Genomic DNA, 224,449 nt, shown 5'->3' on the forward strand with positions numbered 1-224,449 from the left:
CAAAAACCCACAACAGTTGAGCCTCGCAATATGCGGAAGCTGAACCGGACAGCCGTGGGACAAGCCCGGCCATGACGTGGTGAGGGCTTGCACCAACAAACAACACCGCGTCGCCGGAGGAACTGCAACATGAAAAACCGCACCACCGGACGTTCGGCCTTCCTCGCGCTGCTCAAGGACGAGGGCATCACGCATCTGTTCGGCAATCCCGGCACCACCGAACTGCCCGTCATGCATGCGCTGAAGGATCATCCAGATCTCACCTATGTCATGGCGATGCAGGAGAGCCTGGTGGTGGCGATCGCCGACGGCTTCAGCCGCGCCTCGGGACGTCTCGTCGCCTGCAACGTCCACGTCGCTCCGGGTCTCGGCAACGCGATGGGCGCGCTCTACAATGCGCAATTCACCGGCACGCCGATGATCCTCACCGCCGGCCAGCAGGAGCAGGGCCACGGCCTGATGGAGCCATTGCTCTACGGTCCGCTGGTGCGGATGGCCGAGCCGCTGGTGAAATGGGCGGTCGAGGTGACGAGGCTGGAGGACCTGCCGCGCATCGTCAGGCGCGCCGCCAAGGTCGCGACCACGCCTCCGACGGGCCCCGTCTTCATCTCGCTGCCCGGTGATATCCTCAATGCCGAAGCCGGCATCGAGCTCGGCCGGTCGACGCGGGTCGATGCGCGCGTGCGGCCGACCGCGGACGCGTTGCAGGGGCTGGCGCAGCGCATTCTCAAGGCGCAGCGGCCGGTGATCATCACCGGCGACGAGATCGTCAAGAGCGATGCGCTGCAGGCCGCCGCGGAGTTCGCCAGCGCGATCGGCGCACCCGTGCATCAGCAGTCCGCGCCCTATGGCGCGCATTTCCTCTCCGAGCATCCCTGCTACATCGGCTCGCTGTCGCGCGCGCAGAAGCAGGTCCGCGATCTCCTGGCGCCGCATGATCTGCTGATCGTGCTCGGCGCCGATCCGTTGCGGATGTCCGTGCACAGCGAGATCGAGCCGCTGCCGGAGGGACTGCCGATCGTGCAGATCGGCTTGGTCGATTGGGAGCTGGGCAAGAACTTCGGCGCCGAGATCGCGCTGAAAGCCGACGTCCGCGAGACGCTCCTGCAGCTCACGCCGCTGCTGCGCGAGGTGGGCGGTTCGTCCCTGCAAGCTACCGCGCAAGCGCGCATCGCGGAGCTGTCGTCGAAGAACTGGAGTGCGCGGCGCCGGACGCTGACCGCTCAGATCGAGACGGCACGCGACAAAACGCCGATCGATCCCGACTATCTCGCGCTGCAGGTGGCCCAGGCCATGCCGGAGCATGGCATCCTAGTCGACGAGGGGCTGACGTCCGCGCGCTACATGACGGCGCTGTGGCCGTACCGCGACCGCTACAACTATCACGGCCTCGCGTCGGGTGGCATCGGCTGGGGCCTGCCGGCCTCGGTCGGCGTCAGCCTCGCCAATCCCGACCGTCCCGTGGTGTGCTACTCCGGCGACGGCAGTGCGATGTATTCGATCCAGGCGCTGTGGACCGCGGCTCACCACAAGCTGCCGCTCTCCGTCGTCATCGTCAAAAATGGCGGCTATCGCATCATCAAGCAGCGGCTGCTGTCGTTCCACGGCGACGACAACTATATCGGCATGGACTTTGTCGATCCGCCGGTGGACTTCGCCGGGCTGGCAAGATCGCTGGGCTGCGAGTCACTGCGCGTCAGCGATCCCGGTGAGTTGAAGTCGGTGCTGTCGGGGGCCTTCCGGCGGCCGGGCACGAAGCTGATCGAGGTGATGGTGAGCAATGCGGTGAATTGAACAGCTTGGCCTGATGGTTCGAGACGCGCCGCACCTCATCCGCGGCGACCTGCTCGCTCGGTCATGACCATCCGGGGGAAGCGGCGCTCCTCACCATGAGGGTGGAGATCTCGCCAGCCATGAGGGTTAGGATTTCGCCACAAGCTCGGTCCTCGTCCTGAGGAGCCCGCCGCAGGCGGGCGTCTCGAAGGAGGCGGCGGGCGGAGAAGCCGCGAGAAAATTCTTTACGAATATCCGAAGATGTGCTTTATTCCCGAAATCCCGCCTCACACGGAGGGGCGCATCGCGATCGTCACGACACGCGAGGTGGGGATGCGACGGCTGTCGGCATGCCGCAGCGTGGGGAAGCCCGCGCCGACGAACGGCATCTGGCGGACGTGAAGGCGTGTGGTCCTGGCGCCCCGATGCTGGCGCCAAGTCCGCGGGTGATGATCCCGCAGACGACGGTGGCTATCGAGCCGGACACCGGGGAGAGCGCGCTATAAGCGTGAAAACCGTCGCGCGGGGAATGCCGGATGCTCGGCTGAACCTGTGGTGACTGCCGCCTGCTTTTCTTTCTGCAGGCGGGCCATGGGTGAGGCCTTCACCCGGCATTCCCCGCGCCCTCCGTCTCGTGAGGGTGTTCATGCCAATAGCTCGGGTGCTCGACCGCACCGCGAGAACGAGAGCGCGTAAGTCGGGGACGGCGACAATGCTGCCCGACGCGTCAAGTCCCAGGCATGGCAGTTCCATAATCCGAGACGCATGCGCTGACCAATTGAATTCAAACCCAGCCTCTTTCGCTTCGCCCACGATCCCGATATGACGCCGCCTTCGTTGTGACTGGAAAAGCGCCATGACCAGGATTGATGCAATCGCCCGTGCCCGTCAGAGCCTGACGAGCGGTGACTTCCTGGCCGAGCTCGGCCGCCGGGTCGCCTATCGCACCGAGAGCCTCAATCCCGAGCGCAAGGACGACCTCGCGGCGTATCTGACCAACGAGCTGACGCCGTCCTTTGCCGCGCTCGGCTTTTTCTCCGAGATCGTGCCCTCGCCGAGCGGCAAGTCGCCGTTCCTGATCGCGACCTACCACGAGAGCGACAGCGCCCCGACGATGCTCAGCTATGGCCACGGCGACACCGTCGACGGCATGGCCGGCGAATGGCGCGACGGGCGCGATCCCTGGGCGGTGACGCCGGACGGCAACCGCCTCTACGGCCGCGGCACGGCCGACAACAAGGGCCAGCACAGCATCAACATGGCGGCGCTGCGCGCGGTGCGCGAGGCCCGCGGCGGCAAGCTCGGCTTCAATGCCAAATTCATCATCGAGATGGGCGAGGAGATCGGCTCGCCCGATCTCGCAGAGGTGGCCGACCGGCATCGCGACGCCTTGAAGGCCGACGTCTTCATCGGCTCGGACGGCCCGCGGCTGTCGACCGCGCGCCCCACCATCTTTCTCGGCTGCCGCGGCGGCATCCGGCTGCATCTCGACGTCAACCTGCGCGAGGGCGGCAATCATTCCGGCAACTGGGGCGGCGTGCTCGCCAATCCCGCGACCATTCTCGCCAACGCCATTTCCACGCTGGTCGACGGCCAGGGCCGCATCAAGCTGGAGTCGCTGAAGCCGCCGCGCCTCACCAACGCCATCCGCGCCATCCTCGCCGACGTGAAGGTCGAGCCGACCGCCGACGAGCCGGCGCTGTCCGACAATTGGGGCGAGGACGGGCTGACGCCGGCGGAGCGGCTCTATGCCTGGAATACGCTCGAGGTGCTGGCGATCTCCTCCGGCAATATCGACAAGCCGGCGAATGCGATCCCGGGCCGCGCCCGTGCCGTGCTGCAGCTGCGTTTCGTCGTCGGCACCAAGGTCGACAGCATCGTGGAGGACGTGAAGAACCACCTCGTTGCGCATGGCTTCCCGATGATCGAGGTCAGCATGACGCAGGGCTTCATGGCCTCGCGCGCCGACATCGACAGTCCCTGGATCAAATGGGCCGCGGATTCCATCAAGATGAGCACCGGCAAGGCGCCCGCCGTGCTGCCGAACTTCGGCGGCTCGCTGCCCAATGACGTGTTTGCCGACGTGTTGAAGATGCCGACCATGTGGGTGCCGCATTCCTATCCGGGCTGCTCGCAGCACGCGCCGGATGAGCACATTCTGCTGGATGTCACGGAGGAGGCGCTCGGCCTGATGGCCGGGCTGTTCTGGGATCTTGGCGAATTGCGGAAGCCGCTGTGAGCGAGGTTTCGTACCGATGCGCACAGGTTGCACGGCTGGCTCGGTCAGCGCCTCTCCCCGCTTGCGGGGAGAGGTCGGATTGCATCGAAGATGCAATCCGGGTGAGGGGGTACAGGTGTCACCACGCACACTTGCCGTGCGTCTGCCCCTCACCCCAACCCTCTCCCCGTGAAGAACGGGGAGAGGGAGCGCACCGCCGGCGCCGCGAAGGCTCGGCTCTCACCAAGAGATCCGCTCGCGAGCACTGGAACTCGAGGTGCGAGCTGATGAGCTGGCCGCACGCCCGAGTCAGACTTTCGTCGGGTCGCCCGACCGCCGCGGCCCTCGTAGTTTACCATCACGGCGTTTGGCGCTGCGGGATCAGCCCGCAAGCCTTGTCCAAAGGGGCACAGCGCAGGCAATTTGTCGCAAGCGTCCGAGAACTTCCCGCCGCGGGGCGGTCTATGGTGCCCGTGCTCGTCCGGCCGGAGATCGTCCGGGGGCGGGGGCCATTTTGAGTTCGCTGTGGTTTATGCAAGCATCCGGCGATCAGCCGGATTGAGGAGATCAGTTATGAAGCAGCTTCGCCTATTCGGTCTTGCTGTCGCCGCCGCGCTCTGCGCCGGCCAAGTGCAGGCCGAGGACCTGACGGGGACCCTGAAGAACATCAAGGAGACCGGTGCGATCACGCTGGGCGTGCGCGACTCCTCGATCCCGTTCTCCTATCTCGACGACAATCAGAAGCCGATCGGCTTTGCCATCGACATCTGCATGGGCATCGTCGATGCCGTGAAGAAGGAGCTCAAGCTCGACAAGCTCGACGTGAAGCTCAATCCGGTGACGTCGTCGACCCGCATCCCGCTGCTCGCCAACGGCACCATCGATCTGGAATGCGGCTCCACCACCAACAATGCCGAGCGCCAGAAGCAGATCTCCTTCACCAACACCCACTTCCTGACGGCGAGCCGCTACGTCTCGAAGAAGTCGAGCAACATCAACAAGATTGATGATCTGAAGGGCAAGACGGTCGTGTCGACTGCCGGCACCACCAACATCAAGCAGCTCACCGAAGCCAATGCCGCACGCAATCTTGGGATCAACATCATCCCGGCCAAGGATCACGCCGAAGCCTTCCTGATGGTCGAGACCGATCGCGCCGTGGCTTTCGTGATGGACGACATCCTGCTGTCGAGCCTCGTCGCTAGCTCCAAGGATCCGGCCGCCTACGTCATCTCCAAGGATGCGTTCTCCAAGCCGGAGCCCTACGGCATCATGCTCCGCAAGGACGATCCGCAGTTCAAGAAGGTCGTCGATGCCGCGACCGCCAAGATCTACACCAGCGGCGAGGGCGCCAAGCTGTATGACAAGTGGTTCATGCAGAAGATCCCGCCGAAGGGCCTGAACCTGAACACCCCGATCTCCGCTGAGCTGAAGGCCGAGTTCGCCAAGCCGTCGGACTCGCCGGATCCGGATTCGTACAAGCCGTAAGGTGAAGTCGCATTAAGCTCGTGCCGCGACGCCGGTGCGCTCCCTCCCCCCTTGTGGGGGAGGGTTGGGGAGGGGGGCCCGCAGGGGCAGTCTTTGCTGAGACCCCCACCCCGACCCCTCCCCGCTTCGCGCGGGGGAAGGGGAGCGCAGTGTCGCTCGTGGCGACATTGCGTAAACCGACCGCGAGCTATCACTTCAGGACACCCCCGTGAACTACACCTGGAACTGGCACATCTTCCTGGAGCCGAACCCGACCGGGGCCGGCACCTATTTCGACATGCTGCTGTCGGGGCTGAAGGTCACCATCGTGACCTCGCTGTCGGCCTGGGTGATCGCGCTGATCTGCGGCACGATCGTTGGCATCCTGCGCAGTCTGCCCTCGAAATTGGCGACCTGGATCGGCTTCGTCTATGTCGAGTTCTTCCGCAACATGCCGCTGCTGGTGCAGCTGTTCCTGTGGTTCTTCGTGCTGCCCGAGTTGCTGCCGCGAACCGCCGGCCTGTGGCTGAAACAGATGCCGAATGCGCCGTTCTATACGGCCGCGGTCGGCATCGGGCTGTTCATGTCGGCGCGCGTCGCGGTGCAGCTCGCGGCCGGCATCGGCTCGCTGCCGCGCGGCCAGATGATGGCGGCGACCGCGCTCGGCCTCACCACCTTGCAGGCCTATCGCTACGTGCTGCTGCCGATGGCCTTCCGCATCATCCTGCCGCCGCTGACGTCCGAATTTCTCAACACGGTCAAGAACAGCGCCGTGGCGATCACGATCGGTCTGATCGAGCTGACGGGCGCCGCCCGCGAGATGCAGGAATTCTCCTTCCAGGTGTTCGAGGCGTTCAGCGCCGCAACGCTGATGTATCTCGTCATCAACGTCATCGTCGTGATCGGCATGCGCCTGCTGGAGCGCGCGGTGGCGATCCCTGGCTACATCACGGGCAAATGAGATGCTGGCCAATTTCGATTTCGACGTCATCCGCCGCTCGCTGAGCTACCTGTTCATCGACGGCATGACCTTCACCTTGACGCTGACCGCGCTGTCGGCTTTTGGCGGTCTCGTCTTCGGCACCATGATCGCGCTGATGCGGCTGTCCGGCTATCGCGTGATGGGCTGGATCGCCGGGCTCTATGTCGACTTCATGCGCTCGCTGCCGCTGGTGCTGGTGATCTTCTGGTTCTACTTCCTGGTCCCCTATATCGGGCAGTGGATCACCGGATCGTCGCGGCCGATCAAGGTCGGCGCCTTCGCCTCCTCGCTGATCACCTTCATCATGTTCGAGGCGGCGTATTTCTCCGAGATCATGCGCGCCGGCATCCAGTCGATCTCGCGCGGTCAGCCGGCCGCGGCCTCGGCGCTCGGACTGACCTATGCGCAGACCATGCGCTACGTCGTGCTGCCGCAGGCGTTCCGCAACATGCTGCCGGTGCTGCTGACCCAGACCATCGTGCTGTTCCAGGACACTTCGCTGGTCTACGTGCTCTCGATCCCGGACTTCCTCGGCGCCGCCTCCAAGGTCGCGCAGCGCGACGGCCGGCTGGTCGAGATGTATCTGTTCGCGGCCCTGATCTACTTCACCATCTCCTGCATCGCGTCCTACGGCGTCCGCCGCCTGCAGTCGCGCATCGCCATCATCAGGTAGTCGGCTCCCATGATCGAAATCAGCCACGTCAACAAATGGTACAGCCCGAGCTTCCAGGTGCTGAAGGACTGCACGACATCGGTCGCCAAGGGCGAGGTGGTGGTGGTCTGCGGTCCCTCCGGCTCCGGCAAGTCGACCCTCATCAAATGCGTCAACGCGCTGGAGCCGTTCCAGGACGGCACGATCACGATCGATGGTCTCAAGGTCAATGATCCCAAGACCAACCTGCCGAAGCTGCGCTCGCGCGTCGGCATGGTGTTCCAGCATTTCGAGCTGTTTCCGCATCTGAAGATCATCGAAAATCTCTGCCTCGCCCAGCAGAAGGTGCTGGGGCGCGGCCACGAGGAAGCGACCGCCAAGGGCATGAAGCTGCTGGAGCGCGTCGGGCTGAAGGAGCAGGCGCAGAAATTTCCGGCGCAGCTCTCGGGCGGCCAGCAGCAACGTGTCGCGATCGCGCGTGCGCTCGCCATGGACCCGATCGCTATGCTGTTCGACGAGCCGACCTCGGCGCTCGATCCGGAGATGATCAGCGAGGTGCTCGACGTCATGGTCGATCTCGCCCGCGAGGGCATGACCATGATGGTCGTGACCCACGAGATGGGGTTTGCCAGGAAGGTCGCCCACCGCGTCATCTTCATGGACCGCGGCGAGATCGTCGAGGACGCCAAGAAGGATGAGTTCTTCGGCCAGCCCCGCAGCGAGCGCGCGCAGCAGTTCTTGTCGAAGATTTTGTCGCACTAGTTAGACCCGTCATTCCGGGCTCGATGCTGCGCATCGCCCCGGAATGACGGCGAGAGAAACGATCGGCGCATGCTAAGGACTATGCGTGCGCTGATGAGAAAGGAGATACCGCCTTGGACCCCATCGCTTACGTCAACGGCGCCTTCGTGCCCCTGTCCGAGGCCAAGGTCTCGGTGCTCGATCGCGGCTTCCTGTTCGCCGACGGCATCTATGAGGTGGCGGCGGTGCTCGACGGCAAGCTGGTCGACAGCGCCTCGCACCTCGCCCGGCTGGAGCGCTCGGTCGGCGAGATCGGGCTGGCGCTGCCGGAGAGCCTGGCGCGAATCGAGGCGCTGCAGAAGGAGCTGGTCGCGCGCAACCGGCTCGACCAGGGCATGGTCTATCTGCAGGTCACGCGGGGCGCTGACAAGGGCCGCGACTTCCCGTTTCCGAAAGGCGACGTCAAGCCGACGCTGGTGATGTTCGTGACCGCCAAGAACATCGTCGATGCACCCTCGGCGACGGCGGGCATCGGCGTCATCACCGTGCCCGACATCCGCTGGGCGCGGCGCGACATCAAGAGCGTCGCGCTGCTGGCGCAGGTGCTGGCGAAGCAGGCGGCTGCGGCCGCCGGCGCTGGAGAGGCCTGGATGGTCGAGGATGGTCACGTGACCGAGGGCGGCTCGTCCTCCGCCTTCATCCTGACCAAGGACGACGTCATCGTCACCAGGCCGAACTCCAACGCGATCCTGCCGGGCTGCACCCGCAAGGCGGTGGTGAAGCTCGCCGAGGAGCGTCAGCTCAAGGTCGAGGAGCGGCTGTTCACCGTGGAGGAGGCGCTCGCGGCGAAGGAGGCCTTCATCACCAGCGCGAGCTCGTTCGTGCAGCCGGTGGTCACGATCGACGGCAAGCCGGTCGGCGACGGCAAGCCGGGCCCGGTCGCGGCGCGGCTGCGCGAGATCTATGTCGATTTTGCGCGCGCCACGGCGGTGTAGTTCGACGAGAGAGCAGATGCAGCATCGAAACCCGTTTGCTTCGTCCGGCGCTTTGCTATCGTGGCGGCGAACCAAACAAAAACGGGGAGGCGTTTCGATGCGGTATCGCTTGTGCGGGCTTGCGGCCGGACTGTTGATTGCGGGCGCGAGCTGGGGGACGGCATTCGCCGATGACGGCTGGGTGACCCTGGTCGACGGTGACAAGAAGGTCGAATTCGCCGAGGTCGGCAAGGCCAATTGGGAGGCGAAGGACGGCGTGCTGATGGCCGACAAGCTCGACGGCAAGGATCCGTCCTATCTGGTCACCAAGGCCAGCTACAAGGATTTCCAGATCAAGGCCGAGTTCTGGGTCGACGACGCCGCCAACAGCGGCATCTTCATCCGTTGCGACCAGTCGGCGAAGATCGACTCCAACATCTGCTACGAGGTCAACATCTTCGACAAGCGGCCCGATCCGAAATACGGCACCGGCGCCATCGTCGACGTGTCCAAGGTCGATCCGATGCCGAAGGCCGGCGGCAAGTGGAACACCTACGAGATCACCGCCAAGGGCACGCGGCTGACCGTGATGCTCAACGGCGAGAAGACCGCCGACGTCGACGACAGCAAGCATGCTGCGGGGCCGATCGCCCTGCAATACGGCTCGGGCGTCGTGAAGTTCAAGAAGGTGCAGATCAAGCCGCTATAGCGGTGCATTCCGGGCAGCGGCGCTGACCGCGGCTCGCGCGGTAAAGGCCCTTGCAGTACCAATCGCGCGCCATCATCTGCAGAGGATGGCGGGCCAGCCTGGCCAGCGTCACCAGTTCGAGCATGGCGGGCATTGCGGACTCCCTCACTTTCTTCCGACGAGATGGGGCGGCGCTCCGGTGACGGAAGTGCCGCCCCAGGCGCGTCAGCCATGCAGCTTCTTTGCGGTCTCGGCGATCACGCGCCCTTGATAGCGCGCCCCCGCCAGCTCGTTCTCGCTCGGCAGCCGGCTGCCGTCGCCGCCAGTGATGGTGGTCGCGCCATAGGGCGAGCCGCCGGTGATCTCGTCGAGCTTCATCTGGCCGGCGAAGCCGTAGTTGAGGCCGACGATGGTCATGCCGAAATGCAAGAGGTTGGTGATGATCGAGAACAGCGTGACCTCCTGGCCGCCATGCTGGGTCGCGGTCGAGGTGAAGGCGCCGCCGACCTTGCCATTCAGCGCGCCCTTGGCCCAGAGGCCGCCGGCCTGGTCGAGGAAGTTGGCCATCTGCGAGGCCATGCGACCAAAGCGGGTGCCGGTGCCGACGATGATCGCGTCATAGTTGGCGAGCTCCTCGACCTTGGCGATCGGTGCGGCCTGGTCGAGCTTGTAGTGCGAGGCCTTGGCGACGTCGGCGGGCACGAGCTCCGGCACGCGCTTGATGTCGACGGTGGCGCCGGCTTCGCGGGCGCCTTCGGCGACGGCATTGGCCATCGCTTCGATGTGGCCGTAGGCGGAATAGTAGAGAACGAGAACCTTGGTCATGGAAGTCTCCGTGGGAATGCGAGTGATCGGGGAGGGCGTCCCGGCCGGAGAGCCGACCGGGATCGCGAAACAGACTTAAGCGGCGTCGACCAGCACCAGTTCGGAATCTTCGAGCGCCGTGATCTTCAGCGTGGCCTCGTCGCGGATGGCGGCGCCGTCACGAGCGTTGACGCGGACGCCGTTCACTTCGACGCTTCCGGCGGCAGGCACGAGATAGATGTGCCGGGCCTTGTCGGCATCGTACTCGGCGGTCTCGCCGGCCTTCAGCGTGGTGCCGAGTACGCGTGCCTTGGCGCGGATCGGCAACGCGTCGCCGTCATCTGCGAAGCCGCTCGCGAGCGTCACCAGCTTGCCGGAGCGATCGGACTTCGGGAACGGCTTGGCGCCCCAGGTCGGCTGGCCGCCGTCGGTGGTCGGCTCGATCCAGATCTGGAAGATCCGGGTCGTGGTCGGCTCGAGATTGTACTCGGAGTGGCGGATGCCGCTGCCCGCACTCATCACCTGGACGTCGCCGGCCTCGGTGCGGCCCTTGTTGCCGAGGCTGTCCTGATGGGTGATCGCGCCCTCGCGGACATAGGTGATGATCTCCATGTTGCGATGGGGATGCGCGGGGAAGCCGGTGTTCGGTGCGATCTCGTCATCGTTCCAGACGCGCAGGGCGCCGTGGCCCATGTTGCTGGGGTCGTAGTAGCTCGCGAACGAGAAATGGTGCTTGGCCTTGAGCCAGCCGTGGTCGGCGCCGCCCAGCGCCGCAAAGGGCTTCAGTTCGATCATGGGTCTGCTCCTGTGGTTGCAACGGTCGGCCGGTGCCGCCGTGCCGTTGGGCATTGGAATAAGGCGGCGATCGGAGTATAGAAATAGAAACTATTGAAACCTATTGTTTCCAAAAGAGAGATTTGAAGGAATGGCGCGACTTCCGGATTTCGAGGCGATGGCGATCTTCGCCAAGGTCGTCGAGCTGCGCTCCTTCGCCGGCGCCGCGCAGGAGCTGAGCCTCTCCAAGGCCTCCGTCTCCAAGGCGGTGAGCCGGCTGGAGGAGCGTCTAGGCACGCGGCTGTTCAACCGCACCTCGCGGCGCCTGGCGCTGACGGATGCCGGTCAGCGGCTGTCCGAGCGCGCCGCGCAGCTGCTCGCCGATGGCGAGGCGGCGGAGACCGAGGCGCTCGCGCAGTCGCTGACGCCGCGCGGCCTGGTGCGCTTCGCGGTGCCGATGACGTTCGGCGTCAAGAAGATCGCGCCGCTGCTGCCGGCGTTCCTGGAGCAATATCCGGAGGTCTCGATCGACCTCCACATGAGCGACGCCACCGTCGATTTGATCGGCGAAGGTTTCGATCTCGCACTGCGCATCGCGCGGCTGCCGGACTCCTCGCTGCTCGCGCGCCGGCTCTGCGCCATGCCGCGCTACACGGTGGCGGCGCCGTCCTATCTGAAACGCCACGGCCGGCCGACGCACCCGATGCATCTCGCCGAGCACAAATGCTTCGGCTACGCCTATCTCTCCACGGCCGGCGTTTGGCACTACACCAATGCGGCCGGCGAGCAGGCCAGCGTGCGGCCGGCGGGACAGCTGCGCGTCAACAATGGCGAGGCGCTGTTGCCGGCGGTGCGCGCCGGGCTCGGCATCGCAGACCTGCCGGATTTCATCGTGGGCGACGCGATCGCGTCGGGCGAGGTCGAGGTGGTGCTGAAGGGCTGGAGCCAGCCGGAAGGCGCGATGCACCTGGTGATGCCGCCCGGCGGCCCGCGCCCCGCGCGGGTCGAAGTGCTGACGGAGTTTCTGGTGAAGGAGCTCGCGAAGGCGAAGAAGCGATGAGCGCGCCCGCCGATCTCAGCCGATCAGGACTGCACCTCGCAGACGTCGACCCATGCCGCTTCTGTCAACTCGGCCATGCGATCCGGCGTGATCTTCACCGCGCTGTGGGTCGAGCCCGCCGCGGGCACGACGATGTCGAAGGCCTTCAGCGACAGATCGCAATACACCGGCAGCGGCGACTTCAGCCCGAACGGGCAGACGCCGCCGACCTCGTGCCCCGTGATGTCGGCGACCTCGTCGAGACCCAGCATCTTCGGCTTGCCGCCGAACTGAGCCTTGACCTTCTTGTTGTCCATGCGGGCGTTCCCGGCAGCGACGATCAGGATGACGCGTTCGCCGACGCGCAACGACAGCGTCTTGGCGATGCGGGCCGGCTCCACGCCATAGGCTTCCGCCGCGAGCGCCACGGTTGCGGAGCTCTGGCTGGAGACGAGGACGTCGATGTCGGGGGCTTTTTCAGCGAAGAAGGCGCGGACGGATTCAAGGCTCATGCGTATTGACGATCTCAGGCAATTCGGAGAGCGAAGCAATACGATAATCGGGCGCAAAACCCAACTCGTCCATCTGGGTGCGCAGCGCCTTGAACATCGTGAGCGGGGACACGAGATCGGTCTTGATGCAGGCGGCCGCCATGGCTTCGGGAGTGACGCGCTCGATCCAGGCGACGTTGAGGCCGAAGGCCTTGGCGCCGCAGACGTCCCAGGGATTGGAGGACACGAACAGCACCTCGGCGGGTGCAAGTCCAAGTGTCTCCGCGATCAGCGTATACGCTTCGGGACTCGGCTTGAAGATCTTGTGGGCATCGACGCTGATGACCGCATCGAGCATAGCATCGAAGCCGCTGGCCTTCACCAGGCCGTCGAGCATCGCGGGGCTGCCGTTGGAGAGGATCGCGAGCCGGCGGTCCTTCATCGCGGCGAGCGCGGCGCGTGCATCAGGGTAGGGATCGAGATCGAGATATTTGGCGATGATGCGATCGCGTGTGATCGCATCGGCCTGCAGGCCGAGAACGCGCAGCGCATAGAGCAGCGACTCGCGGGTGACGACCGAAAAATCCTCGTAGCGCTGCATCAGCGAGCGCAGCCAGGTGTATTCGAGCTGCTTGATGCGCCAGATCTGGGTGATGATGTCGCCGTGGCCGGGAAAGGCCTGCTCGGTGACCGCCGCCACTGACTGGATATCGTACAGCGTGCCATAGGCGTCGAAGACGATGGCTTTGAACGGCATGGCGCTCACCTGACCACCTTGAACAGGCGCAATGACTAATGGGTCACCGCGCCTGCGTAGACTAGCACGATCCTTGCGGACCGGACGATGTCAGATCCCCAGCAGCCTGCGCGCGTTGGCCTTCAACACCTTCGGCCGGATCTCGTCGCGGATGTCGAGCTTGGCGAAATCGGCGAGCCAACGGTCAGGGGTGATCACCGGCCAGTCCGAGCCGAACAGCATCTTGTCCTGCAGGATCGAGTTGATGTAGCGGACGAGGATCGGCGGGAAGTATTTCGGCGACCAGCCCGAGAGATCGATATAGACGTTCGGCTTGTGGGTCGCGACCGACAGCGCCTCCTCCTGCCAGGGGAAGGAGGGGTGGGCGAGGATGATCTTGAGGTCGGGGAAGTCGGCCGCGACGTCGTCCATGTACATCGGGTTCGAGTACTTCAGCCGCATCCCCATGCCGCCCGGCATGCCCGAGCCGACGCCGGTCTGGCCGGTGTGGAACAGCGCGATCGCACCGCCGTCATTGATCGCCTCGTAGAGCGGATAGGCGAGCCGGTCGTTGGCGTAGAAGCCCTGCATGGTCGGGTGGAACTTGAAGCCGCGGACGCCGTACTCCTCGATCAGCTTGCGCGCCTCGCGCACGCCGAGCTTGCCCTTGTGCGGATCGATGCTGACGAACGGGATCAGCACATCGAGATGGTCGGAGGCGACCTCGAGCATCTCGTAATTGTTGTAGCGCCGGAAGCCGGTCTCGCGCTCGGCGTCGACCGGGAAGATCACCGCGGCGATGTTCTTCGAGCGATAATAGGCGGCGGTCTCCGGCACCGTCGGCGGATGCTTGTGCGGCGACTTGAAGTAGTCGGCCATCTGGGCCTGGAAATCGTCGTAGCCGTCATCCGCATGCATGCCGCAGGGCTCCTCGGCATGGGTATGGATGTCGATGGCGACGACGTCGTCGATCTTGGGCAGAGCGAGCTTGGGCATGGGCGTTCCCGGCGGTTGGTTCTTGGCTTTGGAAAATTGATTATAGGATATAACAAATTTGGCAATCGCCAAGTTGGATTGGTGGGCCGCTGGCCGGCAGGTTCTGTTGAAGCCCGGCCCCGCCATGATTGACATCCGGCGGGCCGGTGGTTAGAAACCGGCCAATCCGGGCGGCTTGGTCGCTTGCGGAACTCCCTTTCTATTTGCCACTTCCGGCCTGTCCAACACGGCCTTTCAACGTATCAGGATGTCCCATGAAGGTCCGTAACTCGCTGAAGTCGCTGCGTGGCCGCCACCGCGCCAACCGTCTGGTCCGCCGCAAGGGCCGCGTCTACGTGATCAACAAGGTCCAGCGCCGCTTCAAGGCCCGCCAGGGTTGATCGAACGAGGCTGATCCGGCCGCCGTCGCCAGTCCTCCGCTCACAGGCGTTTGACGCGTGTGCTGCTTTGCAGGACGCGCTGACTGCGTCTACACTCGGCGCATGGCAAAGCGAACTTTCCGGGCGGTCCTGCTCGCCGCCGTCGTCATTTCCATACCGCACCTTGCGCAGGCGCAGGGCGAGCCGCGTGCGGCGCCCAAGCCGAAGCCGCCCGAGGCGCCCGCCAAGCTGCCCAAGGTCGGGGCCGACAAGACCAAGGGCCTCGATTTCCTGTTCGGCGCGCTGAAGGCCGCACCGGACGAGATCAGCGCCAAGCACGTCGAGGCGCGGATCTGGGCGATCTGGCTGCAGACCCCCAGCGATACCGTTGCCCTGCTGATGGCGCGGTCCAAAGCCGCGATGGACGCGAAGCAGAACGACGTCGCGCTCAAGCTGCTCGATTCGGTCATCAAGCTCCGGCCCGATTATGTCGAGGCCTGGAACCGCCGCGCCACGATCTACTACCTCCAGAACGATTACGGCCGCTCGCTCGCCGACATCCAGCAGGTTCTGCTGCGCGAGCCGCGGCACTTCGGCGCGCTCGCGGGTCTCGGCATGATCATGCAGGATCTCGGCGAGGAAAAGCGGGCGCTGGACGCGTTCCGCAGGGCGCTCGAGGTCAATCCGCATCTGGACAAGGTGCCGGAGCTGGTCAAGACGCTGACCGAAAAGGTCGAAGGCCGCGACATCTGACGCCGGACCTGCCGTTAACCATGTGCTGATCGCCGCTCTTGCTGGCGGGACCGCGCAACCCCACGTGCCGCTTGATCGAGATTTGTCGGCAGGAGAGGCGCAATGACGCGTGCGGTGCTGGCGGCAGCGCTGGTGATGACGGCGGCCACGGCCGCGTGGGCCGAAGACATGTTCTGGGTGGTCGGCAACCGCGCCACCAATCGCTGCGAGATCGTGACCAGCAATCCGGTCGTCACCCCCACCATGGGCGACATCTGGTTCGCGTCCGGCCCCTTTAAGTCGCTGGACGACGCAAAGCTCGCGCGCTCCACGATCAACGCCTGCCCGAACAAGGACATCACAGCCGAGGACTGATCGTCGCCCGGTCGGATCGCTCAGTGGAACGCGGTGCTGCGGCGGTCCGGCAGGCCGTACTGGGCGGCCGCGGCATAAAGCTGCGCGATCTCGGCCTCGAGGTGCTCGTTGACCAGCAGCAGCGCCTTCAGCGCGCCACGGAGATCGCCATTGCAGCTCGCGACGATCTCGTCGATAGCCGTCTCGCTTGAACGAACACTCATCGGTAACCCCCTCCCAAAACACCAAACTAAACTCAGGGCCGGTCATCGTGCTCAAACCAAGCAATGACCCGACCGGAAGTAATTCACGGCCATCAGCCGATTGCGAGGAAAAGTCCCGACCATGGTTATAAAATGGCCGACGACGCGGTGATGACAGGATTCCCGGACGAAACGACGAGACAACGCGGCTGGATCTGCAACTCCCGCGGATCTGCACCGTAACTGTCACTGTGACAGGCAGAAAACTATCAATGATTTCAATGTTCTTGGTGGGCACTTTGGCGCTCCTGGCGATGCTCACGCGCGCCGGCGTGGCGGTGCTCGAGCGCCGTTACCCGGCGCAAGGGCAGGCCATCAATGTCGAGGGTGCGACGATCAATCTTGTGGATATCGGGCCCCGCGACAGCGAAAAGCCGCCACTGTTGCTGCTCCACGGCGCCAGCTCGAACCTCGAGGCGATGCGCAGGCCGCTCGGCGACCTGCTCGCGCAGCGCCACCGGGTGCTGCTGGTCGACCGTCCCGGCCACGGCTGGAGCCCGCGTCTCAGGCCCGAGGATTCCACGCCCGCCGCTCAGGCCCGCATGCTGGATGAGGCGCTGGCGCGGCTCGGGGTCGGCCAGGTCGTCCTGGTGGTGCATTCCTGGAGCGGCGCGCTCGGCCTGCGCATGGCGCTCGATTTCCCCGACCGGGTCGCGGGCCTCGTGATGCTGGCGCCGGTCGCGTATCCCTGGCGGGGCGGGGTCGGGCGCTACAACGAGGCCGTCACCACGCCGGTGGTCGGGCCGTTGCTGGCGCATACGATCACGCTGCCGCTCGGCCTCGTGCTGATGGCGCCCGGCGCCCGCGGCGTGTTCGCGCCGCAGGCCATGCCGGACGATTTCGTCGACCGGACCGCGACGCCGCTGCTGCTGCGCCCGCGCGAGTTCATCGCCAATGCGCGCGATCTCGTCACCCTGAAGCAGGCCGTGATCGAGCAGGCGCCGCGCTATGCCGAGATCAAGGTTCCGGTCACGATCGTGGCGGGCGAGGCCGACCGGACGGTCTATACCGATATCCATGCCCGCCCGCTCGCCCAGGTCGTGCCGCACAGCCGGCTGATCGTGCTGCCCGAGCTCGGGCACATGGTCCAGAACGCGGTGCCGGAACTGGTGGCCGGCGAGGTCGACCGCATCGTCGCGGCCGTCGCCACGGCCGATGCCGTGGCGCCGTGATGCAAAAAAGCCCCGGCGGTCGGCCGGGGCTTTGCAGGCGAGCTGACGGGTCGGCCGGCGGCCGCTTACTGCTTCTGCTTGCCGTCCTTGTCGAACGACGACACATAGGCCCAGAGGTTGTTGATCTCGGTCTCGTTCTTGATGCCGGCGAAGGTCATCTTGGTGCCGGGAATCTTGGCCTTCGGATCCTTGATGTATTCCTTGAAGACCGCCTCGTTCCAGGTAATGCCCGAATTCTTGTTGGCTTCCGAATAGTTGTAGTCCGGCGCGCTGCCCGACTTGCGGCCGTCGAGGCCGTTGAGTTCCGGGCCGACCTTGTTCTTCGCACCCTCGCCGATCGAATGGCAGGGCAGGCACTTGTTGAAGGACGTCTTGCCGGCGGCCGCATCCTGCGCCAGCGCGGCAGACGCCAGCGACGACGAGGCGAGGATGACGAGCGCGCTCAAAGTCATTTTCTTCATGGATCAGGCTCTGTGGGTTACGAGACGGGTTTGCGCGCAGGTTGTGGCATGGCCTCAGGCGAGGCACAAGCGGGGATGCGCTGAGGCAAATCAGCATAATGGCTGAGCTTGTTGCTCTGCCGCAAACGTCGATGCGGATCCGCTGCCTATCCAAACGGTTTCCGTTGTGATTGATAGGCCGGGGCAAAATCGAGGCCGGAGGAACGCGATGGCGATCATGATGCCGGAGGCAGATCAAGCGGTGCTGGCGCGCCGTGGCGAGATCGTTGCTGCACTGCGAGCAATCGTGCCGGGCGAAGGCGTCATCGACAGCGCCGCCGAGATGCTGCCCTACGAGTCCGATGGCTTGATGGCCTACCGCCAGCCGCCGATGGTCGTGGTGCTGCCGGAGACCACCGCGCAGGTGTCGCGGGTGCTGAAATATTGCCACGAGCAGGGCATCAAGGTGGTTCCGCGCGGCTCGGGAACGTCGCTGTCCGGCGGCGCGCTGCCGCTGGCCGACGGCGTGCTGCTCGGCCTCGGCAAGTTCAAGCGCATCCGCGAGATCGATTTCGACAACCGCGTCGTCGTCACCGAGCCCGGCGTCACCAATCTCGCCATCAGCCAGGCGGTGGCGCATGCCGGCTTCTATTACGCGCCCGACCCGTCGTCGCAGATCGCCTGCTCGATCGGCGGCAACGTCGCGGAGAATTCCGGCGGCGTGCACTGCCTGAAATACGGCATGACCACCAACAACGTGCTCGGCTGCGAGCTCGTGCTGATGACCGGCGAGGTCCTGCGCATCGGCGGCAAGTGCGCCGAGAACGCCGGCTATGACCTGATGGGCCTGATCACCGGCTCGGAGGGCCTGCTCGGCGTGGTCACCGAGGTCACCGTGCGCATCCTGCAGAAGCCGGAGACGGCCCGCGCCCTGATGGTCGGGTTCGCCGAAGTGGAGGCGGCCGGGGAATGCGTCGCCCGCATCATCGGCGCCGGCATCATCCCCGGCGGCATGGAGATGATGGACAAGCCGGCGATCCACGCCGCCGAGGCCTTCGTCCATGCGGGCTATCCGCTCGACGTCGAGGCGCTGCTGATCATCGAGCTCGACGGCCCCGGCGTCGAGGTCGACGAGCTGATCGGCCGCGTCGAGAGCATCGCCAACGGCTGCGGCTCGACCACCTGCCGCATCTCGACCTCCGAGGCCGAGCGCAATCTGTTCTGGGCCGGCCGCAAGGCGGCTTTCCCCGCCGTCGGCCGCATCTCGCCGGACTACCTCTGCATGGACGGCACCATCCCGCGCGGCGCGCTGCCCAAGGCCCTGGCGCGCATCCGCGAGCTGTCGGAAAAATACCAGCTCGGCTGCGCCAACGTCTTCCACGCCGGCGACGGAAACCTGCATCCGCTGATCCTGTACGACGCCAACAAGCCCGGCGAGATGGAGCGCGCCGAGGCCTTCGGCGCCGACATCCTGCGCTGCTGCGTCGAGCTCGGCGGCGTCCTGACCGGCGAGCACGGCGTCGGCATCGAGAAGCGCGACCTGATGCCGGAGATGTTTTCCGAGATCGACCTCAACCAGCAGCAGCGCGTGAAGTGCGCGTTCGACAGCCAGGGCCTGCTCAACCCGGGAAAAGTGTTTCCGACCCTGCATCGCTGCGCCGAGCTGGGACGGATGCATGTGCATGGCGGCAAGCTGGCGTTTCCGGACTTGCCGCGGTTTTGAGGCGGGCGCTGTCGAGCGGAGCTGCGTCATCTGATGCCTGTTCGCACTCGCGGCTTGCGAACGCTGGAGACCCTCATGGTGAGGAGGCGCGCGAGCGCCGTCTCGAACCATGAGGCCACCGTACGGGCCTCGCCCTTCGAGACGCCCGCCTAGCGGCGGGCTCCTCAGGGTGAGGGGCGCAAGTCGCTCCCTCGACATCAACCGTGCAGATCGAAGCCGGCACTCTCGCCCCCTTCCATAAGCAGGCTGCTCACGGTCCATGTGCATGCCGGTTCGAATCTCAACCCTCATGGTGAGGAGGCGCGCAGCGCCGTCTCGAACCATGAGGCCCCACAGCAGACACGACCTCGCGATCCCGCGGCGTTCTCCGCCCGAGTGATGCGATCGACACGCCCTCCAAACCAATCGAGAGGGCGCAGGGAATGCCGGGTGAAGGCCTCACCCATGGCCCGCCTGCGAAAAAAATGCAGGCGGCAGGTACCACAGGTGCAGCCGAACATCCGGCATTCCCTGCGCGGCGGTCTTAACGCTTATACGTGCTCGCCCCGGGGATCGGCTGTCTTGTCCCCGTCGTCGACGCGACGCGCGGAGGCGTCGTCGCCGACTTGGCCTCAGCACCGGGAGGCCAGGCCCACACGATTTCACGTCCGCATCGCAATCGTTCGTCGGCATGACGCGAGGTCACGCTGCGACCCGACACGGCCACCGCATCCCCACCCCACGTATCGTGACGACCGCGCGTACGCCCCTCTCGGCGGGGTAGGATGGGGAGAGTCATACACGATTTCTGTAAAAAAGAAATAGGAAAATTTCGTCGTTTTAGGAGGCCTGCCGCTCCGCTTTGAAATAGCTCGCGAAATGAGTTGTTACGCGCGAGCGATTTTGCTGCGGCCGGCCGTTCTTATGTCGTGAGATCGCTCAAAACGCTTCCTCGCCCGGATGGAGAAGCTGACCGAGCGCGTGCCCAAACCTGCGAAGCGCGGACCGAAAGCGCCGACGCGGAGAGGGCAGGATAAGTTTTGTGGACTGTCACCGTAATATCCACCGTAATATCGTAATCCGAACTCGCGGGCGAAGGGCAAAACGCCTTCGCCCCGAGCAGCTTCTATTGTGGACGTGAAGGCCCGGAGCGCTGTTCAACTCCGGGCCGATCACGTGGTCGCAAGCTGAAAACGACTAATGCACCCGGATGGTCCCATCTGCGTTGTAGTCACTCTTGGGGTTGTAGCCGCTATCACGGTGAGTTTTGGCATGTAGGTCAGCATTGCTGCCGCTCACGCCAGGAGTTCCGGTATCAACCCGCATGGTCCCGTTTGCGTTGTAGTCACTCTTGGGGTTGTAGCGGGAATCGCGGTGAGTTTTTGCATGTAGGGCAGCGCTGCTGCCACTGACGCCCGGAGTTCCGGGATTAACCCGCATATTCCCATATTCGTCGCGATCACTATCGCTCGACCCGACCTGCGGAACCGCAGCGGCTCTTGCATGATGATGAGTGCGATGACCGGCCAAGGCCGCAGATGTAGAGACAGCGAGAATAATAAGACCGACAGCAATGCTTCTAGCCATAGTCAACTCCTGATGTTGAAGAACCGCTGACGACGGGTACGCCGCCAGCATATAGGCTGACACGCAATTTCTGGATGTCCTTGACATAACTCAAACGTTGAGAGCGAGTACGACGTCAACGTCGCCGCCGTTCTGGGTATCTGCCTGGCTGAATGTTTGGAATTACGGGAAATACGAAATTGCGAAATTACGGTGACAGTGCACCAAACTTGACGCAAATCACTCGGGCGAGCAGGGTGGTGCATGGCCCGTCTTGCTCGCGTCGTCATCCCCGGTGTGCCGCATCATGTCACCCAGCGCGGCAACGGCCGCGCGCGGACCTTTTTCGGGGACGACGACTACGCGCTGTACCGCGACCTGCTCGCGACCCATTGCGCGGCGGCTGACGTCGCGGTGTGGGCGTGGTGTCTGATGCCGAACCACGTGCACCTCATCCTGGTGCCGTCGGATGCCGACGGGCTGCGCCGGGCGCTGTCGCGGGTGCATCGCGTCTACGCCGGGACCATCCAGGCACGCCGCCGGCGTAGCGGACATTTCTGGCAGGGGCGGTTCGGCGCGGTAGCGATGGACGAGACGCATCTGACGGCGGCGCTGCGCTATGTCAGTCTCAATCCGGTGCGGGCGCGGCTGGTGGCGCGCCCTCAGGACTGGGTCTGGTCGAGCACGCGCGCGCATCTGCGCGACCGCGACGACGGCATCACCGCGCGCGAGCCGGTGAAGCGGATGTTCCCGGACTTGGCCGGCCTGCTGTCCGCCCCACCGGAGGACGAGGACGCTCTGTTGGCGCGCCGGCGGAGGAGGCGTGAGCGCGCCGCACCCGGCAACAGGCCTTGCTCGGCCTTGCTCAAGTTTTGTGGACTGTCACCGTAATGCTAATGCGCCGCAATGCCGGGCTACGCCAAGTCTTGCGGGTCCTCATCGTCAATGAGCCCTTGAATGGCCGCGGTGAGAGGCGCCTCATCCCCGTCGAAGCTCGCAATCATGGCCGCAGAAGGGCGTCCGGATCGAGTGCTTCGAGATCGATGGCGTACCCGGCCTGATCTGCCAGCAGAAGAAAGAACGAGAGCTGCGTGCGGCCGTTGCCTTCCCTGAAGGCATGGATCACGTTGAGGGTTGCGAGAAACTCTGCCGACTTCTCTGCAAACTCCTCCGGCGAAAGGTCCTGCAGGAAGTTGTCGTTCGCGAGTTTCATGAAGAGCCGCTTCGCCTCTCTCTCGATATTCTCGGGGCAGCAGAAGGTGCTCTCGCCTTTTGAAATTCGGACCGTGCGCGGTTCTCCCGCTCAGTCATAGACATCTTGAAAGAGATGGTGGTGGACAGCCTTGAAATGCTCAAAATCGAGATTGCCGGCCGGGATTTCCTCGTCCGCCCTGGCATCGCTGACCTCAGCCTCGAAAGCGGCCAGTTCGTCGGCGTCCCGGATGTCGAGCTTGTTCTTCAAGACGGTCGTGCCGGGATAGCAATACTCGTCGGCGACCGCGTCGTACATTGCGGCCTAAGCCTTGCGGTAGGCTTCGATGATCGATTTCCGACGTTCCTCGGGGGATAGGGTCTTGCCCGACGACGACGAAGCGCCCTTCATCTTGGGAGAATACTCGATCCCCTCGACGGCGCTTATTTTGCGAAACCGGGCGCTGCCAATCACAAAGCCACCGGCTTTGGTGTTTTTTGACGAAGGTTTCTTTGGTGCCATGACAGAACCCTAGCATGAGCAGGGCGATCTCGCACGAAGAGAAGATCGGAGATCGACGATAGGCGAGGGTGACTTAGAAGCCGTAAAGGAGTGAACGGAGGGCGTAGGGCGGATTAGCCGAAGGCGTAATCCGCCATGTGTCTCGAAGGGTCGGCGGGTTACGCTTCGCTAACCCGCCCTACGGGCTGCGTTTGGAATGGCGAGAGCTCAACCCAGCCACGAGGGCCGATGTCAAGACAGCGGTTGCCTGCTGTCACAACCGCCGTCATTCCGGGGCAAGGCCGCAGGCCTTGAACCCGGAATCTCGGCGTCAGTCAGCGCAAGCCAATTTCGAGATTCCGGGTTCGCTCGCTTGTGCGAGCGTCCCGGAATGACTGAGGCAGATAACTGCTTGGATCTTTGCCGCGCGCGATCGTGCTACATCAGCCCGTACTGCATCCGCTCGCGCCGGGCGAGCAGCGGCAGGGCCTGGCCGGCGATGTAGGTCTTGAAGTGATTGCTCTCCTGATGGGCCTTGAAGGCGGCTTCGTCGCGGAACAGCTCGTAGAACAGGAACTGCGCCGGGTTCTCCTTGGCGCGGGAGATCAGGAACAGTTTTGCGCCGGGCTCGCGCTGCGCTTCGGGGAGGAAGCGCGACAGGATCTCGGCGACGCGGTCGGCCTCGCCGGACCTGGCCTCCCATTGGGCCACCACCAGCAGGCCGCCGCCGCTGACGGCCTCGCTCACGGTTCTGGTCTCGTTGGCATATCCGGTCATTGCGATCGTTCCTTTCGTTGATGTCGTGCAGAATCGATACCGCGGTTTCGGCATCCAATCCTTCGATGGCGGACGAATGATCGATGCGTGCCACGACGGCGTAGGGCGGATTAGCCGAAGGCGTAATCCGCCATGTGTCTCGCAAAGCCGGCGGGTTACGCTTCGCTAACCCGCCCTACGGGCTGGCACTTCCCGTGCGGCTGCCCTTACCCTCTCGGCGCTAGCGAAGCTCGTCGCGGCCCCGTGAAGAACGAGGAGAGGGGCGCACCGCCTTTGGTGCCGGCGGGGCGCCATGCGGATCGCCTGTGAGCGTTCAGTCCTGCCCGCCCTTGTGTCCGGCTCGCAACGCTTTAGAAAGGCTCCAACGCTGATGGCCGCGCGTTGCGCTCGACCATCGTCATCATCAACCAGCAAGGCCAGCAGTGGTGGACGCCCTCAAAGTACGCAACGCAGCCGATGTGGAGGAGGTGGTTCGCGCGGCCATCGCCAGCGAGCAGCCGCTCGACGTGATCGGGCACGGCTCCAAGCGCCAGATCGGCCAGATCACGACGACCAACGCCGTGCTCGACCTGTCGGCGCTGAGCGCGGTCGTGTCCTACGAGCCGAACGAGCTGATCATCACGGCGCAGGCGGGGGCGCCGCTCGGCGATCTCCTGTCGCTGATCGATTCGAAGAGCCAGCAATTCGCGTTCGAGCCGATGGATACGGGGCCGCTGCTCGGCACCGCCGGCCGCGGCACGCTCGGCGGGACGATCGCGGCCGGGCTGGCCGGGCCGCGGCGGGTCCGAGCCGGCGGGGTGCGCGACCATCTGCTCGGGGCGCATGCCGTCTCCGGCTTCGGCGAGAGCTTCAAGACCGGCGGCAAGGTGGTGAAGAACGTCACCGGCTACGATCTCTGCAAGCTGCTGGCGGGCTCCTGGGGCACGCTCGCGGTCATGACCGAGGCGACCCTGAAGGTGATGCCGCGGCCGGAGGCCGAACGCACGCTGGTGCTGCGCGGGCTCGACGACCTCAAGGCCAACCGGGCGATGACGGCGGCGCTCGGCTCGCCGTTCGACGTCTCCGGAGCCGCGCATCTGCCGGCCTCGACGCTGCGGCCGGAGGTCGCCGGGCTGAGCCCGATCGGCTCGCCGCGCGAGGCGGTCACGGTGCTCAGGCTCGAAGGCATCACGGCCTCAGCGGCGCATCGGGCGGCGTCGCTCGCCAGGCAGCTCGCGACCTTCGGTGCGACCGAGATCATCGCGGACGACGCCTCCGCCCAAGTCTGGAGCGCCGTCCGCGACGTGCTGCCGTTCGCCGCCAACGGCCCGCTCGGGGCCTGGACGGTGTGGCGGATCGTCTGTCCGCCGGTGTCGGGCGGCGCGATCGGGCAGGCCCTGACGCGCCAGACCGGCGGCGAGGTGATCTATGACTGGGGCGGGGGCCTGATCTGGGCCGCGCTGCCGCCGCAGCCCGATGCGTCGGCGGGGCTGGTGCGCAAGCATGTCGAGGCCGCCGGCGGCCACGCGACCCTGCTGCGCGCGTGGGACGAGATGCGGCTCGCGGTCGACGTGTTCCACCCGCAGCCCTCAGGCGTCGCCGCGCTGGAGGAGCGCGTTCGCGTCTCCTTCGATCCCAAGACCATTCTCAACCGCGGCCGTCTGCGTCGGAGCGTTGCGTCATGAAGACCGAGTTCACCCTGGCGCAGCTCGCCGATCCCGACATCGCGGTCGCCGACAAGATCCTGCGCGCCTGCGTGCATTGCGGCTTCTGCACCGCGACCTGTCCGACCTACGTGCTGCTCGGCGACGAGCTCGACAGCCCGCGCGGGCGGATCTACCTGATCAAGCAGATGCTGGAGAAGGACCAGGCGCCGACATCAGACGTGGTCAAGCATATCGACCGCTGCCTGTCGTGCCTGTCCTGCATGACGACCTGCCCGTCGGGCGTCCACTACATGCATCTGGTCGATCAGGCGCGGGTGCGAATCGAGCAGCGTTACGAGCGTCCGCTGACCGACCGGCTGCTGCGCGCCGTGCTCGCCTATGTGCTGCCGCGGCCGCGTGAGTTCCGGCTGGCGATGACCTTGGCGCGGCTCGGCCGGCCGTTCAAGGCGCTGCTGCCGGCATCCTCCGCCTCGCGCGCACCTGCGCCCAGCCTGCTGCGGCGCGTCAGGGCGATGCTCGATCTGGCGCCCGCCGCCGCGCTGCCGCCGCCGGGGCCGGCTGATGGCAGCGTGTTTGCCGCGCAGGGCGCGCGGCGCGGCCGCGTCGCGCTGCTGCAGGGCTGCGCACAGGCGGCCCTGGCGCCGCGCATCAACCAGGCTGCGATCAACGTCCTGACCCGGCACGGCATCGAGGTCGTCTTGGTCAAGGACGAGCAATGCTGCGGTGCGCTGACCCATCACATGGGGCAGGATTCCGACGCGCTGGCGCGGGCGCGCGGCAATGTCGACGCCTGGACCGCGGAGGCGAAGCGTGGCGGTCTCGACGCCATCCTGGTGACGACCTCGGGCTGCGGCACCGTCATCAAGGACTACGGACACATGCTGCGCGAAGACCCGCGATATGCAGCGCCCGCGGCCGCCGTGTCGGCGATCGCGAAGGACATCACCGAGTATCTCGCCGGTCTCGATCTGGCCCCTGCAACTCAGCATGACGACGTCGTCGTGGCCTATCACTCGGCCTGCTCGCTGCAACATGGGCAGAAAATCACGAGCATTCCGAAAGAATTGCTTTCCAAGTCCGGATTCGTGGTGAAAGATATACCGGAGAGTCATTTGTGTTGCGGTTCGGCGGGGACCTACAACATTCTCCAGCCTGACATCGCGATGAAGCTGCGCGATCGCAAGGTCGCCAACATCGCGACCGTCAAGCCGAATGTGATCGCGGCAGGCAATATCGGCTGCATGATGCAGATTGCCAGCGGCACTTCCGTCCCCGTCGTGCACACCGTTGAGCTTCTCGACTGGGCGACGGGCGGTCCGCGGCCAGGAATGATTTGACGGATGGGCGCGCGCTGATGGCCGGCCCGTCCCGCCGGACGAGCTGATCGAACGGCGGCAACTGGAGGGTTTCTGATGGCGAAGGACAAGAAGGCGAAGAAGGACAAGAAAGAAAAGAAGAAGCTGATGGCGCAGGCCAAGGCCGCCAAGAAGGCGACGAAGACGTCCGCCAAGAAGGCTGCAAAGAAGTCGGCGAAAAAGGCCGCCAAGAAGGCTGCCAAGAAAACTGTCAAGGCGCCGGCCAAGAAGGCGAAGAAGACCGTGAAGGCCGCGGCGAAGAAGGCGGCCAAGGCGCCGGCCAAGAAGGCTCCCGCCAAGAAGGCCAAGGCGTCGGCTGCGAAGGCTCCGGCTGCGCCGAAGAAGAAGGCCGCCAAGAAGCGGGCTCCCAAGATGGCTCCGCTGGTCGAGACCCCCGAAATGCACGAGACCGAATCGGCTGCTGAGACCAGCTGGGCGATGCCGAGCGCGGCGCCCGAGGAGCACGAGGACGGCGAGGGCACGGCGTCCAGCAACTGATCCTTCCGGACCGGATCATTCTCAGGGCCGGACGAATTCACATCGGGAGGCCGCGGCGGCTGCGCTGCGGCCTTTTCGTTTGCCAGCGTCCGTTGTCTGCGTTGGCTGCCCCTTGTTGTCGATGGACCTGTTTGTCCGAATGGTCGTCCCCGCAGATCTACGGCCGGGCGAATCCGACTCCGGTGCGCTGCGCCGTTTTGCTTGCGGCACCGCGTTTCCAGCGGGCCGGCACAATCGATTGTGCGTCCTAGCGTGCTTTCGGACACGGATATTTGTTGTTCAAATGCAACACGCGCCGACTACCTGCCGTAGAAATGTCAAATCGCCCAAAAAGGCGGCAGATGCCGCGCTTTTTTGCTTCACGTGTGGCGGGACCCTGGCACAAATTGCGTCTGGATGACGCAGCCGGTCTTGTTTGCGCCCTGGGGGGCCAAGGTGGGGCAGGCTTTTTTCGAAATAGGGTGATGGGGATCGTCATGAAAAAGTGGGCTTTGCTGGCAACGGCGCTGGCAATGGTTTCGGGATCGGCTTCGGCGGCGGACATGGCGGTCAAGGCCTATAAGGCTCCGCCTCCGGTCGCGTTCGAGCCGTGGGACATCGCGTTCGGCGCGGCGATCATGAACGACTACGTGTTCCGCGGCGTCACCCAGTCGAACCACAAGGCGTCGGTCGCCGCCTATTTCGAGCCGCGCTACAACGTCAACAAGGACCTGCAGCTCTACGTCGGCGTCGCCGGCGAGAGCATCTCGTTCGCGAACCGCGCTGCTGCCGAGATCGACATCTACGGCGGTATCCGCCCGACCTTCGGCGCGTTCGCCTTCGACATCGGCGTCTGGGGCTATCTGTATCCGGGCGGCACCTGCTACTACGGCGGCGGCGCCGTGACGGATTTCGCGGGCCAGGCGCTGAGCGCCGAGTGCCAGGCCAACACCCTGGCCAATCTGAACGTGATGAAGAAGGACGTCTCGTTCTTCGAAGTCTACGGCAAGATGAACTACACCGTGAACGACATGTGGACGTTCGGCGTGACCGAGTTCTACTCGCCGAACTTCCTGAACACCGGCGCCTGGGGCAACTACGCCTCGGTCACCGGCAAGTTCACCGCCCCGAGCACGACCTTCGGCTCCAGCGGCGTCGGCATGTACGTGTCGGGTGAGTTCGGCCGTCAGTGGTTCGGCACGTCGGACTCCTTCTACGGCGTTCCCGCCTTCCCGAACGGCATCAAGTATGCCGACTACAACACCTGGAACATCGGCGTCGGCTTCACCTACAAGGTGTTCACGCTGGACCTGCGCTACTCCGACACCGACATGTCGAAGGGTGATTGCAACGCCTTCACCAGCGACTTCACCGCCAGCGGCACCACCAACGTCACGCCGATCAACCCGGCTGGCCTGGGCTCGAAGTGGTGCGGTGCGACCGGCATCGCCAAGCTCTCGGTCGACCTGACGGCGATGAGCAATCTGAAGTAATCACCCGCCAAGGCGGATCGGACTGATCACGAAGGGCGGCAGAGCAATCTGCCGCCCTTCTGCTTTTTGGTGACGGGGGCCGGCTGTCGCTCGGACGTCTTGCCGCCTTTCCTAGTCGCCTTGCGTGGGCACCGCGGCGCGCGCGCCTCAGCTGCCTCCACCCGTGGTCGCGTCGGCCGCCTGTCCGGCTTGCCGCAGCGAGAACCGGTCGCCGTCGCGAATCAGCTCGACCTTGCGGTCGTGGAAATCGTGCAGGGTCGAGCGGTGGCCGATCGAGACGACGGTGGTCTGCGGCAGCCGCTCGGCGATGACCCGATAGAGCCGGGCTTCGCTCGGCTCGTCCAATGAGGCCGTGGCCTCGTCGAGGAACAGATATTGCGGCGCATGCAGCAGCGCGCGGGCGATGCCGAGCCGCTGCTGCTCGCCGAGCGACAGCATCCGGTTCCAGTGCTGGTCCTCGTCCAGCCGGTCCGCCAGTTGCGGCAGGCCGACGGCCACCAGCGTCTCCTTGACCTGCTCGGCACTGAACGCATCGGCGGCCGCGGGATAGACGATCGCCGCCTTGAGCGCGCCGATCGGGAAGTAGGGCCGCTGCGGCAGCATCATCAGCTTGGCATGCGCGGGCACGCTGATCGCGCCGCTGCCGAACGGCCAGATCCCGGCGATGGCGCGGAACAGCGTCGACTTGCCGGCGCCGGACGGCCCGGTGAGCAGCGTGCGTTCGCTGCTCTCGAGGCTGAAGCCGTCGGCCGCGATCAGCGGCAGGCCGTTCGGCAGCTTCAGCAGCAACTGGGCGAGCTCGATGCTGTCGCCGGCATGGCTGGCGACATCGATCGTCTGCGGCTCGGCCGAGAGCTTGGCGGCGCTCTCGATGGACATGTCGAAGCCGTCGAGGCGGGCGACGGTCGAGCGCCAGTCGGCGAGCGTCCGATAGGTCGTCACGAAGAACGACAGCGCGCCCTGCACGGTCGAGAAGGCGGACGCCGTCTGCATGATGCCGCCCATCTGGATCGACTTGGCGAAGTAGGCAGGCGCAACCAGCACATAGGGAAAGATCACGGCCGCCTGCGAATAGCCCGCCGTGAAGGCCGTCAGCCGCTTGGTCCGGCTCATGATCTGGTACCAGTTCTGGACGACCCGGCCGAAGCGGGTGCCGAGCTGACCTTGCTCGGCGCCTTCGCCGCGCAGCAGCGCGATCTGCTCGGAGCTTTCGCGCACCCGCACCAGGTTGAAGCGGAAGTCGGCCTCGTAGCGCTGCTGCTCGAAGTTGAGATTGACGAGCGGCGATCCGATCCAATGCGTCAGGAGGGTCCCGAAGATCGCATAGATCAGCGCGATCCAGACCAGGTAGCCGGGGATCGCGATGTTGGTGCCGAACAGCTGCAGCGGGGCATCGGTCGACAGCCCCCAGAGCACCACCATGAACGATGCGAGCGAGACGACCGAGCTGAGCAGGCCGATGGTGATGTTCAGCGTCTTGTCGACGAACAGCTGCACGTCGTCGGCAATGCGCTGGTCCGGGTTGTCGGCGATGTCGCCCTTGAGCTGCATGCGATAGTGCGTGGCGTTGTCCAGCCAGCGGCGCAGGTAGACGTCGGTCATCCACCGCCGCCAGCGGATCTGCAGCCATTGATTGAGATAGAGCTGGTAGACGGCCAGGATGATGAAGATGGTCGCCAGTACGGCGAACACGCCGATTTCCCAGATGAAGCTGTTCCAATCATACTGCTGCAGCGCGTTGAAGAATCTGTTCTGCCACTGGTTCACCAGCACCTGGATCGCAACGAGCGACAGTTCGATCGCAATGACGGCGGCGAGAAGGATGCGGCCGGCGACCTTGTCCTCGGAGTGGAAGTAGGGAATGGCGATCCGCCAGACGGTGGCGACGGTCGAGCGCAGATTGTTCACAGACGGGCTGCTCCTGAGAAAAGGTCTTAACAGGCTGACGAAAAACGAGAAAATCGCTGGTGCCGCCGCCTGCCTAGACTAAAGTCGTAATCTGGCGGGTGGCCGCCGGCTTGTCGGTCGCGTGTGACAAACCGTAGCATGGGGCAGGGGAGAGGGACTGCGACCGCCGCCAGATTTCGCGAGAATTTGAGCAGAGTTGGGCGTTGCCGGTTTTGTGATCGCCTTTCCGACCTTTGCCAGGCTTGGGGGCTTGGCGAGCAGACCTGATCCGTCCCGCCGGACGGGGTCCAATGACAAGAACGTGGGGGGAGAAGTCACGATGTGGAATCAAATCTACGACCCGTTGGGGAGCCCGGCGCTGTCGACGCTGGCCGCCGCCGTCCCGGTCGTGACGCTGCTGGTGCTGATCGCCAGTGGCAAGGTCAAGGCACACATCGCGGCGATCATCGCCGTGATCCTGACCAACCTGATCACGATCTTCGTGTTCACGATGCCCGCCAACATGTCGCTGCGCGCGACGTTTCTGGGCGTCATCACCGGGTTCTTTCCGATCGGCTGGATCGTCCTGAACGTCATCTTCCTCTACCAGGTCACGGTCTCCACCGGACGGTTCGAGCTTCTGAAGCGCGCCATCGGCGGCGTCACGGAAGACCGGCGCCTGCAGCTGCTGCTGGTCGCCTTCTCGTTCGGCGCGTTCTTCGAGGGCGCATCCGGCTTCGGAACACCGGTGGCGATCACCGGTGCCGTGCTGATCGGCCTCGGCTTCTCGCCGCTCGCGGCCTCCGGCCTGTCGCTGATCGCCAACACCGCACCCGTCGCCTATGGCGCGCTGGGCACCCCGATCCAGGGCCTCGCTTCGGTAACCGGCCTCGACCCCTACATCCTCGGCGCCATGGTCGGCCGGCAGTTGCCGATGTTCTCGCTGATCGTGCCGTTCTGGGTGATCTGGGCGTTCGCGGGCTGGAAGGGCATGAAGGACGTGTGGCCGGCGATCCTGGTCACCGCCGTCTCGTTCGCGGTGCCGCAATTCCTGATCTCGAACTACGTCAACCCGTGGATCGTCGACATCGGCGCCTCGCTGATCTCGATGGGCGCGCTGATCCTGTTCCTGAAGGTCTGGCAGCCGAGGCAGCTGTGGCTGTCGCCGGCGTTGCGCGGGCGTGACGAATCGGCCGCCACGATGACGGCAGCGAAGCCGCTGGACCGTACGCCGCTGACGCAAGCCGAGCTCTGGGGCGCGCTGCTGCCCTGGATCATCGTCTGTGTCGTCATGCTGATCTGGGGCAACGGCGCCTTCAAGGCCTGGGCGAACTCGATCTTCACCTGGAACTATCCGGTGCCCGAGCTCGACAAGCTGATCAACAAGATGCCGCCGGTGGCTGCGAAGCCGACGCCGGAAGGCGCAGTGTTCTCGTTCACCTACCTGACCTTCACCGGCACCGGCATGCTGATCGCCGCGATCATCTCCGGCTTCCTGATGGGTGTCGGACCGGGCAAGCTGATCGCGGAATATGGCCGCACCATCCGTCTCTGCGCGATCTCGCTGATCACGATCTCGGCGATGCTCGCGATCGGCACGCTGACCCGGCTGTCCGGCGTCGATGCCACGCTCGGCCTCGCCTTCGCCGCGACAGGCGTGCTCTATCCGTTCTTCGGCACCTTGCTCGGCTGGTTGGGCGTGGCGCTGACGGGATCGGATACGGCCTCGAACGTGCTGTTCGGAAACCTGCAGAAGATCACCTCCGAGCAGCTCGGCCTGTCCCCTGTCCTGATGGCGGCCGCCAACTCCTCCGGTGGTGTCATGGGCAAGATGATCGATGCGCAGTCGATCGTGGTCGCCTCGACCGCCACCAACTGGTACGGCCATGAGAGCTCGATCCTGCGCTACGTCTTCCTGCATTCGATCGTGCTGGCCTGTCTTGTCGGCCTGTTCGTCACCTTGCAGGCCTATGTCTATCCGTTCACGGCGATGGTGCTGAAGTAGCAACACCGTCTGCGACAAAAGCCCCGCGCCGCAGCTGCGGCGCGGGGCTTGCTATGTTTGGAACACATTTGTGCGGGAGCCGTGCTGGCGGGAGTCACGGCCATCGCCTGGAAGGCGAGCCCTGCGTGTGACTGGTGTGAAGGGGAACGATGCAAGTGTTGAAGCGTGGCTGCGCCGTGGCGACGGTGGCGTTGTCGATGTCGGGGCTGGCGCTCGCCGCCGCCTCGGCGGAGGAGTTTCCCTTCGGCATGGAGATGACGCTCGATGCGCTGCCGCAGCCCGGCTCGAAACGGGTGCCGGATCTCGACATCGGCGATAACGGTGACACCGTGCTGGAGCTGTGGTGCAAGGGCGGCAAGGGCCAGTTCTCGGTTGCCGGCAACACCATCGTGTTCATCGCCAGCAAGATCGAGGACCGCAACTGCCCGGCGGCGCGCGCCCAGGCCGACGACGAACTGATCGCGGCGCTGAGCGCGGCGACCAACTGGAAGCGTCAGGGCGACCTGATCATCTTCATCGGGCCGAAGACGCTGCGCTTCCGGCTCAATACGAACTGAGGCAGGGCGGTCGCCTGTGAAGATGAAAAGCTGCTGAGACCAGCAACCCTGCTGGTCAGTTACTCCGTCATGCCCGAGCTCGTCCCGCCTGCGCGGCCGCAGCCGCGCGGCGAAGGCCCGGGCATCCACGTCCGTCCCAGGATGCCGATCGGCGTGGATGGCCGGGACAAGCCCGGCCATGACGACCTGGAGAGAGACGTGAGCGCACAACGGGTTGCCATATGCGCCGTGCCAATTGAAGAAAGGGGGCGCGCACCGGTCGACTGCGCGCCCGCCGCTCTTTCACTTCCAGACCGAGTTGTCCGCGTCCCAGCGCTTGGCCTTGAAGGCCTTCGCCAGCTCGTCGATGGCGCCGCCATCGTCACGGGTGTCGCCCTCCTCGTCGCCGGATGATTCGTCCGACAGGATCAGCTTGGCGGCGGAGCTCTCGTCGATCGTCGTCGTGGTCGGGCTGCTGATCCACAGCATCAGCGCGTCCGCGCCGCCCGGCTTGTCCGCCGAGACGAGGCCGGTGACCTCGATGACGTCGGTGAGCTCCAGGGCCGGCATCAGCTGGCTCGGCCGCTTCAACGTCAGCTTCAGCTTGCCGCTGACCGGATTCCACGCCGCGCTCGTCGGCTTGGCATTGTAGGTCCTGGCCAGGACGTCGGAGATCGCGCCAGCCAGCTTGTCCTTGTTGATCTTGTCGCCGTCGCGCCAGTCGGCGGCCGCGAAGCGGATGGTGCGGTCCATCTCGACGGTGCCGGCGGTCCAGCCGGCCGTCACCACGCCGTTCATGGCCCGCGCCTTCGCGATCAACGCGCCGGCGCGGTCGGGGTCGACCGTCATGCTGATGGTCTGCTCGCCCGCGCGCAAGGCATCGCAGCTCACGATCAGGCTCGACAGCGAAACTTCGACGTTCTCGCCCTTCAGGCTCTTGAGGAAGTCGGTCATGGCGTCGAGCTTGAGCCGGACCGAGACCGCCTCGGGCGACACGTCGGTGAAGTCCTTCGGCTGGGCGCTGATGCCGTCGTCGCTCGACTGGCTCTCCTGGAATTCCTTCTCGCTGACGTCGGAGTTGTCGGTCGACGCCACCTCGGTGACGCTCTTGCCGATCGTGATCTGGCCGCGGAACTCGAACGTGTCGCCGGTCGGCTTGCGATTCAGCTTTACCGTGACCGGCTCCTTGGCGCCGTTGCTCTGGGTCGCGCCGGTCAAGGTCTGGCCGTTGACCGTGAGGCTGACCACGAAGCGGTCCTTGCGATCCGAATTCTTTGCGACGGGATAGCAGACGTCGAGCGTTGCGGCGGTGACGGTCTTGCCCTGGCGCGTCTCCTTCAGGATCACGTCGGCATTGCCGTCCATCAGACCGTCGATCGCGGTGAAATACCGCGTCTCGTTGGCGGGGGCCTTGGTCCCGCTCTTGCTCTGGGCCCAACCGAGTTCCGGCGCGGCCGCTACAATCACGGCCAGCGCAAGCAAAATCGCGCGCATCTGAAAATCCTTGTGGGGGCAGAATCGGCCTTAAGCTGTAGCGCCGATTTGCGGTCGCTGCACCCCCGGTGCGGACACTCGGCCAAAAAGAAGGCCGCCCGGAGGCGGCCTTCCTGAATGTGAGATGTCGAAAGCAGGGCTCAGAAGCCCATGCCGCCCATGCCACCCATGCCGCCGCCGGCCGGCATCGCGGGAGCCGCATCCTTCGGCAGCTCGGCGACCATGGCCTCGGTGGTGACCAGGAGGCCGGCGACCGACGAGGCGTCCTGCAGCGCGGTGCGGACCACCTTGGCCGGGTCGATGATGCCCTTGGCAACCATATCGACATAGTCCTCGGTCTGCGCGTCGAAGCCGAAGGTCTCGGACTTCTCGTCCAGGATCTTGCCGACCACGATCGAGCCTTCGACGCCGGCGTTCTCGGAGATCTGGCGAATCGGAGCCTCGAGCGCCTTCAGCACGATGTTGATGCCGGCCTGGACGTCCGAGTTGGCGTTGGTGATGCGGCCGACCGCCTTCTTGGCGCGCAGCAGCGCCACGCCGCCGCCGGGGACGATGCCTTCCTGCACCGCAGCGCGGGTCGCGTTGAGGGCGTCCTCGACGCGGTCCTTCTTCTCCTTGACCTCGATCTCGGTCGCGCCGCCGACGCGGATCACCGCGACGCCGCCCGCGAGCTTGGCGAGACGCTCCTGCAGCTTCTCACGGTCGTAGTCCGAGGTGGTCTCCTCGATCTGCGCCTTGATCTGGCCGACGCGTGCCTCGATATCGGCCTTCTTGCCGGCACCGTTGACGATCGTGGTGTTCTCCTTGTCGATCACGACCTTCTTGGCGCGGCCGAGCATCTTCACCGTGACGTTCTCGAGTTTCATGCCGAGATCTTCCGAGATCAGCTGACCGCCGGTCAGGATCGCGATGTCCTCGAGCATGGCCTTGCGGCGGTCACCGAAGCCCGGCGCCTTGACGGCCGCGACCTTGAGGCCGCCGCGCAGGCGGTTGACGACCAGCGTGGCCAGCGCCTCGCCCTCGACGTCCTCGGCGATGATCAAGAGCGGACGGCCCGACTGCACCACGGCTTCGAGCACCGGCAGCATGGCCTGCAGGCCGGACAGCTTCTTCTCGTGCAGCAGCACGTAGACGTCGTCGAGCTCGGCGGTCATCTTCTCGGCATTGGTGACGAAGTAGGGCGAGAGATAGCCGCGGTCGAACTTCATGCCTTCGACGATGTCCACCTCGGTGTCGAGCGACTTGTTCTCCTCGACCGTGATGACGCCCTCGTTGCCGACCTTCTGCATCGCCTGGGCGATCATCTTGCCGATCGCGGCGTCGCCATTGGCGGAGATGGTGCCGACCTGGGCGACCTCGGAGGACGCAGCGACCGGCTTGGCGCGCTTCTCGATGTCCTTGATCACGGCGGCCACCGCGATGTCGATGCCGCGCTTGAGGTCCATCGGGTTCATGCCGGCGGCAACGGCCTTGGCGCCCTCGCGCACGATGGCCTGGGCCAGCACGGTCGCGGTGGTGGTGCCGTCACCGGCGGTGTCGTTGGTCTTGGAGGCGACCTCGCGCAGCATCTGCGCGCCCATGTTCTCGAACTTATCCTCCAGCTCGATCTCCTTGGCGACGGTGACGCCGTCCTTGGTGATGCGCGGAGCGCCGAAGCTCTTCTCGATGACGACATTGCGGCCCTTCGGGCCGAGCGTCACCTTGACGGCGTTGGCGAGAATGTCGACGCCGCGCAGCATGCGGTCGCGTGCGTCGCCGGCGAATTTGACGTCCTTGGCTGCCATTTCAAAATTCTCCTGGAGTAGACCTCGACGGCGAGGGGCGTGATCGCCCGTCTGTCGCCGGAACGAGGTTGCAGAGCATTTTCGCCCGGGGCGGCTGATCGCCGCCCCCGACAGGTCGGGATCAGGCGACGACGCCCATGATGTCGGACTCCTTCATGATCAGGAGCTCCTCGCCGTCCAGCTTGACCTCGGTGCCGGACCACTTGCCGAACAGCACGCGGTCGCCGACCTTGACGTCGATCGGGATCAGCTTGCCGCTCTCGTCGCGGCCGCCCGGGCCGACGGCGACGACTTCGCCCTGCGAGGGCTTTTCCTTGGCGCTGTCGGGAATGATGATGCCGCCCTTGGTCTTCTCTTCGGCGTCGATGCGCTTAACCACGACGCGGTCGTGCAGGGGACGAAACTTCGATTTGGCCATGACGGATCCCTTTTGGGGTGCTTGGATAAGTGTTGCTGTCGGAGGAAATCTGAATGCGACCACATTTGACGCCCACTTGGCGCCAACTGGCTCGCAGCCTTAGCAATCGCGCCCTCCGAGTGCTAAAGACCGCTCGGGGAAATATGGCTTGCGGCTGTTCCTGTCAAGCAACGGCCAGCCGTTAAGCCGTTCTTGAGGCTGTTAGGGGGATGTTGTCCGGGGCCAGACATGTTAGTGGAGCGGCGTCGTCATCCGACGTCATTGCTCTGACGAGCGTTTTGCGCTTGGTTGCCGGACGGGGCAGCCACGATTCTGTTCCTAAGGGGATGCCATGACGAGTTCACGGTGCGCGCGGCCGGTTGCCAATCTCGCGATCGCGTCGGCGCTCACGATGCTTCTGGGAGCGTGCACGGGCTTCAGCCTGTCGCCGTCGCCCCCCATGCAGACCGAGGCGCCGGTCGAGCCCGAGGTTCCGGCGACGATCCGCCCCGAGGATCTCGTGGGCAAATGGGGCCTCGCCGCCTACAACAATCCGAATGACCGCGCGCGCACCGAGAAGATGGCTCTGGCGCAGTGCAAACAGCCTTACGTCATCGGGGCAGGCACGTCCGGCGGTGTCGTGATGCATCTGGCCGACCAGGCGACTCCCCAGGAACTGCGCCTGAAGGGGTCGGCCAGCGGCAAGAACTACATCGGCCCGGCCGGACCGCCCGGCGGCGAGCAGGACCGCGAGGTCATCTCCTTCGATGGCCGTGTGCTGATCACCCGCTTCGTCGACAAGGATGCGGCGACCCGTTACCAGACGATGGTCTACGTCCGCTGCGGGCCGCGCGCCTGAGATCCGGGCGATCACCCCGCAAAGGTCGAGAGTCGAACGTAAAACGCCGGCGACAGCGCCGGCGTTCTGTATGGTGACGTTGCCTGGAGCGGTCGCTGGGACTGGCCGCCGACCTCAGTTGAACATCGCGTCGATGTCGTCCTGCGAGGCGTGGCCGACCTCGCCCGCCGCCTTCGGGCCGTTCAGCAGCCTGGCGTCGCCCTCGCGGGTGTCGACGATCGGCGGCACATGCGCCTTGATGGCGTCGACGCCGCCCCAGATGTCCATCATCACCACGATGTGGTGCTCGATGAACTTCATGGTGGTCATGACCTTGTTGATGCGCTGGCCGGTCAGGTCCTGGAAGTTGCAGGCCTCGAAGATCGAGACCACGCGCTCCTGGATCTCTTCGCTCAGGATCTTCTGCTGGTCCGCCGAGTCCACCTTGGACAGCGCGCTCGCGGCCTGGTCGATCGCCTCCGCGGCTTCGAGGATCTGCTGCGTCGCCTGCTCGGTGCCGCCGACGACCGCGCCGAGCTCGCCGTTGACCTTGGCCATCTCCTCGCCGTTGAAGCTCTTGGCATGGAGGGTCGCGATCTCGCCCTTGGTGCGGTTGATCGCGTCGTGGATCAGGTCGAGCTCGACCTTGAGCTTTTCGCACTGCTCGATCTGGGCACGATAGGTCTCGAGCAGCGCGCGCGCTTCGGCGACCTCGCGTGCGGCGGATTCTTCGATGGCGGCGTTGGCCGTGTTGCTACCTCCGCTGCGGATGGCGTTGGCCATCTGGGAGCGGATCGCGCGCAGCTCGTCCATGATTTCCTTGTGGTTGGGGCCGATCTCGCCGCCCACGAAGTCGGGCTCCGGCATATGGCCGACGATTGCTTCTTCGATACGGAAACGCTTGCGAACAGCCATGATAGTATCCCTGACCTCTTGTTCGGATCAGTTCTACGCAGAGCCTATTTAACATCGCGTTCACGCCAGGAACCGCGGTTGAGCAACGCTGGCGTGCATCGTGCGTCAACTATTAACCATGCCTCGCCGGCCTTCACGCAAAATAAACGCTAGCCATCAAAACCGCCGTCGTATGCAGCGATGGTGAATCCCGGCGCCTCCCGCGTTTACCAAAGCGATCGGGTTTTGCTCTTTATTGACGATACGCGGCGGCGTTGCCGCCTCGCGCGACGAACAGTCTCCAGACGAAACAGTACAGAGTACGTCGATGTTCAAATCATTCTCCACGGCGCTGCTGGCCGGCGCATGCGCATTCTATTCAGGTCTGGATCGGGCGGCGGCCCAGGGGTTTCAGCAGCCGACCGTGATTTACAGCGGGCCGCCGCAGCAGTCCGCGCCGGTGCGCACCGCCTATGTCGAACGCTCGCGCATGGGTGGCGGCTTCATCGAATTCCTGTTCGGAGATCCGCAAGGCGGCCGCGGCGCGCCTCCGCCGGGACAGCCGATGTATCAGCAGCAGCCGTCCTATTACGAGCCGCAGCAGCTGGCGCCTGGCATGGTCCCGCAGCAGGGAGTGCCGGATGAGGAGGCCTATGAGCAGACGCAGCGGCCGCTCGATCCGAAATACGAGAAACAGATCGTTGACTATGACGGCAAAGAACGGCCGGGCACGATCGTCATCGATACGCCGAACAAGTTCCTCTATCTGGTCCAGGGCGAGGGCAGGGCGCTGCGCTATGGCATCGGCGTCGGCCGGCCCGGCTTCACCTGGTCCGGCGTGAAGACGATCTCGGCCAAGCGTGAATGGCCGGACTGGACGCCGCCGCCGGAAATGCTCGCGCGCCGGCCCGACCTGCCGCGGCACATGGAGGGCGGACCGCAGAACCCGCTCGGCGCACGCGCGATGTATCTCGGCTCGTCGCTGTATCGGATCCACGGGTCGAACGAGCCATGGACGATCGGCACCAACGTGTCGTCAGGCTGTATCCGGATGCGCAACGAGGACGTCATCGACCTCTATGGCCGCGTGAACGTCGGTGCCCGGGTGATCGTGCTCTGACGACCGCCACCGCACGACATCGGCCATTGAAAAAGGCCGCCCATCCGGGCGGCCTTTGCATTCTCGAATTGGCTGCGACCCGGGAGGATCACGCGTAGTCGCTGCCACCGTCGTCGTCGCCATAGCCGTCATCGGAATCGAAGTCGGCCGCGTCGCTGTCATTGCCGTTGTCGTCGTAGTTCGCCTGGTCGAACAGGCCGGCACGACCACTGTCGCCGCCCGAGCGGCCGATGTCGTCGAGACCGGCGTCACGCGCCAGCGACCCGCCGGACTGGTCGCCGCTCCACGGGCTGGCACCGCCGCCGCGCTCCTCGATGATCGTGGTGTCGCCGAACGCCTGATGCGACCCGCCGCCCATCATCGAGCGGATGCCGCCGAGCAACAGTGAGCCGCCGACCATGCCGGCCGCGGCCGCCGCGGCCGTGCCGAGGAATGAGCCGCCTCCGCCGCCGAACATGCCGCCGCGCGGCTGGCCGAAGCCGCCCTGATCGTAGGGGCCGGGCTGACCGGGATAGCCGGGCTGGCCCTGGTAGCCCGGGGGCATCGCCTGGCCGCTGTTCCAGACCGGCCGGCTCGGCAACGGCGGCGGCACGTTGGGGACCGACCCGCGGCTGCCCGCGCCGAAGATGCTGTCGCGCATCGAATCGAGGAAGCCGCCGGACTGAGCCTGCTGCGGGGCCTGGGCGTGCTGCAGCTCCTCGATGCGGGCATTGGCGCGTTTCAAGGCTTCGTCCTGCACCAGCACCGTCTGCACCAGCGCGTAGACGGCGTTGGGCGCCCGCTGCAGCGCCTGGGAAATGGCGGCGGCGGCCTCCGGGTCACGCGGTGCACTCTCCAACTTGGCAAGCCGGTCGAACAGATCGTCGATGAGTTGGCGTTCTTGCGGTGTCATGTCGTTCTCCTGCCGCTTGCCTTGTTCCGGCGAAGCGCGGCCAAGATTTAGGGGGACTTTGTGGCCCGGCCAGCCGGGGCGCGGATTAAATTTCGGTATGCGACACAGCGTCTCTCGGGCTTGCGCAGCGCTTTGAACCTCCATGCTGCCCGCACCGCAGGAGGAACGCTGCCGAGCGGCCTTTTGTTCGTTGCGGACACGCAAGATCCGTTCAGGCCAGCGTCATCCGCCGGCGGTCGAGCAGCGCCGGAAAATGCTCGCCGGCGAGATAGGCGTGCTCGTGCTCGCGCTGGACGGTCAAAGGGTCGAGCTCGATCAGGACGTCGTCGACGAAGCCCGGATGGCACATCACCAGCCCGTCCTCGGGCAACTCGTCCAGGAAGCCGTCCATCAGCGTGGCGAAATCCGAGGTCTTGCTGAAATCGTAGGCGCCGGCGAAAGCGGGATTGAAGGCGATCTCGGCCCGCTTGGCATGACGGCGGAATTGCGCGCTCAGGACGTCCAGCAGCAGCGCCTTGGGTGCCGTCAGCCGCTGCATCAGCGGCACGTTCCGGCCGCCCTGACGCACCCAGGCCGCCGGCGCGGCTTCCTTGACGGCGGCGAGGAAGCCCTCGCGCACCTGCGGATAGAGCTGGGCATGCTGATGGCCGTCGACGAAATCCGGGGCGCGGCCGAACAGCTCGCCGAACGCCGCAAGCTGGACCAGCACCTCGGCGCGGATCAGCTCGGGATCGAGCCGGCGGGACATTCCGGCGCGCAGCAGCTTGGGAAAGGGCAGGAACATGCCGCCTTCCGACGGGCGGAAGTGCATGGTGAGGGGGCGGAACGGCGCGGTCAGCGTGACGTGCAGGCCGATGGCGCAACGCGGGCTGTCGGACGCGACCCTGGTCAGCTCCGTCACCTCGTCGCGCCCGATCGCGGCGCCCACCGTCATCACCGAGGTGGCGTTCAGCCGGCCGCGCGCGATCAGGTCCCGGATGGCGCTGTTGACCCCGGGGCTGATGCCATAGTCGTCGGCGCACAGCCAGATGCGCCGGTGCGGCGTCGCGCTCATTCGGCGGCGTTCCTCTCGGCGCCGTCGCTCCGTGCATCGAGCGCTGCACGCTTCTCGCTGTGCTCGGCGACGAAGTAGATCGGACGCGCCTTCAGCTCGGACAGGATCTTGCCGATATACTCGCCCATGATGCCGATCATGATCAGTTGCACGCCGCCGATCGTCATCAGGCCGACCATCAGCGAGGGATAGCCCGGCACCGATTTGCCGCTGACGACGGTCTCCCAGAGGATGGAGAGCCCGAACAGGAAGGCCGCAGAGGCCAGCAGGATTCCGAGCAGGCTGGCGAAGCGCAGCGGGGCGACCGAGAACGAGGTCAGCCCTTCAATCGACAGGCCGAGCAGGCTCGTCAAGTTGAAGGTCGTCACGCCGTGGGCGCGCGCCGCGGGCTCATAGTCGACGCGGATCTGGCGGAAGCCGATCCAGCTCGCGAGGCCCTTGAAGAAGCGGTTGCGTTCAGGGAGCTGCCGCAGCGCGGCCACCGCGCGCGGCGACAGCAGGCGGAAGTCGCCGGCATCCTCCGGAATCTTCTGCCGCGCCCCCCAGTTGATGAGCGCGTAGAAGCCGTGAACGGCGACCCGGCGCAGGAACGGCTCGTTGTCGCGATGCGCCTTGGCGGTATAGACGACGTCGTAGCCGTCCTTGATCCAGTGCGTGACGAGTTGCTCGATCAGGGCCGGCGGATGCTGGCCGTCGCCGTCCATGAACATCACCGCGCCGCGCCGGGCATGATCGAGGCCGGCCATCAGCGCGGCCTCCTTGCCGAAATTGCGCGACAGCGACACGACCTGCACATCGAGCGCATCGGCCTGCAGCGTGCGGGCAATCGCGAGCGTGTTGTCGCGGCTGCCATCGTCGACATAGACGAGCTCACAGGCGAGACCGAAGCGCTGACGCAGGGTGCGTGCGAGATTGTTCAGCCGCTCGTGCAGCGCCGTCAGTCCCGCGCCCTCGTTATAGACGGGGATAACGATCGACAGTCCCTGCGACGCGGCGTCGGCCGCGGTCGTGGTCAGGTCGGACACGTCAGTTCCCAGCATTGCTCAGAGTCCTCGTTCTCCTACCAACATATGGTAGTCGCGCTCACCTGTCGCTACGATGAACGGCGATTTATGATCGCAGGAAGGCCTCGAGGCGGGCAAACAGCGGATTTTCGCGGTCGAGCACGTAGTCCAGCGAGGCGACCGAGACGGTCTCGGCGCCATGTGCGCGCAGAAAGCTGCCGAGCGCGTAGATCTGCGCCGGCGGGCAGTGCAGGGTGAGCATGCCGGACGAGGTCGGGCCGCCGAACGGCGCCACCACGCCGAAGCGGTTGTGCGCCTCGCTCAGCATTGCTGCGTCGCACCCTTTGAAGCGGGTGCGGACCTCGCGGTATTTGCTGGCGCGGGCGCGGGCATGGATGTGGTCGAGAATGATCCGGGCGCTCTCGCGCGGACCCTCCGACCAGTCGGCGTCGCGCGAGGCGACGAGATTGGCCTGGCTGCGCAGGATCACGCCGTCGTCCAGCACCTTCAGCCCGTTGGCCACCAGTGTCGAGCCGGTGCTGGTGATGTCGACGATCAGCTCGGCGGTGCCGACCGCGGGCGCGCCCTCGGTGGCGCCGGCGCTCTCGACGATGCGGTAATCGACGATGCCGTGGGCCGCGAAGAAGCTGCGCGTCAGGTTGATGTATTTGGTGGCGACGCGCATGCGGCGATTGTGCTGGGCGCGAAAACCGGTGGTGACGTCGTCGAGATCGGCCATGGTGCGGACGTCGATCCAGGCCTGCGGCACCGCGACGACGACGTTGGCGCCGCCGAAGCCGAGCGTGTCGATCAGCAGCACGCGCTTGTCGGCATCGGTGATGCTCTCGCGCACGAGATCCTCGCCGGTGACGCCGAGATGCACGGTGCCGCGCGCCAGTTGCGAGGCGATCTCACTCGCAGAGAGATAGGCGATCTCGACATTGTCGAGACCTGCGATGGTGCCGCGATAGTCGCGCGCGCCGCCGGGCTTGGACAGGTTCAGCCCGGCCCGTCCGAAGAAGGCTTCGGCATTCTCCTGCAGACGTCCCTTGGAGGGAACGGCGAGGACGAGGGGGCCGCTCATGATGCTCTCCCGCGCGCGGCCTTGCCCGCGGCGCTGCTCTGGGCCAGCCGCTCGATCCAGATCGAGAAGCCGACGGCCGGAATCGACGAGGCGGCGCCGAGCTGGCTCAGCAGGCCGTCATAACGGCCGCCGGCGACCAGCGGCTCGTCGCCATTGCCTGGGTGGTGCAGCTCGAACTCGAAGCCGGTGTAGTAGTCGAGGCCGCGGCCGAACGAGGTGGCGAAGCGCACCTTGGCGAGATCGATGCCGCGCTGGGCCATGAAGCCGGCGCGCGCCTCCAGCGCGTCGATTGCCGCCGAGATGTCGAGCCTGGCATCGGCGGCGAGGGCGCGAAGCTGCTGGACGGCTTCGGTCGGGCTGCCGCTGATGGCGAGGAAGCGCTTGATACGGTCCAGCGCGTCACGCGGCAGCGCGCCGCTCTTCAGGGTGGACTGCTCGAGGAAGCGGTCGGCGATCTCCGCCACCGTGCGGCCGCCGACGGCGGTGGCGCCGGCAATCGACATCAGGTCGGTGACCAGGGCGAGCGCCGCCTTGCGGTCGGAGCCGGCCAGAGCGGCGAGCACGCCCTCATACTCGTTGCGCGGCGCCACCGAGGCGATCGCCAGCCGCTCGAGGTCCTGCGCCAGGGTGCGCTTGCGGTTGAAGTCCTTGATCAGCCGCCGCCGCCAGACCGGATAGAGGTCGAGCGCGTCGATGAGGGCCGTGAACAGCGCGACGTCGCCGGTGCGGATCTCCACCGCGGCAAGGCCGGCGGTGGCGGTCGCCTCGATCGCCAGCGCCAGCATCTCGGCATCAGCGGCGGGCCGGTCCTGGCGTCCGAACGATTCGATGCCGGCCTGCAGGAACTCGCTCGGGCGGCCCTCGCGGTAACGGAATACTGGACCGAGATAGCTGAAGCCGGCCGGCTGCCCGGCGCGGGCCGAGGCGAGATAGTCCCGGGCGACGGGAATGGTCAGGTCGGGGCGCAGGCAGAGCTCTTCGCCGGCGGCGTCGCCGGTCAGGTAGAGGCTCTTGCGGATGTCCTCCCCGGACAGGTCCAGGAACGGCTCGGCCGGCTGCAGGATCGCCGGCTCGGCCCGCTGATAGCCGGCCTGGGCGAAGGATTGCAGCAGCGTGTCCGCCCACGCGGCGGGTCCGGTCGGAGCGGGTCCGGTCATGGCGATTCGAGTTCCAAAGTGGGTTGGGCGCCTGCTGGGAGCGGCGGCTGCCCCTTAGCATGGCCGTTTGACGGTTTCGACTGCGAATGGCCCCGGCGCGCTACAATTGGCCGGAAGACCTTAACCGCGGGCTCCGGTCCAGTCCCCGAGGGTGGCCTGGATCACGGCGAGGGCGGCAACGCCGGCCGTATCCGCGCGCAGGATGCGCGGACCCAGGGCCAGCCTGATCACGCGCGGCTGGCGCAGCAGCAGCGTCCGTTCATCCTCGGCAAAACCGCCCTCCGGTCCGATCAGCAGGTCGATGCCGGCCGCAGCCTTGGTTCCGCGCAGCGCCTGCAGCGGATCGGCCAGCTCGGCCGCCTCATCGCAGAACACCAGCAGCCGCTCAGGCTGCCGCTGCGCGAGGAAGCGCTCCAGCGGCACGGGGTCCCTGACCTTGGCGAGGCTGAGGATGCCGCATTGCTCGGCGGCCTCGATCACGTTGGCGCGCATGCGCTCGCCATTCACGCGCGACACCTGGGTGTGCCGGGTGATGACCGGCTCGAGGCGCGCGGCGCCCATCTCGACCGCCTTCTGCACCATGTAGTCCAGCCTCGCGTGCTTGAGCGGCGCGAAGACATAGGCGACGTCCGGCAGGTGATCCTGCGGCCGGCTCTGTTGCAGGATCGTCAGGGCGTCAGCGCGCTTGCGGCCCTCGATCACGGCCCGCCATTCGCCGTCGCGGCCGTTGAAGACCAGCACGTGATCGCCGGCGCCGAGGCGCAGGACGTTGCCGAGATAATTGCCCTGGTTGCGGTCGAGCGCGACCGAGCCGCCCTCCTGCAGAGGGGCGTCGACGAACAGGCGCGGGGCGGTGAAGTCGTATGCGGGCATGGAGCGAAGCGATGGCTATGACGGACGTTGCTTACCGGACCCCGCGCCGGCCGCAAAGCAGGCGGAGCCGTCACGGGGTGTTGTCTCAGGTACTGGCGATGGCGCCTTTCGGCCGTGCTGTCGACAGATTTTACCGCTTCGATCCCGCGGGTCGTCCCTTGGGACGGACATCCGACGATTCCGTGAGCCTCGATGCGGAGAACGGCCTTGATCTTGAGACATTCGACTTCGGCGCTTGCGATCTGGGCGCTTGCCGCGACCATCGCCGTGATGGTCGCTGCGCCGTCCCGGGCCGACGACAAGGCGGTCGCCGCGCCGCCGCAGCGGGCGGCGCCCGCGGTTCCGGGCGGCGCCGGCGTGGCTGGCTTTCGCCCGCCCGAAACCTGTCTGAAGGAGTTCACCCCGCTGCGGGACGAGACCGCGCGCCGGGCCAAGCTGCTCAAGGCGGCGACCGAGCGGCGCTTTGCGCCCGGCGAGGCCTGTCAGCTGGTGCATGACTACGAGCTCGCCCAGACCAAGATGATCGACTACGCCGTCGCGCATGCCTCGCTCTGCGGGATCCCGGCCAAGATCACCGATCAGTTGAAGGCGAATCACGAAAACACCCTGACCGTGATGCGCAAGGTGTGCACGGCGACGTGATCCCTCGCGGCGGGCAGGTCGCCGCCGACTGGCTATTCCGTTCATCGGGCGTGCAGGGCGCAGACCGAACCCGATGCCCGGGCCTGACGTCCGTGGTCGGGATTGCATGCCGGTCTGGAACCCGGCTGCGTCCCTCCGCCGCGGATGTGATCAAATCCGCGGTTGTGCTGGACGGACGAGAATCGTAAAAGCCCCGGATCGGATCGTGCTTTCATCCGGAAGTGTTGAGGATTCTTGGTCTTACCGGAGAACCAGCCTTGATCGTCCGCCAGTCTTTCATGCCGCTCGCCATTGCCGCCCTGGTGCTCTCCACAGGGCAGGTCGTCGCGCAGAGCTCGTTTCCCGCGCCGATGCCCGGCCAGGCCCAGACCAGCAACTCGCCGTTTCCGCCCATCAACGGCGCGGCGCCAATGCGGGCTGCGGCTCCGTCGAGCCCGTTTCCGAGCCCCGGCGGCTCCGCGTTCGGTGGCGGCGGCGGTGGCTTTGCGCCTCCGCCGATGGGGGCTGCGCCGCAGGGCGGTCCGCCCGAAAGCTGCATGAAGGAGTTTCTGCCGCTGCGCGAGGAAGCCGAGCGTCGCGGCAAGCTGATCAAGGCGGCGAGCGACCGCAAGGCCTCGCCCGACGAGGCCTGCAAGCTGATCGCGAATTTCGGTAAGGCCGAAGTCAAGATGATCAAATATGTCGAGGCGCATTCGGCGAGCTGCGGCATTCCCCAGCAGATCGCCGACCAGCTGAAGGCCGGTCACAAGAACACCGACGCGCTGGAAAAGAAGGTCTGTGCCGTGGCGGCGCAGATGCAGTCGGGGGCTGGAAGGCCCGCGGCTCCGAGCCTCAGCGACGTGCTGGGCTCGTCGGCCGCGCTGCCTGAAGCCAACGCGACGAAGAAGGGCGGTTCCGCCTTCGACACCATGACCGGCAACGTCCTCACCCGATGAGCACCACCGCCGTCCGCGTTGCTGACGCGACCGGCAACTGGGTCGACACGCTGGCGCCGGTGTGGAGCCGGCCTTACCTGCGGCTCGCCCGCTTCGATCGCCCGATCGGATCGTGGCTGCTGCTGATGCCGTGCTGGTGGTCGGCCGCCCTCGCGGCCGGGATCGGCGGGAATCTGTCCATGCTGCCGGCGTGGATCGCGCTCTATTTCGTCGGCGCGTTCGTCATGCGCGGCGCCGGCTGCACCTGGAACGACATCACCGACCGCGATCTCGACGCCAAGGTGGAACGCACCCGTTCGCGCCCGATTCCCGCCGGCCAGGTCGGCGTGAAGCAGGCGCTCGCCTTCCTGGTGGTCCAGGCCCTGATCGGCTTGGCGGTGCTGCTGCAATTCAACCGCTTCGCGATCGCGACCGGCATCGCTTCGCTGCTGATCGTCGCGATCTATCCGTTCATGAAGCGCGTCACCTGGTGGCCGCAGGTCGTGCTGGGTCTCGCCTTCTCGTGGGGCGCGCTGATGGGTTTTGCGGTCGCGTTCGGCCGCATCGATGCAACCGCGCTGCTGCTCTACGCCGGGTCGATCGCGTGGGTGATCGCCTATGACACGATCTACGCGCATCAGGACGCCGAGGATGACGCGCTGATCGGCATCAAGTCGACCGCGCGCCTGTTTGCCGAGCGCACGCATCTGGCGCTGGTCATCTTCTACGGTCTGGCCGTCATGCTGATTGGCGCCGCGTTCGCGACGGCCCACGTGCATGTCGCGGCGTGGCTCGGGCTCGCGGGCTTTGCCGCCCATCTCGGCTGGCAGATCCGGCGTCTGGATATCGCCGATCCGGCGCTGTGCCTGCGCATCTTCAAATCGAACCGCGATGCCGGACTGCTGCTGTTCGCCGGACTGCTGGTCGACGCCGTGCTGCGTGCAAGCTGATCAGTTGCGCGCGATGATCTCGCGCTCGCCGCGATGGATCGAGGCGGGATTGAGCTGATAGCCGACACGGCGTCGCATCAGGAAGCGCGGGCGGCGCGAGCGGATCGCGTTGCGGCGGCGGCGGCGCGGCGTGGCCTCGCGGCGCGTGTCCTGCAACTGGGGCAGCGCGAACGTCTCGCTCCACATCGCCCACGCAGCGACGATCTCGGTCTGGTCGTCGCTGACGCAGAGCGGGATGGTCAGGGAAGGGTCGCGGTGGACGAGCACCAGCATCACCTGCGTGGCGTCGATGTCGCGCACGCCGATGCCGAGGAAGTCGCTGACGCGGAGGTTCAGGGCCATGCGCATGCCGCTGACGGCACGACGCAGGACCACGCGCTCCCGGTGCAGTTCGATCTGCCGGATCCCGCCATCGGCACGGGTATCGTGCGCGCTGTACGAGACGGGCAGGGAAAGAGGGTCGAGCCGCAGGACGCGGCCCGACCCAGCGGAATTGCTTCCGCCTGTTGCTGTTTGACGCCTCACGGCTTGGTCTCCCCGCCGGGATTATGCTCCCGGTCGATGCGTGTGACCTTGCCACGCAGATCGCCCGTATCGGCTTAACAAGCCTGGTTAATCAGATCTCACGCATGATCCTCTTACCGTCATGATTGACAAGCGCTTGCCCCGCATGATTGACGAGACCTTGCCGATTTGCCGACAATCCGATGTGCCGTCTGCCGTCCTGCTTGAAGTCGGCGTGAACAGGCCACATTTCGTTTGGATTGAGCCGTCTTCGCCCACCTGACATCGATCGGATCGTGTTCGTGACCTCTTCCCCAGCCTCATCGTCGACCTCCGCCCAATCAGATCTGCTCGACCAGTCCGCCCTGCGAACGCTCGCCGAGCGGCTGGTGGAAGCCGCGAGGAAGGCCGGCGCCGATGCCGCCGACGCCATCGCGGTGCGCGGCATCTCGCTAGGCGTCGAGGTCCGTGACGGCCGTGTCGAGGAATCCGAGCGCTCCGAGGGCGACGATGTCGGCCTGCGCGTGCTGGTCGGCAAGCGCCAGGCCGTGGTGTCGACCAACGATGTCAGCGGCGACGGTGTCGCGCGGCTGGCCGAGCGGGCGGTGGCGATGGCGCGGGTGGCGCCCGACGATCAATATGTCGGCCTCGCCGATCCCGCGCTGCTGGCGCGCGACATTCCCGAACTCGATCTGCTCGATCCGCAGATTCCCTCGACCGCAGAGCTGGAGCGCCGTGCCCAGGAGGCGGAGGCCGCCGCGCTCGGCGTGAAGGGCGTGACGAAGTCCGGTGGTGCGTCCGCCTCGACCGGCATCGGCGGCATGGTGCTGGTCACGAGCGACGGTTTTCACGGCGCCTATCTGCGCTCGAGCCAGAGCATCTCGACGACCGCCATTTCCGGTGAGGGCACCGGAATGGAGCGCGACTACGACTACACGGCGGCTCCGCACGGCGCCGACCTGCTGGCGCCCGCGGCCGTCGGGCGCAGCGCCGGCGAACGCGCGGTGGCGCGCGCCAATCCGCGCAAGGTTGCGACGTGCGAGGTGCCGGTGGTGTTCGATCCCCGCGTGTCCGGCTCGCTGGTCGGACATCTGGTCGGCGCCATCAATGGTGCCTCGATCGCGCGCAAGACCAGCTTCCTCAAGGACAAGCTCGGCGCGCAGCTGTTCGCCAAGGGCATCCGCATCATCGATGATCCGCTGCGCAAGCGGGGCTTGCGGTCGCAGCCGTTCGACGCCGAGGGCGTGAAGGTGAAGCAGACCGCGCTGGTCGACGATGGCGTGCTGACGACGTGGCTCCTCGATTCGGGCACCGCGCGCGAGCTCGGCATGGTGACGACCGGGCATGCCCATCGCGGCGTGTCGTCGTCGCCTTCGCCCGGTCCGTTCAATCTGCATCTCGAAGCCGGCGTCGTGACAGCCAAGGAGCTGATCTCGGACATCAAGCAGGGCTTCTACGTCACCGACCTGATCGGCTCGGGCGTCAACGGCGTCACCGGCGACTACAGCCGTGGCGCGTCCGGCTTCTGGATCGAGAATGGCGAGATCGGCTATGCCGTGAGCGAAGTGACGATCGCCGGGCATCTGTTCGAGATCTTCAAGTCGATGACGCCCGCCAGCGATCTGGAATTCCGCTATGGCGTCAATGCGCCGACGGTGCGCATCGAAGGGTTGACGCTTGGCGGACGGTGAGATCGGGAAACCGGACGACACGAGCCTGGCGGCGGACGCCGGGCTCCTCAAAGAGGCGGTGCGCGAAGCCGGCGAGCTCGCACGTTCGATGTTCGGAACGGAGCTGCGCAAATGGACCAAGGGGGCGTCGTCGCCCGTTTCCGAAGCCGACATGGCGGTCAATGCGCTGCTCGAACGCAGGCTGCGATCCGCAACGCCGGATTACGGCTGGCTGTCCGAGGAGAGCGCGGATGATCGGGCGAGACTTGGTCGATCGCGGGTCTGGATCGTCGATCCGATCGACGGCACGCGGTCCTATCTCGGCGGCCGCAACGACTGGTGCGTGAGCGTTGCGCTGGTCGAGCACGGTGCGCCGATACTCGCCGCCGTGCATGTCCCGGTCAGCGAGGAGTTCTTCTTCGCCGCGCGCGGTAGCGGCACCACGTTGAACGAACAGCCGGTTCGGGCTGCACCTGGACGCGAGCTCGATTTCTCGCGCGTGGCCGGCCCGAAACCGCTGGTTGAGCGGCTGGCTCCGGACGCCGCGCGGATTGAGCTGCATCCGCGAATCGGCTCGCTGGCGCTGCGCCTTTGCCGTGTCGCGCATGGCGGGCTCGATGCCGCTTTTGCAGGCGGACAAAGCCGCGATTGGGACCTTGCGGCGGCTCATTTGATCGTGCAGGAAGCGGGTGGTAAAATGACCGCGTTGTCCGGCGAGGCGATCCTCTATAATCGTCCGGAAGTGGTGCACGGGGTGCTGGTGGCAGCGGGCCGCGACCGACATGCTGACATCGTCGCTCAGTATCGCAGGTTACCGCCGGACTGACGCCCCTGGATCGCACCCTCCATTTCGCCTGCAAGGCGCTGATTAGGAAACGATACCGATGACAGATAGCGCCTCGCAGCAGCTCCTTCACCTCGTGATCGGCGGCGAGCTCATCAACCTCGACAAGAACGAATTCAAGGATCTCGACAAGGTCGACATCGTCGGTGTCTATCCGAACTACGCGGCGGCCCACGCCGCCTGGCGAGCCAAGGCGCAGATGACGGTCGACAACGCCCATATGCGCTATTTCATCGTTCACCTGCACCGGCTGCTCGATCCCGGTCAGGACGCGAAGTAAGACGCAAAGCTCGTCACTTGAAACATCTGGTTCGCAATACGCTGCGCAGCGGCTGGTTCCAGCGCGCCGTCGGGTTCCTCGCCGCCGAGTACCTGCGTCTGGTGTGGCTGACCAACCGCTTCACCTATGAGCCGCCCGAGGTCTACGATATCGTCGAGCCGCAGATGCCGGCGATCTTCGCGTTCTGGCACGGCCAGCATCTGCTGACCCCCTTCATCAGGAACAAGCCGAGCTATCGCGCCAAGGTGCTGATCTCCCGCCATCGCGACGGCGAGTTCAACGCGATCGCGGCGGAGCGGCTCGGCATCGGAACCATCCGCGGCTCCGGCGATCACGGCTCTTCCTTCCACCGGAAAGGCGGAGTAGGAGCTTTCAAGGAGATGGTGCGGGCGCTCGAAGACAACTATAATGTTGCATCGACCGCCGATGTGCCGAAGCGCGCGCGGATTGCGGGTCTCGGCATCATCATGCTCGCGCGTGAAACAGGACGTCCGATCATGCCGTTCGCAATGGTCACGAGCCGCTTCATCCGCCTGAAGAACTGGGACAGCACCACCATCAATTTGCCATTCGGCCGCGGCGCATTGGTGGGAATCAAGGAAATCAACGTGCCGCGCGATGCCGACGCCGCGATGATGGAAGAGGCGCGTCTCGACCTCGAGGCGACGCTGAACCAATGCATGCGCCGCGCCTATGAGATCGTCGGCCGTCCCGAGGCCTGTCCCCCGCCGGTCGCGTCGGGAGCATCGAGTGCCTAGCCCGCTGCCGATGGCCCTGCGTGTCTACCGCGGGTTGTCCTCGGCGGCATCGCCGCTTGCGCCGGCCCTGATCAGGCAGCGGCTCAAGCATGGCAAGGAGGATCCGGAGCGGACCGACGAGCGTCGCGGCCTGAGCCACGACACCCGCCCGCTGGGTCCGCTGGTCTGGATTCACGGCGCCAGCGTCGGCGAGGTGCTCGCGGCGGCGGCACTGATCGAGCGGCTGCGTGAGCTCAACATCCGCATCCTCATCACGTCCGGCACCGTGACCTCGGCCGCGATCGTGGCCAGGCGTTTCCCACCCGACGTGATCCACCAATACGTGCCCTATGACACGCCGCGCTTCGTCGAGCGGTTTCTCGATCATTGGCGTCCCTCGCTCGGGCTGTTCATCGAGTCCGATCTCTGGCCCAACCTGATCCTGGCCGGTGCCTCGCGGCGGGTGCCGATGGTGGTGATCAACGGCCGCATGTCGCCGCGCTCGTTCCCGCGCTGGCGCCGCATGTCCGGCACCATCTCCGCTTTGCTGGGACGCTTTGATCTCTTCCTGACGCAGTCGCAGGCGGATGCCGACCGGTTCTCCGCGCTCGGCGCGCGCAACGTCATCACCACCGGCAATCTCAAGCTCGACGTGCCGGCGCCGCCCGCCGATCCGGCGAAGCTCGATCGGCTCACGGCGATGACGCGCGGCCGTCCGGTCGTCGTCGCCGCCTCCACGCATCCCGGCGAGGACGAGATCCTGATCGCGGCCCATAAGGCCTTGTCTGCGGCCTATCCGTCGCTGCTCACCGTGATCGTGCCGCGCCATCCGCATCGCGGCCCGGCGGTCGCGGAGCTCGTCGCAAGCGCCGGCCTGCAGGGCGCCTTGCGGTCGCGCGACGACCAGCCGCTCGCCGGCACCGACATCTACGTCGCCGATACCATGGGTGAGCTCGGCCTGTTCTACCGGCTGGCGCCGGTCGTGTTCATGGGCGGGTCGCTGGTCGAGCATGGCGGCCAGAACCCGATCGAGGCGGTCAAGCTCGGCGCGGCGATCGTGCATGGCCCGCACGTGTTCAATTTCACCGACGTCTACGAGGCGCTGGACAAGGCCGGGGGAGCCCGGCTCGCCCACGATCAGGAGGCGCTGATCCGGCAGCTCCGGCAGCTGCTCGCCGATCCCGCAGCCGGCAACAGCCTGGTTGCGGCAGGCACGCGCGTCGTCGATCAGCTCGGTGGCGCGCTGGAGCGGACGCTGTCGGCGCTCGAGCCGTATCTGTTGCAGGTCAGGCTCGAGATGGGGGCCGCCGGCGATGCGTGAGCCGGCCTTCTGGCATCGGCCGCCCTCCTGGCAATCGCGTCTGCTGTCCCCGCTCTCGACACTCTACGGTGCCATTGCCGCACGCCGCATGGCGCAAGTCGGAGTCGATGCAGGCCTGCCGGTGATCTGCGTCGGCAATTTCCATGTCGGCGGCGCCGGCAAGACGCCGACCGTGCTGGCGCTGACCGACATGCTGCGTGACCTCGGCGAGCGGCCGGTGGTGCTGAGCCGTGGCTATGGCGGCCGGCTGCACGGTCCCGTGACCGTCGATCCCGCTATCCATCAGGCGGCCGATGTCGGTGACGAGCCGCTGATGATGGCCGTGCGGGTGCCGGTCGTCGTCTCGCGCGACCGCGCCGACGGCATCGGCCTCGTCAAGGCGCAGGGCGCCTCGGTCATCCTGATGGACGATGGCTTCCAGAATCCGTCGATCACCAAGGATCTCGCGCTGATCGTGATCGACGGCGCGCGCGGCCTCGGCAATGCCGAGGTGTTTCCCGCCGGACCGTTGCGCGCGCCGCTGCCGCCGCAACTGGCGCGCACCGACGCGTTGGTCGTGATCGGCGGCGGCCGAGCCAGCGATCTGGTCGCTGCGCGTGTCTCGGCGGCCGGCAAGCCGGTGTTCTCGGCCGCGTTGCAGCCCGATGCAAAGGTCGTCGCGGCGTTGCAGGGCAGGCCGCTGCTGGCGTTTGCCGGGATCGGCGATCCCGCCCGCTTCTTCCGCACCCTTCGCGGCGCGGGTCTCGACGTCAGGCGCGAGCGGGCCTTTCCGGATCACCACCCATTCACGACAGGCGACGTCGCAGCCCTCGCCAACGAAGCGAGGCGTGATGGATTTGCCCTGGTGACCACGGAAAAAGATCTCGTGCGGTTCCGCGGCCATGAGGCCGCGCCCGATGTCATGGCATTCCCGGTCACTTTGCAGTTCGACGATCTCGCCGCGTTGCGCGCGCTGGTTGTGCAACGACTGGCAGCGAAGCGTAAAGGTCAGCCGTTGGCCTTCAATGCGCCCGGATAATGCCGCTGCAGCACGGCGGTCGGCACGGCGTAGGCTTCCTGCAGATCGACACTCCAATACTTCAGCTCGTCCAGCGGAATCCGCACATCGGTGACCGCGCAGCGCACATAGCTTCCCGGTGAGATCACGCGGAAATCGCCATCCAGATACTGCACCTGCGCCTCGCCCTGGCCCGAGGGACCAAACTTGTTGAGCACGTCCGCGATCTCCAATTCCTTGCCGTGAAGTCCCTCCGCGAGCGCCGCACGCACACGACAGGCCGATTTTCGATGATGTCCTAGCATAGATGGGGGACGCTGTCCCCCCGCGCAAACCCACTGATTTGTGATGCTTCTGCACGAAACTCCGTGCTAGCTAGGTTTCAATATCCGCCGCTTGTCCCGCCCGGCTGGTTTGATGCGCTCCCTCGTCGCCATCGTTGTCTCAATGCTTTGCGCCACGGCGTTTTCAGCCTTGGCTGAGCCGTTGCCGGCGCCCGTCGCGGTCGAGATTCCCTCGGGAAGCTATGTGCTGCGCGCCCAGCTCTACCGGCCGAAGGGGGCCGGCCCATTTCCGGTCGTCGTTGCCCTGCACGGCTGCGGTGGGCTTTCCGGCCGCTCCGAGCCCGTGCTGCCGCGTTATCGCGACTGGGCGGAGGAACTGGTCGGGGACGGCAAGGCCGTCCTGTTGCCGGACAGCTACGGCTCGCGCGGGCTGGGACCGCAATGCCGCGTCAAGGAGCGTCGTATCAGCGGCCGGCGCGAGCGTGTCGCGGACATCGTGATCGCGCAGAAATGGCTGGCCAAGCAAGCCTGGGCGATGCCCGACCGGGTCAGTCTGGTCGGCTGGGCCAGCGGTGCGAGCGCGCTGTTATGGGCGGTACGCCCGCAATTGCCCCAGCATGTCTCGCCCGATTTCCGCTCGGCGGTGGCGTTCTACCCGGATTGCCGTGCCTCGTCCGGCCTCGGCTGGAGCACGCGCGTCCCGACATTGGTGCTGATCGGCGGGCTGGACGACGTCTATTCGCCGCCCGCATGCCGACAGATGATCGATGGTGCGCGCGGCCGCAGCGCGCTGACCCGCATCGTGATCTATCCCGGCGCCTATCACGATTTCGATCGTGTGAACCTGCCGCTGCATCAGGTTGCCGGCTCGGATGCCGGGGCGCCCGAGCGCGGCCATGTCGGCTCCGATCCCGAGGCGCGCGCCGATGCGCAGAAGCTCGTGGCCGAGTGGCTGGCGCGCTGAGAACCGATCAGAACAGGCTGCCTTGATCGGCGGGATCGGGCGTGCGCTTCGCTGCCGAAGGCTTGGCCTCGCGCGCAGGTTTCGGCGATGACGGCGCTGCCGGCGGAAGCGGGCGGTCCGCGCCCGCCGTGGCCGCGACCTTGCCGTCCGCAAATTCGATCGAGAGCGCGGCGCCGGGACCGATGCTCGCGGCATGGTGCAGCGGGTGGCCGGCCTCGTCACGCACCAGCGCAAAGCCACGCGCCAGCACGCTGCGATAGGACAGGGCGGTGAGGAGCTTTTCGTTCTGGCCGACGCGGGCCGACAGGCGCTGAAGCTGGGTCAGCAACGCGCGCCGGGCCCGCTCGGCCAGACGTTCGGTTCGGTCGCGCTCGCGACCGATGGCCTGGCGCTTGGCCTGCGCATAGGCCTGCCGAGAGGCCTTGAAGCGGGCATCGAGCGCCTCGAACCGCTCGCGCCGCCGGTGCAACTGGCCGCGCGACGACAGCGACAGCCGTTCGGACGACGCGATCAGGCGATGGCGCGATTGCGCGATCTGCGCGTGCAGCACGCGCAGAGTGAGCTTGGCGCTCGCCGCCGCGAACTGGCGGAAGTGCACATGCGTGTTGGTCTTCAGCGCGCGCGGCAGGCTGGCGGCCGCCGAATCCAGCCGCTGCCTGGGAATGGCGAGCAGATCTCCGGCGCCGGGCAGAGCGCGCGCGGCGGCGCGCAGCTCGTTGCGGCGGCTCTCCTGGCCACGCTGCCAGCAGACGCTGACACGGCGCGCGAGGCTTGCGACCTCCTGCATCAGCTCGCTGCGCACCGGCACCGCCATTTCCGCGGCTGCTGTCGGAGTCGGCGCACGTTTGTCCGCGGCGAAATCGATCAAGGTCACGTCGGTCTCGTGGCCGACCGCCGAGATCAGCGGGATCATGCTCTCGGCCGCGGCGCGGACCACGATCTCCTCGTTGAACGACCACAGGTCCTCCAGCGAGCCGCCACCGCGCGCGACGATCAGCACGTCGGGCCGCGGGATCGGACCGCCCTCGGGCAAGGCGTTGAAGCCGCGGATCGCGGCGGCGACCTGCTCGGCCGAGCCCTCGCCCTGTACCTTCACGGGCCAGACCAGCACGCGCCGGGGAAAGCGGTCCTCGAGCCGGTGCAGGATGTCGCGGATGACGGCGCCGGTCGGCGAGGTGACGACGCCGATCACCTCGGGAAGCCACGGCAGCAATTGCTTGCGCGCGGGATCGAACAGCCCCTCGGCCCCGAGCTTCCGCTTGCGCTCCTCCATCAGCGCCATCAGCGCGCCGATCCCGGCCGGCTCCAGCGCCTCGATGACGATCTGGTACTTCGATGAGTTGGGATAGGTGGTGAGCTTGCCGGTGGCGATCACCTCGAGCCCTTCCTGGGGCTTGAAGCGCATGCGGCCATGCACGCCCTTCCAGATCACCGCCTCGATCTTGGCGCTCTCGTCCTTGAGCGCGAAATAGCAATGCCCCGAGGAATGCGGCCCGCGAAAGCCGGTGATTTCGCCGCGCACCCGGACATGGCCGAACTGGTCCTCGACCGTGCGCTTCAGCGCCGAGGACAGCTCGGTGACGGTGAATTCGGGCGCGTTGGGCAAGGCTTCCGCAGGCGGCATCGCTGGCTGATTCGGTTCGGGGAGCAGCAGCCAAGGTAGGGGCTTTCCGCGTCCGCCGCCAATCAAGCCGTTGTCTTTTCGATAACTCTGTTATACAGAGTACTCTATAAATTGGGTGAGTGGAGGAGAGCATGCGACGCGGTGCGAAGGTCCTGTTTCGGGCCCTAGGAGGAGCGCTCTGCCTCGTCGGCGTGCTCGCTTTGGTTCTGGCCGCGATGATCGCGACGCCGCTTGCGCGCCCGCCCGAGCTCAAGTCGATCTCGGAGACGGCCGGACGGGTCGACCGCAGCACCATGCCAGGGCTGCAGCGCTTCAGTGCCCGCGATGGCACCGAGCTGGCCTATCGCCATTACCCGGCGAGAGGGGCGGCTGTCGGCAAGGTCGCGATCGTCGTCCACGGCTCCTCCGGCTCCAGCGTCGCCGTGCATGCCCTCGCCGATGCTTTGGCGGCGCGCGGCATCGATACCTTCGCGCCCGACATTCGCGGCCATGGCGGCTCCGGCACCCGCGGCGACATTGGCTATCTCGGACAGCTCGAAGACGATCTGGCCGACCTCGTCGCCGAGCTCAGGAGGTCGATCCCGACCGAGCCGATCGTCCTGCTCGGCCATTCCGCAGGCGGCGGCTTTGCGCTGCGCGCGGCGAGCGCCCCGATCCAGGACCTGTTCACGCGCACCGTGCTGCTGTCGCCCTATCTCGGCTACGATGCGCCGACCAACCGTGAGAATTCGGGCGGCTGGGCCGGTCCCGACATTCCGCGCATCCTGGCGCTCGGCATGCTCAGGCGCATCGGTATGCCGTGTTGCGAGGCACTGCCCGTGCTGGCCTTTGCTGTCAGGCCGAACTCGGAGAAATTCCTGGCGCCGACCTACAGCTACCGGCTGTTCCGAAATTTCGCGACCCGCGGCTACAAGGCCGATCTCGCCGCGGCGAAGCACCCGGTGACCATCATCGCCGGCGCCGATGACGAGCTGATGCTCGCCGACAAATATGCAGATGCGGTGCACGCCGTCGCGCGCGGCGTTGACGTGAAGCTGATCGCGGGCGTCAATCACATGGAGATCGTGTCGGCGCCGCAGGCGGTGAGCGCGATCGCCGAAGACGTGGCTAAGCGCTAGAGGTTCAAACCGCATGATCGACAGCCTGGAAGCCGCGCGGGCGCTCGGCGACATCGAGGATGTGATGAAGCGCGTGCGGCAGTCGCAGATCTATCGGCTGTCGAGCCTGCTGATGATGCTCTGGGGCGTTCTCGTCTTCGCCGGCAATCTCGTGACCTATCTCACGCCGGTCCACGCGGCCAAGGCTTGGCTGACGGTCTATGTCCTCGGCCTCGCCGGATCGGTGGTGTTGGGCGCGGCGGAGAAAGCGCGCTCCGGCGTGCGCAGCTTCGATGTCAGGGCGGTGCTCGCCTTCGTCATGTTCTTCGCCTTCGGTTTCTTCGTCGAGGCGATCGGCCATTTCGGACCGCGCGAGATGGGCGCGTTCTGGCCGGTCTATTTCATGCTGTTCTACGGCCTCGCCGGCTTGTGGTTCGGCGCGGCCTTCACGGTGTTCGGCCTGTGCGTCACCGCGTTGACCCTGGTCGGCTATCTCTTCATCGGCGCGGCTTTCCCGTTGTGGATGGCGTTCGTCAATGGTGGCGGCCTGGTTCTCGGCGGCCTGTGGATGCGGCGGAGCTGACGGCTTGGCGGAGCTCGACGAGATCATCCACCAGCCGCTGCGGCTGAAGATCATGGCGGCGCTGAATGCCCTGCCGGCCGGGGCCGGGCTGGAATTCGTCCGGCTGAAGAAGCTGACAGGCGCCACCGACGGTAATCTCGGCGCCCACATCGACACGCTGGCGCGCGCCGGCTACGTCGCCGTGGACAAGGCCTTTGTCGGCAGGAAGCCGCAGACTATGGTGACGGCCACCGCGGCCGGCCGTGCGGCCTTCGCCCGCTATGTCGCGAGCCTGCAGGACATCATTGCCGGCGCAGCCGCGAAGCCGCCGGAGCCATGATTTGACTCCGTTGCGAGGGCCGGGCAATTGGGGCGTCCAAATTGGCCCATCCCTCTGCGACGGCATCGACGATGAACATTCTGCTCCTTGGTTCCGGCGGCCGCGAGCACGCGCTCGCCTGGAAGATCGCCGGCTCGCCGCTGCTCACCAAGCTGTGGTGCGCGCCCGGCAATGCCGGGATCGCCAAGGAGGCCGAATGTGTCGCGCTCGACGTCGCCGATCATGCGGCGGTGATCGCGTTCTGCCGGGCAAACAAGGTGGACCTGGTGGTGGTCGGCCCCGAGACGCCGCTCGCCGCCGGCATCGTCGATGATCTCGAAGCGGCCGGCATCAAGGCGTTCGGCCCGTCCAGGCTCGCCGCCAAGCTCGAGGGCTCCAAGGGATACACCAAGGATCTCTGCGCCGAATACGACATCCCGACCGGTGCCTATTCCCGCTTCGACAATGCCCCCGAGGCACTGGCCTATGTCCGCGAGCACGGCGCTCCGATCGTCGTCAAGGCGGACGGGCTGGCGGCCGGCAAGGGCGTCGTCGTCGCCAAGACGGTTGTCGAGGCCGAGGACGCCATCAAGATGATGTTCGAGGGCGGCTTTGGTGTCGCCGGCACCGAGGTCGTCATCGAGGAGTTTCTCGAAGGTCGGGAGGTGTCGTTCTTCGCGTTGTGCGACGGCGAGACCGCGATACCGCTGGCCTCCGCCCAGGACCACAAGCGGGTGTTCGATCACGACCAGGGACCGAACACCGGCGGCATGGGAGCGTATTCCCCGACGCCGTTCGTGACGCAGGAGATTCATGACAAGATCATGAATCAGATCATTCAGCCGACCATTGCCGGGATGAACGCCCGGGGCACACCCTTCAAGGGCATTCTCTATGCCGGCCTGATGCTGACCGCCCAGGGGCCGAAGCTGTTCGAATACAATGTCCGCTTTGGCGATCCGGAATGTCAGGTGCTGATGCTCCGGATGATGTCGGATCTCGTGCCCGCCATGCTGGCCGCCTGCGACGGGCAGTTGAGGAATTTCGACCTGCGCTGGTTTCCCGACGCCGCCGTCACCGTGGTCATGGCCGCGAAGGGCTATCCCGGCGACTACGCCAAGGGCGGTGTCATCGAGGGGCTCGACGACGCCGCGAGGATCGAGGGCGTCGAGATATTCCACGCCGGTACGGTGGCAAAGGACGGCGCCATTCTCGCCAATGGCGGGCGCGTCCTCAATGTCTGCGCGTCGGGCAAGACCGTCACCGAGGCTCAGGCGCGGGCCTATCAGGCCGTCGACCGCATCAAATGGGCCGACGGCTTCTGCCGGCGCGACATTGCCTGGCAGGCGGTGGCGCAGGAAAGCGGTCAGGGCCGAGCATCGTGATCGCCGCAGTCGGCCCCGCAAGGCTATTTTTCCCGTACGAATTGTGGCAGTTCCATAGACTCATGCCTTGATGGGATGAATCAGTTCCGCCGTGGAACGGAGGGGCCATGGAATGCGCGCGGTGCGGCAGGCAGAATCAGCCAGGGAGAGCCTCGTGCGACCGGTGCGGCGAGCCGCTCAGCCTCAGATGTGAGGCGTGCAACCAGACCAACAGTCCGTCGAATCGCTTCTGCGGCCAATGCGGCGCGCCGTTGCCCGGCCGGCTGGCTCCGCCCGACCAGGCGGCGCAGCGCGTCCTGAGGACCCTGAGCAGCAAGGGTGGAGAACGCAAGCGTCTCACCATCCTGTTCGCCGACATCCGCGATTCCACCCAGCTGATCGACAGCCTCGGCGATCCCGAGCTCGCGATGCAGCGGCTCGATCCGGTGCTCAACCTCATGAAGGAGGCGGTCCACCGCTATGACGGCGTCGTCAACAAGACGCAGGGTGACGGCGTCATGGCCCTGTTCGGAGCGCCGGTGCCGCATGAGGATCATGCGGTTCGCGGCTGCCTCGGCGCGCTGGCGATGCAGGACTCCATCGCGCGCCTCGCCGACCCGCATTTGCAGGTCCGGGTCGGGCTGCACACCGGCGAGGTGATCGTCCAGGTCGTCGAGAACAGCATGTACCAGACCTACGACGCGGCCGGCGCCAACGTCCATCTCGCCAATCGTCTGGAGCACATGGCCGAGGCCGGCACCATCCTGATCAGCAAGGAGACCTACACCGGCGCCAGGCAGTTCGTCGAAGCCGAGCCGCTCGGCACCCACGCGCTGCGCGGCATCGCCTCGCCGGTGTCGATCTACAAGCTGATCGGCCGCCTCAGTGCGCCGGCGAGCGACGTCTTCCGCAGCGGCCAGCGCCTGTTGCCGCTGATCGGGCGCAATGCCCAGCTTGCGGTGCTCGAGCGCGAGCTCGACGACGTCCTGGCGGCGCGCGGCGCTGTCGTCGGCATTGTGGGTGAGGCCGGCATCGGCAAGAGCCGGCTGTGCTTCGAGTTCGCCGAGCACTGTCGCCGCCAGGGCATTCGCGTCTACGAGGCGCGCGTGCTGGCACATGGCCGCGCCACCCCGTTCCAGCCGGTGCTCGAATTGCTGCGCGACTTCTTCGGCATCCGGCCGAAGGAGCCGGTGGAGGTGTCGCGCCAGCGCGTGGTCGACCGGCTCGAAGCCATTGCCATGCCCGACACGGCGCTGGTCCTGCTCCTGGACTTCATGAACCTCGCCGATCCGGCACGGCCGGCGCTCCGGCTCGATCCCGGCGTGTTCAAGACCCGTCTGCTGAACGTGTTCAAGACGCTGTTCCGTGCGGCGCCCGCCGACGGCGCCATGGTGATCATGATCGAGGACCTGCATTGGGTCGACGAGGCCAGCGAGGAATTCGTCGAGGCGCTCGCGGAGGCCACGGTCGGGACCAAGACACTGCTGGTCGTGAACTACAGGCCGGGTTTCGCCGCCTCCTTCATGCAGCAGGCCCCATTTCACGAACTGCACATCGTCCCGCTTGCCTCCGAGGAGGCAAGCGAACTGCTACGCGGGGTGTTCGGTGACGATCCTTCGCTGGAGGTGCTGGCGCGCGACATCGTCGAGCGCGCGCAGGGCAATCCGTTCTTCCTCGAGGAGCTTGCCAGCGCCGTTTCCGAAAGCGGCGGCTTCGAGGGTGAGCGCGGCGCCTACCGTCTCAAGGGTGGCATCGGACCGATTCCACTGCCGCCGACCGTGCATGCGGTCGTGGCCGCGCGCATCGATCGTCTCGGCGAATCTGCCAAGAACGTGCTGGAAGCAGCGGCCGTGATCGGCCGATCGGTCGCGCTGGCGGTGCTCAAGCCCGTAACCGGCATCGATGACGCAGAGCTGTTCGATGCGCTCGCTCAGCTCAGGCAGGCCGATCTTCTCTACGATCTGCCGCCGTTCGACATGGGCGTGCTCGCCTTTCGTCATCCGCTGATCCAGGAGGTCGCCTATGCGATGCAGCTGCGGTCCCGGCTGAGCACGGTCCACGCTGCCGTGGCCAAGGCGATCGAGGCGCTCGATTGGGGGACGCAGGACGAATTCGCTGCCCTGATCGCCTCGCACTATGAGTTCGCCGGCCAGACCATGCAGGCGGTCGAGCATCTGCAGCGCGCGGCGCGCTGGATCGGCCGCACCAACACGGCGGAGGCGCTGCGGCTGTGGAAGAAGATCCGCTCCCTGCTGCAGGCGCTGCCGCAATCGGAGCGCGTCGACCGCCTGCGTGCGCTGGCCAGCGGCCAGATCCTGAACTTCGGCTGGCGCGAAGGCATCTCGGCCGAAGAGGTCAAGCCTTTTGCTGAAGAAGCGTTGAGATTTGCCCGCTCCTCTGACAAGGCGCATGAGCCGTTGTTGATCGGCGCTTATGGCCGCGTGCTCGCTTCGACGGGAGCGGCCGATGACTACGTCGACCTGGCGCAGAACGCCATCAAGCTGACCTCGGGCGAGGGGGATGTTGGCCGCTACGCGACCGTCAACGCCATGCTGGCGCAGGCATACACACATTCGGGACGGATGAACGAGGCGCTCTCGGCGGCCAATACAGCCATCGCTGCAATGGCAAGCCAGGCCGGCTTCGACAGTCACGTCACGCTTGGTTTGAACCCGAACCAGATTCTCGGCTTTGACGTCAGCTATTGGGTGAGATGCATCAGGGCGCGCGCAATGGCTCATCTCGGCCAGATCGAGGATGCTCGCAGCGAGCTTCTCGAATTGGTGCAGCAGCCTTCATCCGAGGTCGCACCGGTGCTCCAGTTCGTCCCGCACTTCAACCTCGTGGAGCTGGCATGGATGGTCGAAGACCAGAGCCTTGCGCGCGAGCACGCAAGGCGAGTTTCCGATCTCGCTGAAACATCCGGCATTCCCTACATCCGCGTGCTCACCTTGCTCTGCGCAAGCCTCGAACAGGCTTTGACCGGTCGATTCGCCGACGCGACGAATGAGATGGTTGGCGCGATCGAAGCCGCTCGGGCCGCAAGGACGGGGCTCGAGCTCGAGGCGCGCATGGCCGCCATAAATGCCGATCTGCTTTACCGGAGTTACGACTTCGATGCCGCTATCGAGGCCAGCAAACAGGCGATCCTTGTAGCCAAGCGAAAGACGGATCGAGTGGCGGAGTGTTACGCGACGACCGTTCTGGGCCTTGCTCTTGCCGGAGCCGGCAGGAACGAGCAGGCTGCGGGACTTCTTGAGCAGATAGGACATCTCATGAATGTCTCCGGTGCGTTCTGTCTGCGTTCATTAGTTCAGAAACTGCAATTGCATCTTGAAGCAATGCAATGATGCATGCATTGTCGATTCGTTGAATTCCGGCTTTTTCAGATTTGGGGGTTACAATGGGGGTAATGATTAAAGACAGTACTACCCTTGATATTATCGTGCAGCTCAACAAACGGTTCGATGCAGATGCCTTGCCCGAAATGGTCGAGCTGCAACGGGAGTTCGGGGTCTTCTCGCTGAGGCATAGTCTACAGCAGTCCTTTGCTTTGCTCGGAATCGTGCCTGCCGATTGGTCCGAGCGGCGGCGCTGGTACAAGTTTCTCGAGTTTCTGAAGACGTATCCATCGGACATCGCCAGCGTGAACGGCCATGATCGTGTGATCCAGGCGTTCAAGGATGATCTGGAGTGCGAAAAGCCGCTGCCGGTCTCGATCGTCTGTCACTCTGCGGCAGAGGATCCCCGTGTCACCGTGTCGGAAGGACGTCCGATCGTTTTCTCCCTCGACAAGCACGTCATTATCTCTATCCCGACGACGCCCGGTCGTGAGGCACGCAAGCAGGCCGCTGAGACCGCACGGGCGAGGCGGGTCGAAAAACGCAAGAAGTGAGGCGACCACGAGGGTCGTCTTCGGAGACGAGGCTCTTTGCTCGATTCCCCTGTTCTGACGTCGATGTCTATCGCGCCGTGCCGTCTCGAGCGATCACCGACCCGGTTCGGTGCTGATGTGCGTGAGAAGCTGAGCGCTGCCTTGGGCCGTTCAGCTTCACTGTCCCATTGGCGCCAGATCGCCCTTGATGGTCCGGAGAAAAGAAGGCACCATGACACCGGTGCATTCTGCGCTATCGGGAGGAAGCCGTTATGGGAGCGATGATGAAGGACAGCACGACGCTCGACGTCGTGGTTCAGTTCAACAAGCGGTTCGAGGCTGACGCGGTGCCGGAGATGGCCGAGTTGCAGCGCGAGTTCGGGATCTTTTCTGCCGAGCATGGCCTGCAGCGCTCGTTCACCTTGCTTGGCATCGTGCCTGCCGACTGGAATGAGCGCCGTCGCTGGTACAAATTCCTGGATCATCTCAAGACCTATCCTTCGGACCGCGACGGCGTAAATGGTCACGATCGAGTCGTCGAGGCTTTCAAGGAGGATCTGGAATCGGGCGCGCCGTTGCCGATCTCGCTCGTCTGTCATTCGGCCGCCGATGATCCGCGCGTCACTGTCTCTCGTGGACGGCCTGTCGTCTTCGCGTCCGACGTGCACGTCATCGTGTCGATTCCGACGACGCCCGGCCGCGTCGTGCGACAGCAGATTGCAAAGACGGTGCGGGAGCGGCGCGCTCGAGAGCTCAGCATGCAGTGAGCGCCAGATCTGCCACACGCACGGCGAAGGACGTTCCGAGCCTCGGCTTGATCCAGGCGGACGTCGATGCCTATTACTCTGCCTGCGTTGCGCGTCACGGCGCAACGCCGCGCGGCGTTGACTGGTCGTGCGAGGCGACGCAGGGCCTGCGCTTCGTGCAACTGATGAAGCTGTGCGACGTGTCGGCGCCGTTCAGCCTCAATGACATCGGTTGCGGCTATGGCGCGCTGGTGCCGTTTCTTGAATCGCGTTTTGCGTCCTGTGAGATTGACTATCTCGGCATCGACCTGTCCCGCGCCATGATCAGCCGGGCGCGGCGCCGCTTTGCCGCCCCCTTGCGGCGCTTCGTCGTCGCGTCGGAGAGCCCGCGCATCGCCGACTATTCGGTCGCCTCGGGCATCATGAACGTCAACGTCGGCTATTCGCGCGACGCCTGGGAAGGCCACATCAAAGCCATGTTGCAGCGCATGTTCGCGACCAGCCGGCGCGGCTTTGCCGTCAATTTCATGCGAGCGGCCGCTGATGAGGAGCAGGACGGCGATCCCGCCAAGGCGCGCCTGTATCGCACTACGCCGGACGTTTGGGCCACCCACTGCGAGCAGGAGTTTGCGGCGGCCGTCGAGGTCATCGGCAACTACGGGATGAAGGAGTTCACGCTCCTGGTGCGCCGCCTGACTCATGCCGCCCCGTCGCAAGCAGGGCTCTCGCACTGATGTCGGCTGTTCCGTCGCTATCCTCGCAGACAGATCGCCGCAGCGCCGCCGTCGAGCGTGCTGTGGACGTGCTGATCTCCTCGCGAGGTCACGCCGATCCAACGCGGCTGGAACGCGCCTGTGCGCTGCTGCGCCAGCGCGCGCCGCTGCATTGGGTTGAACGCTCGGGCGTTCGTCCGTTCCGGGCGGTCACGCGCTATGCCGACATTGTCTCGATCGAGACACGGAGCAATGAGTTTGCCGCGGGCCCGCGCACCTATCTCGCCAGCGAGACCTCCGAGGCCGTGCTGCAGCGTGTCACCGGCAAGCCGCAACTCGTGCGCAGCCTGACCGAGATGGATCCGCCGGATCACGGCGTTTATCGCGGCATCATCCAAGGCGCCTTTGCGCCGCCGGTCTTGCGCGAGATGGAGACATGGCTGTCGCAATGGGCCGCCGAGATCATCGACCGGGTTTTCGCGCGCGGCGCCAGTTGCGACTTCGCAGGCGACGTGGCGCTGCCCTTCACCTTCCGGGTGATCGGCCGCATGCTGGGCACGCCGGAGGCCGACGATGCCCGGCTTGCGCGGCTCGCCCAGGCCTTCGTGGGCGCCGAGGATCCGCGGCGCCGTCTCGCCGAGGCGCCGGGCGATACGATGCGGATGGCCATGCTGGCGCTGCGCGATTATTTCGAAGCCGTCGTGGCCGACCGGCGCGCCCGACCGCGCGACGATCTCGCCAGCCTGATTGCGCATGCCGCGCCGCATGGCGCGGCAATGCCGCATTACGAGCTGATCTCCTACTTCATCCTGCTGGTCACGGCGGGCCACGATACGACGGCGCTCGCATTGGCGGGCGGCCTGGCGGCGCTGCTCGCGGCGCCCGAGCAGATGGTGCGGCTGCGGGCCGAGCCCGAGCTGCTCGATCCGGCGATCGAGGAAATGCTGCGCTGGACCTCGCCGGTGCGGCACTTCATGCGCACCGCGGTCTGCGACACCGAGGTCGGGGGGCAACGCATTCGCGAAGGCGATGGGCTGGCCTTGTTCTTCCATTCGGCCAATCGCGACGAGACCGTGTTCGAGGACGCCGGCGCGTTCCGGATCGATCGCAGTCCGAACCCGCACATCGCCTTCGGCCGTGGTCCGCACATCTGCATGGGACTGCAGCTGGCGCGGATGCAGATGCGGGCGCTATTTGCGGAGCTGCTGCGCCGGACCGAACGGATCGAACTCGCCGGGCGGGTGCGCCGGGTGCGGTCGCCCTTCATGAGCGGCGTCTCCAGCCTCCCGGTTCGCATGAGCTTTCGCGCGCTGCGCAAGGAGGCGGCTGCATAGGCCTCACCGCCGCGCCTTGAAGAACTCCTTCAGCATCTGCGCCGCCTGCTGCTCGCCCACCGCCGAATAGACCTCCGGGGCGTGATGGCAGGTCGGCGCCGTGAAGAAGCGCACACCCGACTCGACCGCACCGCCCTTCGGATCGGCGGCCCCGTAATACAGCCGTCGGATGCGCGCGAAGGAGATCGCGCCAGCGCACATCGTGCACGGCTCGAGCGTGACGTAGAGGTCGCACTCGACCAGCCGCTCGCTGCCGACGACCTGGGCCGCCTGCCGCAGTGCCAGGATCTCGGCATGCGCGGTCGGATCGCGGTCGGTCAAAGTGCGGTTGGCGGCGGTGGCGATGACCGCGTTGTCACGGACGACGACGCAGCCGATCGGCACCTCGCCGGAAATTGCGGCCGATTCGGCCGCTTTCAGCGCCAAATCCATGAAAGAAGGGCTGTTCATGGCTCGTCACGCCCGCCCAAGTCTGCTACTGGATCGCCCTTCAGCACAACCGGACCCCGATTTCCTGCGTGACATGCGCTGCTTCAGAAGCGCGCGGTTCACGCGTCGTCCTGCACCTCGAAGTGAGACCTTCATGCCCCGCACCACCGACAAAGACAACGATTCCCGCGGCCGCCGCGGCGGCGCCCCGCGGGGGCGGTCCGAGGGCGGCAAAGGACGCTCGGGCGCCGCGCGTGGGCCGGAAAAGAAGTTCGCCAAGCGCGGCTTCGGCGACAAGGAAGCGGGTGGCCGGGGCAAGCGCTCCTTCGACGAGGGCCGCGCCCCGCGCCGCCGCGACGACGGCGATGCGCCGCGCAAATCCTTTGGCGACAAGCCGCGCTTCAACCGCGATGAGCGGCCGCGCGGCGATCGGCCCTATGCCGCTCGCCCGGCGCGGTCGGGCGATGGCGAGAAGCGCGCCTTCAAGCCGCGTGGCGACCGGCCGAAATTCGATCGCGACGAGCGGGGCGGCGAGAAGCGTCCCTATACGCCGCGCGCCGGTCGCGACGAGGCTCGTCCGGCGGGGCGATCGTCCGAGCGCAAGTTCGGCGAGCGCAAGCCCTACGCTCCGCGGGAGCGCGATGGTGAGAAACGCCCCTATACGCCACGCGGCGAGGGCGCGCGTGATCGCGGCGACCGGCCGCGCACCGAGCGCAGCTTCGGCGACCGTCCGCCGCGGACCGGCGATCGCCCTGAGCGCAAGTTTGGCGGAGAGCGCAAGTTCTCTCGCGGCGCTGAAGGCGATCGGGGCGAGCGCAAGTTCGGTGCCGGCGCGCGCGGGCCGCGCAAGGAGTTTGGCGACCGTCCCTCGCGCGGCGAGAGCAAGCCGTGGCAGAAGCGCGGCGCGGATGGCGATCGCCCGGAACGCAGCCCGCGTCCGCCGCGCGAAGGCGGCCGCAGCTTCGATCGCCCGCGCACCCAGCGCAGCAGCGAGGATCGTCCGAAATTCGACAGGCCCAAATTCGACAAGCCGAAGTTCGACCGCCCGCGGGATCGGGGCGAGGAGCGCAGCTTCGACCGGCCGCGCCGTCCCGAGGGGCGCACCGACTGGCAGGAGCATCCGCGCAGCGAACGCCGTGGCCGCGACGGCTTCTCCGAGCGGCCGCGCCGCGACACTGAAGACGACAGCAAGGTCTTCGCCAAGCGTCCGGCGTTCGGCGGCCGCGGCGCCTATCGCGAGCGCAAGCCCGAGACCGACAAGCGCAGCGCCCGCGTTGCCGCCGAGCCGGCCGCACCGAAGAAGGCCGGCGAGCGCATCGCCAAAGTGCTGGCCCGCGCCGGCCTCGCCTCGCGCCGCGACGCCGAGGAGATGGTCACGCAGGGCCGCGTGACGGTGAACGGCCGCGTCATCAACTCCCCCGCGCTCGATGTCACCGAGAATGACGTGATCCAGGTCGACGGCGCGCCGCTGCCGGAGCGCGAGCGCACGCGGCTGTTTCTGTATCACAAGCCGCGCGGGCTGATGACGACGCACAGCGACCCCGAGGGGCGGCCGACGGTGTTCGACAATCTGCCCGAGGGCCTGCCACGGCTGATCTCGATCGGCCGACTCGACTTCAACACCGAAGGGCTCTTGCTGCTCACCAATGACGGCGGCCTCGCGCGCGTGCTGGAATTGCCGGACACCGGCTGGACGCGGCGCTATCGCGTCCGCGCCCATGGCGAGATCACACAGGCGCAGCTCGATCAGCTCGCCGCGGGCGTCGAGGTTGACGGCGTCAAATACGGCCCGATCGAAGCGACCTTGGAGCGCGATCAGGGCGCCAATGTCTGGCTCGTCGTCGCGATCCGCGAGGGCAAGAACCGCGAGGTGCGCAACGTGCTCGCGCATCTCGGCCTCGAGGTTAATCGCCTGATCCGCGTCTCCTACGGTCCGTTCCAGCTGCTGGAGCTGCCCGAGGGCGAGGTGCAGGAAGTCAAGACGCGGGTGCTGCGCGAGCAGCTCGGCGAGAAGGTGATTGCGCAGTCGGGTGCCGATCTCGGTCCTGCGGGCAAGGGCAATCGCGAGCCGTTGCCGGACCCGAAGCCCAAGCCGAAGCGCGAGGTCGTCGCCGACCGCAAGGGCCGCCGCGTGCTCGTCCAGCGTACCGGCAGCGAGGAAGCGCGCGAGCGCCACGAAGCCGAGGCGCGTTTCCCCGGTCCGCCGCGGCGGCCGAAGCGCGGCTATCACGGCAAGCGCGATATCACGCCGCAGGATGACGAGTAGGGTGTTGCGATGCGTGTCGTCGGTGGACGGCTGAAGGGCCGCAACATCGCTTCGCCTGCGTCGCGTGACATCCGGCCGACGCAGGACCGGCTGCGCGAGGCGCTGTTCAACATCCTCGTCCACGCCTACGAGGATCCGATCGAGGGCGCACGCGTGCTCGATTTGTTTGCCGGCACCGGCGCGCTCGGCATCGAGGCGACCTCGCGCGGCGCGGCGTTCACGCTGTTCGTCGACAACGGCGCCGAGGCAAGGGCGCTGCTGCGCAACAATGTCGAATCGCTCGGGCTCGGCGGCGTCACCAAGGTCTACCGCCGCGACGCCACCGATCTCGGACCGGCGCATCCGGTCGAGCCGTTCTCGCTGGTGTTCCTCGATCCGCCCTATGGCAAGGGCTTGGCCGAGAAGGCGCTGGCCTCGCTGCGCGACGGCGGCTGGCTCGTGCCATCGGCGCTGCTCGTGGTCGAGGAGTCCAAGGCTGCCGCGTTCAAGGCGCCCGAGGGGTTCGAAGAGCTCGAGCGCCGCGCTTACGACGAAACGGAGTTCGTGTTCCTGCGCCGGTCCTGATCCTCGCTCGCTGTCGCCCCTGCGAACGCAGAGGCCCATAGCCACAGGATTGCGTTGGGAGGCTGGCTGCTCGTAACGTCGTTCATGTCCCTGACTGCTGCTGCGGCGTATGGGTCCCGGATCGGCGCCGCCGGACGGCGCTACGCGCCGCCGGTGGCTTGTCCGGGACGACACCGGATTTGTAGCTATCGTCGTGGCCTCAATCGTAGCCGCTATCTCCTCCCAAACAGCTTCTCGACATCCGCGAGCTTCAGCTCGACATAGGTCGGGCGGCCGTGATTGCACTGGCCCGAGTTCGGCGTGTCCTCCATCTCGCGGAGCAGCGCATTCATCTCTTCTGGCTTGAGGCGGCGGCCGGCGCGGACCGAGCCGTGGCAGGCCATGGTGGCTGCGACGTGCATCAGGCGGCGCTCCAGCGGCAGCGCCTCGCCCCATTCCTCCATGTGCTCGGCGAGGTCGCGCAGCAAGCCTGCGGCATTGATCTTGCCGAGCAGCGATGGCGTCTCGCGCACGGCGACGGCGCCGGGGCCGAAGGACTCGATCGCGAGGCCGAACGAGGCCAGCTCATCGGTGCGCGCGAGCAGTGACTCGACGGTGGCTTCGTCGAGCTCGACGATGTCCGGGATCAACAGGATCTGCCGCTGCACGCCATGCGCCGCCAGCGAGGCCTTGAGCCGCTCATAGACGATGCGCTCATGCGCGGCGTGCTGGTCGACGATGACGAGGCCGTCGCGGGTCTGTGCAACGATGTAGGTGTCATGGATCTGGGTGCGCGCGGCGCCGAGCGGACGGTCGAGCAGGTCGGGCGTGGCCGGCTGCTCGTGCAGCCGAACGTCGGCGCGGGGCGTGCCGACGTCGAACGCCGCTTGAGAGGATTCCGCAAGCCCGAACGACCCGAGATCTGGTGAGGGCGCCGCCGCAGGGACGGAGCCGCCGAAATGCGGCATCACCGGCGCCGACGGCGAGCGCTGCCAGTCCCAATTCATCGGACCGAGGTTGGGCCGCGGTGGCGCGAAGGCCGGGCGGAATGCGGCGATGGTCGCGCCGCCGTCATTGGCCGCGGTGCGGCGGCCTTCGCGGGCGAGACCTTCCTTCAATGCGTGGATGATCAGCGCGCGCACCAGGCCGGCATTGCGGAAGCGCACCTCGGTCTTGGCCGGATGCACGTTGGCGTCGACCTCGCGCGGATCGAGCGTCACAAACAGCGCCACCAACGGATGCCGGTCACGCGGCAGATAGTCGGCATAGGCGGCGCGCACCGCGCCGAGGATCAGCTTGTCGCGCACCGGGCGGCCATTGACGAACAGATACTGGCCGAGCGCATTGGCGCGCGTCAGCGCCGGCGCCGCGGCGAAGCCTTCGACGACAACGTGATCGCGCTCGCTGCGCACCGCGATCGCATGGCTGCGGAAGTCGGCGCCGAGGATGTCGCCGAGCCGCGTCAATTGGCCCGGCGCGCCGGGCAGCGCGGCGGCCCAGGTCACCGGCGCGCGCTCCTCGCCGGCGAGGGTGAAGGCGATGTCGGGCCGCGCCATCGCCAGCCGCCGCACCACCTCGCGGATCGCCTCGGCCTCGGTGCGGTCGGTTTTGAGGAACTTCAGCCGTGCCGGCGTGGCGTGGAAGAGGTCGGCGACCTCGACGCGGGTGCCTTGGTTCAGCGCGGCCGGCACGATCGGGGACTTGTCGCCGCAATCGACTTGAAGCGCCCAGGCGTGCGGCTCGCTTTTGTGTCGCGTCGTGATCGACAGCCGCGCCACCGAGCCGATCGAGGGCAGCGCTTCGCCGCGGAACCCGAGGGTGCGGATCTGCAGCAGGTCCTCGTCGTCGAGCTTGGAGGTCGCGTGGCGCTCGACCGCGAGCGCGAGATCGGCCGCGGTCATGCCGCCACCGTCGTCGGTGATCGCGATCTTTCGCCGGCCGCCACCATCGGTGAAGATGTCGATGCGGCTGGCGCCGGCATCGATGGCGTTCTCGACCAGCTCCTTGACCACGCTCGCCGGCCGCTCGACCACCTCGCCGGCGGCGATGCGGTTGACGATCTGTTCGGGGAGCTGGCGGACGGGCATGGTGCGAACGAACTTGAAAGCTGGCTGGCTTGGATCTTGAAGGCGCGCGGCGCTGCGGCGGCCACGCTGCAAATGTGGGACGAGAATAGCTTTTTTCATGCGCTGCGGCAGAGAAAAGCAACCTTCTCCAACGGGATTGTGAGGCGGGCGGGGCCAGTATATCGTTTCGCAAAAATAACGATCAGCCGGAGGAAGCCCATGTGCCATCTGTTCGCACACCAGCCTCAGCGCGATTATGAGTCGCAGACCCGTAGTTTGCGGATCGGCGGCCATAGCACGTCGATCCGGCTCGAAATGGCGTTCTGGGACACGCTCGAGGAGATCGCCGCCAAGGAAGGCATGAGCCTCGCGAAGTTCGTGACCACGCTGTACGCCGAGGTGCTCGACCACCACGGCGAGGTGAGGAATTTCGCCTCGCTGCTGCGCTGCTCCTGCCTGATCTATCGGGCGAAGGCGACCGCCGCGGTGCCGGATTTTCGCGCGCCGGCGGCGATCATGGACGCGGCGGAGTAGCCACGCGTCTGCTGTCTCGTCGCCCTCCCCCGCCTGCGGGGGAGGGCGGGTGGGGGCGCCACACGGGTACTCCGTCCTGCGCGCACCACACCGGCAATCTTTCCTGAGCGTTCCCCCACCCGCATCGCATCTTCGATGCGATGCGACCTCCCCCGCAAGCGGGGGAGGCGCTGACTGCATTCGCGGCGGGTGAGGTGCGCACCCATCACGCGTTGCTAATCAGATCTCCTTCTTCTGCATCGCGCCCGCGATGTAGTCGGCCTGGCGGATCGCCAGCGCCACGATGGTCAGCGTCGGATTGCACGCCGCCCCCGTGGTGAACTGGCTGCCGTCCGAGACGAACAGGTTCTTGATGTCGTGGGTCTGGCCGAACTTGTTGACGACGCCGTCCTTGGCCTTCTCGCTCATCCGGTTGGTGCCGAGATTGTGCGTCGAGGGATAGGGCGTGGTCGGGTAAGTGACCGTGGCGCCGACCGCCTCGTAGATCGCCGAGCCCTGTTTGTAGGCGTGGGCGCGCATCGCGACGTCGTTGGGGTGGTCGTCGAAATGCACCGACGCCACGGGCATGCCGAACTTGTCCTTGGCGACCGGATCGAGCGTGATGCGGTTGGTCTCCTGCGGCATGTCCTCGCCGACCAGCCACATGCCGGCCATGCGCGGATAGGTCTCCATCGCCGCGGTGAAGCTGCGGCCCCAGGCGCCGGGGTTGAGGAACGCCGCCATGAACGGCAGGCCGAGCGACAGCGTCTCCATCTCATAGCCGCCGACGAAGCCGCGCTTCGGATTGAACGCCGCCTCGTCGCGCACGATGCCGGCCATCGTGGTGCCGCGATACATGTGCACCGGGTTTTCGAACGTCGCATAGACGCTGCCGGTCATGTGCCGCATGTAGTTGCGCCCGACCTGGCCGGAGGAGTTGGCGAGGCCATCCGGGAACATGTTCGAGGCGCTGTTGAGCAGGAGGCGCGGGCTCTCGATCGAATTGCCGGCGACCGCGACGATGCGGGCCTTCTGCAGCTGCATCTTGCCCTGGCTGTCGGCATAGACCACGCCGGTCACCTTGCCGGAGGCGTCATGCTCGATCTTGATCGCCATGCTGCCGGATCGCACTTCGAGATTGCCGGTGGCCTCGCCCTTCGGAATCTCCGTGTAGAGCGTCGACCATTTCGCACCGGACTTGCAGCCCTGGAAGCAGAAGCCGATCTGCTGGCACGAGCCGCGGCCGTCGCGCGGCTGCGAGTTGATCGCCATGTTACCGGTGTGCACGGTCTTGTAGCCGAGCTTGCGGGCGCCGGCTTCGAGCACCTTGAAATTGTTGTTGCCGGGCAGGCCGGGAATGTCGTTGGTGCGGGTCACGCCCATCTTGAACTCGGCCTTGGCGTACCACGGCTCCATCTCGGCGAGCGTCACCGGCCAGTCCATGAGGCTCGAGCCGGGCACGCCGCCATAGGTGGTGCGGGCCTTGAACTCGTGCTCGTCGAAGCGCAGCGAGGCGCCGGCCCAGTGCACGGTTGAGCCGCCGACCGCCTTGACAATCCAGGCCGGCAAATTGGCGAAGTCCTTGGCGACACGCCAAGTGCCCGAGGTCGTGCGCATGTCGGTCCAGGCGAGCTGGGTGAAGCTCTCCCATTCGTCATTGATGAAGTCCGGAATCTCGTAGCGATTGCCGGCCTCCAGTATGACGACCTTGATGCCCTTCTGGGCGAGCTCGTTCCCGAGCGTGCCGCCGCCGGCCCCCGAGCCGACGATGACGACGACGCTCGAATCGTTCTGGTCGAATTTTGCCATGGTGGTGTCCTCCGTGTTCTCTTCGTTGTTCGCCGGCGTCAGGCTTTCGGCAGCCAGTCGATGTCGGAGAAGCCACGGTTGATGTAGCCGCCATGCTCGGCGGAGGAGCCCTCGTAGCCGAACTTTGGCCAGAGCTCTTTCTGATTGTAGAGCGACACCACGAGGTCGCCGCGCAGGGTCTTGAAGAACGTGGTCTGCTCGATGCCCTGGAGCAGCGCGACGCGGTCGGCCTCCCACGGCACCTGCGCATAGGGCACCTTGTGGCGATCCTTCGCGTCCTGATCGAGCCGGGCGACGCCGTCATTGATCATCGCCTTGACCGCGGCATCTTCCGCCGCCTTGCCGTCCCACGGCTTGACCGCGGTGATGTAGTAGCGGTCGGCGAGGAAGTCGTGCGGGTAGATGTCGCGCGCGACCTTCACCAGCGTCTTCAGCGTCGCCGGCGTCAGCGCCTTGGCATCCTCGGCCCAGGCATCGGTGATCCCGAGGCCGGTCGCGGAAGCCACGGCCGCGGCCGGCACGGTCGAGGCCGCGCCCTTGAGAAAGACGCGGCGGTCGTATTTGTTGCGGCGATCGACTTCTCTCATGGGTATCCTCCGTGGGGTTTTTGTTGGGTGTATTTTCGTGGTCGGCGGCTCAGCCGAAGCGGCCGCCGCGCTGGATCACCTCGATCTTGTAGCCGTCGGGATCGGTGACGAAGAAGAAGCGCGCGAGTGTCGCGCCATTGTGCTTGAAATCGCGCAACGGGCCTGGCGCCAGGTTCTCGCGCTCGAAGCGGGCGTGCTCGGCGTCGAGATCGTCGACGACGACGGCGAGATGGCCGTAGCCGTCGCCGAGCGTGTACGGCTCCTTGCGATCGTAGTTCACGGTCAGCTCGACCTCGAACGGCGACGACGGATGGCGCAGATAGATCAGCGCGAAGCCGTCGAAGCGGAGGTTGTCGGCGATCTCCAGCCCGAAGGCGCGCTTGTAGAAGTCGAGCGCTTTCGCTTCGTCGAAGACGCGGATCATGGAGTGTACGGGCTTGGCCATCTCAATTGTCCTTCAAATAGTTGATGATCGTGGCGCGCACGTCGGGCTTGGCCTGGCGATAGGCCATCACGGCGCCGGGGATCAGCTCTTGCGGATTGGTCAGCCAGGCGTCGAGCTTGGCCTCGTCCCAGGTGAAATCGGCCTTGGCGAAGCCGGCCGAATAGCGGAAACCTTCGATCGAGCCGGCGCGGCGGCCGACGATCTTCGACAGCGGCGGCCCCTGCCGCATCGGCTCAGCGCTGCTCAGCGTATGGCAGACGCCGCATTGCTGCTTGAACAGGGTGGCGCCGTCGACGGGCTTCGGTGCGGGCAGCGCCATCTGCGCCGACGCGATCGTGGTGCTCAGCACCGCGCCAATGAATGCCCCGCACAGAAGAAGCGCATCTTGCGCCGCACGCCGTCCCGCCATCGTTCCTCGCTCGCAATTTTTCCGGAGCGTAGGTCGCAGGTGGCGCGCCGTGGTAGTAGCCGGCTGTTTCAGCGGGAACAAAGCGTGCGCAGCAGTCGTGCGCGCCGCAGGAATGTCAGCGTTACGGACTAATCGTCGAAACGGCGCGCACCGCGCCCCGCCTTGACGTCGCTGCGGAGCTTCTTGCCCTCGAGCCGGCGCTGCTTGGAGCCGAAGGTCGGCTTGGTCGGGCGCCGCACCTTCGGCCGCACCATCGCTTCGCGGAGCAGCGTGACCAGCCGCTCGATCGCATCGGCCTTGTTGCGCTCCTGGGTGCGGAAGCGCTCGGCCTGGATCACGATGACGCCGTTCTTGGTCATGCGCTGGCCGGCCAGCCGCGCCAGCCGTGCCGCGGCATCCTCCGGCAACGTGATGCGGCTGGTGTCGAAGCGCAGTTGCGCCGACGTCGACAGCTTGTTGACGTTCTGGCCGCCAGGGCCGGAGGCGCGGACGAACGAGATCTCGATGTCGTTCTCGTCGATGGCAAGGTCGCGGGAAATCCGCAGCATGGAGCACCAGGGGGAATCGAGGCTTTCGCGTGCACCATAGCGGTTTTAGGGGCGGCGTGCGCGGGTTCGCGTCGACGGCACCGTTGACCCGGGACAGTCATCACAATCTCCGCTGTCATCCCGGCGAACGCCGGGATCCATACCCCAGGGAGCAGTTTGGGGCAGGCGGGTCATTGACATCTCGTCCCCATCATTTCGGCTGCGGCGTATGGGTCCCGGATCTGCGCGCGCCTTGCGCGCTTGTCCGGGACGACAGCGGTTGGTGTGGCGGACTTCACGGTTCAAACAGCGGGGACGATCAGCTAGGACACGGCTTCGCGCTCTCGCGGCATGCCTGCCCGAGGCTTGCATCGTCGTGGCCCTCGCTGAGAATGCAGAGGGCGCGGGGAATGCCGGGCGCTGGCCGCACCCATGGCCCGCCTGCGAAAAAAATGCAGGCGGCAGGTACCACAGGTTCAGCCGAGGCATCCCGGCATTCCCCGCGCGACGGTCTTCACGCTTATACGCGCTCTCCTCGGTGCACCGGGCTTGTTGGCCACCGTCGCCCGCCGGATCATCATCACCGGCGAGCTTGGCATCAGCGTCGGGATGCCAGGACCACGCGACTTCACGTCCGCGACAGATCGTTCGTCCGCGCCTTCGCTCAGAAGACGCTGCGATCTCTCGCGGCCATCGCATCCCCGCCTCGCGTGTCGTGACGATCGCGATGCGCCCCTCTGCGGTGAGGCGGGATAAGGAGAGTTGATCATGAATTCGGAAAAATAGCAGGATAATTATTCGTATGTGACGTCGGTGTGTTGGCCCCGCTGTCGTCCCGGGCAAGCCGTCGGCGCCGCGAAGCGGCGTCGATGGCGCCGACCCGGGACCCATACGCCGCAGCAGATGTGAGGCGCGAGATGCCCAAAACCAGCCTGCCCCAAACACCTCCCTGGGGGTATGGGTCCCGGCTCAAGGCCGGGACGACACCATTTTTGTCGATGCCGCGGTGGGAAGCCACGAGCAGCCGTCATGGCCGGGCTTGTGCAGCCTGCGCGGCTGAAGTCGCTTTGGAGTGGCGAAGGCTCGGCCATCCACCTGCGTCAATTGCCCCAAAACGTGGATGCCCGGGACAAGCCCGGGCATGACGTCGCCATTGATAGTTATTCTGCGTCGTTGAAGGCGAGCGCGCCTTCGCAAGCTCAGTTCGTCTTCGTCACCGGAGCCGTGACTGGGGCTTGCGCCGGTTCGGCGGCCGCCTGCGGCGTGCGGCCGACGACGGCGGTCAGCAGGCCCTGGCTCCAGAGCTGCTTGGCCGCCTTCTTGGCGTCATCGAGCGTCACCGCGTTGACGATCTCGCTGCGCTTCTCGATGTAGTCGATCGGCATCTTGTCGAGCTGGTATTGCAGCATCGCCTGCGCCAGCTTGGAGGAGGTGTCGAGCGCGAGCATCTGCGAGCCGTTGATGTAGGACTTGGCCTCGTCGAGCTCCTGCTGGGTCGGGCCTTCCTCCGCCATGCGGCGGATCTCCTGCTCGACGGCCGCGATGGTCTCGCCGGCGCGGTCAAAGCGGGTGGCGGTGTTGCCGATGAACAGCGCCGAATGATCCATCCACAGCAGCGCGTCGTAGACGGAGTAGGCGAGGCCGCGCTTCTCGCGCACCTCCTTGTAGAGCCGCGACGACAGGCCGCCGCCGCCGAGGATGTGGTTGACCACATAGGCCGCCATGAAGTTCGGGTCGTGGCGGCGGATGCCGGGACCGCCGAAGGTGATCACCGTCTGCGGCACGTCGAGCGGCACCAGCGCACGCTGCGGCGGCCTGGTGGCGACGACGTCGGGCACTGGCGTCAAAGTGGCCTTGGCGGGCAGGCTGCCAAACGTCTGGTCGAGCAGCTTGCCGAGCGTGGCCGGGTCGACGTCGCCGACAACCGCGACCTTGAGCGTGTCCTTGGCGAGCACGCGGCCGACATAGGCCTTGAGATCGTCGACGGTGATGGTCGGCACGCTGTCCAGCGTGCCGTTGGCCGGACGGCCGTAGGGGTGGTTGGGGAAGGCAAGCTCGAGGAACTTGCGGCCCGCCAGCGAGCTCGGATTGGTGGTCTCGCGGCGCAGGCCGGAGATCACCTGCGAGCGGATGCGCTCGACGTCGGCGCTGTCGAAATGCGGCGAGGTCAGCGCTGTCCGCAGCAGCTCGAACGCCTCGTCCTTGTTGTCGCGCAGCATGCGCAGCGAGCCGCGGAATTGATCGCGCGAGATCTGGAAGGAGAGCTCGATGGCGCGGCGGTCGAGCCGCTCGTGGAAGGTCTTGGAGTCGAGATCGCCGGAGCCTTCGTCGAGCAGGTCGGCCACGAGATTGCCGACGCCGGGCTTGCCGACGGGGTCCTGCGAGGCGCCGCCCTGGAACGCATATTCCATCGCGATCAGCGGCACGGTGGCGTCCTGCACGAACCAGGCTTCGATGCCGCCGGGCGACACCAGGTGCTGGATCTTGGTCGCCGCATGGGCGGCAGGAGCGATCGTGAGCGCGGCGGCGCCGACGGCGAGCGCGCAGGCGAAGCGGCGGGCGAAGGTCATTGTGTTCATCACGACCGCTTCTCCTCGCGCTTGGCCGCATTGTCCTTGATCAGATAGCCGGTGACCGAGCGCTTCTTCTGCAGCCAGGTCTGCGCGGCGGCGCGGACCTGCTCGGCGGTCACGGCCCGGATGCGGTCGGGCCAGCTCCTGATGTCCTCGATGCTGAGACCTGTGGTGAGGCCGCCGCCATACCAGCGTGCCATGGTGGCCTGGTTGTCGTTGGCGTAGATCGCCTCGGCGATGAGCTGCGTCTTGACGCGTTCGAGATCCTCGGCGCGGACCGGGTTTTGCGCGATCTCCGCGATGACGCTGTCGACGACAGCCTCGACCTGGGCGAAATCGACGCCCGGACGCGGCGCGACCGCGATCGAGAACTGGCTCGGATCGAGCGACGTGCCCTGATAGGACGCGCTGGCATTGACCGCGAGCGGCTTGTCGACGACCAGCGCGCGGTAGAGATAGGAGTTGCTGCCGCTGCCCATCAGTTGCGCCAGCACGTCCAGCGCGGCCGACTGGCCGGGGGCCGCCGTGGTGGCCGAGGGCACCAGATAGAAGCGGCGCATCGACGGCTGCTCGACATGCGGGTCGGCCAGCGTGACCGTGCGCGGCGCCACCGGCTCGGGCTCCTGCGGCCGCAACCGGCGCGCGGGGATGTCGGGTTGCGCGGGAATCTTGGCGAAGGTCTGCTCCACGAGCGGGCGCACTTCCTTGGCGTCGGTGTCGCCGGCGATCACCAGGATCGCGTTGTTGGGCGCGTAGAAGCGGCGATAGAACGCCAGCGCATCCTCGCGGCCGAGCTTCTCGATCTCCGGCCGCCAGCCGATCACCGGCCGGCCATAGGGGTGGTTGACGTACAGCGCCGCCATGATCTGCTCGTTGAGGCGCGCTTCCGGCGAGTTGGCGACGCGCATGTTGTACTCTTCGAGCACCACGTCGCGCTCGGGCAGCACGTTCTCGTCCTTCAGCACGAGGCCGGTCATGCGGTCGGCCTCGAACTCCATCATCTTCGGCAATTGATCGCGCGGCACGCGCTGGAAGTAGCCGGTGTAGTCGACCGAGGTGAAGGCGTTCTCATTGCCGCCGATCTTCAGGACCGTCTTGGAGAACTCGCCGGCGGGATGCTTCTCGGTGCCCTTGAACATCAGATGTTCGAGAAAGTGCGCCAGGCCCGACTTGCCGGGCGTCTCGTCGGCGGAGCCGACCTTGTACCAGATCATCTGCGTCACGACCGGGGTGCGGTGATCCTGGATGACGACGACCTGCAGGCCGTTGGGGAGGGTGAAGCTGGTGGGGGGCTCGGAGGCGAACGTCGTTTGCGCCGAAGCGCCGGCCGTGAACGCGATGAGGGAGACGAGCGCGGCGGCGACGGATTTGAACCGGTGCGAGGACATCATGATCCTTCTGGAGGCCCGCAGGGAGGGGCGATCGGGTTTGAGCGCAGCATGCTACATCGCGCCGGACGGCGCCCGACGTCACAAAACGGCGACATCGTGCCGCCGCGAGACATTAAATTTCGCTAACGCCAGCGAAGCCGGCATCTCCGGGCGAACGGGGCGGTGCCGCCGTCACCGTTCCTTGCCGGTCATGATGTCCATCTGCTTGCCGCCGATCGGCTCCTGCTTGCCGGTGCCGTAGGCATAGCTCGGCGACGGCGTCTGATAGCCGGGCGGCGGCTGGGTCAGGCTCTCACGCTGCGGCTCGCTGGTGAACGGCTTGGTCTCGCTGTCGCTGCCCTTGAACATGCCGAACAGGCCGCCTTTGAAGCCCAACTGTGAGGGGCTCATCATCGGGTTGTTGGCGACGCCGGGCTGAATCGGCTCAGTCGACTTGGCGGCAGCCGTCCGCCCCATCTTCATCTCGGCCGGGGTCAGCGGGCGGGCCGCATTGACCGGATCCTTGTTTTCCTTCTTGCGCGCGGCGGCCGCGGCACGGCGTTGCTGCTCGTCGGGGTCCTTCGGCCAGTTCGGCGCGGTCGCCTGCGCCGCGGCGGCCGGCGGCGGCAGATCGAGCTTGGGCGGCACCACCAGCGGCGACCGCTCGCGGTATTCGATGGAGGGCGTCTCCATGTTGGTGCCGCCGAGGCCGCGCATCAGATTATCGATGATCTTCTCTTCGAAGGTCTTGTCGTCTTCCTCGTCGTCCTGGGCACGGGCGGCGCCGGCGGCCATGACGAGGCCGATGCCGAGCGCGACGGCGGACAGCCGCAGGGCGCGAATGGCCGCGTGGGTCACGATCCGGCCGCTGACTTCGGTCTTGCGCATGGCTTTTCCCGTCCTCGCTTGTGCAGTGCTCGGGCTCCGACGAACCGGCCGCGAATCCACCGATTTGGACGCTCGCCGCAGGCGGCTGGTCCGGTCACCGCGCCAGTCCCGAAAACGTGAAGAACCTCAGGCTCTTGGCTCCGGGACAGCACCGGCCGGTATCGACCCCGATCAGGGCGCTTTTGCGGCATGAGCCCCGAAGAAGGAGTCATACAGCAGGCCCGCCACCCCGGCAACGATGGCCACGTCGGCCATGTTGAAGATGTACCAGTTGTAGACCGTGCCGCCGATCTGGATGTGGAACAGCGCGAAATCGACCACCGCGCCATAGGCCAGCCGGTCGATGCCGTTGCCGATGGCGCCGCCGATGATCAGGCCGAGCGCCGCCGTCGCCAGCTTGCTTTCCGCACGCGCCATCCAGATGGCGAGGGCGACCACCGCGACGGCCTTCACCGCCATCAGCCCATATTGCGCCAGCGCGCTCTCGCTCTGCAGCCAGCCGAAGCTGATGCCGATGTTCCAGGCGAGGTAGAGGTCGAAGAACGGGGCGATCCTGACGGTGCCGCGGTTGGGCAGGTCGAACACGTACAGCAGCCACAGCTTGGAGGCCTGGTCGATGACCAGGGTGGCGAAGCCGGCGATGAGGCCGAGACGGAGGCGAGGGGTCATTGCAAGCCGGTGAGTTGACCACCAAGCCGGCCGCAAACACAGCTGTCGTCCCGGCGAACGCCGGGACCCATACCGCGGACGGCCGATTGGTGAAAAGGACTCGGAGTCATCAGTCTTTGCCTACCAAGACGGCCGGTGGTTATGGGTCCCCGCGTACGCGGGGACGACAGCGGAGTATGACGCGCCAGCGCGCCTCACACGCCCACCCCCAGCGCCTTCCATTCGCGCAGCGCCTGCGCGTCGCGCGGGGAAACGTCGGGATAGTCCTTGTCGTCGCCGACGCTCTCCAGGATCTTCCAGGAGCGGGCGCACTTCTTGCCCACGGCCTTCTCGACCACCACCGCCACGCCCGGAACCGCGTCGAGCCGGAACGCATCGGCCGGCGCGTCGCCCTCGCGGACCTCGTAGTTCGAGGTGATGCAGACCTCGGCCAGATCGGTATCGAACAAGGTGCCGAGCAGCGCGCGATCGGCGACGAAGATGACCGGCGACGCCTCGAGCGAGGAGCCGATGGTCTTGGCGGCGCGGGCGAGCTCCAGCGCGCCGGTGACGACGCGCCTGACGTTGCGGATGGTCTCCCACTTCGTCGCGAGCGCGTCGTCGCGATAGCCGTCCATCGCCTCCGGGAACAGCGTCAGATGCACCGACGGCTCGGCGTCCGGCCTGTACATCCGCCACGCCTCGTCGGTGGTGAAGGACAGCACCGGCGCCAGCCATTTCAGGACGGCATCGCAGATCAGGTCGATCGCGGTCAGCGCCGCCTTGCGCGCCACCGACGACGGCGGATCGCAATACAGCGTGTCCTTGCGGATGTCGAAATAGAACGCCGACAGCTCGGTGTTCATGAACGCTGCCAGGCTCGCGATCACGGTCTTGTAGTCGAACGCGGCATAGGCGCGGGTGATGGTCTCGGCCTGCTGCGAGAGCTGATGCAGCATCAGCCGCTCCAGCTCCGGCATATCCGCGAACGCGACCGCATCGCCGCGCTTGTAGTGGTGCAGGGTGCCGAGCATCCAGCGGATGCTGTTGCGCAGCTTGCGGTAGGTCTCGATGGTGTTCTTGAGGATCTCCGGGCCGATGCGCTGGTCGTCGGCATAGTCTGTCGCGCAGACCCAGAGGCGCAGGATGTCGGCGCCGGAGTCCTTGATCACCTTCTGCGGCTCGACGGTGTTGCCGAGCGACTTCGACATCTTGCGGCCGTTCTCGTCGAGCGTGAAGCCGTGCGTCAGCACCACGTCATACGGCGCGCGGCCGCGCGTGCCGCAGCTTTCCAGGAGCGACGAGTGGAACCAGCCGCGATGCTGGTCGGAGCCTTCCAGGTACATCACCGTGTCCCGGCCGCCATCGACTTTGCGCTTGATGCCGGCGAGGCCGGGGAAGTGCACGGGGTCTTCGAGCACGAAGGCGTGGGTCGAGCCGGAGTCGAACCAGACGTCGCAGATGTCGTCGACCTTCTTCCAGTCCTCGTTGGCGCGTGAGCCGAGGAAGCGCTCGCGCGCGCCGTCGGCGTACCAGGCGTCGGCGCCCTCCTTGGCGAAGGCGTCCGTGATGCGGGTGTTGACGGTCTCGTCCTGCAGGATCTCGGCGGATCCGTCGCCGGTCTCGCGCACGAACACCGCGATCGGCACGCCCCAGGCGCGCTGGCGCGAGATCACCCAGTCCGGGCGGTTGGCGATCATGCCGTTGATGCGGTTCTGGCCGGCGGCCGGCACCCACTGCGTGACCGAGATCGCGCGCAGTGCGCGGGCGCGCAAGGTATCGCCGGAATTCGCCTTGCCGTCGTCCACGATGTCCTTGTCCATCGCGATGAACCATTGCGGCGTGTTGCGGAAGATCACCGGCTTCTTGGAGCGCCAGGAGTGCGGATACTGATGCTTGAGGCGGCCGCGCGCGAGCAGCATGCCGGCATCGGTCAGCGCCTTGATGACGGCCTCGTTGGCGTCGCCCTTCTCGCCCTTGTCGTTGATGACGCGTTTTCCCGTGAAGCCGGGGGCATGATCGGTCAGCGCGCCGTTCTCGTCGACGGTGTAGGGGATGGTGGTCGCAATGCCCCTGCCGTCGAGCTCGCGCCCATGCGCCATCCAGACGTCAAAATCCTCGCGGCCATGGCCGGGCGCGGTGTGCACGAAGCCGGTGCCGGTGTCGTCGGTGACGTGGTCGCCGGGCAGGAGCGGCACGGTGAAGCCGTAGCCGCCGGCGAGGCCCTTCAGCGGATGGGCGCATTCAACGGCATCGAGCGTGTCGCCGGGGACGTCGCGCAGCCTGTTGTAGCTCGTGACGCGCGCCTGCTTGAACACGCCGTCGGCCAGCGCATCGGCCAGGATCAGCTTGTCGCCGGTCTTGGCCCAGTTGTCAGCCGGCGCGTCGGTGACCTCGTAGAGGCCATAGGCGATCTTCGGCGAGAACGAGATGGCGCGGTTGCCGGGCAGGGTCCAGGGTGTGGTGGTCCAGATCACCACCGCGGCGCCGGCGAGCGCGCCATGCGCCGGCGAGGTCACCGGAAACTTCACCCACACCGTATCGGACTGATAGTCCTCGTACTCGACCTCGGCCTCGGCGAGCGCGGTCTTCTCGACCACGCTCCACATCACGGGCTTGGAGCCGCGATACAGCGTGCCGTTGGCGGCGAACTTCATCAGCTCGCGGGCGATCTGCGCCTCCGCCGGATAGGTCATGGTGGCGTAGGGATGATCCCAGTCGCCGATCACGCCGAGACGCTTGAACTCCTCGCGCTGCACGTTGAGCCAGTGATCGGCGTAGGCGCGGCACTCCCGGCGGAATGCAACCATGGCGGCGGAGTCGCGGAAGTCGGGCTTGGTCTTGCCCTTCTTGCGGTAGTTCTCCTCCTCGATCTTCCACTCGATCGGCAGGCCGTGGCAGTCCCAGCCGGGCACGTAGTTGGAGTCGTGGCCGAGCATCTGCTGGCTCTTGGTCACGACGTCCTTGAGGATCTTGTTCAGCGCGTGCCCGATGTGGATGTTGCCGTTGGCATAGGGCGGGCCGTCGTGCAGGACGAATTTCGGCCTGTTCCTCGCGGTCTCGCGCAGCTTGCCGTAGAGGTCGATGTCACCCCAATATTTCAGGATCTCCGGCTCGCGCTGCGGCAGGCCGGCGCGCATCGGGAATTCCGTCTGCGGCAGATAGAGGGTCTTGGAATAGTCCTTGGCGTCGGATTTTTGGGCGTCGGGCTTTTGCGGCTTTTCGGACATCGTGATCTGGCTGGCTGAGCTTTAAGAGGGCGCTGAGACGCGATTTCGATCGCGGGCGGCGGAACGAGCAGAGACATCCCGGTCTTGCGCCGAGCTCGAAGCTCAGGCGGAAGCCGGGCCGCTAATGCCGATGATGCGCCGTATCAACATGGGGCTCCGTCATAGCAGGGGGGCTGCGAAATCGCAAAGTCATCCTGCGGCATCAACGCTGCGGGATCGTCGTTCAGCGTCATTCCGGGTTCAGCCCTGGCGGGCTGCCCCGGAATGACGTCACCAATGGCGCAGGAGGATCAGCCGATCTCGCCGAGCCGGGGGAAGAGGCCGGGGGCGGCCGCCAGCAGGGCGCGCGCCCGCGCGCTGTCGTCGTCCATCTGCCGGATCAGGGCCTCGATCGAGGTGAATTTGGCCTCCTCGCGGATGAAGCCGATGAAGGCGACGTCCAGGACCTCGCCGTAGAGGCTGTCCTTGAAATCGAACAGGAAGGTCTCGAGCAGCGGCGCGCCGTTGTCGAAGGTCGGCCGGCGGCCGAAATTGGCGACGCCGTCGATCAGCACCCGGTTCGCGCCGCGGCCGCGGCCGACCCGGACGGCATAGATGCCGTGGCGCAGCCCGCAATCGCGATCGAGCCGCATGTTGGCGGTGGGGTAGCCGAGGTCGCGGCCGCGCTTCTCGCCGTGGATGACCTCGGAGCTCACGAACCAGGGGCCGCCGAGCATCGCGGTCGCCTCGGCGACCTGACCCTCCGCCAGCGCTTCGCGGATCGCGGTGGAGGACACCGGCCGCTCGTCGATGTCGACATGGGCCTGGATGTCGACCTCGATGCCGAGCTTGGGCGCCTCGTTGGCGAGCAGGCTGGGCGAGCCGACGCGGCCCTTGCCGAAATGAAAGTCGTAGCCGACCGCGATCCCGGCGACTCCGAGCCGCGCGATCAGGTCATGGTGAATGAAGTCCTGCGCCGAGGTCTGGGCGCGGCCCTTGTCGAAGGTCATGACCACGGCGCCGGCAAGCCCGGTTCCGGCCAGCAGCCGCAGCTTGGCGGCCTCGTCGGTCAGGCGGAACTGCGGGGTGTTGGGGCTGAAGAAGCGCCGCGGATGCGGCTCGAAGGTCAGTGCCAGCGCCGGGCGCCCCTTCGCCTTGCCCATCTCGATGGCCGCCTCGATCACGGCCCGGTGACCGAGATGGACGCCGTCGAAATTGCCCATCGCCACCACCGCGCCCTTGAGGATGTCCGACGGCGGGGTGGAATCGCGGATGACCTTGAAATCGGGCATGTGACGGAAATATCTCGCAGATTTCGGTGGGCCGCCGGCGGGCGGGGATTGCCCTGACGGTGGGCGGCCGGCCCCGCGAAGTCAAGCCGAAGGGGTTCCTCCGCTCATGCAGCGCAGCAATAGCGACATGCAGCCGCAGCGCAGTTAACGCGCTGTTTAACGGCTGATGCTACTGCTCAGAGCGGATGGCGGGGTCGGTTACGACCCGTGCCGCAAGAGCGTTTTTGTAACAGTCTGCGCGTTGTGTTCGCGTCTGGGGGAGTCAAGATGGCGGTTGATTTGACGATGCCGGTGCTCGTCGTCGACGATTACAGCACCATGATCCGTATCATCAGGAATCTTCTCAAGCAGATCGGGTTCGAGGACATCGACGATGCCAGCGACGGCTCGATGGCCCTCAACAAGATGCGCGCCAAGAAATACGGCCTCGTGATCTCCGACTGGAACATGGAGCCGATGACCGGCTACGACCTGCTCCGCGAGGTCCGCGCCGATCCGAACCTGGCGACCACGCCGTTCATCATGATCACGGCGGAATCCAAGACCGAGAACGTGATCGCGGCCAAGAAGGCCGGCGTGAACAACTACATCGTCAAGCCGTTCAACGCCGCGACCCTGAAGACCAAGATCGACGCGGTATTCCCGGATATGGCGACGGCCTGACGCCCGCCTGATCCGCTCTCAAATGAAAGACGCCCGGCACCCGGCCGGGCGTTTTTCGTTTCGGGATCAGGTCACCACTTCAGCTCGCGCATCAGGGCGCGCGGCGGGTGGCCGAACAGCTCCTTGACCGAGGCCGGGTCGAGCTGCTCGACGCCGGCGAACTCCTCGGAATGGATGCCGCGGGTGACGAACAGGCAGTCGATGCCGAAGCCGTGCGCGCCGGCGAGATCGGTGCGGACGGAATCGCCGATCGCCAGCACCTCCTCGCGCGCGACCTTCCGGCCGGCGTGCTGCTCGGCGAGCATCATGGCGCGCTCGTAGATCGGCCGGTGCGGCTTGCCGTAGAAGATCACCTCGCCGCCGAGCTCGCGGTAGAGCTCCGCGATGGCGCCGGCGCAGTAGATCAGCCGGTCGCCGCGCTCGACCACGATGTCCGGATTGGCGCAGATCAGCGGCAGCTTGCGCTCGCGCGCGCGCAGCAGCATCGGCCGGTAGTCCTCGGCGGTCTCGGTCTCGTCGTCGTAGAGGCCGGTGCAGATGATGTAGGACGCTTCTTCGAGCGGCGACAGCGCCAGGTCGAGACCGCGATGAATGGAATTGTCGCGCTCGGGGCCGAGCCAGAACACCTTGCCGCCGGGATGATCGGCCACGTAGTGGCGGGTCAGGTCGCCGGAGGAGACGATGGCGCTGTAGACCTCGTCGGCGACGCCGAGCTTGCGCAACTGGCGCTGGACCGAATCGGCCGGCCGGGGCGCGTTGGTAATCAGGATCACCGTACCGCCCTGGCGGCGAAAGTGGTGCAGCGCGTCGCAGGCGTCGGGGAAGGACTCCAGCCCGTTATGGACCACGCCCCAGATGTCGCTCAGCAGCACCTGCTTGCGGCCGACCAGATCGCGCAGCCGCTCTTCGAAGCGGAGAACGGTCATGGCAGCCGGCTGATTTCAGAGGGTCCCGGCGGCACGGCGGGCGAGGGCGGCATTGCCGCTGCGCGTCGAAGCATTGGTGTGTGACGCGTCCAGAGAGGTGGTGCCGGCGGCATTGGGGTCCTGAATCTTGATATCCTGCCCGCCCGATGGGCCGGCGGCGGCCTCGCCGGTAGCAGATGCGCCCTCGGGTCGCAATGGGCGGGGCGGCGCGAACAGGAAGCCCTGGCCGAAGCGGACGTCGTAGTCGAGCAGGTCGACGACGCTGTTCTCGCCTTCGATCCGCTCGGCGATCAGGTCGATGCCGAAACGGCCCAGCAGATCGGAGAGATCGGTCGGGTGAATGTCGGAGGCCGAGCTCTGCTTGGGGTCGAGCAGCAGCGCGGCCGGGACCTTGATGAAGCGGACACCGCGATCGGCAAGCTCGCGCGGCTCGAACCGGAGGTCGGTGACATGGTCGATCGAGAAGCGGTAGCCGCGCTGGGCCAGGGCCGCGAGATGCTCGGCCCCGGTCGGGCCGAGGCTGCGCAAGGTCGACTGCTTGAATTCGAGCACGAAGGACGGCGCCAGGGCGCGATTCGCTTCGAGGAAATCGAGGCATTGTGAAAAGTTGGCGGGGCTGCTGAGGGTCGCCGCGGAGATGTTGCAGAAGATGCCGACGTCCTTGTTGCGAACCATCAGGCGGCGCAGCACCTGGACGCAGCGAAGCAGAACCATGTGGTCGATGCGCCCGACCAGGCCGGCGGCTTCCGCGATGCCGATGAAGTCCTCGGCCGCGACCACCTGGTCGCGCTCGTCGCGAAGCCTCGTCACCGCCTCGTAGAAGCGCACCTTGCGCTGCGGCAGCGTCACCAGCGGCTGCAGGTAGATGTCGAGGCGGTTGTCCTCGATCGCGCCTTTGACCGCGGCGAGGATCTGCGGCTGGCTGCGCGGCACGGCGGGGGCAACCGGCGCCGACGGAGCCGGCGTCGTGATCTTGGAGGCTGCTGGTACGGCAGTGACCGCCGGGGCCTGCGGTTTGGGCGGCAGGGGGGCGGCAGCCGATGCCGCGCTGAACGTGCCGGGAGTCTCGGGCATCCTCTGCTCGATGTCGCTCGGCGGCAGCGCGGTCATCTCGCGCGCGCCGCTGGAGGCAGCGGCCGCCGGGAGCGGATGATCGGCCTCGCGAACCATGCCGGCAGCAGCTCCCGGCGGTGGTGCCGGCGGGATCGCCGCGATCAGGTCTTCATGCTGGGCCACGGTGACGGCGAGCTGCTTCATCAGTCCGCCGAGCTCGTTGATCTCGCCGATCACGCCCTGCAGGCGATCGGCGCTGACCGAACTCGAGGACACGATGCGTCCCTCGACCGCCGACAGGCGCCGGCCGAACTCGGCGACCTGGCGCGCGAGGTCGGCGGTGCCGCGCGACAGATCGGCGATCTGGCTGCCGATATCGGTGCGGTCGCGCAGCCGCATCGACACGGCATTGTAGAGAATCAGGAACGTCAGTGCGGCGAGCGCGACGATCGCGGATTCCGAGCCACTGATGCCGGCCACCGAATACAGGATCAGGCCGAGCGAGGCTGCGACCAGAACCATACAAATGGCAATGAAAATCGTGGAGATACGGATCATGCTGCGCGACGCTCCCAACCGAATGCAACCTTAGCACTTCTGTTGATTCGCGAGGATAGTCGGCGGGATTCAAATACCGGGAGAGGCCGATGATTTCCCGTCTGCGTGTCATTTACGCAAGTTCACCGGGGAAAGCGGAGTGTCATCGTAGTGTCGCTGACCCGTAGAACACCGGGGAAAGCGCCACGCGGACTCCAGACACATTGAGACATGCGCGCGATGCCCATGAGCTGATCGACGCGTGTTGCTGATCAACTCAACCGAGCCGGTGATTCTTCGATGTCCGTCGAACCGCGCCTGTCGCTGTCGGGGCAGGCTTACGCGCTGCGGTGACGCCGGCGCAAGGCCGCCACACCGAGCAGCAGTGCCGCAACGGCGACACCAATGGGCACGTTGACCCGGCCGAGTGCACCCGCAGCTCCGCTCCCGTGATTCGTGGAGGTCGATGACGGTGCCAGGGGGATGGTGTCGGGATCGATCTCGTCCGCGTCGGGTTCCCGGGCCACGGGCGCTGCGATCGCCACGCGCAGCCGGCTGGAGAGTGAAGGATAGTGCGGCGTCGGACTGCGCAACTTCAACGCCGCGATAATCGCGCAGATCACCGCCAGCGCGACCAGGATGCCGCCGACCACAGCGAATGCGGTGAACAGGCCGTAGGTCATTTCCACCCAGCGGAACAGCGCGGTCAATCCGACGATGCAGGCGGCGATCAGGAAGATGCCCGCGGTGGCGAACAGCCCGGCGGCGACGGCGTAGGACGTCACCGTGCCCGTCGCCTGCCGGGCGCGATCGCGCATGTAGGCCTGGGTAGCGCGCCTGACGCGGTTGAGTCTCTGCTCGAGCCCCAATCGCAGCAGCTCTCCTGGCGGTGCAAGCATGCGCGTCCTCCGATGATCCATCGCCGCGCGCGAACCGCCGGCTCGCGACATGAACGTGGAGGATTTGCGAAGGTTCCCTGCGCACGCGCGAGGCTATTGTCGGCCGGCATGCGACATGTGGAAAGCCGCAATGACCGTTCTTGGGGATCGTAGAAACAAAAATGGCGGCCACGCGGGCCGCCAATTCTGCTCCTGGCCAATCATGGCCGATGGGTCGCCGAATGGCTTACGCCACGGCCTTGATGACCTTGCCGACCTTCTCGATGATCTCGCCGACCTGATCCTCGCTGATGATCAGCGGCGGGGTCAGCGCCAGCGTGTCACCGGCGATGCGCAGCATCAGGTCGTTGTTGTGGAAGGCGGTCTCCATCGCGGAGTAGCCGCGCTTGCCAGCCGCGTCGGGTAGCGGCGCGAGGTCGATGCCGGCGGTGAGACCCACGGTGCGGATGTCCAGCACGTTGGGCAGGCCCTTCAGCGACATCACGGCGTCGGCGAATTTCGGCTCTATGGCGCGGGCGTGCTCGAACAGCTTGTCGTCGCGGTAGATGTCGAGCGTGGCGAGGCCGGCGGCGCAGGCGATCGGATGCGCCGAGTAGGTGTAGCCGTGGGTGAACTCCACCATGTGCTCCGGGCCGCTCATGAAGGCGTCGTGGATGGTGTCGCGCACCAGCACGCCGCCCATCGGTGCCGCGCCATTGGTGACGCCCTTGGCGAAGGTGAGAAGGTCAGGCGTCACGCCGTAGCGCTCGGCGGCGAAGGCGTAGCCGAGGCGGCCGAAGCCGGTGATGACCTCGTCGAAGATCAGCAGGATGCCGTGCTTCTGGGTGATCTCGCGCAGCCGCTTGAGATAGCCCTTCGGCGCGGGGATCACGCCGGTCGAGCCGGCCATCGGCTCGACGATGACGGCGGCAATGGTGTTGGCGCCGTGCAGGTTGACGAGGTTCTCCAGCTCATCGGCGAAGTGCGCGCCGTATTCCGGCTCGCCCTTGGTGAAGGCCTGCTTCTCGCGGTCATAGGTCGCCGGGATGTGGTCGACGCCGGTCAGCAAGGTGCCGAACAGCTTGCGGTTGTTGACGATGCCGCCGACCGAAGTGCCGCCGAAGCCAACGCCGTGATAGCCGCGGACGCGGCCGATCAGGCGGGTGCGGCTGCCCTGGCCGTTGATCTGGTGATAGGCGAGCGCCATCTTCAGCGCGGTGTCGGCCGCCTCCGAGCCGGAGTTGCAGAAGAACACGTGGTCGAGGCCGGCGGGCGCGAGATCGGCGATGCGGTTCGCCAGCTCGAACGCCTGGGGAATGCCGAACTGGAACGGCGGTGCGTAGTCGAGCGCCGCGGCCTGCTGGCCGATCGCCTCGGCGATCTGGCTGCGGCCGTGGCCGGCGTTGCAGCACCACATGCCGGCGGCGGCGTCGATGATCTTGCGGCCATCGACGGTGATGTAGTGCATGTCCTTGGCACCGGCGAGCAGGCGCGGGTTCTTCTTGAAGGCGCGGTTCGCGGTGAACGGCATCCAATGCGCGGCAAGATCATTCGGAACGGTGACGGCGGGGCGGGGGCTCTTGTCCAGCATGGGGACCTCTCGGACGTTCAGGGCAGGTTGTGCGACGGCGGCAGCATGATCCGGAAAGGTGGCGAACCGGTGCCAGGACAGCTTGCCGAAACGGATCGTGCTGATGGGCCTGAATGCGCGCGCCGACGTGGTCAGCCGATGATCCGGGCCGGCGCCAAGCTATCAGTTTCGCGCGCCGACGGAAACGTCAAAGGTCCAGCGTTCCCTGCTGCCCTGGTGAGCGGTTTCTGCACAGCGGCAGCAGATTGTGCCGGATATTGGAAGTCGCTGCGTCATTTCGCGCCAACCGGGCCGCTGTGCCTCGGGCAGCCGCGTCTCATCACACGAGATCGCGCGCGGTGATCCAGAACACCTCGCCCTCGGAGTCCTCGGTGTCGAGCCAGAGCAGCGGCAGGTCGGGATAGGCCGCCTCGATCTGCGGACGGTCGCGCCCGACCTCGCACAACAATCCGCCCTCCGCAGTCAGATGGTCGCGGGCCTGGCTGAGAATGCGATGGATGATGTCGAGCCCGTCGGTGCCGCCGTCGAAGGCCAGCGCCGGCTCGGCGCGGCATTCCCGGGGCAGGCCGGCCATGCCCTCGGCGTCGACATAGGGCGGGTTGGTGATGATCAAATCGTAGCGGCGCTGGCTGAGCGGTGCGAACAGGTCACCGCGGTGCAGCGAGATGCGCTCGCCGAGGTCGTAGTCGGCGACGTTCTTCGCGGCGACCGCGAGCGCGTCCCTGGAGATGTCGACGGCGTCGATCACCGCATTGGGGAAGTGGCGGCTGGCCAGGATCGCCAGACAGCCAGAGCCGGTGCATAGGTCCAGCACGCTGTCCACGGCCAGCGGATCATCGATCAGCGAGGTGCCATCGGCCTCGGCGCCGCCGAAATGCGTCTCCAGCAGCTCGCCGATGAACGAGCGCGGCACGATGACGCGCTCGTCGACGTAGAACGGCAGGCCGCGCATGTAGACCTTGTTGACCAGATAGGCCGCCGGCTTTCGCGTGGTGATTCGGGCCGTGATCAGGTCGAGGATCATCTTGCCTTCGGCCGCGGTGACCCGGGCCGTGACGAAGCTCTCGAACTGATCGGGGCGCAGATGCAGCGCCTCGCCGATCAGGAAGGCGGCCTCCGACACCGGATCGGTGGTGCCGTGCGCAAACACCAGATCGGCGTCCTGGAAGCAGCTCACCGCGTAGCGCAGATAGTCGAGCAGGCTGACCAGCTCGCCCGCATTGACCTTCGGCAGCTTCGCCGCCGCCGCCTTGCGCGGCGCTGCCGTCTTGACCTTCTTCGCCATCACGACTTCCAGCGCGCCGCGGCGGCATCGTCGTGGCTCTTGGCCTCGACCCAGCTGCCGCCATCATTGGTTTCCTCGCGCTTCCAGAACGGCGCGTTGGTCTTGAGATAATCCATCAGGAACTCAGCCGCCTCGAACGCCGCCTGACGGTGGCTGGAGGCGGTCACCACCAGCACGATGTTCTCGCCCGGCCGTATCCGGCCGAAGCGGTGGATCACGGTCAGGCCCTGCAGCGGCCAGCGCGCCATCGCCTGCTCGGTGTGCCGCATGATCTCGGCCTCCGCCATGCCCGGGTAATGCTCGAGCGTCAGCGCGGTGATCGGCGTGTCATGGTCGTTGCCGCGGCACAGGCCGGAGAAGCTGACGACGGCGCCGATGTCGGTGCGGCCATGGCTGAGGGCTGCGATCTCGGCCGCGGTGTCGAAATCCTCTTGCTGCACCCGGACGGTGACGATCGCGGTCATGGACGGATCTTCCGTTGCGTCAGCCGCCGGTCATCGGCGGGAAGAACGCGATCTCGCGGGCGCCGGCGATGGCCGTATCCGGCTGCACATGGGTCTGGTCGATCGCGGTGCGGATCACCTTCGGCTTGTCGAACGCATAGGCATAGCCCTCGCCGCGCGTGGTGAGCCAGGCGATCAGCTCGCTGACCGTGCGCACGTCCGCCGGCGGCTCGATCGTCTCCTCGGCCTTGCCGACGCGCTCACGCACCCAAGCGAAATACTTCACCTTCATCGCGAGTCTGCCTCGATGAGGTGGTGGATGCCGGCGCGGAAATAGTCGTAGCCGGTGTAGATGGTGAAGACCGCCGACAAGCCGAGCAGCCAGATTCCGATCCCGCTCACGATCGGACCCACGGCCGTCGAGATCTGGGCGACCGCCGCATCGCCGGCCTCGCCCGCGAGCAGGAAGCCGATCGCCACCAGCTGCATCGTGGTCTTCCATTTGGCGACCTTGGTCACCGGCACCGAGACGCGCAGCGCGGCGAGATATTCGCGCAGGCCCGACACCAGGATCTCGCGGCACAGGATCACAATGGCCGCCCACAGCGACCAGTTCTGGATGGTGCTGTCGGCGGCCAGCATCAGCAGACAGGAGGCGACCAGAAGCTTGTCCGCGATCGGGTCGAGCATACGGCCGAATGCCGATTGCTGGTTCCAGATCCGCGCGAAATGACCGTCGAGATAGTCGGTGATCCCAGCCGCAATGAACACCGCAACGGCGACCCAGCGGAGCCACAAAGGATACATCCATACCGACTGCGCGTAGATGCAGCCGACCACGACCGGTATCGCGGCGATGCGCGTATAGGTCAGGATGTTCGGCAGGGACGTCGACGTCTTGCTGGGCACGCGTGTGGTCGCAATATTCATCCGGTGTACCAATACTGCCGCCGTTCGGACGTCAACCTCCGAGCCGAGCCGCTTCGGCAGGATGACGCAGATATGACGCTGTTCGCAACGAAGTCTTGCGGAGATAGGAACTCTCCCGCTCCGATACAAAGAGCGGTAACGCTTCCTTAAGCAACCGCACGCGGTCGCGCCAGTGGGGAGATCGGCGTGCCGCGGTGGGCGCGCCGATCGCTCTTATTGCGGTGCAATGACAGCGGCGCGAATGCCGCCCGTGATCAGATCGCCTCGGCCCCGTGAACCGCGCACCAATGCGCCTGCCGTTCCGCGAACACGCGATCGCGCACATAGGCCAGCGCTTCGTCGTCTAAGGTCTCGATCACCTCCAGGCTGAACGACCCTTCGCCATGGGCGGCCCAGGCCGCCTGCAGCCCGCCGCGGCGATGGCCGCCCTGGCGCAGGGTGAACCACAGACGGTTCTGGATCTTGTCGAGGTCCGGCGCACAGCCGATCCAGCGCGCGCCGGTGGCGGCGCAGGTGACGGCAAAGATGCCGGCAGGGCTCTTGCGCTCCTTGTAGGCGGCGACCGCCGCCTTGCGCTGATCGGGGGTCATGAGGTGTCGCTCCAAAGTGAGGTGGGCTCAGCTCATGTAGAGCTTATTTTTGTCCGGGTAAATATATGGAAATCGAAATTTTTTCCTGACAGGTGTATCATAAAGTTGACGGGGCGGACCTCACCTGTAATAATATCCTTACAGGTGGAGAGCCGCGACGTATGCCCACTGAAGGCGATCAACTGCTGGACAGGCTGGCAGCGTTGGCCAATCCGCATCGGTTGCGGGTGGTGGCTGCTTTGCAGGCCCGGGGGCGCACCTATGTCAGCCAGTTGGCCCGCGAGCTCGGCATCAGCCGGCCATTGCTGCACCTTCATTTGCGCAAGCTCGAAGAGGCGGGGCTGGTCACCAGCCGGTTGGAGCTCTCCGCCGACGGCAAGGCGCTGAACTACTTCGAGGTTGCTCCCTTCGAGATCGCCCTGACGCCGTCCTCGATCGCCAAAGCAGCGGAGACGCTGTCCGTCGTTCCATCCTCCATCAAACCGGAAGGAGACCAACATGGCTGACAAAGCCGCCATCTTCCTGCTCGTCACGATCCTCGTCCTTGTCACCATCATCCTGGTGTTTGCGATGAAGTATTTTGCGGCGGTCCGGCAGGCCGGACGGCAGGTCGCGACGGAGGAGGGCTTCCGCGCGCTGACCGAGCGAGCCGTTCGAGCGCAGGAGACGAGTGCAGAGCTGCTCGCCGCCCTCAAGGGCAGTCTGGGGCAGATCGAGCTGCGGCTCACCCAGGTCGAGAAGGTGCTGAAGGAGGTCGAATGATGACCACTCAACATCAGGCCGAGGAGCTGTCGCTGTTGAAGCGGATGCGCGCAGTCTCGCTCGTCGAAGGCAGCACATTGCTGCTGCTGGTGCTGGTGGCGGTGCCGCTGAAGCACTTTGCCGGCTTCGCCGTCGCCACCAGGATCATGGGTCCTGTCCACGGCCTCGCTTTCATGGGCTACATCTGGATGCTCATCCAGCTCGCAGCCGGCGGCGGCTGGTCGAGAACGGAGATCGTCCGGATGACAATGGCTGCGTTCGTGCCGTTCGGCGGCTTCGTCAATGCCCGCGTCCTGGCGCGACGCGAGATGCTGCTGGCGGCGCCATGATGGTCGAGTGGCTCAAGGCGCTGCACGTCGCCGCCGTACTGTGCTGGAGCGGCGGGTTGCTGGCCGCAGCGATCACCATCGCGGCGGCTGCGACCAAGGCAGAAGCGGCTGGTGCCGCCACCATGGTCGAGATCGTCAGCCGCTGGGACCGGCGTGTCACGACGCCGGCCATGCTCGTCGTGTGGGGCGCGGGCCTCGCACTCGCCATGCAGGGCCAATGGTTCGGCTCGCTTTGGCTGACGATCAAGCTCGGCATCGTGGTCGCGCTGTCCGCGCTGCACGGCGTGCTCGCGGGAACGCTGCGACGGCTTGCACGGTCCGAGTCGCCGGCGCCGCGCTGGTTCTCTCATGCGCCGCCGCTGATCGTCGGCAGCGCTGCTGCGATCGCCGTGCTCGTGGTCGTCAAGCCGTTCTGAGCGGCCGGCGCGAGCGGAGAAGGCGTCCTTCAACTGGCGTTGCTGTGAAAATACTCAAAGATCTTCCGTGCGCTTTCCGCCGAAACCCCCGGCACCTTGCCGAGGTCGGCGATCGAGGCGCGCTCGATCTCCTTGAGCGTGCCGAAGTGGTGCAGCAGCGCGCGCTTGCGCGACGGGCCGATGCCCGGGATCTCCTGCAGGCCGGCCTCGCGGATGTCCTTCTTTCGCAGCTTGCGGTGCGAGCCGATGACGAAGCGGTGCGCCTCGTCACGCAGGCGCTGGATGAAGTACAGCACGGGGTCGCGCGGCTCGAGCTTGATCGCCTCGCGCTCCGGGATGAACAGCGTCTCGCGTCCGGCGTCGCGGTCCGGCCCCTTGGCAACCGACATCAACGCGACATTGGTGACGCCGAGCTCGGTGAAGATCTCGCGGACGGCGTTGAGCTGGCCGCGGCCGCCATCGATGATGACGAGATCGGGCCATTGCGGCACGTCGTCCTCCTTGGCCGCACGGGCGACATCCTTCTCCGACGGTGACACCAGCCGCTTGAAGCGGCGCTGCAGCACCTCCTTCATCATCGCGTAGTCGTCGCCGGGCGTCAGCCCTTCCGACCTGATGTTGAACTTGCGGTACTGGTTCTTCATGAAGCCGTCGGGGCCGGCGACGATCATCGCGCCGACCGCATTGGTGCCCTGGATGTGGCTGTTGTCGTAGACCTCGATGCGCCGGGGCACCTGCGGCAGGCCGAGCGTCGTCGTCATCGCATCCAGCAGCCGGCTCTGGGTCGCGGTGTCGGCGAGCTTGCGGCCCAGCGCCTCGCGCGCATTGGTCAGCGCGTGAGTGACCAGGTCCTTCTTCTCGCCGCGCTTCGGGCAGGACACCTCGACCTTGTGGCCGGCCTTGACGCACAGCGCCTCGGCGAGCAGCTCGGCCTCCTCGATCTCGTGCGACAGCAGAATCAGCTTCGGCGGCGGCTTGTCATCGTAGAACTGCGACAGGAAGGCGGACAGCACCTCCTCTTGTGTGAACGTCTTCTCGGCCCGCGGGAAGTAGGCGCGGTTGCCCCAGTTCTGGCCGGTGCGGAAGAAGAACACCTCGACGCAGGAATAGCCGCCCTCCTGGTGGATGGCGAACACATCGGCTTCCTCGACCGTGCGCGGGTTGATGCCCTGCTGGGAGGAGATCGCCGACAGTGCGGCGAGACGGTCGCGATAGACGGCCGCGGTCTCGAATTCGAGCTCGCTCGACGCCTTCTCCATTTCGGCCGCCAGCAGCGCCTTCACCGCCTGGCTGCGTCCGGACAGGAAGTCGGTCGCCTCGCGCACCAATTCGGTATAGCCGGGGAAATCGATCTCCTGGGTGCATGGACCGGCGCAGCGGCGGATCTGGTGCAGCAGGCAGGGGCGGGTGCGGCTCTCGAAGAACGAATCGGTGCAGGAGCGGATCAGGAAGGCGCGCTGCAGCGCGGTGATGGTGCGGTTGACCGCGCCGGCCGAGGCGAACGGCCCGAAATAGCGCCCCGGCCTGGACTGCGCGCCGCGGTGCTTGAGGATCTGCGGCGCCCAATGGTCGCCGGTGATGAGAATGTAGGGAAACGACTTGTCGTCGCGCAGCTGCACGTTGAAGCGCGGCTTGAGCTGCTTGATGAGGTTCGCTTCCAGCAGCAGCGCCTCGGTCTCCGTGGTGGTGGAGACGATCTCGACCGTCACGGTGGCTGCGATCATGCGCAGGATGCGCGCCGGCAGCGGCGCGTTGGCACGCGCATAGGACGACAGGCGCTTTTTGACGTTCTTGGCCTTGCCGACATAGAGCACGTCGTGGGCCGCGTTGAGCATGCGGTAGACGCCGGGCGAGGTCGGCGCCAGCCGCACCGCGTTCTCGATCGCCGCGTGGCCGATCGCGAGCGGGCCTTCCCCGACCGCCTCCAGGCTCTCCTCGGCCAGCTCCGGCAGCCGGCCGTCATCGTCCTCGTCTGCAGCCGAGGCGGCGGGGTCGAGATCGGGCGTGTCGATGGCCTCGGGTGGCAGGTCGGCCGTGGCGCCACGCCGGCTCGGGGGCGTCGGCGCCTTGGGTGGATCGGAGCTGTGGGTGGTCATGTCCGCAAATTAAGCGCTGCCGCGCCGTCTCGCCAGCTTGCGATCGCGCCATGCACAGGGCAGGGCGGTAACGCTCCGTTAAGCACGTTAATGGCCGGGTAACCCGGCTTAACAACGGCTTAACCTAAAACTCTCGATAAATGCTCACGAAAGAAGCGAGAGTTCCGTAACCACGCCGGCCCGCGCAGCACAGTCGCGCGGCGCATGCTCCGGCGGGTGACGGCGAGTGGCGTGGAGTGAGCGATGAACAGGTTCTTGGTCGGTGCTGCCGCCGCGGCGGGCTTGGGCGCGGCGGCTCTCGGATCGGTCTCGGCGCAGGCGGCGGACCTCGGCTACGGGCGCGGCGCGCCCTACACCGTCAACCAGCCCCTCAACGCCTACAGCTGGGCCGGCCCCTATCTCGGCGGCACGCTGGGCTATGAGTGGGGCACCGTCGGCAACAACCCGACCAAGCCGTCCGGCCTCACCGGCGGCCTGACCGCGGGCTACAATTGGCAGAACGGCCCTTGGGTGTTCGGCGCCGAGGGCGACATCAACCTGACCGGCGCCAACGACACCTTCGCGCCGTGGAAGTTCTCCAACCCGTGGTTCGGCACCTTGCGCGGCCGCGCCGGCTACGCCTTCAACAACATCCTGTTCTACGGCACCGGCGGCCTCGCCTTTGGCGGCCTGCGCGCCGAGACCTTCGGTCTTTCGGAATCGCACACCACGGTCGGCTGGACGCTCGGTGCCGGCACCGAATTCGGCCTGGCGCAGAATTGGACCGCGAAGATCGAGTATCTCTACGTCGATCTCGACAGCAGCAATTTCGTGATCACGGGGGCGAAGAACGACTATCGGTTTGGAATTGTGCGCGCAGGCATCAACTTCCACTTCTGATGGCAACGAGGGAATAGGAAGAAGAAACGTCCAACGACAACCTCCCGGCCGCTCGCGCGGCCGGGATTTTTTTGTCGGAGCCCTCCGTGCAATCGCGCATTATCGCGCGCGGCCTGCACGTACGAGCCGGCAATGCTGTGCACGCACACAGGCGCTGCCGACAGCTTCCAAACCAACGAAGAGGTGGCGTCGAGGCGCCTCCGGTTGCACTCACGCCGGCGCGTGAATGACCGCCAGGCGGGCTCGTCCTAAGACGATAGCACCAGGTTCACCGCTTTCGGGCCCTTGCCCTTCTTGTCCGGCTCGACCTCGAAGCTGATCCGCTGTCCTTCGGTCAGGTCCTTCAGGCCCGCGCGCTCCACCGCCGTGATGTGCACGAACACGTCGCGTCCACCGTCGTCCGGCTTGATGAAGCCGTAGCCGCGTTCACCGTTGAAGAACTTGACCGTCCCAGTCATGGCCATCGGGAAACTCCTCCCCCGCAATGCTTCCTCCACTGCGCGCCCTGCGCAGCGTCCGACCGGACATCACTTTGATCGGAAAGCGTTGGCCACCTTAACGCCCAGCGCTCGCCGCGCCGGATCGCCGGATCTTGTTAGGCCTTGATCACCCCGCCGCAACCATTCGCGGAAGCGGAACGTAAAGCCAGTCTTACAATCGGACACAATAATACGGTTCCGCGCCGATTGACTACGGCTTTTCGACCAGTAGCCGTTTCAAGCTTTGGGGAATTCGATTCGGAAGCGCGCCGCGCCGCCCTGGCCGAGCGGCTTCTGCAGTTCCTGCAGGATGAGCTTCAGCTCGTCATGCAATGTCCAGGGCGGGTTGACGATCAGCAGTCCGGTCGAGGTCAGCGCCTCGCCTTCGATCTGCGGTGCAACACTGAACTCGACCCGCAGCACCTTGCCGGTTGGCTTGGCCGCGGCCGCGAGCGCCGCGATGCGATCGCTCAGCTCTTCGGTGGCGCGCCGGCTCTTGGCGGGGTACCACAGCACGTAGATACCAGTGGTCCATTTCGCGAAGGCCGCGGCAAAGCGGTCGGCGAGCCGCTCGAACTCATCCTTCGCCTCGAACGCCGGATCGATCAGCACCACGCCCCGGCGCTCGTTCGGCGGCACGAAGGCGGGCAGGGCGACCCAGCCGTCGAGATCGACGACGCGGGCCTGGGTGTCGCGGCGCAACTGATCGATCAGCTGCTTGCGGGGGATCGGCGCCAGCTCGCACAGGGTCATGCGGTCCTGCGGCCGCAGCAGCGCGCGCGCGATCAGCGGCGAGCCGGGATAGGCGACGAGCTCGGCCGTCGGATTGAACGATCGGACGATATCCAGATAGGGCTGGACCAGCGCATAGACCTGATCCGACAGCCGCGCCTGCAGCAGGCGGGCAATGCCGGTGAGGAACTCGCCGCTGCGGGTCGCCTCGTCGCCGGTGAGATCGTACAGGCCAGCGCCGGCATGGGTGTCGATCACCCGGAATGCAGCGGGCTTCTCCTGGAGGTAGACCAGGATGCGCGTCAGCACGATGTGCTTGATGACGTCGGCGAAGCCGCCGGCGTGAAAGGCGTGTCGGTAGTTCATGCCGTCCGGGTTACGCCGTTCCATGCCAAAAGGGTACCCCGTCGATGCGCCGCATGCCCTTTCGGAGAGCCGCGGATCAGCGCCGCCGCAACAGGGCCACAGGCCGACGCGCTGCGGTCGCCCGATTCGCAGTCGCTAGCCGCCGCGGACCGGCGGCATGTTGACCTCGTCGCGCCGGCAGGCCTGCCGGTCGATCTCGTCGCAATTGCGAAACTCGAGATCCTTCGACAGGCAGATCCGGACCTCGCTCAGCCGGGTGCGATTGCAGGTGACGGCAATGCCCGATGTCGTGAGCTTGGGGTTGGCCTTGATGAAGGCTTCCTCAACCGCCGCCGGCGCCACTGTCTTGGCTTCCGCGAGATCGAGAAATTCCGGCGGGATCTTGATGGCGGCCCGCGCCTTGCGGATGGCTTCGAAGTAGGCCTTCGCCGACACGCCGGCGCAGGTGCCGTGCTTGTCCCACTCGTTGTAGATCAGGCCCGGCGCCGGCATCAGGTCGAGCATCGATGTCATGATGTTGCGCGGCAGGCGCGGCGCCGGCTGCTCGCAATATTCGGGGTAGCCGTTCTCGTATTGCGGCCACAGCCCGTGCACGACGAACGAGTAGGGCCGGCCGGTGCACTGTTGGGACCGGCTGCCGCGGCCGCCGCGCTCCTCCGCCTCGGCACAGTACGAGGGCGACCACGACAGCGAGAGAACGTAGAAGTCGAACGCGCCCGGCGCATTCTGGCGCCGGTCCTGCGCCGCGGCGGAGCCAGCCGCGAGCACACCGAGCAAGAGGGCAAAGCAGGCGATCGTTCTGGACAACAGGACGGCAGGTCGGCGCAGGCAATCGAACATGGCATACTCCCCGGACAATGCCAGGAGCCTACCAGCGCGCGGGAACATTTCAAGAACAAAAATGGCTGCCCCGAGGCAGCCATTGGTCAGCTGGCCGCTCGCGCGAGCGGGCGATGCGCCGGGAAAGGCGAATCAGGGCTTGGCGGCGCGGCAGGCCGGATTGAAGGCCCAGTTGCGATCGAGGCCGACGACGCAGAACTCGACGCCCTGGTCATAGCCGGCGAAGCCGCCATCCTCGATGATCGAGAAGTTGACGGTGCGCGCCTTGCCGTCGCTGATCATCACGCTGCCGGTGCAGAAGCGGCGCGGGATGTTGTCGGACTGCCAGGGCCGGAAGGCGATCTCATGGACATTGGCGACGCCGGTAATCGTCAGCGAGGAATTCCAGAAGGTGCTCTCCTTGTCCTGGAATCGCGAGACGATGGTCGGAATGGCCGCCTCGCAAGGCGCGACCCGGCCGTCATATTTCGGACCGGACAGCCAGAAGTTCATCTCGAGCGGGTTGGCCGCCTGGACCGGCGCGGTCGCGACCGCGAGCAGCGCGCCGCATGCGGCACCGAACGTCTTGAAAGCTGAGCTGAAGTCGCGCATGGGCCGTCCGCAAGGCTGATCCGGGAGCGTGGACCGTGCCGCGGTGGCCACAGGAGGTCAAGTGCAACGCGGCAACACTCCACGATTAGTCCTGTTAACCCGGGGCCGGTGTTCTTTTCTTGACCGCACGGGACCTTTAGAATGGCAGGCCAGATCGAGGAGAATGCAATGCGGACGCTGATGGCCGGATTCGTGAAGACTGCAGGCCTGGTGGCCGCTGGGATGGTTCTGGTTGCCGCGTCCGCCCAGGCCGACGTGGTGCCGCCCTTCAAGGGCAACGACACCGGCGGCATCATCGCCTATCAGCTGGCCCAGACCACCGATGCGCGCCAGCTCGCGGTCGACCACTGCGCCTCCTACGGCAAGGTCGCGAAGTTCGGCGCCGTCGATGCGCGCTACGGCGGCTACGTCTCGTTCTCCTGCCGCTGGGTACCGTACGGCTCGGCGCAGCGGCCGCTGCGGACGCTCTACTGACCTTCCATCAACTGCCGTTCTCCTAATTGCCATCTTTTGGCGGCATTCGCTCTGGCATCGATCAACGAGCCGGAACGGGGGCACATGACCTGCACACGCATCGCAATCGGGCTGTTGGCCTGCTGCCTCCTGGGCGTGACCGCGAGCCATGAGGCTCGGGCCGTCGACCTGCCGGTGCGCAAGGCCGGCCTGTGGGAGCTGAAGATGATCAGATCCGGCGGTCAGCTGCCGGAGGCGACGATTCAGCACTGCACCGACGCGGCCACCGACAAGGAGATGAACAACTTCGCCTCTCCGATGGCGCAGCAGGTCTGCTCCAAGCAGGATATCCAGAAAACCGCGACCGGCTACGTCTCCGATTCGGTCTGCAATTTCGGCGGCATCAATACGACGTCGCATGCCGACATCACCGGCGATTTCAACTCGGCCTATACGGTGAAGACGATGTCGCGAGTCACGGGCGGTGCCGCCGGCACCGGGGTGAAGGACACCGCGATGACGATCGAGGCCAGATGGCTCGGCGCCTGCAAGCCCGACCAGAAGCCCGGGGACATCGTGATGCCCGGCGGCATGAAGATGAACGTCAAGGACATGGCGAAGCTGAAGGCCCTGATCCCGGGCGTGAAGCAGTAGGCGGGCGCTCGTTGCGCGTGATGGGCGCAGCGACGTGGACCGTCGCTCATTCGCGGACGCAAACCACGATCTTCCCGATATGCCGGCCCGTCTCCATGCGGGCATGCGCATCGGCCGCCTCGGACAGGCGATAGGTGCTGTCGATGTGCGGCCGAATGGCCGTTCCGAGAAGAGGCCAGATCCGCTGCCGCAGCTCGGTCGCGATGCGCCGCTTGAGATCGAGCGACGTCGACCGCAGGAGCGCGCCGGTGATGCTGGCCCGGCGCGCCATCAGGCTGCGCAGCGGCACCGCCAGCTCCTTGCCCTGTCCAGCCGAGAGCTGGGCGATCCGTCCGCCCATCGCGAGCGCCGCAAGGTCCTGGGCGATGTGGGCGCCGGCGGAGGTGTCGAGGATGCAGTCGACCCCGCGCGTCCCCGTCGCCGCGCGGATCTGCTCGGCGAGATCGGGATCGGCATAGTCGAACACGGCGCTGCAGCCGAGCCTGAGTGCCAGGGCGCGCTTCTCCGCGGTGCCGGCGGTGGCCATGACGGGATGTCCCAGCGCGCGCAGCAGCTGGATCGCGATCGTGCCGACGCCGCTGCCGCCGCCGTGAATCAGGGTGGTCTCGCCGGGCGCCATGCGCATCAGCTCGAAGAAGTTGAACCAGGTCGTGAACAGCGCCTCGGGCAGGGCGGCGCCCTGGATCCAGTCGAGGCTGCTCGGCAGGTCCAGCGCAAGATGCTGATCGGTGGCGACGTATTGCGCGTAGGAGCCGCCGTCGGTCAGCGCCATCACCGCTTGACCCAGCCGTTCCGGGGAAACGTCGGCGCCGCAGGCCACGATGCGCCCCGAGGCTTCCAATCCCGGTATGGGATTGGGCTCCCGCGACGGCCCGGCAGCGCGCTGGTTGCAGTCGTGACGGTTGATGCCGGCGGCGGCGACCTCGATCAGGACGTCGTCGGGGCCGAGCCGCGGGACCGGCCAGTCCTGTCGCTCTGACAGGACCTCCGGGCCGCCCGCGGCGGTGATGATGACGGCGCGCTGATCGTCCGGAATCATGTGTGGTCGCTCATGTGCTCACTTGCCGACCAGGCCGCACTTGCTGCGGTCGAGCGGACGAAACGCCTGATCGGGGGCGATCTTCGTCACCAGCTTGACGAAGTCCCAGGGGCCCTTCGATTCGGCGGGAGTCTTGACCTGGACGAGGTACAGGTCGTGCACCATGCGCTGGTCGTCGCGGATCTGACCGTGGTCCGCATAGGCGTCCGAGACCGGTGTGGATTTCATCTTCGCCATCACCGTTGCGCCGTCGTCGCTGTCCGCATCCTTCACCGCCTGCAGAAAGTGCCGCACGGCCGAGTAGACTCCGGCCTGGATCTGTGACGGCATCGCCTTGCGGCGCGCGTAGAACGCGTCGGAGAAGCGGCGCGCGGCGGGGGAGGCGTCCTCGAAGAAGCTGGTGACGATGAGATCGCCCTGCGTCGCCTTGAGGCCGATGGCTTCGATGTCGACGTTCTGGAACGACATCGGCACGATCTTCATCCCCTGGGCCGCAAGCCCGAATTCCTCGGCCTGCTTGATGGCGGTGGCATTGTCGCCGGCGACGTTGAGCGCCAGGATCTTGGCGCCGGAGGCCTGGGCCTGCAACAGGAACGAGCCGTAATCCGGCGTGCCGAGCTGCGCCTTGACGCTGCCGGCGACCGTGCCGCCGAGCTCGGCGATGCGGGCGCGCGCGGTCGCCTCGACCGAATGGCCGAACGCATAGTCGCCGGTGATGAAGAACCACGGCTCCTTGCTGGTCTGCATGATGCCCGAGACGACGGCGGTGGCGGTCGAATAGGCGTCGTGCGTCCATTGCACCGAGGTCGGCGCGCACGCCTCGTCGGTGAGCTGGTTGGCGCCGGCCCCCGAGACGAGGAAGATCCTGCCGTTGCTGCGCACCAGCTCCTGGACGCCGAGCGCCGCGCCGGAGCTGCCGCCGTCCGCGATCGCCTGCACGCCGTCCTGTTCGAACCAGCGCCGGGCGATCGCGACCGCGATATCCGGCTTGTTCTGGTGGTCCGCCTGAAGGATCTCGATCGGCCTGCCGTTGATGTTGCCGCCGAATTCCTCTGCGGCCATCCGTGCCGCTTCCACCGAGCCGGGCCCCATCGCGGTCGCAAAGATGCCGGTCATGTCGGTGAGCACGCCAATCCGGATGGCTTTCCCTTTGATGTCCGCCTGCGCGGATGAGCCTGCAAGCAGCAACAGCGCGGCGATGCCCGCTGTGAGACGTCGCGACATGATGATCCTCCCCGGATTCAACGATTTTGTTTGTTATGTCGTGTTTGGTTGGTACGCCGCGCGGTTCCGCGAGGCGGAGACGTCAGGCCGCCGGTTCGGCGGCCACGGGATTGCGCAGTACGCCGATGCCCGAGATCTCGACCTCGACCGTATCGCCGGGCTTCATGAACAGTGGCGGGGTGCGCTTGAAGCCGACGCCTCCCGGCGTGCCGGTGACGATCACGTCGCCCGGCAGCAAGGTCATGATCTCCGAGCAATAGACGATCAGATCAGGCACGTCGGTGATGAGCAGGTCCGTGGTGGTCCGCTGCACGGTCTCGCCATTGAGGCGGGTCTGCAGCGTCAGCCTGGACGGGTCGGGAATTTCGTCGGCGGTGACGAGCCAGGGGCCGAACGCGCCGGACTGGTCGAAGGTCTTGCCCGACAGGAATTGCGACGTATGGCGCTGCCAGTCGCGGATGCTGCCTTCATTGTAGCAGGAATAGCCGGCGATGTGCGTGAGCGCGTCCTCGCGCCGGACATGCCGGCCGGCTTTCCCGATCACGAGCGCGAGCTCGCCCTCGTAGTCGAAATGATCGGAGACAGCAGGGCGAACGATCGGTTGCAGATGTCCCACCTGGCTGGTCGGAAAGCGCGCGAACAGCGCCGGCTTCTCGGTGACGGTTCGCCCGGTCTCGGCGACGTGGTCGCGATAGTTCAGGCCGACGCAGATGATCTTGCCGGGATCGGGAATGACGGGCGCAAAGGCGATCGCGTCGAGCGGATAGTCGGCCGGTTCGGAGGCGAGCAGCGCGGCGGCGTCGCCGAGCGCATGGGCCTCAAGCAGCGCGCGCAGGCTCTTCGACGACAGCCGCCGGCCGAGGTCGACGACGCCGTCGCCTTTCACTACGCCGTAGCCGGCACGACCGTCGATGACAAAGGAAACCAGCTTCATACGTGAACCCTCTCAAAAGGAACGAAAACGCTCAGGCCGCGTTCGGCAGCGGTGTGAGGAAGGCGAGGCCTGACAACAGCACCGCGGGATCTTCGCCCGTGCGGACAGCGCCTAGGATGTAGCGGTCGGGGCGCATCAGCACGGCGTCGAAGCCGTGCTGATCGAGCCAGCCGTCGAGGCCGCCAGCTTCCTCGCCGCAGATGACGGCGACGTCAGCGGCCGTCAGGCGGGCATGATGCTGCTCGATCACTGCGGCACCGAGTCCTGACCGGCACAACAGCGCGAAGCGATAACCGATGCGGTCGTCGCTGCGGCCGAGATCGCGGCTGCGGAATTGCGGCGCCAGCTTTCCGGTCATGCTGCGATCGCCGCAGGCCAGGCCCGGGCCGAGCAGCGGCTTCTGCACGTCGAGCTTGAGCTGGCCGTCGCCCTGTGCCGTGCCGGTCGCGAGCGCCGACTCGACCGCCTTGGTGTTGATGAGTCCGCCCAGCCGGATCGCGAGCTCGATGAACTCGCGTACATGCGGCGCGCGCTCGCTTTGATAGGTGTCGAGAAGATCAGGCGTTGCCTTGCCGGCGATCACATGGGCCAGCTTCCACGCGAGGTTGGCTGCATCGCGAATGCCGGCACACATGCCTTGGCCAAGGAACGGCGGGGTCTGATGCGCGGAATCACCTGCGAGCAGCAACCGTCCGCTACGCCATTGCTGCGCCACCGCTGAGTGGAAGGTGTAGACAGCGGCGCGTTCGATCTCGGCCTCTGCGGGCCGGAGCCAGGGCGAGAGCAGCTCCCACACGCGCGCCGGCCGCGTGATCTCGGCGGCGTCTTCGTCAGGCTGAACCGTGATTTCCCAGCGTCGGCGGTTGCCGGTGCCGCGAATATAGGTCGCGGGACGCTGCTTGTTGCAGTGCTGGACGCTGAAATCGCCGAGGTCGGGCCGTTCCTCGCTCAGCCGCACGTCGCAGACCAGCCAGCGCTCGTGGAAGCCGAGATCGTCCAGCGCCGAGCCGATGAAGCGCCGCACCAGCGAGCGTGCTCCATCGCAGCCGACCACATAGGCGCAGGAGATGTCGACCAGCTGGCCCGTGGCGAGATCCTCATAGCGAACGCGGGCGACGTCCTGGTTCTGCTCCAGCGCGAACACATCGCAGCGCGTGCGCAGCTCGACATGAGGCCAGCGCTCCAGGCCATTGTTGAGCACGGCTTCGAGATCGGGCTGGTGAAAGCGGTAGCTCAGATTCCAGCCCATCGCTGTCGGCTCGCTGGGGCGCGGCCAGTCCAGCAGCAACCGTCCCTCCGCATCGACGAAGCGCATCCCGGGACTTAAAGTGATGTGGGGCAGGATGGCGTCGGCGAGACCGATGGTCTGGAACACGCGCATGCATTCGTCATCGAAATGCACTGCGCGCGGCAAGTGATAAGCCTTGGCTTCGCGCTCCAGGACCAGGGTGCGGATGCCGCACAGGCCGAGCAGGTTGGCGAGCGTCGAGCCGACGGGCCCGCGGCCGACAATGACGACGTCGAAGCTTCCGGAGTGTGCGGCCATGTTGCTCATGGCCGCATCTGTTCCGCAACCGCCTCGCACCTTCAAGGCGCGGTCACGAACTGTCCGCCCAGCGGACGCTCAGGCCTGGACGGGGATCGCGGCTGCGGCGTCGCGCAATGGCGCCGCGTACTGGGCGACAGCCTCCTCCAGGGTCATGGCGGAGCGGATCCAGATGATCGACATGCAGCCGAACACGACGTCGCCCCGCACGATCGGCACCGCGATCGATGACGTCTTCGGATTGAACTCGCCCTCGTTGCGGATTGCATAGCCGCGCTGAGACGTTTCATTCATCATGCGCTGCAGCCGCTCGGGCGCGAGGAAGGAAGCGTCCTCGGCATCCTCGATGCGTCGCAGGTGGTTGATGATGATGTCCCGCTCGGCGGGCGGGCAAGCGGCGAGATAGGCCCGGCCGGCCGAGGTCTGCAGCATCGGCAGGCGCTTGCCGATCATGCTGCGATCGATCGAGAGCGGGCTGCGCGCATGCGTGGTCTCCTGGATGACCATCGCGCCGTTCTCATAAGTCGACAGATCGACCGGCCAGATCAGGCTGCGGCTGAGCTCGGCGAGATAGGGCGCGGCGACCTGGCAGATAAAGATGCCGGGATCATAGCCGTCTCCGAGGCTCAGCGCGTGGCGCGTCACCCGGAAGCGGTCGTCGCTGGCGCTGCGCGCGACATAGCCGAGTTCCTCGAGTGTTTCGAGCAACCGATAGACCGTGGGCCGCGGCAGATCGAGCTGGCGGGCCACGTCGCCGGCGCGAATGCCGCCGGACCGATTGACCGCGCGCAGCACGTCGAGGCCCCGCTTGAAGGCGCGGACACCCTCCGCAGGACGGGCTTGCGGAGATCGCGTCCGTTGCTTGGACACTTGGAAAATCCTCCCTGTTCTTCGTTTCCGTCCGCCGATACCGTCTTGAGAACGCGAGCCGGATGCAGGGGCGGCAGTCTACTGCAGGACCGCGCGGAGCTGATACGAAATTCCGCCCGCGCCTTTCGGGAGACAACAAGATGGAAATAACGGCGCTCGGTTACATCGGCATCAAGTCGTCCCAGGCGGAGCAGTGGGGACGCATGGCGACCGAACTCCTCGGGATGCAGCGCGTGGATCGCGCGGCCAGCGTGCAGGCCTATCGGATGGACGATCGCAAGCAGCGGCTGATCGTCGATGGCAGCGGCGATGGCGGGCTCGCCGTCATGGGCTGGGAGGTCGGCGACGCCGCCGCGCTCGCGCGCCTGGCGGGCCGTCTCGACGACAACGGCGTGAAGGTGGCCCGTGGTTCGCAGGCGCTGGCCGATGAGCGTCATGTCACCGAGCTGATCTGCTTTCAGGATCCCGCCGGCCACACGATCGAGGTGTTCTGGGGGGCGGCCGTCGCCTCGGATCCCTTCAGGCCGGGACGTCCGATCTCCGGTTTTCGCACCGGGCCGCTCGGCATGGGACACGTCGTGCTCAATGTCGAGGACGTCGAGCCGCTGCTGCGGTTCTATCGCGACCTGCTCGGCTTCCAGGTGTCCGACTTCGGCCTGACGCCTTACAAGCTGTATTTCTTCCACGTCAACGGCCGCCACCATAGTTTTGCGATGGTCGGTTCGGGCCGCCGCACGCTGCATCATTTCATGGTGGAGCTCGGCAGTCTCGACGACGTCGGCCAGGGCTACGACCTGGCGCAGCTCGACGATGGGCGCGTGGCCTATACGCTGGGCCGTCATACCAACGACCACATGACCTCGTTCTACGTCAACACGCCCTCCGGCTTCTTCATCGAATATGGCTGGGGCGGCCGGCTGATCGATCCCGCGACCTGGCAGCCGCACGAGACCTTCGACGGTCCGTCATTGTGGGGACACGAGCGCTTGTATTTGCTGGATGAGCAGCGCAAGCGCCTGCGCGACATGCGGCTGTCCGCGGCTGCACGCGGCGTTCGCGTGCCGGATCCGCGCGTTCCGCCGCTGAACTGCGCGTGGCTCGACGCCGTGATCGCGCAGGAATGAGCTAAACCGGCGCGCTACACCGGGATCCGCACGCTCGCGCGCAGGCCGCCCATCGGGCTGTCACCCAGCGTGATATCGCCGCCGTGCGAGCGCGCGATGTCGCGGGCGATGGCGAGGCCGAGGCCGGTGCCGCCCTCGTCCTGGTTGCGCGCGTCGTCGAGGCGCAGGAACGGCTTGAACACCTCCTCGCGCATGTCGGCCGGGATGCCCGGGCCGTCATCGTCGACGGTGATGGTGAGGTAGCGGTGGTCGCGATGGCCGGTGATGGCGATCGCGTCGGCATGGCGGGCGGCGTTGGAGACGAGATTGCCGAGGCAGCGCTTCAGCGCCTGCGGTTTCACGGTGACCACCGGCAGGCCGTGGAACGACACCGTGGCGGAATGGCCGTTGCGCTCGGCGTCGCTGCGCAGCTCCTCCAGCGCGTTGGAGATGTCGGTCGGCTGCGCGATCTCGCCATTGTCGCCGCGCGCGAAGGCGAGATAGTCCTCCAGCATGTGCGACATCTCGTCGACGTCCTTGCGCATGGCGTCGATCTCCGGGCTGTCGCCGAGCAGCGCCAGCTCAAGCTTGAAGCGCGTCAGGATGGTGCGCAGATCGTGGCTGACGCCTGCCAGCATCGCCGTACGCTGCTCGAGGGTGCGCTCGATGCGCGCCTTCATCTCCAGGAAGGCGTGCGCCGCGCGCCGCACCTCGCGCGCGCCGCGCGGGCGGAAGTTCGGCACCTCGCGGCCCTTGCCGAAACTCTCGGCGGCATCCGCGAGCCGCAGGATCGGCTTGATCTGGTTGCGCAGGAACAGCACCGAGACGATCAGCAGGATCGACGACGTGCCGACCATCCAGAACAGGAAGATGTCGGTGTTCGACGCATAGGCCGCGCCACGCTGCGCGAACACGCGCATCACGGCGTCATCGAGCGCGATGCGGATCTCGACCAGGTTTGAGCGGCCTACGGTGTCGATCCAGAACGGGCGGCTGATCTGGCGGCCGATCTGGCTCGACAGCGACTGGTCGAGCAGGTTGAAGAACGGTTTTGGCCCCGGCGGCGGCATGTCGCCGGCCGGCAGGAAGTCGACCACGAGATTGAGCCGCTGCTGCGCGATCCGGCGCAGCATGGTGCGGTCCTTGTCCTGCGGATAGCCCTTGTAGATGTCGATCAGCGCGGCGACGTCCTGCACCACGGCGGCGGACAGGCGTCGCGTCACCGTGTTCCAGTGCCGCTCCATGAACACGCCCGCGACCACCGTCTGCAGGATCACCATCGGCACGATCATGATCAGCAGCGCCCGCGCATACAGGCCGGTCGGCATCCAGCCCTTGAAGGCGTTGCCGACGATGCTGTTGGCGCGCGACACGCGGCGGGAGGCGGTGCGGATCAGGGTGAGGCCGGTGTCGAGCGTGGTCATGCGGATCTGCTCTCACGGGTGACGCTGCCGTCATTGCGAGGAGCGAAGCGACGAAGCAATCCAGGGTCATCGCGGGACTCTGGATTGCTTCGCTTCGCTCGCAATGACGGGGAGAGATTGGGGCGCCTCAACTCTTGCGGCGAGGAAGTGAGAGCCGCAGCCCTGGCGGATGGGTTCGAAGTTCTTGCACCGGCGATGGTCTGCTCCCTCTCCCCGTTCTTACAGGGAGAGGGCTGGGGTGAGGGGCAGCCGCACGGGGAGTGTTTGTGGTGAGACCTGTACCCCCTCACCCGGATTGCATCTGACGATGCAATCCGACCTCTCCCCGCAGGCGGGGAGAGGCTGAGACCGCGCTCGTGGCGAGAGCTCGAATCCAACCGGAGAGAATAAGCGTGCTCACTGGCGCAACGCGCAAGAAGAGCAACGTGGTCGGAGCCGCCGGTCATCAACCCGCTCTCAACCCGTCACCATCAGCCGGTAGCCGATGCCGCGCACGGCCTGCAGGAACAGCGGGTTGGCCGGATCGCTCTCCAGCTTGCGGCGCAGGCGGTTGATCTGGACGTCGACGGCGCGCTCGTTGACGGTGCCGTTGCCGGTCAGCGCGCCGCGCGGCACGGTCTCGCCGCGGGCATTGGCAAGGATGCGCAGCATCTCGCGCTCGCGGTCGGTGAGGTGGACGATCTCCTCGCCCTGCTTCAGCTCGCCGCGCGCCAGATGGTAGACGAACGGGCCGAACCCGATCTGCTCGACGACCTCTTCCGCCGGAGGCGGCGCGGCTCGCTTGAGGATGTTGCCGATGCGCAGCGCGAGCTCTCTCGGCTCGAACGGTTTTGCGACGTAGTCGTCGGCGCCGAGCTGCAGGCCCTCGATGCGGCTCTCCGGCTCGGCCCGCGCGGTCAGCATCACGATCGGCACCGAGGATTGCGTGCGGATGAAGCGGGCGAGGTCGAAGCCGCTTTCGCCGGGCATCATCACGTCGAGGATCAGCAGATCGAAATGCAGCCCCGTCAGCTTGGCGCGGGCGTCGCTCGCGCTCGCCGCCGTGGTGACGCGATAGCCTTCGCCGCGCAGGAAGCGAGACAGCAGATCGCGGATGCGGCGGTCGTCGTCGACGAGCAGGAGATGCGGTGCGTCGTCGGCCGGCGTCTGCTGATGATGCGGTGCGATGGCGGCGATCGTCACGGTCACTCCTTGGCAGCGGCGACAGGCGTCTTGAAGATGGCTTCCAGCACCTTGTCCGGATCGTCGCGATCGATCATCGCGCGCAGGAACTGCCGGACCTTCTCGGCGCCAGCAGGCCCGATCTGCTCCAGCGCGCGGTCGATGCGCCGCGTCTGCAGCCCGGCCAGCTTGGCGACCAGCGCCTCGCCCTTCGGCGTGGCGAAAAGAAGGCGCTGCCGGCGGTCGTTGTTGCCGGTCTTCTGCACGATGTAGCCTTCGTCCAGCAGCTGCTTGAGCACGCGTCCGAGCGACTGCTTGGTGATGCGGAGAACGTCGAGCAGATCGGCGACCTTCAGGCCGGGATAGCGTGTGACGAAATGCATCACGCGGTGATGCGCGCGGCCGAAGCCGAACGCCTCCAGCTCGTGGTCGGCATCGCCGACGAAGTCGCGATAGGCGAAGAACAGGAGCTCGATGATGTCCCAGCGCAGCGGCTCGCCGGCGGCGGCGGAGGGCTCAGCCGCGCGCAGCTCGGGGCTCAACGTCGGGGACGAGAAATTTATGTCAGCCATATTGACGTTTCTGCGGTTCAATGTTACAAAACAATCGTCCGCTACGAAATTTTAGATCGTTTCATCGGCGGGCGATGGTCTCCAGGCGTGTCTGAACGGGCCGTAGGCAACCCCGACGGGCATCCTTGGGCGACGTATCGAACAACCGTGTGATGTCGAGCGGCATTTCGGCAAACCATACTGGACTTCCGCCGGGCGCAAAAGCATGTCCTGTGGTGGCATGCTTGCCCGGGGACCGGCCCAAAGCCGGTCGCGGCAGGTCCGAAATTCAAGAAGCCGACTGGCCCGATCGGACGGGTCGGCCCCAGAACTCGCGAATGGCGATCAGAGCGGGGGAAGCAAGGACATGACTTTGACATTCGACATCAAGCCGACGACGAACCCGACCTCCGACCAGGAGCGCGCTGCCAGGCTCGCCAACCCGGGCTTCGGCCGGGTGTTCACCGACCACATGGCCGTGGTCCAGTACAGCCAGGACAAGGGGTGGCACAGCGCGCGGGTCGAATCCCGCGCCAACTTCCCGCTCGATCCGGCGGCGGCCGTCCTGCACTATGCGCAGGAGATCTTCGAGGGGCTCAAGGCCTACAAGCGCGACGACGGCGGCGTGAACCTGTTCCGCCCCGACGCCAATGCCAAGCGGTTCTGGAATTCGGCCGAGCGCATGGCGATGGCGCAGTTGCCGCCGGAGGTCTTCATCGAGGCGGTCGAGCGGCTGGTTCAAATCGACCGCGCCTGGATCCCGGGCGGCGAGGGCAGCCTCTATCTGCGTCCGTTCATGATCGCCAGCGAGGTGTTCCTCGGCGTGAAGCCGTCGGCGGAGTACATCTTCGCGGTGATCGCCTCGCCGGTCGGCTCCTATTTCAAGGGCGGCCCGGCGCCGGTCTCGATCTGGGTCTCGGAGAACTACACTCGCGCCGCCGTCGGCGGCACCGGCGGCGTGAAGTGCGGCGGCAATTATGCCGCGAGCCTCAAGGCGCAGGCCGAGGCGATCACCCATGGCTGCGACCAGGTCGTGTTCCTGGATGCGATCGAGCGCCGCTATGTCGAGGAGCTCGGCGGCATGAACGTGTTCTTCGTGTTCGACGATGGCTCGCTGTCGACGCCGCCGCTCGGCACCATCCTGCCGGGTATCACCCGCGACTCCCTGATCGCGCTGGCGCGCGATGCCGGCCGCGAGGTGCGCGAGGAGGCATATTCGATCGACCAGTGGCGGGCGGATGCCAAGAGCGGCAAGCTGAAGGAGGCGTTCGCCTGCGGCACCGCCGCGGTGATCTCCCCGATCGGCAAGGTGTGCTCGGCGAGCGGCGATGTCCTGATCAACGGCGGCGAGGCCGGCCCGGTCGCCATGGGCCTGCGCAAGCAGCTGGTCGACATCCAGTACGGCCGCAGCGCGGATCCGCATCAGTGGATCAGGGATGTGAAGTAGGGCGGGGCTCCGCTGACGGTGCGCTCCCTCCCCCGCTTGCGGGGGAGGGCTGGGGTGGGGGGCGCCACGAAGACTGCCGCTGTGGCGCCCCCACCCCAACCCTCCCCCGCAAGCGGGAGAGGGGGCGCACCGCATGGATGGCGATAGCTTCGCTCTCACTGACATGGATGCGCGGGTGACCGACGCCTCCCGCGGGTTGCCGCACCCTGTCGCGGCTGCTACCACCTCAGGCAACGCATTCCATCCCGCAGGGTGGGCCAAGGACCGCGCAAGCGGGCCGTGCCGACCGCTGCGACGTCATCCAGCCCATGGTGGGCACGCTGCGCTTTGCCCACCCTACGTGTCGAGTCCGATGTCCGACAAACCCAAGAAACCCCAGAAGCTGAAGGCGCGGCTGCCGCGCGGGCTCGAGGATCGCGGCCCGGCGGCGATCGCCGCGACGCGCGAGATGGTCGAGAAGATCCGCGCCGTCTACGAGCGCTACGGCTTCGAGCCGGTGGAGACGCCGGCATTCGAATACACCGACGCGCTCGGCAAGTTCCTGCCCGACCAGGATCGTCCGAACGAGGGCGTGTTCTCGTTCCAGGACGATGACGAGCAGTGGATCTCGCTGCGCTACGACCTGACTGCGCCGCTGGCGCGCTATGTCGCCGAGCGGTACGGCACGGAGCATCTAGTTCTCCCGTACCGCAGCTATCGCTACGGTTACGTATATCGCAACGAGAAGGCGGGGCCCGGCCGCTTCCGCCAGTTCATGCAGTTTGATGCCGACACCATTGGGACAGCCTCGTCAGGACAAGCCGCGGCGGCCTCGGATGCCGAGATGTGTATGATGGCTGCTGACACCATGGAGGCGCTGGGCATTGCGCGCGGCCAGTACGTGGTGAAAGTGAACAACCGCAAGCTACTAGATGGTGTGCTCGAGCGGATCGGCTTGGGCGGACAAGACAATGCTGGACGTCGTCTTACCGTTCTCAGAGCGATCGATAAGCTGGATAAGTTTGATCAAAAAGACGTGCGTCTTCTATTGGGCGACGGTCGAAAAGACGAGAGCGGAGACTTCACCAAGGGCGCACAACTCAACGAGCGACAGATTGATGCCGTCTTTGAGTCGCTGAAGTTTAAGATCGAGTTCGAAGATCGGGCTGATGGAATAGAGCGCCAGTCGATGACTGGCGAGGTCCCAGGCGAGTTCTTCTTCTCGAAAGAGGGGCAGGACCTTTCAAGGCAAGGGATGTCTGAGCTCGTCGATATCGCGAAGCTCGTAAGGGCTTCTGGTTATGGCGAAGATCGAATCAGAATAGATACTTCCGTCGTCCGCGGCCTCGAATACTACACGGGTCCAGTCCTGGAGGTCGAACTGCTGCTCGAGACCAAGGACGAGAAGGGCCGTCCCGTGCGCTTCGGCTCGGTCGGCGGCGGCGGGCGCTACGATGGCCTGGTGTCGCGCTTCCGCGGCGAGCCGGTGCCGGCGACCGGATTCTCCATCGGTGTCTCGCGGCTGCAGGCGGCGCTGACCCTGCTCGGCAAGCTCGACACGCGGCCGGCTTTCGGCCCCGTCGTCGTCACGGTCTTCGACCGCGACCGCGTCGCCGACTATCAGAAGATGGTGTCGACCTTGCGCAATCACGGCATCCGCGCCGAGCTCTATCTCGGCAATCCCAAGAACATGGGCAACCAGCTCAAATATGCCGACCGCCGCAACGCACCCTGCGTGATCATCCAGGGCTCGGACGAGAAGGCGCGCGGCGAGGTGCAGATCAAGGACCTGATCGAGGGCGCCAAGGCGGCGGCCGCGATCGCCTCCAACCAGGAATGGCGCGAGAGCCGCCCGGCGCAGTTCTCAGCCAAGGAGGACGAACTCGTCGCCGGCGTCCGCGAGGTGCTCGCGCGCCACGACGTGAGCTGGGGGTAACAGGACTCGTCATGCGCGGGCTTGACCCGCGCATCCATCGCTTCACGACGGCCTTTCATTTCAGAATGATGGATTGCCGGGGCAAGCCCGGCAATGACAGGCTTGGGACAGGACTAACTAACAGGGAGCAACGAATGCCCGAGATCACAGTGAGCATGGCCGCCGGCCGCACCGACGAGCAGAAGGCCAACATGATGCGTGACATCACCAAGGCCCTGGTGACGCATCTCGGCGTCGATCCGGAAGCGGTGGTGATCCAGATCAACGAGGCGCCGCTGACGCACAAGATGAAAGGCGGCAAGACCTTCGTCGAGCGTCTGGCCGAGCAGAAGAAGTAGGCGCTGCTGTCGTCCCTGCTCGGCGCGCAATTGCGCACGGCCTAGGGACCACAGCCCCAGGAAGCGGTTTGAGGCATGCTGGTCGTTGGCCTTTTGCTCATCACGACCGCCGCGGCGTATGGGTCCCGGATCGGCACTACGCCGCACTGACGCGCGTCGCAGCTTGTCCGGACGACATCTGAACTTGGAGCGATCATGGACGCACGTGAGATCATCAAACCGGGCATGCGCGCCGAGCGCCTGCTGGTGGTGCCGCCGGAGCGCACCGTGGGGCACTTTGTTCCTCATATGCCCATGGTCTATGCGACGCCGATGATGATCCTGGAGATGGAGATGACATCGGGCGACGCCATCAACCCGGTGCTGCCGCCGGGCTGGGTGACGGTCGGCACCGAGGTCAACGTCCGCCATCTCGCGGCGTCGCCGGTCGGCGCCACCATTCGCACGGTTGCCGAGGTGATCGAGGTCGAGCGCCGCGTCATCCGCTTCTCGGTCGAGGCGTATCATGGCGAGGTGAAGATCGGCGACGGCCGCCACGGTCGCGGCCTCATCAATGTCGCGCAGTTCAAGAAGCGGTTCGGCGTGACCTGAACCGCTCCGCGCTAGACCGACTGGCCCGTCTTCAACAGCGAGCAGCCGGTGATCCTGAGGCTGCCGTCGGGCTGGGTCTGCAACGTGTACAGCGCCTCCCACGCCTCGCCTTCGGCATCGACGATGTGGACGCGCTGTGCGACGCTGCCGTCATCGACCTGCGCGGCGCCGAATTCGAAGCTGCGATGGCGATAGACCGGCGGGTAGCCGCTCTTGACCATGCTCATGAAGATCTCGACGCTCGGAAACAAGGCCTGGATTTCCGGCGCGGCCTGGGCATAGGCGGTCGCGCCGTCGTCGCGCGCCAGGGCCTGTTCCTGGGCGCGAATGACGCTCTGCGCCGCGCTGGCGTCCGCCGCGGCGGCGGGGTGGGCCAACAGTGACAGCAGCAGGACGAGCGGCATCAGAATGCGCATGTCATGTCCTCCATCGGCAGGTCGGGTCGATCCATCATGCGCCATGGACCGTGCGTGACAAGCCTGCCGTCGCGCGTCAATGTCGCGGGCCGGCGGCGATCGGCCGGCTGGATTGTGTCGCCATCGTCACGTCTTCGCGAGCCATGCGGCCCGCGCGGTGCCGGTCGCGATCGGATCGGCTTGATCTGGCCTGATCCGGCGCGAATCATGCATTCAGGCCGTGAACGAAGCAGGAGCCGCATGACCGATTTTTCCACGACTCGATCGCTCTTCACGATCCCTGACGGGGTCATCTATCTCGACGGCAATTCGCTCGGCGCGCTGCCGTCCGCCGTGCCCGCCCGCGTTGCCCGGATGATCGAGGCTGAGTGGGGACGGGAGCTGATCCGCGGCTGGAATAGCGCGGGATGGATGGTGCAGCCGCGCCGCGTCGGCGACCGTATCGCGCGGCTGATTGGGGCCGCGCCCGGCACGGTCGTGATGGGCGATACGCTCTCGATCAAGGTGTATCAGGCGCTGGCCGCGGCGCTGTCGCTCAATCCGGGCCGTCGCGTGATCCTGTCCGACAGCGGCAATTTTCCGTCCGATCTCTACATGGCGCAGGGCCTGGTCCGCATGCTCGGCGACCGCGCCACCTTGAAGGTGGTCGAGCCGGAGCAGGTCGAGGCTGCGATCGACGACAGCGTCGCGGTGCTGATGCTGACAGAGGTCGACTACCGCACCGGCCGCATGCACGACATGAAGGTGCTGACGGCAAAGGCGCACGCGGCCGGCGCGCTCACGGTATGGGACCTCGCGCATTCCGCCGGCGCGGTGCCGGTCGATCTCGCCGGCGCGGAGGCCGACTTTGCGGTCGGCTGCACCTACAAATATCTCAATGGCGGTCCCGGCGCGCCGGCCTTCATCTATGTCGCGCCGCGTTACGCAGACATCGCGCCGCCGGCGCTGTCCGGCTGGATGGGCCACGAGGCGCCGTTCGCCTTCGATCTCGATTATCGCCCCGGCGGTGGCATCGAGCGGATGCGCATCGGCACGCCGCCGATCATCGCATTGGCCGCGCTGGATGCCGCGCTCGACGCCTGGGACGGCGTGTCGATGCAGGACGTGCGCAAAGCCTCCATCGCGCTGTCGGAATTGTTCATCGCCGAGGTCGAGAGGCGCTGTCCGTCGCTGACACTGGCCTCGCCGCGCGATGCGTCGCGCCGCGGCAGCCAGGTGTCGTTCCGCCATCCGGACGGCTATGCGATCATGCGGGCGCTGATCGCGCGCGGCGTGATCGGCGATTTCCGCGCGCCCGACGCGCTGCGCTTCGGCTTCACGCCGCTCTACATCGGCGAGAGCGAGGTGCGCGGCGCCGTCGACATTCTCGAAGAGGTGCTTGCCGACAAGCTGTGGGACAAGCCCGAGTATCGCCAGAAGGAGCTCGTGACGTGAGCAGCGCGCCCTACGATCCCGCCACCGAGGGGGCGCGGATGAACTTCAAGGGACGGATGTCCTATGGCGACTATCTGATGCTGGATCGCCTGCTCGATGCGCAGGCGCCGCTGTCGTCGGCGCATGATGAGCTCCTGTTCATCATCCAGCACCAGACCTCCGAATTGTGGATGAAGCTCGCGATCCACGAGATCAAGGCCGCCATGGCGGCGATCGCCCGGGACGACGTGCAGCCGGCGTTCAAGATGCTGACAAGAGTGTCGCGCATCTTCGAGCAGCTCAACGGCGCCTGGGACGTGCTGCGCACGATGACGCCGAGCGAGTACACGCTGTTCCGCGACAAGCTCGGCGAGTCCTCCGGCTTCCAGTCGTTCCAGTATCGCTCGATCGAATTCCTGCTCGGCAACCGCAATCTGGCGATGCTGCGCCCGCATGCGCATCATCCGGAGCTGACCGCCGAGCTGGAGGCGATCCTGGCGAAGCCCAGCCTGTATGACGAAGCACTGCGGCTCTTGGCACGGCGCGGCTTCTTCATCGGCGTCGACGGGCAGCGCACCGACTGGCGCGGCACCCGCGCCGAGAGCCCGGAGGTCGCGGCCGCCTGGACCAGCGTCTATCGCGATCCGCAGCGGCATTGGGAGCTGTATGAGCTCGCCGAGAAGCTGGTCGACTTCGAGGACTATTTCCGCCGGTGGCGCTTCAATCACGTCACCACGGTGGAGCGCATCATCGGCTTCAAGACCGGCACCGGCGGCACGTCAGGCGTCAACTATCTGCGCAAGATGCTGGAGATCGTGCTGTTCCCCGAACTCTGGAAGCTGCGCACCGGCCTCTGAGCCATCGCGCGCTCATTCGATCAGGAGATTATCATGCTGTATGCCGTCAAGGACTGGGACAACGCCTACGCCAACGGCCCGAACATCGCCGGCGGCGAGCGCTGGCCCGGCCTGTGGGTCGCGCCGGCCGAGGCGTATCGAACGGCGTTGGCCGGGCAGGGCCGCGCCAGGCTCGACATTGCCTTTGGCGCACATGAGCGCCAGCGCCTCGACCTGTTCCTGCCTGAGGGCACGCCAAAGGGGCTCGTCGTGTTCGTGCATGGCGGCTACTGGATGCGCCTCGACAAGAGCTTCTGGTCGCATCTCGCGCAAGGTCCAATCGCGCGCGGCTTTGCCGTGGCGATGCCGTCCTACCGGCTGTGTCCCGAGGTCGGCATCGCCGACATTTCGGCCGATGTCGCGCAGGCGGTCGCGAAGGCGATGGACGAGGTTGCCGGTCCCGTGGCGCTGACCGGCCATTCCGCCGGCGGCCATCTCGTCACCCGCATGATCTGCCGCGGCGCCCCGCTGTCGCCGGAGCGACAGGCGCGCATCACCAGCGTGGTCTCGCTCTCCGGCCTGCACGATCTGCGCCCGCTGCAGCGGACCGTGATGAACGACACGCTACATATCGACGACGCCACGGCGCTGCGCGAGAGCCCGGCGCTGCTCGCGCCGATCGACGGCGTCAAGGTCACCGCCTGGGTCGGCGGCGCCGAGCGCAACGAATTCCGCCGTCAGGCGCAATTGCTCGCAAACATCTGGATCGGCTTGGGTGCTACGACCGCCTATGTCGAGGCGCCGGACCGGCACCATTTCGACGTGGTCGACGATCTGGCTGATGCGGAGAGCGGGCTGGTGAAGGCGCTGGTGGAGATGTAGGCAGCTCCCGCGTGGGTTCGAGGTCGCGGCCACGCTTAATCGTCAAAGCAAATTACGGCTATCGACATAACTCATTTTGGAACACCTCGGCGGCTGGCTACTCTTTCGCGTGTTGAACGTCGACCTCGTCCACCTTGCTCCGTTGCGCGTGGACGTGGTCGCACCGCGATCGAGAGGCCTTGATGCCAGTCCGACGTCCGACTGCTACCGAGCTGCAACAGGCCGCGCGCGAGATCGGCCTCGATCTCGATGATGCCAATGCGCTGTCGTTCCTTGCGCTGATGCAGGGGCAGCTCGACGCGTACGATCTCGTCGACGAGATGGCGGCGCCGCTGCCCGAGGTCAAATATCCGAGGCCCTCAGGAACACGCCCGCTACCGGAGGACAATCCGTTCGGCGCCTGGGCCGTCACCGCGCACATCCAGGGCGCTGCGGACGGCAAGCTCAAGGGCAGGCGCGTCGCCATCAAGGATAATGTCTGCGTCGCCGGCCTTCCCATGATGAATGGTGCGACCATCCTCGAGGGCTACGTCCCGGAGATCGATGCGACGATCGTCACGCGCCTCTTGGACGCCGGCGCGGACATTCTGGGCAAGGCCGTCTGCGAATACTACTGCGCCTCCGGCGGCAGTCACACCTCAGCCAATGGGGTCGTCGAGAATCCGGTCGTGCCCGGCTACAATGCCGGTGGATCGTCTTCAGGATCCACCGCCCTGGTCATGGCCAACATCGTCGACATGGCCACCGGCGGCGACCAGGGGGGCTCGATCCGCATCCCCGCGTCCTATTGTGGTGCCGTCGGCCTGAAGCCGACGCACGGCCTCGTGCCCTATACGGGCATCTTCGCGGTCGAATTGACGGTCGATCACGCCGGCCCGATCACCCGCACCGTGGCCGACAACGCATTGATGCTCGAGGTGATGGCAGGGCCGGACGGGCTCGATCCGCGGCAGCGCGGTGCCTCGTCACAGCCCTATACGCAGGCGCTGCGGCAAGGCGTGGCCGGCTTGCGCATCGGCGTGGTGCCCGAAGGGTTCGGCACGGCCGGCGCCGAGACCGAGGTGGACGACCGCGTGCGCGAGGCGGCCGGTCGTCTCGCAGCCAAGGGGGCCGACGTCCGTGAGGTCGCAGTGCCGCTGCATGCCGCCGGGGCTGCAATCTGGACGCCGATCTTTCTCGAAGGCGCCACCGATCTGATGATGCGCAGCAACGCCTATGGTACCAACATGAAGGGCGTGTTTCTGGAGAGCCTGCTCGATGCCCACGCGCGCTGGCGCGATCGGGCCGGAGAATTGTCCGAGACGCTGAAGCTCGGCATCCTGACCGGCCACTATATGTCGTCGCGCAATCGCGGCCGCTACTACGGCAAGGCACAGAACCTCAACCGCCTGCTCACGGGAGATTATGATCGCGCGCTCGAACAGGCCGATCTGCTTCTGATGCCGACCACGCCGATGGCAGCGACCCGGCTGCCGTCCGCCGGGGCGTCGCGGGAGGAGATCATCGGCCGCGCCTTCGAGATGGTCGGTAATACCGCGCCGACCTGCCTCACCGGGCATCCCGCGATCTCCGTTCCGGTTGGGAAGACGGCGGACGGCCGTCCGATCGGCGCGATGCTGGTCGCGCGTCACCTCGACGAGTCGACGTTGTACCGGGCGGCTTCCGCACTGGAGGCGTGCTACCAGTGAAGGATGACGTCGTCCCGACAGCAGGTGCTCGTCGGATGCGGCGCGGGATCTGAGGGGATCTACGGCCTGGCAATGGGTGGCAGCAGCCCGGGCAGATCGAACAGTCCCCGGACCCGGTGATCGGGCGCGAGCCCGAGCTCGTCCATCTGCATCCGCATCGCCTTGAACATCGTCAGCGGCGCAACGAGCGCGCAGCTTTCACAGGCTGCGGCCATCGCTTCGGGCGTGACCCTCTCGATCCATGCCACGGTCAGCCCGGCAGCCTTGGCACCGATCGCGTCCCACGGATTCGAGGACACGAACAGGACTTCGGCGGGCGCGGCTCCGAGCTCGGACTCGATCAGGGAGTAGGCCTCGGGACTCGGCTTGAACGTCGCTCTGCTGTCGACGCTGATGGTCTTGTCGAGAAACCGATCGAGACCGGTGTTGCGTACCAGCGCGTCCAGCATCGCAGGGGCACCATTCGAAAGGATCGCCAGCTTGCGGTCCTGGAGACGCTCAAGGGTGGACAGCGTGTCCGGGTAGGGATCGAGGTGGACATATTTGTCCATGATCACCTCGAGCAGCGCTTCTTCGTAGCCAAGGCCGAGGATCCGGAGCGTATAGACCAGGGATTGGCGAGTCACCGCCTCGAAATCCTCGTAGCGCCGCATCAGCGAGCGCAGCCAGGTGTATTCGAGCTGCTTCATCCGCCAGATCTGCGTGATCATGTCGCCACGGCCCGGGAAAGCCTGCTCGGTGACCGACGCCACCGATTGAATGTCGTAGAGGGTGCCGTAGGCGTCGAAGACGACGGTGCTGATCGCCACGGGGATGGTCCTTGTGTCGGAGCGGTTTTGTACGCGAAGTGCGGCAAGGGACCGCAATGCAGTCCCGTTGCGTCGCGTCAGGGACTTGACGCGAGTTCCGGCATCCCATGCCGCAACTCTGGTCTTTACGAAGTGTGTTCCGACCGACAAAGTGAATTATGACGATGTTGGTATCGTCTTTTTCGATAGCGGGGACTGTCGTGAACTTCGATATCGACTGCCTCAGATCGTTTCTCGTGATCGCGGACACGATGAGCTTCTCGCGGGCCGCAGAGTCCGTCGGGCGATCGCAGTCGACGATCAGCCAACAGATGTCCAAGCTGGAATTGCAGGTGGGCAAGCCATTGTTGACGCGGCGCAAGGGCCGCGTTCTGGAGCTGACCCCCGAGGGTGACCGCTTCGTCCAATACGCGCGGCGTATTCTCCAGCTCAATGACGAGGCCTATGCCTCGATGTGCGAGGATGTCCTCCTCGGTTTCGTTCGTCTGGGGGTTCCGCTCGACTTTTTTGGCCGCGACTTCACCACGTGGCTCGCGCGGTTCAAGACCAAGAATCCGATGGTGGGCATCGAGGTCGAAGCCAATCAGTCGGAAAGCCTGATGAAGCGGAGCGCCCGCGGCGAATTCGACCTCGCCTTCTTCAAGCAGGAGGCCGGGGCTCGAACCGGCACCTCGGTGCTGACAGAGCAATTGGTCTGGGTCTGTGGGCCGAACTACACGCCCGACGATGCGTCGATCCCTCTCGTCCTCTTCCCGGACGGCTGCACGTATCGGCGTTTCGCCATGTCGTCGCTGAAGCAGAACGACCGGCGTTGGCATCTCAGCTTCGTCAGTCCGAGCTTCGAGTGCCTCAAGGCGGCGACGCTCGAGGGGCTGGGAATCACCGTCCTTGCGCGCGCCCTGGTGCAGCCGCCGTTGCGCATCATCCGGCAGGATCTCGGTCTGCCGCGCTTGCCGACCGTCGAGCTCGCCTATGCGCGCGGCCGCAGCAACTCCCGCACGGTGGGGGAGCTGACCACGTTTCTCGCCGAGAGGCTGACGGGAGCGGGCGTGCAGCCATAGCTCGGATCTGTGCCGAACGGGCTTCGCTTGCGACCCGACGGCTGCGCCGCATAGGGCCAGGGCGCGCGAAGCACTTCTAGGGCCAATCGACGCCTCGACCGGATTGGTGCTGAGTCGAGGTGCAGCGGGTCGATCGCAGCGACAGCGACAAGATCAAGGAGGACGCCGTCGCCGCCTCCCTTTCGCGCATGGCGAGCTTTCCTCGCAGAAATCGCTGCGCCGTCGTCGTGGACAGGACGATGCTTCGGCGCGCTTCGCCGCAATTCCCGTTGCCCGCCAAGGTTCGCATAATTCCTATAGCGCGTCGCTGAGCAGCCGTCGCGCCGCCTTCAATCCCTGCTCGTCGCGCTTGTAGAACGTCCAGCCCTTGGCGCGCTTGGCCTTGACGAGGCCGGCGGCCACCAGCACGCGCATGTGCTCGCTCAGTGTCGGCGCGGAGACGCCGAGCTTTTCGGCAATGAATAGCCCGCAGACCCCGTCCTTGACGAGGTCGCCATCGTTCTGTGGCGGAAAATGCCGCGTCGGATCGCGCAGCCACTCCAGGATCTGCAGCCGCTTGTCGTTGGCCAGTGCACGGAACACGCGGTCGGGCGCCATTTTGGTACTTTGCCAATTAGCTAATTTATGTCAAGACATGCCGATCGGAACGAGGTGCGGCATGTCAGACATATCGACAGCGGTAACCCGGCAGCAGATCGCGGCCACCTATGAGCTGATCCGGCCTTACGTCCGGCGCACGCCGATGATAACGGTCGATGGTGGCGATTTCGGCCTGCCGTCTTCCCCATTGCGACTGAAGCTCGAATTCATGCAGCATGGCGGCTCGTTCAAGGCGCGCGGGGCGTTCGCCAATCTCCTGACCCGCGATGTGCCGGGGGCCGGTGTGGTCGCGGCGTCCGGCGGCAACCATGGTGTCGCGGTGGCGCTGGCGGCGCAACGTCTTGGCCTGAGAGCAGCGATCTTCGTGCCGAGCATCGCCTCGCCGTCGAAGATCGACCTCATCAAGCGCTTCGGCGCGGAGATCCACGTCGGCGGGGATCGCTATGCCGATGCGCTGGCGGCGAGCGAACGACATGTCGCCGAGAGCGGCGCCTTGCCGATTCATGCGTTTGATCAGCCCGAGACCATGCTGGGGCAGGGCTCGGTGGGGCTGGAGGTGGAGCGCGACGCAGATGATATCGACACGCTGCTGGTGGCGGTCGGCGGCGGCGGGCTGATCGGCGGCATCGCCGCGTGGTACGAGGGACGCGTCAAGGTCGTGCCGGTGGAGTCGGACGGCGCGCCGACCCTGCGCGACGCGCTGGCGGCCGGACACCCCGTTGACGCGCCCGCCGGTGGCGTCGCTGCCGACAGTCTTGCGCCGCGCCAGATCGGCGCGCGCGTGTTTCCGATCGTGCAGCGGTTCGCGGCGGCGGAGGTGATCATCGTCAGCGACGACGACATAAGGGCGGCGCAGCGCGCGTTGTGGATGACGTTGCGCGTCGTAACTGAGCCGGGCGGCGCCGCGGCCTTCGCCGCGCTGCTATCCGGTGCCTACCGTGCGGGTCCGTCCGAGCGCGTCGCGGTTCTGGTCTGCGGCGCCAACACCACAGCGGTCAATTTCAAGAGTTGCTAGATGGATGGTCCGTGAATTCTGTGCCCCGTCATGGGATGTCGGAGACCGCTCCTGTGTAGGGTCGCGGTATTCGTCGCGGCCTCGGCAGAACGGAGAGAGCGGACTGCCGTTCAGCCGGTGTCTCGCATTAGATCAGCTCTCCGCGACCGCATCGCCCCAGGCATGGAAGATTTCCGTCGCGCCGCTGTTCGCGTCGCCCTGGCGCAGCACGACGCTGGGGCAGGCGAACTTCATCGGCATGGTCTGCACCGGCGCCGGCACGGTCTCGAACTTCGCCGTCAGCGCGTCCATCACCTCCGCCGGCAGCCGGGTGTCGGCGCCGACCACGTCGCCTTCGCTGGCATCGATGCGCGGCTGGTGGATCGCGGCATCGAGGTCCATGCCGTAGTCCATCACGAAGGACAGCATCTGCGCCACGGCGGGCAGGATGCGGCGGCCGCCGGAGGCGCCCAATGCGAGGCGGCGGCCGTCGGCGGCCTGCGCCACCACCGGCGTGTAGTTGGTGAGGCAGCGCTTGCCGGGGGCCAGCGAATTCGTTGTGCCGGGCGTCGGGTCGAACCACATGATGCCGTTGTTCATCATGATGCCGCTCTGCGGCGCCTGGAATTTCGAGCCGAAGCCGGACAGCAGGGTCTGCGTCACCGCCGCCATGTTGCCGTCGCGATCGACCACCGAATAGTGCGTGGTGCAGGCCGGTGCCAGATATTCGGCGCCGATCGCGCGCTTGCCCGCCGCGTCGCCCATGTCGTTGAGCCGCTCGCGATAGGCGGCCTGCACCGCCTCGGCATAGGCGATGAAGGCGCCGGCATCCGGCGCCTTGCCCGAAGCCGTTACGCTCGCCTGCATCAGCCGCAGCGCGTGAGCCAGCGTCGGGCCGGCGGTGAGCTCCGGCGTCGCGAACACCGCGCCGCCGCGATAGGGAATGCGCAGCGGCTCTCGGACATGCGCCTCGAACGCGGCGAGGTCATCCACCGAAAGCGCGCCACCGGCGGCCTGGATGTCGCGGGTCAGCGAGCGGGCGATGTCGCCGCGGTAGAAGTCGCGCGCGCCGGCGCTGGCAAGATGGGCCAGCGTCGCCTTCAACTGCTCCTGCGGCAGCCGCGTCACCGCCTTGGCGCCCCATTGCGGATTCGGCGGCAGGCCATCCTTCAGATAGGCCGCGGCGCTGCCGGGATAGCGGCGCAGGTCGGCGGCGCAGCTCGAGATCATCACGGTGGTCCACCAGTCCACCAGCAGGCCCTCGGCGGCGAGCTTCACGCTCGGCGTGACCAGATCCGCCCATGGCAGCCGCGCGTAACGGCGATGCGCCGCCTCCATGCCGGCCACGACGCCGGGCACCGCGATCGCGCCGGGGCCGTGCAGATTGCGGTCGTCCTTGACGCGGGGCCATGGGAAGATGTCGGCCGCGACGCTGCCGTCATTGGCCAGCGGATAGTCGGCGACATCGAGGCTGTCGGGCGCGCGCATGCCGTAGTCGATCACTTCGACATGGTTGTCCCTGGCGCGGTACAGCACCATCGCGCCGCCGCCGCCGAGGCCGCTCATCCACGGCTCGAGCACGCCGAGCGCAAAGCCGGTCGCGACCACGGCATCGACGCAGTCGCCGCCCGCGGCCAGCACCTCGGCGCCGATCTCGGCGGCGCGCCGCGACTGTGCCGCGACGATGCCGCCCTTGCTGCTCACCGCCGGCTTGCGGATCTGCTGACGATTGGAAAACTGGTACGGCATGGCACTCCCCACGATCCCGCCTGATGGTCTGGCGAATTGACACCGGCCGGCGTCGGCGCGCAATCGGCGACAGCGGGACGCTCCCCAGCCCGGATCGAATGACGAGGCCTTGCGTTGAGGAGATGTTTACCAATGGGTACTATGGTCTTCGGCAGACCAGATCGATCTCGATCAGCGCGTCATAGGCCAAGCCGGTGACGCCGACGCAGGTGCGGGCCGGCAGCCGGTCCGGCGGGAAGAATGAACGGTAGGTTTCATTCATCGCCGCGTAATCCCGCTTGAACTCGGTCAGGTAAATCCGAGACATCACAATATGTTCGAGGCCGAGGTTGAGACCTTGGAGGATGTACTTCAAGTTCTGCATCACCGCCTTCGTCTGATCCACGATGCCCTCCGGCAGCACGCCCGGCGCCTCCGGCGAGTCCGGCATCTGGCCGGTCACGAACACGAAGCCGTCGGTCTCGACGGCGTGGCTGAAGGGGGCCACCGGCCTGGTCGCGCCGGAGATCATGTGGAACTGCATAGGGATGCTCCTTTGTTGTTGGGCTTCGTGGTAGCGACAGCAATGGTCGTCATTGCGAGGAGCGAAGCGACGAAGCAATCCAGGCAGCGCGTGACGCCCTGGATTGCTTCGCTCGCTCGCAATGACGGAGATCTGGGATGGAGTTGGGGCGCAATGAACGTCAGCGTTCATCCTCGAACAGCCGCTTGCTCAGGATCGCGTGGACGCCCCAATTGCCGTCGACGACCTGGGTCACGCCGAAATCCACCGCGGCGGACATCAGCGCGACCGCCTCGTCCTCGCTCAGGCCTTTGACGTGCATCAGGAAGCGCCGCATCTTGCGGAACGCGTCCTTCATCGCGAGGTCGAGCGAGGAGGTCGCGTAGACCTCGCTCTGGCCCTGCGCACCGAACTCAGCGAGATAGTTCGGATGGCTGAAGCCGGTCAGCACCCAGTCGGTCGCGGTTTCGATCAGCGGGTAGGAGAGATCGGCGAACGGCTGCCCCGCGAGTAGCGCCTTCTTGTGCAGGATCACCTGGAACGTGCCGGTCATCGAGCATTCGATCGCGGTGCCGCCGAGCTCCCCGTCGCCCTGGGTGGCGTGGGGATCGCCGACGGACAGCAGCGCGCCGGGCACCGCGACCGGCAGATACACCGTCGATCCCCTGCCGAGCCGCCAATTGTCGAGATTGCCGCCGAAATAGGAGGGCGGAATCGAATCGACGAAATCGGCCTCGCGCGGCGCCACCGCGATGACGCCGAAATGCGGCCGCAAGGGAATGCGGATGTTGTCGAGCACGCCGTGGCGGCGCTTGATGCTGTCGGGGGCGACCGGCACGCCGGGATAGTCGTAGGTGGCGTGCAGGATCCCGCTGGGATCGGTCTGCGGCTCCCAGCGGTAGGAATACAGCGCGCGGGCATGCGGCTCGGGCGCATCGGCGAAGATCTCGTAGATCGTCACCGCCTCGCGCGGCGCCGGCGCGGCGATCAGCTCGTTGTAGTGATAGCCCCACCACGCCGCGACGCTGGAGCCGAACACGCGGCCTGCATGTTTCGGGTTGCGGCTTGGCCGCGGCACGATGTCGAGGATGCGCACCTCCAGCACGTCGCCGGGCTGCGCGTCCTTGATCGCCACCGGGCCGGTGCAGATGTGCACGCCAAAACCTTCGCCGGCGCCGCGGCCGAACACACTGGCGTCCATCGGGCCGGCGCCGCGGCGGTCGACGTTCTTCTTCGCCTTGGTCCAGCCGAACACGCTGAGCGCAGCCGCGTCGCCTGCGATCATCAGCTCGGGATCATCGGAGGCATGCTGGGTCAGCGTCTCCACCGTGATCGTGTCGCCGGATGCGATTTCGATCTGCGGCGGCAGCGAGCGGCTGAAATAGCCCCAATGCACACGCTCGGCCGAGACCGCCAGATGATGGTGATGCCGCTGCGCGTCCTGGTCGTTGGCCGGCGCGGGCAGGGCGACATCGCTCCTGGCCGACGCCGGCCTCTCGCAGGCGCGCTGCTGCGCCAGCGCGTCCTGCGGCCATCCGCGCTGGCCGCGCGGGGCCGCCGCCGTCACCGCCTGCTCGGCCTTCTGCTGCCGGAATTCGCGCGGCGACAGGCCGAAGCGGGCGCGGAAGCTGCGGCTGAAATGCGCTGAATCGGCGAAGCCGTAGCGATAGGCGATCTCCGAGATCGAATGGTTGGCTTCGGCCGGATTTGACAGGTCGGTCCAGGCCCGTTGCAGCCGCCGTTCTTTGACGTAGTGGCTGAAATTGTCGCCGGCGCTCTCGAACAGCTTTTGCAGATAGCGCTCGGAAATGCCTTCGGCCTGGGCCACCCGCGCCGGCGTCAGCTCGGCATCGTCGAGCCGCCGCTCGATGGTCTGGCAGAGCCGGTGCAGGATCGCGGCCTGCGTCGCGCTGCTGCCGGCCTCCGCCGCCGGCGCGGCTTGTTGATGGGCGAGTGTGAGCAGCAGATCGACCATGCTCTGCGCGACCGTGCTCCATTCGGCATCGCTCAGGGTGTCGAGCGCGCGTGCGGTGGCCTCGATGGTGCGGCAGACCACGTCGGCCAGGCCGCTCGGCGCGATCACCTGGGCTTGGGCCAATTTCAGCCTGCCGCTGATGCGGCCATGCAGGGCGTCCGCCGTCACCGACAGCACGATGGCGCGCAGACCGCGCTGGAACGCGATGCTCCAGTCGCCGGCGCGCGGCAACAGCATCAGATGTCCCGCGGGGACGATGCGATGGCCGTCGCTGCAGCGGAGCAGGGCGCCGTCCTCGATCGCGAGCAGGGCGATCGGCAGATCCGCATGGGCCTGCGGAACCGCAGTGATCGCCTGCGCGCCCGCCGACAGCCGCGAAAGAGCGATGCCCGGCGCTTGGCGATGCGAGGCGGTGGCATGGCCATCATAAAATGGTGTCTTCGCTGCGGGCTGTAGCCCGACCGCATTCAGCACGTCGCGCCACGCCTCCGGACGCTCGCCCTCGGCATAGGATTCGCTGGTGAACGGACGAAAACTCATGGCACGCCCCGGGTCGGGGAATTCTAAGCAACCCCCGTGCCAGATGAGCTTCATGACCTGCCGTGTATCGGTGTTGTTCAGTTCGCTATTCCTCCACTCATTTGGATCGGTGCTCGTGCCACAGGCGCGATCGGTTCCCCTCCCCCTTGTGGGGAGGGGTTAGGGGAGGGGGCCCACAACGGCGGTCTCGCCCCGGGGCACCCCTCTCCCCAACCCTCCCCCACAAGGGGGGAGGGAGCGCACCATCCGCGGGGCGGGAGCTGGCTATACGTTTCGCAAAATCACTCACACCGGAACACGTTCTTCCGGATCGTGCCATGCACGCCCCAATTGGCGTCGACCACCTGGGTGACGCCGAAGTCGGCGCCGACCGACATCAGCGAGATCGCCTCGTCCTCGCTGAGGTGGTGCACCGTCATCAGGAAGCGGCGGAGCTTGCGGAAGGCGTCGCGCATGGCGCGGTCGAGACTGGAGTGGTTGGCGATCTCGGTCTGCGCATTGGCGCCGAGCTCGGCGAGATAGTTCGGATAGGTGAAGCCGTAGACCGACCATGCCTGGTCGGTCTCCAGCAGCGGATGCGTCAGGCCCTCGAGCTGCGTGCCGCCGAGGTCGCTCTTCTTGTGCAGGATGAACTCGAAGTCGCCGGTCAGCGAGGTCTCGATCGCGGTGCCGCCGAGTTCGCTGTCGCCCTGCGCGGCATGGGGATCGCCGACCGAGAAATAGGCGCCGGGTACGGCGACCGGATAGTACATCCGCGCGCCCTTGCCGATGCGCCAGTCGTCGATGTTGCCGCCGGTGTAGCTCGGCGGGATCGAGGAGACGTAGTCGGCCTCGGACGGTGCGAGGCCCATGGTGCCGAAATGCAGTCGCGCCGGCACCTTCACATTGGGCAGAATATTCTCGCGCTTCCTGATCGTCGCATGGCCGACCGGCACGCCGGGATAGTCGATGGTCGCATGCACGATGCCGTCGGGATCGGTCTGCGGCGTCCAGACGTAGTTGTAGACCGCCTTGGCGAACGGCTCGCCCGTGGTGTCCAGCTCGAAGATGGTGATGACCTCGCGCGGCTTCGGCTCCTCGATCAGGTCGTGATAGTGGAAGCCCCAATTTGCGGCGGCGTTGGAGCCGAAGCATTTGCCGGCATGGCAGCCGCATTGGCTCGGCCGCGGCCGGATGTCGAGAATCCGCACCTCCAGCACGTCGCCGGGCTCGGCGCCTTCGATCGCCACCGGTCCGGTCAGCAGATGCACGCCGATGCCTTCGCCGGAGCCGCGGATGAACGGGCCCTCGGTCGGACCGGAGCCGCGCCGCGCCACGGCCTTGTGCTCTTTCGTCCATTTGAACACGCTCTCGGCGCCGGGATCGTCCTTGATCATGCGCTCGTAGTCGTCATTGGCGTGATGCGTCAGCGTCTCGATCGTGGCGCGCTCGCCGGAGCGCAGGGTGAGCGCGGGCGTCACCACCTTGGAGAAATAGCCCCAATGGACGGTCTTGTTGGACACCGGCAGCAGATGGTGTTTCATGCGAGGGCCTCTTTGCTCAGAGATCGAGATTGTCGTGCGGTGAATTCGAGGGCGGGCCTCATGGTTCTCAAGGCGATGCCGGAGGCATCGTCCGGAGACGGCGCTGCGCGCCTCCTCACCATGAGGGTCGGAAGCGAGGCCACCTCACCCACGGACCTCATCTTGAGGAGGCCGCTGCAGGCGGGCGTCTCGAAGGATGGCCGCACGCAAGCGCTCGCTCCTAACGTGAAGGATGAACTCATGCCACCGCGTCCTTCGGCCGCTCGGCCTCCATCACCGAGAGGAAGCGCGCGGTCAGCGGATGGCGCGGGTTGGTCAGCACCTCGTGTGCGGGGCCTTCCTCGAGGATGACGCCGCCATTGAGGAAGGCGACGCGGTCGGCGACCTCGTCGGCGAAGCGGATCTGGTGCGTCGAGATGATCATCGTGAGGCCGTCGTCGATGGCGAGACGGCGGATCACCTCCAGCACCTCGTTGACCAGCTCCGGATCGAGCGCGGAGGTCGGCTCGTCCAGCAGCAGCACGCTCGGATTCGGCGCCAGCGCGCGGGCGATCGCGACGCGCTGCTGCTGGCCGCCGGAGAGATGCCGCGGCAGCGCATCGGCGCGATGCGACAGGCCGACACGGTCGAGCAGCTCAAGGGCGCGACGCTCCGCTTCGAAGCGGCCGAGCCCATGCACCCAGCGCAAGGGACCGGCGATATTCTCCTTGGCCGTGAGATGCGCGAACAGATTGAACTGCTGGAACACCATGCCGACGCCGACATTGGCGCGCTCGTTGGCGATGGCGCGCGGCGTCAGCTTGCGTCCCCGGTCGTCGAAACCGAGCTTGCGGCCGCCGACGCGGATGTTGCCGGCGTCCCAGTTCTCCAGATGATTGATGCAGCGGAGCAGGGTGCTCTTGCCGGAGCCGGACGGCCCGAGCAGCGCGATCACCTCGCCGATGCGCACCGTGAGATCGAGGCCGTCCAGCACCTTGTTGCCGTCATAGGCCTTGCGCAGATCCGTGACCTCGACGGCGACGTTGTTGCGGGCGATCGTTGCGGCACGCCGGGCCCGGTCTTCGATCGACAAGGCGAGCGGCGGCGTCTCCTTCAGCTCGGCGGGCTCGGGCGGCGCGGCCTCGATGGCCGGGGCTGTCTTCTCCGCGAGCTCCAGCTTCGTCGCGACGTCGGCGCGGCGCCGAGGTAACAATAGCGCAAGGTAGTCCGCCAGCTTGCGCTGCTTCGCCGTGCGGTCGAGATCGAGCAGCCATTCGAGCGCAAGCTGGATGACGCTGATCGCGCCGGTCAGCACGAGATAGATGAGACCCGAGGCGAAGAAGATCGAGAAGAAGTCGAAGGTGGAGGACGCGAGCTGCGTCGAGCGCAGGGTAAGCTCCTGCACGGCGATGACGGAGGCGAGCGAGGAGTTCTTCAGCGCGCTCACCGCCTCGTTGCCGAACGCGGGAATCATGGTGCGGATCGCCTGCGGCGCGATGATCCGGCGCATCAGGACGCCGGGTGTCATGCCCAGCGCCTGGCCGGCCAGGAGCTGGCCGCGATCGACGCCGAGCACGCCGGAGCGCAGCATCTCGGCGATGAACGGCGCCTCGTTGCAGGCGAGCGCGAGGCCCGCCGCCAGCACCGCCGGCAACTTGATGCCGATATGCGGCAGCGCGTCGTAGGCGAACACCATCTGCAGGATCAGCGGCGTGCCGCGGAAGATCACGGTGTAGCCGCGCGCGATCGCCGCCAGCGGCCAGAACCGGCTGAGCTGCATCGCCGCGAGCACGAGGCCGAGAATGAGACCGCCGACCAGGCCGAGCGCGGTGACCTGCAGGGTCAGCTCGATGCCCTGCAGCAGATACGGCATGCTGAGATAATGCAGGAAGAGGGACATGAGGGGGGCGGCCTGGCTACGTAGGGTGGGCAAAGGCGCAAAGCACCGTGCCCACCGCGGTGGTTCGAGAGAAGGAAGAAAGGAAGAAAGAAGGTGGGCACGCTGCGCTTTGCCCACCCTACGAAGTCTGCGTGCGTTGTTGCGCGGTATCGGAACTCAGATGGTCAGCAGTCGCGAAGCTCAGCGTTTGATCGAAATTCAGCAGCCGCTTGCTGCTTGAAGCTGTCGCTGTGAGGCAAGGTGTCACAGCTGCGGTGCTGCGCTCCCTCCCCCCTTGTGGGGGAGGGTTGGGGAGGGGGGTACCCAGGAAAGACTGTCCCGTGCCCGTGTCGACCCCCACCCCCGACCCCTCCCCGCAAGGGGGAGGGGAGCGCACCGTCTCCGCGGCAGCAGCTTCGCTTTCGAAGCCGCGCCTGTTAGTCCGCCGTCAGGATGTCCGGCTCCTTGAAATTGGCCGGGTCGAGCTGCCACTTCTTCAGGAGCTCCTGGTGGATGCCTTCCTTCTGCACCTCGATCAGGGCGGCGAGCACGGCATCGCGGAATTTCGGCTTGTCCTTGGGCACGGCGATGCCGACCGAATAGGGGATGGTGACGGCGATCGCCTTCTCCAGCTTGTCCGGATAGGCCTTCACCGCCTGGTCGACCGTGTTCACGTCGTTGACATAGGTGTCGGCGCGGCCGGCGAGGATGGCCTGGATGCAGTTGGCGTTGTTGTCATAGAGCTGGATCGTCGGCTCGGGCTTGCCGGCTTCCTTGCATTTCGGCGCGAGGTCCTGGATCAGCGGCACCTCGACATAGCCGGTGTTCTCGGCCGCGGCCGCGCCGCACATCGACATGTTGATGCCGTTGATGCCCTTCGGATTGCCCTTGGCGACCAGCACGCCGTCGAACACCTTGGAGTAGGTGATGAAGTCGGCGGCCTTCGCGCGCTCCTTGGTGGCGTAGATGTCGGAGATGACGATGTCGGCCTGGCCGCTCGCCAGCGTCGTCAGAAGCGCTGCGAAGGTCACCGGCTTGTAGGTCAGCTTGAAGCCGAGGCAGTCGCCGATGGCCTCGCCCAGGTCGATGTCGAAGCCGACATATTTGCTCGGATCCTTCGGGTCGATCGACTCGTAGCCCGGCGTGTGCGGGTTGATGGCATTGACCAGCGTCTTGCCCTTCCAGTCCGGATATTTCTCCTTCAGCGCCGCGCAGCCCGCGGGCGTCGCCGCCTGAGCGTCGATCGGCGCGAGAAGTCCCGCCGCGATGATGGCGCCGAGCGCGGCAAGCCACGCGCGCCGCGCTCCAGTGAATAGCCTCGTCTGCATGGTGCCAGCTCCTTCGAACGATGATGTCGCGCTGGTCCGGCGGTGCATCGGTGCCGTCGCCCCGGTCCAAGCTCGGGGCGAAGCTTAGGTGCGCGCCCGCGCGGCTGACTTGTCCGTGGACGCACAAAATATTGGATCGTGCCGGTGCAAGAATTGAGCACGCATTGCCCAAAACCGCGCCGCTGCGACGGACCGTCGCGCGCGCGGCGAGGCTGCCAGCTCTGTCCTCGAAAATTCCGAAAGTCAAAAGTCCGCCGTGCCGGCGACGGGGCAGAGACGCGGGACGCTAGCGCCAAGATGGCGCTGCCGCCACGTCACCCGTCATGATCGGCATCGTCTCGCCCATGCGTATGTGCATTGCGATAACCCGCGTCACGGGCTTGGCGGCGGCGGAGCCGCCAACTACGATGCCGCCGCACAACGTGCTCCTTTGTTTGTTGAGGTGTCTGCAATGCTGTTCCGTTTTACGGAACAAACATCACTCGGCCAATTCGCAGTGCGGACACTGATCGTCGTCGCCTACGCCATCATCTTCGCGCCCGTGATCATGATCGTGGTGACCAGCTTCTTCGCGCAGGAGATCGTGAGCTTTCCGCCGCCGGCGCTATCGCTGAAATGGTATGCGAACGCGCTGAGCAAGCCGGAATTCCTGCGCGGCCTCATCACCAGCTTCCAGGTCGCGCTGCTTGCGACCGCGATCGGCGTGCCCTTGGGCACTGCGGCGGCGCTCGCCATCGTGCGCGGCGAGTTCCGCGGCCGGCAGGCGCTGAGCTCGTTCCTGCTGGCGCCGCTCGCGGTGCCCGGCGTGGTCGCCGGCTCCGGTCTCTACATGCTCTACGTGCTGGCGGAGGATCTGCTCGACCGCGACATCAAGGCGACCACCGAAGGCCTCGTCGCCGCGCATACGCTGCTCGCGATTCCCTGGACCGTGCGGCTGGTCGTCGCCAGCCTGCAGGGGCTCGACCGCGCCGCCGAGGAGGCCGCGGCCAATCTCGGCGCCAGCCCGTTCATGGTGTTCCACCGCATCACCCTGCCGATGATGCGCTCCGGCATCGTCGCCGCTGCGATGTTCTCCTTCATCCAGAGTTTCGAGAATCTCGATCTGTCGATGCTGCTGGTCGGGCCCGGACGGATCACGCTTCCCGTTGCCATGCTGAACTATCTCGAATTCCGCATCGACCCGACGCTCGCCGCCGTCGCCACCGTGCAGATCGCGCTGGTCGGGCTGCTGATGGTGGTGACCGACCGCTTCGTCAAGCTGTCGCGGGTGGTCTGATGGCGCAGCTCACCCTGGAGAAGCTGACCAAGCGCTTCGGCACGTCGATCGGTGTCGAGGGACTCGATCTCGCCGTCAATGAGGGCGAACTGGTCGCGCTGCTCGGCCCGTCCGGCTGCGGCAAGACGACGACCTTGCGCATGGTCGCCGGCTTCCTGCCGCCGACCAGTGGCCGCGTGCTGTTCGACCGCGAGGACGTTACACATCTGCCGGCCTACAAGCGTGCGACCGGCATGGTGTTCCAGTCCTATGCGCTGTTTCCGCATATGAGCGCGGCCGACAATGTCGGCTTCGGCCTGGAGATGCGCGGCCTCGGTGCGGCCGAACGCAAAGCGAAGATCGCCGAGGCGCTGAAGCTGGTGCGGCTGTCGCATCTCGCCGACCGGCTGCCGCGGCAATTGTCCGGCGGCCAGCAGCAGCGTGTGGCACTGGCGCGTGCGCTGGTGATCAATCCACGCATCTTCCTGCTCGACGAGCCCCTGTCGAATCTCGATGCCAAGCTGCGCGCCGAGGTGCGGCTCGAGATCCGCGCATTGCAGCAGCGGCTCGGCTTGACGACGCTGATGGTGACGCATGACCGCGAGGAGGCGCTGACGATGGCCGACCGCCTCGTGGTGATGGAGGGCGGCCGCGTGCGCCAGATCGGCACGCCGCAGGAGCTCTACGACTCGCCGAAGGATGCGTTCGTGGCGGACTTCGTCGGCCGCTGCAACATCGTGGCGGGCCGGCGCGCGAACGAGCGCCAGTTCCGCACCAGCGGCGGCCTGCTGCTGCCGGTCGATGTCAGCAGCGGCGAGCGCGACGATGCCGACGCCTTCGCGCTGCGTCCGGAACGGATTGTCATCGCGCCCGGCGAGGCCGGCGACGTGCGCGGCCGCCTGCAGGCGATCACCTATATGGGCGCGCAGACCGAATATGTGGTGGCGCTCGGTGACGAGACGCTGGTCGCGATCAGCCCGACGCCCGACGCCGGCGAGCCGCTGGCGGCGCTCAGGCCCGATGATCCGGTATCGCTGCAATGGGACCGCAAGGTCCCGCGTCTCGTGCCTCAGACATCTTCGTAACGCATCCCACCCACACCGAGAGGTTCTCCCATGATTTCGCGACGTCATTTTCTCTCCGCCAGCGCCGGCGTCGCCGCGCTCGCCTCCGGCATGCCGACCGCCCGCGCCGAGGGCGGGCAGGTCGTGGTCGGCACCTGGGGCGGCGACTACGGCCAGCTGCTATCCGACATCATCGACAAGCCGATCTTGACGCCGAAGGGTTTTGAGATCGTGCAGGACGTCGCCAATGCCGATCCGCGCAAGACCAAGCTGCTCGCCGAGCGGCAGAGCCGGCGCGGCTCGATGGACGTCTCCTGCCTGTCCGACAACGACGCCTACATCGTCTCGCAGTCCGACGTGTTCGAGAAGATCGATGCGGCCCAGGTGAAGCGGCTCGACAAGGTGTTCCCGGAGCTGAGAAGCGAGATCGCGATCCCGCACATCTATTCGGCGCAGGTCATCCTCTACAACACCAACCAGGTGAAGACGCCGCCGCAATCCTTCGCCGACCTCTGGGATCCGAAATGGCGCGGCAAGATCGGCCTCGCCGACATCCTCTATCCCAACAACACGCTGGCGGCGGCGCTCGCCGGCGGCGGCGGCGTCAGCAATCTCGATCCGGCCGAGAAGAAGCTGATGGAATGGCGCTCGCTCGACGTGAAGATCTATCCGTCGAATGAGGCGCTGGCGGCGGCGCTGAAGTCGGAGGAGGTCTGGCTGACGACGATGTGGCTTGCCCGCGGCTTCATGTGGAAGAAGTCCGGCATTCCGCTCGCCCATGTCGTGCCGAAAGAGGGCACGCCGGCCATCGTGTTCCAGGCCTCGGTGCCGAAGAACGCCAAGAACAAGGCCGGCGGCTTCGCCTATCTCGACGCGATGCTCGACGCCAAGGCGCAGGGCGGCTTCGCGGACAAGATGGGCTACGTCCCGACCGTCACCGACGCGCCTTTGCCGGAGGATCTCGCGAAGCAGGTCAGCCTCACCGAGGCCGAGCGCGCGCGGCTGCTGAAGCCGGACTATGCCTATGCCGCCGGGCGCTCGCAGCGCACGCTCGACTTCTGGAACAAGGAGTTCAAGGCCTAGGCCTTGAATGATGCGCTCCTGCGGCCTTGCCGCAGGAGCCGCGGTTGAATAGCCGACACTTTCGCAATCGGAGCTCGCGCGATGGCGCTGCTGGTCGTTCCCGCCTGTCTGCTGGTCCTGGCGCTGCTGGTCGGGCCGATGATCCTGATGTTCCGAATCTCGCTCAATCAATTCAGCCCGACCCAGCTGATGGTGCAGGCGCTGTCGCCGGACAACTACCTCAAGGCCGCGACCGATCCGTACTACCAGCAGATCATCCTGGCCACGCTGGGCATCGCGCTGCTGTGCACCCTGCTGACGCTGGTCCTGGCGTTTCCGGCGGCCTATTGGCTCGGCCGCATGGAGAGCCGCTGGAAGAGCCTGGTCGTGATCGCGACGCTGTTCCCGCTGCTGGTCGGCAATGTCGTGCGTTCGGCCGGCTGGATGGCGCTGTTCGCGCGCGACGGGCTCGTCAATACGACGCTGCTCAAGCTCGGTCTCATCTCGGCGCCGCTCGAGATCATGTACACGACCAAGGCGGTGATCATCGGCATCATCGCGGTGGTGCTGCCCTACATGATCCTGACGCTGTCGGCGGTGATCGAGAGCATTCCGCGCGATCTCGAATATGCCGCCGCCAATCTCGGCGCCTCCGGCCCGCGGGTGTTCTGGCGGGTCATCCTGCCGCTGTCCGGTCCCGGCGTCGCCGCCGGCTCGATTCTGGTGTTCGTTTTGTGCATGAACACCTATGCAACGGCGGCGCTTCTCGGCGGCCCGCGATTCAAGATGATGGCGCCTGCGGTGTACGACCAGTTCGTGCGCGGCAACAACTGGCCGATGGGCGCCGCGCTCGCCTTCATGCTGCTCGCGGTGACCATGGCCTTCACCGTGTTCGGCAGCGTGGCGTTCGCGCGGCGGTACAGGACGGGGTAGGCGTGGAATGTGTGGCGCGAGAACTTCATCGCGCGCGCGGTGTAACCTCGCCCCGCTTGCGGGGAGAGGTCGGATGGCATCGTCAGATGCCATCCGGGTGAGGGGGTACAGGTCTCACCACAAACACCACCCGTGCGTCTGCCCCTCACCCCAACCCTCTCCCCGTAAGAACGGGGAGAGGGAGCGCACTGTGCGCTTGGTTTACTAATTGGATCAAAGGAATTGTCGCTATGACCGACCAAGCCACGACACTGCCCGGCGATGAGCTCGCCTTCATCAGGAACAAGGGCGCCGCGCCGATCGTGCCGAAGGCAACGAGCCGCGATCGCGGCATCGGGCCGTTCAAGCGGCTGGCGCTGCGCAGCGCCACGGTGATCGACGGCACCGGCGCGCCGCCGATCGGGCCGGTCGACATCATCGTCGAGAACGGCCGGATCGTCAGCATCAAGAAGGTCGTGGGCTACGGCTATGCCGGCAACGCCGGCGAGCCGGCCGATCACGAGATCGACTGCCGCGGCAAATGGGTGACGCCGGGCTTCGTCGACTGCCACGCCCATGCCGGCGTCGCCTATCATTCCGCCAACGGCTGGGTGCCGCCGGTCGACTACGTCTACAAGCTCTGGCTGGCGCACGGTGTCACCACGGTGCGCGAGATGGGCTCGATGAACGGCCTGTCCTGGATGCTCGACCAGAAGCAGCGCGCGGAGAACAACGGCATCGCCTCGCCGCGGCTGCTGGCCTATGCGTACTTTCCGGCCGTCAACGACATGGTCAAGACGATCTATACGCCGGAGCAGGGGCGGAGCTGGCTGCGTGCCGTCAAGGAGCGCGGCGCCGACGGCATCAAGTTCTTCGGCGCGCCGCCCGCGATCATGGAAGCCGCGCTCGACGAGTGCAAAAAGATCGGCCTTCGCACCGGCTGCCACCACGCCCAGATGGCGGTGTCGCGCATGAACGCGCTGACCACGGCCAAATGGGGCCTCACCAGCGCCGAGCACTACTACGGCCTGCCGGAGGCGCTGTTCGAGGATCGCGTCATCCAGAACTTCCCGCTCGACTACAACTACACCGACGAATATTTCCGCTTCTCTGTCTCGGGCCAGATGTTCCGGCAGGGCGCCGAGCCCGGCTCGGCCAAGTGGAACGAGGTGCTGGAGCAGTTCCTGGAGATCGGCTTCACCTTCGTGCCGACGTTCACGATCTACGACGCCAACCGCGACCTGATGCGGGCGCGCCAAGCGTATTGGCACAAGGAGTATACCTGGAAGTCGATGTGGGACTACTTCACTCCGCAGCGCGGCGGCCACGGCTCGTACTGGTATCGCTGGTCGACCCAGAACGAGATCGAGTGGAAGGAGAACTACCGGCTCTGGATGGCGTTCATCAACGAGTACAAGAACCGCGGCGGCCGCGTCTGCACCGGCTCGGATTCCGGCTTCATCTACCAGATCTTCGGCTTCGGCTATGTCCGCGAGCTGGAGCTGCTGCAGGAGGCGGGCTTCCATCCGCTGGAGGTGATCCGCTCGGCGACCTCGCAGGGCGCCGCGCTGTGCGGCCTCGAGGACGAGATCGGCACCATCGACATCGGCATGCGCGCCGACATGCTGGTGCACGACCACAATCCGCTGACCGACTTCAAGCTGCTCTACGGCACCGGTGCGATGCGCTTCAACGATGCGACCAACGCGGTCGAGTGGCATCGCGGCCTCAAATTCACGATCAAGGACGGCATTATCTACGACACCGAAGAGTTGCTCGCCGACGTCCGCGATCTGGTGAAGGCGAGCTGGGAAAGCGACGTGCCGGAGAAGTACGCCACCAAGGACGCCGCGGCGCCATGAGCGCCTCTAGCATCGACTTCTTCGTCCTGACCGGCTTCCTCGGCTCCGGCAAGACGTCGCTGCTGCGCGACGTGCTCACCGCGGAGACGGCGTCGGATACGGCCGTGATCGTCAACGAGGCCGGCGAGGTCGGGCTCGACGGCGTGCTGCTGCGCGAGAGCGGCGACGACGTGCCGATGGCGATGCTGTCGAACGGCTGCGTGTGCTGTCAGGTCGGCAGCGATCTCGCCTTCACCATCGATCGCCTGATCATGGCGCCGCGGCCGGATGGGCTGCCGCCGTTGCGGCGGATCATCCTGGAGACCTCGGGCCTGTCAATGCCCGGCCCGGTGCTGCGCCAGCTCGCGACGCTCGCCGAGCACCGTATGCGCGTCGCCGTCGTCGCGACCTACGATCTCACACGTGGGCTCGGCGTCGCGACATTCGAGGAAGCTGCCGCGCAATGGGCGGCGGCGCATCGCATCGTCGCGACCAAGGCCGATCTCGCGCTTGACGCGCTTGTCGGAGCGCAGGTTGCGATCGCGCAGCTCAATCCCGTGGCCGAGGCGATTGCCAGCGCAAATCGCGTGGCCATCGTGACGGCCGCATTCGCGCCGCTGGCAACATCGCTGCCGCTGCGCGAGGTCGCGCCCGATCTGTCCGCCGCGCATCCGCGTCTCGCGCTCTGCCTCGTCCGCCCGCCGGCTGAGATTGCCTATGCCGACCTCGCCGGCTGGCTCGACAATGTCGCGGGCCGGCTCGGCGAGCGGCTGCTGCGCATCAAGGGCCTCGTGAAGGTTCACGAGGCGCAGCGGCCGCTGCTGGTGGAAAGCGTCGGGACGGTGTTCTCGCCGCCGCGGCAATTGACGGCCGAGAAACCGCCGGCACCGTTCATCGTCGTGATCGCGCGCGACATCGTCCGAGTTGAGCTCGAACAGGTCGAGCCAATAGGCATGTTCAGCTTCTCTTGGCGCGAGCCGGAGAGCAATGCCGCGCCGCGCGGCATCCGCGCGGAGTGGGTGACTTAGGCAGCTGCATCAGTGGCGTGGCGCCAGACACTTGGCTGTCATTCCGGGGCAATCGTTCACACGCAGGCGCGTGTGGACGATCGAACCCGGAATCCCGAGATTACCGAACGACGCAAGACAGCATCGGGATTCCGGGTTCAAGGCCTGCGGCCTTGCCCCGGAATGACGGTGGTTGTGATTGAGGAAGATCAGTTCCCCGCAATCGTACTCAGACTCCGCGACGGATAGCGCAAGGCGACATCGAACGGGTTGAGCTTGCCGGCCAGCGCGCTCGCCTCGCCTTGCAGGATCTTCACGACATGCGGCAGCCGGTCGGCGTTCAGCCGTTCCGCCAGCGTGCCGACACTGAGCGCCGCGACGGCGCGGCCCTGCGCGTCGAGCACGGGCACGCCGACGCCGGCCATGCCGGGAATGAGACCGGTGCTGGTGTTGACCCATCCTTGGGCGCGGGCCTGTGCCAGCGCGCTGCGCAGCGAGGCCTCGTCCAGGAAACCGCGATCGAGCAGGCGCGGGATGTTGAAGCGGATCACCGCCTCCTGCTCGTCCTCGGGCAGGTTGGCGAGAATCGCGAGGCTGCCCTGGCCCAGCCCGAGCGGCACCTTGCCGCCGATGTCGCCGGTGAAGGAGCGGATCGGAAACGGTCCTTCGACGCGGTCGAGGCAGACCGCGTCGAAGCCGTTGCGCACCAGCAGGAAGATCGTGTCGCTCAAGGTTGCCGACAGCCGCAGCAGCGCCGGCCGCGCCGCCTCGCGTAGGCCGCTGGCCTGGCCCGCGCGTGCGGCGAGCACGTAGAAGTCGAGCGCCAGGCGATAGCGCTTGCCGGCCGCCTGCTCGGCGAAACCTTCGGCGGCGAGATCCTGCAGCATGCGATGCGCGGTCGGCTGGCTGCAGCCCGCGGCCTCGGCGACGTCCTTCAGCCGCAACCCGTCGGGGTCGCCCTGGCTGAGGATGCGCAGCAGCTTCAGGGCCCGGCGAAGGCTGGAGGACGAATCGCTGTCGGCTGTCGTCATCTGTAGTGATGAATGTTGGAGGCAAATCTGTCGTATAGATTTCATATATTAGAATTCTAGATAGATAAATTCAGGATATCGGAATTCATGATTGACCGTCTGCATGGCCCGCCGGCATGAAAGAGCCCCAGGGCGGCAATCCCTGCTGATGGCGAAGGGAGCTTCCCGCGCGAGGACGCATGGGTTTCCTGACGCTGGACGGTCTCACCAGGCGCTACGGCGATGTCGCTGCGGTCAGCGATGTCAGCCTCAGCGTCGCCAAGGGCGAGTTCATCTCGCTGCTCGGCCCCTCCGGCTGCGGCAAGACCACGACGCTCCAGATGATCGCCGGCCTGGTCGAGCCGACCTCGGGCCGGATCACGCTCGACGGTCGCGACATCACCAATGAGAAGCCCGACCGCCGCGGCCTCGGCATCGTGTTCCAGAGCTACGCGCTGTTTCCGCACATGACGGTGGCGCAGAACGTCTCTTTCGGATTGGAGATGCGCAAGGTCGCCAGGGCCGAGCGCGACGTGCGCGTGAGCCAGGTGCTGGCGCTGGTGCAGCTCGCATCGCTCGCCGACCGCTATCCGCGCCAGCTCTCCGGCGGCCAGCGTCAGCGCGTCGCGGTGGCGCGCGCGCTCGTCATCGATCCGCCGGTGCTGCTGCTCGACGAGCCCTTGTCGAACCTCGACGCCAAGCTGCGCGAGGAGATGCAGTTCGAGCTGCGCGGCATCCAGCAGCGCGTGGGCACCACCACGATCATGGTGACCCATGACCAGGGCGAGGCGCTGTCGATGAGCGATCGCGTCGTGGTGATGGAGCAGGGCCGCATCATGCAGGTCGATGCGCCCTATCGATTGTACGAACATCCCGCGACACCCTTCATCTCCTCGTTCGTCGGCAAGATGAACCGGCTGTCCGGCATCTGGCGCAACGGCGGCGTCGAGATCGGCGGGCGCGTGCTGCCGTGCGAGGCCGCAGGCCTCGCGGACGGCGCAGCCGCCGTGCTGGCGATCCGGCCGGAGAAGATCAATCTCACCGCGCCTGGCGCCGGCGTGCTCGATGGCCGCATCCAGGCGCGCTTCTTCCTTGGCAGCGCCTGGTTCTTCACCGCGGAGACGCTCGCCGGAGTGATCGGCGTCTCCCTGCCCAATGCGGGCGAGGAGCCGGCGCGCGAGGGCGATCAGGTCGGCCTCGCCTGGAGCAGCGCCGGTGCGCGCGCGTCGAAGCCGGACGGAGCGCCACCGGCATGAGCACGCGCGCCCATGCGACACCATGGCTGCTGGCGGCGCCGGGCGCGCTGCTGTTCACCGCGTTGGTGGTCGTGCCGCTCGCGCTCACACTGGCGCTGTCGTTCCACGTCTATGACGCCGCGACCGGCATCAAGGACGAGACCACGCTGGCGCACTACGCGGCGATCCTCTCCGACAGCTACTTCCTCAATATCTTCTGGCGCACGCTGCGGCTCGCCGCGCTCACGACCTTGATCTGCGCAATGATCGGCGCGCCCGAGGCCTACATCCTGGCGCGCATGCGCGAGCCCTGGCGCTCGGTGTTCCTGCTCGCAATCATCGGCCCGCTGCTGGTCTCGGTCGTGGTGCGCGCCTTCGGCTGGAGCATGCTGCTCGGCCCCACCGGCCTGGTGAACGAGGCGTTCCGCGCGCTCGGGCTCGGCACCGTCAGGATCCTCTATACCGAGACGGCGATCGTCATCGCGCTGGTGCATGTGATGCTGCCGTTCATGGTCATCCCGGTTTGGACCTCGCTGCAGAAGCTCGATCCGATGGTCGAGGCCGCGGCCTGGACGCTGGGTGCCTCGCGCTTCACGGCGCTGCGCCGCGTGGTGCTGCCGCAGGTGACGATGGGGTTGCTGTCCGGCAGCCTGGTCGTGTTCGGCCTCTCCGCGTCGGCCTTCGCCATCCCCGCGCTGCTCGGCGGCCGCCGGCTGAAGATGGCGGCCACGCTGGTCTATGACGAATACATGCACGAGCTGAACTGGCCGCTCGGCGCGGCCATCGCGATCCTGGTGCTGGTCATCAACCTCGTCATCATGCTGGCCTATCAGCAAATCGTCGAGGCGCGCGCCAGGCGGACGTTGGGATGAGCGGCATGCGCCACAATGGTCCGATCGCCCTGGTCTTTCATGCGCTCGTCGTCGGCTTCGTGCTGGCGCCGCTGATCGTGATTGGCCTCGTCGCGTTCACGCCGGCCAACACCTTGACCTTGCCGACGACGCAGGTCTCGCTGCGCTGGTTCGCGGCCGTGTTCGCGCATCCGGATTTCGTCGCCTCCTTCCTGAACAGCCTGTGGGTGGCGGCGACAGCCGCGACGATCGCGGTCGTGCTCGCGGTCGCCGCCGGCCTCGCGCTCGATCGCTACGACTTCCGCGGCCGCGCGGCGCTCAACGCGCTGTTCCTGTCGCCCTTGATGATCCCGCATCTCGTGCTCGGCGTCGCGCTGCTCCGGCTGTTCGCGCTGCTCGGCGCCACCGGCAGCCTGGTCTGGCTGACGGCCGGCCACATCGTCGTGGTCACGCCCTACGTGCTTCGGCTGGTGCTGGCGGCGCTGTCGGGGCTCGACCGCAGCGCCGAGCAGGCGGCGGTCACGCTCGGCGCCACCGGCTGGATCGTGTTCCGCAGGATTACCGTGCCGATGATCCTGCCCGGCATCACCGGCGGCTGGCTGCTCGCCTTCATCAACTCCTTCGACGAGCTCACGATGTCGATCTTCATCACCTCGCCCGCCACGGTCACCCTGCCGGTGCGCATGTACATGTATGCGACCGAATCGATCGATCCGATGATGGCCGCGGTGTCGGCGCTGATGATCGCGGTGACGGCGGCGGCGATGCTGCTGCTCGACCGCATCTTCGGCCTCGACAAGGTCCTTGTAGGCCAAGGCTGACACCATGCCACTGCTGCATCGCCTCGTCCGCAACGACAGCGCCGTCATCTCCTTCACGATCGATGGCGCCCCCTGCGACGGCCGCGCCGGCGACACCGTGCTGACGGCCGTGCTCTGCAACGTCGAACGGCTGCGCCACAGCGAGTTTTCCGCCGCGCCACGGGCCGGCTTCTGCCAGATGGGCGCCTGTCAGGATTGCTGGGTGCAGCTCGCGAGCGGCGAGCGGTTGCGCGCCTGCACGACGGAACTCGCCGCGGGCATGCACATCGTCACGCAGCGGGGACGCAGCCATGGCTGAGCGCGCGCCGCCCCTGATCGTCGGCGCCGGCCCGGCCGGCATCCGCGCCGCGATGACATTGGTCGCGGCCGGTCTGCGGCCGGTCGTGGTCGATGAGGGCCACGCCTGCGGCGGCCAGATCTATCGCCAGCCGCGCGCGCCTGACGGCCGTGATGCCACCGCGCGCTACGGCTCGGAGGCGGCGAAGGCCGTGCGGCTGCATCGCGATTTCGCAGCGCTCGGCCCTGCGATCGACTATCAGCCGAATGCGCTGCTGTGGAATCTGCGCGACGGCGCGGCCGACATTCTCCGCGACGGCTCAAGCCATCGCATCAATCATGATGGACTGATCCTCGCGACCGGCGCCGCCGATCGCGTGCTGCCGATCCCCGGCTGGACCTTGCCCGGCGTGTTCACGCTCGGCGGCGCGCAGATCGCGCTGAAGGCGCAGGGCTGCGCGATCGGCCGGCGCGTGGTGTTCGCCGGCTCCGGCCCGCTGCTCTATCTGGTGGCGTGGCAGTACATGAAGGCCGGTGTCGACGTCGCCGCCGTGCTCGACGTGGCGCCGTTGTCGGCGAAGCTCAATCTGCTGCGCGCGCTGCCGCTGGCCCCCGGCATCGTGCTGCGTGGGGTGCGCATGGCCGCGGAATTGACGCTGCGCGGCACGCGCGTGCGGTTCGGCGTGTCCCGAGTGCGGATCGAGGGCGAGGGCAGGGTGGCCCGCATCGCCTATCACGCCCGCGGGCGGCAGCACGCGATCGCTTGCGACGGCGTCGGCTACGGCCTCAATCTGCGCTCGGAAGCCCAGGCGGCCGATCTCGCCGGCTGCGCCTTCCGCTTCGATGCACGCGACCGCGCGCATCTGCCGGTGCGCGACGCCAGTGGCCGCAGCAGCGTCGCGGGCGTGTACCTTGCCGGCGACGGCGCCCGCATCGCCGGCGCCGATGCCGCCGAAGCCGCCGGCGAGCGCGCCGCGCTGGCCTTGCTGGAGGATCGCGGCCTGCCGCACGATGCCGCGCGGGCTGCCGCGCTCGAGCGCAGGCTTGCGAACATCGATCGCCTGCGCGATGGGCTCGAAGCCGCGTTTCCCTACCCGTCGCATTGGGCGGGCGAGATCGCGGATGACACGCTGCTGTGCCGCTGCGAGGAGATCGATGCCGGCGAGGCACGGCGCGCGGTCAGCGATTTCTCGCTGACCGAGATCAATCGCCTGAAAGCCGTGACGCGCATCGGCATGGGCCGCTGCCAGGGCCGCATGTGCGGCGCGGCCGCGGCCGAGCTGTTGGCGGCGCAGACGCGCCGCGACATCGACGCTGTCGGCCGGCTGCGCGCGCAGGCGCCGATCAAGCCGATCCCGCTGGCGGCCGGCCTGTCCGTCGACGAGAGGCAGCATGACCCGGCGCATTGACAGCGATGTCGCGATCATCGGCGGCGGGCTGGTCGGCAGCTCCGCCGCGCTCGCCTTGCGCGGCATGGGCCTCTCCGTCACGCTGCTCGACAAGGGTTTTTGTGGCGCGCAGGCGAGCGGTGTGAACTACGGCGGCGTGCGCCGGCAGGGACGCCCGTCCGAGCAACTGCCGCTGTCGCAGCGATCACACGCGATCTGGCCGCGGCTCGAGGCGCTGATCGGCATCGACGGCGAGTTCGTGCGCTCCGGCCATCTCAAGCTCGCGCGGAGCGCTGAGGACATGGCGAGCCTGGAACGCTACGCCGCCGATATCGCCCCGTTCGGACTCGGCCTCGAGCTGGTCGGTCATAACCAGCTACGCGAGCGCTTCGGCATCAGCGGCGACGTCGTCGGCGGCTCGTTCTGTCCCGGCGACGGCCACGCCAATCCGCGGCTGGTCGCCACCGCCTTCGCCGCAGCGGCGCGTCGCGCCGGTGCCGAGGTGCTGGAGACCACGGAGGTCACGGGCGCCACCCGGACGTTCGAGGGGTTTGCGCTGGAAGCCGGCGACGTCGCCATCAAGGCGCGCACCGTCGTCAACAGCGCCGGCGCATGGGCCGACGGCTTTGCCGCCGCATTCGGCGAGCCGGTGCCGCTGGAGCGCACCTATCCCTCGATGATCGTGACCGAGCCGCTCGATCCGTTTCTCGGCGTCAACATCGGCATCGAGGGCGGCGGCATCTACGCGCGGCAGGTTGCCCGCGGCAACGTGGTCGTCGGCGGCGAGCGCGCTGCGCCGCTCGCCGACCCCGATTTTTCGCGTCCCCGCAGCGACGGCGTGCTCGCCATCATGCAGCGGGCGAGCGGGCTGTTCGGTCCACTGCGCCACGCCCAGGCGATCCGGTTCTGGAGCGGCACCGAGGCGACGATGCCCGACCGCAATCCGGTGATCGGGCCGAGCGCGACGACGCCGGGCCTGATCCACGCCTTCGGCTTCTCCGGCGCCGGTTTCCAGATCGCGCCGGGTGTCGGCGAGGTCCTGGCCGAGCTGGTGCGCGACGGCGAGACCTCGACGCCGATCGGCGCCTTCGCGATCACACGTTTCCCACCCGCATCGCAGCCGGGCGATGCATCTCAAGCAGCAATGACGACAGGATCGAAGGAGACCTCGCCATGATTGATGCTCGTGCCGCGCTCGGCCCAGCCCTCGCGCTGATGCTCGCCACATCAGCCGCGTATGCTGAAACCAAGACGCTCTATGTCGGCATGAACGGCGGCAATTTCGAGCGCACCTATACGCAGGCCGTGTTTCCGGACTTCGAGAAGGCGAATGACGTCAAGATCGTCGTCGTGCCCGGCACCTCCTCGGAGATTCTCGCCAAGGCGATTGCGGCCAAGGACAAGCCGCAGATGCATGTGATGTTTCTCGACGACGGCGTGATGATCCGCGCCGCCGGTCTCGGCCTGTGCGAGAAGCTGAGGCCGAGCGAAGGTCTGGCGCAGCTCGAGCCGTTCGCACGGCTCAAGGACGACATCGCCGCCGGCATCGACATCGGCATGACGGGCTTAGCCTACAACAAGAAGCTGTTCGACGAGAAGGGCTGGGCGGCGCCGAGCTCGTGGCTCGACCTCGCCGATCCGAAATTCAAGGACAAGGTCGTGTTCCAGTCGGCCTCGGTCTCGACCTTCGGCCTGCACGCCTTCCTGATGTTCAACCGCATCAACGGCGGCAGCGAGGCCAATGTCGAGCCGGGCTTCAAGGCGTTCGCCGATTCGATCGGCAAGAACGTGCTCGAATACATTCCGAACTCGGCCAAGATCTCCGAGATGGTGCAGACCGGCGAAGCGGCTATCTTCCCGCTGACGCCGACGGCGGTATCGACCTTGAAGGAGAAGGGCATCGCGGTCGAGTATGCGCAGCCGAAGGAGGGCTCGGTCGTGCTGATGGTCGCCGAATGCGTCATCGCCAACAACTCCGAAGCCGAGCTGGCACAGAAGCTGGCGGCTTATTTGTTGTCACCGGAGGCGCAATCCAAGGCGCTGGCGGCCGGCAACATCGTGCCGTCCAACACGACCGCGAAGGCGACCACCCCGGTGGCCGAGCAGAAGCTCGCCACGTTTCATACCTACATGAAGAGCGCGATCACGCTCGACTGGGACGTCATCAACGCCAAGCGCCCCGAATGGAATGCGCGATGGAACAGGATGATCGAGCGGTAAGCCGCGTTGAAGCGTAGTAGTAACGCTTGGCACGCGGTGCTCGTGAATGTGCCCTCTCCCCTTGTGGGAGAGGGCATTTTGGACGGTGCTCCAATCACGGTTGGGTGAGGGGTATTTGTCCACGAGCATCGTTCGTTGAGAGAACCCCTCACCCAAACGCGCATGCGGATAGGCCGCCGATGCCCTCTCCCACAAGGGGAGAGGGCACTTCATTGGGCAGCGTAGCCCTGACTGATCTGATCGGGCCGTAGGGTGGGCACGGCGCGATCGCTAGCCAGCAACAAACGCGGCGCTGGGACGCGCCTTTGCCCGCCCTACACTTCCGTTATCTTAACTACCCGCCGGATAGCTCGCTGCATACGCCTCCGTCAGCGCCTCATCCAGCCGCCGCCCAGAGCTGAAACCTGACAGCGTGGCGGGACGGGTGACGCCCTCTAGCAATCGGCCATCGGGCTCCGGCGAGCCGATCAGGGTGTGGACCGGAATGCGCTCGGCATAGATAGGCAGCGCATAATCTTCCTCGTCATCGATGACGCCGGCGGCGCGGATCTTCGCCGATGCCTTCTCGATTTCCATGGTGATAACCGATGTCGCCTTGAGCTCCTGCTCAGTGGTCTGGCGCAGGCTCGCCGTGCGGCCGGGAAACAGGCGGTCGACCATCATCACCAGCGCGCGCTCCTTCTCCGCCTGATCCTCGATCAGCCGGGCATGGCCGAACGCCATCACCGAGCGGTAGTCGGCGGAATGGTGGAAGGCGCTGCGCGCCAGCACCAGCGCGTCGAGATGGGTGACGGTGAGACAGGCCGGCTGTCCTTCGGACTGGTTGCGCAGCATGCGGCTCGCGCTCGAGCCGTGCCAATACAGCGTCGTGCCCTCGCGCCAGAACAGCGTCGGCGTGCAATAGGGCTGGCCGTCGATGACATAGGACACGTGGCACAGCGTTGCGGAATCGAGCACGGCATGGACCGTCGCATGATCATAGTGGGCGCGCTGATGCCGCCGCTTGACGCGGTTGGTGTCGTCGACGGGATAGCTCGGCATCTGTTGCTCGGACATCGTCAGTCTCCTGTTTCCGCCGACGTCATGCCATGGCAAAGTGGTTGCCGGGAGTTCCACTTCGATGCGAAAGCAATCAACCACTTCGCGGCGCCGCGACGACGTGCTGGCGCTGCCGATCCGGCTCGACCGCAGCATCCGCAGCCAGTCGCAGCAGGTGCATGGCGCGCTGCGCACCGGCATCGTCGATGGCCTGCTCGCCCCGGGTCTTCGTCTGCCCTCGACGCGCGGGCTCGCCGAGCAGCTCGGCGTCCGCCGCAACGCGATCGTCGCAGCCTATGAAGCGCTGCTGTCGGATGGCCTGGTCGAGGCGCGCCACGGCGCCGGCACTTATGTCGCGGCACGGCTGCCGGCGCCGCAGGTCGCCGCGCCGGTGGCCGAGCTGGACATCCGCATTCCGCCGCGCCGGCCGTTCGCGCTCGGCTGCACGCTGGTCGATCCCGTGCTGTTGCGGCGGCTCGCCGCGGCCAGCCGGCGCCGCATCGCCCACGCCGCGCCGGATGAGCTCGGCTATGGCGATCCGCGCGGCAGCCTGCATCTGCGCACGGAGGTCGCGCACTATCTTGCCGCCAATCGCGGCGTCCGCTGCGACCCGAGCTGCATCCTGATCGTGAGCGGCACCCAGCACGGCCTGCGGCTGTGCATCGACGCGCTGCTTGCGCCGGGCGATCCCGTCTGGTTCGAGGACCCCGGCTACGTCGCCTCGCGCCACACGTTGAGCACGACCGGTGCGAAGCTGGTCCCGGTGCCCGTCGATGATGAAGGAATCATCGTGAGCGCGGGCGAGACGGCGTACGGCGCGGCCAAGGCCGCCTACGTGACGCCATCGCATCAGTTTCCGACCGGCGTTGCGATGAGCATGGCGCGGCGCATCGCGCTGCTCGACTGGGCGCGCAGGGCGGACGCCTACATCTTCGAGGACGACTACGACAGCGAGTACCGCTTTGCCGGTCCGCCGCTGACGGCGCTGGCCGGCATCGGCGGCGAGCGCGTAATCTATCTCGGCACCTTCGGCAAGACGCTGTTCGCGGGACTGCGGCTCGGTTACCTCGTGGTGCCGCCGGGTCTGGTCGCGCGGGTGGTCGCCGCGCGTGCGGCGCAGGACCGGTTTCCACCGGCCTTCATGCAGGACGCGCTGGCCGACCTGATGGCCGACGGTGTGCTCGCGGCCCACATGCGGCGGATGCGCCCGCGCTACCGCCAGGCGCGCGATGTCGTCGCCGAAGCGCTCGCCAGGCACGGCAAGGGCAGCCTGCAACTGGCCGCGCCGTCGCAAGGGTTGCATCTGCTGGCGACCTTGCCGCCCGCAACACCGAAGGGCACGGCGAAATTGATCCGCGACCGCGCCGGCATCGAATGCCGGCTGTTGTCGGATGCGCGGATCGTGCAGCGCGGACCTGACGGTTTCATCCTGGGCTATTCGGGCTTTGCGGCCAAGGATCTTGCCGATGCCGCCAGGCGGCTCGGGCGCGCCGCACAGGAGATCGTGGGCGCCGCTGCGCGCCCGCGCTGAGCGTCGCTTGTCGATGTTACGGGTGTGGCCGAGCCGGCACGTCGGGCAAATCAGCCCCGCTCTGAACGTCTGCGCGCCTGTGCAGAGGCCGCCGCCAGCGGTTGCGCGCAACAAGCCGTCGTAATTTTGTTCAATCCGTTCAACGGCCTCTCGATGCCTGGTCGCGCGCTCGCATTTTCCGCTTTCGTTTTTTCGAAAATCATGCTTTGGTTGCGCATCCCGCCTCACCGCAGAGGGGCGTTGCGCGCGATCGTCACGACACGCGAGGCGGGAATGCGATGGCCGCGATCAAGCCGCAACGTGTCTTTGGATGCGTGGACGAACGGCGAGGCTGCGGACGTGAAGTCGCAGGGTCCTGACACCCCGACGCTGGTGTCCAGCGCAATGCGCGCAAGCGCATTGCGCCATGGTGGCCAACAAGCCCGGCGCACCAGGGAGACTGCGTATAAGCGTGAAGACCGTCGCGCAGGGAATGCCGGAGTGTACGGCTTTGCCTGTGGTACCTGCCGCCTGCATTTTTTTCGCAGGCGGGCCATGGGTGGGGCCTTCACCCGGCATTCCCTGCGCCCTTTGCACTTCGAAGGGGCGAGATGGATCGTAAGCCTCGGGCATCATCTGCCGCGAGAACGCGCCCTCATGTTAACGCGCCCTCATGTTCATGGCTGTTCGAGATGCGGATTGGAGCAGATGCGCCTCACGTGGCGCGGATGCGCTCGGTCGCCGCAATCGCGATGCGCTTACTCATACGGATTGTGCTCGGCGTTCGTCATCGTCTGGCGCACCCGGCGCAAGGTGATGGGCGTGCCGTCGGAGACGAACTGCAGCTCATAGGCGCGACCGCTGTCGTCCTTGGCGGAGCAGGTCACGCTGGTGACCTTGAGCATCGCGAAATTGCCGACCTGACGGCACACGCCGGCCGAGCTCTTCGTGGCCGGCACCGGAATTCCATCGACCTTCGGGCGATGCTTGGAGTTCAGCAGCATGCGGTCGATCGGCAACTCGTAGACGTTCTGAATCGATCTGCGGCCATTGACGCCGGAGAACGCGATGATGTGGTTCTCGTCGGCGGGATCGTCGAGCGCGACGGTGAAATGAGCGCGTCCCTTCTCGCTGTGAAAGAACGCCACCGTCTTGCACGAATATTCACGGCCATCGACCTTCGCGGTGCGGCAGGTGCCGGACATCAGCGCGTAGAGATCGATGTCGGGCCGGTCCTCCGGCGCGCCCGTCACCGGCATCGGCTGCTGAGCCAGACATGGCGTCCCCAGGGAGAGCGCGACCGCAAGGACGGCGAGGCGAGGAAAATGCAGGGGCATCCGCGGGGAGAGCCTGGAGGAATCGGGACGGCGCGAGAGGTCAAGCGATGTGTCAGCTTTGCGGCAAAAAGAGGTCGGAAGCAGCGCTGTGCACCTCCGATCGCACCCGTGCAGAGCCCGATGCTGAACCGCGCCGGTGGTCGTTCGATACCGCAAAAGCAATGGAAAGTTCCGGGACGCAAGCCCCATGGGATCGATACGGCCGGAACAACGGCCCAACACGACAACGACAGGGAGAAACCGATGACATTGTCACGTCGTGGCCCAACGCGTCACAGGATTCCGGGGCACCGCTGCGGTGAAATGATCTTCAACCTCCAGGACTACTTCGCCGACTGCACCTTCTGCTTCCAAAGCGCCCAGGCACGATCCATGATCACCATGTTGACGCCATCGGCCTTGGCAGCCTCCTCGGCGCTGAGATACGTCACCTCGGAGCCGAGCCCGAGTGCCTGCGCCTGCAGCTTCGCATTCACGTCGGTGTAATAGGCGCGGAACACGGCGGCCTTGACCGCAGGACCGACGGTGACGTCACCATGGCCGCGCATCAGCACCACGGACTTGTCGCCGAGCGCGGATGCGAGCGATTTGCCGATCGCATTATTGCGCACCAGCATGTCGGTGGCGCCGAACTCCTTGCCGATGTCCCACACCGGCGCGCCGTCGCCGAGGAAGGCGGCGTTGTGATACAGCGGCTTCAAGGGTGTATGGCTGACGCTGAACGGCACGACGCCCGGCGAATGGGTGTGCACGACGGCGTTGACGTCCGGACGGGCCTTGTAGATCTCGGCATGGATGAAGCGTTCGAGGAACACCGCACGGTTCTTCGCATCGACCGGCTCGCCATTCTCGTCGAACTCCATGATGTCGTTGGCCGTCACCTGCGCCGGCGCGATCGAGCGTGCCATCAGGAAGTGGTGCGGATTGGCGGGGCTGCGGGCGCTGACATGGCCGAAGGCGTCGACCACGCCGAGGTCGGCGAGGATGCGGCTGCCGGTCGCGATGTCCTCGAGCAGCTCGCGCGGGACGCCGGGGATGGAGTCCTGGGCGCGGGATGGAGCGGCGGAGAGGAGGAGGGCTGCTACGGCGATTGCGGCAAAACGACTGATGTTGAGCATCTTGTTGTTTCCCCCTTGGCCCTTGTTATCTAGGTTTACCGCCTCAGCATACGCGTCAACGCGAGCGAAGCGAAGCAATCCAGTTCTGTCCGTTTTGGGACGCTGGATTGTTTCGCTTCGCTCGCAATGACGGGGATGGGTCCGAGCGAAACCATGGCCATTGCAGGTTGAGCGCGGTCTCCCTCAGGTCACCGGCGCAGGATTGAACAAGGTCAGGTCGTTGTGGATGCCCCAGCGATCCGACCATGGCTTGGTGCGGCCGCTCGCCACGTCGAGGATCAGCTTGAACAGCTCCCAGCCGGTCTCCTCGATGGTCATCTCGCCGGTGGCGATGCGGCCGGCGTCGAAGTCGATCAGATCCTTCCAGCGCCGCGCCAGCTCGCTGCGGGTCGCGACCTTGATGACGGGGGCGGCGGCGAGGCCATAGGGCGTGCCGCGGCCGGTGGTGAAGACCTGCAAGGTCATGCCGGAGGCAAGTTGCAGGGTGCCGCAGATGAAGTCGGAGGCCGGCGTCGCGGCGAACAGCATGCCCTTCTGCTTGGCCTTCTCGCCCGGCGCCAGCACGCCATGGATCGGACCGGAGCCCGACTTCACGATCGAGCCCAGCGACTTCTCGACGATGTTGGCGAGGCCGCCCTTCTTGTTGCCGGGCGTGGTGTTGGCGCTGCGATCGGCGCCACCGCGGGCGAGATAGGAGTCGTACCAATCCATCTCGCGGATGAGCGCGCGGCCGACCTCCTCGTTGATCGCGCGTCGGGTGAGCAGCTGGATGGCGTCGCGGACTTCCGTGACTTCGGAGAACATCACGGTGGCGCCGGCGCGCACCAGCAGGTCCGCTGCAAAGCCGACGGCGGGATTGGCGGTCACGCCGGAGAACGCGTCGCTGCCGCCGCATTGCAGGCCGATGACCAGATCGGACGCCGGACAGGTCTCGCGCGTGCGCTTGTTGAGCTCGGCGAGGCGACGGTCGGCCTGGGTCATGATGGCATCGACAATGGCGCCGAAGCCGTCGAACGCCTCGTCCTGCATGCGGACGATCGAGTCTTCCGTGCCTTCCGGCAGCAGCCGCTCCGGCGCGAGCTTCTCGCAGCCGAGGCCGACGACCAGGATCTCGCCGCCAAAATTCGGGTTCAGTGCGAGGTTCTGCAGGGTTCGGATCGGCACCACGGCATCTGGCGCCGTGATCGCGACGCCGCAGCCATAGGCGTGGGTGAGCGCGACGACGTCATCGACATTTGGGTACTTCGGCAGCAGCTCGCTCTTGATGCGCTTGATCGCGAATTCGAGCGTACCCTTGACGCATTGGACCGAGGTCGAGATGCCGAGCACGTTGCGGGTGCCGACCGAGCCGTCGGCGTTGCGATAGCCTTCGAAGGTGTAGCCGTCGAGCGGCGGCAGCGGCGCCGGGACGGCGGTCGAAATCTCCAGCTTGTCGAGGGCAGGAGCCTCCGGCATGTCGATGCGGGCCTCGTCGACCCATTCGCCGGCTCCGATCGGCGACTTCGCAGTGCCGATGATCTCGCCGTAGCGGACGATCGGCCCACCCTCGGCGATGTCGATCAGTGCGGTCTTGTGGCCCTGCGGGACGAAGCTCCTCAGCGTCAGGCCGTCGGGAAATCTGGTGCCGGCAGGCAGGCCGAAATCGTTCACCACGATCGCGACATTGTCGCGCGCGTTGAGCTTGATGATGCGGGGCTCCTGGGTCACGACCTGCTGGTTCATGCTGGCTCCGTTGTGCTCCGTAGGGTGGGCAAAGCGAAGCGTGCCCACCGTCTTTCGTCTTGGTCGACTTTCGGTGGGCACGGCGCTGTCGCGCCTTTGCCTACCCTACAGCTCTCTCTTCACCTCTCCCGCAGGGAGAGGTCGGATTGCATCGGAGAAGCGATCCGGGTGAGGGGGGCTCGCCGCGGAGACTGTCCGTGCGGCTGCCCCTCACCCCAGCCCTCTCCCCGTAAGAACGGGGAGAGGGAGCAGACGGCCTCTGCCGCGATCTCATTCGCTCGCAATGATGAGGGCTCACACCGGGAAGGTGTAGGCCGTCTTCACCGTCGTGTAGAACTCGCGCGCGTAGGAGCCCTGCTCGCGGGCGCCGTAGCTCGAGCCCTTGCGGCCGCCGAACGGGACGTGGTAGTCGACGCCGGCGGTCGGCAGGTTGACCATCACCATGCCGGCCTCGCTGTTGCGCTTGAAATGCGAGGCGTATTTCAGGCTGGTGGTGCAGACGCCCGCCGCGAGGCCGAACTCGGTGTCGTTGGCGATCGCCAGCGCCTCGTCGTAGTTCTTGGCGCGGATGACGCAGGCGACCGGTCCGAAGATCTCCTCGCGGGCAATGCGCATGGTGTTGGTGGCCTCGGTGAACAGCGCCGGCTGCATGTAGAAGCCGGGGGTCTCGCGGTTCAGAAGCTCGCCGCCCCAGGTCAGCTTGGCGCCTTCGTCCTGGCCGATCTTGAGATAGCGCTGGTCCTGCTCGAGCTGATTGCCGTCGACCACCGGGCCGATATGGGTGCCCTGCTTGACGGCGTCGTCGACGACGAGGCCCTTCAGACGTTCCGTCAGCGCTTCAACGAACTTGTCGTGAATGCCTTCGGTGACGATCAGGCGCGAGGAGGCCGTGCAGCGCTGACCGGTGGAGAAATAGGCGCCGTTGGCGGCGGCTTCGACCGCGACCTTGACGTCGGCGTCGTCGAGCACGACGAGCGGATTCTTGCCGCCCATTTCGAGCTGGAACTTCTTCATCGGGTTCGACAGCACGCAGGCCTGCGCGATCTTGCGCCCCGTCCCGACCGAGCCGGTGAAGGAGATGGCGGCGACGTCCGGGTGTTCGAGCAAGGTCTGGCCGACCACCGAGCCGGAGCCGACGACGAGATTGAACACGCCGGCGGGAAGGCCGGAGCGGGCGATGATCTCGGACAGCGCATGCGCGGAGCCGGGCACCAGCTCGGCCGGCTTGAACACCACCGTGTTGCCGTAGCAGAGCGCGGGCGCGATCTTCCAGGCGGGGATCGCGATCGGGAAATTCCAGGGCGTGATCATGCCGACGACGCCGACGGCCTCGCGGGTGATCTCGACGTCGAGACCCGGACGGACCGAGGCGCCCTTCTCGCCGGTCAGGCGCAGCGCCTCGCCGGCAAAGAACGCAAAGATCTGGCCGGCGCGGGCGACCTCGCCGATGCCCTCCGGCAGGGTCTTGCCTTCCTCGCGGGCGAGCAGGCGGCCGAGCTCTTCCTTGCGCGACAGGATCTCCGCCGAGATCTTGTTCAGCGCGTCGTAGCGTTCCTGCGGCGTCGAGCGCGACCAGGCGGGGAAGGCGGCCTTGGCGGCGGCGACCGCCTTTTCGGTCTGCGCCTTGTCGGCCTTGGCGTATTCGCCGACGACGTCGTTGGTGTTCGAGGGGTTGATGTTGCGGGTCACCCCGCTGCCGTCGACCCATTCGCCGGCGATGAAATTCTTGAGGATCGCGTTCATGTTGTTCTCCAGACTTTGCGCGATTGCTCGGACAATCTAACCGATCGCCCCCGTCATCGCACGAGACAGGGGCGCTTGTCGTCGAAGGTCCAGCCGGGGATCAGATACTGCATTGCGACGGCGTCGTCGCGTGCGCCGAGCCCGTGGCTCTTGTACAGCGCATGAGCCTTTTCGATGGCGCTACGGTCAACCGCGACCCCGAGCCCGGGTTGCTCGGGCACGGCGATCCGCCCGCCCTTGATCTGCAGCGGCGCCTTGGTCAGCGCCTGGCCGTCCTGCCAGATCCAGTGGGTGTCGATCGCGGTGACCTTGCCGGGCGCGGCGGCGGCGACATGGGTGAACATGGCCAGCGAAATGTCGAAATGGTTGTTGGAGTGTGAACCCCAGGTCAGGCCGTTGTCGCGGCAGGTCTGGGCGACGCGCACCGAGCCCTGCATGGTCCAGAAATGGGGATCGGCCAGGGGAATGTCGACCGCGCCGAGGCGCAGCGCATGACTGAGCTGCCGCCAGTCCGTGGCGATCATGTTGGTGGCGGTCGGCAGGCCGGTGGCGCGGCGGAATTCGGCCATGATCTCGCGGCCGGAGAAGCCGGCCTCGGCGCCGCAGGGATCCTCGGCATAGGCCAGGATGCCGTGCATGTCCCTGCACAGCCGGATCGCCTCATCCAGCGACCATGCGCCGTTGGGATCGAGCGTGACGCGGGCCTGCGGGAAGCGCTTGGCGATGGCGGTCACCGCGTCGATCTCGGCTTCACCGGCGAGCACGCCGCCCTTCAGTTTGAAATCGACGAAGCCGTAGGCCTCGTGCGTCGCCTCGGCGAGCCGCACCACCGCTTCGGGCGTCATCGCCTCCTGGTGGCGGAGCTTGAACCAGCCGTCCTTCTCGCCCTCGCCGGTGGCATAGGGCAGGTCGGTCTTCCTGCGGTCGCCGATGAAGAAGAGATAGCCGAGCGCCTCGACGGAAGCGCGCTGCTGGCCCTCGCCGAGCAGCGCCGCGACCGGGAGGCCGAGATGCTGGCCGAGCAGGTCGAGCAGTGCGGATTCGACTGCCGTGACCGCGTGGATCATCACGCGCAGATCGAACGTCTGCTTGCCGCGGCCGCCGGCGTCGCGGTCAGCGAAGGCGGTGCGCATCGTCGCGAGGATCGTGTTGCAGGCGCCGATGCTCTGGCCCACGATCAGGCTCTTCGCATCCTCCAGCGTCCGCCGGATCTTCTCGCCGCCGGGCACCTCGCCGACGCCGGTGCGGCCGGAATTGTCGGCGAGGATGACGATGTTGCGGGTGAAGAACGGCCCGTGCGCGCCGCTGAGATTGAGGAGCATGCTGTCACGGCCGGCGACCGGAATGACCTCCATGCCGGTGACGACCGGCGCGCCGGAGATCCCGGTGCGGGTGGCGTCGTGACTCATGTGCTCCTCCTTTGTCGTCTCTCGTTCTTGGCGCCGCTTCCCCTCATGGTGAGGAGGCGCAGAGCGCCGTCTCCAACCATGAGGCCCCAGCCGTGGCCTCATCCTTCGAGACGCCTGCTGCGCAGGCTCCTCAAGATGAGGAGAAGCGTCGCAGCTTCGTCTTTACTCCGCCGCCTGGCTCACCGCCGTCGTCGGCAGCGCCTTCACCCGCGCGGTCAGCTCGGCCATCTCGGCTTCGGTCAGGTCGGTCAGCGGCAGGCGGACCGGGCCGGAATCGCGACCGATGATCTTCATGCCGGCCTTGATGATCGAGACCGCGTAGCCCTTCTTGCGGTTGCGTATCGCGATCAGCGGCAAAATGAAATCCTTCAATCCGGCAAGGATGGTGGCGTGGTCGCGCTTGCGCACTGCGGCATAGAAGTTCGTGGCGAATTCCGGCACGAAGTTGAACACCGCCGAGGAGTAGGTGGTCACGCCCATGTCGAGATAGGGCAGAGCGAAGGTCTCGGCCGTCGGCAGGCCGCCGATATAGGTCAGGCGGTCGCCCATCTTGCTGTAGACCCGGGTCATCAGTTCGATGTCGCCGATGCCGTCCTTGTAGCCGACCAGGTTCGGGCAGCGCTCGCACAGCCGCGCCAGCGTATCCGGCTGCAGGATGGCGTTGTCGCGGTTGTAGACGATGACGCCGATCTTGACCGACTTGCAGATCGCCTCGACATGGGCGGCGAGGCCGTCCTGCTCGGCATGCATCAGATAGGGCGGCAGCAGCAGGAGGCCGTCGGCGCCGGCCTTCTCGGCACCGATGGCGATCTCGCGGGCGATCGCGGTGCCATAGCCGGTGCCGGCGAGCACGGGCACGCGGCCCTTGGTCTCCTCGACCGCGACCCGCACGACTTCAGGCACCTCGGCCGCCGTCAGCGAGAAGAACTCGCCGGTGCCGCCGGCGGCGAACAGGCCGGCGACGTCGTAGCCGCACAGCCAGTCCATGTTGGCGCGATAGGTGGCCTCGTCGAACGAATAGTCGGCCTTGAACGGCGTCACGGGGAAGGAGAGCAGGCCGCTGCCGATCTTCGCAGCCATTTCCGTCGGGGTCATCTTGCTCATCGCGCGGGTCCTTCACGAATGTCCTTGGGAACGGGCGCGGCAGGCGCCGGCGCGCATTCCCCCGGGCGATGTCGTAGGACCAAGTTCGATGCCGGTCCAAGCCAATGACGGTATTGATTGATGTGGATCGGGTATCAATCCTCGACCGGCTTGACGGCGAGATTGCCGGCCAGATCGACCAGTGCCGGCAGCAGCGGATTGTCGTGATCGCGCCGCCAGACCAGGAACAGCTCGGCCGGCGTCGGATTGCGCAGCTTCAGCGGCCGCAGCCGGACATCGGCGATCTTCAGGCTGGAGGCCGCTTCGGGCACGATCGCAAGCCCGAGGCCGGCGCGCACCATCGCCAGGATGGAATGGATCTGGCTCAGATGCTGCACGTAGCGCGGCAGCACCTCGGCGCGCATGAACTGCGACACCAGGAGATCGTGGAAATAGCGCGCCTCGGTCTGCGAATACATGATGAAGTTCTGGCCGTCGAAATCACGGATCGACACGCTCTCGGCGGAGGCGAGACGATGGCGGCGCGGCAGCGCGGCGCAGAGCGGCTCGGCGACGACGCGGCGGGTGGCGAATTCGGGGCGCGCGATCGGCGGCCGCAGCAGGCCGGCGTCGATCTGGCCGGAGGCGAGCGCCTCGATCTGGTCGCCGGAGACCATCTCCTTCAGCGACAGATCGGCTTCTGGAAGCTCGCTGCGGCAGGCGGCGACCAGATCGGGCAGGAAGCTGTAGGCCGCGGCCGCGGTGAAGCCGATCTTGAGCGAGCCGCTCTTGCCGCTGGCAATGCGCTGCGCCACCTGGGCGGCGCTCTCGGCCATCTTCAGGATGCGCCGTGCCTCCGGCAGGAAGCTGCGGCCCGCCGGCGTCAGCTTCACCGAGCGGCTGGTGCGCTCGAGCAGCACCGCATCGATGATGTGCTCCAGCACCTGGATCTGCCGCGACAGCGGCGGCTGCGTCATGTTGAGCCGGATCGCGGCGCGGCCGAAATGCAGCTCCTCGGCCACGGTGACGAAGCAGCGCAGCTGGTTGAGGTCGAACATCGATGCATCCTCGGCATGGATCGGGCAGGCGATCTGGGCTTGGTAGCATCGATTTGGGGCAGTGGGAATGTCGGCGGCCGCGGCGACCGCCTCACTGATACCGAGATCGGCCTGACCGCGGTGGCCGACCGCATCAGGACCTCGCTCCATCGCGGAAAGCATCAGGGAGCCCCGCTGTCCCAGACGTCTGGAACGAGATCACCCTAACCCTTGCACCCGCCACCGAGCCGCACCTTGGGGGCGCGGCGTGTCCGTGGCGAGCGCCAGGGGCCCGCTCACTTGGCGGATGCAGCCGCGCGGGCATCCGCAATGGCCTGCTTGAAAGCCTGGGCATTGGGGACGCCGGGGATGCGGAAATGGCCGATGATGAAGGCCGGCGTGCCGCGGAAGCCGAGGCCCGTGGCCTGCTCGTGATTGCGCGCGAGCACGGCGTCGATGTCGGCGTGCTTGGCCGCGAGGTCGGCCTTGGCGCGGGCCAGATCGATTCCGGCGCCGCTGAGCGCCGCATCGACCTTGGCTTCCGACAGCTTCTCGTGCAGCGAGATCAGCGCCTCGTGCGCCTCGGCGAACTTGTCCTGATATCTCGCCGCCAGGGTGAGGCGGGCCGCGTAGATCGAGGCGCCGCCGAAGATCGGCCAATCCTTGAAGACGAGCCGGACGTGACCGTCGTCGCGAACCACCTTGGCGAGCTCCGGGCTGATCTTGCGGCAATACGGGCACTGATAGTCGAAATACTCGACGATCGTGATGTCGCCCTCGGCGTTTCCGACAGCGGGGATGGCGGGATCGTGCAGGATGCGCGCTTCGCTCAGAATGTCGGTGTCGTCGTCCTCGGCGCGGGCCTGGATCGGCAGGATCGCCGTGGCGAGCAGCAGAAGCGTCGCGATCGATGCGGCGAAGGTCTTCGTGGTCATGTCTTGTCGTTCTCCTGATGAGGGGTGGTTGAGGCGGTGTCGATCGCGTCGAGCACGATCTGTGGAGTCAGTAGTTCGGGCAGCACGATGCCGGCGGGAGCGCCCGGGCCGAACACGGCGTTGAACGGCAGGCCGTAGCGGCCGAAGGATCGCAGATAGGTCGCGATCGCATCGCTGGGGGAGGTCCAGTCGCCCCTGACGGCAACGACACCCGACGCAAGGCGACCGCGCACGGCCGTGCTGTCGAGCACGAGCTTCTCGTTCACCTTGCAGGTGACGCACCAGCTGGCGCCGACATCGACGAAGACCGTGCGACCGGCGCGCACCTGTGCCGCGATCTCGGCGGGCACCAGCGGCTGCCAGGCGATTCCGGCCGGTCGGCTTCCGCCATCCGGCTGCTTAATGGAGGTGGCGGCGATTAGCGTTAGTCCGATCATGCCGGCGAGGCCGGCTCCAGCGATCGTTCGCCGCAACGGGAAACGGAGCGCCGCCATGATCAGCGTGGGGACCAGCAGCGCAGCGGCGAGGACGGCCGCAGTCGCCGCGCCACTGATGTCGGCGAGCACCGTCAGCAGCCATAGCGCGGTCGCCGCCATCGCGGCCGCTGCGACGGCGCGCAGCTTCAGCATCCAGCGGCCGGGCCGCGGGAAGAGTGCGGCAAGGCTTGGCGCTGCAGCCAGACACAGATAGGGCGCGGCCATGCCGAGCCCGAGCGTGGTGAACACCAGCAGGATCTGCGGCGCGGCCTGCGACAGCGCAAAGGCGACGGCGGTGCCGACGAACGGCGCCGAGCACGGCGTGGCCAGCAGCGTCATGACGAAGCCGTTGATGGCATGACCTGCCATCGTCCTGTGGCTCGCGGCGTTGCCAAGGCGGCCGGCGATCCACCACGGCAGGCCGATCTCGAACAGGCCGAGCAGGTTGGCACCGAATGCGGCGAGCACGATGATCATCGCGATGAGGAAAGCTGGCTGCTGAAACTGCAGGCCCCAGCCGACTTCGGCGCCCGCGGCCTTGAGCGCGGAGAGGACGGTGGCAAGGGTCACGAATGAGGCGACGATGCCGGCCGCCGTCGCCAGGAATGCCCGGCGCGGCGAGGGCGCGCGTGCGGGATCGTGATCGACCAGCGAAACGAGCTTCAACGATAACACCGGAAACACGCATGGCATGAAGTTGAGGATGAAGCCGCCGAGCAGGGCCACGCCGAGCATGGCCCAGATCGATGCCGCCGAAGGACGCGGTGCCGCTGTGGCTGCTTTGGCCGCAGAAGCGCGAGCAGCTTGATCGGCATCCACCGGAAGCATGGCTTCGATCGATCGATCGCCATCGACCAGGGTGACCCGCAGACGTTGCACCGGACCGGCCTGATCGAGGCCTTGCACCGGTACGGTGATCCGGACGCCGCCGTCCGACATCGGGCTCACCTGGGGACGGCCGCCGGACACGGCGTCGTTCCCATCAAGGAAGACGTCGGGCGCGTGCAGTGGCGGCGTCGCATGCGCCTCGAGCTGCAGGTGCGGCTTTGATTGCCGATCGATGCGCAACGCCGTGATGGAAAGCCCGGGCGCGCTCGCGCGCGGGACGCTCTGCCGCCATTCGTCGATCAGCGCCTGATCGTTCGGCCGGCGCGACACGGCGGGGATGTCGGCCTCGAGATGGGCCTCCTGCTGGGTGCAGATGACCGAGCAGACGAACAGCACGGTTTTCAGCGTGAGATGCGCGGGCGCCGCGCCATCCTCGAGCCGCACGCGCAACGGAAACAGCACGTGCTCGGCATAGCCGAACGTGTCGATATCCTGCTCGCTGAAGCGGCTCGGTGCCGGCCATTCGACGGTGACATCGGCGACGTTGCGCGAGCCGGTCCAGTCGAATTCGGGCGGCGCGCCGGCGTCGCCGGGCGAGCGCCAATAGGTGTGCCAGCCTGCATCCAGCCTGACATCCAGTCCGGCCCATGCCGCGGCCGGGCCGCCGTCTGCTCGCGTGACGTCGCCGACCAGCAGGCGCGTGTCGACGTTCGCCTGCGGTCGCAATTCGCCCGCGACAGCGGTCGTCGCCGCAAGATGGAGCAGGCCGAGCAGCCATGCGAGCCGGCCAAGATGACGGATGGACATGATGATCTCCCGCGCGCTGATCGTGCGTTGCGGTGGCAGTTGCGCTGCGCGACCCGGCGCAAGGCGCGCCTGGCAATGGGCACCTTAAGCCGACCTGCACGACGCACGATCGATGGTGGATATTCGTCCGCTCAAGTCACGACGTTACGCGGCCCGCGAGCCGATGACGACGGAAGGATCAGGCGTGGCGACAGGGGGGACGGTAGGGCGAGGACGCGTCGCATTGCGTCGTCAGCGCCTCGTCATAGGGGCGCCAGGACAGCGTCCGGGACGCGGCAACCGGCTGTGCCGCCCCACTGTCGCTCGCGGGGACGGCAGTCAGACCCGCCGCGGCAAACGGACACGTGTTGATCATGCCCGGGATGACGGCCTTCCTGCATGGCTTGGGCGCGCTGGTGGTCGTTCGGGACCATTGGTGCACACCGGCGCCGGCGTCGGCCGTTGCTACCTCGAAGGTTCCGAGCAGAGGCGCCAGACTCAAAACGAGCGCAATCAGCGCCGCCATCAGGCGGCGTGTCATCGCGGGCATCTCGAGCTCAGCACGTCTCATCGTGGATCATCTTCTCCAGTCTGGACTGGTCGCGCAGACCGACCGCTGTTGGCAACTGACATCTTCGTGACGCCGCGAACTTGCGGCCAAACCCGCATCGCGTGAGCAAAGCGAGCGGTTCTCAAAGTACGTTGATCGGTACCTTCAGGAATGTCTTTCCCGTCGCGTCCGCCGGAGGCAGATGTCCGGCGCGGATATTGACCTGCAGCGATGGAATGATCAGGCGCGGCATGCCGAGCGTCTTGTCGCGGGCCTCGCGGAGCGCGACGAACTCGTTCTCGGTCATCCCGTCTCGGGCGTGGATGTTGCGGAGCCGCTCCTCGCCGACGGTCGTTTCCCAGCGCACCGCGCGGTCGTCGGGGGCATAGTCGTGACACATGAACAGCCGGGTCTCGCGCGGCAGCGTCTCAAGGATCTTCCGGATCGAGCGGTACAGCGTGCGCGCATTGCCGCCTGGAAAGTCGGCCCGCGCCGTTCCCCCGTCCGGCATGAACAAGGTGTCGCCGACGAAAGCGGCATCGCCCATCACATGTGTGGCACAGGCCGGCGTATGGCCGGGCGTGTGCATCACGAAGGCCGTCATCTGCCCCACCTGATAGGTGTCGCCATCCTTGAACAGCCGGTCGAACTGGCTGCCGTCGCGACGAAACTCCGTGCCCTCGTTGAAGACCTTGCCGAAGGTCTCCTGCACGGTCAGGATATGCTCGCCGATGCCGATCTTGCCGCCGAGCTTGTCCTGGATGTAGGGCGCAGCAGAGAGATGGTCGGCATGCGCATGCGTTTCGATCAGCCACTCCGGCCTGAGGCCGTTGATCTTCACGTAGTCGATCAGCATGTCGGCGGAGCGGGTGCTGATGCGGCCGGCCGCGTAGTCGATGTCGAGGACGGGATCGACGATCGCGCAGGACGGCGATGACGGATCCTTCACCACGTAGCTGATCGTGCTGGTGTCAGGATCGAAAAATCCGGCCACCTTCGGCTGCATGCGGAGATCGATTGGATAGGAATCGATTCGATAGGACATGGCTGCTGCTCCACGATTTGGCTCCGGGGCGGCATCGCCGCCCACGGCGCGTTTGTCGTCCTGCGCGGTCTAAGACATCGAATTGGATTTCGTTCCGCATGTATTGATGCCGAGCATCGCGTAGGGCGGGCACCAGCCGATCAGTGCGGTGCCGAGCGGGATCAGGCCCAGAAGGCCCCACAGGGTGTGCGGTCCTACGACCGTCAGACTGAGGATCGCTAGTCCGACGATGATCCTGAGCAGCCGGTCGATCTTGCCAATGTTCTGTGTCATGTCGCGCTCCCCTTTGGCTTGCGATGATGCAGACGATAGAGCGGGACACAGCGCGGGTATGTAACTAAGTCACCAAGAGACGCCGGTTCCTAGCCATGCTGGGCCAGGTGGACAAGCGCCGGTCTGTTGGTGATCTCGACGATTCCGCGAGCCATTCGCAACCAGCCGCGCCGCGCGAATTCATTGAGCTGCCGGCTGATGACCTCGCGTGCGCTGCCAAGCTCGTTGGCGAGCTCCTGATGCGTTGCAGCGATCTGCTGCTTTGTCCCCGCGAGATCCAGAAGCTTCTGCGCGAGCCGCACATCGATCCGCTCGAACGCGACTTCCTCGATGATGCGGAAGAGATTGGTGACGCGGCGGCTGAACGCGGTGAAGACGAACTGTCGGAATTCGCGCGAGCTGGCGATCAGCCGGTCGAACAGCGCGCGCGGGATCGCCACGGCACGGATCCGGGTCTCCGCGATGCCCTCGGCCTGGTATTCCTCGTAACCCATCAGGCAGGCCGTGGTCAGCGCGCAGCTTTCGCCTGCCTGGACGCGGTAGAGCACGATCTCGCGGCCGGACTCGGACGTCTGCTGCACGCGGATGGTCCCGTCCAGCAGCAGCAGAAAGGAATCCGGCGCCTGACCGGGGCCGAAAATCCGGCTGCCTTCCGGAAGCTCGACGATGAGGCTGGCCTCGCGCAACTGCGCGAAGATCTCCTCCGGCAGTTGTCGCAACGGCGGGAAAGCGAGCGTCCAGTCCTGCTTCGACGACATTACCACATCCGGCTGCGCCCCATCGGCATCGCCCAAATTTGCCACAGGACCGCGAGCGGGTCGAGCGATGGGACACGCCGGATCGGCGCTAGCGCGTCCAGCGGCCGTCACAGCGCTCAGATGGCGCCTGCAACGCGCATCAGCATGCCCGCGATGCACGAGGCGGCGAGGACGACGAGCATTCCCATGTTGAAGCGGAAGATGGCGGTCGCCGCCGCGATCGACAGGACGACGGCCGGCAGATCGATGCTCGCCGGCAGCGGCGCGTCGAATGACAGGCCGAATCCATGGATCGGAAAGGTTTCGCGAAACAGGGTGTGCAGCGCGAACCAGATCGAGAGATTGAGGATCACGCCGACGACGGCGGCCGTGATCGCCGAGAGCGCGCCGGCGAGCGCCTTGTTTCCCCGCAGCGCCTCGATGTAGGGGGCGCCGACGAAGATCCAGAGAAAGCAGGGCGCGAACGTCACCCACGTCGCCAGCAGTCCGCCCAGTGTGCCGGCGAGCATGGGAGACAGCCCGCTCGCCCCGCGGAACGCGGCCATGAAGCCCACGAACTGGACGACCATGATCAGGGGACCGGGAGTCGTCTCCGCCATGCCGAGGCCGTCGAGCATCTCGCGCGGAGCAACCCAGTGATAGTACTCCGCGGCCTGTTGCGCGACGTAGGCGAGCACGGCGTAGGCGCCGCCGAACGTCACCATCGCCATCTTGCTGAAGAAGATCGCGATCTGACCGAAGACGTCGTTCGGCCCGAGCAGGGTCAGCAGGGCGAAGACGGGGACGAGCCAGATCGCGAGCCAGACGGCCGCCACCCGCAGCGCGCGCGACGCGTTCGGACGGACGTGATCCGGCACGGCTTCGCCGAGCATGCTGTCGATCGCGCCGGCGTTCTTGCCGCCGTGCTCGAGGGCTGCGAATTCCGGCCGGCCGAGGCGGGCTGCGACGAAGCCGATGACTCCGGCGGCAACGATGATGGTCGGAAACGGCGCCCCGAAGAAGAAGATCGCGACGAAGGCTGCGGCCGCCAGTCCGATCATGATCCGATTGCGTAGCGCGCGCTTGCCGACGCGGACGACGGCCTGGATCACGATCGCCAGCACCGCCGCCTTGAGGCCGAAGAACAAGGCGTCGACAAAGCCGACATGGCCATAGGCCGCGTAGATGTAGCTGAGGCCCATGATGGCGAAAATACCCGGCAGGATGAAGAGCGTGCCCGCGACGATGCCGCCGGTGGTCCGGTGCAGCAGCCAGCCGATATACGTCGCAAGCTGCTGCGCCTCGGGTCCCGGCAGCAGCATGCAGTAGTTCAGGGCGTGCAGGAAGCGGCTCTCCGAGATCCAGTTCTTCTCTTCGACGAGGATGCGATGCATGACCGCGATCTGCCCGGCCGGGCCGCCGAAGCTCAGACAGGCCACCCGGAGCCACACGAGAAGCGCGTCATTGAACGAGATGCCATGGGCGTGTTCGGCCGCAATCGGTTTTCGCGGTGCTGCGATGTCCGTCATGACTTCACCTTGCTGTTCGGCCAGTTGTGCGCCTCCTTCGTGGCGTCGCGGCACCAGCGGTAGAAGGCGTCATAGAGCAGAAGGCCTGCGCTCAACTGCTCCAGATCGTCGTCGTACATTCGGGACAGGCCGAGCGAAGCGGCAAGCAGTCCGGCAGCTTCGGGCGACAGATCGAGCCGCGCCGTATCCGCGGCGCGCACGATCGTGGCGAGTCGCTCCAAGGCCGGCGTCCGCAGGCCAAACTCATCGACCATGATGTCGAAGGTGCAAAGTTCGCCGCGATGGCTCCAGAAGACGTTCTCGACGTCGAAGGCCGTGGCCTGGAAGCGGTCGGCGACCGCTTCCACCTCGGCCGGGGTCACGAACAGGAAGACCGCGGCGGGGTCGACGAAGCGGCGGATCAGCCATGGGCAGGCGATGCGGTCGATCTTGGGACGTGATCGCGTGACCCAGACCGTGCGACCGCGGCCGTCCCTCGCGGGAATCCTGTTCGCGGGCACAGTCGGAAGCTGCGCCTCGCTCCAGCTGACGTACCCGCCGTCGAGGACCTCGGCCGCGATGTCGCTGCACCGGAGCCAGGCTGCGGTGCCTTCGCTCAGCTTCTTGCCTTTCTGGCAGACCACGACGACGGATTGGCCGGTGAAGCTCGGCGCCCACTGCTGGACGTCGAGATGCGAACGCCTGACGGCGCCGGGGATGAGGCGCGGGTCGGCGGCGAAATCCTCGTCGATACGCACGTCGACGAGCGCCGGCGCGGCCGCCGTGCCGATCAGTCGAGACAATTTTTCGGGTGAGATCGAAGTGTATGATGATGACATGCTGCGCCCTTGGTGACCAGGACGCGATTCTTGGGCATGTCGCCTCGCGGGGAGATCGCACATCCCCGTGCGGCAGAATAAAGCGCTCGGTTGTTCGGCTGTCAACCCGTCCCGTTGCTGGAACGATCGGGGACCGTCGCGATCGCTATCGGGGCCGACCCGCCTCAGATCAGCAAGGGAAGCTGGGCTTCCACGCCGGTGTCGTGCTGCTGCAAGGATGACAGCGAAACGCCGAGGAGGCGCACCGGCTTGGCCAGGGGCATCTCGCTCTGCAGGAGAGCAATGGACAAGCGTGCCAGGTCCTCCCGGCTCGCGACCAGGTTGGCGACGGACCTGCTGCGCGTCATGATTTCGAAGTCCGCGAACTTGACCTTCAAGGTGACCGTCCGGCCTCGGTTGCCGCTGGCTTCGCAATGCTGCCAGACCTTGTCGATCAGCGGCTGCAGCTCCGCCAGCATCGGTTCGAAGTCGGTCAGGTCGGTCGAGAAGGTGTTTTCGGCGCCGACTGATTTGCGGATGCGATTGGCGCGGACCGGGCGATTGTCGATGCCGCGCGAGATCCAATAGTAGTGGTGGCCGGCCTTGCCGAAGTGCTGCTGGAGGAAGGGCAGGGTCTGATTGCGGATGTCGAGCCCGGTATGAATTCCGAGCGCGTTGAATTTCGCGGCGGTCGCCGGGCCGATGCCGTGAAACCTGCCGACCGGCAGCCCCTCCACGAAGGCTGGACCCATCTCCGGCGAGATGACGTATTGGCCATTGGGCTTGCGATGGTCCGAGGCCAGCTTGGCGAGGAACTTGTTGTAGGAGATTCCCGCGGAGGCATTGAGTCCGGTCTCGGCCTTGATCTTGGCCCGGATCTGCAAGGCGATGTCGCGTGCCAGCGGAATGCCTTGCAGATTTTCGGTGACGTCCAGATAGGCCTCGTCCAGCGACAAAGGCTCGATGACCGGCGTGTACTGGGCGAAGATGGCGCGGATCTGCTGGCTGATGGCCTTGTAGACCTCGAAGCGAGGCTTGACGAATATCAGGTCCGGACACTGGCGTTTTGCCGTCACCGACGGCATCGCCGAGCGCACGCCGTACGCCCGAGCCTCGTAGCTTGCAGCTGCCACGACGCCGCGCTCGCGGGAGCCTCCCACGGCCACGGGCTTGCCGCGGAGCTCGGGATTGTCCCGCTGCTCGACCGACGCGTAGAATGCATCCATGTCGATGTGGATGATCTTGCGGGTTGCCGGCGGTGCGGCATCCTGTTCCGGACCGGAGCTTGGCATGGTCAAGCTCTATCAGAGCGAGGCGATGAAGTCTGCACAGCCGAGTGCTGGCTACCAGCAACGTCCCTTACAAGGACGTTGCAATGTCTATCGCCCTCGGCCTTTCATCGGCGACGACGGAAACACGCTCATGAGAAAAGGGATCGCCGACCGTGATCGAGACGAAGCAGCGCAGCCGGGACCTGTCGTCAAAGTCGCTCACGACGTTGCGACCATGTGCCTGAAGCAGCTGTGATGTTCGAGCTCACTTTCCTGGGGACCTCGGCGAGCGTTCCGTCGGCGGACCGCAACCATCCAGCCCTTCTCGTTCGAGCAGGCCGGCATCGTATTCTCGTCGATTGCGGCGAGGGGACCCAGCGTCAGCTGCTCCGCAGTGGGGCAGGCTTTCGCCGGCTCGATCGGATCCTGCTCACCCACGGCCATTTCGACCATGTCCTCGGCATTCCCGGACTGTTTTCCACCCTGCGGCTGCGCAGGAGCGCTGACACTATGCGCATACACGGCGGCCCCGACACGCTCGATGTGGTGGTCCGAATGCTCGCGGGGCTGTGGGGCGAGGGCCGCGCGCCGATCCCGCTCGAGCTCGTTCCGCTCGGGCGCGGGACGGTTCTCGATGCCGGCGAGTTTACGATCAACTGCTTTCCCGTCCGGCACCGCGACACCGACAGCTTCGGCTTCGAATTTGCAGGTCAAGTTCGCCGCCATCTGCTGCCAGACCGTCTGGCGGCGCTCGCGGTCCCTGATGGGCCCGTGCGGAAGGCATTGGCGGAGGGCCGGCCGGTCACGCTGGAGGACGGACGAACCATCGATCCGGAGGATGTTCTGGGGCCTCCGCAGGGACCGAAAAAGCTCGTCATCGTCGGCGATGCTGGAACGACCGAGGGTCTGCACGAGCATGTTCGCGACGCGGACATGCTCGTGATCGAGGCCACTTTTCTCCGGCGGGATTCGGCCATGGCTCGTGACTACGGCCACCTGACGGCCGCGGAGGCTGCCGGGCTCGCGGCGTCGAGCAACGTCGGGCAGCTCGTCCTGAACCACATCTCCGGCCGCTATCCCGACGAGGAGATCCTCGGCGAGGCGCGGGAGATTTTTACCAACAGCCATGTTGCGGTCGATTTCGATCGGCTGATGGTCTAGCTGCTCGCTCGGGCGCGTCTGCTATGTCGCACCTGAGCCGCTCTGCAAACGGCTCTGGGCGAACGCGATGTACCAGTCGAGACAACCGGGATTGGCCATGGCGTCGCGGTTGATGACCTTGTCGAGCGGCTGCCCGAGCAGGAGCTTCTTGATCGGCAGCTCCTGCTTCTTGCCGGACAACGTGCGCGGGATCTCGGCCACCGCAAAGATCTCGTCGGGCACAAAGCGCCGCGACAGGCCGGCTTCGACCGCCATGTTGATCTTCCGCTTCATCGCCGCATCGAGCGCGACACCGTCGCGCAGCACCACGAACAGCGGCATGTAGCTGTCGCGGCCGAGATATTCGAGATCGACGACCAGCGAATCCAGGATCTCCGGCAGCGCCTCGATGGCCGAGTACAATTCGCTCGTCCCCATGCGCAGCCCGTGGCGATTGATGGTCGCGTCGCTGCGGCCATAGATGATGCAGGAGCCATCCGGATTGACCTTGAGCCAGTCGCCATGTCGCCAGACCGGCCCGCCCGCGCGCGCCTCGAAGGCGTCGAAGTAGCTCGCGAGATAGCGCGCATTCCCCGAATCGTTCCAGAACTGCAGCGGCATCGACGGCATCGGCGCGGTGCAGACGAGCTCTCCGACTTCACCGATGACAGGCTCGCCCTGATCATTGAAGGCCTCGACGGCCGCGCCGAGTGCGCGGCATTGCATCGTTCCGGGCACCTGCGGCAATTCGCGATTGCCGCAGATGAAGGCGCCGGCGAAGTCGGTGCCGCCGGAGATGTTAGACCACCACATTTGCGCCTGCGCCCGGCTGCCATTGACCTGCGACAGCTCCGCAAACCGCCGATCGAACCAGGCCTGCGTGTCGGCACTGAGCGGCGAGCCGGTGGACCCGAGGCAACGCAGACGGGACAGATCGCCAGCGTCGGCCAGATCGATGTCCGCCTTGACGCAGCTCGCGAAGAACGCCGCGCCGGCGCCGAAGAAGGTCGACTTCGAGTTCGCCACGAACCGCCACAGCGTGGTCCAGTCCGGATGATCCTTCGGCCCGGCCGGGCTGCCGTTGAAGATGCAGCACGTGGTGCCGTTGAGAAGCGCGCCGACCTGGTTGTTCCACATGATCCAGCCGGTCGAGCTGTACCAGTGATAGCGCTCGCCGAACGAATTCGGCTGATAGGAGCAGCCGATGTCGTTGTGCAGCCCAAGCAGCGCGAGCGTGACGATGATGATGCCGCCGTGACCATGCACGATCGGTTTCGGCAATCCGGTGGTGCCGCTCGAATACACGATCCAGAGCGGATGATCGAAGGGAAGCCACTCCGGTTCGAAGGCATCGACGCCAGGGCCTGTTCGTGACAGGACATCCGAGAGATGGACGCCCCCGGCGACCGGCGCGCCGGCATCGTCGCTGTGCAGGACGACGTGACCGACCGTTGGCAACGACCGGCGCAGCTCCTCGACGACATCGCGGCGATCGTGCCGGCGGCCGGCATAGGTGACCGCATCGCAGGCGATCAGCACCTTGGGCTCGATCTGCTTGAACCGGTCGATCACGGCGGGCGCGGCCATGTCGGGCGCGCAAACGCTCCAGATCGCGCCGATGCTCGCGGCAGCGAGAAACGCGATCATGGCTTCGGGGATATTGGGCAGATAGGCGGCGACCCGGTCGCCTGGCGCCACGCCTTGCTCGCGCAGATGCAGCGCCAGGGCGGCTGCCTTTCGCCGCAGCTCCGGCCATGCCGTCTCCGTGAGCCTGCCGTCCTCGTGACTGCTCACGATCGCGGGCAGGCCCGCCGCATCGGCGGCTTCGACGTGACGAAATACCTGCCGGGCGTAGTTGACCGAAGCGCCTGGAAACCAGACCGCTCCCGGCATCGTGCGCTTGCCCAGGACGGTCGAAAACGCGGTCGGCGACTGCAGGTCATAATAGTCCCAGATGCTGCGCCAGAATCCGTCGAGGTCGAGGATGGACCATTGCCGCATCTTCTCGAAGCTTTCGAAGTGGAGGCCGCGATGATCCTTCAGCCACTGGCGATAGAGGGCCATTTGCGGAATATAGGGAGCTGTCATCATTGGTTCCGGCTGGTTGTTTGTATCGCGTCGACCGATGGGAGACGCCGAGGCGCTCATTTCGACTTCTGCTTCCGCCGCTTGTAGAGCGCGTTGAAGCCTCCGGCCATGAAGGTCACAAACCGCTCGCGGACGGCCACGAAATCGTCGGACTTGCACAGACCGCCGGACAGGCGGTCGATGCGGCCGGTCCTTGACAGGATCAGCGAATAGGCGCCGGAGGTGAACTGGAAGCTCCAGAACAGATCCTCGGGCCTGGCGTCGGGCAGCGCCTTCTGCAGCAGACCGATGAGACGCAGCACCAGCGGATCGAGATAGGTGTCCATCATCTCCACGCCATAGCCCGGCGCGTTGGCGACCTGCGCGAAGATGCGGCCGAAGTGCCGCCAGTTGTCCTCTTCGTTGACGTAGACGTCGAACGCGCCGTCATAATAGGCACGCAGCGCGCCTTCCACGGTCGGGCGATCTCCGACCTTGGCCTCGTAGGCATCCAGCCCGGCCGTGCGCACCGTGACAGCGTATTCCATGCGGCGTTCGAACACGGCGTCGAACAGCGCTTTCTTGCCCTCGAAGTAGTAATGGATCAGCGCAGGATGGATGCCCATCCTGTCGGCCACATCCTTGATCGTCACGCCGAAATAGCCGAGCTGCGCGAACAGCTCCTCGCTGGTGTCGAGGATGAGCTTCACCGTCGTCGCGCGCTGTTCCGCGCGCGTGCGGCGCCCCTCGGGCTTCGGCTCTGCTGGCATGCTCTCCGTGGTCCCTGATCGGCGCGCGCAGGAACGGCGCCGTTGTCATTTTGACGATGAGGGGGTGGGCGCGCCCGGTCAAGCGGGACTTCGGGCTTCCAACATTTTTATTTAGTGCTAAATTAATGAACTTGACCGGCGGCCGGCCGGACGGTAGGTCTCGGAGACCTGATGGATAGCGGTCGACGGTCGGGCGGCGGGCAGCGCGCTGCCAGTCTGGTCGCGCGCTGACATCATCAAGGACAATCGGCTGGCCATGGATCAGCCGCTCACGGGAGGACACATGATACGGATCGAATCGACGGCGGCTGCCGTGCTGATGCTCGGCGTGGCCCTTTCAGCCCCGGCGTTCGCGCAGAAGACATACGACGTCGGCGCCACCGACACCGAGATCAAGATCGGCCAGACCAACCCGCTCAGCGGGCCGGCTTCTGCTTTCGGGGCCATCGGCAAGGCGGAAGCGGCCTATATCCGCATGATCAACGAGCAGGGCGGCGTCAACGGGCGCAAGATCAACCTCATCCAGTATGACGACGCCTACAGTCCGCCGAAGACGGTGGAGCAGGTGCGCAAGCTGGTCGAAAGCGACGAGGTGCTGACCACGTTCCAGATCATCGGCACGCCGCCGAACGCTGCGGTCCAGAAATATCTGAACGGCAAGGGCGTCCCGCAGCTTCTGGCGGGAAGTGGAGCGTCCCGCTTCACCGACCCGAAGAACTTTCCGTGGACGATCTCCGCCAATCCGAACTACCAGTCGGAAGCGCACATCTACGCAAGATACATTCTGGAGAACCATCCGAACGCGAAGATCGGCATCCTGTATCAGAACGACGACCTCGGCAAAGATTACGTCAAGGGGCTGAAGGACGGGCTCGGCGCCAAGGCCGGCATGATCGTGAAGGAGCTGTCCTACGAGCTGTCCGATCCGACGATCGATTCGCAGCTGGTGACGCTCAAGGCGTCGGGTGCCGATCTGTTCTACAACATGTCGACGCCGAAATTCGCGGCGCAATCGATCAGGAAGGCCGCCGAGCTCGGCTGGAAGCCCGTCCACATCCTGGAGGTCAACGCGACGGCGGTCGGTCAGGTGCTCGTGCCCGCGGGGCTCGAGAATGCCAAGGACATCATCTCGGTCGCCTACGGCAAGGATCCGCTCGATCCGCAATGGGCCGATGACGAGGGCATGAAGCGCTACAAGGCGTTCATGGCGAAATACGCGCCCGGCGAGGACGCCAACAGCGGCTTTGCGACCTATGGCTACTCGACGGCCGCTCTGCTCGTCCACATTCTCAGGCAATGCGGTGACGAGCTGACGCGCGCCAACATCATGAAGCAGGCGACCAACATCAAGGGCTTCGTTCCCGATCTCGGGCTGCCGGGAATGTCGGTGACGACAACGCCCGACGATTACCGCATCAGCAAGCAATTCCAGATGATGAAATTCGACGGTCAGCGCTGGATCATCTCGGGTCCGATCCTGACCGACGACTTCAAGGCGGACTAATCCTCTCGTCGGCCATGGCCTGTCCGGGCGTCGCTTGCGCGCCAGGATGCCCTGTTGTCTCTCCGTCACCCGCGCCGGCCGGCGCCGAAAGCTGAACCCTGTCCGTCGGAGCGCCGCTCATGATCAGTGAAGCCGTCCGCCGCCGCCGGGGCTTCGATCCTGCGGCGCTTGCAGCGATCGGCCCGGCGCTCGCCGAATTCGTCGATCGCGGCGAGCTCGCAGGCATCGTGTCTCTCACCTCGCGCGGCGGCGAGATCGTTCATGCCGAGACGATCGGCTGGCGGGACGTCGAAACGAACAGCCCGATGCGCCCGGATACGTTGTTCCGGATCGCGTCGATGACCAAGCCGATCACCTCGGTGGCGGCGATGATGCTGGTCGAGGAAGGCAGGATCGCCTTGGCGGACCCCGTCTCCCAGTGGCTTCCGGAGCTGGCCGATTTACGGGTCCTGCGCGACGCCGCCGGCCCGCTCGACGAGACCGTGCCCGCCCAGCGCGCGATCACCATCGAGGATCTGCTCACGCACCGCTCGGGCATCGCCTACGCGTTCTTCTCGGAAGGCCCGCTCAAGGTCGCCTATGAGACGGCGCTCGGCGATCCCGCGATGAACCGTTCGACGCCGGACGAATGGCTCGCGGCCCTCGGTACGCTGCCGCTGGCCTATCAGCCCGGTGACCGCTTCCACTACGGACACTCGACCGACGTGCTCGGCTTCCTGATCGGCCGGGTCGAAGGCAAGCCGTTCCGGCAGGTACTGCAGGAGCGCATCTTCGCGCCGCTCGGCATGGACGACAGCGATTTCTGGTTGCCGCTCGCCAAGCGAAATCGCCTGGCGAGCCTGTACGGATATGACGAGACGACGGGGCGGCTCGCGAAGGTCGAGCCGGTCATGTATGACGAGCCGCCGGCCTATACGCCGGGTGGCGGCGGGCTGATCTCGTCCGCGCCGGACTACCATCGGTTCGCGCGCATGCTGCTCGGAGGAGGCGAGCTGGGCGGCGTCAGGTTGCTGCGGCCCGCAACTGTGGATCTGATGCGAACCAATCGGCTGACCGATGGGCAGCGCCAGATTCCCTTCGCCGGCATGCCGCTGTGGCAGACCTCCGGATTTGGGCTCGGACTGGCGATCGCCGAGGAGGCCGCTGGCAATCCCTATGCCTGTGGCGCTCCGGGCTCGATGACCTGGCCGGGCATCTTTGGCACCTGGTGGCAGGCCGATCCGGTCAATGATCTGATCATGATCTATCTGATCCAGCATCACGTGCCGGTCTCGGCCGGGGCAGGAGCCACGATTGCCACCGGTCGGGGCGCCGTCGGCCGCCGTGCTCTGCCCGTCTTCCAGCGTGGAACTTACGGCGCGCTGTCCCACATTGTGGAACAAGCGACATGACCGTCAAGTGCCGTCATCCCCGCGAGTCGGAAGCATATGTCCACGATGTGGACGCCACATTCCGCTCGATGAAACGTCCGATCGGCGGTGAGCTGCTTGCCGGCCCATTGCCGGAGCGGCAAACACGGCTTCATCTCATGCCGAGCTTGTCATCCGGCCGTTATTCTGCTCAGTGCTTCTTCAAATTGCGCGATCATGCGCATCGATCGATCGACTGAAGTCGACAGCCAGCGAGGAAACAAAACTATGCGCAAGTTAACTTTAGCCATTGCCCTGATCGTCCCGATGCTCGGTCATGCCGCGCAGGCCGAAGACACCGTCAAGATCGGCTATATCGATCCGCTGTCCGGCGGCGGTGCCAGCGTCGGCGAGGGCGGCCTGAAGACGTTCCAGTACCTGGCCGACGAGCTCAACGGCAAGGGCGGCATTCTCGGCCATAAGGTCGAGATCGTGCCGTTCGACAATAAGACCAATCCGCAAGAGAGCCTGGTCCAGGCCCAGAAGGCGATCGACGCCGGCGTCCGCTACATCACGCAAGGCAACGGATCGTCCGTCGGGCTCGCGCTGGAGGATTTCGTCAACAAGCACAACACGCGCAACCCCGGCAAGGAAGTGCTGTACTTCAACTATGCCGCCGTCGATCCGAGCATGACCAATGAGAAATGCAGCTACTGGCATTTCCGCTGGGACGCCAGCTCGGACATCAAGATGGAGGCGCTCACCAACTACATGAAGGACATCCCGTCCATCAAGAAGGTGTATCTGATCAATCAGGACTATTCGTTCGGCCAGTCGGTCCGCAGCGACGCGCGCAAGATGCTGGCGGCGAAGCGACCCGATGTCCAGATCGTCGGCGACGAGCTGCATCCGCTGCTGAAGATCACGGACTTCTCGCCCTACATTGCCAAGATCAAGGCGTCCGGCGCCGACAGCGTCATCACCGGCAACTGGGGCCAGGACATCGCGCTGCTGCTCAAGGCCGCCGCGGATGCCGGCCTGAAGGTCAACTGGTACACTTATTACGCGGGCGGCGCCGGCGGCCCGACCGCCATCAAGCAGACGGGCCTGGATCATCAGGTCTTCCAGCTGACCGAAGGCTTCGCCAATTCGGGCCATCAGGCTGCGATGGACTACGAGAAGGCGTTCCGCGCCAAGGTCAACATGTCGCTGTGGTATCCGCGGGCGGTCAACGAGATGCGCATGTTCAAGGCGGCGGCCGAGAAGGCCAACTCCATCGACCCGGTGAAGGTTGCGGCCGCGCTCGAGGACCTCAAGCTCGAGGTGCTGGATGGCGGCACCGGCTTCATGCGCAAGGATGATCACCAGTTCTTCCAGCCGATCTACGTCTCGTCCTTCGGCAAGCTCGCGGCGAACGAGCCGTTCGACGAGGAGAACACCGGTTGGGGATGGCACCTGGTCTCCAGGGTCGATACGCCCCAGGCGATGGTGTCGACGACGTGCAAGATGGCGCGGCCGTAACCGATCCGCGCTGGCTTCCCGCACGGCCTCACCGTGCGGGAAGCGGCGTCGGCCCTGCGTCGATCTGTTAGGGAATGAGCGGCGGGGCATCGAAGCCCCGGACATTCGCGGGTGCGCCGTGCTTGAACTCATCGTCATCTCCACCCTCAACGGCGTGCTGTTCGGCATGCTGCTGTTCCTGCTGTCGAGCGGGCTGACCGTCATCTTCAGCATGATGGGGGTGCTCAATTTTGCTCACGCCAGCTTCTACATGCTCGGCGCCTTCTTCGGTTTCCAGCTCACGAAATGGGTCGGCTTCTGGCCGGCCCTCCTGCTCGCGCCGCTCCTCGTCGGGGCCATCGGCATGGCGGTCGAGCGTTACGGTCTGCGCAACACGCACAAGCATGGCCACGTCGCCGAGCTGCTGCTGACCTTCGGCCTCGCATTCGCGATCGAGGAAATCGTCTCGATGATCTGGGGCAAGACGCCGCTCGACTATCGCGTCCCGGCGCTGCTGGACTTTCCCGCGTTCACGATCTTCTCGACCAACTATCCGGCCTACAAGCTGTTCATGCTGGCGGTGTCGGTGACGATCTTCGTGGCGCTGCTGATCGTGCTCAAGCGCACCCGGGTCGGCCTGATCGTCCAGGCGGCGCTGACCCATCCCCACATGGTGGGCCATCTCGGCCACAATGTCGGACGCGTGTTCATGGTGGTGTTCGGCGTCGGCAGCGCACTGGCCGGTCTCGCCGGCGTCATCGCCGGTCCCGCCCTGGTGACGCAATCCGACATGGCCGCGGCGCTCGGGCCGATCCTGTTCGTGGTGATCGTGTTCGGCGGCCTGGGCTCGCTGCCGGGCGCCTTCGTCGCTTCGCTGGTGATCGGCCTGGTGCAGACCTTCGCCGTGGCGCTGAACGGCTCGCTGGCAAGCGCCTTCGGCCCGCTCGATCCATCCGCCGGGCCATCGGTGCTCACCGACATCTGGAACGTGACGATCGCGCAGGTCGCGCCGATCGTTCCCTACCTGCTGCTGGTGCTCGTCCTGATCGTGCGCCCCGTGGGCCTGATGGGGACTCGCGAATCATGACCGCAGCAGTGACCTCCGCGTCTCATCTCGCGGCAGAGCCCGCCGGATCCCGTCTCCGCTTCTATGCCGTCTGGGTGATCGGCGTGGCCGTGCTGATCGTGCTGCCGCTGCTCTTCAATTCGGGCGGATCGCTGACCTCGTTCAGCCTCATCGGGATCGCGATCGTCTTCGCGCTCTCCTACAACATCCTCCTCGGTCAGACCGGATTGCTGTCGTTCGGTCACGCGGTTCACTACGGCCTGGGCGGCTTCGCGGCCTGTCACATGATGAATGCGGTGGTGGCGCATGGCTGGCCGATTCCGCTGCCCTTCATTCCGCTGTTCGGCGGGCTGGGCGGCCTCGCCTTCGCGATCATCCTCGGCTGGGTCATGACCAAGCGCGCCGGCACGGTGTTTGCGATGATCTCGCTCGGCATCGGCGAGCTCGTGGCGTCGTCGTCGCTGATCCTGCGCTCGGTGTTCGGCGGCGAAGCCGGCATTACCACGGACCGCACCGCTCTGCCGCGCATGTTCGGCTGGACCTTCGGGCCGCAGCTGCAGGTCTATTACCTGATCGCGTTCTGGCTGGTGCTGTCGGCGATCGCGATGTATGCGCTGACCCGGACGCCGCTGGGGCGGATCAGCAATGCGGTGCGCGACAATCCCGAACGGGTCCAGTTCATCGGCTATGACCCGCATGTCGTCCGCTATCTCGCCTATTGTTTTGCCGGATTCTTCGCCGGCGTCGCGGGCGGCCTCGCGGCGATCAGCTTCGAGATCGCGAATTCCGCCTATCTCGGCGCAATCCAGTCGGGCCTGGTGCTGTTCGCGACCTTCATCGGCGGGACGGCCTACTTCTTCGGTCCGATCCTCGGCGCGATCCTGGTGACCTATCTCCAGCTCGGGCTGACGAGCCTCACCAGCGTCTGGCAGCTCTATTTCGGCATCATCTTCATCGGCATCGTCATGTTCTCACCCGGTGGCATTGCCGGTCTGCTGATGATGCACCGGCCGCTGGTCCGTGCCGGAACGCTCGGAATGGTGATCCCGTCCTATCTCGTGGCCGTCGTGCCGACCGCGGCGTTCGCTTGCGGCGTCATCCTGACCATCGAGACGGTCGCGCGTTATTCGGGTGGTGACGCCATCAACCTGTTCGGCGTGGCCTTCAATCCGCAATCCCCCGTGACATGGGGCGTCGCCGCGATTCTGGTGGTCGCCGGCTTCTTCGTCGCGCGGTCGACGTGGCAGCGGATCGCCGGAGCCTGGGACGGGGCCGCCACCGTGGCGCGTGATCGGGGGTATCTGGCATGACCGCGGCCATCGAAGTCCGTGCCGTCGAAAAGCGCTTCGGCAATGTCGGCGTCATCCGCGATCTCAACCTGAGCGTCGCCCAGGGCGAGCGTCACGCCATCATCGGTCCGAACGGCGCTGGCAAGTCCACCACGTTCAACCTCATCAGCGGGCATATCAGGCCGACCTCGGGCGAGGTGCGATTGAACGGCGCGGTCATCTCGGGCCTGCGGCCGTTCGAGATCAACCGGCGCGGCCTGTCGCGCTCGTTCCAGGTGACCAACGTGTTCTCCCGCATGACCGTGTGGGAGAACGTCCGCTGCGCCGTGCTGTGGGCGACAGGACACCGCTACGCGTTCTGGAAGAACGTCGACAGCCTGCCGGAGGTGCGCGAGCGGACCGCCCAGATCCTCGATGACATCCACCTCACGCATCGGCGTGACATCCCCGCGGGGTTGTTGACCTATGCCGAGCAGCGCGAGCTGGAGATCGGGGTCACCATTGCGAGCGGTGCGACGGTCGTCATGCTCGACGAGCCCACGGCCGGGATGAGCCATGCGGAAACCGAGCGCGCCGTCTCGTTGATCCGGCGGCTCACCGAGGGGCGGACGCTGGTGATCGTCGAGCACGACATGAGCGTGGTATTCGGTCTCGCCGACCGCATCTCGGTGCTGGTCTACGGTCACATCATCGCGTCGGGCACGCCGGAGGAGATCCGTCGGGACCCGAAGGTGAGGGAAGCCTATCTCGGCGAGGAGGCCCACTGATGCTCGAAGTCAGGAACCTCCACGCCTATTACGGCAAGAGTCACATCCTCCAGGGCGTCGACCTCGACGTCGCTGCCGGCGAAGTGGTGAGCCTGCTCGGCCGCAACGGCGTCGGCCGCTCGACCACCGTGAAGGCGATCATGGGCGAGGTCAGTCCGCAGGGGACGATCCGCTTCAAGGGCCGGGACATTGCCGGCCTGCCGAGCTACAAGATCGCGCGCCTTGGGCTCGGCTATGTGCCCGAGCGTCGCGACATCTTTCCGAGCCTCACCGTGCGGCAAAATCTCGTGCTCGGCATCAAGGACACCCGGCGGCCGGGGAAGTGGCGCCTCCAGGACATGCTCGACATGTTTCCCAATCTCGCCGCGCGCGCCGATACGCCGGCTGGCGTGCTGTCGGGCGGCGAGAAGCAGATGCTGACCACCTGCCGGACCTTGATGGGTGACCCCGACCTGATCATGATCGACGAACCCACCGAAGGTCTGGCGCCGCTGATCGTACAACAGGTCGGCGACCTGATCGCCCGGATTGCGGCGGCTGGCGTCGCGATCCTGCTTGTCGAGCAGAAGCTCTCGATCGCGATGCGGATATCGAAGCGCGTCTATGTCATGGGCCACGGCCGCGTCGTGTTCGAAGGAACGCCGGATCAGCTCAAGGCCAACACCGCGGTCCGGCAGGAGTGGCTCGAAGTGTGAGGTGCAGCGGCATCCGTCGCAGATCACCGGCCGGCTTGCGGGACCAGTCGCTGTTCGATCACAGCTTCTGGCGGCCGTAGATCAGGAGCATCAGGATGATGACCGCGCCGTAGATCAGCTGGCGGCCGGCCTCGCTGATCTGCATCACCGACAGAATGGACTGCAGCAGGGTGATCAGCACGACGCCGGCGACGGTGCCGAGATAGCTGCCGCGGCCGCCGAGAATGTGCGTGCCGCCGAGCACGACGGCGGCGATCGAGGGTAGCAGATAGGCATCGCCCATCGACTGCGCCGCCTTCGAGGCATAGCCTGCGAGCAGCACGCCGCCGAAGGCGGACAGTGCGCCCGATAGCGCGAACGCCAGCATGGTGATGCGGCGTGTATCGATCCCCGAGAGATAGGCCGCGCGCTCGCGATTGCCGATGGCATAGATGGCGCGGCCGAACGTGGTCCGCGACAGCAGCCAGATCGCTGCGCCGCCGATGATCGCCCAGACCAGCACCGCATTGGGCAGGCCGGGCACGATCGTGCCGGTGGCGAGATAGCGCATCGCCTTGGAGGCGGAATCCTGCGGCGCGAAGCCGCCGGTGTAGGCCACCATCAGGCCTTGCGCGACTGCGTTGGTCGCCAGTGTGATGATCATCGAGGGAATGCGCAGATAGGCGACGCCGATGCCGTTCAGGACACCGATGGCGGCGCCGCAGAGGATGCCGCAGGGAATTGCGATGATGGCGCCCGTCGTGCCATGGGCGGCCGCCGCGCAAGCCATCATCGCGCCCGTCGTCACCACCCATGGTACCGACAGATCGATCTGCCCGAGCAGGATCACCAGCATCATCCCGGTGGCGATCACGCCCAGGAAGCTCGCGACCTTCAACTGCTGCAGCAGATAGTCCGGCGACAGGAAGCTGCGCGAATAGAGGCTGCCGACCAGCAGCAGCAGCAGGATGCAGCCGAACGAGGCCGCCACCGCCGGATCGATCCGGCGCAGCATGGTGATCCCGCGATGGGCCGGTTGTGGTGCCGTTGCGTCGCTCATCCGAACCACTCCAGCCGATTGCGCACCCGCACCAGTCCGAACGCGCCGATCGAGACCGCGAGCATCAGCACGAGGCCCTGGAACAGTGGCTGCCACAGCGGATCGAAATCGAACACGAACAGCAGATCGCCGATGGTGCGGAACGCGAGTGCGCCGAAGATCGCCCCGATCGCGCTGCCGCGTCCGCCCATCAGCGATACGCCGCCGAGCACCACGGCCGCGATCGAGAACAACGTGTAGGCATTGCCGCTCGCATAGGCGGCCTCGCCCGTGTAGGAGAAGAACGTCAGGAACAGGCCGCCGATCGCCGACAGCAGGCCAGCCAAGGTGTATGCGACGAACTTGGCCGCGCGGATCGGCGCGCCGGACATGTAGGCTGCGACCTCGGAGGAGCCGGTCGCGAACGCGGCGCGGCCGACGACCGAGCGGCTATAGGGCACCCAGATCAGCAGTGCCGCCGCAGCCAGTGCCACGAGGCTCGTGGGCAGCACGCCGAATAATCTTCCCGTCAAGGCATCCGCCAGCGTCTCGTTGACGGATCCGCCGGGATTGGGCCGCAGGAACAGCGCGATGCCGTAGTACATCGCCCCGGTGGCGATCGTGGTCACGATCGGCTGCAGGCGCCCGAAGATCACGATCGCGCCGTTGATCATGCCGCAGACGATGCCGGTGCCGAGCACGCCGGCGACGCCGAGCGCGGTCTCGGTGGCGGTGCCGACCACGATCCAGGACGCGAGGCAGTTGGTCAGTGTCAGGATCATGCCGACGGACAGATCGATGCCGGCGGTGATCACCACGATCGCCTGCGCCATGGCGACGAAGGCCAGCAGCGTCGCCTTGTTGGCCGCGGTCTGCACCATGTTGGCGCTGAAGCCGGCCGGATGATTGGTCGCATAGAGCACGAACATCGCGACGAAGATGCCGATCGCGAGCAGTGTGCCGCGCTGTTCGGCGAGCCAGTACCGCCACTCGGTCATGCCAGACTCGCTTCCGCTCGCTCGCCCTCGTCGACATTGAGCGCACTGCTGACCAGCGCGCGCTCGGTGATCTCGGCGCCCGCAAGCTGGCGCCTGATCGCGCCATCATACATCACCAGCACGCGGTCGCAGCAGCCGATCAGCTCGTCATAGTCGGTCGAATAGAGCAGGATCGCGGCGCCCTCGTCGGCAAGCCGGCGCAGCAGCCGGTAGATCTCCTGCTTGGTGCCGACGTCGATGCCGCGCGTCGGATCGTTGAGCAGGATGATGCGCGGCTTGTTCATCAGCCATTTCGCGATCACGACCTTCTGCTGATTGCCGCCGGAGAGCGCGCTGACGGCGAGATCGGGGGAGGCGGTCTTGATCTCGATCAGGCGGATCATCTCCTCGATCAGGGCCGATTGCCGCTGCCGGTCGATGATGCCAAATGTCGCGAACCGGTCGAAGGCGGCGGCCGAGAGATTGTCGCGCACCGACATCGGCAGCATCAGTCCTTCGGTCTTGCGGTCCTCCGGAATCAGCGCGAGGCCGATGCGCTCCGACTTGGCAGTGACGGGGCTGTCGATCGTCACCTTGTTGCCGTCGATCAGAATGTCGCCGCGGCAGTCGCGCAGCACGCCGAACAGCGCCAGCAGCAGCTCGCGCTGGCCCTGGCCGTCGAGCCCGCCGAGTCCGATGATCTCTCCGGCCTGCAGCGAGAACGAGATGTCCTTCAGCCGGTCGCCCCAACTGATGCTCCTGCATTGCAGCGCGGGCGGCCGCCCATCGGTCTTGCGCGGCGGCTTGTCCGGGAAAGCGTGCTTGTACTCGCGGCCGATCATCAGCTCGATCACTTCGGCATCCGTCCTGGTGCCGGCCGGGAAGGTCGAGATGCGGCGCCCGTTGCGGAATACGCTGCATTCATCGGCGAGCTCGGCGATCTCGTGCATGCGGTGGGAGATGTAGAGCAGCGCCAGCCCCTCGCTGCGCAGGCGCTTCAGTACCGTAAATACCTTGGTCACGTCGGAGGCGGTCAGCGCCGAGGTCGCCTCGTCGAGGATCAGGATCTTCGGCCGCCGCGACAGCGCTTTCGCGATCTCGACCATCTGCCGGCGCGACAGCGGCAGGTCCTTCACCAGCGCGCGCGGATGAATGTCGCCGGCGCCGGCGCGGTGTAGCGCCTCCTCGGCAAGCCGGCGCTGGGCGCGCCGGTCGATCATGCCGAACCGCGTCGGCGGATGCGAGATCATGATGTTGTCCGCGACCGACAGGTCGGGAATCAGCGACAGCTCCTGGAAGATGCAGACGACGCCGGCATCATTCGCGGCGGAGGGACCGCTGAAGGCGACCTCGCGCCCTTCGAGCGTCATCCGGCCTTCGTCCGGTGCGACCGCGCCGACCATCAGCTTGATCAGCGTCGACTTGCCGGCGCCGTTCTCGCCGAGAATGGCGTGGATGCGGCCGGGGTGGACCTCCAGGTCCGCACCGTCGAGAGCGATCACGCCGCCGTAGCGTTTGGACAGTCCTACGGCGCGAAACAGCGGCTCAGCCGCGATCATGCTTGCTTCCCCAGTCGTTTGGGCAATAGGGACGGGCTGGCCGCGAGAGAACCCGCGGACCAGCGATCCATCGGCCTATTGGTTTTCCTTCGACTGGCCCATGATCTCCTGCGCCGTGAAGTTGATGCCGCAGGTCGGGAAGGAGTTGCCGACGAAGAAGTTGTCGGACTGGGCCGGGAAGTAGTCCTGATCCTTCTTGAAGTTCGGATCTTCCACGACCGCGAGCGGCAGCTTGACCGATTGCGGCACGACCTTGCCTTCGAGTGCTGCGAGCGCGACCTTGATCGCGACCGCGACCTGCGCAGGTCCGGTGCCAGCCGACGAGCATTTCAGGCCTTCCGAGGCCTTGGTGGCGCAGAACTTGCGGAAGCCGTTTTCGGTCTCGCCGCCGAACGGCACCATCTTGTGCTTGGCGTCGAGCATCGCCTGCACGATGCCGGTGTCGCCGCCCTGGCCGGAGATCGCATCGAACGGGCCGTTGGTCGCGATCGCATCGGCCGTGGCCTTCTGGGCGACGCCGTCGTCCCATTTGCCGACGACCTCGGTGACCTGCCACTTCTTGCCGGAGCCGTCGAGAACGGAGTGGAAGCCGTTGTGCCGATCGGTGTCGACCGAGGTGCCGGCGACGCCGCGCACCTCGAGCACCTTGCCGCCGCCGGGCACGTTCTTGACCAGCCATTTTGCCCAGAGCTCGCCGAGGCCCTTCTGGTCGACATTGACGTTGATCGCATCTTCCGTCGCGAGAATGTTGTCGAAGGCGACGAGGATCACGCCGGCCTGCTTGGCGCGCTTGATCACCGGCCCGAACGCGGTCGGGTTCTGCGCGTTGACCACGATGGCGTCATAGCCGGAGTCGATGAAGTTGTTGATCGCCGAGATCTGCGCCGGGACGTCCTCGCCGGTGGAGACGACCTTGAACTCCTTCAGCTTGGCCTTCACCTCGGGCTGCGCCGCGTAGGCCTTCGCGGTCTGGATCATCTGGATGCGCCAGGTGTTGGCGATGTAGCCGTTCGCCAGTGCGATGCGGTACGGGCCCTTCTTGGCCGGAAACTTGAAGAACTTGGTGTCCGCGGTCCACGGCACCATGCATTCAGGCTCGCTCGCCGGTCCCTTGACCATCTCCGGCTCCGCCAGCGCCTTGCTGGCAAACGCGGTGACCAGCACCAGCGATGCACACGTGGCAAGGCATCGCGCCCTCATCGACTTGGACGACATTCGTGACCTCCCCTGTTGTTGTGGCGCCAGATCAATGACGCATGTGCGAGACGCCTCTTTGTTTCCGGAGGTTGTGCGAGCAATGCTCGTCGTCTCGACCCGCCAAGCGTTACTGATCAATGACAGCGCTGTCAATTACCGTCGCGCCGCTTTTGCCAAGCGGCCGGTCGCATGTCATGAATGTGGTTCGGACAAATCCGCGTGAATCATTGCTGCAAGGATCATGTCTCAGAAGCGTCGCACCACGCTGGAGGACGTCGCGCGCATCGCCAATGTCAGCGCTGTCACCGTGTCGCGGGCGCTGCGTCGGCCCGATATGGTGTCGCCGGAATTGCGCAAGCGGATCGATGCGGCGGTCGACAGGCTGGCCTATGTGCCCAACTTCGCGGCGAGCCGGCTCGCCTCGACCCGCACGCATTCCATCGGCATCGTCGTGTCGTCGCTCTCCAACGGCATCTTCGCGGACTACCTGCAGGCGATCTACGACGCCCTGCTGCCGCTCGGCTTTCGCCCCGTCGTCGTCAGCAGCCGCTACTCGGCGGAGGAGGAAGAGGGGGCGATCAGGACCTTGCTGGGCCAGAACATCGAGGCGCTGATCCTGGTCGGGGTGAACCAGACGCGGGCGGCACGGCGCATTCTCGAACGCTCGCGGATTCCGGTGGTGCAGACGTTCGAGCTGACCGACGATCCGATCGATCTGAATGTCGGACTTTCGCAGCGCCAGGGCGGCCATGCCGCGACCCGCTTCCTGATCGAGCTGGGACATCGGCGGATCGCCTATCTCTCGGGACAGCGCGACGACCGGGCCCGCGCCCGGCTCGAGGGGTATCACGCAGCGCTGGCGGAAGCCGGGCTGGACGGCGCGTCGCTGGTGGCCTGGCTCCCGGCCCAGGCGACGATCTCGCTGGGGCGGAAGCTGACCGAGGAGATGCTCGCGAGCGAAGCCCCCGACGCGATCTTCTGCTGCGACGACAACATCGCGCTCGGGGCGTTGTTCGCCTGCCAGCAGGCGGGGCTGGAGGTCCCGCGCCGGATTTCACTGATCGGCTTCAATGACCTGGAATTCGCGGCGGCCTCCAATCCGCCGCTGTCGACCGTGCTGACGCCGCGCGCCGACATGGGGCGCGTGGCGTCCGAACTGGTGCTTCAGGTGATCGCCACCGGCAGGCGGCCGAGAGCGCGGCAGATCGACCTCGGTTTCGAGATCGTCGCGCGCGGCAGCACCGGGCCGCATCTGGTTGCATCGTGAGAGCGGCGCGGTCTCAGGCCCAGCCGCCGTCGACGATGTAGTTCTGGTTGGTGCAGGCGCCGCTGTCGTCGGCGGCGAAGAACAGCACTACGCGGGCGATGTCGTCCGGCACGAGCTTGCGCTTGAGGCATTGGCGCCGCATCAGCTCGGCCTCGCCCTCGGGCGTCAGCCACATTCGCTGCTGGCGCTCGGTCATGATCCAGCCCGGAAGGATGGAATTGACCCGGATGTTGCTGGGGCCGAGATCGCGGGCGAGAGCGCGCGTCAGTCCCTGGATCGCCGACTTCGCCGTGGTGTAGCAGGGCATGTTGCCCTGGCCGAGCACCCAGCTCACCGAGCCGAGATTGACGATCGCGCCGCCTCCCGCCTGGATCATGTCCGGCGCAACCGCCTGGGCCGCGAAGAACTGATGCTTGAGGTTCACGGCGATGCGCTCGTCCCAATAGTCCGGCGTGACGTCCTCGATCGTGTGGCGGTCGTCGCGCGCCGCATTGTTCACGAGGATGGTGATCGGCCCGAGCGCCTCGCGGGCGCCGGCGACCGCAGCCCTCAGCGCGGCGATGTCGCGCAGATCGGCATGCGCGAAGTGCACCTTGGCCTCCGCAGGCAGGCTCTCCAGCACTTGCTGTGAGGCCTCCAGATCGATGTCGATGAATCCGACACGCGCACCTTGGCCGACGAAATTGCGGACGATCGCTTCCCCGATGCCGGAGCCGCCGCCGGTCACGAGAACGGCCCGATCCTTGAGGCTTGGGTAGATGGTGCCCTGCATTGGTTCCTCTCAGTTGCACCTGGGAGAGCGGCCGCGGCCGCGACGAGACGCATCCCGGACGCCGTCCGTGTTGTGCAATGCACGGCCGGTGCGTCCGGCTGGACCCCTCGATGTGCGCCTGCGAGCAACCCTCACGCCCGATGTCGATGCTGACGGAGCCGGGCGTTCCCCCTGCGACGTCCTTGTTTGCTATCCGGCATTCTGCGCCAGGACCGGCCGGGACGCCAGCACCTGTTGCGCCGCTCGGGTGCGACCATCGGGCGCCTTCTTCGGAGCTGGACCGGCCGCCGTCGGTCGAGCGCAAAACCCTTCAGAGGATTTCGGAGATCGACTGGCCCTGCAACTCGATGCTCAGTCCCTGCATGCCGAGATCGGTGATCTCGCCGCCCATCGCCTTCAGGCTCTCCTCGCGGATCAACGACATCAGCCCGCGCCGCAGCGCCAGGAATTCCGACGACATCATCATCGCTTGCTGGCGTGGGCGCTCGAGCGGGATCTGGATTTCGGCCTTGATCGAGCCGGGGCGCGCGGTCATGCAGTAGACGCGGTCGGACAGGAAGATCGCCTCGTCGATGTCGTGGGTGACGAACAGCACCGAGATCTTCAGCCGCTGCCACATGTTGGTGAGGATCTGCTGCATGATGATGCGGGTCTGCGCGTCCAGCGCGCCGAACGGCTCGTCGAGCAGCAGCACCTTGGGGCCGGTGGCGAGCGCGCGCACGATGCCGACGCGCTGCTTCATGCCGCCGGAGAGACGCTCGGGATAATGGTTCTCGAACGCCTCGAGACCGGCGAGGCCGAGCAGAGTCCGCGCCGCGCGTGCGCGCTCGAACTTCGCCATGCCGCGCATCTTCAGCCCGAACTCGACGTTCTCGCGCACCGTCTTCCAGGGAAACAGCGAATATTGCTGAAACACCATGCCGCGTTCGGCGCTGGGTCCGGTCACGGCCTGGCCGTCGACCGTGACGATGCCGCTGGTCGGCTTGAGGAAGCCCGCGACAGCGTTGAGCAGTGTCGACTTGCCGCAACCCGACGGTCCGACGATCGAGACGAACTCGCCGGGCTCGACATGGATCTGGGTGTCGGTGACGGCCTCGACGGCGCCGTCGATGGTCTCGTAGCTCAGGGCGAAGTTGCGGACCTCGATATGGCCCTGTCTCGTATCCGCTGCGGCTTGGCTCATCGCGACCTCCAGGGCATCACCAATTGTCCGGCTGCGCGGATCACGAGGCTCGAGCCGAGCCCGAGCACGCCGATCGCGATCATCCCGAGCGCGATGTCGGCATACTGGACCAGTGAATAGGCTTCCCAGGTGAAGTAGCCGATGCCGAACTGTCCCGAGATCATCTCGGCCGCGATCAGCGACACCCATGCGACGCCCATGCCGACGGTGAGGCCAGTGAAGATGTGCGGCAGCGACGCCGGGAAATAGACCTCGCGGAAGATCGACGCCTCCCGGGCGCCAAGGCATTTGGCGGCGCGCACCAGCACGGGATCGACCAGCGTCATGCCGTGCAGGGTGTTGACCAGGATCGGAAAGAACGAGCCGAGAAAGGTGATGAAGACAATGCTCTGCTCGTTGGTCGGCCACAGCATGATCGCCATCGGGACCCAGGCGATGGCCGGAATCGGACGCAGCACCTCGGCGACCGGAAACACGATCTCGTGCGCCAGCTTGAAGCGGCCCATGATCAGGCCGAGCGGCACGCCGACCAGCGCGGCCAGCGAGAACCCGATGAAGATCCGGCGGCAACTGAGCAGGATGTGCATCAGGAATTTCGGATCGTGGATCGCCTTGGTGAAGCTCGCATAGACCGCCAGCGGCGCCGGCACGTTGGTGAACTTCACGAAGAAGACGACGCGGTAGGTCGTCAGCAGGTGCCAGGCGATCAGGAACAGGATCAGCGACGCGGTGCCGATCAGCAGCGACTGCAGCCGGTCCTGGTTCAGCCGGAACCAGCGTGCCGCGCGGGCGGAGACGTGCGGCCGGCTCGGCGGGGGCGCGGTGCCAGGCGCGGCGGCCGCCGCAGCCTGGTCGGGCGACGTCATCAGGGCGGGGCTGCTCAAGTCTTGCCTCCCGCCACCGCCAGCTTCACGGCGTCATCAAGTCCCATCACCTTGCCGCCGATCTTGGCGGCATAGGCCTCGGCATCCTTCTTCAGCAGGAACGGCGCGATCTCGCCATTGGCGGCGGCGAAGAACGCCTGGTCGGCGAACAGCTTGATGCCGCGCGCGGTGTCGAAGACGTAGGCGACGTTGATCTTCTTGCCCTTGGCCTTGTAGTCGGCATAGGCGCCGAGCGTGCAGGTCGCGCTGCTGAAGGCTGTGATGCCCTCGCCGTCGATCCAGACCTCGCCGGCCTTGCGCGGCTCGGTGATCGGCCTGTTGCAGAACTTGTCCTCGCCGGAGATTTCGTAGTTCGCGGTGCTGGCGAGATCCTTGTCATAGTCCAGCTTCAGCTCGGCATAGGCCTTGCGGATGTAGCTGTCGTCCACCCACTTCTTCGGATCGAACTCCTTCATGCGGCCGAGGCTCTGCAGCACCTTGACGTCAGTCGCGGCGGCATCCACCAGCGCCGGCTTGATCGTCGGATCCGTGGTCATGTTGCCGCCGGGACCGAGGAAGATGTAGACGACCTCCTTGTTGATCCCGGTCCATTCCTGGATCTTTTCGGCCGCCGCTTTCGGATCCTGGCGCAGCCACTGGTTGGCGGCGATGACTGCCTTGACATAGGCGATGACGACCTCGGGATACTTCTCCGCAAAGTCGGTGCGGACGACGACGCCGTGGAAGGTCGGCAGGTTGGTCTGGACGCCGTCGAAGATCTTGCGCGCATAGCCGCGGAACGGCAGCAACTCGGCGAACGGAACGAAATCGGCGTGCGCGTCGATCTTCTTTTCCTGCAGGTTCGTCGAGCCGACCTCCGGCGTCTGGCTCACGAGCTGGAAGAAGTCCGCCGGATAGCCGGCGTCCTGAAGCGCCTTCAGCACCATGCCATGTGCGGCCGAGCCGAACGGCACGCTGACCAGCTTGCCCTTGAGGTCGGAGAGTTCATAGTAGGGCGAGTCCTTGTGAACGACGATGCCGTTGCCGGAGCCGGCGAGGCTGTAGGCGGCGACCGCGATCAGCCGGCTCTTGCTCTCGGGATTGTTCTCGAAGGTGAAGCCGTTCACGATCAGCGGGTAGTCGCCCATCATGCCGAACTGCAGCTTGTTCGCCATCATCCCGTTGGTGACGGGCGGGCCGGACGTGAAGTTCTGCCACTCGATTTCGAACTTGATGTTGGCGTATTTGCCGTCCTTGGGCAGATACTTCTCCAGCAGGTGAAGCTGCCGCACGATGGTGCCGGCAGTCACCGTGTTGGTCGTGGTGTCCTGGGTGCCTATGCCGATCGTGACCGTCTCTGCTGCGACGGGCTGCGCCGCAATCAGGGACAGACAGGTGACGGATAGTAAGAGCGCGTGACGGCAGCGGACCATTCTCATCCCCGTTCGGTTGGATGGCTGATGGCGCCATGATGAAGGCCGCGTCCACGAGCGCAAATCCGGAGTTCGGCAGCGGGTGGATTAGTTGCCGTCAAAATCCGGTTGCGTACTCCTTGGGCAATTTCGCTCATGACAGCCGCTTGCATGAGCAGGCCGGCTAATCCGCGGCCTGGCCGCGCATCTCGTCCAGGACGTCGGGCCGGCAGACCACGATCTGCGACCGCCTGGTACGGACGATATTCTTTTCCTGCATCCGCTTGAGGCTGATCGTCACCCACTGCCGCGTCGCGCCGACCATGTGGGCGATATCGGCATGGGTGAAGGCCGCGGCAATGACCTTGCCGTCGGGATCGTCGACGCCATAGAGGTCGACGAGATGCAGCAGCAGATGGGCGAGCCGCTCGGTGATCGAACGGGTCCCCAGCATCTGGGCCAGGGCGGAATAGCATTTTCCCTTGAAGCTCAACCCTTCGATCAGTCCAATCGCGAGATTGGGGATCTCCGCCACCAGCGTTCGCAGCTCCTTGCCGGGAAGCTGGATCACGCTGGCATTGCTGGCCGCGATGCCGGACCATTGATGCACGCCGGTGTCGAACACCTCGGGACCGCCGACGAAATTGCCGACATGCCAATAGGCCAGCGTGATCTCGCGCCCCTGCGGGGACGTGTAGAACACGCGGATGCGGCCGCTCTCGACCAGGAAAATGCCGTCGTGCCGGGCGCCCTGACTGAACAGCGTCTGGCCGCGGTTCAGGACCTTGCGGCGGCCCTGCTTCAGCACCTGCTCACGCTCGCGCAGGCTGAGCCTTTCGATCAGCGACGGCGGGCCGCCGATGGATTGCTGACTTTCGGTGAGCAGGAGCGACGAACTGGTCACCGCGCGTGCCGACGTCATGGGAGAGGGCACGGCTTCCGCAGCTGATTTGGCCGCCTGCAGCAACATGTCTTGCCTCCGCATTGATCATACTGATCAGAAGCGGAGCAATGTTCGTGCCATCCGTCGCCGCGTGAGGGCCTCAAACGGCAGCGAGTTCCCAGAGGTATGATTTCGGATAGATGCCACGATTGTGGCCGTCGGAAAACGCGATGTTCAGGCCGTAGCCGAGGTCACCGACCCCCACGATGCCGATCCCGGGAAATTGCGACGGGAAGCGGCCGTCGAGGCGGGCGCGCTTGCAATGCGCGCACATGCAGGACAGGCGCAGCCGTTCGGCGGACAGCACCGCGGGCGTGCCGCTCGCGTTCCGCAGCCACAATGATGTCAGGTCAGGACTGACCTCGCCGTTGACGATGTCGGCTGCAATCATGGCTCCTCCTGGTTGTACCGAGGCCGGTGCTGTCACGCTAGGGGAGACGGTTCGGAGCACCCAGCAACTAATTGCCTCGTTCGACGGATTGTCGAGCGCTGGTGCTTCGTTAGGCGCGCTCGGCTTTCCCCGGAACAATCTTCGCAACTAATCCACCGTCGCAGCACGTTCGAAATTGCCGGACGGCGCCGTTTCCGCGAGATCGTGCTCAGCAACCGCGACACGGCGCGTCCCGCGCCTCAGGAGACGACGATGAGCGCTTTTCAGACCGAGACGGTGTTGTCGGTCCGGCACTGGACCGATTCGCTGTTCAGCTTCACCGCCACGCGGGATCCGGGCTTCCGCTTCCAGAACGGGCAGTTCGCGATGATCGGACTGGAGGTCGACGGCCGGCCGCTGATGCGCGCCTACAGCATGGCGAGCGCCAATCACGAGGAGGAGCTGGAGTTCTTCAGCATCAAGGTCGCGGACGGGCCGCTGACCTCACGGCTGCAAAAGATCAAGGAGGGTGATCGCATTCTCGTCGGGCGCAAGGCGACGGGAACGCTGATCGCGGGCAACCTCATTCCCGGCAGGCGTCTGCTGCTGCTGTCGACCGGCACCGGGCTGGCGCCGTTCGCCAGTCTGGTCAAGGATCCCGACATCTACGAGACCTATGAGACCATCATTCTGGCCCATGGCTGCCGCCAGGTCTCGGAGCTCGCCTATGGCGAGCAGCTCGTCGACAGCCTGCGCGGCCATGAATTCTTCGGCCCCCTGGTCCGAGATCGGCTGCTTCATTACCCCACGGTGACCCGCGAGCCGTTCCGTAACCGTGGCCGCATCACCGATCTGATCGCATCGGGGCAGATGTTCGCCGACATCGGCGGGCCCGACCTCGATGTCGAGACCGACCGCATCATGCTCTGCGGCAGCCCGGCGATGCTGGCCGAGCTGCAGGCCATGCTGGAGGACCGCGGCTTCGTCGAAGGCAACCACAGCACACCCGGCCATTTCGTGGTCGAGAAGGCGTTCGTCGAGCGCTGAGCGCCGGCGGAAGAATTGCGTCCCGGCGACAACTAATTGCTATCGCTGGGCGCGCCGCTGAACAACTCTGACCCGGACCGGTGGTTTCCCGGCCAAGCAGGAGCTTAGAATGGCAATGGATGAGATCGTCGACGGCCTCTCGGAGGTGTCCTGCGACGTGCTGGTGATCGGCGGCGGTACCGCCGGCCCGATGGCCGCCCTGAAGGCAAAGATGAAGAATCCGAAGGCCAACGTCGTTCTGCTGGAGAAGGCGAACGTCAAGCGCTCCGGCGCGATCTCGATGGGCATGGACGGCCTGAACAACGCCGTCATCCCCGGCTACGCCACGCCGGAGCAATACACCAAGGAAATCACGATCGCCAATGACGGCATCGTGGATCAGAAGGCGGTCTACAAATACGCCAAGAGCTGCTACGGGATCATCGAAGAGCTCGACAGCTTCGGCATCCGCTTTCTCAAGAACGAGAACGGCGACTACGCCGTCAAGAAAGTTCACCACATCGGTACCTATGTGCTGCCGATGCCGAACGGCGAGACCGTCAAGAAGGCGTTGTACCGTCAGTTGCGCCGGGCGCGCATCCTGATTTCCAACCGCTACATGGCGACGCGGCTCTTGAAGTCGAGCGATGGCCGCATTGCCGGCGCCGTCAGCGTCAACACCCGCACCGCCGAGATGCTGGTGATCAAGGCCAAGGCTGTCATCCTGTGCATGGGCGCGGCGGGGCGGCTCGGCCTGCCGACGTCGGGCTACATGTTCGGCACTTATGAGAACGCCGCCAATTCCGGCGACGGCTATGCGATGGCCTATCACGCGGGCGCGGCGCTCGCCAATCTCGAATGCTTCCAGATCAATCCGCTGATCAAGGATTATAACGGCCCGGCCTGCGCCTATGTCGCCGGGCCCTTCGGCGCCTACACCGCCAACAACGAGGACCGCCGCTTCATCGAGTGCGACTATTGGTCGGGCCAGATGATGCTGGAGTTCTACAACGAGCTGCTGTCGGGCAAGGGGCCCGTGTTCCTGCAGCTCAAGCACCTGCACGACAAGACCATCGAGGAGATCGAGCACACCCTGCACAAGGTCGAGCGACCCACGCGCGGGCTGTTCCAGGAGGGCCGCGGCGTCGACTACCGCAAGGAATCGATCGAGATGCACATCTCCGAGATCGGCTTCTGCTCAGGCCACAGCGCGTCGGGCGTGTTCGTCGACGACAATGCCCGCACGACCGTGCCCGGGCTCTATGCGGCCGGTGACATGGCCAGCGTTCCGCACAACTACATGCTGGGCGCATTCACCAACGGGTCGTTCGCCGGGCTCGACGCGATGGAGTTCGCCGACAACCATGATTTCGGCGAAATCGATGCCGCCGAGGTCGCGCTGGAGCGCGAGCGCGTGCTGGCGCCGACCAAGCGCGAGGACGGCATTCCGCCGAACCAGATCGAGTATAAGACGCGGAGGCTCGTCAACGACTATCTGCAGCCGCCGAAGGTGACGCGGAAGTACGAGCTCGGCATGCGCCGGCTCGCCGAGGTCCGCGAGGACATGCAGGAGCGCATGATCGCGCGCAACGCGCACGAGCTGCTGCGTGCGCTGGAGGTGCAGTCGATCATGGATTGCGCTGATATGGCGGCCCATGCCTCGCTGTTCCGCGAGGAGAGCCGCTGGGGGCTCTATCACTGGCGCACCGATTTTCCGGACAAGGACAACGAGAACTGGTTCTGCCACACGCTGCTGAGCAAGCAGGACGGCCGCATGACCAGCGAGAAGCGGGCGGTGCAACCCTATGTCGTGCCGATCGCGGACGACGAGAAGGACCTCTACGACAAGCAGCGCATCCGCGCCAGCGCCTGACGATCAGACGGAGAACGAGACATGCCTCTTGCCACCTATCAGACGTCGGTTCCGGTCGTCGTCGACGACGCCAAATGCATCGCCGACAAGGGCTGCACGGTCTGCGTCGACGTCTGCCCGCTCGACGTGCTCAGGATCAGCGACATGACCGGCAAGGCCTTCATGGCCTATGATGAATGCTGGTACTGCATGCCCTGCGAAGCGGATTGCCCGACCGGCGCCGTCACCGTCAACATTCCCTATCTGTTGAGGTGATCATGTCGAGCCCGTTCGAAGCCTATGACGATCTCGACGACGCCGACGAGCGGCTCGGCGCCGCCGATCCGGCGGAGCGGCGGGTCGCGATCATCGCATTGGGACATTCCGGCGATCCCGCCGCGGTCGCGCATCTGGCGAAGATGGTCGCCGATCCCGACGCCGGCGTGCGCCAGCAGGTCGCCATGGCGCTCGGTGAGTTCGACGGGCCTGAGGCGGCGGAGGCGCTGGTCCAGCTGCTCGTCGATCCCGAGCGGATCGTCGCCTCGGCGGCCGCCGACAGTCTCGCCGAGTTCAAGGATCCCGCTTCGGCCGACGCCATCCTGCCGCTGGTGAAGCATGCGCATGCCTTCGTCCGCATGGGCGCGCTGCGCGCGCTGAAGGAGCTGCGGCGCAAGGACACGCTCAAGCCGGCGCTGGAGGCGCTGCAGGATCCGGATGCCGCCGTCCGCGTGCAGGCGATCGGCGTCATCGGCTTCCTCAAGCTCGAGGAGTCGATTCCGGCGCTGACGGCGCTGATCGGAGATCCCGATGCGCATGTCCGCCGCGCGGCGGTCAGTGCGCTCGCCTTCTCGCACATGAAGATCGCCGCGGAGACCATCACCCGCGCACTCAGGGATTCCGACTGGATGGTGCGGGAGATGGCGGCCGAGACGCTCGGGCTCAATGTCAATGGTGCCGTCGCCGCCGATCCGTTGATCGCCTGCCTGGCGGATGAGTTCTGGCAGGTGCGCCTGAAGGCGATCCGCAGCCTCGGACGCATGAAGGTGCTGCATGCGGTGCGGCCGATCGGCCAATGCATCACCCATGAGCAGGCCAATCTGCGCAAGGAGGCGGCGGCTGCGCTGGGCGAGATCGCCGCGCCCGACGGCGAGCCGTACCTCGCGCTGGTCGCCGACGACCTCGATCCAGACGTGCGCAAGAACGCGAGATGGGCGCTGCACCAGATCGCGGCGAGCAAGGCGAGAACCGGCGCGTAGTCGCACGCCGGCCACGAGCGTTCCCGACCGCCTGGCGAACCAGGCGGCAAGCCAGATGACGGGCCTTGCGACGATGATGTCGCGGCCGATCGCGCGCGAGCCCGCGGGGTCGCGCGGCGCACGTTCGCGTGCACCCCACGTCCGGTTCTGGACGGCTCCCGGATTGTCTGACAGAAACGTCGGACGCATCCATCGGGCATCATCACCGCTGCAGCGCAAACGAGGAGCGGCCGGCCGATCCGGCCATGGTCACACGCCTCCGTTGCCTCGGCTGTCGAACGGCCGCGTGGTGATGCGCCGTGCCGGGGTCTGACATGACCGCGGACGAGCTGCAAAGGAAGTCGGAGAGCTGCCATGAACGCCAATGTCAAACTGCCTGCCGCCAAGGGCGTCTTCATCGACAACAAGTGGCAGCCCGCGCAGTCGGGCCGCACCATCGCGATGCTGGCGCCGGCGACCGGCCAGGTGATCGCCTCGATTGCCGCCGGTGACGCAGCGGACATCGATCTTGCCGTAGCGGCGGCGCGCCGTGCGCTCGAAGGGCCGTGGGGCCGGCTCGCCGCAGTGGAGCGCGGGCGCCTGCTGTCGAAGCTTGGCCGCCTCGTCGAGGATCATGCCGAGGAGCTCGCGAAGCTCGAAGCGGCCGATACCGGCAAGCCGATGAAGCAGGCCAGGGCGGACGTCGTCGCCGTCGCGCGCTATTTCGAATATTACGGCGGCGCCGCCGACAAGGTGCATGGCGACACCATTCCTTTCCTGGACGGCTTCTTCGTCACGACCGTCTACGAGCCGCTCGGCGTCACCGGCCATATCATTCCATGGAATTATCCGGGGCAGATGTTCGGCCGCACCGTCGCGCCGGCATTGGCGATGGGCAACGCGACCGTGATCAAACCGGCCGAGGAGGCCTGCCTGGTGCCGCTGCGTCTTGCCGAGCTCGCGGCGGAAGCCGGCTTCCCCGCCGGTGCGATCAACGTCGTGCCGGGTCTCGGTGAGGAGGCGGGTGCGGCGCTGTCGGCGCATGACGGCATCGACTTCATCTCCTTCACCGGCAGCCCCGAGGTCGGCACGCTGGTGCAGACCGCGGCTGCGAGGAATCACATCGGCTGCACGCTCGAGCTCGGCGGCAAGTCGCCGCAGATCGTGTTCGCCGACGCCGATCTCGATGCCGCATTGACTTCGGTGGCCGCGGCGATCGTGCAGAACGCCGGCCAGACCTGCTCGGCCGGCTCGCGCGTGCTGGTGGAGCGCTCGATCTGGGACCGCTTCCTCGCCGACCTCACCTTGCGCTTCGAGAAGATCACGGCCGGTACGCCGGAGATGGACCTCGATCTCGGCCCGGTCATCAGCGCGGTCCAGAAGACGCGGATCGAAAACATGCTGGCGCGCGCCGAAAGCGGCGGGGCTAGGCGCGTGGCGACAGGCAGGATCGCCGAAGGCGTGCCCGGCGAGGGCTTCTACGTCGCACCGGCACTGTATCAGCACGTCGCGCGCGACTCCGAGCTGGCGCGCGAGGAGGTGTTCGGTCCGGTGCTGGCGGCGATGCCGTTCGACGACGAGGCCGACGCCGTCAGGCTCGCCAACGCCACCGATTTCGGCCTGGTCGCCGGCGTCTGGTCGCGCGACGGCTCGCGCGCGATGCGCGTCGCGCGCAAGGTCAAGGTCGGCCAGATGTTCGTCAACGGCTACGGCGCCGGCGGCGGCATCGAGCTGCCGTTCGGCGGCATGAAGAAGTCGGGCTACGGCCGCGAGAAGGGCTTCGAGGCGCTGTACGAGCTCGCCGCGATGAAGACCCTGATCGTCAAGCACGGCTAGATCAGTGGAGCCGGGGCTCCGGTCAATTCCGCCGCACGGACGCGACGACGCATGCCGTGCGGCGTTGTTGTCAGTCCGCGCGGCGAAGCGCTAATGACGTCAGGTGTTAAAAGGGAGACGAGCGGATGAGCGACGAAAAGGAATTGTTCGAGAAGGGCCTGAAGGTGCGCCGCGAGGTGCTCGGCGCGGCCTATGTCGATGGCAGCCTCGCCAAGGCCGACGACTTCATGATGGCGTTCCAGCACATCACCACCGAAATGTGCTGGGGCTATGCCTGGACCCGGCCCGGGCTCGATCGCCGCACCCGCAGCATCATCAATCTCGCAATGCTGACCGCGCTCAGCAAGCCGAGCGAATTGAAGCTGCACGTCAAGGGCGCGCTCACCAACGGCGTCACGGTCGACGAGATCAAGGAGATCCTGCTGCACGCAACCGTGTATTGCGGCATTCCCGCGGGCCTCGAGGCGTTCAAGGCGGCCCATGAGGTGCTGGTCGCGGAGGGCGCCATCGCCAAGAAGGACGGCGCATGAGCGCCCCGCAAAGGGTCCTGTTCGTCGGCATCGGCAACATGGGCTGGCCGATGGCCGCGCGCCTGCTCGGCGCCGGCTTTGCGGTTGCCGTCAATGATGCCGTGCCCGGTCGCGCCGAAGATTTCGCGCGCCGGGTCGGCGGCATCACGGCGGGGGATCTTGCGGAGGCAGCGGCAGATGCCGATGTCATCATCACGATGCTGCCGACCAGCAAACATGTCGCGGACGCGGTCGCGGCATTGCGCGCCGGCCTGAAGCAGGATCACATCCTGATCGACATGAGCTCCGGCGCGCCGGCGGCCACGCAGGCGATTGCGGCCGATCTCGCCCCGCTCGGCGTGACCATGCTCGATGCGCCCGTGAGCGGCGGCGTGCCGCGCGCGGTGACCGGCGAGCTCGCGATCATGGCCGGCGGCGATGCCGCCGCGCTCGACCGCGTCGAGCCGCTGCTGCGCGCCATGGGCACCACGATCCACCGCATCGGCGGTCTCGGCTCTGGCCAGGCGATGAAGGCGCTCAACAACCTCGTCTCCGCCGGCGGCTTCCTGATCGGCATCGAGGCGCTGCTGATCGGCCAGCAATTCGGCATCGATCCCGGCCTGATGACCGACGTGCTCAACGCCTCGACCGGCATGAACAACTCGACGCAGAAGAAGTTCAGGCAGTTCGTGCTGTCGCGCCAGTTCAACAGCGGCTTCGGCCTCGACCTGATGGTGAAGGACCTGTCGATCGCGCTCGAGGTCGCGCGCGCCAGCGGCGTCGCTGCACCGTTCTCCAATCTCTGCCGCGAACTGAGCGCCAGCGCGCAGGGATTGCTCGGACCGGGCCAGGACCACACGGCGCTGGCGAAGCTGAGCGAGGCGCTGGCCGGCGTCGAGCTGAAGGGCTGACTACCCCTGGCGCCGCAGGAAGCCGGTGATCGTCACCTTCTCCCAGATCCCGGCCGCGGCGAACGGGTCGGCGCGATTGAAGGCTTCGACCTCGGCGCGACCGGGAGCCTCGACCAGGAACAGGCTTCCGATCATCGTCGAGCCATCGTCGGAAACGAGCGGGCCGGACATCACGATCGTGACGGGCAGGCGGGCGCTGTCGCCGAGATAGGCCTTGTGGGCATCGTAGTTGGCAAGCCGAACCGGCAGCGCGTCGCGCTTGTCGAGCGCGTGAATCGCAAACAGCATGAGTTCTCTCCGCAAGTCGAAGCAGGACGGCGGCGTGCCGCCCTGCTTCCGGACTGATGGCTGATCCTATTTCGCGCCGAGCTTGCTGGCATCCTCGAAGCTCGGGCAGGTTCGCTGTTCCAGCGCCACGTCGAACGGCTGGTAATTGTCCTTGGTGATCACCGTCGGCTTCAGCACGATCTCGTTGATCACCGGCTGGCCGCGCAGCGAGCGGACGGCCATCATGGTGCCGAGGCAGCCCTGGGCGAAGCCGTTGTAGTCGCCGCTGGCGAGCAGCTTGCCGGACTTGATCGCGTCGATCGCCTCCTTGGTGCCGTTGATGCCGATCACCTGCGCCTTGCGGTTGGCGCCGTCCAGCGCCTCGATCGCGCCGACCGCCATCGCGTCGTTGGCGGCGAGCACGCCGTCGATCTGCGGGTTGGACTGCATCAGGTTCTCCATCACCTGCAGCGCCTGCAGGCGCTGATAGTTGCCGGGCTGCGACGCCAGCAGCTTCGCGCCGGGGTTCTCCTTGAGCGCGTCGTTGAAGCCGCGGACGCGGTCGACATTGGTCAGCGAGCCCTTGACGCCCTCGATGATGACGATGTTGCCCTTGCCGCCGAGCGTCTTGAGCAGGAAACGGCCCGTCTCCAGCCCGAGGCTGTAGTCGTCGGCGCCGACGAAGGCGATGAACTTGCCGCCGGCCGAGCGGTCGGTGATGTTGACGACGGGGATCTTGGCGTCGTTGATCTTCTCGACGCCGGGCACCATCGCCTTGTAGTCGACCGGCGTGAACACGATGGCGCTCGGCTTCTTCACCACGACGTCCTCGATCTGGCTGAGCTGCTCGGGGATCGAGTCCGGCTTGGTCGGGATGTAGTGCAGGACCTTGGCGTTGAGCACCTTCGCCATGTTGTCGGCGCCGACCCGCACCGTCTGGAAGAACGGATTGGTCTGGTTCTTGGTGAAGACGGCGATGGTCTCGCCGTCGGCGCGGGCCTGCGTCGCGCCCGCGGCGATCAGCAGTGACAGAGCCAAACAGCGCGTGATCCGATATTGCATGTCGTTTCCTTCCCTCGTTTTTTTGGTCGTCTTAGAGATTCATTGCGCCGGGCGCCTTGTCTTCATGTCGAGCCAGACGGCGATGATCACGATGATTCCGGTGACGAGCGGCTGCCAGTTGGCGCTGATCGCGAGCAGGTTCATGCCGTTCAGCACCAGCGTCAGGATCAGGGCGCCGATGAAGGTGCCGAACACGGTGCCGACGCCGCCGAACAGCGACGTGCCGCCGATCAGCACCGCGGCGATCGCCGGCAAGGTGAGGCTCTCGCCGATGTCGGCCTCGGCCGAGTTGAGCCGCGACAGGAAGATGATGGAGGCGAGCCCGGCCATGGTGCCGGACACCGTGTAGACCAGCAGCAGCCGGCGCGCGACCGGAATGCCGGACAGCCGCGCCGCGACCGGATTGGCGCCGATGGCGTAGATCTCCTGGCCCCAGATCGTGCGCTGCGCGAAGAACGATCCGATCGCGAGGAACACCAGCAGCAGATAGACCGGGATCGGCAGCCCGAGCAGATAGCCGCTGCCGATCTGGCGGAAGCCCGCGGGAAAGCCGTGGATGGTCTCGCCCGCCATGTACCAGTAGGTGACGCCGTTCAGCACCCAGAGCATGCCGTAGGTGGCGATGAAGGAGGGGATGCGCAGCGCCGTGACCATGAAGCCGTTGAGGAAGCCGACGCTGCCGCCCGCGAGCAGCCCGGTCAGGATTCCGAGCACGGGCGAGCCGGTCTGATGGATCACGGTGCCGGCGAGACACGCCGACAGCGCGACGTTGGCGCCGACCGACAGATCGAGGCCGGCGGTCAGCACCACCAGGGTGAGGCCGGAGGCGATGAAGAAGGTCAGGCTCGCCTGCCTGAGCACGTTGAGGATGTTGCCGAGGCTGAGGAAGGAGTCGCTCAGCACGGTCAGCGCGGCGCAGATCAACAGGGCGGCGAGCATCCGATAGAACACCTGCGCTGCATTCTGCGACAGGAGCGAGCGCGGCGGCGGCAGCGTGTCCTTGGCGATGTCGGTCATGACCGGCTCCGCAGGCCGTCGAGGAACATCGCGACGATGACCAGCGCGCCGACGCTGGCGACCTGCACCGAGGAGGGCAGGGACACCAGATTGAGCCCGTTGCGCAGCACGCCGACGGCGATGACACCGAGCACGGTGCCGAGCAGCCAGCCATTGCCGCGCTCGAACGAGGTGCCGCCGACCGCGACCGCCGCGATGGCGTCGAACTCCATCCCGAGCCCCGCGGTCGGATGTCCCGAATTCATCCGTGCGGTCATCAGCAGTCCGGCGATGCCCGCCATCGTGCCGCCGATCGCATAGACCGCGATCAGGAGCCTTGTCGGCGACAGGCCGGCATAGCGCAGCGCCTCGCGGTTGCCGCCGAGCGCGAAGATGTAGGTGCCGAACCTGGTATGATACAGCAGGCCGTGAAACACGGCGTAGGTGGCAAGCCCCATCACGATCGGCACGGGGATGCCGAGCAGCGTCGCCGCATAGATGTCGCGGACGCCGTGGGGAATGCCGACCACGCTCTGGCCGTCGCTCACGATCAGCGACAGTCCCTGTGCCATGCCGAGCGTGGCGAGCGTCGCCACGAACGGCGGAATCCCGACGACCGCGACCAGCCAGCCATTGACGGTGCCGAACGCGGCGCCGGCCAGCACCGCGGCGCCGAGGCCGAGCAGCACCGACTTGGTCGCGAGCGAGACGATGGCGACGCAGAGCGAGGTCAAGGTCAGCACCGCGCCCATCGACAGGTCGAGCCCTTCGGTCATGATGATCAGGGTCATCGGCAGCGCGAGCATGGTCAGGATCGTCGACTGCACCAGCACGTTGGAGAGGTTTGCGGCCGACAGGAAGCCGGGCGCGATCGCGCCGAACAGCGCGATCAGCAGCACCAGCACGATCGCCACGCCCGGAATGCGCTGCAAGGTTCGGATCGGCGAGACGATGGCGGTGTCACTCATCATGCATCCCCAGTCGCACGATATTCTCCTCGGTCAGCTCGCCCCGTGACAAATGCCCGGCGATGCGGCCCTCGCGCATCACATAGGCGCGGTCGCAGACGTGGCAGATCTCGATCTGCTCGGACGAGATCATCAGCGCCGCCGCGCCGTCGGCGACCAGACGGTCGATCAGCGCGAAGATCTCGGACTTGGCGCCGACGTCGATGCCGCGGGTCGGCTCGTCGAAGATGAACAGCCTGGCGCCGGCCGCCAGCCACTTGCCGATCACGACCTTCTGCTGGTTGCCGCCCGAAAGCAGCCCGACCGTCTGCCGCGCCGTGGGCGTCGCGATCCGCAACTGCCTGATCAGCCCGTCGGCCGTGCGCTGCGCGCCGCGGGGATCGTACAGCCCGCTCGGAAACAGCTTCTTCAGCGCCGACACCACGAGGTTGTCGCCGACCGAGCGCAGCAGCGCCAGGCCCTCGCTCTTGCGGCTCTCGGGGATCAGCGCGATGCCGCGGCGCGCGGCGACGTCGGGCTCGCCCGCGATCGGCTTGCCGTCGAAGATGATCTCGCCTCCGCTGACCGGATCGGCGCCGAAGATCGCGCGTGCCACCTCGGTGCGGCCGGAGCCGACGAGGCCGCACAGGCCGACGATTTCGCCCCGCCGCACCTCGATGTTGATGTCGGCAATCCCGCTCGGCGCGCTCAGTCCCCTGACCTCGAGCACGAGCTCGCCGGGCGTTTCCGCGAAATGGCGCGGATAGCTCATGTCGATAGTGCGCCCGACCATCATACGCACGAGCTGGTCGGGAGTGACGTCGGCGGGCCTGATATCGTCGATGCGGCGGCCGTCGCGCAGCACGGTAATGCGGTCGCCGAGCGCGAACACCTCGGCCATGCGGTGCGAGATGTAGACGATGGCGGCGCCGTCGGCCTTCAGCCGCCTGATCAGCGCGAACAGCAGCTCCGCCTCGCGGTCGGACAGCGCCGCGGTCGGCTCGTCCATCACCAGGATCCGCGCATTCTGGCTGATCGCCTTGGCAATCTCGACCATCTGCTGCTGCGCGACGCCCAGCGTGTCGACGATGACGGAGGGATCGATGTCGAAGCCGATGCCCTCCAGCACGTGCCGCGCATCGGCCAGGATCTTGCGGCGGTCGATGGTGCCGGGGATGCGGCCCTTCGGCTCGCGGCCGAGAAAGATGTTCTGCGCGATGTCGAGGAACGGCACCAGCGAGAATTCCTGGAAGATGACGGCGATGCCGAGCTTCTGCGCGTCGGCCGTCGATGATATCTCGACCTTCGCGCCCTTGGAGATGATCTCGCCGGCATCGGCGCTGTAGGCGCCGCACAGCACCTTCATCAGGCTGGATTTGCCGGCGCCGTTCTCGCCGAGCAGCATGTGGACTTCGCCCGGGTAGATCGCGAACGACACGTCGTCCAGCGCCTTGACGCCCGGAAACGACTTGCTGATGCCGCGCAGCTCCAGCAGCGGCGCGGGCGATGGAGCTGCGATGGCGGCCGCCGCGCTCATGACGGTGCTCCGCCGGCGAAGATCTTGCCCGGATTCATCAGGCCGGCGGGATCGAGCGCGGCCTTGATGGCGCGCATCACGGCGACGGCCCCGCCGAGCTCGTCCTCGAGATAGTCGATCTTGCCGAGGCCGATGCCGTGCTCGCCGGTGCAGGTGCCGTCCATCGCGATCGCGCGCGCCACCATGCGCGCCTGCAGCGCCTTGGCGCCGGCGAGCTCGCTGTCATCGCTGGGATCGACCAGGATCAGCATGTGGAAATTGCCGTCGCCGACATGGCCGACGATCGGCGCGAGGAAGCCGCTGGCGTCGGCGTCCCGGCGCGTCTCGGTCAGGCATTCGGCGAGCCGCGAGATCGGCACGCAGACATCGGTGATGACGGCGCGCGCACCGGGCCGCAGGCCCAGGCCGGCGTACAGCGTGTTGTCGCGCGCGTGCCACAGCCGGCTGCAGTCCTCGGCCGCCTTGGCCCAGGCGAAGCCGCGGCCGCCATGCTCGGTCGCGATCGCCTCCGCCGTCTGCGCCTGCTCGGCGACGGCCGCCTCGGAGCCGTGGAATTCGAGGAACAAGGTTGGCGCTTCCCGATAGCCGAGCTTGGAATAGGCGTTGATGCCGCGCATCATGACGTCGTCGACGAACTCGATGCGGGCGGCGGGGACCGCCGACTGGATCAGGGCGATCGCGGTGTCGACCGCGTCGTGCAGGGTCGGGAAGCTGCAGGTCGCGGCCGAGATCGCCTGGGGCAGCGGATGCAATTTCAGCGTGATCTCGGTGATCACGCCGAGCGTCCCCTCCGATCCGACGAACAGCCGCGTCAGGTCGTAGCCGGCGGCGGATTTGCGCGCACGCTTCGCGGTGCGGATCACCCGGCCGTCGGCCAGCACCACCTCCAATGCGAGGACGTTGTCCTTCATGGTGCCGTAGCGCACCGCCATGGTGCCGGAGGCGCGGGTCGAGCTCATGCCGCCGATCGAGGCGTCGGCGCCGGGATCGATCGGAAAGAACAGGCCGGTCGTGCGCAGCTCCGCATTGAGCTGCTTGCGGGTGATGCCGGGCTGCACCACGACGTCCATGTCGGCCTCATGCACGGCCAGCACCTTGTTCATGCGAGCGAAGTCGAAACAGACGCCACCCGCGGCCGCCGCGGCATTGCCTTCGAGCGAGGTGCCGGCGCCGAACGGCACGATCGGCATGCCGGCATCGGCGCACAGCCCGACGATGGCGCTGACCTCCTGCGTCGTCTCCGGGAATACGACGATGTCGGGCGGCATCGCGGGATAATACGACTCGCTGCGGCCGTGCTGATCCAGCACGCCGCGCGCGACGCTCGCGCGTGGTCCGATCAGGCACGAAAGCCGCTCGGCCAATGCGCCGGTGCCGACCCGCAACTCCATCGTTCCTCCCGTCCGCTTCCTCGACGACGACAGGACTCTTGACGGTCCTTGTCGTCCGCTCAGCTCAAGCCCGATCGCCGCGCTCCGCAAGCGCTTTCAGGCCGAAGTCGTAGTTGAGATGGAAATATCCCTCCGCCACCATGCGGCCATCTGGCGCACGGCCCGGCGGGCAGCGCGTGAAGTCGCGGATCAGGCTGTCCTTGACGCCGAACACGACGTCGGAATCGAGATACTGGTCGCCGGCGACGAACACATGGGTCACCAGCCGCTCGAAGCCCGGCGCCGAGATCATGAAATGCACATGCGCCGGCCGCCACGGATGCCGTCCCTGCGCCGCCAGCATGTCGCCGACCGGCCCGTCATCGGGGATCGGATAGGCGGCGGGCTTGATCGACCAGAAATGGAAGCGGCCGCCGGCATCGGTGCGAAAGCGCGCGCGCATGGCGAGATCGCCGATCTGCTCGAGCCGCTGCACGTCGTAATAGCCGTCATCGTCGGAGTGCCAGACGTCGACCACGGCGCCAGCGAGCGGCCGGCCGTCGGTGCGCGACACCGAGCCGGTGACGAGCAGCGGATCGCCCTTCATCGGCCCCGCGATGTCGTCGCCATTGGCGCGCTCCGGCGCGGCCTGGACGAAGAACGGGCCGAGCACGGTGGTCTCGGTGGCGCCTTCCGGCACGGGATGATTGATGGCGTCGACCAGCATGGAGACGCCGAGCGTGTCCGACAGCAGGATGAATTCCTGGCGCTTGTCGTCGCACATCCGGCCGGTGCGGGTGAGGAAGTCGATGCCGAACTCCCATTCCTGCTGGGTCGGACGGACCTCGCGCACGAAGGCATGGAGATGGCGCACCAGCGCCTCGCTGACCTGCTTGATGCGCGCATCGCTCGCGCCCGCCAGGCGGTCGAGCACGGCATCCGTGATCGTGGTCTCGTTGAAGTTGCGCACGAGGCGGCTCCTTTCAGACGGGCTCGCCGAGCCCGGACAGCCGTTCGACATGACGGACAGTGGCAAGGAAATCGGTCGTGGCCTCGCCCTGCGCGATCAGCGCGGCATAGGTCTCGCGGACCTGCGCCGCGAGCTGCAGCGGCACGCCGACGGCGTGACCGGCGCCGAGAATGAGATCGAGATCCTTGGCCATCTGCGCGCAGGAGAACGTCGCGGCAAAGTCGCGCGCCAGCAGCGGCGCGGTCTTGTACTTCACCATCGGCGAGGCGACCGCGCTGTCGTGCAGCACCTGCAGGATGTCCGGCCAGGCGATGCCGCCCTTGCGCGCCAGCGCCAGGCTCTCGGCCATCATCGCCGCGGTCGTCGCGATCATCAGGTTGACGGCGAGCTTGGCATAGCGCGCCTCTTCGGCCGCGCCGAGATAAGTCTGCGCGCGCGTGAAAGCCTGCAGCAGCGGCGTGATCCGCGCGAAGGCCGCTTTCGGCCCGGACACGAAGCAGGTCAGCTCGCCGGTGTGGGCGATGCTGGCATTGCCGGAGATCGGCGTGCGCAGATAAGCGACATCGCGCGCGCCGGCGGCCGCGGCGACTGCGCTCGAGGCGTCGACGCCCACGGTGCTGGTCTCGATCAGGATCGCGCCCGGTGCCATGGCCGCGATCACTCCGCCGTCGCCGAGCATCGCCGCGCGCAGCGCGGTGTCGTCGGGCAGGGACGCGATGACCACCGCATGTTCACGCGCCGCCTCCGTCGCGGATGTTGCAGCGACGATGCCGAGCGCGCGCGCCTCGCAGAGCCGCTCGGCGTTGGGATCGAACGCCGTGACGTCATAGCCGGCCTTGGCGAGCCGCGCCGCGATCGGCAGGCCGATCTTGCCGATGCCGATGAAGGCGAGGCGTTGGTCAGGAAGGGGCATCGATGCCGTCCGTCATTGGCTTGATCTGCCATGTGGTCTGGAGCCGGGCAGGGGGCGGCCGGGCAGGCCGTCGAAGATGAACGCCCCGGTCACGCGCCGGTCGCCGCAGCGATGGGATAGTCGACCTGGAAGCGGCCGATCCTGATGTCGCCGAGCTCCTCGCGCACGCGCAGGTGCTCGGGGTGCGAGGCATAGGCGTGCAGCGCGGCACTGCTGGCGAATTCGGAGAACAGGACGACGTCGCAGGCGTAGTCGACGTCGCTGACATCGAGACCAACCTCGATGTGGGTGAGGCCGTCGATCCGGCCCTTGAGGCCCTCGAACAGGGTCTTGACCTTGAGCCGGGCTGCGGCGCGCTCGGCGGCCGTCTCGGCGCGCAGCCGCCACATCACGATGTGCCTGATCGGCCCCGTCATTCGTGCGTCCTCACCTGTGCCTTGTTCTTGTCGGGCGATTTTGCCTTGCAGGAAATGGAAATAAAGCCCAAAAATTGTAACTCTGTTTTCCGCTCAGCGTAACAATTCGGTGCAACAATGGACCGTCTGCTCCAGCTCGAAGTGTTTTCCAGGACGGCGGAGCTGGGCAGCCTGTCCAAGGCCGCCGAGTCCTTGCGGATGTCCAACGCAGCGGCGAGCCGGCATCTCAGCGCGCTGGAGGAGCGGCTCGCGGTGCGCCTGATCGAGCGCAACACCCGCCGTCTCTGGCTGACCGAAGCCGGGCAGGAGCTGCTGCAGCGCTGTGGCACGCTGCTCAACGAGCTGGCCGAGGCCGAGGACGCCGTCAGCGACCGCGCGCTGTCGCCGCAGGGCATGCTGCGCGTCACCAGCTCGCTGTCGTTCGCGACGATCTATCTCGCGCCGATGCTGCCGGCGTTCCGCGCGATGTATCCGAAGCTGAACCTGCAGATCATCGCCGCCAACCGCTATCCGGATTTCATCGAGGCGGGCATCGACGTCGCGATCCGCACCCGCGAGCATGAGCCGGACTCGGGCATCGTCGTCCGCCGCATCGGGCAGATGCGGCGTGTGCTGGCGGCGGCGCCGTCCTATCTCGCCAGCCGCGGCCGCCCCGTCGTTCCCGCCGATCTCGTGCGCCACGACATGCTGATCTACAACCTTGCCAACGATCCCTATTCCCTGTCCCTGCGCAACGGAACGACGGCCCAGAGCATCCGGATCGCGCCGACGCTCGACAGCAATGACGGCCAGGTGATCAGGGGCGCGGCGCTGGCCGGGCTCGGCATCCTGATTCAGCCGCTCTACATCGTGCAGGGCGACATCCTGGCCGGCCGGCTGGTGCCGGTCCTGCTCGACTGGGAGCTGCCGCTCCTGACGATGAACATTGCCTACCAGAACCGCGTCAGGCTGCCGGCCAAGATCAGGGTGTTCGCCGATTTCCTCGTCGACCACATCCGGACCCATTCCGACCCTGGGATCTGGATCGAGCCGCCGAAGCCGGATTGAGCCGATGCCCCGCGTGCGGGGGGGGGGGGGAGGGGGTGTTCCGAAAAAAATAAATAGCTTGCTATTTTTCTGAAATCATGTTCTCTTGCGTGCAACCCGCCTCGAGCAGAGGGACGTACGCGTCGTCACGATACGTTGAGGTGGGCTGCGATGGACGTGACGGCTGCGCCAGACGAGCGCGGTTGGCACGGACGGCGAAGTCGTGTGGTCCTGGCCTCTCGACGCTGAGGTCAAGTCTGCGGTGGTTGCCTGACGGCACACGCGGGCGATGGGGGCAAGAAAGCCGATCCCCAGGGAGAGCACGAAGGACACCGTAAAGCCATCGCGCGGGGAAGGCCGGGTCTGTCCGGCTGTACCTGTGGTACCTGCCGCCTGCATTCTTTTGAGCAGGCGGGCCACGGGCCTCAGCCGAGGTCCGGCCTTCCTCGCGCCCTCTCGTTTCAGGGCGATATGATCGATGCATCACCTCGGGCACGGTGTGCCGTGGGGCGCGATGACGCGTGTCATGAGGCGGCGGAGCGGCCAACCAACCTTTCCGCTGTCGTCCCGGACAAGCGCGCAAAGCGCGCGCAGATCCGGGATCCATAACCCCAGGGAGGAGTTCGAGGCACGATGATGGACCGGCCGCCAAGCCAGAACCGCTGCAGAGTGGGTCCCGGGTCGGCGGCCGTCACCGCTTCCCGTCGCCGACCTTGCCTGGAACGACACCGATGATTTGGCGGCCCCTTGTGGCAACTTCCACGTCGGGCGCAGCGGCCGCATGGGGTCGATGAGGTTGCGCGCGGCATCGCCGGGTCCTCCAATCTCGTTGAGCAGTGCTCGCAAACGGCGAGGGGCGGAGGCCCGCATGAAACCCCGCCCGCGCTCCGTAAAAACTCGGGTCAAATTCTAAATATCAAGAATTATCAACGGCTTGTGACTGTCATCCGACTGTCATCGAACCTTTATAAAAGCCACACTGAGGCCCCGTAAAGCGGCCGGGGAAGCGCAATCGGGCGCAGATGGCGCTTCGCTTCCCGAGCATGGAGACCAGCTATGAATTTCGTCAAAGCTATCGTCGCTGCCGGCTTGGTCGCCGCATCGACGTCGGCGTTCGCTGCCGACATCACCGGTGCGGGCGCGACGTTCCCGTTCCCGATCTATTCCAAGTGGGCCGACGCCTACAAGAAGGAGACCGGCAACGGTCTGAACTACCAGTCGATCGGCTCCGGCGGCGGCATCAAGCAGATCCAGGCCAAGACCGTGACCTTCGGCGCCACCGACGCGCCGCTCAAGGCCGAGCAGCTCGAGAAGGACGGCCTGGTACAGTGGCCGATGGTGATGGGCGGCATCGTGCCGGTCGTCAACCTCGAGGGCGTGAAGCCGGGCGAGATGGTGCTGGACGGCGAGACGCTCGCCAACATCTATCTCGGCAAGATCACCAAGTGGGATGACGCCGCGATCAAGAAGCTCAACCCCAGCGTCAAGCTGCCGTCCGATGCGATCGCTGTCGTCCGCCGCTCCGACGGCTCGGGCACGACCTTCAACTTCACCTATTATCTCTCCGAGGCGAGCGCCGACTGGAAGAGCAAGATCGGCTTCAACACCGCGGTCGAGTGGCCGGTCGGCGTCGGCGCCAAGGGCAACGAAGGCGTGTCCGGCAACATCGGCCAGACCAAGAACTCGATCGGCTATGTCGAGTACGCCTATGCCAAGCAGAACAAGCTGACCTACACGGCCATGGTGAACAAGGCCGGCAAGACCGTGCAGCCGACCGTCGAGGCCTTCCAGGCCGCCGCCGCGAATGCCGATTGGACCAAGGCCCCCGGCTACTACGTGATTCTCGCCAACCAGCCCGGCGACAAGTCCTGGCCGATGACGGCTGCGACCTTCATCCTGATGCACAAGGAGCCGACCGACAAGGCCGCGTCCGCCGAGGCGATCAAGTTCTTCAAGTGGTCGTTCGAGAAGGGTGGCAAGATGGCCGAGGAGCTCGACTACATCCCGATGCCTGACAGCGTCGTGAAGCTGATCGAGAAGACCTGGTCTGCCGACATCAAGAGCTGAGCTGGACGTATCGAAAATTCCCCTCTCCCGGCCGCCGGGGGAGGGGTGCTACCGGGGTTGAGGCGTGTCCAAGGAACAGGGGGCGGAATTGGCAGAGATGGCGGTTCAGACCGAAGTCGGCGACATCGCGGCTGCTGCCGGGCCCTACGACCGGGCGCGCGCGCTCAGTGCCTTCAAGCTTGGCGACGTCACCTTTTACTGGATCACTCGGCTCGCCGCGATCTCGGTCCTGTTGATCCTCGGCGGCATCATCATCTCTCTCATCATCGGCGCCTGGCCGGCGATGAAGGCCTACGGCTTCGAATTCCTGTGGACGCGGCGCTGGGCGCCGTCGGCCGATCCGCCGGTGCTCGGGGCGCTCGGCCCGATCTACGGCACCCTGGTCACGTCCTTCATCGCGATGCTGATCGCGATTCCGGTGGGTCTCGGCATTGCGATCTTCCTCACCGAGCTGTGCCCGCAATGGCTGCGCCGTCCGATCGGCATTGCGATCGAGCTGCTCGCCGGCATTCCCTCGATCATCTACGGCATGTGGGGCTTCTTCGTTCTGGGCCCGTTCCTGGCCTACACGTTCCAGCCGTTCATGATCAATCTCTGCTCCGGCATCCCGGTGCTGCAGGACATCTTCGCCGGTCCGCCGTCCTATCTCAGTCTGTTCAACGCCTCGCTGATCCTGGCGATCATGGTGCTGCCCTTCATCACCTCGATCTCGGTCGACGTGTTCAAGACCGTCCCGCCGGTGCTGAAGGAAGCGGCCTACGGGGTCGGCTGCACCACCTGGGAGGTCGTGCGCAGCGTCGTCATTCCCTACACCCGTGTCGGCGTCATCGGCGGCGTCATGCTGGCGCTGGGTCGTGCGCTCGGCGAAACGATGGCGGTGACCTTCATCATCGGCAACTCGTTCCGGATCTCATCGTCGATCTTCGCGCCGGGCACCACGATCTCGGCCGCCATTGCCTCTGAGTTCCAGGAGAGCGACGGCCTGCACCAGTCGAGCCTGATCCTACTCGGCCTGCTGCTCTTCGTGCTCACCTTCTTCGTGCTGGCGAGCGCGCGCCTGATGCTCATGCGGCTCCAAGCAAAGGCGGGAAAATAAGCCATGTCCAGCGCAGATTCGCTCACCGCCGATACGCCGGTCAATCCGATCTATGCGCGCCGACGCCGCAGGGACATCGTGATCCGCGGCCTCTGCGTCGCCGCCGCGCTGTTCGGCGTCACCTGGCTGGCGCTGATCCTGTTCACGCTGTTCTATAACGGCCTCGCCGGCCTCAGCCTGCAAGTGTTTTCCGCCGACACCCCGCCGCCGGGCTCGAGCGAAGGCGGCCTGCGCAATGCCATCGTCGGCTCTCTGATCATGACGGTCATCGGCGTCGGCATCGGCGCGCCGCTCGGCCTGTTCGCCGGCACCTATCTGGCCGAGTACGGCCGCAACGACCGCCTGACCTCGGTGATCCGCTTCATCAACGACATCCTGCTGTCGGCGCCCTCGATCATCATCGGCCTGTTCATCTATGGCGCTGTCGTGGTGCCGATGGGCGGCTTCTCGGCGCTCGCAGGCTCGCTGGCGCTGGCGGTCATTGTCATCCCCGTGGTGCTGCGCACCACCGAGGACATGCTGCTGCTGGTGCCCAACCCGCTGCGTGAGGCGGCCTCGGCGCTCGGCCTGCCGCGATCGCTGGTGATCCGGCGCATCGCCTATCGCGCGGCGCGCTCGGGCCTGATCACCGGCGTGCTGCTGGCCACCGCCCGCGTCGCCGGCGAGACCGCGCCCTTGCTGTTCACTGCGCTGTCGAACCAGTTCTGGAGCCTCAGCCTCTCCAAGACGATGGCCAACCTGCCCGTCACCATCAACAACTTCGTCCAGAGCCCCTATGCCTATTGGAAGCAGCTGGCCTGGAGCGGAGCCCTTCTGATCACTCTGGCCGTGCTCGCCCTGAATGTCAGTGCACGCATTCTCGGCGCCGAGAGGAACGCAAAATGACCGACCTGTCCGTATCCGTCAGCCAGCCCAATCCCGCCGCGCTGAACGGCAAGGTTTTGCCGGAAGCCCCCGCCAAGGTGACCGCGCGCAACCTGAACTTCTATTACGGCGATCACCACGCGCTGAAGAACATCAACCTGTCGCTGGGGACCAACCGCGTCACCGCGTTCATCGGCCCGTCCGGCTGCGGCAAGTCGACCCTGCTGCGCATCTTCAACCGGATGTACGATCTCTACCCGGGCCAGCGCGCCGTTGGCCAGCTCATGCTGGACAACACCAACATCCTCGATCCCAAGCTCGACCTCAACCTGCTGCGTGCCCGTGTCGGCATGGTGTTCCAGAAGCCGACGCCGTTCCCGATGACGATCTACGAGAACATCGCCTTCGGCATCCGGCTGTATGAGAAGATCTCCAAGTCGGAGATGGACGACCGGGTCGAGAAGGCACTGCGCGGCGGCGCGTTGTGGAACGAGGTCAAGGACAAGCTCAACGCTTCGGGCCTGTCGCTGTCAGGCGGCCAGCAGCAGCGGCTGTGCATTGCGCGCACCGTGGCGGTCCGGCCGGAGGTGATCCTGTTCGACGAGCCGTGCTCGGCGCTCGATCCGATCTCGACCGCCAAGGTCGAGGAGCTGATCCAGGAGCTCGCCGAAAACTATACGATCGCCATCGTGACGCATAACATGCAGCAGGCGGCGCGCGTCTCCGACAAGACCGCCTTCATGTATCTCGGCGAGCTGATCGAGTTCGACGACACCAGCAAGATCTTCACCTCGCCGAGCGATCGGCGGACCCAGGATTACATCACCGGCCGGTTCGGCTGACGCCGACGACATTGACTTCAGGAGATCATCATGGCCAGTGAACATACCGCCAAGGCGTTCGACAGCGATCTGCAGGATCTCACCCGGCTGGTGTCGGAAATGGGCGGCCTCGCCGAGCGTCTGATCGTCGATTCCGTCGATGCGCTGGTGCGGCGCGACATCGCACTCGGCCAGAAGGTGGTCGCCACCGACGCCGAGGTCGACAAGCTGCAGCGCATCATCGAGGAGCGCGCCGTTCTTACCATCGCCCGGCGACAGCCGATGGCGGTCGACCTGCGCGAGATCGTCGGTGCGATGCGGGTCGCCACCGATCTGGAGCGCATCGGCGATCTCGCCAAGAACATCGGCAAGCGCGTCGCGGCGCTGGAGAGCGACTTCCATCCGCTCAAGCTGATCCGCGGGCTCGAGCACATGACCGACCTGGTGCAGTCGCAGGTCAAGACGGTGCTGGACGCCTATGCCGCGCACGATTTGCCGGCGGCGATGACGGTGTGGAAGGGCGACGAGGAGGTCGACGCCATCTGCACCTCGCTGTTCCGCGAACTCCTGACCTACATGATGGAGGATCCGCGCAACATCTCGTTCTGCATCCATCTGATGTTCTGCGCCAAGAACATCGAGCGCATCGGCGATCACGCGACCAACATCGCGGAGACCGTCTTCTATATGATCGAAGGCCAGCAGATCATGGACAAGCGCCCGAAGGGCGACATGACGAGCTTCGCATCGACGATCCCCGGCAACTGAGAGAGACGGTTCTGACATGGGCGCCCGAATTCTGGTGGTGGAGGACGAGGAGGCGCTGACGACGCTCCTGCGCTACAACCTCGAGGCCGAAGGCTACGAGGTCGAGACGGTGGCGCGCGGAGACGAGGCCGACACACGGCTGAAGGAGCGCGTTCCCGATCTCGTCGTGCTCGACTGGATGCTGCCGGGCCTGTCCGGCATCGAGCTGTGCCGCCGCCTGCGGGCGCGGTCCGAGACCCGGCAATTGCCGATCATCATGCTCACCGCGCGCGGCGAGGAGAGCGAGCGCGTGCGCGGCCTCGCGACCGGCGCCGACGACTACATCGTCAAGCCGTTCTCGGTGCCGGAGCTGCTGGCGCGCGTGAAGGGCCTGCTGCGGCGGGCGAGCCCGGAGCGGCTGGCGACCGTGCTGTCCTATGGCGACATCGAGCTCGACCGCGAGAAGCGCCGCGTGGCGCGCTCGGGACGGCCGATCGATCTCGGCCCGACCGAATACCGCCTGCTCGAGTTTTTCCTGGAGCATCCCGGCCGCGTGTTCAGCCGTGAGCAGCTGCTCGACAGCGTCTGGGGCCGCGACATCTATATCGACGAGCGCACGGTCGACGTCCATATCGGCCGCCTGCGCAAGCTGCTCAATCCGGGCCGCGAGCAGGACCCGATCCGCACCGTGCGCGGCGCCGGCTATGCGCTCGATGATCGCTTCGCCAAGAGCGAGCAGGTGTAAGGGGCGATCGGGCGTGAGGATGAAGCAGGTGTGAGGCGCGAGGGGGCCCGATTGAGGAGATCGCGGTCCGCTTTCGGCCACGCCGCCGCCGTCTTGATCGTGTCTGCTTCGTGGCCCGTCACGATGTTTCGGTCCCAGCGGACGCCCTTGATCAAGATCATCATCATATCTCTAGCCGTGCTGCTCGGCAGCGCGGCGGGCGCCGCGGCCGCCGAGCTCGAAGACGCGGTCGCCGCGGCGGGAAACGGACAGCACGCCGCGGCGATGCGCCGCCTGCTGCCGCTGGCCGCCAAGGGCGATGCGCGGGCGCAGTTCGACGTCGGCTTCATGGAGGCCTTCGGCTGGGGCCAACCGCGCAACCCCGCCGAGGCGCTGGCGTGGTATCGCAAGGCCGCCGATCAGGGCCTCGCCGTCGCCCAGCATTATCTCGGCATCGCCTATGTCAACGGCGAAGGTGTCGCGAGCAATTATGGCGAAGCCGGCCGCTGGTTCAGCCGCGCGGCAGCGCAGGGCTTCGCCCAGTCGCAATACATGCTGGGCCTGATGCTGCTCGACGGTCGCGGCGTGAAGCAGGACGTCGTGCAGGGCTACGCCTGGCTGGTGATGGCGGGTCGCAGCGGCGTGCGATCGGCCGGCCGCGACGTGCAGAGGGTCAAGCTGACCGAGCCGCAGCGCGTCCAGGCCCAGAGCGCCATTGCGGCCTGGCGGCCGAAGCCGGAATCGGCGGAGGCGGGCGTCGCCGCTCCGCGTCCGGAGCAACTGCTCGGGCTCGACCGCCACATCGGCGAGGTCGTCGATCCCACCTCGTGGCCGGCGTCGTCGATCGGCGTCGTCACCGTCGCGCAATACTCGACCGGCGGCTGGTGCACCGGCACTCTGGTCGCGCCGCGCGTCGTGCTCACCGCCGCGCATTGCGTGTTCAACGGCGTCGCGCAGGTCAGCCCCGGCAATGTCCGCTTCCTGGCCGGCATGAACAGGGGCACGCCGGCGGCATCGTCGGTCGCCGACAAGCTGATCGTGGCGCCGGACTTCGTCCCGACCCGGCACGACAGATGGTCGCTCGACCGCTCGCCCGCCGATTGGGCGCTGATCGTGCTGAAGGATGCGCTGCCGTCGAAGCCGGTCGCGGTCAAGGCGCTGACGCGCGAGGAACTGCAGGCTGCGACATCAGCCGGAACCATCTCCGAGATCGGCTACGGCCAGGAGCGCCGCTATTCGCCGACCGGCCAGCGCAATTGCAGCGCCGGCATGACCAGCGATGCCCGGCTGCTGACGGTGCATTGCCTCGCCAATTTCGGCTATTCGGGCTCGCCGATCCTGGCCGAGGTCGGCGGGCAGCCGACCGTTGTCGGCATCTTCTCGGCGTTCCACGAGGAGACCCGGCTGATGTTCGCCGCGCCCGCAAGCCAGTTCGAGGCCGTCGTGCGGCGCGAGATTGCGGCGCAGAGTGCCTCGGCGCGGTGAGGGGGAGGGGACGAGAGAGGTCCCGCCGCTGGTCACGATCTGTGCGCGACTGGATAGCGGGTTGCCAAGCGAGCGGGCGATCCGGCAAGTGCAGCCGATTTTTTCCTGTAGCTTTCGCCTGCAGCGGGGCTTTACCGAACTGGCCTGGCTCTTGCTATAGTTCGAGTATGACGATTGTTCCAATTGATCATCCTCGTGCCCCGCGGCTGCTGTGGTGGCGGTCGCAGCCCGGCAGGACCGTTGCGCTCGTCGCTGGGCTGGTCGCGGCCAATGCGGTGGCCTGGGCCTGGGCATTCGCGCTCTACGCCGACCGGCCCGCCATCGTCGGCACCGCGATGCTGGCCTGGTTGCTCGGACTGCGCCATGCCGTCGATGCGGACCACATCGCGGCGATCGACAATGTGGTGCGGAAGCTCGTGCAGGACGGTCGCGCCCCGCGCGCCGCCGGCCTCTATTTTGCGCTCGGCCATTCCAGCGTCGTCGTCATCGCCACCATCGTGGTGAGCCTGGTGGCCGGCGCAGATCTGTTGAGTGAGGACAGCGCCATCCGTGCGATCGGCGGCACCATCGGCACCTCGGTCTCCGCAGGCTTCCTGCTGCTGATCGCCTTCGCGAATCTGGTGCTGTTCGTGAACCTCTGGCGCCGCCCATCCCACCCCCATTCCGACATGGATGCCGCCGGTAGCGCCGGGCGGGGCCTGCTCATTCGTCTGCTGCGGCCGGTGCTCCGCGTCGTGTCCCGCGCCTGGCACATGTACCCGCTCGGCTTCCTGTTCGGCCTCGGCTTCGACACCGCCAGCGAAATCGGGCTGCTCAGCCTGTCGGCGACCGAGGCGGCGCGCGGGGCGAGCCTGGCGCATGTGCTCGTATTCCCGGCGCTGTTCGCCGCGGCGATGGCCACCGTCGACACCGCCGACAGCATGCTGATGGCCGGCGCCTATCGCTGGGCGCTCACGGATCCCGCGCGCAAGCGGCGCTACAATCTGGTCATCACCGGCGCCTCGGTCGCGATCGCGCTGGTGATCGGCGGCGTCGAGGCGGTCGCGCTGCTGACGCCCCGGCTTGGCTTCACCGGCGGATGGGCCGAGGTCGTCACCGCGCTTGGCGATGATCTCGCCAACCTCGGGATCGTCGCCATCGGACTGTTCGGCCTGATCTGGGCGGGTGCCATGCTGCTTGGCCGCCGTCCGGGCGGTTCCGAGGATGCGCCGGGTGAGGAGCTTGCCAGCGTTCGCGCCGGGGCGCTAAACCCGAGGGCGAAATAGGATCGAGCGCGCGGGTACGAATGATGGCCGGCTCGGACGAAATGACCAGGATGCTGTGGCTGCAGGGCGCGAGCTGCGGCGGCTGCACGATGTCGATCCTGGAAAGCGGTGCGTCCGGCTGGTTCGATGAGCTGCGCCAGTCCGGCATTGACCTCATCTGGCATCCCTCCGTCAGCGAGCAGACCGGAGACGAGGTCGTGGAGCTACTGGAGGCGATCCGCGACGGTCGCGAGCGGCTCGATCTGCTGGTGCTCGAAGGCTCGGTGGCGCGCGGACCTGGTCAGACCGGCCGCTTCAACATGCTCGCCGGCACCAACCGCTCGATCTATCACTGGCTGCTCGATCTGGCGCCGCTGGCCGACTACGTCGTCGCCGTCGGCAGCTGCGCGGCCTATGGCGGCATTCCTGCTGCCGGTATCAACCCGACCGACGCGGTCGGATTGCAGTTCGAGGGCAGTGACATCGGCGGCGCGCTCGGCGCGGGATTCCGCTCGAAACGCGGGCTGCCGGTGATCAACGTCGCAGGCTGCGCGCCGCATCCGGGCTGGATGATGGAAAGCCTGCTGGCGCTCACCTCGGGCGATCTGACGGCAGACGGCCTCGACGCAGTGGGACGTCCGACCTTCATCGCCAATCACTTGGCTCATCACGGCTGCTCACGCAATGAGTTCTACGAGTTCAAGGCGAGCGCTGAGACGATGTCGGAGCGCGGCTGCCTGATGGAGCATCTCGGTTGCCGCGCGACGCAGGCGGTCGGCGATTGCAATCAGCGCTCCTGGAATGGCGGCGGCTCCTGCACCAAGGGCGGGTACGCCTGCATCGCCTGCACCTCGCCGGGCTTCGAGAGCACGCAGAACTATCTGGAGACGGCGAAGCTCGCGGGCATTCCCGTAGGCCTTCCGACCGACATGCCGAAAGCCTGGTTCGTGGCGCTTGCCGCGCTGTCGAAATCGGCCACGCCGCGCCGCGTGCGGGTCAATGCGACGGCGGATCATGTCGTGGTGCCGCCTGGCCGGCCCAGTGACAAGCGCCGTCCATGACGCGGATCACGGTCGGGCCGTTCAATCGTGTCGAAGGCGACCTCGAGGTCAGGCTCGATATCGAGAGCGGCCGCGTCACCAGGGCGGAAGTGACGGCGCCGCTCTATCGCGGCTTCGAGCAGATCCTGGAGGGGCGGCCGCCGCTGGACGCGCTGGTGATCGCACCGCGAATCTGCGGCATCTGCTCGGTGTCGCAATCGATCGCCGCCGCCGCCGCGTTGCGCCAGGCCATGGGCATTGCGGCAGCGCCAAACGGCATCCTCGCGGCCAACATCGCCCATGCGGCCGAGAACGCGGCGGACCATCTGACGCATTTCTACATCTTCTTCATGCCGGACTTCGCCCGCGACGCCTACGTCGCGCACGCCTGGCATTCGGCTGCGGCCGAGCGTTTCGCGGCGACGAAGGGCAGCGCGGCTCGCGAAGCGTTGCCGGCGCGCGCGCGGCTGCTCGAGATCATGGGCCTGATCGCCGGCAAATGGCCGCACAGTCTCGCCTTCCAGCCGGGCGGGACCACGCGCGCGATCGAGCTCGGCGAGCGCGTGCGCCTCAACGCGATCGCGGCGTCGTTTCGCGGTTTTCTTGAACGCGCCGTGTTTGCCGACAGGCTGGAGAATGTGCTCGCCTTGTCGACGTCGGACGAGCTCGACCGTTGGCGCGAGGGCCGCGCCGGCGACTTCGCGCATTTCCTGCGCATCGCCGACGCGCTCGATCTGGCGCATCTTGGCCCGGGCTCCGGCCTGCTGATGAGTTTCGGCGCTTATCACGAATCTGACAGTGCGCACTTCCGCGCCGGGCTTCGCACCCGCGATGGAACGACCGAAGCGCTGCCGTCGAATCGGATCACGGAGGACGTGTCGCACGCCTGGATGCGTGCGACCTCGCTCGATCCGGCCGAGAGCCGGACCGAGCCCGACGCCGACAAGCCCGACGCCTATAGTTGGTGCAAGGCGCCGCGGCTTGCGGGAGAACCGGTCGAGGTCGGCGCTCTCGCAAGGCAGGCCATCGACGGTCAGCCGTTGATCTCCGCGCTGCTCGCGGGCGGTCGCAGCAATGTCCGCAATCGTGTCATCGCCCGGCTGATCG

Annotated in this window: 216 protein-coding genes (1 of these 216 cut by a window edge); 107 read left to right on the forward strand and 109 right to left on the reverse strand. The window is 66.3% G+C overall.

Going from position 1 to position 224,449, the window contains the following annotated elements; translation table 11 throughout:
- The first annotated feature begins 129 nt into the window (after positions 1-129).
- The 8 genes from ACQR1D_RS19360 (at position 130) to ACQR1D_RS19395 (ending at position 9,516) form a co-directional block, all read left to right on the forward strand.
- The gene (locus tag ACQR1D_RS19360) at positions 130-1,794 is read left to right on the forward strand and encodes a thiamine pyrophosphate-binding protein (RefSeq protein ID WP_434893963.1); all 1,665 of its coding nucleotides are present in this window, start codon (positions 130-132) and stop codon (positions 1,792-1,794) included.
- Between the two features lie 835 nt (positions 1,795-2,629).
- Positions 2,630-4,012 (forward strand): M20 family metallopeptidase, encoded by a 1,383-nt coding sequence (locus tag ACQR1D_RS19365; protein WP_434873287.1) that lies wholly within the window; start codon positions 2,630-2,632, stop codon positions 4,010-4,012.
- A 552-nt stretch (positions 4,013-4,564) separates the two neighbouring features.
- Positions 4,565-5,479 (forward strand): amino acid ABC transporter substrate-binding protein, encoded by a 915-nt coding sequence (locus ACQR1D_RS19370; RefSeq protein WP_315801873.1) that lies wholly within the window; start codon positions 4,565-4,567, stop codon positions 5,477-5,479.
- 208 nt (positions 5,480-5,687) lie between these two features.
- Entirely contained in the window at positions 5,688-6,419 is a 732-nt protein-coding gene (locus tag ACQR1D_RS19375) for an amino acid ABC transporter permease (RefSeq protein ID WP_315801874.1), read from the forward strand.
- Between the two features lies 1 nt (position 6,420).
- Entirely contained in the window at positions 6,421-7,113 is a 693-nt protein-coding gene (locus ACQR1D_RS19380) for an amino acid ABC transporter permease (RefSeq protein ID WP_315801875.1), read from the forward strand.
- A gap of 9 nt (positions 7,114-7,122) precedes the next feature.
- On the forward strand, positions 7,123-7,854 hold the full coding sequence (locus tag ACQR1D_RS19385; RefSeq protein WP_316179526.1) for an amino acid ABC transporter ATP-binding protein: 732 nt from the start codon (positions 7,123-7,125) through the stop codon (positions 7,852-7,854).
- 113 nt (positions 7,855-7,967) lie between these two features.
- Entirely contained in the window at positions 7,968-8,828 is an 861-nt protein-coding gene (locus ACQR1D_RS19390) for a D-amino-acid transaminase (RefSeq protein ID WP_315801877.1), read from the forward strand.
- 97 nt (positions 8,829-8,925) lie between these two features.
- Positions 8,926-9,516 carry a 3-keto-disaccharide hydrolase gene (locus ACQR1D_RS19395; RefSeq protein ID WP_316179524.1) on the forward strand — a complete coding sequence of 197 codons (591 nt, stop codon included), beginning with the start codon at positions 8,926-8,928 and terminating at the stop codon, positions 9,514-9,516.
- Here ACQR1D_RS19395 and ACQR1D_RS19400 read toward each other — a convergent pair.
- The 3 genes from ACQR1D_RS19400 to ACQR1D_RS19410 all read right to left on the reverse strand — a co-directional run bounded on the left by ACQR1D_RS19400 (position 9,503) and on the right by ACQR1D_RS19410 (position 11,094).
- Complete coding sequence (locus ACQR1D_RS19400; RefSeq protein ID WP_434839690.1) at positions 9,503-9,649, reverse strand: hypothetical protein; 147 nt, start codon at positions 9,647-9,649, stop codon at positions 9,503-9,505. The genes ACQR1D_RS19395 and ACQR1D_RS19400 overlap by 14 nt on opposite strands.
- A 71-nt stretch (positions 9,650-9,720) precedes the next feature.
- Positions 9,721-10,320 carry an NAD(P)H:quinone oxidoreductase gene (gene wrbA, locus ACQR1D_RS19405; protein WP_316236826.1) on the reverse strand — a complete coding sequence of 200 codons (600 nt, stop codon included), beginning with the start codon at positions 10,318-10,320 and terminating at the stop codon, positions 9,721-9,723.
- A gap of 75 nt (positions 10,321-10,395) precedes the next feature.
- Entirely contained in the window at positions 10,396-11,094 is a 699-nt protein-coding gene (locus tag ACQR1D_RS19410; protein ID WP_315801881.1) for a pirin family protein, read from the reverse strand.
- A gap of 130 nt (positions 11,095-11,224) precedes the next feature.
- Here ACQR1D_RS19410 and ACQR1D_RS19415 point away from each other — a divergent pair, with 130 nt between their 5' ends.
- Positions 11,225-12,133, forward strand: coding sequence for a LysR family transcriptional regulator (locus ACQR1D_RS19415; RefSeq protein WP_315801882.1), 909 nt, complete (start codon positions 11,225-11,227; stop codon positions 12,131-12,133).
- 23 nt (positions 12,134-12,156) lie between these two features.
- On the opposite strand, the gene ACQR1D_RS19420 is transcribed toward ACQR1D_RS19415, so the two are convergent.
- The 3 genes from ACQR1D_RS19420 to ACQR1D_RS19430 form a co-directional block, all read right to left on the reverse strand.
- Positions 12,157-12,624, reverse strand: a complete 468-nt coding sequence (locus ACQR1D_RS19420) for a YbaK/EbsC family protein (protein WP_316179519.1) — start codon at positions 12,622-12,624, stop codon at positions 12,157-12,159.
- The gene (locus ACQR1D_RS19425) at positions 12,614-13,360 is read right to left on the reverse strand and encodes a haloacid dehalogenase type II (protein WP_434839691.1); all 747 of its coding nucleotides are present in this window, start codon (positions 13,358-13,360) and stop codon (positions 12,614-12,616) included. Before ACQR1D_RS19425 ends, ACQR1D_RS19420 begins: the two co-directional genes overlap by 11 nt.
- Positions 13,361-13,450: 90 nt before the next feature.
- Positions 13,451-14,335 (reverse strand): amidohydrolase family protein, encoded by an 885-nt coding sequence (locus ACQR1D_RS19430; protein WP_315801885.1) that lies wholly within the window; start codon positions 14,333-14,335, stop codon positions 13,451-13,453.
- Between the two features lie 254 nt (positions 14,336-14,589).
- Between ACQR1D_RS19430 and ykgO the strand changes: the two genes are divergently transcribed.
- The 3 genes from ykgO (at position 14,590) to ACQR1D_RS19445 (ending at position 15,801) form a co-directional block, all read left to right on the forward strand.
- Entirely contained in the window at positions 14,590-14,715 is a 126-nt protein-coding gene (gene ykgO / locus ACQR1D_RS19435) for a type B 50S ribosomal protein L36 (RefSeq protein WP_006611362.1), read from the forward strand.
- 102 nt (positions 14,716-14,817) lie between these two features.
- Complete coding sequence (locus ACQR1D_RS19440) at positions 14,818-15,447, forward strand: tetratricopeptide repeat protein (protein ID WP_316179515.1); 630 nt, start codon at positions 14,818-14,820, stop codon at positions 15,445-15,447.
- A gap of 102 nt (positions 15,448-15,549) precedes the next feature.
- Complete coding sequence (locus tag ACQR1D_RS19445; RefSeq protein WP_316179514.1) at positions 15,550-15,801, forward strand: hypothetical protein; 252 nt, start codon at positions 15,550-15,552, stop codon at positions 15,799-15,801.
- Positions 15,802-15,821: 20 nt separating this feature from the next.
- On the opposite strand, the gene ACQR1D_RS19450 is transcribed toward ACQR1D_RS19445, so the two are convergent.
- On the reverse strand, positions 15,822-16,004 hold the full coding sequence (locus tag ACQR1D_RS19450; protein ID WP_015669379.1) for a hypothetical protein: 183 nt from the start codon (positions 16,002-16,004) through the stop codon (positions 15,822-15,824).
- A gap of 251 nt (positions 16,005-16,255) precedes the next feature.
- Between ACQR1D_RS19450 and ACQR1D_RS19455 the strand changes: the two genes are divergently transcribed.
- Entirely contained in the window at positions 16,256-17,215 is a 960-nt protein-coding gene (locus ACQR1D_RS19455; RefSeq protein WP_434839692.1) for an alpha/beta fold hydrolase, read from the forward strand.
- Positions 17,216-17,280: 65 nt separating this feature from the next.
- Here the strand turns inward: ACQR1D_RS19455 and cycA are convergent, their stop codons facing one another.
- Positions 17,281-17,676 (reverse strand): cytochrome c-550 CycA, encoded by a 396-nt coding sequence (gene cycA / locus ACQR1D_RS19460; RefSeq protein WP_315801889.1) that lies wholly within the window; start codon positions 17,674-17,676, stop codon positions 17,281-17,283.
- Positions 17,677-17,884: 208 nt separating this feature from the next.
- Between cycA and ACQR1D_RS19465 the strand changes: the two genes are divergently transcribed.
- Both ACQR1D_RS19465 and ACQR1D_RS19470 read left to right on the forward strand, forming a co-directional pair.
- A complete protein-coding gene (locus ACQR1D_RS19465; protein ID WP_434839693.1) occupies positions 17,885-19,378 on the forward strand; it encodes an FAD-linked oxidase C-terminal domain-containing protein in 1,494 nt (497 codons plus the stop codon).
- A gap of 1,809 nt (positions 19,379-21,187) precedes the next feature.
- A complete protein-coding gene (locus ACQR1D_RS19470) occupies positions 21,188-21,814 on the forward strand; it encodes a transposase (protein WP_434893964.1) in 627 nt (208 codons plus the stop codon).
- A 109-nt stretch (positions 21,815-21,923) separates the two neighbouring features.
- Here the strand turns inward: ACQR1D_RS19470 and ACQR1D_RS19475 are convergent, their stop codons facing one another.
- The 4 genes from ACQR1D_RS19475 to ACQR1D_RS19490 form a co-directional block, all read right to left on the reverse strand.
- Positions 21,924-22,202 carry a Fic family protein gene (locus ACQR1D_RS19475; RefSeq protein ID WP_316217225.1) on the reverse strand — a complete coding sequence of 93 codons (279 nt, stop codon included), beginning with the start codon at positions 22,200-22,202 and terminating at the stop codon, positions 21,924-21,926.
- Positions 22,203-22,226: 24 nt separating this feature from the next.
- Positions 22,227-22,433 carry a hypothetical protein gene (locus tag ACQR1D_RS19480; RefSeq protein ID WP_316217143.1) on the reverse strand — a complete coding sequence of 69 codons (207 nt, stop codon included), beginning with the start codon at positions 22,431-22,433 and terminating at the stop codon, positions 22,227-22,229.
- Between the two features lie 6 nt (positions 22,434-22,439).
- The gene (locus ACQR1D_RS19485) at positions 22,440-22,637 is read right to left on the reverse strand and encodes a hypothetical protein (RefSeq protein WP_316217142.1); all 198 of its coding nucleotides are present in this window, start codon (positions 22,635-22,637) and stop codon (positions 22,440-22,442) included.
- A gap of 417 nt (positions 22,638-23,054) precedes the next feature.
- Positions 23,055-23,393, reverse strand: a complete 339-nt coding sequence (locus ACQR1D_RS19490; protein WP_434839434.1) for a putative quinol monooxygenase — start codon at positions 23,391-23,393, stop codon at positions 23,055-23,057.
- A gap of 425 nt (positions 23,394-23,818) precedes the next feature.
- On the opposite strand from ACQR1D_RS19490, the gene ACQR1D_RS19495 reads away from it, so the two are divergent.
- The 4 genes from ACQR1D_RS19495 to ACQR1D_RS19510 all read left to right on the forward strand — a co-directional run bounded on the left by ACQR1D_RS19495 (position 23,819) and on the right by ACQR1D_RS19510 (position 28,364).
- Entirely contained in the window at positions 23,819-25,057 is a 1,239-nt protein-coding gene (locus ACQR1D_RS19495) for an FAD-binding protein (protein ID WP_434839433.1), read from the forward strand.
- Positions 25,054-26,376 carry a glycolate oxidase subunit GlcF gene (glcF, locus tag ACQR1D_RS19500; protein WP_434839432.1) on the forward strand — a complete coding sequence of 441 codons (1,323 nt, stop codon included), beginning with the start codon at positions 25,054-25,056 and terminating at the stop codon, positions 26,374-26,376. Before ACQR1D_RS19495 ends, glcF begins: the two co-directional genes overlap by 4 nt.
- A 75-nt stretch (positions 26,377-26,451) precedes the next feature.
- Positions 26,452-26,892 carry a hypothetical protein gene (locus tag ACQR1D_RS19505; RefSeq protein WP_434839431.1) on the forward strand — a complete coding sequence of 147 codons (441 nt, stop codon included), beginning with the start codon at positions 26,452-26,454 and terminating at the stop codon, positions 26,890-26,892.
- A 476-nt stretch (positions 26,893-27,368) separates the two neighbouring features.
- Positions 27,369-28,364: a TorF family putative porin gene (locus tag ACQR1D_RS19510; RefSeq protein ID WP_315801897.1), complete on the forward strand. Its 996-nt coding sequence runs from the start codon at positions 27,369-27,371 to the stop codon at positions 28,362-28,364.
- Between the two features lie 147 nt (positions 28,365-28,511).
- Here ACQR1D_RS19510 and ACQR1D_RS19515 read toward each other — a convergent pair whose 3' ends face one another.
- The gene (locus tag ACQR1D_RS19515) at positions 28,512-30,272 is read right to left on the reverse strand and encodes an ABC transporter ATP-binding protein/permease (protein WP_315801898.1); all 1,761 of its coding nucleotides are present in this window, start codon (positions 30,270-30,272) and stop codon (positions 28,512-28,514) included.
- A 319-nt stretch (positions 30,273-30,591) separates the two neighbouring features.
- On the opposite strand from ACQR1D_RS19515, the gene ACQR1D_RS19520 reads away from it, so the two are divergent.
- Positions 30,592-32,256, forward strand: coding sequence for an L-lactate permease (locus ACQR1D_RS19520; RefSeq protein ID WP_315801899.1), 1,665 nt, complete (start codon positions 30,592-30,594; stop codon positions 32,254-32,256).
- Between the two features lie 149 nt (positions 32,257-32,405).
- Positions 32,406-32,813: a hypothetical protein gene (locus ACQR1D_RS19525; RefSeq protein ID WP_315801900.1), complete on the forward strand. Its 408-nt coding sequence runs from the start codon at positions 32,406-32,408 to the stop codon at positions 32,811-32,813.
- A gap of 282 nt (positions 32,814-33,095) precedes the next feature.
- Here ACQR1D_RS19525 and ACQR1D_RS19530 read toward each other — a convergent pair whose 3' ends face one another.
- The 3 genes from ACQR1D_RS19530 to groES form a co-directional block, all read right to left on the reverse strand.
- Positions 33,096-34,286, reverse strand: coding sequence for a hypothetical protein (locus ACQR1D_RS19530; protein WP_315801901.1), 1,191 nt, complete (start codon positions 34,284-34,286; stop codon positions 33,096-33,098).
- A gap of 140 nt (positions 34,287-34,426) precedes the next feature.
- The gene (gene groL, locus ACQR1D_RS19535; RefSeq protein ID WP_315801902.1) at positions 34,427-36,070 is read right to left on the reverse strand and encodes a chaperonin GroEL; all 1,644 of its coding nucleotides are present in this window, start codon (positions 36,068-36,070) and stop codon (positions 34,427-34,429) included.
- 121 nt (positions 36,071-36,191) lie between these two features.
- On the reverse strand, positions 36,192-36,488 hold the full coding sequence (gene groES, locus ACQR1D_RS19540) for a co-chaperone GroES (RefSeq protein WP_008961387.1): 297 nt from the start codon (positions 36,486-36,488) through the stop codon (positions 36,192-36,194).
- Positions 36,489-36,819: 331 nt separating this feature from the next.
- Between groES and ACQR1D_RS19545 the strand changes: the two genes are divergently transcribed.
- The gene (locus ACQR1D_RS19545; protein WP_315801903.1) at positions 36,820-37,326 is read left to right on the forward strand and encodes a hypothetical protein; all 507 of its coding nucleotides are present in this window, start codon (positions 36,820-36,822) and stop codon (positions 37,324-37,326) included.
- 114 nt (positions 37,327-37,440) lie between these two features.
- On the opposite strand, the gene ACQR1D_RS19550 is transcribed toward ACQR1D_RS19545, so the two are convergent.
- A complete protein-coding gene (locus ACQR1D_RS19550; RefSeq protein ID WP_315801904.1) occupies positions 37,441-38,220 on the reverse strand; it encodes a protein phosphatase CheZ in 780 nt (259 codons plus the stop codon).
- A gap of 307 nt (positions 38,221-38,527) precedes the next feature.
- On the opposite strand from ACQR1D_RS19550, the gene ACQR1D_RS19555 reads away from it, so the two are divergent.
- On the forward strand, positions 38,528-39,319 hold the full coding sequence (locus tag ACQR1D_RS19555) for a L,D-transpeptidase (protein ID WP_315801905.1): 792 nt from the start codon (positions 38,528-38,530) through the stop codon (positions 39,317-39,319).
- Positions 39,320-39,407: 88 nt separating this feature from the next.
- On the opposite strand, the gene ACQR1D_RS19560 is transcribed toward ACQR1D_RS19555, so the two are convergent.
- The 6 genes from ACQR1D_RS19560 to ACQR1D_RS19585 form a co-directional block, all read right to left on the reverse strand.
- Complete coding sequence (locus ACQR1D_RS19560) at positions 39,408-40,211, reverse strand: DUF2076 domain-containing protein (RefSeq protein WP_315801906.1); 804 nt, start codon at positions 40,209-40,211, stop codon at positions 39,408-39,410.
- A gap of 211 nt (positions 40,212-40,422) precedes the next feature.
- The gene (locus ACQR1D_RS19565) at positions 40,423-41,265 is read right to left on the reverse strand and encodes a ChbG/HpnK family deacetylase (RefSeq protein WP_315801907.1); all 843 of its coding nucleotides are present in this window, start codon (positions 41,263-41,265) and stop codon (positions 40,423-40,425) included.
- The gene (locus tag ACQR1D_RS19570; RefSeq protein WP_315801908.1) at positions 41,262-42,305 is read right to left on the reverse strand and encodes a glycosyltransferase family 2 protein; all 1,044 of its coding nucleotides are present in this window, start codon (positions 42,303-42,305) and stop codon (positions 41,262-41,264) included. The genes ACQR1D_RS19565 and ACQR1D_RS19570 overlap by 4 nt, the downstream gene beginning before the upstream one ends.
- A 70-nt stretch (positions 42,306-42,375) precedes the next feature.
- Positions 42,376-43,353, reverse strand: coding sequence for an ATP phosphoribosyltransferase (gene hisG, locus ACQR1D_RS19575; protein ID WP_434839427.1), 978 nt, complete (start codon positions 43,351-43,353; stop codon positions 42,376-42,378).
- Positions 43,350-44,510: an ATP phosphoribosyltransferase regulatory subunit gene (locus ACQR1D_RS19580; protein ID WP_434839426.1), complete on the reverse strand. Its 1,161-nt coding sequence runs from the start codon at positions 44,508-44,510 to the stop codon at positions 43,350-43,352. The genes hisG and ACQR1D_RS19580 overlap by 4 nt, the downstream gene beginning before the upstream one ends.
- A gap of 120 nt (positions 44,511-44,630) precedes the next feature.
- Positions 44,631-45,383 carry a 16S rRNA (uracil(1498)-N(3))-methyltransferase gene (locus ACQR1D_RS19585; protein ID WP_434839425.1) on the reverse strand — a complete coding sequence of 251 codons (753 nt, stop codon included), beginning with the start codon at positions 45,381-45,383 and terminating at the stop codon, positions 44,631-44,633.
- Between the two features lie 207 nt (positions 45,384-45,590).
- Here ACQR1D_RS19585 and ACQR1D_RS19590 point away from each other — a divergent pair, with 207 nt between their 5' ends.
- The 3 genes from ACQR1D_RS19590 to ubiA all read left to right on the forward strand — a co-directional run bounded on the left by ACQR1D_RS19590 (position 45,591) and on the right by ubiA (position 47,889).
- Entirely contained in the window at positions 45,591-46,025 is a 435-nt protein-coding gene (locus tag ACQR1D_RS19590) for a hypothetical protein (protein WP_315801912.1), read from the forward strand.
- 260 nt (positions 46,026-46,285) lie between these two features.
- Complete coding sequence (locus ACQR1D_RS19595) at positions 46,286-46,960, forward strand: hypothetical protein (RefSeq protein ID WP_409997909.1); 675 nt, start codon at positions 46,286-46,288, stop codon at positions 46,958-46,960.
- Complete coding sequence (ubiA, locus tag ACQR1D_RS19600) at positions 46,957-47,889, forward strand: 4-hydroxybenzoate octaprenyltransferase (protein WP_315801913.1); 933 nt, start codon at positions 46,957-46,959, stop codon at positions 47,887-47,889. Before ACQR1D_RS19595 ends, ubiA begins: the two co-directional genes overlap by 4 nt.
- Here the strand turns inward: ubiA and ACQR1D_RS19605 are convergent, their stop codons facing one another.
- Positions 47,890-48,414 (reverse strand): DUF6101 family protein, encoded by a 525-nt coding sequence (locus ACQR1D_RS19605; RefSeq protein WP_315801914.1) that lies wholly within the window; start codon positions 48,412-48,414, stop codon positions 47,890-47,892.
- Positions 48,415-48,695: 281 nt separating this feature from the next.
- Between ACQR1D_RS19605 and ACQR1D_RS19610 the strand changes: the two genes are divergently transcribed.
- The 6 genes from ACQR1D_RS19610 to lpxK are packed head-to-tail and all read left to right on the forward strand — an operon-like array spanning position 48,696 to position 54,263.
- Complete coding sequence (locus ACQR1D_RS19610; RefSeq protein ID WP_434839424.1) at positions 48,696-50,084, forward strand: TldD/PmbA family protein; 1,389 nt, start codon at positions 48,696-48,698, stop codon at positions 50,082-50,084.
- Positions 50,085-50,142: 58 nt separating this feature from the next.
- Positions 50,143-50,889 (forward strand): 3'(2'),5'-bisphosphate nucleotidase CysQ, encoded by a 747-nt coding sequence (locus ACQR1D_RS19615; RefSeq protein WP_315802166.1) that lies wholly within the window; start codon positions 50,143-50,145, stop codon positions 50,887-50,889.
- A gap of 58 nt (positions 50,890-50,947) precedes the next feature.
- Positions 50,948-51,187: a DUF4170 domain-containing protein gene (locus ACQR1D_RS19620; protein ID WP_009031572.1), complete on the forward strand. Its 240-nt coding sequence runs from the start codon at positions 50,948-50,950 to the stop codon at positions 51,185-51,187.
- A 17-nt stretch (positions 51,188-51,204) separates the two neighbouring features.
- Positions 51,205-51,945 (forward strand): lysophospholipid acyltransferase family protein, encoded by a 741-nt coding sequence (locus ACQR1D_RS19625; protein WP_434839423.1) that lies wholly within the window; start codon positions 51,205-51,207, stop codon positions 51,943-51,945.
- Positions 51,938-53,245, forward strand: coding sequence for a 3-deoxy-D-manno-octulosonic acid transferase (locus ACQR1D_RS19630; RefSeq protein ID WP_434839422.1), 1,308 nt, complete (start codon positions 51,938-51,940; stop codon positions 53,243-53,245). Before ACQR1D_RS19625 ends, ACQR1D_RS19630 begins: the two co-directional genes overlap by 8 nt.
- Positions 53,238-54,263 carry a tetraacyldisaccharide 4'-kinase gene (lpxK, locus tag ACQR1D_RS19635; RefSeq protein WP_434839421.1) on the forward strand — a complete coding sequence of 342 codons (1,026 nt, stop codon included), beginning with the start codon at positions 53,238-53,240 and terminating at the stop codon, positions 54,261-54,263. Before ACQR1D_RS19630 ends, lpxK begins: the two co-directional genes overlap by 8 nt.
- Here the strand turns inward: lpxK and ACQR1D_RS19640 are convergent.
- Positions 54,233-54,460 (reverse strand): DUF2093 domain-containing protein, encoded by a 228-nt coding sequence (locus ACQR1D_RS19640; protein WP_315801919.1) that lies wholly within the window; start codon positions 54,458-54,460, stop codon positions 54,233-54,235. The genes lpxK and ACQR1D_RS19640 overlap by 31 nt on opposite strands.
- Positions 54,461-54,659: 199 nt before the next feature.
- Here ACQR1D_RS19640 and ACQR1D_RS19645 point away from each other — a divergent pair, with 199 nt between their 5' ends.
- Positions 54,660-55,490: a dienelactone hydrolase family protein gene (locus tag ACQR1D_RS19645; protein ID WP_315801920.1), complete on the forward strand. Its 831-nt coding sequence runs from the start codon at positions 54,660-54,662 to the stop codon at positions 55,488-55,490.
- Positions 55,491-55,497: 7 nt separating this feature from the next.
- Here ACQR1D_RS19645 and xseA read toward each other — a convergent pair whose 3' ends face one another.
- Complete coding sequence (gene xseA, locus ACQR1D_RS19650; RefSeq protein ID WP_316179463.1) at positions 55,498-57,114, reverse strand: exodeoxyribonuclease VII large subunit; 1,617 nt, start codon at positions 57,112-57,114, stop codon at positions 55,498-55,500.
- A 131-nt stretch (positions 57,115-57,245) separates the two neighbouring features.
- Here xseA and ACQR1D_RS19655 point away from each other — a divergent pair, with 131 nt between their 5' ends.
- The 9 genes from ACQR1D_RS19655 to ACQR1D_RS19695 all read left to right on the forward strand — a co-directional run bounded on the left by ACQR1D_RS19655 (position 57,246) and on the right by ACQR1D_RS19695 (position 67,123).
- Positions 57,246-58,232 carry an alpha/beta hydrolase gene (locus ACQR1D_RS19655; RefSeq protein WP_434839420.1) on the forward strand — a complete coding sequence of 329 codons (987 nt, stop codon included), beginning with the start codon at positions 57,246-57,248 and terminating at the stop codon, positions 58,230-58,232.
- Positions 58,233-58,245: 13 nt separating this feature from the next.
- Complete coding sequence (locus ACQR1D_RS19660; protein ID WP_316179462.1) at positions 58,246-58,794, forward strand: hypothetical protein; 549 nt, start codon at positions 58,246-58,248, stop codon at positions 58,792-58,794.
- Between the two features lie 4 nt (positions 58,795-58,798).
- Positions 58,799-59,113: a transcriptional regulator gene (locus ACQR1D_RS19665; protein ID WP_316179460.1), complete on the forward strand. Its 315-nt coding sequence runs from the start codon at positions 58,799-58,801 to the stop codon at positions 59,111-59,113.
- A gap of 71 nt (positions 59,114-59,184) precedes the next feature.
- The gene (gene purD, locus ACQR1D_RS19670) at positions 59,185-60,477 is read left to right on the forward strand and encodes a phosphoribosylamine--glycine ligase (protein WP_316179458.1); all 1,293 of its coding nucleotides are present in this window, start codon (positions 59,185-59,187) and stop codon (positions 60,475-60,477) included.
- 107 nt (positions 60,478-60,584) lie between these two features.
- On the forward strand, positions 60,585-63,806 hold the full coding sequence (locus ACQR1D_RS19675) for an adenylate/guanylate cyclase domain-containing protein (protein ID WP_316179456.1): 3,222 nt from the start codon (positions 60,585-60,587) through the stop codon (positions 63,804-63,806).
- 95 nt (positions 63,807-63,901) lie between these two features.
- Positions 63,902-64,351, forward strand: coding sequence for a hypothetical protein (locus ACQR1D_RS19680; protein ID WP_315801927.1), 450 nt, complete (start codon positions 63,902-63,904; stop codon positions 64,349-64,351).
- 290 nt (positions 64,352-64,641) lie between these two features.
- Positions 64,642-65,097, forward strand: a complete 456-nt coding sequence (locus ACQR1D_RS19685) for a hypothetical protein (RefSeq protein ID WP_316217124.1) — start codon at positions 64,642-64,644, stop codon at positions 65,095-65,097.
- Positions 65,094-65,810, forward strand: coding sequence for a class I SAM-dependent methyltransferase (locus ACQR1D_RS19690; RefSeq protein WP_434893965.1), 717 nt, complete (start codon positions 65,094-65,096; stop codon positions 65,808-65,810). The genes ACQR1D_RS19685 and ACQR1D_RS19690 overlap by 4 nt, the downstream gene beginning before the upstream one ends.
- Complete coding sequence (locus tag ACQR1D_RS19695; protein WP_434893966.1) at positions 65,810-67,123, forward strand: cytochrome P450; 1,314 nt, start codon at positions 65,810-65,812, stop codon at positions 67,121-67,123. Before ACQR1D_RS19690 ends, ACQR1D_RS19695 begins: the two co-directional genes overlap by 1 nt.
- Positions 67,124-67,126: 3 nt before the next feature.
- Here the strand turns inward: ACQR1D_RS19695 and ACQR1D_RS19700 are convergent, their stop codons facing one another.
- Complete coding sequence (locus ACQR1D_RS19700; protein ID WP_315801931.1) at positions 67,127-67,573, reverse strand: nucleoside deaminase; 447 nt, start codon at positions 67,571-67,573, stop codon at positions 67,127-67,129.
- Positions 67,574-67,706: 133 nt separating this feature from the next.
- Between ACQR1D_RS19700 and ACQR1D_RS19705 the strand changes: the two genes are divergently transcribed.
- Positions 67,707-69,818, forward strand: a complete 2,112-nt coding sequence (locus ACQR1D_RS19705) for a pseudouridine synthase (RefSeq protein ID WP_434893967.1) — start codon at positions 67,707-67,709, stop codon at positions 69,816-69,818.
- Positions 69,819-69,827: 9 nt separating this feature from the next.
- A complete protein-coding gene (gene rsmD / locus ACQR1D_RS19710) occupies positions 69,828-70,382 on the forward strand; it encodes a 16S rRNA (guanine(966)-N(2))-methyltransferase RsmD (RefSeq protein ID WP_434880407.1) in 555 nt (184 codons plus the stop codon).
- A 212-nt stretch (positions 70,383-70,594) separates the two neighbouring features.
- Here rsmD and mutL read toward each other — a convergent pair whose 3' ends face one another.
- Complete coding sequence (mutL, locus tag ACQR1D_RS19715) at positions 70,595-72,448, reverse strand: DNA mismatch repair endonuclease MutL (RefSeq protein ID WP_434893968.1); 1,854 nt, start codon at positions 72,446-72,448, stop codon at positions 70,595-70,597.
- Positions 72,449-72,646: 198 nt separating this feature from the next.
- On the opposite strand from mutL, the gene ACQR1D_RS19720 reads away from it, so the two are divergent.
- Entirely contained in the window at positions 72,647-72,961 is a 315-nt protein-coding gene (locus ACQR1D_RS19720; protein ID WP_316217224.1) for a ribbon-helix-helix domain-containing protein, read from the forward strand.
- Between the two features lie 219 nt (positions 72,962-73,180).
- On the opposite strand, the gene ACQR1D_RS19725 is transcribed toward ACQR1D_RS19720, so the two are convergent.
- From ACQR1D_RS19725 to ACQR1D_RS19775, 11 genes are all read right to left on the reverse strand, one after another.
- A complete protein-coding gene (locus ACQR1D_RS19725) occupies positions 73,181-74,749 on the reverse strand; it encodes a GMC family oxidoreductase (protein WP_315801935.1) in 1,569 nt (522 codons plus the stop codon).
- A 38-nt stretch (positions 74,750-74,787) separates the two neighbouring features.
- Positions 74,788-75,336, reverse strand: coding sequence for a gluconate 2-dehydrogenase subunit 3 family protein (locus tag ACQR1D_RS19730; protein WP_315801936.1), 549 nt, complete (start codon positions 75,334-75,336; stop codon positions 74,788-74,790).
- Positions 75,337-75,385: 49 nt separating this feature from the next.
- Positions 75,386-75,781, reverse strand: a complete 396-nt coding sequence (locus tag ACQR1D_RS19735) for a VOC family protein (RefSeq protein WP_315801937.1) — start codon at positions 75,779-75,781, stop codon at positions 75,386-75,388.
- A 1-nt stretch (position 75,782) separates the two neighbouring features.
- A complete protein-coding gene (locus tag ACQR1D_RS19740) occupies positions 75,783-76,100 on the reverse strand; it encodes a c-type cytochrome (RefSeq protein ID WP_315802168.1) in 318 nt (105 codons plus the stop codon).
- A gap of 218 nt (positions 76,101-76,318) precedes the next feature.
- Positions 76,319-76,738, reverse strand: coding sequence for an alternative ribosome rescue aminoacyl-tRNA hydrolase ArfB (arfB, locus tag ACQR1D_RS19745; protein WP_006610408.1), 420 nt, complete (start codon positions 76,736-76,738; stop codon positions 76,319-76,321).
- Positions 76,739-77,916: 1,178 nt separating this feature from the next.
- Positions 77,917-79,296 (reverse strand): M16 family metallopeptidase, encoded by a 1,380-nt coding sequence (locus ACQR1D_RS19750; protein ID WP_316183219.1) that lies wholly within the window; start codon positions 79,294-79,296, stop codon positions 77,917-77,919.
- A complete protein-coding gene (locus tag ACQR1D_RS19755) occupies positions 79,296-80,681 on the reverse strand; it encodes a M16 family metallopeptidase (RefSeq protein ID WP_316217117.1) in 1,386 nt (461 codons plus the stop codon). The genes ACQR1D_RS19750 and ACQR1D_RS19755 overlap by 1 nt, the downstream gene beginning before the upstream one ends.
- A 171-nt stretch (positions 80,682-80,852) precedes the next feature.
- Positions 80,853-81,548 carry a hypothetical protein gene (locus tag ACQR1D_RS19760; RefSeq protein ID WP_315801940.1) on the reverse strand — a complete coding sequence of 232 codons (696 nt, stop codon included), beginning with the start codon at positions 81,546-81,548 and terminating at the stop codon, positions 80,853-80,855.
- 171 nt (positions 81,549-81,719) lie between these two features.
- The gene (gene lspA / locus ACQR1D_RS19765) at positions 81,720-82,217 is read right to left on the reverse strand and encodes a signal peptidase II (protein ID WP_434893969.1); all 498 of its coding nucleotides are present in this window, start codon (positions 82,215-82,217) and stop codon (positions 81,720-81,722) included.
- 194 nt (positions 82,218-82,411) lie between these two features.
- The gene (gene ileS, locus ACQR1D_RS19770; RefSeq protein ID WP_434893970.1) at positions 82,412-85,426 is read right to left on the reverse strand and encodes an isoleucine--tRNA ligase; all 3,015 of its coding nucleotides are present in this window, start codon (positions 85,424-85,426) and stop codon (positions 82,412-82,414) included.
- A gap of 290 nt (positions 85,427-85,716) precedes the next feature.
- The gene (locus ACQR1D_RS19775) at positions 85,717-86,697 is read right to left on the reverse strand and encodes a bifunctional riboflavin kinase/FAD synthetase (RefSeq protein WP_434893971.1); all 981 of its coding nucleotides are present in this window, start codon (positions 86,695-86,697) and stop codon (positions 85,717-85,719) included.
- A 267-nt stretch (positions 86,698-86,964) separates the two neighbouring features.
- On the opposite strand from ACQR1D_RS19775, the gene ACQR1D_RS19780 reads away from it, so the two are divergent.
- Positions 86,965-87,360, forward strand: coding sequence for a response regulator (locus tag ACQR1D_RS19780; protein WP_006613531.1), 396 nt, complete (start codon positions 86,965-86,967; stop codon positions 87,358-87,360).
- A gap of 71 nt (positions 87,361-87,431) precedes the next feature.
- Here ACQR1D_RS19780 and ACQR1D_RS19785 read toward each other — a convergent pair whose 3' ends face one another.
- The 9 genes from ACQR1D_RS19785 to ACQR1D_RS19825 form a co-directional block, all read right to left on the reverse strand.
- Positions 87,432-88,286, reverse strand: a complete 855-nt coding sequence (locus ACQR1D_RS19785; RefSeq protein ID WP_315801944.1) for a TIGR01459 family HAD-type hydrolase — start codon at positions 88,284-88,286, stop codon at positions 87,432-87,434.
- Between the two features lie 15 nt (positions 88,287-88,301).
- The gene (locus ACQR1D_RS19790) at positions 88,302-89,897 is read right to left on the reverse strand and encodes an EAL domain-containing protein (protein WP_434839409.1); all 1,596 of its coding nucleotides are present in this window, start codon (positions 89,895-89,897) and stop codon (positions 88,302-88,304) included.
- A 317-nt stretch (positions 89,898-90,214) separates the two neighbouring features.
- The gene (locus tag ACQR1D_RS19795) at positions 90,215-90,775 is read right to left on the reverse strand and encodes a phage holin family protein (RefSeq protein ID WP_434839408.1); all 561 of its coding nucleotides are present in this window, start codon (positions 90,773-90,775) and stop codon (positions 90,215-90,217) included.
- A 226-nt stretch (positions 90,776-91,001) separates the two neighbouring features.
- The gene (locus ACQR1D_RS19800; protein WP_315801947.1) at positions 91,002-92,345 is read right to left on the reverse strand and encodes an aspartate aminotransferase family protein; all 1,344 of its coding nucleotides are present in this window, start codon (positions 92,343-92,345) and stop codon (positions 91,002-91,004) included.
- A gap of 319 nt (positions 92,346-92,664) precedes the next feature.
- On the reverse strand, positions 92,665-93,630 hold the full coding sequence (prmB, locus tag ACQR1D_RS19805) for a 50S ribosomal protein L3 N(5)-glutamine methyltransferase (RefSeq protein WP_434893972.1): 966 nt from the start codon (positions 93,628-93,630) through the stop codon (positions 92,665-92,667).
- Positions 93,630-94,094 (reverse strand): molybdenum cofactor biosynthesis protein MoaE, encoded by a 465-nt coding sequence (locus tag ACQR1D_RS19810; protein WP_315801949.1) that lies wholly within the window; start codon positions 94,092-94,094, stop codon positions 93,630-93,632. Before ACQR1D_RS19810 ends, prmB begins: the two co-directional genes overlap by 1 nt.
- A 19-nt stretch (positions 94,095-94,113) precedes the next feature.
- Positions 94,114-94,365, reverse strand: coding sequence for a molybdopterin converting factor subunit 1 (moaD, locus tag ACQR1D_RS19815; protein WP_434891740.1), 252 nt, complete (start codon positions 94,363-94,365; stop codon positions 94,114-94,116).
- On the reverse strand, positions 94,362-95,003 hold the full coding sequence (gene pgsA, locus ACQR1D_RS19820) for a CDP-diacylglycerol--glycerol-3-phosphate 3-phosphatidyltransferase (RefSeq protein WP_315754456.1): 642 nt from the start codon (positions 95,001-95,003) through the stop codon (positions 94,362-94,364). The genes moaD and pgsA overlap by 4 nt, the downstream gene beginning before the upstream one ends.
- A gap of 254 nt (positions 95,004-95,257) precedes the next feature.
- The gene (locus ACQR1D_RS19825; protein WP_434893973.1) at positions 95,258-95,593 is read right to left on the reverse strand and encodes a GIY-YIG nuclease family protein; all 336 of its coding nucleotides are present in this window, start codon (positions 95,591-95,593) and stop codon (positions 95,258-95,260) included.
- Positions 95,594-95,754: 161 nt separating this feature from the next.
- Between ACQR1D_RS19825 and ACQR1D_RS19830 the strand changes: the two genes are divergently transcribed.
- The 4 genes from ACQR1D_RS19830 to ACQR1D_RS19845 are packed head-to-tail and all read left to right on the forward strand — an operon-like array spanning position 95,755 to position 97,100.
- The gene (locus ACQR1D_RS19830) at positions 95,755-96,099 is read left to right on the forward strand and encodes an ArsR/SmtB family transcription factor (RefSeq protein ID WP_315801952.1); all 345 of its coding nucleotides are present in this window, start codon (positions 95,755-95,757) and stop codon (positions 96,097-96,099) included.
- Positions 96,092-96,355 carry a hypothetical protein gene (locus tag ACQR1D_RS19835; protein WP_315801953.1) on the forward strand — a complete coding sequence of 88 codons (264 nt, stop codon included), beginning with the start codon at positions 96,092-96,094 and terminating at the stop codon, positions 96,353-96,355. The genes ACQR1D_RS19830 and ACQR1D_RS19835 overlap by 8 nt, the downstream gene beginning before the upstream one ends.
- Positions 96,352-96,684, forward strand: a complete 333-nt coding sequence (locus ACQR1D_RS19840; RefSeq protein WP_315801954.1) for a DUF3817 domain-containing protein — start codon at positions 96,352-96,354, stop codon at positions 96,682-96,684. The genes ACQR1D_RS19835 and ACQR1D_RS19840 overlap by 4 nt, the downstream gene beginning before the upstream one ends.
- Entirely contained in the window at positions 96,681-97,100 is a 420-nt protein-coding gene (locus ACQR1D_RS19845) for a CopD family protein (RefSeq protein ID WP_316183206.1), read from the forward strand. Before ACQR1D_RS19840 ends, ACQR1D_RS19845 begins: the two co-directional genes overlap by 4 nt.
- A gap of 29 nt (positions 97,101-97,129) precedes the next feature.
- On the opposite strand, the gene uvrC is transcribed toward ACQR1D_RS19845, so the two are convergent.
- Entirely contained in the window at positions 97,130-99,196 is a 2,067-nt protein-coding gene (gene uvrC, locus ACQR1D_RS19850; RefSeq protein WP_434893974.1) for an excinuclease ABC subunit UvrC, read from the reverse strand.
- Between the two features lie 243 nt (positions 99,197-99,439).
- On the opposite strand from uvrC, the gene ACQR1D_RS19855 reads away from it, so the two are divergent.
- Positions 99,440-100,075, forward strand: coding sequence for an outer membrane protein (locus ACQR1D_RS19855; RefSeq protein ID WP_315713602.1), 636 nt, complete (start codon positions 99,440-99,442; stop codon positions 100,073-100,075).
- A gap of 248 nt (positions 100,076-100,323) precedes the next feature.
- Here the strand turns inward: ACQR1D_RS19855 and ACQR1D_RS19860 are convergent, their stop codons facing one another.
- The 4 genes from ACQR1D_RS19860 to ACQR1D_RS19875 form a co-directional block, all read right to left on the reverse strand.
- A complete protein-coding gene (locus tag ACQR1D_RS19860; protein WP_006612991.1) occupies positions 100,324-100,539 on the reverse strand; it encodes a cold-shock protein in 216 nt (71 codons plus the stop codon).
- A gap of 252 nt (positions 100,540-100,791) precedes the next feature.
- Entirely contained in the window at positions 100,792-101,652 is an 861-nt protein-coding gene (locus ACQR1D_RS19865) for a 23S rRNA (adenine(2030)-N(6))-methyltransferase RlmJ (RefSeq protein ID WP_434894006.1), read from the reverse strand.
- A 135-nt stretch (positions 101,653-101,787) separates the two neighbouring features.
- Complete coding sequence (locus ACQR1D_RS19870) at positions 101,788-102,492, reverse strand: ribonuclease T2 family protein (RefSeq protein WP_434893975.1); 705 nt, start codon at positions 102,490-102,492, stop codon at positions 101,788-101,790.
- Between the two features lie 132 nt (positions 102,493-102,624).
- Positions 102,625-103,083 (reverse strand): hypothetical protein, encoded by a 459-nt coding sequence (locus ACQR1D_RS19875; protein WP_316217108.1) that lies wholly within the window; start codon positions 103,081-103,083, stop codon positions 102,625-102,627.
- Positions 103,084-103,251: 168 nt separating this feature from the next.
- Here ACQR1D_RS19875 and ACQR1D_RS19880 point away from each other — a divergent pair, with 168 nt between their 5' ends.
- Complete coding sequence (locus ACQR1D_RS19880; protein WP_316236974.1) at positions 103,252-103,557, forward strand: hypothetical protein; 306 nt, start codon at positions 103,252-103,254, stop codon at positions 103,555-103,557.
- A gap of 84 nt (positions 103,558-103,641) precedes the next feature.
- Positions 103,642-104,190, forward strand: coding sequence for a DUF3617 domain-containing protein (locus tag ACQR1D_RS19885; RefSeq protein WP_316183201.1), 549 nt, complete (start codon positions 103,642-103,644; stop codon positions 104,188-104,190).
- A gap of 46 nt (positions 104,191-104,236) precedes the next feature.
- Here ACQR1D_RS19885 and ACQR1D_RS19890 read toward each other — a convergent pair whose 3' ends face one another.
- From ACQR1D_RS19890 to ACQR1D_RS19910, 5 genes are all read right to left on the reverse strand, one after another.
- Positions 104,237-105,229 carry an NAD(P)H-quinone oxidoreductase gene (locus tag ACQR1D_RS19890; RefSeq protein WP_434893976.1) on the reverse strand — a complete coding sequence of 331 codons (993 nt, stop codon included), beginning with the start codon at positions 105,227-105,229 and terminating at the stop codon, positions 104,237-104,239.
- Between the two features lie 18 nt (positions 105,230-105,247).
- Positions 105,248-106,453 (reverse strand): ABC transporter substrate-binding protein, encoded by a 1,206-nt coding sequence (locus ACQR1D_RS19895; RefSeq protein ID WP_434863874.1) that lies wholly within the window; start codon positions 106,451-106,453, stop codon positions 105,248-105,250.
- 82 nt (positions 106,454-106,535) lie between these two features.
- Positions 106,536-107,387 (reverse strand): fumarylacetoacetate hydrolase family protein, encoded by an 852-nt coding sequence (locus ACQR1D_RS19900; RefSeq protein WP_316236865.1) that lies wholly within the window; start codon positions 107,385-107,387, stop codon positions 106,536-106,538.
- 31 nt (positions 107,388-107,418) lie between these two features.
- Positions 107,419-108,942: a bifunctional 3-(3-hydroxy-phenyl)propionate/3-hydroxycinnamic acid hydroxylase gene (locus ACQR1D_RS19905; RefSeq protein WP_434893977.1), complete on the reverse strand. Its 1,524-nt coding sequence runs from the start codon at positions 108,940-108,942 to the stop codon at positions 107,419-107,421.
- A 69-nt stretch (positions 108,943-109,011) separates the two neighbouring features.
- Positions 109,012-109,803, reverse strand: coding sequence for a DNA-binding transcriptional regulator (locus ACQR1D_RS19910; RefSeq protein WP_316183197.1), 792 nt, complete (start codon positions 109,801-109,803; stop codon positions 109,012-109,014).
- Between the two features lie 140 nt (positions 109,804-109,943).
- Between ACQR1D_RS19910 and ACQR1D_RS19915 the strand changes: the two genes are divergently transcribed.
- Positions 109,944-110,927, forward strand: a complete 984-nt coding sequence (locus tag ACQR1D_RS19915; protein WP_434893978.1) for a VOC family protein — start codon at positions 109,944-109,946, stop codon at positions 110,925-110,927.
- 14 nt (positions 110,928-110,941) lie between these two features.
- On the opposite strand, the gene ACQR1D_RS19920 is transcribed toward ACQR1D_RS19915, so the two are convergent.
- From ACQR1D_RS19920 to ACQR1D_RS19930, 3 genes are all read right to left on the reverse strand, one after another.
- On the reverse strand, positions 110,942-112,330 hold the full coding sequence (locus tag ACQR1D_RS19920) for an ATP-binding protein (protein ID WP_316183195.1): 1,389 nt from the start codon (positions 112,328-112,330) through the stop codon (positions 110,942-110,944).
- A 456-nt stretch (positions 112,331-112,786) separates the two neighbouring features.
- Positions 112,787-113,518: a response regulator transcription factor gene (locus ACQR1D_RS19925; RefSeq protein ID WP_315801968.1), complete on the reverse strand. Its 732-nt coding sequence runs from the start codon at positions 113,516-113,518 to the stop codon at positions 112,787-112,789.
- The gene (locus ACQR1D_RS19930) at positions 113,515-114,063 is read right to left on the reverse strand and encodes a MarR family winged helix-turn-helix transcriptional regulator (protein ID WP_315801969.1); all 549 of its coding nucleotides are present in this window, start codon (positions 114,061-114,063) and stop codon (positions 113,515-113,517) included. The genes ACQR1D_RS19925 and ACQR1D_RS19930 overlap by 4 nt, the downstream gene beginning before the upstream one ends.
- A 346-nt stretch (positions 114,064-114,409) precedes the next feature.
- Between ACQR1D_RS19930 and ACQR1D_RS19935 the strand changes: the two genes are divergently transcribed.
- From ACQR1D_RS19935 to ACQR1D_RS19950, 4 genes are all read left to right on the forward strand, one after another.
- Complete coding sequence (locus ACQR1D_RS19935; protein ID WP_434839396.1) at positions 114,410-115,489, forward strand: branched-chain amino acid aminotransferase; 1,080 nt, start codon at positions 114,410-114,412, stop codon at positions 115,487-115,489.
- 352 nt (positions 115,490-115,841) lie between these two features.
- A complete protein-coding gene (gene hisS, locus ACQR1D_RS19940) occupies positions 115,842-117,404 on the forward strand; it encodes a histidine--tRNA ligase (protein ID WP_434839395.1) in 1,563 nt (520 codons plus the stop codon).
- A gap of 68 nt (positions 117,405-117,472) precedes the next feature.
- Entirely contained in the window at positions 117,473-117,742 is a 270-nt protein-coding gene (locus tag ACQR1D_RS19945) for a tautomerase family protein (protein ID WP_315802170.1), read from the forward strand.
- Positions 117,743-117,937: 195 nt separating this feature from the next.
- The gene (locus ACQR1D_RS19950; protein WP_315801972.1) at positions 117,938-118,333 is read left to right on the forward strand and encodes a thioesterase family protein; all 396 of its coding nucleotides are present in this window, start codon (positions 117,938-117,940) and stop codon (positions 118,331-118,333) included.
- 11 nt (positions 118,334-118,344) lie between these two features.
- Here the strand turns inward: ACQR1D_RS19950 and ACQR1D_RS19955 are convergent, their stop codons facing one another.
- Positions 118,345-118,749: a DUF4864 domain-containing protein gene (locus tag ACQR1D_RS19955; protein WP_434839394.1), complete on the reverse strand. Its 405-nt coding sequence runs from the start codon at positions 118,747-118,749 to the stop codon at positions 118,345-118,347.
- Positions 118,750-118,989: 240 nt separating this feature from the next.
- Between ACQR1D_RS19955 and kynU the strand changes: the two genes are divergently transcribed.
- From kynU to ACQR1D_RS19975, 4 genes are all read left to right on the forward strand, one after another.
- The gene (kynU, locus tag ACQR1D_RS19960) at positions 118,990-120,183 is read left to right on the forward strand and encodes a kynureninase (protein ID WP_316183189.1); all 1,194 of its coding nucleotides are present in this window, start codon (positions 118,990-118,992) and stop codon (positions 120,181-120,183) included.
- The gene (kynA, locus tag ACQR1D_RS19965; RefSeq protein WP_316183188.1) at positions 120,180-121,019 is read left to right on the forward strand and encodes a tryptophan 2,3-dioxygenase; all 840 of its coding nucleotides are present in this window, start codon (positions 120,180-120,182) and stop codon (positions 121,017-121,019) included. Before kynU ends, kynA begins: the two co-directional genes overlap by 4 nt.
- A gap of 33 nt (positions 121,020-121,052) precedes the next feature.
- Complete coding sequence (locus ACQR1D_RS19970) at positions 121,053-121,880, forward strand: alpha/beta hydrolase (RefSeq protein WP_434839393.1); 828 nt, start codon at positions 121,053-121,055, stop codon at positions 121,878-121,880.
- 182 nt (positions 121,881-122,062) lie between these two features.
- Positions 122,063-123,568, forward strand: a complete 1,506-nt coding sequence (locus ACQR1D_RS19975) for an amidase (protein ID WP_315801977.1) — start codon at positions 122,063-122,065, stop codon at positions 123,566-123,568.
- 59 nt (positions 123,569-123,627) lie between these two features.
- On the opposite strand, the gene ACQR1D_RS19980 is transcribed toward ACQR1D_RS19975, so the two are convergent.
- Entirely contained in the window at positions 123,628-124,377 is a 750-nt protein-coding gene (locus ACQR1D_RS19980) for a haloacid dehalogenase type II (protein WP_315801978.1), read from the reverse strand.
- A gap of 200 nt (positions 124,378-124,577) precedes the next feature.
- Between ACQR1D_RS19980 and ACQR1D_RS19985 the strand changes: the two genes are divergently transcribed.
- Positions 124,578-125,438 (forward strand): LysR substrate-binding domain-containing protein, encoded by an 861-nt coding sequence (locus ACQR1D_RS19985; RefSeq protein ID WP_315801979.1) that lies wholly within the window; start codon positions 124,578-124,580, stop codon positions 125,436-125,438.
- 294 nt (positions 125,439-125,732) lie between these two features.
- Here the strand turns inward: ACQR1D_RS19985 and ACQR1D_RS19990 are convergent, their stop codons facing one another.
- Positions 125,733-126,035: an ArsR/SmtB family transcription factor gene (locus tag ACQR1D_RS19990; protein ID WP_315801980.1), complete on the reverse strand. Its 303-nt coding sequence runs from the start codon at positions 126,033-126,035 to the stop codon at positions 125,733-125,735.
- A 61-nt stretch (positions 126,036-126,096) separates the two neighbouring features.
- On the opposite strand from ACQR1D_RS19990, the gene ACQR1D_RS19995 reads away from it, so the two are divergent.
- On the forward strand, positions 126,097-127,053 hold the full coding sequence (locus ACQR1D_RS19995; protein ID WP_315801981.1) for a threonine/serine dehydratase: 957 nt from the start codon (positions 126,097-126,099) through the stop codon (positions 127,051-127,053).
- Positions 127,054-127,185: 132 nt separating this feature from the next.
- Here ACQR1D_RS19995 and ACQR1D_RS20000 read toward each other — a convergent pair whose 3' ends face one another.
- The 6 genes from ACQR1D_RS20000 to ACQR1D_RS20025 form a co-directional block, all read right to left on the reverse strand.
- Positions 127,186-128,781 carry a gamma-glutamyltransferase family protein gene (locus tag ACQR1D_RS20000; protein ID WP_315801982.1) on the reverse strand — a complete coding sequence of 532 codons (1,596 nt, stop codon included), beginning with the start codon at positions 128,779-128,781 and terminating at the stop codon, positions 127,186-127,188.
- Positions 128,782-128,920: 139 nt separating this feature from the next.
- Complete coding sequence (locus ACQR1D_RS20005; RefSeq protein ID WP_315801983.1) at positions 128,921-129,304, reverse strand: RidA family protein; 384 nt, start codon at positions 129,302-129,304, stop codon at positions 128,921-128,923.
- Positions 129,305-129,464: 160 nt separating this feature from the next.
- Positions 129,465-131,798, reverse strand: coding sequence for an acetamidase/formamidase family protein (locus tag ACQR1D_RS20010; RefSeq protein WP_434893979.1), 2,334 nt, complete (start codon positions 131,796-131,798; stop codon positions 129,465-129,467).
- Between the two features lie 281 nt (positions 131,799-132,079).
- Positions 132,080-133,321 (reverse strand): acetamidase/formamidase family protein, encoded by a 1,242-nt coding sequence (locus tag ACQR1D_RS20015; RefSeq protein WP_434893980.1) that lies wholly within the window; start codon positions 133,319-133,321, stop codon positions 132,080-132,082.
- A 238-nt stretch (positions 133,322-133,559) separates the two neighbouring features.
- Positions 133,560-135,200: an amino acid ABC transporter permease/ATP-binding protein gene (locus tag ACQR1D_RS20020; RefSeq protein WP_434839387.1), complete on the reverse strand. Its 1,641-nt coding sequence runs from the start codon at positions 135,198-135,200 to the stop codon at positions 133,560-133,562.
- Positions 135,201-135,616: 416 nt separating this feature from the next.
- Positions 135,617-136,507, reverse strand: a complete 891-nt coding sequence (locus ACQR1D_RS20025) for an ABC transporter substrate-binding protein (protein WP_315801986.1) — start codon at positions 136,505-136,507, stop codon at positions 135,617-135,619.
- Between the two features lie 451 nt (positions 136,508-136,958).
- Here ACQR1D_RS20025 and ACQR1D_RS20030 point away from each other — a divergent pair, with 451 nt between their 5' ends.
- The 6 genes from ACQR1D_RS20030 to ACQR1D_RS20055 all read left to right on the forward strand — a co-directional run bounded on the left by ACQR1D_RS20030 (position 136,959) and on the right by ACQR1D_RS20055 (position 143,669).
- Complete coding sequence (locus ACQR1D_RS20030; protein ID WP_434839386.1) at positions 136,959-137,783, forward strand: ABC transporter permease; 825 nt, start codon at positions 136,959-136,961, stop codon at positions 137,781-137,783.
- Positions 137,783-138,847, forward strand: a complete 1,065-nt coding sequence (locus tag ACQR1D_RS20035) for an ABC transporter ATP-binding protein (protein WP_434839385.1) — start codon at positions 137,783-137,785, stop codon at positions 138,845-138,847. Before ACQR1D_RS20030 ends, ACQR1D_RS20035 begins: the two co-directional genes overlap by 1 nt.
- A 30-nt stretch (positions 138,848-138,877) precedes the next feature.
- Positions 138,878-139,909: an ABC transporter substrate-binding protein gene (locus tag ACQR1D_RS20040; RefSeq protein WP_434839384.1), complete on the forward strand. Its 1,032-nt coding sequence runs from the start codon at positions 138,878-138,880 to the stop codon at positions 139,907-139,909.
- Between the two features lie 81 nt (positions 139,910-139,990).
- Positions 139,991-140,821, forward strand: coding sequence for an ABC transporter permease (locus tag ACQR1D_RS20045; RefSeq protein WP_434839383.1), 831 nt, complete (start codon positions 139,991-139,993; stop codon positions 140,819-140,821).
- Positions 140,822-141,051: 230 nt separating this feature from the next.
- Positions 141,052-142,662 (forward strand): amidohydrolase family protein, encoded by a 1,611-nt coding sequence (locus ACQR1D_RS20050; RefSeq protein WP_434839382.1) that lies wholly within the window; start codon positions 141,052-141,054, stop codon positions 142,660-142,662.
- On the forward strand, positions 142,659-143,669 hold the full coding sequence (locus ACQR1D_RS20055; protein WP_434839381.1) for a CobW family GTP-binding protein: 1,011 nt from the start codon (positions 142,659-142,661) through the stop codon (positions 143,667-143,669). Before ACQR1D_RS20050 ends, ACQR1D_RS20055 begins: the two co-directional genes overlap by 4 nt.
- Before the next feature lie 188 nt (positions 143,670-143,857).
- Here the strand turns inward: ACQR1D_RS20055 and ACQR1D_RS20060 are convergent, their stop codons facing one another.
- Positions 143,858-144,679, reverse strand: coding sequence for an IclR family transcriptional regulator (locus tag ACQR1D_RS20060; RefSeq protein ID WP_434839380.1), 822 nt, complete (start codon positions 144,677-144,679; stop codon positions 143,858-143,860).
- 179 nt (positions 144,680-144,858) lie between these two features.
- Here ACQR1D_RS20060 and ACQR1D_RS20065 point away from each other — a divergent pair, with 179 nt between their 5' ends.
- From ACQR1D_RS20065 to ACQR1D_RS20095, 7 genes are read left to right on the forward strand one after another with little or no spacing between them, the layout of a single operon-like run.
- Complete coding sequence (locus tag ACQR1D_RS20065; protein ID WP_434839379.1) at positions 144,859-145,914, forward strand: ABC transporter ATP-binding protein; 1,056 nt, start codon at positions 144,859-144,861, stop codon at positions 145,912-145,914.
- Complete coding sequence (locus ACQR1D_RS20070; RefSeq protein WP_434839378.1) at positions 145,911-146,765, forward strand: ABC transporter permease; 855 nt, start codon at positions 145,911-145,913, stop codon at positions 146,763-146,765. Before ACQR1D_RS20065 ends, ACQR1D_RS20070 begins: the two co-directional genes overlap by 4 nt.
- Positions 146,762-147,565 (forward strand): ABC transporter permease, encoded by an 804-nt coding sequence (locus ACQR1D_RS20075; protein ID WP_434839377.1) that lies wholly within the window; start codon positions 146,762-146,764, stop codon positions 147,563-147,565. The genes ACQR1D_RS20070 and ACQR1D_RS20075 overlap by 4 nt, the downstream gene beginning before the upstream one ends.
- A gap of 4 nt (positions 147,566-147,569) precedes the next feature.
- Positions 147,570-147,863, forward strand: coding sequence for a (2Fe-2S)-binding protein (locus ACQR1D_RS20080; protein ID WP_315801997.1), 294 nt, complete (start codon positions 147,570-147,572; stop codon positions 147,861-147,863).
- Positions 147,856-149,250 carry an FAD-dependent oxidoreductase gene (locus tag ACQR1D_RS20085; protein WP_434839376.1) on the forward strand — a complete coding sequence of 465 codons (1,395 nt, stop codon included), beginning with the start codon at positions 147,856-147,858 and terminating at the stop codon, positions 149,248-149,250. The genes ACQR1D_RS20080 and ACQR1D_RS20085 overlap by 8 nt, the downstream gene beginning before the upstream one ends.
- Positions 149,234-150,406 carry an NAD(P)/FAD-dependent oxidoreductase gene (locus ACQR1D_RS20090; protein WP_434839375.1) on the forward strand — a complete coding sequence of 391 codons (1,173 nt, stop codon included), beginning with the start codon at positions 149,234-149,236 and terminating at the stop codon, positions 150,404-150,406. Before ACQR1D_RS20085 ends, ACQR1D_RS20090 begins: the two co-directional genes overlap by 17 nt.
- A complete protein-coding gene (locus tag ACQR1D_RS20095; protein ID WP_434839374.1) occupies positions 150,403-151,449 on the forward strand; it encodes an ABC transporter substrate-binding protein in 1,047 nt (348 codons plus the stop codon). Before ACQR1D_RS20090 ends, ACQR1D_RS20095 begins: the two co-directional genes overlap by 4 nt.
- A gap of 330 nt (positions 151,450-151,779) precedes the next feature.
- Here ACQR1D_RS20095 and ACQR1D_RS20100 read toward each other — a convergent pair whose 3' ends face one another.
- Positions 151,780-152,505 (reverse strand): pyridoxamine 5'-phosphate oxidase family protein, encoded by a 726-nt coding sequence (locus ACQR1D_RS20100; protein ID WP_315802001.1) that lies wholly within the window; start codon positions 152,503-152,505, stop codon positions 151,780-151,782.
- Positions 152,506-152,569: 64 nt separating this feature from the next.
- On the opposite strand from ACQR1D_RS20100, the gene ACQR1D_RS20105 reads away from it, so the two are divergent.
- Positions 152,570-154,018: a PLP-dependent aminotransferase family protein gene (locus tag ACQR1D_RS20105; RefSeq protein ID WP_434839373.1), complete on the forward strand. Its 1,449-nt coding sequence runs from the start codon at positions 152,570-152,572 to the stop codon at positions 154,016-154,018.
- 737 nt (positions 154,019-154,755) lie between these two features.
- Here ACQR1D_RS20105 and ACQR1D_RS20110 read toward each other — a convergent pair.
- The 16 genes from ACQR1D_RS20110 to dinB form a co-directional block, all read right to left on the reverse strand.
- A complete protein-coding gene (locus ACQR1D_RS20110; protein WP_434839372.1) occupies positions 154,756-155,334 on the reverse strand; it encodes a hypothetical protein in 579 nt (192 codons plus the stop codon).
- A gap of 323 nt (positions 155,335-155,657) precedes the next feature.
- Entirely contained in the window at positions 155,658-156,452 is a 795-nt protein-coding gene (locus ACQR1D_RS20115) for a class II aldolase/adducin family protein (protein ID WP_434839371.1), read from the reverse strand.
- 183 nt (positions 156,453-156,635) lie between these two features.
- Positions 156,636-158,174, reverse strand: coding sequence for a galactarate dehydratase (garD, locus tag ACQR1D_RS20120; protein WP_434839370.1), 1,539 nt, complete (start codon positions 158,172-158,174; stop codon positions 156,636-156,638).
- Positions 158,175-158,468: 294 nt separating this feature from the next.
- Complete coding sequence (locus ACQR1D_RS20125) at positions 158,469-159,917, reverse strand: aldehyde dehydrogenase family protein (RefSeq protein ID WP_316217801.1); 1,449 nt, start codon at positions 159,915-159,917, stop codon at positions 158,469-158,471.
- 53 nt (positions 159,918-159,970) lie between these two features.
- A complete protein-coding gene (gudD, locus tag ACQR1D_RS20130) occupies positions 159,971-161,326 on the reverse strand; it encodes a glucarate dehydratase (RefSeq protein WP_434839369.1) in 1,356 nt (451 codons plus the stop codon).
- A 162-nt stretch (positions 161,327-161,488) separates the two neighbouring features.
- A complete protein-coding gene (kdgD, locus tag ACQR1D_RS20135; protein ID WP_434839368.1) occupies positions 161,489-162,430 on the reverse strand; it encodes a 5-dehydro-4-deoxyglucarate dehydratase in 942 nt (313 codons plus the stop codon).
- A gap of 134 nt (positions 162,431-162,564) precedes the next feature.
- Positions 162,565-163,467: a LysR substrate-binding domain-containing protein gene (locus tag ACQR1D_RS20140; protein WP_316181762.1), complete on the reverse strand. Its 903-nt coding sequence runs from the start codon at positions 163,465-163,467 to the stop codon at positions 162,565-162,567.
- A 275-nt stretch (positions 163,468-163,742) separates the two neighbouring features.
- The gene (locus tag ACQR1D_RS20145; protein WP_316181578.1) at positions 163,743-164,381 is read right to left on the reverse strand and encodes a DsbA family protein; all 639 of its coding nucleotides are present in this window, start codon (positions 164,379-164,381) and stop codon (positions 163,743-163,745) included.
- Entirely contained in the window at positions 164,378-166,492 is a 2,115-nt protein-coding gene (locus ACQR1D_RS20150; protein ID WP_434893981.1) for a protein-disulfide reductase DsbD family protein, read from the reverse strand. The genes ACQR1D_RS20145 and ACQR1D_RS20150 overlap by 4 nt, the downstream gene beginning before the upstream one ends.
- Before the next feature lie 178 nt (positions 166,493-166,670).
- Positions 166,671-167,042 carry a hypothetical protein gene (locus tag ACQR1D_RS20155; RefSeq protein ID WP_316217796.1) on the reverse strand — a complete coding sequence of 124 codons (372 nt, stop codon included), beginning with the start codon at positions 167,040-167,042 and terminating at the stop codon, positions 166,671-166,673.
- A gap of 121 nt (positions 167,043-167,163) precedes the next feature.
- Positions 167,164-168,066: an MBL fold metallo-hydrolase gene (locus ACQR1D_RS20160; RefSeq protein WP_315802013.1), complete on the reverse strand. Its 903-nt coding sequence runs from the start codon at positions 168,064-168,066 to the stop codon at positions 167,164-167,166.
- A gap of 69 nt (positions 168,067-168,135) precedes the next feature.
- Positions 168,136-168,339: a YgaP family membrane protein gene (locus tag ACQR1D_RS20165; RefSeq protein WP_315802014.1), complete on the reverse strand. Its 204-nt coding sequence runs from the start codon at positions 168,337-168,339 to the stop codon at positions 168,136-168,138.
- An 89-nt stretch (positions 168,340-168,428) separates the two neighbouring features.
- Complete coding sequence (locus tag ACQR1D_RS20170) at positions 168,429-169,097, reverse strand: Crp/Fnr family transcriptional regulator (protein WP_434894007.1); 669 nt, start codon at positions 169,095-169,097, stop codon at positions 168,429-168,431.
- Positions 169,098-169,213: 116 nt separating this feature from the next.
- Positions 169,214-170,605 (reverse strand): chromate efflux transporter, encoded by a 1,392-nt coding sequence (chrA, locus tag ACQR1D_RS20175; protein WP_316181585.1) that lies wholly within the window; start codon positions 170,603-170,605, stop codon positions 169,214-169,216.
- Positions 170,602-171,423, reverse strand: coding sequence for a sulfurtransferase/chromate resistance protein (locus tag ACQR1D_RS20180; RefSeq protein ID WP_316181586.1), 822 nt, complete (start codon positions 171,421-171,423; stop codon positions 170,602-170,604). The genes chrA and ACQR1D_RS20180 overlap by 4 nt, the downstream gene beginning before the upstream one ends.
- A gap of 164 nt (positions 171,424-171,587) precedes the next feature.
- Positions 171,588-172,694, reverse strand: coding sequence for a DNA polymerase IV (dinB, locus tag ACQR1D_RS20185; RefSeq protein WP_434893982.1), 1,107 nt, complete (start codon positions 172,692-172,694; stop codon positions 171,588-171,590).
- Between dinB and ACQR1D_RS20190 the strand changes: the two genes are divergently transcribed.
- On the forward strand, positions 172,693-172,929 hold the full coding sequence (locus tag ACQR1D_RS20190; protein ID WP_434889477.1) for a hypothetical protein: 237 nt from the start codon (positions 172,693-172,695) through the stop codon (positions 172,927-172,929). The two genes, dinB and ACQR1D_RS20190, sit on opposite strands and share 2 nt — an antisense overlap.
- Positions 172,929-173,834 (forward strand): ribonuclease Z, encoded by a 906-nt coding sequence (locus tag ACQR1D_RS20195; RefSeq protein WP_434889476.1) that lies wholly within the window; start codon positions 172,929-172,931, stop codon positions 173,832-173,834. Before ACQR1D_RS20190 ends, ACQR1D_RS20195 begins: the two co-directional genes overlap by 1 nt.
- A 21-nt stretch (positions 173,835-173,855) precedes the next feature.
- Here ACQR1D_RS20195 and ACQR1D_RS20200 read toward each other — a convergent pair whose 3' ends face one another.
- Entirely contained in the window at positions 173,856-175,901 is a 2,046-nt protein-coding gene (locus tag ACQR1D_RS20200) for an acetoacetate--CoA ligase (protein WP_434893983.1), read from the reverse strand.
- Positions 175,902-175,957: 56 nt separating this feature from the next.
- The gene (locus ACQR1D_RS20205) at positions 175,958-176,650 is read right to left on the reverse strand and encodes a TetR/AcrR family transcriptional regulator (protein WP_315802019.1); all 693 of its coding nucleotides are present in this window, start codon (positions 176,648-176,650) and stop codon (positions 175,958-175,960) included.
- Positions 176,651-176,933: 283 nt separating this feature from the next.
- Here ACQR1D_RS20205 and ACQR1D_RS20210 point away from each other — a divergent pair, with 283 nt between their 5' ends.
- From ACQR1D_RS20210 to ACQR1D_RS20245, 8 genes are all read left to right on the forward strand, one after another.
- Complete coding sequence (locus ACQR1D_RS20210) at positions 176,934-178,154, forward strand: ABC transporter substrate-binding protein (protein WP_434893984.1); 1,221 nt, start codon at positions 176,934-176,936, stop codon at positions 178,152-178,154.
- Between the two features lie 119 nt (positions 178,155-178,273).
- Positions 178,274-179,545 carry a serine hydrolase domain-containing protein gene (locus ACQR1D_RS20215; RefSeq protein ID WP_434893985.1) on the forward strand — a complete coding sequence of 424 codons (1,272 nt, stop codon included), beginning with the start codon at positions 178,274-178,276 and terminating at the stop codon, positions 179,543-179,545.
- Positions 179,542-179,763, forward strand: a complete 222-nt coding sequence (locus ACQR1D_RS20220; protein WP_434893986.1) for a hypothetical protein — start codon at positions 179,542-179,544, stop codon at positions 179,761-179,763. Before ACQR1D_RS20215 ends, ACQR1D_RS20220 begins: the two co-directional genes overlap by 4 nt.
- 28 nt (positions 179,764-179,791) lie before the next feature.
- A complete protein-coding gene (locus tag ACQR1D_RS20225) occupies positions 179,792-181,024 on the forward strand; it encodes a branched-chain amino acid ABC transporter substrate-binding protein (protein ID WP_434893987.1) in 1,233 nt (410 codons plus the stop codon).
- 118 nt (positions 181,025-181,142) lie between these two features.
- Positions 181,143-182,090: a branched-chain amino acid ABC transporter permease gene (locus tag ACQR1D_RS20230; protein ID WP_434839358.1), complete on the forward strand. Its 948-nt coding sequence runs from the start codon at positions 181,143-181,145 to the stop codon at positions 182,088-182,090.
- A complete protein-coding gene (locus ACQR1D_RS20235) occupies positions 182,087-183,379 on the forward strand; it encodes a branched-chain amino acid ABC transporter permease (RefSeq protein WP_434839357.1) in 1,293 nt (430 codons plus the stop codon). Before ACQR1D_RS20230 ends, ACQR1D_RS20235 begins: the two co-directional genes overlap by 4 nt.
- Positions 183,376-184,125, forward strand: coding sequence for an ABC transporter ATP-binding protein (locus tag ACQR1D_RS20240; RefSeq protein WP_434839356.1), 750 nt, complete (start codon positions 183,376-183,378; stop codon positions 184,123-184,125). The genes ACQR1D_RS20235 and ACQR1D_RS20240 overlap by 4 nt, the downstream gene beginning before the upstream one ends.
- A complete protein-coding gene (locus tag ACQR1D_RS20245; protein WP_434839355.1) occupies positions 184,125-184,820 on the forward strand; it encodes an ABC transporter ATP-binding protein in 696 nt (231 codons plus the stop codon). The genes ACQR1D_RS20240 and ACQR1D_RS20245 overlap by 1 nt, the downstream gene beginning before the upstream one ends.
- A 58-nt stretch (positions 184,821-184,878) precedes the next feature.
- Here the strand turns inward: ACQR1D_RS20245 and ACQR1D_RS20250 are convergent, their stop codons facing one another.
- The 4 genes from ACQR1D_RS20250 to ACQR1D_RS20265 all read right to left on the reverse strand — a co-directional run bounded on the left by ACQR1D_RS20250 (position 184,879) and on the right by ACQR1D_RS20265 (position 189,589).
- Positions 184,879-185,859, reverse strand: a complete 981-nt coding sequence (locus ACQR1D_RS20250) for an ABC transporter permease (protein WP_434839354.1) — start codon at positions 185,857-185,859, stop codon at positions 184,879-184,881.
- Entirely contained in the window at positions 185,856-186,836 is a 981-nt protein-coding gene (locus tag ACQR1D_RS20255) for an ABC transporter permease (RefSeq protein WP_316236897.1), read from the reverse strand. Before ACQR1D_RS20255 ends, ACQR1D_RS20250 begins: the two co-directional genes overlap by 4 nt.
- Positions 186,833-188,374: a sugar ABC transporter ATP-binding protein gene (locus ACQR1D_RS20260; protein ID WP_434839353.1), complete on the reverse strand. Its 1,542-nt coding sequence runs from the start codon at positions 188,372-188,374 to the stop codon at positions 186,833-186,835. The genes ACQR1D_RS20255 and ACQR1D_RS20260 overlap by 4 nt, the downstream gene beginning before the upstream one ends.
- A gap of 75 nt (positions 188,375-188,449) precedes the next feature.
- Positions 188,450-189,589, reverse strand: a complete 1,140-nt coding sequence (locus tag ACQR1D_RS20265) for a sugar ABC transporter substrate-binding protein (protein ID WP_434839352.1) — start codon at positions 189,587-189,589, stop codon at positions 188,450-188,452.
- Between the two features lie 223 nt (positions 189,590-189,812).
- On the opposite strand from ACQR1D_RS20265, the gene ACQR1D_RS20270 reads away from it, so the two are divergent.
- Positions 189,813-190,838: a LacI family DNA-binding transcriptional regulator gene (locus ACQR1D_RS20270; RefSeq protein ID WP_315802031.1), complete on the forward strand. Its 1,026-nt coding sequence runs from the start codon at positions 189,813-189,815 to the stop codon at positions 190,836-190,838.
- Positions 190,839-190,851: 13 nt separating this feature from the next.
- Here the strand turns inward: ACQR1D_RS20270 and ACQR1D_RS20275 are convergent, their stop codons facing one another.
- The 6 genes from ACQR1D_RS20275 to ACQR1D_RS20300 form a co-directional block, all read right to left on the reverse strand.
- A complete protein-coding gene (locus tag ACQR1D_RS20275) occupies positions 190,852-191,610 on the reverse strand; it encodes an SDR family NAD(P)-dependent oxidoreductase (RefSeq protein ID WP_315802032.1) in 759 nt (252 codons plus the stop codon).
- 310 nt (positions 191,611-191,920) lie between these two features.
- Positions 191,921-192,793: an ABC transporter ATP-binding protein gene (locus ACQR1D_RS20280; protein ID WP_315802033.1), complete on the reverse strand. Its 873-nt coding sequence runs from the start codon at positions 192,791-192,793 to the stop codon at positions 191,921-191,923.
- The gene (locus ACQR1D_RS20285) at positions 192,790-193,677 is read right to left on the reverse strand and encodes an ABC transporter permease (RefSeq protein WP_434839351.1); all 888 of its coding nucleotides are present in this window, start codon (positions 193,675-193,677) and stop codon (positions 192,790-192,792) included. Before ACQR1D_RS20285 ends, ACQR1D_RS20280 begins: the two co-directional genes overlap by 4 nt.
- A complete protein-coding gene (locus ACQR1D_RS20290) occupies positions 193,674-195,089 on the reverse strand; it encodes an ABC transporter substrate-binding protein (protein WP_315802035.1) in 1,416 nt (471 codons plus the stop codon). Before ACQR1D_RS20290 ends, ACQR1D_RS20285 begins: the two co-directional genes overlap by 4 nt.
- Before the next feature lie 163 nt (positions 195,090-195,252).
- On the reverse strand, positions 195,253-196,038 hold the full coding sequence (locus ACQR1D_RS20295; protein WP_315802036.1) for a Crp/Fnr family transcriptional regulator: 786 nt from the start codon (positions 196,036-196,038) through the stop codon (positions 195,253-195,255).
- Between the two features lie 73 nt (positions 196,039-196,111).
- Entirely contained in the window at positions 196,112-196,402 is a 291-nt protein-coding gene (locus ACQR1D_RS20300) for a gamma-butyrobetaine hydroxylase-like domain-containing protein (protein ID WP_434839350.1), read from the reverse strand.
- A 252-nt stretch (positions 196,403-196,654) separates the two neighbouring features.
- Between ACQR1D_RS20300 and ACQR1D_RS20305 the strand changes: the two genes are divergently transcribed.
- From ACQR1D_RS20305 to ACQR1D_RS20335, 7 genes are all read left to right on the forward strand, one after another.
- On the forward strand, positions 196,655-197,428 hold the full coding sequence (locus tag ACQR1D_RS20305; RefSeq protein ID WP_434839349.1) for a ferredoxin--NADP reductase: 774 nt from the start codon (positions 196,655-196,657) through the stop codon (positions 197,426-197,428).
- Positions 197,429-197,537: 109 nt separating this feature from the next.
- Positions 197,538-199,280 carry a fumarate reductase/succinate dehydrogenase flavoprotein subunit gene (locus ACQR1D_RS20310; protein WP_434839348.1) on the forward strand — a complete coding sequence of 581 codons (1,743 nt, stop codon included), beginning with the start codon at positions 197,538-197,540 and terminating at the stop codon, positions 199,278-199,280.
- A gap of 21 nt (positions 199,281-199,301) precedes the next feature.
- Entirely contained in the window at positions 199,302-199,535 is a 234-nt protein-coding gene (locus tag ACQR1D_RS20315) for a 4Fe-4S dicluster domain-containing protein (protein WP_006609939.1), read from the forward strand.
- Between the two features lie 2 nt (positions 199,536-199,537).
- Positions 199,538-200,515, forward strand: coding sequence for a HEAT repeat domain-containing protein (locus ACQR1D_RS20320; RefSeq protein ID WP_316181615.1), 978 nt, complete (start codon positions 199,538-199,540; stop codon positions 200,513-200,515).
- Positions 200,516-200,869: 354 nt separating this feature from the next.
- The gene (locus ACQR1D_RS20325; RefSeq protein ID WP_434893988.1) at positions 200,870-202,330 is read left to right on the forward strand and encodes an aldehyde dehydrogenase family protein; all 1,461 of its coding nucleotides are present in this window, start codon (positions 200,870-200,872) and stop codon (positions 202,328-202,330) included.
- A gap of 125 nt (positions 202,331-202,455) precedes the next feature.
- Positions 202,456-202,860 carry a carboxymuconolactone decarboxylase family protein gene (locus tag ACQR1D_RS20330; protein WP_315713518.1) on the forward strand — a complete coding sequence of 135 codons (405 nt, stop codon included), beginning with the start codon at positions 202,456-202,458 and terminating at the stop codon, positions 202,858-202,860.
- Positions 202,857-203,750: an NAD(P)-dependent oxidoreductase gene (locus tag ACQR1D_RS20335; RefSeq protein WP_434893989.1), complete on the forward strand. Its 894-nt coding sequence runs from the start codon at positions 202,857-202,859 to the stop codon at positions 203,748-203,750. Before ACQR1D_RS20330 ends, ACQR1D_RS20335 begins: the two co-directional genes overlap by 4 nt.
- Here the strand turns inward: ACQR1D_RS20335 and ACQR1D_RS20340 are convergent, their stop codons facing one another.
- The 9 genes from ACQR1D_RS20340 to ACQR1D_RS20380 form a co-directional block, all read right to left on the reverse strand.
- Positions 203,751-204,038, reverse strand: coding sequence for a YciI family protein (locus ACQR1D_RS20340; protein WP_315752359.1), 288 nt, complete (start codon positions 204,036-204,038; stop codon positions 203,751-203,753). It abuts the gene before it with no gap.
- Positions 204,039-204,104: 66 nt separating this feature from the next.
- Entirely contained in the window at positions 204,105-205,079 is a 975-nt protein-coding gene (locus ACQR1D_RS20345) for a sugar ABC transporter substrate-binding protein (RefSeq protein WP_434893990.1), read from the reverse strand.
- 39 nt (positions 205,080-205,118) lie between these two features.
- The gene (locus ACQR1D_RS20350; protein WP_316217777.1) at positions 205,119-206,096 is read right to left on the reverse strand and encodes an ABC transporter permease; all 978 of its coding nucleotides are present in this window, start codon (positions 206,094-206,096) and stop codon (positions 205,119-205,121) included.
- On the reverse strand, positions 206,093-207,043 hold the full coding sequence (locus ACQR1D_RS20355; RefSeq protein WP_315802045.1) for an ABC transporter permease: 951 nt from the start codon (positions 207,041-207,043) through the stop codon (positions 206,093-206,095). The genes ACQR1D_RS20350 and ACQR1D_RS20355 overlap by 4 nt, the downstream gene beginning before the upstream one ends.
- The gene (locus ACQR1D_RS20360; RefSeq protein WP_434893991.1) at positions 207,036-208,559 is read right to left on the reverse strand and encodes a sugar ABC transporter ATP-binding protein; all 1,524 of its coding nucleotides are present in this window, start codon (positions 208,557-208,559) and stop codon (positions 207,036-207,038) included. Before ACQR1D_RS20360 ends, ACQR1D_RS20355 begins: the two co-directional genes overlap by 8 nt.
- Positions 208,556-209,950: an FAD-linked oxidase C-terminal domain-containing protein gene (locus ACQR1D_RS20365; protein WP_434893992.1), complete on the reverse strand. Its 1,395-nt coding sequence runs from the start codon at positions 209,948-209,950 to the stop codon at positions 208,556-208,558. The genes ACQR1D_RS20360 and ACQR1D_RS20365 overlap by 4 nt, the downstream gene beginning before the upstream one ends.
- A gap of 64 nt (positions 209,951-210,014) precedes the next feature.
- Entirely contained in the window at positions 210,015-210,899 is an 885-nt protein-coding gene (locus tag ACQR1D_RS20370) for an intradiol ring-cleavage dioxygenase (protein WP_315802048.1), read from the reverse strand.
- Positions 210,900-210,912: 13 nt separating this feature from the next.
- Positions 210,913-211,812: an NAD(P)-dependent oxidoreductase gene (locus ACQR1D_RS20375; RefSeq protein ID WP_434893993.1), complete on the reverse strand. Its 900-nt coding sequence runs from the start codon at positions 211,810-211,812 to the stop codon at positions 210,913-210,915.
- 89 nt (positions 211,813-211,901) lie between these two features.
- A complete protein-coding gene (locus tag ACQR1D_RS20380; RefSeq protein WP_315802050.1) occupies positions 211,902-212,228 on the reverse strand; it encodes a Dabb family protein in 327 nt (108 codons plus the stop codon).
- Positions 212,229-212,345: 117 nt separating this feature from the next.
- On the opposite strand from ACQR1D_RS20380, the gene ACQR1D_RS20385 reads away from it, so the two are divergent.
- From ACQR1D_RS20385 to ACQR1D_RS20435, 11 genes are all read left to right on the forward strand, one after another.
- The gene (locus ACQR1D_RS20385) at positions 212,346-213,275 is read left to right on the forward strand and encodes a LysR family transcriptional regulator (protein ID WP_316217771.1); all 930 of its coding nucleotides are present in this window, start codon (positions 212,346-212,348) and stop codon (positions 213,273-213,275) included.
- Positions 213,276-214,310: 1,035 nt separating this feature from the next.
- On the forward strand, positions 214,311-215,321 hold the full coding sequence (gene pstS / locus ACQR1D_RS20390; protein WP_315802052.1) for a phosphate ABC transporter substrate-binding protein PstS: 1,011 nt from the start codon (positions 214,311-214,313) through the stop codon (positions 215,319-215,321).
- Positions 215,322-215,418: 97 nt separating this feature from the next.
- Positions 215,419-216,417: a phosphate ABC transporter permease subunit PstC gene (gene pstC / locus ACQR1D_RS20395; RefSeq protein ID WP_315802053.1), complete on the forward strand. Its 999-nt coding sequence runs from the start codon at positions 215,419-215,421 to the stop codon at positions 216,415-216,417.
- 3 nt (positions 216,418-216,420) lie between these two features.
- Positions 216,421-217,302: a phosphate ABC transporter permease PstA gene (gene pstA, locus ACQR1D_RS20400; protein ID WP_434839341.1), complete on the forward strand. Its 882-nt coding sequence runs from the start codon at positions 216,421-216,423 to the stop codon at positions 217,300-217,302.
- Positions 217,299-218,123 (forward strand): phosphate ABC transporter ATP-binding protein PstB, encoded by an 825-nt coding sequence (pstB, locus tag ACQR1D_RS20405; RefSeq protein ID WP_315802055.1) that lies wholly within the window; start codon positions 217,299-217,301, stop codon positions 218,121-218,123. Before pstA ends, pstB begins: the two co-directional genes overlap by 4 nt.
- A 30-nt stretch (positions 218,124-218,153) precedes the next feature.
- Complete coding sequence (gene phoU, locus ACQR1D_RS20410) at positions 218,154-218,870, forward strand: phosphate signaling complex protein PhoU (RefSeq protein ID WP_315713504.1); 717 nt, start codon at positions 218,154-218,156, stop codon at positions 218,868-218,870.
- Positions 218,871-218,886: 16 nt separating this feature from the next.
- Positions 218,887-219,594 (forward strand): phosphate regulon transcriptional regulator PhoB, encoded by a 708-nt coding sequence (gene phoB / locus ACQR1D_RS20415; RefSeq protein ID WP_315754964.1) that lies wholly within the window; start codon positions 218,887-218,889, stop codon positions 219,592-219,594.
- Positions 219,595-219,741: 147 nt separating this feature from the next.
- Positions 219,742-221,058 carry a trypsin-like serine protease gene (locus ACQR1D_RS20420; RefSeq protein WP_434839340.1) on the forward strand — a complete coding sequence of 439 codons (1,317 nt, stop codon included), beginning with the start codon at positions 219,742-219,744 and terminating at the stop codon, positions 221,056-221,058.
- A 167-nt stretch (positions 221,059-221,225) separates the two neighbouring features.
- Positions 221,226-222,323, forward strand: a complete 1,098-nt coding sequence (locus ACQR1D_RS20425; RefSeq protein WP_434893994.1) for a HoxN/HupN/NixA family nickel/cobalt transporter — start codon at positions 221,226-221,228, stop codon at positions 222,321-222,323.
- Between the two features lie 23 nt (positions 222,324-222,346).
- A complete protein-coding gene (locus tag ACQR1D_RS20430) occupies positions 222,347-223,363 on the forward strand; it encodes a HupU protein (protein WP_434873204.1) in 1,017 nt (338 codons plus the stop codon).
- On the forward strand, positions 223,360-224,449 hold the 5' portion of the coding sequence (locus tag ACQR1D_RS20435; RefSeq protein WP_315802059.1) for a nickel-dependent hydrogenase large subunit. Its footprint extends 350 nt past the window's final position; the window shows 1,090 of its 1,440 coding nt (coding positions 1-1,090); its start codon is at positions 223,360-223,362; the stop codon falls past the right edge of the window. The genes ACQR1D_RS20430 and ACQR1D_RS20435 overlap by 4 nt, the downstream gene beginning before the upstream one ends.

The sequence above is a fragment of the Bradyrhizobium sp. HKCCYLRH2047 genome, assembly GCF_051168175.1.
In the GTDB taxonomy this organism is placed as follows: domain Bacteria; phylum Pseudomonadota; class Alphaproteobacteria; order Rhizobiales; family Xanthobacteraceae; genus Bradyrhizobium.

Bases quoted from the DNA above. Each gene is read 5' to 3' on its own strand.
- ACQR1D_RS19360 (WP_434893963.1), top strand. From the start codon at position 130: ATGAAAAACCGCACCACCGGACGTTCGGCCTTCCTCGCGCTGCTCAAG.
- ACQR1D_RS19365 (WP_434873287.1), top strand. From the start codon at position 2,630: ATGACCAGGATTGATGCAATCGCCCGTGCCCGTCAGAGCCTGACGAGC.
- ACQR1D_RS19370 (WP_315801873.1), top strand. From the start codon at position 4,565: ATGAAGCAGCTTCGCCTATTCGGTCTTGCTGTCGCCGCCGCGCTCTGC.
- ACQR1D_RS19380 (WP_315801875.1), top strand. From the start codon at position 6,421: ATGCTGGCCAATTTCGATTTCGACGTCATCCGCCGCTCGCTGAGCTAC.
- ACQR1D_RS19385 (WP_316179526.1), top strand. From the start codon at position 7,123: ATGATCGAAATCAGCCACGTCAACAAATGGTACAGCCCGAGCTTCCAG.
- ACQR1D_RS19395 (WP_316179524.1), top strand. From the start codon at position 8,926: ATGCGGTATCGCTTGTGCGGGCTTGCGGCCGGACTGTTGATTGCGGGC.
- ACQR1D_RS19400 (WP_434839690.1), bottom strand. From the start codon at position 9,649: ATGCCCGCCATGCTCGAACTGGTGACGCTGGCCAGGCTGGCCCGCCAT.
- wrbA (WP_316236826.1), bottom strand. From the start codon at position 10,320: ATGACCAAGGTTCTCGTTCTCTACTATTCCGCCTACGGCCACATCGAA.
- ACQR1D_RS19410 (WP_315801881.1), bottom strand. From the start codon at position 11,094: ATGATCGAACTGAAGCCCTTTGCGGCGCTGGGCGGCGCCGACCACGGC.
- ACQR1D_RS19415 (WP_315801882.1), top strand. From the start codon at position 11,225: ATGGCGCGACTTCCGGATTTCGAGGCGATGGCGATCTTCGCCAAGGTC.
- ACQR1D_RS19420 (WP_316179519.1), bottom strand. From the start codon at position 12,624: ATGAGCCTTGAATCCGTCCGCGCCTTCTTCGCTGAAAAAGCCCCCGAC.
- ACQR1D_RS19425 (WP_434839691.1), bottom strand. From the start codon at position 13,360: ATGCCGTTCAAAGCCATCGTCTTCGACGCCTATGGCACGCTGTACGAT.
- ACQR1D_RS19430 (WP_315801885.1), bottom strand. From the start codon at position 14,335: ATGCCCAAGCTCGCTCTGCCCAAGATCGACGACGTCGTCGCCATCGAC.
- ykgO (WP_006611362.1), top strand. From the start codon at position 14,590: ATGAAGGTCCGTAACTCGCTGAAGTCGCTGCGTGGCCGCCACCGCGCC.
- ACQR1D_RS19440 (WP_316179515.1), top strand. From the start codon at position 14,818: ATGGCAAAGCGAACTTTCCGGGCGGTCCTGCTCGCCGCCGTCGTCATT.
- ACQR1D_RS19445 (WP_316179514.1), top strand. From the start codon at position 15,550: ATGACGCGTGCGGTGCTGGCGGCAGCGCTGGTGATGACGGCGGCCACG.
- ACQR1D_RS19450 (WP_015669379.1), bottom strand. From the start codon at position 16,004: ATGAGTGTTCGTTCAAGCGAGACGGCTATCGACGAGATCGTCGCGAGC.
- ACQR1D_RS19455 (WP_434839692.1), top strand. From the start codon at position 16,256: ATGATTTCAATGTTCTTGGTGGGCACTTTGGCGCTCCTGGCGATGCTC.
- cycA (WP_315801889.1), bottom strand. From the start codon at position 17,676: ATGAAGAAAATGACTTTGAGCGCGCTCGTCATCCTCGCCTCGTCGTCG.
- ACQR1D_RS19465 (WP_434839693.1), top strand. From the start codon at position 17,885: ATGGCGATCATGATGCCGGAGGCAGATCAAGCGGTGCTGGCGCGCCGT.
- ACQR1D_RS19470 (WP_434893964.1), top strand. From the start codon at position 21,188: ATGGCCCGTCTTGCTCGCGTCGTCATCCCCGGTGTGCCGCATCATGTC.
- ACQR1D_RS19480 (WP_316217143.1), bottom strand. From the start codon at position 22,433: ATGTACGACGCGGTCGCCGACGAGTATTGCTATCCCGGCACGACCGTC.
- ACQR1D_RS19485 (WP_316217142.1), bottom strand. From the start codon at position 22,637: ATGGCACCAAAGAAACCTTCGTCAAAAAACACCAAAGCCGGTGGCTTT.
- ACQR1D_RS19490 (WP_434839434.1), bottom strand. From the start codon at position 23,393: ATGACCGGATATGCCAACGAGACCAGAACCGTGAGCGAGGCCGTCAGC.
- glcF (WP_434839432.1), top strand. From the start codon at position 25,054: ATGAAGACCGAGTTCACCCTGGCGCAGCTCGCCGATCCCGACATCGCG.
- ACQR1D_RS19505 (WP_434839431.1), top strand. From the start codon at position 26,452: ATGGCGAAGGACAAGAAGGCGAAGAAGGACAAGAAAGAAAAGAAGAAG.
- ACQR1D_RS19510 (WP_315801897.1), top strand. From the start codon at position 27,369: ATGAAAAAGTGGGCTTTGCTGGCAACGGCGCTGGCAATGGTTTCGGGA.
- ACQR1D_RS19520 (WP_315801899.1), top strand. From the start codon at position 30,592: ATGTGGAATCAAATCTACGACCCGTTGGGGAGCCCGGCGCTGTCGACG.
- ACQR1D_RS19525 (WP_315801900.1), top strand. From the start codon at position 32,406: ATGCAAGTGTTGAAGCGTGGCTGCGCCGTGGCGACGGTGGCGTTGTCG.
- ACQR1D_RS19530 (WP_315801901.1), bottom strand. From the start codon at position 34,286: ATGCGCGCGATTTTGCTTGCGCTGGCCGTGATTGTAGCGGCCGCGCCG.
- groL (WP_315801902.1), bottom strand. From the start codon at position 36,070: ATGGCAGCCAAGGACGTCAAATTCGCCGGCGACGCACGCGACCGCATG.
- groES (WP_008961387.1), bottom strand. From the start codon at position 36,488: ATGGCCAAATCGAAGTTTCGTCCCCTGCACGACCGCGTCGTGGTTAAG.
- ACQR1D_RS19545 (WP_315801903.1), top strand. From the start codon at position 36,820: ATGACGAGTTCACGGTGCGCGCGGCCGGTTGCCAATCTCGCGATCGCG.
- ACQR1D_RS19550 (WP_315801904.1), bottom strand. From the start codon at position 38,220: ATGGCTGTTCGCAAGCGTTTCCGTATCGAAGAAGCAATCGTCGGCCAT.
- ACQR1D_RS19555 (WP_315801905.1), top strand. From the start codon at position 38,528: ATGTTCAAATCATTCTCCACGGCGCTGCTGGCCGGCGCATGCGCATTC.
- ACQR1D_RS19560 (WP_315801906.1), bottom strand. From the start codon at position 40,211: ATGACACCGCAAGAACGCCAACTCATCGACGATCTGTTCGACCGGCTT.
- ACQR1D_RS19565 (WP_315801907.1), bottom strand. From the start codon at position 41,265: ATGAGCGCGACGCCGCACCGGCGCATCTGGCTGTGCGCCGACGACTAT.
- ACQR1D_RS19570 (WP_315801908.1), bottom strand. From the start codon at position 42,305: ATGCTGGGAACTGACGTGTCCGACCTGACCACGACCGCGGCCGACGCC.
- hisG (WP_434839427.1), bottom strand. From the start codon at position 43,353: ATGAGCGGCCCCCTCGTCCTCGCCGTTCCCTCCAAGGGACGTCTGCAG.
- ACQR1D_RS19580 (WP_434839426.1), bottom strand. From the start codon at position 44,510: ATGACCGGACCCGCTCCGACCGGACCCGCCGCGTGGGCGGACACGCTG.
- ACQR1D_RS19585 (WP_434839425.1), bottom strand. From the start codon at position 45,383: ATGCCCGCATACGACTTCACCGCCCCGCGCCTGTTCGTCGACGCCCCT.
- ubiA (WP_315801913.1), top strand. From the start codon at position 46,957: ATGAGCACCACCGCCGTCCGCGTTGCTGACGCGACCGGCAACTGGGTC.
- ACQR1D_RS19620 (WP_009031572.1), top strand. From the start codon at position 50,948: ATGACAGATAGCGCCTCGCAGCAGCTCCTTCACCTCGTGATCGGCGGC.
- lpxK (WP_434839421.1), top strand. From the start codon at position 53,238: ATGCGTGAGCCGGCCTTCTGGCATCGGCCGCCCTCCTGGCAATCGCGT.
- ACQR1D_RS19645 (WP_315801920.1), top strand. From the start codon at position 54,660: ATGCGCTCCCTCGTCGCCATCGTTGTCTCAATGCTTTGCGCCACGGCG.
- xseA (WP_316179463.1), bottom strand. From the start codon at position 57,114: ATGCCGCCTGCGGAAGCCTTGCCCAACGCGCCCGAATTCACCGTCACC.
- ACQR1D_RS19655 (WP_434839420.1), top strand. From the start codon at position 57,246: ATGCGACGCGGTGCGAAGGTCCTGTTTCGGGCCCTAGGAGGAGCGCTC.
- ACQR1D_RS19660 (WP_316179462.1), top strand. From the start codon at position 58,246: ATGATCGACAGCCTGGAAGCCGCGCGGGCGCTCGGCGACATCGAGGAT.
- purD (WP_316179458.1), top strand. From the start codon at position 59,185: ATGAACATTCTGCTCCTTGGTTCCGGCGGCCGCGAGCACGCGCTCGCC.
- ACQR1D_RS19675 (WP_316179456.1), top strand. From the start codon at position 60,585: ATGGAATGCGCGCGGTGCGGCAGGCAGAATCAGCCAGGGAGAGCCTCG.
- ACQR1D_RS19695 (WP_434893966.1), top strand. From the start codon at position 65,810: ATGTCGGCTGTTCCGTCGCTATCCTCGCAGACAGATCGCCGCAGCGCC.
- ACQR1D_RS19700 (WP_315801931.1), bottom strand. From the start codon at position 67,573: ATGAACAGCCCTTCTTTCATGGATTTGGCGCTGAAAGCGGCCGAATCG.
- ACQR1D_RS19705 (WP_434893967.1), top strand. From the start codon at position 67,707: ATGCCCCGCACCACCGACAAAGACAACGATTCCCGCGGCCGCCGCGGC.
- rsmD (WP_434880407.1), top strand. From the start codon at position 69,828: ATGCGTGTCGTCGGTGGACGGCTGAAGGGCCGCAACATCGCTTCGCCT.
- mutL (WP_434893968.1), bottom strand. From the start codon at position 72,448: ATGCCCGTCCGCCAGCTCCCCGAACAGATCGTCAACCGCATCGCCGCC.
- ACQR1D_RS19720 (WP_316217224.1), top strand. From the start codon at position 72,647: ATGTGCCATCTGTTCGCACACCAGCCTCAGCGCGATTATGAGTCGCAG.
- ACQR1D_RS19725 (WP_315801935.1), bottom strand. From the start codon at position 74,749: ATGGCAAAATTCGACCAGAACGATTCGAGCGTCGTCGTCATCGTCGGC.
- ACQR1D_RS19730 (WP_315801936.1), bottom strand. From the start codon at position 75,336: ATGAGAGAAGTCGATCGCCGCAACAAATACGACCGCCGCGTCTTTCTC.
- ACQR1D_RS19735 (WP_315801937.1), bottom strand. From the start codon at position 75,781: ATGGCCAAGCCCGTACACTCCATGATCCGCGTCTTCGACGAAGCGAAA.
- ACQR1D_RS19740 (WP_315802168.1), bottom strand. From the start codon at position 76,100: ATGGCGCTGCCCGCACCGAAGCCCGTCGACGGCGCCACCCTGTTCAAG.
- arfB (WP_006610408.1), bottom strand. From the start codon at position 76,738: ATGCTGCGGATTTCCCGCGACCTTGCCATCGACGAGAACGACATCGAG.
- ACQR1D_RS19750 (WP_316183219.1), bottom strand. From the start codon at position 79,296: ATGAACACAATGACCTTCGCCCGCCGCTTCGCCTGCGCGCTCGCCGTC.
- ACQR1D_RS19755 (WP_316217117.1), bottom strand. From the start codon at position 80,681: ATGATGTCCTCGCACCGGTTCAAATCCGTCGCCGCCGCGCTCGTCTCC.
- ACQR1D_RS19760 (WP_315801940.1), bottom strand. From the start codon at position 81,548: ATGCGCAAGACCGAAGTCAGCGGCCGGATCGTGACCCACGCGGCCATT.
- lspA (WP_434893969.1), bottom strand. From the start codon at position 82,217: ATGACCCCTCGCCTCCGTCTCGGCCTCATCGCCGGCTTCGCCACCCTG.
- ileS (WP_434893970.1), bottom strand. From the start codon at position 85,426: ATGTCCGAAAAGCCGCAAAAGCCCGACGCCCAAAAATCCGACGCCAAG.
- ACQR1D_RS19775 (WP_434893971.1), bottom strand. From the start codon at position 86,697: ATGCCCGATTTCAAGGTCATCCGCGATTCCACCCCGCCGTCGGACATC.
- ACQR1D_RS19780 (WP_006613531.1), top strand. From the start codon at position 86,965: ATGGCGGTTGATTTGACGATGCCGGTGCTCGTCGTCGACGATTACAGC.
- ACQR1D_RS19785 (WP_315801944.1), bottom strand. From the start codon at position 88,286: ATGACCGTTCTCCGCTTCGAAGAGCGGCTGCGCGATCTGGTCGGCCGC.
- ACQR1D_RS19790 (WP_434839409.1), bottom strand. From the start codon at position 89,897: ATGATCCGTATCTCCACGATTTTCATTGCCATTTGTATGGTTCTGGTC.
- ACQR1D_RS19795 (WP_434839408.1), bottom strand. From the start codon at position 90,775: ATGCTTGCACCGCCAGGAGAGCTGCTGCGATTGGGGCTCGAGCAGAGA.
- ACQR1D_RS19800 (WP_315801947.1), bottom strand. From the start codon at position 92,345: ATGCTGGACAAGAGCCCCCGCCCCGCCGTCACCGTTCCGAATGATCTT.
- prmB (WP_434893972.1), bottom strand. From the start codon at position 93,630: ATGGCGAAGAAGGTCAAGACGGCAGCGCCGCGCAAGGCGGCGGCGGCG.
- ACQR1D_RS19810 (WP_315801949.1), bottom strand. From the start codon at position 94,094: ATGACCGCGATCGTCACCGTCCGGGTGCAGCAAGAGGATTTCGACACC.
- moaD (WP_434891740.1), bottom strand. From the start codon at position 94,365: ATGAAGGTGAAGTATTTCGCTTGGGTGCGTGAGCGCGTCGGCAAGGCC.
- pgsA (WP_315754456.1), bottom strand. From the start codon at position 95,003: ATGAATATTGCGACCACACGCGTGCCCAGCAAGACGTCGACGTCCCTG.
- ACQR1D_RS19825 (WP_434893973.1), bottom strand. From the start codon at position 95,593: ATGACCCCCGATCAGCGCAAGGCGGCGGTCGCCGCCTACAAGGAGCGC.
- ACQR1D_RS19830 (WP_315801952.1), top strand. From the start codon at position 95,755: ATGCCCACTGAAGGCGATCAACTGCTGGACAGGCTGGCAGCGTTGGCC.
- ACQR1D_RS19835 (WP_315801953.1), top strand. From the start codon at position 96,092: ATGGCTGACAAAGCCGCCATCTTCCTGCTCGTCACGATCCTCGTCCTT.
- ACQR1D_RS19840 (WP_315801954.1), top strand. From the start codon at position 96,352: ATGATGACCACTCAACATCAGGCCGAGGAGCTGTCGCTGTTGAAGCGG.
- ACQR1D_RS19845 (WP_316183206.1), top strand. From the start codon at position 96,681: ATGATGGTCGAGTGGCTCAAGGCGCTGCACGTCGCCGCCGTACTGTGC.
- uvrC (WP_434893974.1), bottom strand. From the start codon at position 99,196: ATGACCACCCACAGCTCCGATCCACCCAAGGCGCCGACGCCCCCGAGC.
- ACQR1D_RS19855 (WP_315713602.1), top strand. From the start codon at position 99,440: ATGAACAGGTTCTTGGTCGGTGCTGCCGCCGCGGCGGGCTTGGGCGCG.
- ACQR1D_RS19860 (WP_006612991.1), bottom strand. From the start codon at position 100,539: ATGGCCATGACTGGGACGGTCAAGTTCTTCAACGGTGAACGCGGCTAC.
- ACQR1D_RS19865 (WP_434894006.1), bottom strand. From the start codon at position 101,652: ATGAACTACCGACACGCCTTTCACGCCGGCGGCTTCGCCGACGTCATC.
- ACQR1D_RS19870 (WP_434893975.1), bottom strand. From the start codon at position 102,492: ATGTTCGATTGCCTGCGCCGACCTGCCGTCCTGTTGTCCAGAACGATC.
- ACQR1D_RS19875 (WP_316217108.1), bottom strand. From the start codon at position 103,083: ATGCGCGACTTCAGCTCAGCTTTCAAGACGTTCGGTGCCGCATGCGGC.
- ACQR1D_RS19880 (WP_316236974.1), top strand. From the start codon at position 103,252: ATGCGGACGCTGATGGCCGGATTCGTGAAGACTGCAGGCCTGGTGGCC.
- ACQR1D_RS19885 (WP_316183201.1), top strand. From the start codon at position 103,642: ATGACCTGCACACGCATCGCAATCGGGCTGTTGGCCTGCTGCCTCCTG.
- ACQR1D_RS19890 (WP_434893976.1), bottom strand. From the start codon at position 105,229: ATGATTCCGGACGATCAGCGCGCCGTCATCATCACCGCCGCGGGCGGC.
- ACQR1D_RS19895 (WP_434863874.1), bottom strand. From the start codon at position 106,453: ATGTCGCGACGTCTCACAGCGGGCATCGCCGCGCTGTTGCTGCTTGCA.
- ACQR1D_RS19900 (WP_316236865.1), bottom strand. From the start codon at position 107,387: ATGAAGCTGGTTTCCTTTGTCATCGACGGTCGTGCCGGCTACGGCGTA.
- ACQR1D_RS19905 (WP_434893977.1), bottom strand. From the start codon at position 108,942: ATGAGCAACATGGCCGCACACTCCGGAAGCTTCGACGTCGTCATTGTC.
- ACQR1D_RS19915 (WP_434893978.1), top strand. From the start codon at position 109,944: ATGGAAATAACGGCGCTCGGTTACATCGGCATCAAGTCGTCCCAGGCG.
- ACQR1D_RS19920 (WP_316183195.1), bottom strand. From the start codon at position 112,330: ATGACCACGCTCGACACCGGCCTCACCCTGATCCGCACCGCCTCCCGC.
- ACQR1D_RS19930 (WP_315801969.1), bottom strand. From the start codon at position 114,063: ATGGCTGACATAAATTTCTCGTCCCCGACGTTGAGCCCCGAGCTGCGC.
- ACQR1D_RS19935 (WP_434839396.1), top strand. From the start codon at position 114,410: ATGACTTTGACATTCGACATCAAGCCGACGACGAACCCGACCTCCGAC.
- hisS (WP_434839395.1), top strand. From the start codon at position 115,842: ATGTCCGACAAACCCAAGAAACCCCAGAAGCTGAAGGCGCGGCTGCCG.
- ACQR1D_RS19945 (WP_315802170.1), top strand. From the start codon at position 117,473: ATGGATTGCCGGGGCAAGCCCGGCAATGACAGGCTTGGGACAGGACTA.
- ACQR1D_RS19950 (WP_315801972.1), top strand. From the start codon at position 117,938: ATGGACGCACGTGAGATCATCAAACCGGGCATGCGCGCCGAGCGCCTG.
- ACQR1D_RS19955 (WP_434839394.1), bottom strand. From the start codon at position 118,749: ATGCGCATTCTGATGCCGCTCGTCCTGCTGCTGTCACTGTTGGCCCAC.
- kynU (WP_316183189.1), top strand. From the start codon at position 118,990: ATGACCGATTTTTCCACGACTCGATCGCTCTTCACGATCCCTGACGGG.
- ACQR1D_RS19970 (WP_434839393.1), top strand. From the start codon at position 121,053: ATGCTGTATGCCGTCAAGGACTGGGACAACGCCTACGCCAACGGCCCG.
- ACQR1D_RS19975 (WP_315801977.1), top strand. From the start codon at position 122,063: ATGCCAGTCCGACGTCCGACTGCTACCGAGCTGCAACAGGCCGCGCGC.
- ACQR1D_RS19990 (WP_315801980.1), bottom strand. From the start codon at position 126,035: ATGGCGCCCGACCGCGTGTTCCGTGCACTGGCCAACGACAAGCGGCTG.
- ACQR1D_RS19995 (WP_315801981.1), top strand. From the start codon at position 126,097: ATGTCAGACATATCGACAGCGGTAACCCGGCAGCAGATCGCGGCCACC.
- ACQR1D_RS20000 (WP_315801982.1), bottom strand. From the start codon at position 128,781: ATGCCGTACCAGTTTTCCAATCGTCAGCAGATCCGCAAGCCGGCGGTG.
- ACQR1D_RS20005 (WP_315801983.1), bottom strand. From the start codon at position 129,304: ATGCAGTTCCACATGATCTCCGGCGCGACCAGGCCGGTGGCCCCCTTC.
- ACQR1D_RS20010 (WP_434893979.1), bottom strand. From the start codon at position 131,798: ATGAGTTTTCGTCCGTTCACCAGCGAATCCTATGCCGAGGGCGAGCGT.
- ACQR1D_RS20015 (WP_434893980.1), bottom strand. From the start codon at position 133,321: ATGAAACACCATCTGCTGCCGGTGTCCAACAAGACCGTCCATTGGGGC.
- ACQR1D_RS20020 (WP_434839387.1), bottom strand. From the start codon at position 135,200: ATGTCCCTCTTCCTGCATTATCTCAGCATGCCGTATCTGCTGCAGGGC.
- ACQR1D_RS20025 (WP_315801986.1), bottom strand. From the start codon at position 136,507: ATGCAGACGAGGCTATTCACTGGAGCGCGGCGCGCGTGGCTTGCCGCG.
- ACQR1D_RS20030 (WP_434839386.1), top strand. From the start codon at position 136,959: ATGCTGTTCCGTTTTACGGAACAAACATCACTCGGCCAATTCGCAGTG.
- ACQR1D_RS20035 (WP_434839385.1), top strand. From the start codon at position 137,783: ATGGCGCAGCTCACCCTGGAGAAGCTGACCAAGCGCTTCGGCACGTCG.
- ACQR1D_RS20040 (WP_434839384.1), top strand. From the start codon at position 138,878: ATGATTTCGCGACGTCATTTTCTCTCCGCCAGCGCCGGCGTCGCCGCG.
- ACQR1D_RS20045 (WP_434839383.1), top strand. From the start codon at position 139,991: ATGGCGCTGCTGGTCGTTCCCGCCTGTCTGCTGGTCCTGGCGCTGCTG.
- ACQR1D_RS20050 (WP_434839382.1), top strand. From the start codon at position 141,052: ATGACCGACCAAGCCACGACACTGCCCGGCGATGAGCTCGCCTTCATC.
- ACQR1D_RS20055 (WP_434839381.1), top strand. From the start codon at position 142,659: ATGAGCGCCTCTAGCATCGACTTCTTCGTCCTGACCGGCTTCCTCGGC.
- ACQR1D_RS20060 (WP_434839380.1), bottom strand. From the start codon at position 144,679: ATGACGACAGCCGACAGCGATTCGTCCTCCAGCCTTCGCCGGGCCCTG.
- ACQR1D_RS20065 (WP_434839379.1), top strand. From the start codon at position 144,859: ATGGGTTTCCTGACGCTGGACGGTCTCACCAGGCGCTACGGCGATGTC.
- ACQR1D_RS20070 (WP_434839378.1), top strand. From the start codon at position 145,911: ATGAGCACGCGCGCCCATGCGACACCATGGCTGCTGGCGGCGCCGGGC.
- ACQR1D_RS20075 (WP_434839377.1), top strand. From the start codon at position 146,762: ATGAGCGGCATGCGCCACAATGGTCCGATCGCCCTGGTCTTTCATGCG.
- ACQR1D_RS20080 (WP_315801997.1), top strand. From the start codon at position 147,570: ATGCCACTGCTGCATCGCCTCGTCCGCAACGACAGCGCCGTCATCTCC.
- ACQR1D_RS20085 (WP_434839376.1), top strand. From the start codon at position 147,856: ATGGCTGAGCGCGCGCCGCCCCTGATCGTCGGCGCCGGCCCGGCCGGC.
- ACQR1D_RS20090 (WP_434839375.1), top strand. From the start codon at position 149,234: ATGACCCGGCGCATTGACAGCGATGTCGCGATCATCGGCGGCGGGCTG.
- ACQR1D_RS20095 (WP_434839374.1), top strand. From the start codon at position 150,403: ATGATTGATGCTCGTGCCGCGCTCGGCCCAGCCCTCGCGCTGATGCTC.
- ACQR1D_RS20100 (WP_315802001.1), bottom strand. From the start codon at position 152,505: ATGTCCGAGCAACAGATGCCGAGCTATCCCGTCGACGACACCAACCGC.
- ACQR1D_RS20105 (WP_434839373.1), top strand. From the start codon at position 152,570: ATGCGAAAGCAATCAACCACTTCGCGGCGCCGCGACGACGTGCTGGCG.
- ACQR1D_RS20110 (WP_434839372.1), bottom strand. From the start codon at position 155,334: ATGCCCCTGCATTTTCCTCGCCTCGCCGTCCTTGCGGTCGCGCTCTCC.
- ACQR1D_RS20115 (WP_434839371.1), bottom strand. From the start codon at position 156,452: ATGCTCAACATCAGTCGTTTTGCCGCAATCGCCGTAGCAGCCCTCCTC.
- garD (WP_434839370.1), bottom strand. From the start codon at position 158,174: ATGAACCAGCAGGTCGTGACCCAGGAGCCCCGCATCATCAAGCTCAAC.
- ACQR1D_RS20125 (WP_316217801.1), bottom strand. From the start codon at position 159,917: ATGAACGCGATCCTCAAGAATTTCATCGCCGGCGAATGGGTCGACGGC.
- gudD (WP_434839369.1), bottom strand. From the start codon at position 161,326: ATGAGTCACGACGCCACCCGCACCGGGATCTCCGGCGCGCCGGTCGTC.
- kdgD (WP_434839368.1), bottom strand. From the start codon at position 162,430: ATGAGCAAGATGACCCCGACGGAAATGGCTGCGAAGATCGGCAGCGGC.
- ACQR1D_RS20140 (WP_316181762.1), bottom strand. From the start codon at position 163,467: ATGTTCGACCTCAACCAGCTGCGCTGCTTCGTCACCGTGGCCGAGGAG.
- ACQR1D_RS20145 (WP_316181578.1), bottom strand. From the start codon at position 164,381: ATGACCACGAAGACCTTCGCCGCATCGATCGCGACGCTTCTGCTGCTC.
- ACQR1D_RS20150 (WP_434893981.1), bottom strand. From the start codon at position 166,492: ATGTCCATCCGTCATCTTGGCCGGCTCGCATGGCTGCTCGGCCTGCTC.
- ACQR1D_RS20155 (WP_316217796.1), bottom strand. From the start codon at position 167,042: ATGAGACGTGCTGAGCTCGAGATGCCCGCGATGACACGCCGCCTGATG.
- ACQR1D_RS20160 (WP_315802013.1), bottom strand. From the start codon at position 168,066: ATGTCCTATCGAATCGATTCCTATCCAATCGATCTCCGCATGCAGCCG.
- ACQR1D_RS20165 (WP_315802014.1), bottom strand. From the start codon at position 168,339: ATGACACAGAACATTGGCAAGATCGACCGGCTGCTCAGGATCATCGTC.
- ACQR1D_RS20170 (WP_434894007.1), bottom strand. From the start codon at position 169,097: ATGTCGTCGAAGCAGGACTGGACGCTCGCTTTCCCGCCGTTGCGACAA.
- chrA (WP_316181585.1), bottom strand. From the start codon at position 170,605: ATGACGGACATCGCAGCACCGCGAAAACCGATTGCGGCCGAACACGCC.
- ACQR1D_RS20180 (WP_316181586.1), bottom strand. From the start codon at position 171,423: ATGTCATCATCATACACTTCGATCTCACCCGAAAAATTGTCTCGACTG.
- ACQR1D_RS20190 (WP_434889477.1), top strand. From the start codon at position 172,693: ATGGTCAAGCTCTATCAGAGCGAGGCGATGAAGTCTGCACAGCCGAGT.
- dinB (WP_434893982.1), bottom strand. From the start codon at position 172,694: ATGCCAAGCTCCGGTCCGGAACAGGATGCCGCACCGCCGGCAACCCGC.
- ACQR1D_RS20195 (WP_434889476.1), top strand. From the start codon at position 172,929: ATGTTCGAGCTCACTTTCCTGGGGACCTCGGCGAGCGTTCCGTCGGCG.
- ACQR1D_RS20200 (WP_434893983.1), bottom strand. From the start codon at position 175,901: ATGACAGCTCCCTATATTCCGCAAATGGCCCTCTATCGCCAGTGGCTG.
- ACQR1D_RS20205 (WP_315802019.1), bottom strand. From the start codon at position 176,650: ATGCCAGCAGAGCCGAAGCCCGAGGGGCGCCGCACGCGCGCGGAACAG.
- ACQR1D_RS20210 (WP_434893984.1), top strand. From the start codon at position 176,934: ATGATACGGATCGAATCGACGGCGGCTGCCGTGCTGATGCTCGGCGTG.
- ACQR1D_RS20215 (WP_434893985.1), top strand. From the start codon at position 178,274: ATGATCAGTGAAGCCGTCCGCCGCCGCCGGGGCTTCGATCCTGCGGCG.
- ACQR1D_RS20220 (WP_434893986.1), top strand. From the start codon at position 179,542: ATGACCGTCAAGTGCCGTCATCCCCGCGAGTCGGAAGCATATGTCCAC.
- ACQR1D_RS20225 (WP_434893987.1), top strand. From the start codon at position 179,792: ATGCGCAAGTTAACTTTAGCCATTGCCCTGATCGTCCCGATGCTCGGT.
- ACQR1D_RS20235 (WP_434839357.1), top strand. From the start codon at position 182,087: ATGACCGCAGCAGTGACCTCCGCGTCTCATCTCGCGGCAGAGCCCGCC.
- ACQR1D_RS20240 (WP_434839356.1), top strand. From the start codon at position 183,376: ATGACCGCGGCCATCGAAGTCCGTGCCGTCGAAAAGCGCTTCGGCAAT.
- ACQR1D_RS20245 (WP_434839355.1), top strand. From the start codon at position 184,125: ATGCTCGAAGTCAGGAACCTCCACGCCTATTACGGCAAGAGTCACATC.
- ACQR1D_RS20250 (WP_434839354.1), bottom strand. From the start codon at position 185,859: ATGAGCGACGCAACGGCACCACAACCGGCCCATCGCGGGATCACCATG.
- ACQR1D_RS20255 (WP_316236897.1), bottom strand. From the start codon at position 186,836: ATGACCGAGTGGCGGTACTGGCTCGCCGAACAGCGCGGCACACTGCTC.
- ACQR1D_RS20260 (WP_434839353.1), bottom strand. From the start codon at position 188,374: ATGATCGCGGCTGAGCCGCTGTTTCGCGCCGTAGGACTGTCCAAACGC.
- ACQR1D_RS20265 (WP_434839352.1), bottom strand. From the start codon at position 189,589: ATGTCGTCCAAGTCGATGAGGGCGCGATGCCTTGCCACGTGTGCATCG.
- ACQR1D_RS20270 (WP_315802031.1), top strand. From the start codon at position 189,813: ATGTCTCAGAAGCGTCGCACCACGCTGGAGGACGTCGCGCGCATCGCC.
- ACQR1D_RS20275 (WP_315802032.1), bottom strand. From the start codon at position 191,610: ATGCAGGGCACCATCTACCCAAGCCTCAAGGATCGGGCCGTTCTCGTG.
- ACQR1D_RS20280 (WP_315802033.1), bottom strand. From the start codon at position 192,793: ATGAGCCAAGCCGCAGCGGATACGAGACAGGGCCATATCGAGGTCCGC.
- ACQR1D_RS20290 (WP_315802035.1), bottom strand. From the start codon at position 195,089: ATGGTCCGCTGCCGTCACGCGCTCTTACTATCCGTCACCTGTCTGTCC.
- ACQR1D_RS20295 (WP_315802036.1), bottom strand. From the start codon at position 196,038: ATGTTGCTGCAGGCGGCCAAATCAGCTGCGGAAGCCGTGCCCTCTCCC.
- ACQR1D_RS20300 (WP_434839350.1), bottom strand. From the start codon at position 196,402: ATGATTGCAGCCGACATCGTCAACGGCGAGGTCAGTCCTGACCTGACA.
- ACQR1D_RS20305 (WP_434839349.1), top strand. From the start codon at position 196,655: ATGAGCGCTTTTCAGACCGAGACGGTGTTGTCGGTCCGGCACTGGACC.
- ACQR1D_RS20310 (WP_434839348.1), top strand. From the start codon at position 197,538: ATGGCAATGGATGAGATCGTCGACGGCCTCTCGGAGGTGTCCTGCGAC.
- ACQR1D_RS20315 (WP_006609939.1), top strand. From the start codon at position 199,302: ATGCCTCTTGCCACCTATCAGACGTCGGTTCCGGTCGTCGTCGACGAC.
- ACQR1D_RS20320 (WP_316181615.1), top strand. From the start codon at position 199,538: ATGTCGAGCCCGTTCGAAGCCTATGACGATCTCGACGACGCCGACGAG.
- ACQR1D_RS20325 (WP_434893988.1), top strand. From the start codon at position 200,870: ATGAACGCCAATGTCAAACTGCCTGCCGCCAAGGGCGTCTTCATCGAC.
- ACQR1D_RS20330 (WP_315713518.1), top strand. From the start codon at position 202,456: ATGAGCGACGAAAAGGAATTGTTCGAGAAGGGCCTGAAGGTGCGCCGC.
- ACQR1D_RS20335 (WP_434893989.1), top strand. From the start codon at position 202,857: ATGAGCGCCCCGCAAAGGGTCCTGTTCGTCGGCATCGGCAACATGGGC.
- ACQR1D_RS20340 (WP_315752359.1), bottom strand. From the start codon at position 204,038: ATGCTGTTTGCGATTCACGCGCTCGACAAGCGCGACGCGCTGCCGGTT.
- ACQR1D_RS20345 (WP_434893990.1), bottom strand. From the start codon at position 205,079: ATGCAATATCGGATCACGCGCTGTTTGGCTCTGTCACTGCTGATCGCC.
- ACQR1D_RS20350 (WP_316217777.1), bottom strand. From the start codon at position 206,096: ATGACCGACATCGCCAAGGACACGCTGCCGCCGCCGCGCTCGCTCCTG.
- ACQR1D_RS20355 (WP_315802045.1), bottom strand. From the start codon at position 207,043: ATGAGTGACACCGCCATCGTCTCGCCGATCCGAACCTTGCAGCGCATT.
- ACQR1D_RS20360 (WP_434893991.1), bottom strand. From the start codon at position 208,559: ATGAGCGCGGCGGCCGCCATCGCAGCTCCATCGCCCGCGCCGCTGCTG.
- ACQR1D_RS20365 (WP_434893992.1), bottom strand. From the start codon at position 209,950: ATGGAGTTGCGGGTCGGCACCGGCGCATTGGCCGAGCGGCTTTCGTGC.
- ACQR1D_RS20375 (WP_434893993.1), bottom strand. From the start codon at position 211,812: ATGCCCCTTCCTGACCAACGCCTCGCCTTCATCGGCATCGGCAAGATC.
- ACQR1D_RS20380 (WP_315802050.1), bottom strand. From the start codon at position 212,228: ATGACGGGGCCGATCAGGCACATCGTGATGTGGCGGCTGCGCGCCGAG.
- ACQR1D_RS20385 (WP_316217771.1), top strand. From the start codon at position 212,346: ATGGACCGTCTGCTCCAGCTCGAAGTGTTTTCCAGGACGGCGGAGCTG.
- pstS (WP_315802052.1), top strand. From the start codon at position 214,311: ATGAATTTCGTCAAAGCTATCGTCGCTGCCGGCTTGGTCGCCGCATCG.
- pstC (WP_315802053.1), top strand. From the start codon at position 215,419: ATGGCGGTTCAGACCGAAGTCGGCGACATCGCGGCTGCTGCCGGGCCC.
- pstA (WP_434839341.1), top strand. From the start codon at position 216,421: ATGTCCAGCGCAGATTCGCTCACCGCCGATACGCCGGTCAATCCGATC.
- pstB (WP_315802055.1), top strand. From the start codon at position 217,299: ATGACCGACCTGTCCGTATCCGTCAGCCAGCCCAATCCCGCCGCGCTG.
- phoU (WP_315713504.1), top strand. From the start codon at position 218,154: ATGGCCAGTGAACATACCGCCAAGGCGTTCGACAGCGATCTGCAGGAT.
- phoB (WP_315754964.1), top strand. From the start codon at position 218,887: ATGGGCGCCCGAATTCTGGTGGTGGAGGACGAGGAGGCGCTGACGACG.
- ACQR1D_RS20425 (WP_434893994.1), top strand. From the start codon at position 221,226: ATGACGATTGTTCCAATTGATCATCCTCGTGCCCCGCGGCTGCTGTGG.
- ACQR1D_RS20430 (WP_434873204.1), top strand. From the start codon at position 222,347: ATGGCCGGCTCGGACGAAATGACCAGGATGCTGTGGCTGCAGGGCGCG.